The sequence below is a fragment of the Aquirufa nivalisilvae genome, assembly GCF_004307455.1.
GTDB lineage: Bacteria > Bacteroidota > Bacteroidia > Cytophagales > Spirosomataceae > Aquirufa > Aquirufa nivalisilvae.
The window spans coordinates 1-230,686 of sequence record NZ_SEWX01000005.1 but is presented as its reverse complement, the minus strand read 5'-3'; the positions used below and the strand labels follow the sequence as shown (position 1 = coordinate 230,686).

The window sequence follows — 230,686 nt, the reverse complement described above, 5'->3', positions numbered from 1 at the left end:
TGGTTCAAGGTAAAAACTGGCATCAAGGCACCTTAAATATATCAGCCAATAATCCTGTTTTCAAAGGATTGAAAAAAATCTACATCAAAGAGATTTCAACAATCAAGCTTTCTGGTCCTGCCAAATCCTTAGAAGATCTACAAGGTTATTGTGTAATGGCTATGGCTCATGTAGGTAAAGGAAAAGTATTTGCTTTAGGTGATCCTTGGATTTACAATGAATACACGAACAATCGTCGTATACCATTGGAATACGAAAACTTCCCAGCAGCTAAGAAATTGATGGAATGGGCCTTAAAACCCTAAGGAAATCGCAACCCCGTCATTTTCTCTAAATTAGTTTTAGAGGTGGCAAATGTTTGCCAGTTTGGATGCAATTCATGAGAATTGGGAAATAATAGATACCAGGTTTTTTCCTGACTTACGACTACTTTCCAACAATATTTGGGGATAACTACTTCGTTCCCAATTTTATCTAATACGCCTAGACCACCGGCATAAATAGTCAATTTTTGGCCTCTTTTGGCCAATTTTCGACAATAGGCTTCTAAACGCTCCCATGGACCACGATTTAATTCGGGAGTTTGAGGAATCATGTTGGACATTTGAAATGTCTCTGCATTTAGAAAAGAGCTTGAAGACCGATCTTCAGAATTACACAAATGCCCCCTGTCGTAACCACTGTGTTTATAATCATCCGCTTCTATTCTTTTAAATTGCCTTGGTAAGTCCTCATCTTGCCTAAAACGATTGGATCTAGGCACTTCACCTATATCCGAGGCAGTCAAAGTCCAAGCCACCCAATTGGCTTTCCCTTGCACCCCATCATAAGACATCACATAGCCTTTCTTAACCTGTAAATAGTTGGTTGTTGAGGCCGTAGATGCCCCTGAAATATTAAAAATACCTCCAGGTAATAAAGCTACCTGGAGGTATAGTAAGATGCTTAACAGCATAATTAGTTATTATTTTTTGTGAGAAAACATCCAAGAAAATAATTCAGGTTCTTTGAATGCATTATCCCATGAATTATGATTTACCCCTGGATATTCGGTATAAGTAGGATTGGCACCCGCTTCTTTTAAGGCAGCAACTGCCTCTCTAGAATGTCTTACTGGTACCACTGCATCAGCATCGCCATGGAAAATCCATAAAGGTAGTTTTTTGGCATATTTTTTAACAAAATGCAAATCAGCTCCTCCACAAATGGGAGCCGCAGCGGCAAACATTTTAGGGTTTCTTGAAATGGCTTCAAAAGTACCCATTCCTCCCATGGACAATCCCATGATGTATAAGCGCTTCTTATCTGCCACTTTCTCCTTGACTAAGCTTTTGACAATATTGACAGCAGCTGCCAAAGGCCAATTGGGTTCTTTAGGATATTCAAATATGAAAGTTGTCGGCTTGGTGTTACGATCAATTTTCACGGTAGACCAATAGGAATTAGCTGGACATTGCGGGAATATCACAATGGCAGGGTATTTCGATTGATTGCTAGGATCTAAAAACAATTTGGATCCATGTGTCAATTGTTTTTCATTGTCGCTCCCCCTTTCTCCAGCCCCATGCAAAAACAAAATAACGGGGTACTTCTTCCCTTTTTCCATATTGGAAGGGTAAAGAATTTGATATGGCAAAGTTTGATCAGGACCAAAAGCTAATTCTCTTTTTTCAAATATAGCTTGTGAAAATGCGCCCAGGCTTAGGAATAAGCCACATAATAAGAAAAGGAATTTCTTCATCATTTTATTTCTTTAAACGTTTTTTCAAATCTTCAATAGATATAGTCATCATCCGACCTACTTTTTCTTTGCCACGGTAAGAAATCATCCGCATCTCTAAAGCATCCTTTGGAATAATCACTTTACCTGTGGCAGCTGGATAAAAGTTATCTGGATATGAGTAATCAAAACTATAGTGAACAGATAATGGATTCACTTCAGTGCTTAATTCTACCCACAATTGACCTTGCTCATTTTTCCCAACTTGAATGATGGCATCATACATACTTGGAGCATATTTCTTTTCTGCTTGGTCAAAACGACCAAAATGATGTTCAACACGGCTAACAAAATTATCCCAATTTCTATTTTCTTGTGGAGACCACAACGCTTCAGATACTGCCCATGCACGAGGGAATAACATGTACTGTAAATGACGGTAAGTAAATAATTGCTCTGACCATAAATTAGCTTGGCCGCCTTTCACTAGCTTGGCATCAACTCCCTCAGGTACCGGATTGAAGGCATAAGAATCACGCAAACGAACTGTTTCATAGACAGGTGGTTCGATAGCTGCATCGCCTTGCATTAAATCGACATAAACATGATTATTAGGAGTCATCACCACTTCGTGTCCATCCTTAGCAGCTTGAACACCACCAGCAATACCCCTCCACGACATCACAGCCGTGTTTTTTGGTAAACCTCCACCTTCTAAAATCTCATCCCATCCCATCATTTTCTTTCCTTTAGAAGTAATGATTTTTTCCAAGCGACGAGTAAAAAAGGCTTGAACCTCTTGCGGAGTTTTAAGGTTCTCCTTTTGCATCATGGCTAAAATTTGAGGATTCTTTTCCCAATAGTTTTTAGGGCATTCATCTCCTCCCATGTGAATGTATTCAAAAGGGAACATTTCGGCTACTTCGGTAAATACTTTATCTAAGAAGGTATAGACCTTCTCATTAGCAGGACATAAGGTATTGTCTTGCAGAGCAACGGCATGTCCATGTGACCAATCGATAAAAGGTTCGCCCGAAATAACTTGATAATTCACCGCTTCAGGAGTACAGGAAAGTTCTGGATATGATGCAATAGCGGCCATGGAGTGACCAGGAACATCGATTTCAGGCATTACATTTACAAAACGTCCTTTAGCATAAGATACAATTTCTTGAATATCTTCTTTGGTAAAAAATCCACCTTGGGTGCGGGGTTCATTCGGTTCAGGCTTAGAAAATTCGGTAAAACGACCCACCTTAGGGACATTCCAAGCACCTTTTTTTGTCAAATTGGGGAAAGATTTAATTTCGACTCTCCAACCTTCATCATCAGTTAAATGAAAGTGTAAAATATTGTATTTATAAGCTACCATCTCATCGATGAACTGTTTCACCTGGTCTTTATTGAAAAAGTGCCTTGCAACATCGAGCATCAAACCTCTCCATGCAAAACGAGGATAATCCGTTATTTGCGCAAATGGAATCTTCCATGAAGGTTTAATAATAGACTGATTTGATTCTATTTCTTTAGGCATCAATTGGATCAAGCTTTGAATACCATAAAATATACCTGCTGGTTTGTTGGCAGTAATGACAATTCCCTTTGCATTTACAGTTAAAGTATATCCTTCATTACCCAAATTAGCAATAGGCTGATTCGATAAAACTAAGCGAATTTGTGCTAAATCAGCTTGTGAACTTGCATCCCAAAGCATCTGTACCTTTCGCATAGCTGTCTTTTCTAAACGATCAGTCAAATTTTTAACGGCTACTTGCAAGTTTTCATTTTTGGGTGCAGCAATGATAACCCGGCTCGGCAAACTATAAAAACCTTGAGGATAAACAGCTTTTACAGGAATAGGAATTAAGGGGGCTTGTTGAGCTAAAAGTGATACATGTATGCCTAGTAGTAAAAAAGCTACTTTTGCAATGAATTTAGAATTTAACATAAGTTTTAAATAGATTTTTGATAAAAAACGTAAAAATTTTGTTTTAAAGGGTTAAAAAATAAGGCCATTTTCGAAATTTTAATATAATTTCGCAGAAATAAGGTTAAAAACAGAAACAAAATCATGAATAACACCATTTCCCTTGCGGCTCAGCAAGTCGAACTTACACATGCTATTGATACTGTCTGGGTGGCACTTTGTGGAGCGCTCATTTTTCAAATGGAAGGAGGCTTTGCTCTATTAGAAGCAGGCTTTGTCCGTTCAAAAAACGCAGTTAGTATCATTGCCAAAGTCATGATTGACATCATGTTTGGCGGAATAGCCTTTTATGCAGTAGGATTTGGTATTGCCTACGGAACAGGTTTATTCGATTTCGGAATCAATTTAGGAGATTTAGGTTTAGGTCTCACCATTTCCAATAAATTATTTTGGTTTATTCAAATGGGATTTGCCATTGCTGCTATTTCCATTGTTTCTGGAGGAGTAGCAGAACGAATGAAAATGTGGGCATACGCCATTTATGTAACTATTTTCTGTGCCTTTATGTATCCATTGGTAGCGCATTGGGTATGGAATCCACAAGGTTGGTTTGCCTTGAAAGGATTTAATGATTTTGCTGGATCGGCAGCTGTACATGCCATGGGTGGATTTGCCGCTTTGGCTGGTGCTATTGTTTTAGGACCTAGAATTGGAAAATATAATGAAGATGGTAGTATTAATGCTATTCCAGGACATAATTTAACCCTATCTGCAGTTGGTGCTTTTTTACTTTGGTTTGGTTGGTTTGGATTTAATCCTGGCTCTACGTTAGCAGCCGTTGGTAAATGGGATTTAATTGGATCAGTAGCTACCAATACCTTTTTAGCATCAGCAATGGGCGGTATCTCTACGATGTTGTACACTTTTCTTCGCTATAAAAAAGTGGACATCACCATGGTTATCAATGGAGTTTTGGCTGGCTTAGTAGCTGTAACTGCTGGCTGTAATGTGGTTAGCCCTGAAAGTGCCTTAGTCATTGGATTTGTTGCTGGTATCTTGGTAGATGTGGCGGTTGTATTAATTGACAAAATGCAAATTGATGATCCAGTTGGGGCAATTGCCGTACATGGTGTGAATGGTTTTTTTGGTACAGTAGCGGTCGGCTTATTTTCAGAAAAGAATGGATTATTGACTACAGGTCAAAGTGAGCAATTGTTGATTCAATTGATGGGAGTAGGTGTTATCAGCATCTTTTCTTTTAGCGCTACATTCGCGATATTTAAGCTACTAAAGAGTACCATCGGTATCCGATTAAGTTACAAAGCAGAGTCGGCTGGTATTGACGCCGTGGAATTTGGAGTTGAATCATATACCACATTTGAATAAGCAGAAAGGGAAACACACATGAAAAAAGTAGAAGCCATAGTTAAGCCATCTAAATTAAAAGCCATCCAAAAAGGGCTAATTGATGCCAACATCCCTTGTATGACCGTTGTTCCTGTGCGTGGAGCGGGATTACAACAAGGCTATTCGGAGATTTACCGTGGTACAGAGAAGTCCTTGATTTTACTTCCCAAGGTGATGATTATATGCGTAGTAAGTGACGAAAATCTTGAAAAATGCATTGATGTCATTTTAGATAATGCCTCAGAAGGCAATACTGGAGACGGCAAAATATTCATTTATGATGTGCAAGATGCGATTCGTATCAGAACTAGAACTAGAGGAGTGGAAGCAATAAGGTAATTGGAAATGGTAAATTGTGAATGGTAAATGGTAAATTGTGAATGGTTAATTACTGAATAGAATATAAACTTCGATATCAATCAATATAATTTACCATTCACAATTTACCATTCACCATTAATTCTCTTGGTTTTCATCCTTATAAACATCTCCTCTGAATACCATTGATATTGCCTCGTTTTTTTAATCATGGGGGCATGGGATCGAGAACGGTAAGCAAAGGCATCCAAGGCCTGCACATTTTCCCACAGACTGAATGTTGCTTGTTCAAACAAGGGAATCTCCCCTACTCCTTTAGCGTAAATAAGGCCGGCTTGATTTTCAATACCTCGACTAGAAGAGGGCACATTCATCCAAAATCGTAAAGCTTGTGAGCGACGGATGCTAGCACGCGTAATAACGGCCACTGGTCCATCCCAAGGCTCATGATCTTCTTCAAATTCAAAAGGTTGTAAATTATTCCAAGTACCATGTCCTTTCCATGGCGTGGCATCCCATCCTGAAATCGATTGACATAAACCTGAAAATTCGAGCCAGCGTTTATCATGTTCAAAAAAATGCTGCGCAGCATCTTCTTTCTCCCAAAGACCTAAAAAAGCATAGGTGCCCCAATCTGGCCAAATAGAAAAGCCTTTCCCAGCTCCTGTTCCTAATTGTTTAGCAAATAGTAAACCATCAGCTTGCCAAGGATTAGTTCTCAATTTCCCCATCAAAGAAAAAGCTTTAAGCTTTTGTCCAAAACCTGCAATATGAAAAAACCGAATGGTGATGAATTGCATGAGTCTATTTTCTAGGAATCGACGAGGTTTGGTTCACTTGCTATTTGGCTGTAAAGGTAATCATCCAATTGATACCAAACTGATCGGTTAAAGTCCCATAATAGGCACCCCAAAACATATCTTGAATAGGCATGGTGATGACAGCACCATCTGACAATCCATCAAAAATTCGTTGCGCTTCTTCTTTACTATCTGGTTCCACACAAATGTGCATGTTATTACCTGTGCTTACACTAAAACCCAGCTCAGCAGGAGCATCGCTAGCCATCAAGATATGATCATTCAATAGAGGTAGTTCTATGTGTAAAACCATGTGCTGAATAGAATCGGGCACAGGAGGTTGATTCTCATCAACTGGCAATTCGCCAAAACGTTGAATGCCATTGACAAACTCGGTCTTGAAAATCGATTGATAAAAGAGAAATGCCTCTTCTGCATTTCCAGGAAAATTGACGTAGGTGCTGATTTTGGGCATATATTTATACTGTATAGCTTACCAATTCATTAATTTGAAAGTTTTATATTTTCACAAATTTTTACCACTAGTAGATTTGGTAGAGTTAACTACCTTTTTAACATGATTTTCAAAATCACTTACAAAATTTTGGTCTTGAATTACCCTAAATTTTGCAAACTCTTTTTCTACCAGTTTCATTGCTACCTCGTGGCTTACTTTTCCTGCATCTTTAAGTATTTGATATTCGTTGAATTGCAAGAAAGCATCTAATCTTGTTACCCAGTCTACCATCTTCATTGGTACTTGCCTTTCGGCTTGCAGTTCTGCAAAATCTAAATACATGCTAACGATACGCTCCAACTCTTTGATTTCTTTTTCTTGCATATAGTTTTTTGCTGTGCCAATATCACCTTTTAATACTTTGCCAGTGGGTGCATTTTTCCAAGTAGTTAAACCCATATTGGGTTTACTGGCATCAGCTCTTTGTGCTATTAGTTCGGCTGCTGTTTTGCCTGTAATAGCCCAATGCAGTTTGTTTTGAACTGTTTTAAAAAACAATTGTGTTATTTCTGCATCCTTATTATAGTCTATACTGCACTGCTCATATATGTCCGTGATTTTGAGGTAAAAACGTCTTTCACTGGCTCTAATTTCTCTGATGCGTTCTAAGAGTTCATCAAAGTAATCTTTGCCAAAGCGCTTGCCTTGTTTCAAACGTTCATCATCTAACACAAAGCCCTTGACAATAAACTCCTTAAGCGTTTTGGTTGCCCAAATGCGGAATTGTGTCGCCTGATAGCTATTTATTCTGTAGCCTACGGCAATAATAGCGTCTAAGTTGTAAAAATCTAATTTTTCAGAAACTTCGCCCCTAAAACCTCTATTTACCACTGTTTCCATTTTGGAAATAGTCGTAGATGAAGTTAATTCACCTTCCGCATAAATATTAGTTAAGTGCTTACTAATGGCTGGTACTTTTACCCCAAATAATTCTGCCATGACTTTTTGGGTAAGCCAAAATGTTTCATTATTAAAAACTACTTCAATATTCACATGACCTGCTGGGGTGGTGTAAAATATGATGTCGTTACTTTGCATAATCTCTGGCATAATAATTTGAATCCTAGAATTAATTTGCAAGTATTAAAATTTGCATAGATATACCAAACATCAAGAATCTTACTTATAAAATCACTTCCCAATACAAAACTTCCCAAAGATGTTTTTCAATAGGTCGTCGTTGGAGATGGCCCCTGTGATTTCGCCTAAGTGGTGTAAGGCATACCGTAAGTCCTGAGCAATTAAATCTCCTGTTAAATTAATTTTTAAAGCAGCTAAAACCTCTTCCAAGGTTTCCTGCGTCTGCTTTAATTTCTCGTAATGGCGCAAATTGGTAACCATCGTTCCTGAGTTGGACACTTGATTTAAACCAACTACATCCAATAATGTTTGCTCAAAATCCGCCAATCCTTGACCAAATTTGGCCGAAATGGCAACGGTAGGAAAACCCATCGCTTCCCAATCTGCAATGGCAGGTTGGTTCTCATCGACTTTGTTTAATACCAAAATCAAGGGGATGTCTAATTCAGCCATCTCCAACAAAGTAGCTCGAATGTCCTCTGGTTTATCCACACTCACATCCACCACATATAAAATCACTTGAGCCTTCTTTACCCAAGCTTGCGTTCGTTGAACTCCTTGGGCTTCTATCAAATCTGTTGTATCTCGCAGTCCTGCCGTATCTACCAAGCGGAATCGAATACCACCTAATACCCACTCATCTTCCAAACTATCTCGGGTAGTTCCTGCAATATCAGACACGATGGCTCTCTCCTCTTTTAATAAGGCATTTAACAAGGTGGATTTACCAGCATTGGGTTTTCCAACAATCACAGTAGCTACGCCGTTTTTAATGGCATTTCCCGCCTTAAAACTAGCTACCAAAGGCCTTACTTTATCTAACAGCTTGATTACCAAATCCTCCAAATCTTGGCGATCCGCAAATTCTACATCTTCCTCACCAAAATCCAACTCCAGTTCAATCAATGATGCAAAATGGATTAGTTCCTCGCGCAAAGCAGCCAATTCTTGCGAAAAGCCTCCCCGCAATTGATGCAAGGCTGCAGAAGTAGCTGCGGCTGAGTCAGCGGCAATAACATCCGCTACCGCTTCTGCTTGAGCTAAATCAAATGCTCCATTCAAAAAGGCTCTTTGTGTGAATTCCCCCGCTCTAGCTAATCTAGCTCCTTTTTCCACAAATAATTGAATGATACTTTCTTGAATATAGGGCGAACCATGGCAAGAAATCTCAATAACATCCTCTTTGGTATATGACTTAGGGCCTTTGTATAAACTAATCACTACCTCATCATAGACTCTTCCGTTGGACTCAATACGTCCATAGTGTAAAGTATGTGGAGCTTGTTTGGATAAATCTTTGTTTGGGAATACCTCATTAACCCATGTAATGGCCTGATCACCCGACAAGCGAATGACACCAATAGCACCTACACCCAAAGGTGTAGCTAGGGCAATAATTGTATCCTTAAAATCCATTATAGCAAGTTTTGTAATTTCATTGCCACCGACATATCTCCAGAAATCTTGATTTTCCCGGTCATGACAGCCATCATCGGGTTTAAGTCGCCCGACATCACTTTACTGAAATTTTCTACAGTGGCAGAAATAGTACAATCAGCTTCTTCATTTTCATTCGTTACTGTTCCGTCATTTTTTACCACAATGATTCCTTCTGGAAAAGCAAACTTAAATGATACGCCTAAGCCGCCTTTTTGTGCAGCCATGGTAGCAATTCGATCGTTGATGTCTTGAAATGTCATATTATTTTTCTAAATGTGTCAATAAAAATCAAATTTAAGGCATTTATTTCCTTAATAAAAAAACCTATACCTCGCGGTGACAAATCCCTTTAAAGTCGCAATACTGGCAATCTTCTAAATTAGCTGTTTTCTCAAAAGGGGCTAATGGATCTATTAATCTCTGAACCCAATGCGAAACCAATTGTTCTGATTCTTTCAAAAATGCAACTAAAGGTTGATTCTCACTAAATTCAATATTCTCTGTTAAAACTTTTGGGCCCAAATTTCTAAATGAAATGATACCTGGCTGAATTTGAATATTCTCTGTTTGGATTTGCTTCAAATAGTCGACTCGCTCTTCGCTTGGTTTAAGCAATTCTGTACCCAATAAAAACTTATATAACCACAATTGAAAAAGCTTTTCCTTAATATCTTCGGAAGTTAATTCCGACATAAGATCTTCTCCAATCTTTAAATCCTTTTGCTCTACTTTACCCGTTTTGTAATCAATAATCCGAATAGTATTGGTACCCAAGCGATCCATTCGGTCTATTCTTCCTTTAATTTTTACAGGCCAAGTTTCTCCATCGACCGAAATATTAACCATGGTCTCTAAACTTCCCTCCACAACTAAAAGTTCAATAGCTTGGCTTTCCCACTGCGGTGAAGCTTGCAAATAATTTTCTAAAATCGTTTTGGCAACTTCCTTCAACACATAATTAAAGCCTTTCTCTAATTCAAATACCCCTTTTTCTTTCTCTATTTCTCGAATGGCCTGATTCAAATAATCATCCAAATGGTTGATTTTATCGTTCCAATCCACTTGGTCCAAGTTCCCTTGATATTTTTCAATTATTTCAGAATCGATGATTTCTAAAACTTTATGAATCCAAGTCCCAAAAACATCAGCACCCATATCATCGTCACTCTGTTTTTCATCTCGCAAGCCCACTATTTGAGAGAAATAATATTTCATAGAACAGGTCATCAACATAGACACAGAGGATGCAGATAAGCCTCTTTTTTGAAGTCCATCTTTGATCTTTTGCCGCATATCCCCCGTTTTTTCAATTCGGTTCACATGCTCTTCTCGCTGCACTTTTGGTTGACCTAATTGCAATATGGGCTCTTCCAAAATCAGATTAGGATTCTTCTTTTTCCAATCAAATCGAATTTGCTTGATGAAACGACTCATTTCCTTGATGTTCGATTTTTCGGAAGGTTGTACATAACAGAGTATTACTTCTTGTGCTCGCTGCAATAATCGATAAAAGTGGTAAGACGTAACGGCATCTGCCTGAGTAAAAGTTGGAAGTAAAAAATAGGACATGTTGGCTATGTCCGTTGGGATCAAGCTTTCTCGCTTTCTTGTTCCTGGTAATGAACCTTCATTCAATGACAGAATGATTACACGGTCAAAATCCAAGGTTCTTGTTTCCAGTAAACCCATGACATGCAAGGTTCGGGAACTATGATCTGGTCCCTCAAAAGTCAACTTTTGCTGTTGCAGTAATTGCATTAACAAAATTTTCCCACTTTTAAATGAAATGGGAGATCGATCTTGCATGGAAGTCTCCAACGTTTCGCAAACATCAAATGCTTGTTGAATGGCTTGAGCTTCTTCATCCCATTCATTAGCAGGATATGCACGTAAAATTTGATTTATAAATCCTTTGATATGCCCTAATATTTCAGAAAAATCAGATTCGACATTAACTAAAACATGATGTAGTAAAGGAATATTGATCGCTTTAATCGTTTCAAAGGACACATATAAACTATCAGTACCCAATTTTGACTGGAGCAATTGACTATCTACTATTGGATTCTGTTTGGACCAGTATTTCACATAAACTTGAACTAATGGGTGGTTCCAAAGTTTCATAAAATGCGACATAGGATATCGTCCATCTAGTCCCCTTTGAGTCAATTCCCACCATAAGGTAATCAAAGAAAACACCTGTGTTTTTTTGATGGAAAAGCCCATGGTGATGTTTAGTCTATCTTTGAACTCACCGATATATTGGGTCACTTGATCCAAAAGAGACTCGTCTCCCAGTACCAAAGCAACCTGTTCTTGATCTCCATTTGTATAAGCCCATTGACGAATCGCCTCCATGGCCACATAAATCTGAGCAGATGGATTGGCGACGCCTAAAATTTGTACTTTTTTAGGGTCTTCCAACAAATGTTTTCCCATCCAAAGGAAAGGCCCACGTGCTAAATAATCTTGAGAAGCTGGATGAGCATAGTTTCTCAACCAATTGCCAGCCCTATGAAATTTGTTTTTCACATAATATTCATCGGCATCCCAAAGTGTTTCAGCTAAACCTTGTTTCAATAATAACCGGATAATCTCCTCTTCTGCTTTGGACAATGCATTAAATCCGACAAAATATATTTTTTTGAACTTTTTAGTGAGGGCAATACCCTTTTCTAAATTCTCAACCAATCTACGATATGCCATGCCTCGGTACACTAAACCAAGCGATTCCAGACGGCTTTTAAGTCGCAAATAAACTTCCAGCAAATAATCATAAAGCTGAAAATATGCTTTAGTATTTTCTGTGATGAATTTTTCAGGATGATCTTCGCCATATTCTTGTCCCCAACGCTCCAGTGATTTGGCTTCCGATAAAAAAGAAAATAACTGTACAGGGTCAACTAAATAAAGATCTAATACATCAAAATCCTTCAACATTAATTGACCCCATGAAACAAATCGATCAAAATCCACTTGCTGATCTACTTCCTTAAAACAAGCAAAAGCTTCCATCAATAAGGAAATGGGATCCATAAGCTCAGAATCAGTCATTTGCAGAGCAAACTCCTCAATGGTCATAATTTTAGGGGAAAGAAAAGGTCTTTCTCCTAACTGAGCCAATTGTGTTTTAAGGTAAAGCGCTCCACGTTGAGATGGCATCACAATGGCCACTTCACGTAATTCATCAAAACCATGTTGGGTTATGAGGTGTTCCGCTGTCTGCCTTAAAAATGATTTCATACTGTCTTACAAATTTCCCTTTTTCATTTCTTTGACAGCATAATCCACGGCTCTTGCAGTAAAAGCCATGTAGGTTAAGGATGGGTTTTGAGTTGATGTTGAAGTCATGCTAGCACCATCTGTTACAAACACATTTTTCACATGATGCATTTGGTTCCATTTATTCAGCAATGATGTTTTAGCATCAGCCCCCATTCTAACTCCACCCATTTCATGAATATCTAAACCTGGTGCTTGTTTGGTATCCCGATGGCGAATGTTTTTAAAACCAGCTTTGGTGTACATTTCCGTAAACTGGTCGATAAAATCTTGCACCATTTTATCATCATTGTCATCATAAGCTACATTAACATGCAAAATTGGCATGCCATTCTCATCTTTTTTCAACTTATCCAGTGTGACTTTATTGGATTCTTTCGGTATGGTCTCTCCCATCATGTGTGAGCCCGCATACCACATTTGATTCATTTTGGGGTTTAATAAGGAATTTTTCAAGCTTTCCCCTAAACCTTCCCGATCAGTACTTGAACCTCTTCCTGCATTCATACCGGCCGCATAGCCACGTAGGAAATTGGTTTCTTGCTTATACAAATTACGGAAACGAGGAATATACCCAGAATTAGGGCGTCCACCTTCCGTTTTATAATCCAAATAACCTTCATATTCAGCTGAAATAGAGGCACGGTAATTATGAAAAGCAATATGTGTACCTAATAAACCAGAATCATTTCCAAGGCCATTCGGGAAACGATGTGAAGTTGAATTCAATAAAATCAAATTGGTATTTAAAGCCGCTGCAGTAACAAAAATCACTTTGGCATAATATTCAACCATTTCTTTAGTATGAGCATCAACCACACGAACACCAACAGCTTTTTGTTTCTTCTCGTCATAAATGATAGAATGCACCACCGAATCAGGACGTAAAGTCATATTACCCGTTTTAGCAGCCCAAGGTAAAGTCGATGCATTGGCTGAAAAATAGCCCCCATAAGGACATCCCCTTTGACACAAATTTCTCCCTAGACATTGTGCTCGGCCTTGTTGATAGTGAATATCCTGAGGTTGAGTTAAATGCGCACATCGACCAATAATCACATGACGGTCATTATATAGACGTTTAATTTCCTTTTGAAAGTGCTTTTCAACACAAGTCAATTCATGAGGTGGCAAAAACTCCCCATCAGGAAGTGCATCTAAGCCATCTTTATTTCCTGAAATCCCTGCAAATTTCTCTACATGGGAATACCAAGGATCTAATTCTTTATAGGTTATTGGCCAAGGGGTCGCAAAACCATCTCGCGCAGGTCCATCAAAATCCAATTGAGACCAACGCTGTGTTTGTCTAGCCCATAAAAGAGATTTCCCTCCTACTTGATAACCCCGAATCCAGTCAAAAGGCTTATCTTGTTCATAAGGATGTTCTTTATCTTTCACAAAAAAATGCTTGGCATCTTCCCTGAATGCATAACATTTGGAAATGATGGGATTTTCCTTGATTTCTTCATCCGTCAATCGACCACGGTGGGGAAATTCCCAAGGAGACATTAAGGTGGTAGGATAATCTTCGTTGTGAGTTACTTTTCTTCCTCTTTCCAAAACCAATGTTTTGATACCTTTCTCACAAAATTCTTTGGCAGCCCATCCTCCTGCCATTCCTGATCCAATGACAATAGCACCATAGGTGCGTTTTTCAGTATTTGTTAAATAGTTCATTGCTATAAGCTTATGATTTTTTGACAGGAGCACAGCCGTTAAAAAAGCCTGGTGCCATGACATAATGATAGTATTTGACCATAATTTCTTCCGAGGAAGTATAACCCTGAATAGTTAATCCTTTTAGGGTTGACATGGCTTTTTGTGCATCAGCTCCAAGATTACCCTGAGCCATAGCAAAAAGGAATTGCTCTTTTTCTGCTTGGCTAGCTTGAGTCCAAGGTTTTTTTGCATAGGATTCAAATGAATCGGTAAATCCATCCACTACTTTTCGGAAAGTAGCTTGTGCAGAAATTTCGTAGCAATCATCCAACATAGTTTTTATAAACACGGGAACTCCTAAACTTACCGCTCCAGGAATTGTAGATTCAGGGATGATAACTCCCACCCATTCATTCAGTTGTTGGTCTTGTTTCGAAGTCCAAGGTTTAGATTTCTCCGATGTCTGTTTTACCGGAATTTTTTGAGCCGAAAGGTCGTAAAATACTACCGTACCTAAGGTGGCTAAGGCCATTCCCTTGACCCATTCTCTACGAGAAATTGTTGTCATGTATTTTCAATGTTTAACTAGGTAAATCTAATGAAAAAATGGGAGCTTGTTGTGCTGAAAATGTAGGTAAAATCAGTAAAAAAGAAATTCATTTGGAGCGAGGAAGGAATATGGCGTCCTCACTTTTTCCCCACATTTGTAGGATTGTTATTTTGGATTTCTGAAGGTGATTTTTAATCAAACAAAAGCCATTTTACCCCATAACCAAAAACTCGCGACATCGCTGGATGAAGGTAAGCCGTGTAATAATTATTGTTCAGAAGGCCATAATTGGCATGCGACATTTTGAAAAATAAGCGTACCCGATTAATACGCAAGGAAACATAAGGATCAAGCTGAACAAAAGCCGGTACTTGATAATTATTTTGAAGGTGGTATTGTTGAAGTGCAGGTTGATACGCATCCGCAAAATAGGCCGATTGATGATGAATATCTATCCCAAATTGAACGTACAATAACTTTTTGTATTGAACATCCAATGCCAAGTTAGCGTCAATCAACAAGTTGGGCATGCGCATAACATCGGGTCCTGTTTGCGTGTTGGCATACACCTTCGTAAACCAAGAAAATTTTCTCCATTGTCCTCCTAAATCCACTGAAGTTCTGAATACTCCAATATCCGATTTAGTTTGAGTCGGAGTGGCTAAAGAATCAAAATATATCCAATCAGAAATACGCTGAATAGTTAAACCTGGTTTAAAATAAATATATTTTGACTTCAGATTAATCCCTCCATAGATTTCGTCCATGGATATATTCGCAAAATCATTTTTCCAACGATAAGAGGTATTATACACCCAATTGTTTGCAATACTTGGACTATAAGATATTCGATGAGCCGTAACCTGAAAAAAGGGCGATTGAAAACTTGCTTTTAATCGATAATCAGAACCTAATAGATATTCTCCTTCCGCTGTAAAATCAATATTCTGATTAAATGATTGATTAATCCACAAACCTACATAATTCTCAAATCGATCTAATTTACTCTCGTTCAATGGATTGTAAACTGACCAATAACGTTGCTTTAAGTAAGTCCGATAAACAAATTGCTTGTAAATTCCTTTTAAGCCTGTTTGATGACTGTAAGATGACCAACGGTTTTCATTATAAAGAGAATCTTCTGCTGGAGCCTGAATGTATTGAATGTAAGTTCGTGGATAAAAGCCATCTGTTAATGATTGTTGAAATGCTTTATCTCTAAACTTCACAGTTCGGTTTTCTACATCTAAAGCTTGAAATAATTGTAAACCTTTCCAGCCTATAAATTCATGGTAAACATGAAACTTGATGAATTTATCATTGGATTGAGAAAGAGAATTGGACAATATAGCTGTATTATCCGTGTACTTCAGTGCTTCATCGGCTGTCAATGTCTTTGACAATTTAACCCCACCTTGATCATTCGTCCCTTGATCAAAATAATTAATATGTCCCAATAAGCGGTACTTCTTATTTTTAGATTGAAAATTAGTATGCAATAACAGGCCCCATTGTCCCAATAAACTTTGCTCACCAGATTTAAATGCCGCATCTGTCAAGACTTTATCGGCTACCATTCTTTGTAGAGCAATACCTATATTCCAAAGAGAATCTACGTTTCTAGCAAAATTAAAATTCAAACGAGTTTGACCACCTCCGCCTAAGTTATATTCCACTTCAGAATAAGGCGATTTGGAATTAAAATACCGCACTTGGTCAGCTTGAAATGTATAAGGAGAATATACCGAATACCCTAATTGAGTTCCTAAACTACCAGGTGACTGAAAAAATACTTGTCGAACGGCTGTCCCATCATTACCCAAATTGGCAGTCAAAAAGCCACTTTTCTCTTGGAATAAATAACGCTGAAACAAGGTCAGCGTCGTGTCTATTCTACGCTTAATTTCTCTTGAATTGACAATGTCTGATTCATGCACAAAATACATGGTATTCGGGCCATAGACTTGTTTCGTGGAATCGTCTAAGGCAGCTCGACCACTTTTTTGAGGTCCTTTATTTTTTCCCTGATTATTTTGGGAAGCTGCATTGGGGAAGCCATTCCGATCATTAGGATTTTGAGTACCCGGAAATCCAGAATTTGACCCAGGTGTTAACACTTGAGCCCAAATCGAAATTGGAAGTAAAAAAGAAATAAGAAAAAGAAAAGTTAACCGATATTTCATCCCCACAAAGGTAGCTTAATTTAAGGAAATTATCTTGTCAGGCTTTGATTCAACATGCTCCAAAACTTATCTTCCTTGTTCAAAAAGTACATCTCCATCGGCAAATAGGCCAATTTTTTAGCTAAAGCAGGAAATTCCTGATAGGCAGCTTGAAGGCGAACAAAATCCTTATGTGTCGTTATAAATGCCTCATTATCGGCCATATTAGCTGCCTTTGTATTCAATTCAAGTAGTTCTGCCTGACTAAAACGATGATGATCTGGAAAAGATTGTGTGCTTTTCAATTCCCCTAAAGTACCAACTTGTTCAAAAAACAAAACAGGATCCGCTATTCCTGCCAAGGCATGCCAAGCATTAATCGTTGCTACATCATTTCCAATGGGATTGCCATATCGAATAGAAGCAAAAAAAGTAGGTTTAGGTATTTCGGATTCAAAATAATCCATTTGCTGCTGGTCTAATTTGGAAAGACAACGCGTCACCACAACAGCATCAGCCCTTTCAATACCTTCTCTCCATTCCCTTAAACGCCCCATAGGCATTAAATGGTCTTTAAAATAAGGTTGATCAAATGTGGTACAAATGATATTAAAATCCGCTTTCAGAGCTCGGTGCTGAAATGCATCATCCAATATAACTGTCTCTAAGTTTGGCACCTGCTCATTCATTTGTTGAATACCAAATACTCGGCTTTCGCAAACTGCGACATGAACATCAACAAATGTAGCCTTATAGGTTAGTGGTTCATCCCCAACTTCAGATGCTTTAGAATTTACTTCTACCCATTTAAATCCTTTGCTCACACGACCATAGCCTCTACTTAAAATACCTAAAGAATTATTCCAAGGTGAATTCTTAATCAAATAAGCCACTAATGGACTTTTCCCTGTTCCACCTACGGCCAAATTTCCAACGACTATGGTTTTAGGCTTTTCAAAATGATGTGATTTGAACCAACCCCAATCATAAAAAGTATTCCGTAGGGAAATAATTATTCCATAAAGCAATGCCGGAAACCAGGTGATTATATTTTTCATATCAAGTTTAAAGCTAAAAAGAATCGTCGAGGCGGCAAAACAGCCCAGAAAATAATAACTTGCAGCTATGTTCGATATATCCGTTTCTTACCAAAAACATTCCCTAAAATTTCACTTTGAAGCTGGTACTTCACGAGGAGTATTAACTGAAAAGAATTCGTATTTCATTCAGATTAAAAACAAGAAAAACCCCATCCAAGTAGGATTAGGTGAAGCCGGTCCTTTGAGAGGACTAAGTCCCGAATTTGAAGAAGAAGGGCTAGCTGGATTCGAGAAATACATCAAGAGTGCTAATTGGGAGTTTTTCCCTGAAACTTTAGAAGAAATTCCTTTATTTATTTCCCATCTCCCCTTAGGTTATCCGTCTTACAAATTTGCCATTGAAATGGCTACTTTTGATTATATCCAAGCTAAAAATGGGGTCTATTTTGACAATGAATTTAGCCTTGGAAAAATGGCAATTCCCATCAATGGCTTGATCTGGATGGGGAAACCCGATTTCATGGAAGATCAAATTGAACAAAAAATAGCGCAGGGTTTTACCTGTTTAAAATTAAAAATTGGGGCCATTGATTTTGATCAAGAATTAGCTATTTTAAAAAATATAAGAAGTCAGTTTCCTGCCAATAAACTAAGCATTCGAGTTGATGCTAATGGGGCATTTACAAGCCATGAGGCGGTACATAAATTAGAGAAATTGGCCCAATTGGATATTCACAGTATTGAACAACCCATTCGGGCTGGACTTTGGAATGCGATGGCTGAATTATGCAAAGAAAACATTTTACCGATCGCTTTAGATGAGGAGTTGATAGGCTTAGAAAGTGAAGATCAACAAAATCAATTACTAGATAAAATACCAGCTAATTACATCATCATTAAACCTAGCTTAGTAGGTGGCTTTTCTGCTAGTCATGATTGGATTCTAGCGGCAGAAAAACGTAAAATGGGCTGGTGGATAACTTCAGCCCTAGAATCCAATATAGGATTACAAGCGATTGCACAATTTACAGCAGAATATTCACCTTCTATCCCACAGGGTTTAGGAACTGGCACCTTGTACACGAATAATTTTGCTTCTGGCCTATCTATTCAAAAAGGAAATTTACATTTCAACCCAAATTTCAATCGTATCAATCCTTTTCATGAAAATCATGTTTAGGAAATTCATTTTAAGGCCTATCTTTACAAAAAAATAGAAAAATACTTCATGAATACGATTGACGCGGCAATGATTGCCATCCTAGAAAAGCGCTTAGAACTCTCTAAATTAAATTATTCAGATGAAAGCTACGATGATGTAGAAGAAATCTTACACGATTTAGAAGATGATTTTAATGAAAAATATGGTGATCAATTAGAAGACATTCTAGAGAAGGTTCATATCAAGCATTGTCCTGAATCCGATGTCCTTTTGCCTACCGCTTACTTAGCTAAGAAATTCGTAGAAACAGAAGATGGAGAAATTGAAATTGGTAAAAAAGAAGGAGTCGAGGTAGAGTGGATAGAAAATCCTGCTGTAGGTGCTAGATTGGTATTGTTACCTTCTCCAACGCGTATTTTATTGATGACACCCAAAGGCATCAGTGTCGTTTGGGAAAAGGAAAGCTAGAAATTCAACTTTCGAATAGTATCATATTTAAATACAAAAGCAGCTAGAATTTATTTCTAGCTGCTTTTGTATAAAATGAATTCAAAATAATTTATATCCAGTCCACTCCCTTAACTAACAATTTCTGTGTTTCTAGTCCCAATGGATAATCAGAATAATCGTGCATATAATCCCAGCTTGCCATGGGTGGTAAGCTCATCAAAATAGATTCCGTTCTTCCATTTGTCTCTAATCCAAACTTCGTACCTCGGTCGTGCACTAAATTAAATTCTACATACCTGCCACGACGAAGTAATTGAAATGCTTTTTCTTTCTCTCCAAACGGCCTAATAGCATTTTCTTGCATCAAGTGACTGTAAATTGGAACAAATGCCTCACCAACAGCTTTCACAAATTCAAAATTGGCTAATTTTTCTTCCAAGGTTTTAGACTTGACATAATCAAAAAATATTCCGCCAATTCCACGCGTTTCTTCACGGTGAGTATTGAAGAAATAATCATCTGCCCAGGTTTTATATTTAGGGTAATACGACTTATCAAATCGATCACAAACTGCTTTGATCTGCTCATGAAACCATTTAGCCTGCTCAGGAATAATGATGTGAGGGGTTAAATCAATACCTCCACCAAACCAATGTTCTCCGTTGCTTAACTCAAAATACCGAACATTCATATGAATGATAGGAACCCAAGGATTAATGGGATGCATCACAATAGACACTCCTGATGCAAAGAAATCTACTTCTTCTTTGATAGCAAGACTCTTCACCATTTTGGGATGCAAAGGTCCAAACACGGCTGAAAAATTAACTCCCGCCTTTTCCAAAATATTGCCGTTCACAATAACTCGAGATCTCCCACCTCCGCCTTCTTTACGCTTCCAAAGGTCTTCTTTAAATCTGCTTCCCCCATCAACAGCTTCTATACCTCTACAGATGGAATCTTGTAAACCTTTGAAATAATCAGCTATGACTTCCTTACGCATACTTATTGTGGAGAATGTTGATTGGTATCGGGTGTTTCTGAAGGACTTCCTAATAATGAATTAAGCGAATCCAATTCCGAATCACTTACTTGAAGTGAATCCGGCAATGTACTGTATGAACTTTGACAATTAAAATCTTTTTTGACCACACGTTTATCCAATTTATCAAATGGCACAGGTTTATAATTGGCCAACAGAGGGTCATTTACCACCTTAATCATAAATCGCTTGTAGATTGGAAGTGCCGTCTTTGAACCTTCACCAAGGGCACCCGTTCGAAAGTGAATTGACCTATCGTCACCACCTACCCAAACTCCCGAAATCAAATTATGGGTCATACCAATAAACCAACCATCCGAATGATTGGAGGTTGTTCCTGTTTTAGCTGCAAATGCAGGAGCATATCGGTTATTAGTAGGTAACAAGACTTCTCCTTCATTCCACAATAACGAACTCCCCGTTCCACCTTCATACACGACTCCTTCTAACATTGAACGGACCAATTGCGCAGATTCTTTTCGAATAACTCGATAGGAAACAGGTTCAAATCGCTGCAAAACTTTGCCATTTTGATCTTTGATCTCTTGAACAATCATGGGTTCAACATGAATTCCTTCATTAACAAAAGCTGAATATGCTCCAATCATTTCATATAATGACACATCAAAAGAACCTAATCCAATGGAAGGAACTGCTTTTAATGGGCTCTTGATACCCATTTTTTGGGCATAGTACATGACCGTATCGGCCCCAACTTCATTCGTTAACCGAGCGGTAATGGAGTTAATGGATTTAGCCAATGCTCGTCGAATGGGCATTGCGGCATAAGAAAATGTACCATCCGCATTGGAAGGACGCCAAATTTTCTTCTCCCCTTTTTCCTCCACTTCTAATTCAAATGGTTCATCGGTCATCATGTAGCATGGCGACAAATCTTTAGGACCATCAATAGCTGCAGTATAAACAAAAGGTTTAAAGGTTGAACCTGGCTGACGCTTGGATTGCTTGACGTGATCGTATTTGAAGTATTTAAAGTCTAATCCTCCTACCCAGGCTTTGATATGACCTGTATATGGATCTAGTGTCATCATACCCGACTGCAAGAAACGCTTATAATATTGAATGGAATCATAAGCACTCATAGTCATTTGTTCTTCTCCCAAAGTAGATCTCGAATAAACCCACATTTTACGCTTAACATTCTTCATGTAATGCATGACAGAATCGGGATTTTTGGGATATTTATGTACTAAAGCTTTATAATATTCTGTGCGTTTAGCGACGGTATCAATGAAACCTGGAATTTCTTTACCATGTTCATCTACCCATGGGTTTTGGCCAGTCCAGTGATTATCAAATGTTTTTTGAATGGAGCGCATACCTGATTCTACCGCTTGCTCGGCATGAATTTGCATCCTTGAATCAATGGTGGTATAAATTTTCAATCCATCTCGATACAAATCAATCTCCATATCATTGGCTTTTGCCCACTCATTCAAATACTTGGCAATGGCTACTTTAAAATAGTTACCTGTACCATCGTAAGGAGATTCTTCATTAGAATGCAATTCAATTGGCATTTTTGCCAAAGAATCATAGGCATTCTTTTTGATGTAACCTGCTTTAACCATTTGAGCTAATACCACATTTCGACGCTTCCATGCCCTATTTTGCTCTAAAGGTTTACCTTCATATCGCTTAGGATTATATGTTGTGGTGGCCTTTTGAAGCCCTACTAATATAGCAGCTTCTTGGATGTTCAATGAATCAGGGGAAGTATTGAAATAGGTTTTGGAAGCGACTTTAATACCGTACGCATTATTTCCATAATCGACCGTATTTAAGTACCAAAGGATGATTTCGTCTTTCGTATAAAATCTTTCCAATTTGATAGCGGTAACCCATTCTTTTGATTTATAAATCAATTTGCTAAGTCCTGGTATATATCCAAACAATCCCGTTTTTGTAAAACTCTTTTTAGTACGTGTTTTGAATAAATTCTTAGCTAATTGTTGAGAAATAGTACTTCCACCTCCCCGATCACCGCCTTTTACTAATCCCACTGCCACTCCAGCCCAAGCTTGAAAATCAATCCCAGTATGCTCATAAAAACGCGCATCTTCTGTAGCCACTAAAGCTTGTACCAAATAAGGAGAAAGTAATTTATAATCACGAATAGGAGTTCTGTTCTCAGCAAAGTACTTACCCAATAAAACGCCATCGGCAGAATAAATTTCGGAAGCTTGAGATAACTTAGGATTTTGCAATTCATCAACGCCTGGCATTTCACCTGTCAACCAAAATATATTGGTCTCAATCACAAAAAGGTAAATTAGCACATACATGACCACTTTCCCTGCCACTTTCCACATGGTCACAATAGGTCTGTAATAAGGGGAATTGCGATCTACATGAGCTTCATAATAAGCTTCAACCATTCTCCATTTTGTCCGAAGAAAAAATTGGGTCATAGCCACTTGCCCAACTAACCAAGAATACTTTTTTTCGCCCAGAACACGAGCTAATAAAGGCAATAAAAAAGCAGTTAAACGCTCCAATCCTGTCCAGAAAAGGCTTTTAAGCTGTTGAACGATTGCGCGAATTCGTTGTAGCATAAATGGATTGAATTATTCCGTTTCTAATTTTTCTAAGATACTCATTAAATCCGTAAAATCCCTAAAGCCAGGTCTATCCTCTTGGCCAGCAGTTAGTCCGATACCCTGGATTGAGCTTTGTTCCACCCATTCTTCCAAATCTTCCTCAGGAAGTTCTAATCCTAAAATAACGGGATACTGTGCTGCCCAAGTTTCTATTTGTGCTTCCATTCCCAACAAGGAATCAGGAGAATCAGCAACCAATAAAAAGTAGTTTACATAAGGAGCAGCAGTCGCAAATAATGCCGGTAAATTATCTGTATCTATGTTTACCCGCATCATTTTAGGAATGTCCAATTCCAATAAACGAGGTAATTGTGCTCTAGAATCCACTTCGATCCAATCAGGAGCATAGTTTTGAACTATTTCTTTCATTTGATCGGCTGAAACTCCTGAAAGTTCAGCTACAACCTCTACCCCACTCAACCAATTCCTTATTTCCTTGTATTTATCTAGTGGCATATTATGTAAGGCAAACCCTAACCAATCTACCCCCATGCCTGCACAATAGCGAGCGTCTGAAAGGTTATCAATTGCAGAAACCTTAACACGTGTTTTTAACATCATAATCTCTTCTAAAACAATTGGCAAAACTACGGTTTAGGACGTGAATTACAAATAAAATTGACTTAATGGAGAAATAATTCCCTAAATTGCAGAAAATTTCTGCAGGCTTTGAACCTGAATTGAATATGGAAACAAAAGGACGCGTTCTCGTCGCTATGAGCGGCGGCATTGACAGCTCAGTCGCAGCTGTTTTATTACACGAACAAGGTTACGAAGTCATTGGCATGACCATGAAAACATGGGACTATGCAAGTTCGGGTGGAACTAAAAAAGAAACAGGTTGCTGTTCTTTAGATTCCATTAATGATGCCCGACATATTGCGGTATCCTTGGGATTCCCACATTATATATTGGACATTCGCGAAGAATTTGGCGATTCGGTCATTGACTATTTTACCAATGAATATGTGGAAGGCCGTACTCCTAACCCATGTGTCATGTGCAATACACACATCAAATGGGATGCACTTTTGCGTAGAGCAGATCAATTAGGCTGTGATTTCATTGCTACAGGACATTATGCACAAATACGCCAAGAGAATAATCGATATGTGATTTCTAAAGGTGTAGACGCCTTAAAGGATCAAAGTTATGTTTTATGGGGTGTTTCACAGGAGAGCTTAGCTAGAACGATTTTGCCACTAGGCCATTTGACCAAGCAACGTATCCGTGAAATGGCAACTGAAAGGGGTTTTGTGGACTTAGTCAATAAATCTGAGAGCTATGAAATCTGTTTTGTGCCTGATAATGATTACCGAGGCTTTCTCAAAAGACGCTTACCTGAATTAGAAGAGGCTGTACAGGGTGGAAACTTCATAGATCAAGCTGGTAAAGTCATTGGAAAGCATGAAGGGTATCCATTCTATACCATTGGGCAAAGAAAAGGACTTGGAAAAGCCTTTGGTTTCCCAGCCTTCGTAACGGAAATACGTAAAGAGAGCAATGAAGTAGTCATTGGAAAATTGGAAGATTTGAATCGAACTGGCATGTATGTAGGCCAATTAAATCTTCAGAAATATGCTGAAATTCCTGCAGGTGGCTTAGAAACCATCACTAAAGTTCGATATAAAGATCCTGGCACAGAAGCGCTGATTGAGCAAATAGGTGGAAAAATTAAAGTCACTTTTCACGACGAAGTTTCAGGTATTGCTCCAGGGCAAGCTGCTGTATTTTATGAGGGAGATGATGTGATTGGCGGAGGATGGATTTTAAAATCATTCCAAAAAGGAAGTGTGTTTGAAAATATTCAATCTTTTGAAGTATGAAACAAATAAGTCTAACGGGATTTTTGGTGTTACTATGTATACAAGTCAACATAGCCCAAACGACACAAAAGTATCCTAAAGCTGATATTAGTTTTTTAGTAATTGGCGATTTTGGTAGACAAGGGGAGTATCATCAAAAAGAAGTTGCCAAACAAATGTCTCTTACAGGAACAGAAGCTGATATTGACTTCATCATAACTACCGGAGATAATATTTATCCCAAAGGTGTGGCTAGTGCCATGGATCCTATCTGGAAAAGCAGTTTTGAAGATATTTATTTAGGACATAGTCTGCATGTCAATTGGTATCCAGTTTTAGGGAATCATGATTATGCTGGCAATCCTCAAGCAGAAATTGACTATTCTCAAATCAGTAGAAGATGGAATATGCCAGCTCGCTACTATTCCAAAACTTATAAATTATCGGATGGTAGTCAATTGTTGATCGCATTTTTAGATACCTCCCCTTTTGAACTAGGTTATTATCAAGATGAGGATGAACCATTCAGAACTAATGTGGCATCTCAAGATACCAGTGCTCAAAAAAAATGGTTTACCGATTTGATGTCAAAATCAAATGCCCAATGGAAAATAGCAGTAGGACATCACCCTTTGGTAACTTCTGGCCCACGAAAGGATAGGAAAAATCATGTGGCAAACTCGTGGCAAGCCTTAATGGAAAAAGTAGGTGTCGATTTTTATTTGGCAGGGCACGAGCATCATTTGGAATACAATCAACTTAGCCTGAAGCTACATCATATGATTTCAGGCGCAGGAAGTAAAATAACAGCATTGAAATCCACTGAAAAAGCCAAGTTTGCACAATCTGCCAATGGTTTTGCCGCATTTTTCATTCAACCGAAAGTGCTGGAATTTCAATTTGTTGATGAATCAGGAAAAACGCTATTCAGTCAACAAATCAAAAAATAAATACCAATATTCATTTAGGTGGCTGATTGTCAAATTACTATTATGACAATAGTCAATTTTTATCGAGAATTTTTTCGTAATTAAAGAATTCTTTATCTTTATTCATTGAGCCTATCAAGGTTCAATTATTACCATACTACTATGGTGATTTTAGGATTACATGTTTCACCTTTTATTGTATTAAGTATTTGAAATTTATTCCTAAAATATCCTTCAAGGAAGACCTTAAATCAGAGGGTTTTGAATGTGTTGATTTGCAAGAATTTTATCATAGAGATTGGTCAAAATTTGAACCCAATACCCCATTCTTTCCACATAGAATAGATTTTTATGTACTTCTCATCATTACAAAAGGATCCGTTAAACATAAGGTTGACTTCCAAGAGTTTTTGGTTAAAGAAAATGAGTGTTTAATTATCTCGCCGAATCAAATACATGAATTAAATTCGGAGTCAGACTACCATGGTTATTTCATATTCTTTACCAAGGAATATTTATTAAACTACTTTACTCCTAGTACATATTTTCATATTTCTCAACTATTCAATTACCACATATTTAAGCCTGTTTATCAATTAGATGAATGTATGATGGATTATGCGGGAAGAGTAGCTTCTGAAAATGTGTTCAGCCCCTATGTGCTCAAGAATCAAATTATTTCATCGTTATTTTCCATCATTCTGTACAAGCTAAACAATAGAAACTTATTATTTACAGAAGGTATCACTAAGCAAGGCTTTGAAGTTTTTGAAAAATTTAAAAATTTAATTGAAAGCGAATATTCGGAAAGTAGGAATGTCAATGACTATGCTGAGAAAATGAATATCTCGTACAAACATTTAAATGAAATATCGAAAAGATTCACGCATCGTACTGCGAAGGAATTCTTAGATGATTACGTCATTCTTGAAATCAAAAGAAAACTCAGTTCAACAACGCTTTCTATCAAGGAAATTTGTTTTGAAACTGGTTTTGATGAACCTACCAATTTCAATAAATACTTCAAGAAATTAACAGGAATTACTCCACTTGAATTTAGATCCGAACTCAGTTAAGGTAACAGATTTACCATCATCAGGCATAAATTAACCTTTTGCCACTTACGAATTTTATTGAATTTTGTCATGTTATAAGTAGAACAAGTTTTCTAATTATGATTTTGGTCAAGACATTATTAATTAATCATATTATTTAATTCGCCTTTTAATTACCAAATCCTGTGTTCATATAATGAGGTGTAAACATTCCGTGTTTACACCTTTCTTTCTTTAGCGCAATCTAAAGTTTAGCCTTCCAGCATTTCTTTGGGCACTTTTCTATTTCGTTCCATTTGAATGATTTCAACATCATAAATCCTGGATCCATCTATTTTCAATTGAATAGCCGTCTGAATCGGATGAAATCCATGCTGTCCAGCTGCACCTGGATTTATAAAAAGCATGTTATTTCGCTTGATATCTCGTTTAACTTGTAAAATATGGGAATGACCACAAACAAAAATCTGAGGAATACCCTTTGAAAAAGCCTCGTAAGCATCAGGTTTATAAGAGGAAGGTGCTCCCGCTATATGCGTCATGGCTATATTTACCTCTTCACAACGAAACCGCATGATTTTGGGATACATATTGCGGATAGTTCTATCATCAATATTTCCATAAACTCCAGCAATAGGCTTTTTGTAAGCGATTAATTGATCTGCCAACTGAACAGATCCCCAATCTCCTGCATGCCAAATTTGATCACAGTCTTGTAAATGAGGCTCCAATCTTGGATCTAAATAGGAATGTGTATCTGAAATAATCAATATTTTCTTCACACTACTCTGCCCTTTTGTTTTTTAAAGAGATTAATAATTTATCTGTAATCAAGGTATTGGCAAGCCATGCTTTTTTCTCTCCTTGAAATGCTGCCATTAATTCTTGGTTTACTTTGGAGTCAGCTTTAACCCAAGCAGGAGAACCTGCATCTCTGTAGGCTGAATACCAAAATGAAGCCACTCGATGAGCCGAAACCAACATTCTATCTTGCACCTTTGCTCCTAATTTATTGCCATAGGCTTGAATGAATTCTTTGGTGTAGTAATTTAATGTTCTTCCGTTTCTAACTACTTGCATATGCTTTTTATCAACACCAATAGCCAATGTGACATCCTTTTCCAATTGAAATAGTTCTGGTAACATGGCATGTGATTCCAATAAAATTTCAAAGATAAAATCTTGAGGTTTAGCGATATACATCAATGGTTTAGCTTGATAGGTAGCTAAATTATATTGCGTTAATTGTTCTTCAGGCACTAAGGTCTCCCACAAAACATGCAATCCTTTCTGCCCTGTTAATTGGCCATCGTGATTTTTAGTCGTGTGCAAGGGTACATGAGCATCTGCAACATAATGACCTAAATCAGCTGCATAAAACAACACAGAATCTTTCATTTCCTTTTTGAAAGCATTCACTAATCGACCATAAACTCGAACTACTTCCCAGGGTACCAAACCTTCTTTACGAAGGGAATCTAGGCCATATTTGGCAACTGCAGCAGCATAGTCATGAGGAATATCGGTTTTAAAATTAGCTCCAAATAAATCTGCATCCATATCTAAATAATGTTTAGCCTCTTCCGATTTATCTTCGTTTCGACGAACATCTGGTCGAATGGATTGATTGACTAAATAATCTTGATTTGCATAAAAATAGGCCCCTAAGGGCTCTGGTAGAGAATAAATGGATACTTGCTGTAAAGTTTTGTGCGCCAAAAATCCCCAAGAAGTAATCAATAGAGTGATTGGAATAATGAATAAAAAGTAATACTTAGGATTTTTCATCTTGGACTTGTTGAATGAATGATTTGGGAGATTTTCCATATTGTTTTTTAAAGGCACGCGTAAAGTAAGCTGGATCATTAAATCCCACTTGATAAGCAATTTCGGATATATTGTATTCTGAATTTTCTAATAATAATTTGGCTTGTTGCAATCGAATGGAACGTATAAACTCATTACCTGCTAGCGATGTTAAGTTCTTTAGTTTACGATACAATTGCATTTTGCTCATATCCAATCCTTTTTCCAAATCATCCACATCAAATTCGGCTTCCGAAAGGTGATCAATGACCAATTGAGTAGCTTTTTGTAAAAACGGGTCTTCATAGACAGGAAGTTTCCCTTCTGTTAGACCTTGCTGTATCATTTGCATTTGCCAGTTTTTCCTCATTCGTTCCTTGGTCTCTAGCAACTTATTCACTCTAATTTCTAAAATATCGGCGTTAAAAGGTTTGGAAACAAAATCATCTGCCCCAGCTTGCATACCTTCAATCTGACTTTCATGAGAACTTTTAGAAGTTAAAATCAACAAAGGAATGTGATTCGTTTTTGGATTTTGTCGTAAAGCTCTACACAGATTCACGCCACTCATTCCAGGCATCATCCAGTCGGTAATTAATACATCAGGAATAAACTTCAATGCCATTTCCAAAGCTTCCTCTCCCCTTTCAGCTTGAATAATTTGGAATCGATTCTTGAAAATATCGGAGATAAACAGACGCATTTCTGCATGATCATCCACCACCATCAAAATTTGTTTCTCTTGTTCTATTTCTAGCTCATTTGTCTTCTTAATCGCTGATAGAGGCTCCTCATTAGAGAAAACAGGATAAGCGTGTATCCAAGATGAATCATAGTCATTTTTCGTCACCTTAAATTCAATAGTGAAATCACTTCCCTTGCCCAGTTCGCTCGAAACATCGATTTTACCCAAATGCAGTTCCATGAGTTCCTTGCAAAGAGATAAACCAACCCCAGTGCCAACACGACCAATCGAATCAGGAACTTGGTAAAAGCGATTAAATATATGGGGCAAATGAGTCGAGTCTATTCCTTTACCTGTATCCATCACATGGATTTTCACCATCTGAACTTCCTCTGAATCCGCTTTGAATTGTTTAACCAAATCCATTTTAACCGCTATCGTTCCATCCTCAGGCGTATGTTTGAATGCATTTGACAGTAAATTACTGATACATTTTTCTATAATGTCTGCGTCATAATAGACGAATAAGGATTCCAAAGGAGCAGTCCATTTCAACTTAATCTGCTTTTGCACAGCATAAGTCTCGAAGCCTTGTAGAATTCCATTCACTTGCAAAATCAAATCATGTTGAGCAATCACAGGTTGTTGTTTTCCCGCTTCAATTTTCGACAAATCCAATAATTGATTAATCAGATGTAATAGCTTTTGCGCATTTTGATAAATGGATAAAATTCTGGACTTCTGCTCTTTATTAGCTTGGGTATTATTTAAAAAATACTTTTCTAAAGGACTGATAATCAAAGTCAAAGGTGTCCTTAATTCATGTGATATATTAGTAAAGAAATGAGTTTTTACTTGTTCCAATTCACGAATGCGTTCTTTCTCTATTTCCTTCATTCGAAGGTCCGTTTTAAAGGCCTCGCGGATTCTTACTTCCCTCATAAAACCTAATATCATCCCCAAAAGCAAGAAAGTATAAAGGCCATATGCCCACCAAGTTCGATACCATGGGGGTAATACGGTAATGCTTAATTCAAAAGGTTTTTCTCCCCAAACTCCATCAGAATTCGTAGCCTTTACTTTGAATGTATAATCTCCTGGATTTAAATTGGTATAAGTAGCTGTCCGCTGAGTTCCTACCTCATTCCATTCCTTATCAAATCCTTCTAAATAATAGGCATAGCGGTTATTTTTAGGTCTTTGATATTCTAAAGCCACAAAGTCTAAACTGAATACTGTTTGATCTGGTTGAAGAATTAAGTGTTTGGTTTGCAGGATATCCTTATCTAAGGGTGAGTTTTCATCCCCCACTTTCACGGGTTTATTAAATATTTTCAATCCCGTCAAATAAATAGGAGGAATATCCATTTTCATCCTCAAACTATCCGCCTTGATGAAATTAAGGCCATTGGCTCCACCAAAGAACAACCAATCTTTGCTATTTTGACTATATGCTTGAGCTAAAAATTCTTTTCCTTGAAGACCATCTAATTCATCAAAATTGACAAATTTGAGTGTTTTAGAATTCATTTTGGAAATACCCCCATTGGTACTTATCCACAAATTCCCTTGCTTATCTTCCATCATACTTCTTAGTGTATTAGAAGCTAAACCATCTGCTACGGTAAAGTTTCTAAATCCCTTGCCCGGACCAAGAAATAAATGCAGCCCTCCACCATTGGTCAACACCCATATTCGCTTATTTCGATCTTGAAATATTTTAGTGATATTATTATATCGAATACCATTAGCCGATTCATTTTTATCAATGTGGGTTAATTGTTGGGTGGCGATGTTGTAGATATAAATACCAAAACCCGTTGTCCCAATCCAAATTTGCTTATTATCCAACACTAATAGACTCGATATATTCTTTGTACCGAAATTCTTAATTCCTAAAGCTGGATATGGAATTCGATACTTCTTGCTAGGTATATCAAATTCTATCACTCCTAAGCCTGCCGTGCCTAGAAGTAATTTATCTCCCATCAAATTCATGGCAGTTAAATTGGCTGCACGGTTACCCAATTGATATGGATAGGCCACTTGCTTTCTCTGTGGTGTTAAATTTATTAATCCATGTCCCCAAACTCCAATCCATAGATTTCCTTCTGAATCCGACTGTAATAAACTCACATCAAAATCTGCCACAGGGTTTAATTTGTTAACTCCTGCATTATTAACAATATGCTCTATTTTACCTGTTTTATAATTAAAATACGAAAGCCCAACGTTCAGTCCAATCCAAACTCCATTAGGATCCGTTTTGCTAGCACTTATTGCGGTTACTTTGTTACTTAATAAACCTTGTAAGGTATTAGGTTTATACCTTAGAATTGAAAAGCGTGGTTTCTGATAAAAAGCAATATTTAAACCTGCTTCCCAAGTACCTACCCAAGTATTTAAATTGGCATCTGTAAATAAACTAGTAACGGAAAAAGAGCTAATCCCTAAATCAGGATCTGGATTAGAAGAAATTTGATAATAAGATGAAAAATCTTCTTTTTTCAATACATAAACACCATTGTCTGTACCTATCCATAAATTCTGATAAGCATCTTTGGTTAAGCTGGTAACGATGTTTTGCCGACTTAAAGGATTCTGCGAATTAAAAAAGACACGTGTAAAATGTTGATTTTGAGGATTAAAGCGAAACAAGCCTCGACCTTCAGTCCCAACTAAAATGTCTCCATTGGAGGCTTCATTAATTACCCTTACCCGATAATCCGGTGTGTTATTGTTCTCGGCCAACTTAAATGGCAAATAGGATCTGGGTCCTAGTCGAGAGATAAGTAATCCTGTCCGTGTACCAAACCATATTGACCCCTTAGAATGTCGATAAATCCTCACAACATCAGCCATCATGGGATTTTTCACATCTGATTCTTTGGCAATCAACTTGTTCTCGCGCGTATCATAGACTAAAATCCCTAGGCCCGTGGCAGAAACCATGACCCGATGATTTCCTAAATTCAAAATAGAGGAAACAGTCATCGAAGAGAAATCTTCCCCATTAGGACCTTTGGAAAAACGATACACCTTACCTGAAGCTAGATCGATTTTATTTAATCCAGCATTACGTGTACCTGTCCACATATTCCCTTCGTCATCTTCACACATGGTGAAAATATCGCTACTACTCAAGGTTGTTGAATCTGATGGATCACTTCTAAATACAACGAAATTATTTCCATCATACCGGTTCAAACCATCTGAAGTGGCAAACCACAGAAACCCTTTCTTATCTTGAATGATTTTTGAAATGGTACTTTGAGACAAACCCGAAGCGGTAGTCAACCTCTCATATCGTTGACTTTTCTGAGCCAAGAGTAGTAGACTGGCTCCGAAAAACAAAATCAAGAAAAGGCTAATTTGTCGTTTCAAAGGATGAAGAAATCAGAAAAATAAAAACTAAAATTAGAAAATTATTCCTGAATCCTGAGCTGATTTATCCCTTAATGAAATAAAAGCTTAACAGATAATTTGACCCAAAAAGCTTATTAAAAGGCAATTTTTCCCTTTAAAATCTTTCAAAACGCTATTTCTGCAAGATATATCCTGATATATGAAAGATTTGTCCTAAAGTATCCAAGCATTCGAACTTAATTTTGAGCACGTTTAAAGACAAAATAATTTAGTTTTTATCCTAAACAGCTCTCCATTATAAAATTTATCTGAATCAAATTATGAATAAATCATTTGTTTCGTTTTCTGGCAAAAATTTTGACAATAAGTTGCCGAAATACCAGCAATTAATTAATTCACTTCTACAAGATATTGAGATGGGAGAATTGAAGCCAGGTGAGCGCCTTCCTTCCATTAATGAAGCTTCAGAAGAATGTTATTTATCTCGTGATACCGTAGAAAGAGCATATACGGAATTACATAAAATGGGAGCAATAACTTCCATCTTTAGAAAAGGTTATTTCATTTCAAATTCTTCCTCGAAACTAAAAACCAAAGTGATGTTTTTAGTTGGAAAAATTACTGATACCAATAAAGCAATTTTCAATTCTTTCAACGAAGCGGTTGGCAAAAACGTTTTAGTAGATATTTTCACCTATCAATATAAGACGCGTCAGTTTCAAGAGATCTTAGGTCAACAATTAGGCAATTACCATTATTATGTCATTATGCCACATTTGATCGAAGAGGAAGAAGAAAACATCAAATGCCTAAAAAAGATTGCCGGAGATAGGTTGATCTTATTAGACCAGCAGTTTGAAAGTATGCAAAATACTCATGCGAGTATTGTTTGTCATCCTAAATCACAAATCATTCAAGAGTTTACCAACCATACAAACCTGTTTCAAAAATACCGTTGCTTGAATCTCGTATTAACTGAAGAAGAATACTTCGATGCGGAATTTATCAATGGCTGTGGAGATTTCTGTGAATCCATTAACATGGATTTTAAAGTATTGGATGGTCTGGACGGAGAAGAATTAAACCAAGGCGAAGTATACTTCACTTTAGATGATTCCGACTTAATTCAGGCCATCAAATACGCAGATAAGCAAAACTGGAAGCTAGGACAAGACATAGGAATCATATCCTACAATGATCAAGGATATAAAGAAATATTATCAGGTGGAATCACGGTACTTTCCAATCAACCTGAAAAAATCGGTCGAAGAGCGGCTGCACTCATAGGAGAAAGCTATAAGACTACGGAAGAAATTGATCTAGAATTGATCGTAAGACTATCACTTTAGGGTTTAATTTTGTGGAAACGGGTCATGAAATTCATGACTCGTTTTTTTTGTTTATATACTGAATGTTTCTCTGTAAGCCTGTTATTTTAGTACGTTTGATGGCTGAATAATGAAATAATTCTTTAAATACCTCTTCCGACAAATCCTCCCAATCTCCCCTCTCCATCTCTAAAAAAGCCGATTTCGCTTCTAATCTAGGTTCTTGATGTGGTGTGGAAAAGCGATTCCATGGACAGACATCTTGGCAAATATCACATCCAAAGATCCAATCCTGAAAATCGGATTTCATCGATGCAGGAATGCCTTCTTTTAATTCAATGGTGAAATATGAAATGCATTTAGATCCATCCACCCAATAAGGTGTTAGCGCTTCTGTTGGACATGCATCAATACAACGGGTACATGTACCACAAAAATCCTTGATAGGTCCATCAGGTTCTGCAGGTATGTCAATGAGCAATTCTGCAATGAAATAGAAACTCCCCTGTTTGGGAATAATTAAGTTGCCATTTTTACCAATCCATCCTAATCCTGATTTTTTTGCCCAAGCTTTTTCTAATACTGGAGCCGAATCAACAAACATCCTGCCTGAAATTTCTCCTAAATCCTCCTGCATTGCATCCCATAAGACTTGCATCTTATCTTTAACTACCCGGTGATAATCCTCTCCAAAAGCATACTTAGATACCTTAAAATGATGGTTTAAGGGAGTTAAAGATGGACTTGGATAATAGTTAAAAACTAATGAAACAACCGTTTGACAACCTTCCACTAATTTTCTTGGGTCTAAACGCTTATCAAAATGATTAGCCATATAAGCCATTTCTCCTTGCAGACCTTGATTTAACCAAGCTTCCAATCTAGGAGCTTCTTCTTCCAAAAAGTCGGCTTTGGATATCCCACAAAAGGAGAAACCTGCTTCAAAGGCTCGTTTTTTAATCAAAGAAGAAACTTGTTTGGAATCTAGTGTCATATTCCTAAAATTACGAAGATGCCTTATCTCTGCCAAACTGTCATAAAATACTTTTTGGCTTATGATTTGTGTGGCTATGAAAGCGTATTAATTTTGCCTTATGAAAAAGAAAGAAAACGAGAATAATTTAGAGGAAGAGAAAATCCAATCCGAAAATCAGGAAAATTTGACAGATAACGAAGGGACAGAAACACTAGAGACTCCTACGGATGAGTTGGCCGAAATGAAGGAAAAATACCTTCGCTTGTATTCAGACTTTGAAAATTTCAGAAAGCGAACAGCTAAAGAGAAAGTAGAATTAATCCAAACAGCCTCAGCTGGTTTGATTGTTGATTTACTACCAGTCATCGATGATTACGAACGCGCACTAGCCAATGCACCTGAGGGTGAAATCTCTGAAGGAATTCAATTAATTTTTGCCAAAATCAACTCAGTCCTACAATCAAAAGGCTTAAAAGAACTTCCTGCTAAAGGAGAAACTTTTGATGCAGAGATACATGATTGCATTACCCAATTTGCAGCACCTACAGAAGCTGATAAAGGGAAAGTGATTGAGGTTATAGAAAAAGGATATACACTACATGAAAAGGTCATCCGCTTTGCGAAAGTGGTGGTTGGTAATTAATAACAAAAATGGCTCAAAAAAGAGATTATTACGAGGTATTGGGAGTAGCTAAAACAGCTTCTGAGGAGGAGATTAAGAAGGCGTATCGTAAGATGGCCATCAAATACCACCCAGACAAAAACCCAGATAACAAGGAAGCAGAAGAGAAATTCAAAGAAGCGGCAGAGGCTTATGAAGTCTTAAGCAATGCGCAGAAAAAAGCTCAATATGACCGATTTGGACATGCTGGTATGGGTGGAGCTGCAAGTGGAGGATTCAATGGAGGTAATATGAACATGGAAGATATCTTCTCTAATTTTGGAGATATCTTTGGCGATGAAAGCCCATTTGGCAGCTTTTTCTCTGGAGGCAGAGGTGGCGGAGGAAGACGCCAACGTAAAGGTTCTGACTTACGTATTAAGCTAAAGCTAAATTTAGAAGAGATTGCCAATGGTGTTGAGAAGAAAATCAAAGTTAAACGCCATGTAGCTTGTAAGACCTGCTCTGGAAATGGTTCCAAGGACGGTACCGACTTAAAGACCTGTCAAACTTGTCAAGGTTCAGGTCAGGTTCGTCGTGTTCAACAAACTATGTTAGGGCAAATGGTGACTTCATCAACTTGTCCTACCTGTAGTGGAGAAGGCAAGAGCGTTGGTGCTAAATGTGACGTATGCTTTGGTGAAGGTCGTGTCTTAGAAGAAGAAATCATCCCAATCAAAATTCCTGCAGGCGTTTCCAATGATATGCAACTGTCAATGAATGGTAAGGGAAATGTTCCCCCTCGTGGTGGTGTAGCGGGTGATTTATTAATAGTGATTGAAGAAGAAGCGCATGATGTATTACATCGCGATGGCAACAATATCATTTATGATTTATATGTCAGCTTTGCAGATGCAGCTTTAGGTACCTCGGTTGAGGTTCCTACGATCGGAGGTAAAGCTAAAATCAATTTAGAAGCAGGAACTCAAAGCGGCAAAATTCTTCGCTTAAAAGGCAAAGGAATCAAAGAATTAAATGGTTACCATGTTGGCGACCAATTGGTTCATGTGAATATCTGGACTCCTAAGCAATTAACTAAAGAAGAAACCGAAATCTTGGAGAAATTAAGAAGCTCGGAAAATTTTGCTCCTCAACCAGGAAAATCTGACAAAGGATTCTTCCATAAAGTTCGAGATATGTTTAGTTAGAAATAACTAATACAGGTAAATAAAACGAAGAAAGGCTTGAATCATCAAGCCTTTCTTCGTTTACAAGGAATAATCAATCTCGTGTTTATCCATTAATTCGGGTAACCTGCTTATTGAAAATCTCTTCCAACTCCTTGTATTTAGCTGGATTTACTTTTGATTCCTTGAAAGCCGAAACAATCAAATTCATTTCATAAAATGCAATCTGAATATCCCGATCATGTGAACGAATATTATCTTCAGAGAAATAATAATCAATCGCCTTAGAATTACGCTTAATAATGGTATTTGCCATACTTAAAGCCTTAGCTTCATCACCAATCTCCAAATACAATCCAACGGAACTAGCTGAGAACTGATCGTATGGAATTACTTTATTAGGCATTACCTTATCCAAATAATCCAATACTTGCTTAGCCTTTGGCAAATTACCTTCACGAATCAACTGATCTGCTAAACGATAAACTCCTAAACGAGCAGTTACACTAGGAATCCCTAGATAAAAATCGCCATGATAGTAAATCTTCTCATCATTTAAACCTCTCCAATACATTTTATTCAAGAAGTTATCCGCCATGATTTTTGTATTCACGAAACCATCTTTAGCTCCTGGAATCTTGAAAGGCATCAAACGATACGCATAACCTTCTAATTGCATACTTTCTTTCAATCCTAAATATTGGTCATTAGGTAAGGTAGAAGCAAAATATATGGGGCGCTTCCATCCTGCTTTCGCATTGTTGGAAATAACTTCCAATTGAATCAACTCTCCTTTGAAAATATTTTTACCTGGTAGCTTCCATCCAATGCTGGTGCTCAAGAATGGTGTAAACTCTTTAGGAAACCAATTACTAGCCGCAATTTCCGTTGGATTAACAGGTATAACCAATGAATCTGATGGGAATGTATTAATCATATCTCCCGACTGAGTCTGCGCCTGAATTCTTGGGTCGTTTTTATGTAATAAATCCAAATAATCGGGTAATGACATTCCTTTGATATTCGGATTACCATTATACATAATTTGATCATTAACACCCTCCAAAAATTGATCTTTCGTTAACTCGATTGGCAAGGGCATTGACTGGTAAGTTTGACGCTTCATTTGATCAATGTACCAATCAGTTCCTAATAAAGATAAGTTACATACACGAACGTCTGTTCTGAAGCCTTCTACCTCTTGTACATACCAAAGAGGGAAAGTGTCATTATCACCTCCAGTAAATAGAATGGCATTAGGAGCACAACTATTCAATAGATTTTTAGCAAAGTCAATTTGGTGATATCTACCACTTCTATCATGATCATCCCAGTTTTGCTGAGCCATAATCAATGGGGCAGAAAGCCCAAATACAGCTAATAATGACCACTTTAACTGCGGGCTACGGACAATCTTTGTCAGCCAATCGCCAATTTGCATAACACCCAAACCAGCCCAAATAGCCATAAAATAAAAGGATCCTACATAAATATAATCCCTTTCACGAGGTTCTACAGGCGGAGAATTCAAATAGACTACTAATGCCACCCCACTGAGAACAAACATTAAAATGGTTATCAAGAAATCCTTTTCATTTTTACTATACAATAAGTAAAAACCTAAGAAAACCAGAATCAGTGGCAAAAAGAAATAGTTATTTCTAGCTTTATTATTGGCTAAATTATCTGGTAATTTGGACGAATCTTGAAATGGGTTAATAGCCCAGGCATCTTGGTAATCACTTTCTCTTCCCAAGAAATTCCAAAGCAAATAACGCATGTACATATGCCCCACCTGATGCGTAAACATAAAGCGTAAATTATCCCCAAAACTAGGTTTTTGTCCTGCAGGAATACCCAACATTTCTTGGTACAAGGCCACATGCTGAGGTGAATTGCTATAAACACGAGGCAACAACATTTGCTGGTCCTTCTGGTAAACGTATTCAGGCTTGTAGGTATAGACTTCGTATTTACCGTCTTTCAACTTGTAAACTGGCTCACCTTGTTTAAATTCTTCAATTTCAGCCGTATACACAGGACCATAAAGTAAAGAACGCTCACCATATTGCTCTCTTTTCAAATACTTCAAGAAGTTCAAAATATTACTAGGATCATTTTCATTGATCGGAGGATTATAACCTGAACGTACTAATGCCACGGTGTACGTGGAATAACCAATCATCAAGAAAACAAAAGAGAATAATGCAATATTTAATACCTCTTTACCTTTGGCATACGAATAACGAATACCAAAGACTACGGCTAAAATGACTAAAAACAAGAAAAATAAAGCTCCACTACCATTACTTAGTCCCAACGAATTCACAAAGAATAATTCAAACTTGAACGCGATGGAAGGTAAACCAGGAATGATTCCTGAGTTAATAATCGCCAATATTATCAATCCAACAAACATGGCGATAAAACCGCCTTTGTAAGTAGGTTTAGCTTCACGCTTGAAATAATATAAAATAGCTAAGGCTGGTAAAGTCACCAAGTTCAATAAATGGACACCAATGGATAGACCAACCAAATAGGCAATAAATAACAACCAGCGATTTGCCTCAGCACGATCTTCTACCAATTCCCAGCGGAACGCAGCCCAAACTACGATGGCTGTAAAGAATGACGACATGGCATATACTTCTGCTTCAACAGCAGAAAACCAGAAAGAATCAGAGAATGTATAAATTAAGGAACCTATTACACCTGAAAACAATAAGGTATAGGTTTCGGGCTTCGATAATTCTTCAAATGACTTATTAATAACCTTACGACCAATCATCACGATGGTCCAATGCATAAATAAAATAGTCAATGCACTACTTAGCACCGAAAGCATGTTTACCCAAAAGGCAACTCGACTCACATCACCTAGGGCTAATAGGGAAAACATACGACCTAACAATAGGAATAAAGGTGCTCCAGGAGGGTGAGGAACCTGCAATTTATAGGAACAGGCGATGAATTCTCCACAATCCCAAAAAGAAGCAGTTGGCTCAACGGTTAGCGTATACGTAACTAAAGCAATAGCAAATACTGCCCAACCAGTTAGGTTATTTAAGCGTTTAAAATTCATCATATTTTAGAAATTAAAATCAAATGTACAGGGATTCATCCTGTCAAAAAAAAGCTTTCTGTTAAGAGTTGTTAATTGAATTGCCTTAAAAAGCGAACGTCATTTTCAGTAAATAAGCGCAAATCCTTGATTTGATATTTCAACATGGTGATGCGTTCAATTCCCATTCCGAATGCAAATCCATTGTATTTCGTTGAATCAATACCTACGTTTTCTAAAACGTTAGGATCCACCATACCCGCTCCTGCAATTTCTACCCAACCCGCCTGCTTACATACATTACAACCTTCTCCTTTACACAATAGACAAGTAATATCCATTTCTGCACTTGGTTCAGTAAATGGAAAGTAAGATGGACGGAAACGTACTTTCGTATCCTTGCCAAACATTTCTTTGGCAAAATGATACAATGTATCTTTTAAGTCCTTGAAACTTACTTTTTCATCCACATACAATCCTTCCACTTGATGGAAAAGACAATGCGCACGTGCAGAAATAGCCTCATTACGGTATACTCGGCCTGGCATAACGGATCGAATAGGCGGTTTTTGATGTTGCATCAATCGGATTTGTACGTTGGAAGTATGTGTCCTTAATAAAACATCATCTTGTATTTCGCCAGCTCCTTTTTCAATAAAAAAAGTATCCTGCATTTCTCTTGCAGGGTGATTTGCTGGAAAATTTAAAGCCGTGAAATTGTAGAAATCCGTTTCGATTTCTGGACCATCTGAAACAGAGAATCCCATCCGATTGAAGATTTCTAAAATTCGGCTACGAACTAAAGTCAAAGGATGTAAAGTACCTTGCTGAACTGGGCTAGATACCGTCAAATCCGAAGGAATTTCAAAGCTAGACTTAGCATCAGCAAATGATTCCTGCGCTTGATTAAACTTATTTTCAGCTAGATTTTTTAATTGATTTAAGGCTTGTCCAACCTCTCTCCTATTTTCAGCAGGTACATCTTTTAAGCCATCAAATAAACTGGCTAATCGACTTTTACGACCCACAAATTGAATTCGGAATTGCTCTACTTCAGATTCATTGGAAATGACAAAAGCCTCAATTTCTTCCTGAATCACCTTTATTTGTTCATTCATTCAAAAAAAATTTAATTATAATATTTTAATTCCCAAGGTAAGATGCCAAACGCTAGCCTTTTGAGAAATATTTACATCACTTGGAATAGGTACAGTTCTTGATAAATCTGTCAAATTACCTTCATAACGTAGGTCTAAGGTTAATCCCAACAAATCGACACCTCCACCAACCGTGTAGGAAAAATAGGCCTTAGATATCGCATCTCGAACAGAAGCAGATGATGCTACTGAAGTAATGGCCTGAGCAATGGTATTGTCCGAATTCAAATTATATGAAGCCACAGGACCTGCCAATACGTGCAATGGACCAAGTTTATATCCCAATAATAAAGGGACATCTAAACTCGTGTAAGCAACATCGACCATTTTATTCAAACTTGTTACATTGATTGTAGCATTTTTCGCAGTCACCAACACTTCAGGCTCAATGAATAATTTACGACCCACACGGGCATATACACCACCTACATAACCTGTTTTTAAAGCTAAGTTTTGGTTAATTATATCATTTATTGGAACAGATGCTCCTTTATACGTCATACTTTCTACATTAATAGAAGATAATGTGATACCTCCTTTTATTCCAAAACGGAATAAACTACCTGTCACTTTTCGAGCACCAAATTGGGCATTAGCTTGAAAAATTATTCCTGTAAGGAACAAAAACAGTAAGCTGAATTTCATTGACTTTTTCATGATTGGGCGGTTTAATTCAATTAGCTTGTAAAATTATCCTTTTTACTCCGAAAAAAAAGGAAAAACCAAATCAAAGCGTAATTTTGGGTTCTTAATTTATTTATGTGGCCAAAGCCAAAACCTCTTTTATTTGTCAATCTTGTGGACAATCATCACCTAAATGGTTAGGGAAATGTCCAGCATGCGGAGAATGGAACACTTTTGTGGAAGAACTCCTTGAAACTACCATTCATCCTGCTGAAGTTTGGAAAAATAAAAGCACTCATAGAACGGCTCCTGTACCGAAATTATTGCAAGAAATCACTTTTGAGAGCAGTCCAAAACTTCAATGTTCGGATGAAGAATTCAATCGGGTATTGGGTGGAGGTATTGTACCTGGAAGTTTAGTCCTGATTGGAGGAGAACCCGGAATTGGGAAATCTACTTTATTGCTTCAAGTAGCTCTATCACTTCAAGGCCCCAAAATATTGTATGTTACCGGAGAAGAATCCGAACAACAGATCAAATTAAGAGCTGATCGTCTTGGACCTATCTCTCATGATTTATACATCTTAACAGAAACAAATACTCAACAGATTTTCAAGCATTTGGTTGACTTAGAGCCTGATTTAATCATTATTGATTCCATTCAAACCCTATATTCTGATCAAATTGAATCCGGCCCTGGTTCGGTGTCACAAATTCGAGAATGTGCCTTGGAGCTCATGAGATTTGCCAAAGAAAGTGGCACGCCTATCTTTTTAGTGGGGCATATTACAAAGGAAGGATCTATAGCTGGCCCTAAAGTGCTAGAACATTTAGTGGATACGGTTCTTCAATTTGAAGGTGATCGAAATATGATCTATCGTATACTTCGTACTACCAAAAATCGATTTGGTAGTACTTCTGAATTGGGTATTTATGAAATGTTGGGCAATGGCCTTAGACCTGTGAGTAATCCATCCGAAATCCTTCTTTCCTCTAGGGATGAGCCTGCCTCAGGTATCGCTATTGGAACTATTTTGGAAGGAAACAGGCCACTTTTGATTGAAATTCAATCGTTAGTAACCCAAACATCTTATGCCACAGCTCAAAGAACAGCTACAGGATATGATGCCAAACGGTTGAATATGTTACTCGCCGTATTAGAGAAAAGAGGAGGATTTAGGCTAGGAACGCAAGACGTATTTTTGAATATAACAGGAGGAATCAGAGTGGATGATCCTGCCTTGGATTTGGCTGCTTGTATGTCTTTACTTTCTTCTCACGAAGATAAAGTCATAGATTCCAGCATTTGTTTCGCATCTGAAGTAGGATTGGGTGGAGAACTTCGTGCAGTAACGCGTATCGATCAACGTATTGCTGAGGCAGAAAAACTGGGATTCAAAGAGATTTGGATCAGTAAATACAACCAAAAAAGCATCAATTATAAAGCCAAAACAATTAAAGTTCAGCTGGCTAGTACCTGGATGGAAGTTATGATGAACATTTGGAAACGAAAGTAATTTCTGGATAAGCAACATGGATTAAATGCAATCCATGCGCGGGTACAGCTCTTCCTGCTTGCTTTCGATCTTTAGCATCTAAAATTCTGATTAAATCCGCTTCATCCCATTTGCCTAATCCAATTTCAATCAGTGTACCAACAATAGCACGAACCATCCCTCTCAAAAATCGATTTGCCTCAATGGTAAAAATCAACTGATTTCCTTCTTTTTGCCATTCTGCCCGACTGATTTGACAATCGAATGTCGTCACATCTGTCTTTACTTTTGAAAAACTCTGAAAATCTCGGTGATTCAATAATAGCTGGGCTGCTTGATTCATGGCCTCCATATTCATTGGAGCTTCAAACCAATAAGCATGATCTCTTGAAAATGGATCTTTTGATAGACTAATATGGTATTCATAAGTCCTGCCCGTAGCATCAAAACGGGCATGAAACTCATCAGGTACTTGATAAATAGCTTGAATGGCTAAACTGGCAGGCAATATTCGATTCAATCGATATACCCAATCCACCTTTGGCTGATTCGCCTCCTCAATAATATCAAAATGAGCAAATTGTTCTCGGGCATGGACGCCCGTATCTGTCCTACTACTTCCTACTAAATCAATTGGAATACCAGCAATGGTACTTAATGCCTTCTCTAGTTCTGACTGAACTGAAACGGCATTCTGCTGGATTTGAAATCCATGAAAAAAGCCGCCATCGTACGAAAACTGTAGTAGATAACGGCTCATTTCTAGTTGGATTTATTTAATTCAATGCTTTTTCTAACGCTGTATGAAATGATTCAGAAGCCTTAGCTTGAGAAGAAACAATTTGTCCATCTACTATAAAATCATGGCCTGTTACCACTCCCAAAGCACTAAATGGAATCGTTTGCGACTTCAATTGAGCTTCAAATGCGGCTTGTTTCTCAAGAGCAACAGACACCAATACACGGCTTTGAGCTTCTCCAAATAAGAAAGCATCTTGACGAATATTATTGTCAGAATTGATGGCAAAACCTTTTTGACGAGGGAATGAAGACTCAGCTAAGGCTACTAACAAACCTCCATCGGATAAATCATGCGCTGATTGAATCAATGAATGCTGAATCAAACTAGCGATTCCACCTTGAATTTTTTGCTCAGTTTCCAAAACAAAATGTGGAGATGGACTAGCTTTTACTCCTTTGTAAGAATATAAATATTCAGAAGAAGCGATATCATTCACACTTTCTCCTACCAAATAAATCAAATCTCCTTCTTCTTTGAAATCTAACGTCATTTTCTGACTTGCCTCCTCTAAGATACCCAACATACCGATGGTTGGCGTTGGGAATACTGGACCTTCGTCAGACGATTGGTTATAAAAACTTACGTTTCCGCCAGTTACAGGAGTTTCAAATGCCAAGCAGGCTTTTCTCATACCTTTGATAGCCCCCACAAATTGCCAATATACTTCTGGTACATATGGATTACCGAAATTCAAGCAATTGGTAATCGCTACGGGTACACCTCCAGAACAAACAATATTGCGTGCTGCCTCCGCTACTGCAATGGCACAACCCTCTTCTGGATCTGCATTCACGTAACGAGAGTTACAGTCGACCGTTATAACTATCGATTTCTTAGAACCATGCACTTTCACTACCGCAGCATCCGAAGGAGCATTGGTATTACGATTAGCACGACCAATAGATGAGTCATATTGTTCTGCTACCCATTTTTTAGAGGCGATGTTTGGGTGATTCATTAAGAAATCAAATGCTTTACTGATTTCACCCGCTTCTAAATCTTGAACAGAATCTATCATGAATTTCTTAAACTCTTGGTAATAAGCTGGTTCACGGTATTCACGGTGATAGATTGGTGCGCCTCCACCTAAAACTAAATCATCGGCAGGTACGTCAGCTACTAATTGACCATCTTGGAAGAATTGAAGACGTTTGGTGTCAGTCACTTCGCCAATTTGTTCACAATTTAAATCCCACTTATCAAATATCTTTTTAGCCTCATGCTCTCTACCTTTTTCTACTACAATTAACATACGCTCTTGAGATTCTGATAAAAGAATTTCAAAAGGTTTCATGTTTGGTTGACGGGTAGGAACTTTAGATAAGTCAATAATCATACCGTGCTCTCCTTTGGCAGACATTTCAGAAGTAGAGCAAATAATACCTGCCGCACCCATGTCTTGAATACCAATCACACAACCTGCTTCAATGATTTCTAAGGAAGCTTCTAATAATAATTTTTCTTGGAAAGGATCACCTACTTGTACAGCAGGTAATTTCTCAGAAGATTTGGCAGTAATATCTTCTGAAGCAAAACTTGCTCCACCAATACCATCTTTACCAGTAGCAGAACCCACAATGAAAACGGGATTTCCAACGCCATAAGAGATGGCAGATGCTTGTTTTCCTACCTTCAAAATTCCTGCTGAAAAGGCATTCACTAATGGATTGGTTGAATAACAATCATCAAAGAATACTTCTCCACCTACTGTAGGGATACCAAAGGCATTACCATAATCACCAATACCTTTCACAACACCCTTAACCAACCATTTGGTCTTAGCTAAATCAATATTGCCAAAACGTAAAGAGTTCAGTTGAGCGATCGGACGAGCACCCATGGTAAATATATCACGATTGATTCCACCTACACCTGTAGCTGCGCCTTGATAAGGCTCTAATGCAGATGGGTGATTATGCGATTCAATTTTAAAGGCACATCCTAAACCATCCCCTAAATCAACCAAGCCCGCATTTTCTTCTCCGGCTTTAGCTAGCATACGTGGAGAATCTTTTGGTAAGGTTTTTAACCAAACAATGGAGTTTTTATAACTACAGTGCTCAGACCACATCACTGAGAAAATGGACAATTCTGTGAAGTTAGGCTTGCGACCTAAAATCTCTTGAATACGATCATATTCTTCTGGAAGTAAACCTAATTTTTTGGCAGTTTCGAGGGTGGGTAAGCTTTCGTTGGATTCCACAATATCAATTTTAATGTAAGAAATGGCTTGGAAGCACACAATTGAGCACAAAGGTAATAATTTTTGCTTGGAGGGAAACGATTACCTCAGGATTATTCCGATTATTTGGACTATTTATCCCAATTTTCCTGCCAATACTTTTTATCCTCGGCAGTATCTAAATCTCGATATTCTTCATCAAAGGAAATCCATTGACAAATGTCTGGATGGGATTTCCAAAATGGCCCAAAACCCTTATCCCCTTTCCATTCGTACAATTTATGTTGGTGTTCAAAAGGAATCAATACAGGAGGGGATGATTGACCCTGAAAGGAAGAGATGATGACTTGACTTGGATTTTTTTGATGAGCAACTAAGATTGCCTCAATATGCTTTTCTTGAACAAAGGGAGTATCTACTAACATGACGAGAATAGGCTCTTTTCGAGGAGCTAAAACTCGCATACATTCTGACAAGGTATTACCCTGACCTAAATGCCATTCTTGGCTTTCCAGCACTTCAACCCTTTCATGAGAAATAAGGGCCTTTATAGCCTCTTTTTCAGCCCCAAGTACTACTACAATGGTATCAATAAAAGGAGCTTGCAAAACCTGCAAGCTCCTTTCAACTAATGTTTTCTGACCTAAATTTATTAGAGCCTTTGGCTCACCAAGTCGGGAAGAAGAACCAGCTGCTAACAGAACTCCAATCATTAGACGTTTGAGATATCAAATGGCAATGTTCTTACTCGCTTACCCGTTGCTAAAAATACAGCATTGCACAAGGCAGGAGCCACTGGAGGAAGTCCTGGCTCACCTACTCCACCGGGAGCTTCGGCACTTGGCATAACAAATACTTCGATTTCTGGAATTTCCCCTTGTCGGAGTACAGCATAATCATGAAAATTACTTTGTTGGGTTTGACCGTTCACAACCGTAATTTCATTCTTAATGGAAGCAGTTAAACCCATCGTAATATTACTTTGCACTTGGGCTTTGATATTTCGTGGATTAATAGCCACGCCACAGTCAATCACAGAATATACTTTTTTGATCACCACGCCATTCCCTTGTTTTTCTACCACGATAGCATGCGTACAGATGGAAGAAAAAGATCGTGCAATAGCTATTCCCACGGCTTTACCCTGGGCTTTCAATTGTTGATAATTCGACAATTCTGCTAGTTTCTTTAAAACTCCTACAAATCGAGGAGAACCAGCAAGTAATTCTAATCGGAATGCCAAAGGATCTTTCTTTGCTTGATGTGCCAATTCATCAATGAATGATTCTTGACCAAATAAATTGGTAGAAGCATATACCGATCTCCACCAAAGAATAGGGATTTTAGTAGTTACTAGGCTAAAGGAGTTTCTTCTATTGGGAAAAGTATAAGGACTATCAGGTAAATTGATTCCTTCTTCCGCCCAAGGATCTGGAGCATTACCCAAAGGAACTTGGAATACCTGATTTAATATAGAAGCACCATTTAAGCGATGTTCAAAAGCTTGAACTTTACCCTGTGCATCTAATGCACCTCTCATAACAGATAACATACCCGGACGGAATGGTCCTTGTTGGGTATCATCTTCTCTTGTCCAAACTACTTTGACTGGTGCGTTGATTTGCTTGGATAAATGAGCGGCTTCCAGCACATAATCATAGTAAGCTTTCCGACCAAAAGCACCACCTAAGAAAGTAACATTAATTTTAACATTCTCCTTTTTAAAGCCTAAATAGGTTGCTAATTCAGTCACTAAGGAATCGGGACCTTGTACGGGAGCCCAAACTTCCACTTTACCATCTTGCACATATACCGTAGCATTTTCAGGCTCCATCGGCGCATGTGCTAAAAAAGGTGTTTGGTACGAAGCCTCTATGACCTTATTGGCACTGGCAAATGCCTTATTCACATCACCAGTTAATGATTCTTTGTATTCAAATCCTGGAGACTTGCCAGCTTCTTTCAATTGGTTGAAATACTTCTCTGTACTCATTTCGTCGGCCACAGTACTTTCCCACTCAATATCCAAAAGACGTTTTCCTTTTAGGGCAGCCCAATAGGAATCAGCCAATACGGCAACAGCCTCTGTACTGGCATGTGGCATTTTACGCTCTGTTTTCAGAACGAATTTGACGCCTGGACTAGCAATTGCTTTTTCCCCATGGTAAGATTTTACTTTGGCATGTATACTGGGTGCATGAGCAATACTTGCATACAACATACCGGGTATTACTACATCCATACCAAACTTTGACGTTCCATTTACTTTGGAAGGAATCTCTGGCCTTGGAATAGACTTTCCTATTTGGGTAAAATCAGCTGGATTTTTGAGAACTGGATTAGCTGGCACAGGTAATTTAGCCGCAGCGGCTACTAATTCCCCATATCCTAAACTGATATTTTTATTTTTTTGATAAACTCGGCCTTCTTTGGCATAACATGCACTTATTGGTACATGCCATTGATTGGCAGCAGCTTGAATAAGCATTTCTTTAACAGCGGCACCTACGGTTCTCATAGGCAAGTAGCGAGTACTTACAGAAGAGGATCCACCAGAAAGCTGAGAGCCAAATTTAGCTGAACCATCGGATGTAACAATTTCTACTTGGTCTAAACGCACTTCCAATTCCTCAGCAATCAACATAGGAATAGACTGAGAAGTCCCTTGCCCCATATCGGGTCTAGCATTAAACAAGGTTACTTTACCTGACTCATTGATCAGGACATATGGATTTATTTCCACTCCAATATGCGGTTCATGAGCCATATTCTTGACCTTCACCCCTTTCCCATTAGCTAAATTTTCAAAACCAATGGCAAGAAAAGCTGCTGTTTGAGCACTAATCTTGATAAAATCTCTTCTCGAGGTTTGTTTTGTTGTATTCGTGCTCATTTGGATTTCGTTTTAGGAGTGGCTTTTATCGTTTTAGCTGCAGCATGTATCGCTTTGCGCATGTCTTGGTAGGTACCACATCGACAAATATTTCCTGCCAAAGCAGTATCAATATCTTGGTCACTTGGATTAGGATTGGAATCCAACAAAGCCGCTACCGCTAAAATCTGACCTGATTGACAATATCCACACTGAGGAACTTGTTCTTTAATCCAAGCCAATTGCACAGGATGATTTGTATTGGCTGATAAACCTTCAATACTAAGCAGTTTATCTTCAGGCTTGATACTTGAAATAGGTGTGGAACATGAACGAATTGGGTTACCGTTTAATAATACAGTACAAGCACCACACAAACCCATCCCACATCCAAACTTAGTGCCCGTCATACCTATTTCATCACGAATTACCCACAATAAAGGTGTATCGGAAGCTACATCAACCTGATGCTTCTTCCCATTAAGTTTGATGCTATACTTACTCATGGCTTTATTTATAGATTAGAACATAAATTTACAATAAAATCAAATTCCATTCGTCTTTCAGAAAAAATATTAAACGAGCATTCTTAATTTGCATCATGCTTTCAGAAGAAGAAATTAAGTTCATTCAAAAACATGCCCAAGATGACCCATATCAATTGAGTCTATCCAAAGGCCTGAGTGAAGGACTTTCTTTATCTAAATTGGTTCCTCAGATTCAAGCAAGGCAAAAATTAGTTCATAAATTACCTTCCTGGATTGCGAATCATCAACTATTTTTTCCTCCTCAACTAAACCTTGAGCAAGCCTCTTCTGAAGATACGGCTCTGTTTAAAGCAGATCTAATCCAGGGAAAGGTAATTGATTTAACAGGAGGAATGGGTGTTGATACCTGGGCATTTGCCAAAAAAGGAAATTCCGTCACCTATGTCGAGAGAGATGAAAAATTAAATCAAATTACTCGCTACAATCATCAGGTATTAGTCGGAGATTCCATTGAGCATATTGTGGGAGACGGGGTAGCCTATATGAAAGAACATCCTTCCCAATGGAATTACATTTACTTAGATCCTGCCAGAAGAGGCTCCAAAGGAGAAAAAGTTATTCTTTTGGAAGATTGTGAACCCAATGTTCAGGAAATTTTACCCTACATCAAACAGGCTACAAGTTTATTGCTGAAAACTAGCCCATTATTAGATATTAGTCGGGCTATACAAAGCCTTCATGGGGTAAATCAAGTATGGGTAATTTGTGTCAAAAATGAAGTAAAGGAATTGCTCTTTCTAAAATCCCTAGAGGCTAGCATGGATCCCATCATAGAAGTTCATGAATTAAGTTTAGAGAACAGTTTGATTTTTCGGGCCAAATTAAGTGAGGAGCGTGAGGCTAATGCCCAACTAGGGAAATTAGAAAACTACCTCTATGAACCACATGCTGGAATATTAAAAGCTGGGTTCTTTAAATTAGCAGCAAGTCAGCAAATACATAAAATGGGCAACAATACCCATTTGTATACTTCAAAAGAAAGAGTAGAATCATTTCCTGGCAGACAATTTAAGGTGATAGCGCTGGGCAATCTGGATAAAAAATGGATTGAGACACATTTACCTTCAGGAAAAGCCAATATTAGCACCAGAAATTTCCCAATGAGTCCAGAAGATATTCGAAAGAAATGGAAGATAAAAGAAGGTGGTCCATGGACACTTTTTGCCTATCAAGATGAGCAGCAAAAAAATGTCGTGGCACTTACTGAAAAATGTCCAGTAAATTGATTTCGTATTTTGACTAAAAAATTTACCTTTGTTCTTTATATTCAACAAATTAAGCCTATGTCTAAGTATTTTTTCCTAGCGGTATTTGTTTTCAGTGTTTTCTTGGGTCAAGCTCAAATATTTTCGGGTATGACTGAGATTGAACGTGCCAAAAAAGAAGGCTTTTATACTTATCTAGGATCGGAAGAAAAGTATGCTATCGATAGCTGGAAAAACTATTTAAAGAAATATGGTCGAGTTGAAAATGGTAAAGGAGGAGCTATCATAAGCTATGATACTCGAATTTCATCCATTTCTAAAAATCCATTTACTTTATTGTCTAAGATTTCAGAGGAAAATAATAAAACCAAACTGTTTGTGTCTATCGGTTTAGGCCCTGATGATTACATCCAGACTGGCCATGCCCAATTTAGAGATGCTACCGCTTGGTTGGAAGATTTTATTGAAATACTAAACTCAGAAGAAGGCGTTCGAAAAGAAGAACAAAAATTAGCCAACCTGACTAGCCAAAAAGTAAAAAACGTTAAATCGGCAGAGAGATTAGTAAGAGAGCTTGAGGCCAATAAGAAACAAACGGAATTGTTGACTAAGAAATTAGAAGAAGCAAAACTTGAAAAGGAAAAATTACTAGCTAACCAAGAACAGAATAAATTAGATCAAAAAGCAACAGAAGATGCCCTAATTCTTCAAAATCAAGCATTAGAATCAGCAAAAAAGAAAATTAAAGACTAAACCCATGAAAAAAGCTATTCACTTTTTGGGAGTATTCATGATCTACATCATGACTAGTAGTTTTGGATTGGTAGAATATTCTGCCATGAGACCACATACGTATTTTGTGGGTATTGATAGTACGAAGCAATTGAAGCAGCCTTTAGCAAAAAAAGAATTTAATCAAGTCCAGAAAAAGGAAGAGGATAATCAACAAGAGGCTCAATTGAATGAAGAACGCAGCAATTGGACAAAATATATTGTCATTGGTGTGAAAACGATCTTTTCAACATTACTTAGTCTAGTTAGTTATATGATTAAGTAAATCCAACTTTATGCCATCATTTAGAGTCGAAACACTCATTAACTCACCAATTGATTATGTTTGGGCACTATTTGATCAAGATTTATTAGCCAAATTATCCCCACCATTCCCTCCTATTTCCATTAATCGATTTGATGGCTGTAAAAAAGGTGATTTAGTCCAATTAGAAATCAAATTGGGCTTTTTTAGTTTATACTGGAATTCCGAAATTACCGAAGATTTTCAAGGAGAAGATTCCATTTATTTTATTGACGAGGGAACAAGAATTCCTCTAGGAATAACATATTGGAAGCATCAGCATATTTTGGAAAAAAGAAATGCTCAGCAAACCATGGTTATTGATCAGATTTCCTATTCCACTTCTTCTAAATTTTTAGATATTCTACTTTATCCCTTACTTTGGGGAATGATAATCTATCGTAAACCTTTTTATCAATCATTACTTACACTTCGCTAAACAATATGAAATTAAGCCTTACTCAAAAAATCATCTTAGGTTTCATCCTAGGACTCGCTTTAGGGGAATATTTTTTCCTCACTTTTTCTCCAGAAGAAAGTCATGAGTGGGCACAACGTTTTCAAGTGATCTCCAAAATTTTCCTGCGCTTGATCAAAATGATTGTAGGTCCCTTGGTATTCTGCACCTTGGTGGTAGGAATTGCCAAATTGGGTGATTTTAAAGCAGTTGGTCGAATTGGCTTAAAGACCATTGGGTATTTCTATTTCGCGACACTCTTATCATTAGTGACAGGTTTAGTGGTTGTTAATATCACCCAACCAGGAAGCTTACAGTCTTGGCCAAAGCCGGCAGCAGGAACTTCCACGGGTATTGATGCCTCCAAGGTGAAGACCTTAGAAGATTTTATTTTACATATTTTTCCAGATAGCTTTTTCAAGGCTTTGGCAGAAAATGAGATTCTTCAAATTGTCATCTTTTCTTTGTTCTTCGGGGTAGCTTTAGGCTCTATAGGTGAAACTGGTAAAAAACTGATTCATGTATTTGAAAACTTGGCTGAAGTAGTTTTCAAGATGGTAAATTATGTGATGGAAGTAGCACCTTATGCAGTTTTTGCTGCCATGACTACCGTTGTAGCCAATAAGGGATTAAGTATCTTAATTAGCTATGGTTACTTAATGATTTGTTTTTTGGGAGGCCTCCTATTCTTTACCGTGGTCATTTTATGGCTAATCTGTATTTTCAATAAAATCCCATATTGGGCTTTATTGAAAGAACTTAAAGAAGCACTATTAATCTCCTTTTCAACGGCCAGTTCGGAAGCATCATTCCCTCAAACCATAGCTGCATTAGAACGATTTGGATGTAGTAGACGAATTGTAGGTTTTGTATTACCCTTAGGATACAGCTTCAATTTAGATGGTTCTATGTTGTACATGACATTTGCTACAGGCTTTATTGCACAAGCTTATGGGGTGCATTTAAGTCTAGAACAACAAATCACCATGTTATTAACCTTAATGATTACTTCCAAAGGAATAGCTGGTGTACCCAGAGCATCATTGGTCATTATCGCTGGAACCTTAACCATGTTCAATTTACCTGCGGAAGGAATCGCCTTGTTATTAGGAGTAGATCCTTTCTTAGATATGGGAAGAACTGTTACTTCTGTGGCAGGAAACGGAGTTGCTACTTGTGTGGTATCTAAATGGGAAGGAGAATTCAATCCCCCTACGAACGCTTAAAGGTCATTTCTACGGCTTTTCTAGCCGGAAATATAGAGGCTAAAAAAGTAATGATGATAACCACCAATGCGGTTTGGATGAAATCCCCTATCCGCATTTGGATGGGATATGCATCAATCAGAGAATTAGGAATTCCTAAAGAGATAATCCCAAATTCCTGTTGGATATAACCTAAACCGTATCCAAGCAACATGCCTATGATAGCCCCTGAGAAGCTAATGAGTACGCCAACCAACAGGAAGGTCTGAAACATCTGCTTTTTGGTAAAGCCCATGGCTAGCAAGGTCGATAAATCTTTCTTTTTTTCGATAACTAATAAAGAAAGAGCATAAAACAAGGTAAATGAAGCAATCCCCATCACAAAGGCCATAATTAAGAAAACAAAGAATTTTTCGATCTTAATAGCCTTCAAAAGAGCAACGTGTTGTTCGTCTCTTGTTTGTACTTGATACGTCTTTCCTAATAAAGTAGCGAGTTTTGATTTAAGGGCTTGCTCATCTGCATGTTCGTCGATCATAATTTCCAATGCAGAAATTTGATTCTCCACACCCATTAATTCTTCCATCCATGGTAGAGGAACTAAAATCATCTGATTGTCAAAGGATTGCTCTACTTCCATCACTCCAGAAGGAAAAAATCGATTACTTCGGATGGATTGTTCATTGATGGTGAAGCGTTTCAAGGCTTGGTGATTGGGATACCATGCTTCTATAGGAGTGAAAACATCCTCAAAACTCATTCCCATATTCAAAAACACCCCAATTCCGACAACGGCAAAGGCATGTTCCCCATTTTGAACAAAATAATCACCCTCCACAACTTGTTTCTTGAGGCGTTCAGCCTTCAAAAACTCATCATCCACCCCTTTAAAACGAACAACTAATTGCTTATTCTTATATCGAATCAGAGCCTGATCTTCCAAAATTGGATTGAAAAAGCGAATTCCTTCCAATGATTTGACATCCTTTAACTGCTGAGCAGTTAAGGTAAATCTTGTATTTTGGGTAGAAATAACCTTCAAATCTGGATCATAGGTTTTGAATAAACCTTTTTGGAATTCTTCTAATCCATTAAATACGGACAAAATCAGGATAAGAGCCATGACCTCCACTCCCACTCCCAACATAGAAATACGGGAAATGAAGGTGATAAAACTCGCCTTAGACTTGGTGAAAAAATACCTTTTTGCAACAAATAAGGGTAGATTCAAGGGAATACAATTTATTTATCTTCCTCTTCCGTAGCTGGAGGAATAACTAAACCTTCAAATAAAGCTTCAATTTTAGCTGCATATGCCGCAGTATCATCTAGATAAAACGACAAATGGGGAATGATTCGTACTTGATGACGAATTCGATTGGCTAAGGCATTACGAATCGCTTTGGTTTTTTCTTCCAAAATATCCACAACTGCCTGAGGGTCATCCACTAAAAGAAAGCTCAAATAACAACGAGCCGCTGACAAATCGGGGCTCATTTTCACGTCGGTAATAGTGACCATCCCTTTCCCAAAAACCTCTTTAAATTCCTTTTGAAAGATATCACTTAAATCTTTTTGTATCTGACGACCAAACTTTTGTTGACGCTTGCTTTCCATATTTCTCCTTTCTTTACCTAAAAATCTCACAAATTTCAGAATAATAATTGGATTAAACGTAATTTAGGGTCGGTGTTCCAAAAATATGTTCCAAATTTTCAAGTCTGATTCCATCTTACCTACCCTTTTGTTGGTAGCTATTTGGCTTATTAGTTTATTTTATGTCCAGCAATGGGGTTTAGCTCCTTTTCCTTGGGAGATTAAAAACTATTTATTGGGTCAAAAACTGAATCAAGGATTCTTGATCTATGAGGACATCAGTGACAATACGGCTCCCTTAGCTGCTCTTTTTTATCAGATTGTACAGTGGTTTTCCATACCAGTACATTGGAACATTTATATTTCATCCATCATTGTCATTTATCAAAGCTATATTTTCCAACAAACAATTCAGCGCTTTGAATTGATGCCACAAATCGGGTATTTACCCTTTTTGATGTATGCCATTATCTTCCACTTATCCTTAGAATTTTTGGCTCCAGGGCCCGCTTTAGTAGGTCTGACTTTTTTATTATTGGCTTGGAGAGAAATCATTTATCAACAAAGAACCCTACAAGTCAATGATCGAGTGATACTTATAGGAATATACATGGCTATAGCCAGTTTATTCTATTTGAGTTACTCCTTATTTTTTGTTTGGGCTTTATTGAGTTTGCTGTTTTATTCAGGTATAACCTTACGACAAATAGTACTGATGTTTGTAGGGTTCTTGATGGTCTTCTCGTTGAATATCTTGTTCTTTTCCATCAATGGAAATCTTCCATTCATGATTCAAGTTTTCAAACGCTCGGCCTTTCAGTTTCAAGTGCCTGAGCAGTTAGAAGTCACTCAAATTGCCGGTGTTTTTGCTCCTGCCTTGTTCATTGGGATATGGGGATTTTGGCTAGTATTGCGTAGTAGGAGGATTCGCTCTAATGCGCAAAAAGGACAGCAAACAAACCTTATTTGGCTCATTACAGCCATATTTGCTACCTTGACGGTCCCTTCTTTGATTCGTATTAATTTACTTTTTTTCCTACCAGCCTTAGCCTATTTTGGACTCAATATCTTTCATTTGAGCTCGAATTCCATCTTAAAAGAAGTAGCACTTTGGTTACTCATTGGAGGAACTTGGTATAACGTTCAGGTAGAACTCAAAAATAAGGATCGAGAGCGTATACCTGCCCCGACCTTGACCTTGAAAAATCAACGATTAATGGTTCTTGGACCACAAATTGAAGAATATTTAGGAAATCAAATGGTTGGTCCTTTTGTCAATTGGGATTTGGCTAAACCCCTATTTTCTAATTTAGACCAATACAAAAATGTAGTTTTACTGCATGAATACTTTGAAAAAGATGCACCAGATTACATCTATGATGCCGAAAACAACATCAAAAAACTAAGCGTGTATTTACCCAATTTGAAAAGAGAATACCGGCAAATTTCCCCGAATTTGTACCAAAAAAATCCTTAGCTACAAGCGATTTTACCCACACGACCTTGGTGACGACCTCCTTCAAAAGGAGTTTCAATGAAAGCCGCTAAGCAGGCTTTGGCTTCCTCTAAAGAGATGAATCGAACAGGTAAACAAATGACATTGGCATCATTGTGTTGACGAATTAATTTGGCCACTTCGACATTCCATGCCAATCCTGCACGAATACCTTGGTGCTTATTGGCAGTAATAGCCACTCCATTGGCACTTCCACACAATAATAAACCAAAACGTTGCTCTCCTTTTTCAACAGCCGATGCCACAGGATGAGCAAAATCTGGATAATCCACCGAATCCGCTGAAAAAGTACCATAATCCTTCACTGTGATTCCTCTTTCTGCTAAGAAATCAATCAAATCGTTTTTATAATCAAATCCGGCGTGATCACCACCAACAGCAAAAGTTAAGCTCATTATCTTGTATTTTAGTTCTAAATTCTTGACAAAGGTAAGCGGATATATCCTACATTTGCGTAGTATCAAAAGAATAAATTTATGTTGGAGAACGATCGGCAGCACGAAGAAGAAAAAATCAAAAAAGCATTTGGAGACAAAACCTGGGCACAAATAAAATCAGAAGAATCTTGGAGGATTTTCAAGATTATGAGTGAGTTTGTAGAAGGCATTGATAAGCTATCTAAAATTGGCCCCTGTGTATCCATATTTGGATCAGCCAGAACAAAACCAGACAATCCTTATTACCAAGTAGCAGAAGAAATTGCAGCCAAACTAGTGCGACATGGCTATGGAGTCATTACTGGAGGTGGTCCGGGTATCATGGAAGCAGGTAATAAAGGAGCAAAAACTGAAGGTGGTAGATCGGTGGGATTAAATATTGAATTGCCATTTGAACAATTTGCCAATCCTTACATTGACCACGACAAGAACATCAATTTTGATTTCTTCTTTGTTAGGAAAGTGATGTTTGTGAAATACTCACAAGGATTTATCATCATGCCGGGTGGCTTTGGCACTTTGGATGAAATGTTTGAATCTTTAACACTGATTCAAACTCATAAAATTGGACGTTTTCCAGTGGTATTGGTTGGAACAGAATATTGGAAAGGCTTAATTGATTGGGTAAAAAACACCATGATTACTCAAGGAAATATCAATGAAGAAGATTTAGACTTATTCTCCTTGGTTGATACACCTACCGAAGCGGTGCGAGTGATCGATGAATTCTATGCGAAATACCTATTGAAACCAAACTTCTAACTCTTTTTAAAAAAGGTCTTCAAGTCTTGTACATTCAATGCATTCAAAGTTAAGGCGCGCAATAAACCTCCTTTTCTCCCTACTTTGACGCCATATTCCATATCTCTGATGCCTTCTATTTGGTGGGCATCAGGGTTAATGGATACATAAATACCTTTGTCCATCGCATCATAAATGTATCGCCAATCAAGGTCCAGTCGATATGGACTAGCATTCAATTCGATACTGACTCCATTGGCCTTGCAAGCATCTAAAATCTTATCCATATGCAAAGGAAAACCAGCACGAGTTAATAAAAGTCGGCCAGTTGGATGCCCCAAAATCGACGTGTATGGGTTTTCAATGGCTTTTATCACCCGTGGCATGGAACGATCTATATCCATGGCCAACTGCGCATGCACGGAAGCTACCACATAATCAAATCGAGCTAAAACGGATGCATCATAATCCAAAGAACCATCCGGTAAAATATCCGCCTCAATACCTTTCAGTATACTAAAATCACTCCATTTTGCATTCAATTGATCTATTTCTTCCTGCTGAGCAATGACCCTATCTTCTTTCAAGCCATTGGCATAAGCGGCATATTGAGAATGATCTGCGATACCAAAATATTGCAATCCTTGCACTCGACAAGCCTCAGCCATTTCCAATAAGGTATTTTTACCATCGGAATAGGTGGAATGATTGTGTAGACATCCTTTCAAGTCGGAATATTGAACCAATTCATCGGATTGATACTTTTGCGACCATTCAAACTCTTTGAATCCTTCCCGCATTTCAGGAATGATGTAGGGCAAATTCAAGGTCTCATACACTTCTTCGTCAGATGCAATCGGCTTCCCTTGAAAATGCTTATAAAATTGGATAGCCGTCAAATGTTCGGAATGGGCCACCTGCTGAAATAGTGCATTTCCCCATTGATCTGGCGAAATAATATGAATTTGAATAGATAAAAGATGCCCATGAAATAAACCCCTCCACGTAAATGGGGAGGATTCTTTGATATCTTCCTCCATCCCTTCTATGGAATTGATCATGGATCCTGATCCAAAAATATCAGTTGATTCAACCAAGAAAACTAGTTCAGAAATAACTTCACAATTCCGAGACAATTCCCCTGCTTCGGCTACTTGACTGAATTTTGATTTCAACTGCTCCAAAATGATTTGAGACAGATGGGTCGCTTTATCCAATCGAAGCTTTTTGGAATTTTGCTTGAGAAATTGAATGTATAACTGCACATTTTCTTGAACGGCCTTTCCAAAGCCTTTCAATTGCTCCAAGCGATTTTCCTCACAAGCAGTCAACAAGTCATCTAAATCAGTTATCCCTAATTCCTTCCAAATAAGGCCTACTTTCTTGGGACCCAGTCCTTTGATCTTCAGTAAGTTCAGAATCCCTGGAGGAGTTTGTTCCAATATTCCATCCAAGTCAGAACTGCTCCCAATTTGAATTAAATCTAAAATGATTTTGACAATGGATTTCCCTACGCCGGGTATTTGTAACAATTCAGATTCAGTGAGAGATGAGATTTTGCCGGGATACTTATCCAATCCACGGGCAGCAAAAGCCAGATTCTTGCTTTTAAACTCGTTTACACCATGGACATCCCATAGTTTCACCAACAATTCTAGTGCGTCAACAATTTCATCATTTCCCATGCCCAAAGATAAGCCTAAAATAGATTCAATTGTTGACTTAGACCTCGATATCCTTCATGCTTTAGCAACCATTCTTTTCTCCATAATTCTCCCCGATAGCCAACTAAGGAACCATCAGAGCCAATTACCCGATGACATGGCACTAACAAAAGAACTGGATTTTGGGCATTGGCATTCCCAACAGCCTGAGCCGCTTTAGGTTGTTCGATTAACTCCGCTATTTGTTGGTAAGACATAACTTCACCTACAGGAATTTCTAGCAAAGCTGACCATACCTTCTTTTGAAAGGATGTGGCAGCAGAGAAATCGACAGGACAAGTCCATTTCCAAAGAGGTTTTTCAAAATAAGCATCCAAATTCCTGACCACTTCCTCTTGCATCCCCTTCAATTCATCTGCTAATACATCATTCCCACCTTGCTCCACAAATTGCAAAGAAGTCAAGCCTTTATCTGAAAGTCCTACTTGTAAAAAACCGATGGGAGAATGGTAGAAAAACATAAATAAATTATAAAGTATAAATGATGAATTGTAAATGTATTTATCTAAACGAAATATCAATTTAAAATTAAATCAATTATCTGATACCTGAATCAGATTCTTTTAAAATAAGACCATATGAAATTCCTATTTCATCAATACCATTTATAAATTATAATCTATACTTTATAATGGATTACCTCTTTTTTTTCCAGAAATAAAATCCTAAATTATTACCTAATCAAGCATTCCATCAATAATAAGGCCTATGAATTTCTCATTTAAAGATTACCTAACAGAAGGATTTTACGACGAAATGTTCAGTCCAGAAGGACAAGTTCGTGAAGGATATGGACCATTTAAAGAGCGCGTAGAACAATTAAGTAAAGAAGAATTTTTACGTCGACATCAATCTGCCGAAAGAGCCTTAATGGCCATGGGGATTACGTTCAATGTCTATTCCGAAAACGAAGGTACGGAGCGTATCATGCCCGTAGATATCATTCCCCGAATTGTGAATGGTTCCGATTGGGATAATGTGGAGAAAGGCTTAGTTCAACGAATCACCGCCTTAAATTTATTTTTATCCGATATTTATTCCGATCAAAAAATCATCAAAGACGGAATCATTCCCAAGGAAGTAATCTATTCCTCCAAAAACTTTTTGGCTCCTTGCATGGGGATTAAACCACCTAAAAACATTTGGATTCACATTACTGGTACGGATTTGATCCGTGGTGATAATGGTGAATTTATGGTATTGGAGGATAATTTACGCTGTCCATCAGGCGTATCCTATATGTTAGAAAACAGGGAATTATTCAAACAAACATTTCCTGAGGTAGTCGCCAAAACGCAGATTAGAACCATTTCTGATTACCCACATAAGCTGTTGGAAATGTTACGATTTATCAGCGATCGCCCTGAGCCTACTGTGGTGGTATTAACCCCAGGTATTTACAATTCAGCCTATTTTGAACATTCGTATTTAGCTCAACAAATGGGCGTAGAATTAGTAGATGCCAGAGATTTGGTTGTTCATGAAGGCTATGTCAAAATGCGTACAACCAAAGGTTTCAAAATTGTGGATGTCATTTACCGTCGTATTGATGACACCTTCTTAGACCCGCAAACCTTCAATCCTGATTCCATGATTGGTATTCCGGGTATATTTGAAGTGTATAAAAAAGGTAGAGTCGCCTTAGCGAATGCGCCTGGCACAGGCGTGGCCGATGATAAGGTAATCTATGCTTATGTCCCTAAAATTATCAAATACTATTTAGGCGAAGATGCCATCTTACCTAATGTGGAAACCTACATCTGTGGCGAAGAAGCGGACAGAAAATATGTCTTAGAAAACATTGAAAAACTGGTGGTGAAAGAAGCCAATGAAGCAGGAGGATACGGTATGTTGATTGGACCGAAATCGACAAAAGAAGAACAAGAAAAATTCAAACAATACATTTTAGCTAATCCGAGAAACTACATAGCTCAACCGACCATCTCTTTATCACGGGTACCATGTTTGATAGAAGACCATCCAGAAGGACGCCATGTGGACTTAAGACCTTATATTTTATACGGAAACGAAGTCAAAGTAATCCCAGGAGGTTTAACCCGTGTAGCACTTAGAAAAGGCTCCTTAGTTGTCAATTCCTCACAAGGCGGTGGCTCGAAGGATACTTGGGTGCTTTATTAGATTTTAGGGATTAGGGTTTAGTTATTAGAAAATGTAGAATGTATTGTTCCGCTGTTCGAAGAAAAGAAAATTATTAATCGTTAAGATTTGTCAAATTTTGAAAATTTGACAAATCTCAAACAAAAATCTCAAACACCAATCAAAAACACTAATAACTAGTATATCTGGTTTCTCACCAAATCCTCCAAGGTATCTCTTTTGCGAACTAGTTTAGCCTCTGAATGGTCCACTAACACTTCGGCAGGAAGAAAGCGGGAATTGTAATGAGAGGCCATGGTGAATCCATAGGCGCCTGCGTTGGCGAAGGCGATAACATCTCCTTCTTTCACTTCATTTAAAATGCGCTCATTTTGATTTCCTTCAAAATCAAAGGAGAAAGTATCAGTTTCGCATATATTTCCTACCACTCGGTAAGCATCTTGCTGAGCATCTTCCTCATTTGAGGCATTGAAAATATAATGGTAAGAACCGTACATCATCGGACGAATCAAGTGATTCAATCCTGAATTAATGCCCACAAATGTTTTAATAGGATCACGCTTAACCACCGTTGCTGTAGTCAATAAAGTTCCAGCTTCTGACACTAAAAACTTCCCTGGTTCCACCCAAAGCTTCAATTCTTTGCCATAATGTGCACAAAATTTCAAGAAGGCATTGCCCATGATTTGACCAATCTCCTGCATGTTTACGCCTGGATCTTCAGGTGAATAAGGTACTTTAAAACCTCCACCCAAATCCATCAATTCTAAATCTGGAAAATCCTTAGCAAATTCAAACAAAGCCGAGGCAGCTTGCTCAAAAGTCTTTCCATCTTTAATATCAGAACCCGTATGTTGATGTAAACCAATGACCTTGATTTGATATTGATTCACTAAATCCAAAATCTCCGCTTTTTGATGAATCGATATACCAAATTTAGATTCTGGATGAGCTGTCATGATTTTGGCATTTCCACCTCCAAAAACGTGGGGCTTAATGCGCAATAAACACGGAACAGATGAACCATATTGTTGGCCAAATTTTTCTAAGACCAACAAATTATCCAAATTTACGATTGCTCCTTTGGACACGGCAAATTCGATTTCCTCAAATTCCACTCCACTAGGTGTGAAGGTAATTTGGTCTCCTCGATATCCTGCCAATAAACCTAATTCCAATTCCTGTGGGGAAACCACATCCAAGTCCACTCCTTCCGCCAACATCAACTTCAATACGGAGATATTCGTATTTGCCTTACAAGCGTACTTGATCGACAAGGATATATCATCAAATGCCGATCGAAGAACCGAGATTTTTTCTCTAATTTTGTCGGCATTATATACGTAAAGAGGTGTACCAAATTGTTTGGCAAGCGTTGTCAAAGGAATACCTTGAATGGAATAATAGGCCATTGTAAATAAATTAAGGCACAAAGATAGTGCTAAACTTCTTATCTATGCAGTCAACAAACAAAATAAGACTTATCCTACTCAGTTTATTCTTCGGAATTTCAGCTATTTTATCTTCTACAGCACAAGTAAAAAGTGGCCCCATGTTGGGCTATTCTGAAATGAAAGAAGTATTAATTTGGGTACAAACTCAAAAGCCTGCTCAAGTACAAATCAAATATTGGGAAAAAGGTAGTGACGCAAATAAATTGGTTCATCTTTCCTCTGCTATTAGCACTCAAAAATCACAAGCAAATATTGCTCGAATCATTGCTGATGAAGTCAGCATGGGTAAAAAGTATACCTATGAAGTATGGGTAGACAATAAAAAGGTCAATTTTGACTACCCTTTGGAATTTCAAACGCAGGCTCTTTGGCAATACCGAACTGATCCTCCTAACTTCCAATTTGTAGTAGGTTCTTGTAATTACATCAATGAAGAGGCTACCGACAGACCCGGAAGACCCTATGGAGGAGCGGATGAAATCTACAAGGCGATTTACGACAAAAAGCCTGATTTCATGATTTGGGGTGGCGATAATTTTTATTACCGTGAAGCAGATTGGAATACAAGAACAGGTATGATTCATCGCAATGACCATACCCGTGGACAAAAATCTGTTCAGCCTTTATTGGCAAGCACGCACCATTATGCCATTTGGGATGATCACGACTATGGTCCTAATGACGCTGATCGTTCGTTTGCATTAAAACACACCTCGCTGGAATTGTTTAAATTGTATTGGGGTAATCCCAATTTTGTTTATCCCAATGAAGCCGTTACAGGAATGTTCCAATGGGCAGATGTCGAGTTTTTCATGATGGACGACCGTTGGTTTAAAGCCCCCAATGATGAGAAGAATCCAGCCAAGGATTATTTTGGACAGAAACAATTGCAATGGTTGCTAGATGCATTAACCACCAGTAGAGCTAGTTTCAAAATCATTGTGAATGGTGGCCAAGTGATTAACCCTGCCAAGGTATTTGAAAACATGGCCAACTATGAACAAGAGCACAACCAATTATTGAAAGAGATTAAAAATAGAAATATTCCTGGCGTATTGTTCATTTCTGGAGATCGTCATTGGTCAAGTTTTTGGAAAATGGAACGCCCGGGTACCTATCCTTTGTTTGATTTAACAGTTTCTCCATTAACGGCAGGAACTGCCAAACCTACTCCTGAGGATTTAAATAAAACCTTAGTGCCAGGAACAGTGAGCGATCAACGTGCTTTTGCTCATATTTCTGTCAGCGGTCCACTAAAAGATCGTATCTTAGAGATTAATTTAGTGAATTCGGAGGGGAAAGAATTGTGGAAACAACGTATCACATCAAGTCAATTGAAATAACATGGAAGTTGTATTAAATCGAGTAGATCAAGATTTTCATTTTGAAGCCAGAGGCAGTTCTGCTGTACCTGTTCATATCGATGCCGCCGAAGGAATTGGTGGGCATAATGCTGGCGCTAGACCTATGGAATTACTCCTAATGGGTTTAGGAGGTTGTACGGCCATTGACGTCATCTTAATTTTGAAAAAACAAAGACAAGTAGTGGATGATTTTCAAATTAGGGTTTCAGGTACTCGCGAGAAGATTGAAGGAACGGAGAAAACGCCGTTTAGAACGATTAATATTCAATTTGAATTAAAGGGAGAAATTGATGGAGGAAAAGCATTAAAAGCCATCCAAATGTCCATGGATAAATATTGCTCAGCTACTGCTCAATTAGAACCTAGTTCTGTGATTACTCATACCCTATTGTTGAACGGCGAAGCCTTCGAAATTTAGTCCATGAAAGTATATTTAGACTTATTACGTCATATCAAAGAAAACGGAACCTTTAAATCGGACCGTACTGGTACAGGAACTTTAAGTGTTTTTGGTTATCAAATGAGGTTTAACTTGGAGGAAGGATTCCCCATGTTGACCACTAAAAAAGTACATACCAAATCCATTATCTATGAATTGTTGTGGTTCTTGAAAGGTGAAACTAATATTCAGTACTTAAAAGAACATGAAGTTTCTATTTGGGACGAGTGGGCGAATGAAAATGGAGATTTGGGGCCAGTATATGGTAAACAATGGCGTTCGTGGGAAGGTCCCAATGGTCAGGTCATTGACCAAATCAAAGAGGTTATTCATACCCTAAAAACCAACCCAGATTCTCGAAGAATCATTGTTTCTGCTTGGAATGTTGCTGATTTACCTAAAATGGCCTTGATGCCATGTCATGCCCTATTCCAGTTTTATGTGGCCGACGGAAAGCTGTCTTGTCAGCTATACCAGCGCTCAGCTGATGTTTTCTTGGGTGTTCCATTTAACATTGCTAGCTACGCACTTTTAACGATGATGATAGCGCAAGTCTGTAATTTAGGCTTAGGTGATTTTGTTTGGACAGGTGGAGATACTCACCTTTACTCCAACCACATGGAACAAGTAGAAAAGCAATTATCTCGTGAACCGAGAGCTTTGCCTCAAATGAAAATTAACCCAGAAGTGAAAGATATCTTTGAATTTACTTACGAGGATTTCACACTTGAAAACTATGACCCGCATCCGGGGATTAAGGCTCCGGTGGCCGTGTAAAAAGTAATTAGTTATTAGGGTTTAGGTATTAGAAAAATAACAAACATCTAATAACTAATAACTAATCCCTATTAACTAGTAATAATTCTCCTCACCACCTCTGCGGCATTTAATCCCTGTGACTCAGCTTTGTAGTTCAAAATAATCCGATGTTGAAGAACAGGCACTGCAACAGCACGTACGTCTTCAACATTGGGTGAAAATCTACCTTGCAATAAGGCGCGGCACTTGGCTGCCAAGATTAAGTTTTGAGATGCTCTAGGACCAGCTCCCCAAGAAATATAAGAATTAGTCACTTCAGTAGCCAAAGCTGAATTGGGTCTTGTTTGATGTACCCATTTCACGGCTGTTTCAACTACATGATCTGGTACAGGTACTCGCTTAACCAATTGTTGGTATTCCAATAAAGTATGTGCATTCAAAATAGATGCTGGCAAGGTCTCGGCATTGGATTTCTCTGACATGCGGACTACAGCCACTTCTTCTTCATAAGATGGATAATCCAAGACCAACATAAATAAGAAACGGTCTAGCTGCGCCTCTGGAAGTGGATACGTTCCTTCTTGCTCAATGGGATTTTGCGTAGCTAAGACAAAAAATGGCTTAGGTAAAGGATAACTCTCTCCTGCCACCGACACGGTTTCTTCTTGCATAGCCTCTAATAAGGCTGATTGCGTTTTAGGAGGGGTACGGTTAATTTCATCGGCCAACACAATATTGGAGAAAATTGGTCCGCGGTTAAACACAAAATTGCGTTGGGCATCCATTACCTCTGCTCCAATGATATCAGAAGGCATCAAATCGGGTGTAAACTGAATCCGACGGAACTCTAAATCTGTCAATGCAGCTACGGTATGTACTAGACGTGTTTTAGCTAATCCAGGAACACCTACTAATAAACAGTGACCTTCGCAAAACAATGAAATAAGGAGTAAATCGATAATTTCATCTTGACCAACGATTCGATCTGCAACAGCCGTTTTAATACGCTGGAAATCCTTAACAAATGATTCGGCTAATTGTACGTCGTTCATTATTCTCCTGTTACACTACCCGTCAATAAATTACAATCTTTAAATTCATCATCAATAAAAATAAAGACATCATCTTTGGCTTTCATAAACCATTTTTCAACTGCCTGATTCTTTTTACGGGTTAAAGCAATGGCTGCAATTTTTTGATAATCATCTTTCAAATTGGCAAAGTGAGGTGGGTGTTTTGCTTTAAAATACAATACACGAACAGCACTTCTACCATCTTCTGTACGGTAAGGAATGGGGGTTGAAATAGTCCCAACTTTCATTGAATCCAATGAGAAATACAAACCTGGCTCCATGCCACTATCAAATGGCATACGTGTCGTACGAGTACCTGGATCGATCAACATACCACCTGCATCTTGTGTAGGTTTATCTTCTGAAAACTCTCTTGCAGCCCGATCAAACTTGATGGAATCCCGTTGAATCAACACGCGAATACTGTCTAAAAACTTAGTTGGTTCTGTTAAATCAAGTTTCTGATAATCTGGGCGTAATAAAATATGTCTCGCATGATATTCTTGTCCACGAATCTCCAATAACTGAATCAAGTGAAAACCAAATTCCGACTCTACTACATCCGACATGACACCTGGCTTTAATTTTAATGCTGCTGCCTCAAAAGGTGCCACCATTTGTCCACGCTTAGAAAAACCTAAATCTCCTCCACGTTTACCACTACCTAAATCTTCCGAATATAATTTGGCTAATTCTTCAAAACTCTCCCCTTTTTCTATCCGTTTGCGATAATCCAATAATTTAGAAATTAACTCTTCTTTTTGGTTTTTATTTGGCTGCGCTAATCTAACAATATGTCCAACTTCCACTTCCGAAGGAAGGTATGGCAATGAATCCGTAGGAATGGCAGCAAAGAAAGCAGCCACTTCCTTAGGCGTAATTTTCACATCACCTGTAATTTTATCTTGCATTTTACGACCAGTCAATTGCTCTTTTAAAGAAGTTCTTAAATCATCTTTTAAATTAACAATGGACTTACCAAATGCCTCAACAATGTTTTTAGTAGATCCGTATTGTGTTTCCATTTGATCCATGCGGGAATTCAATTCCATTTCCACACGCTTATCTTCTACTATTACGGAGTCAATTTCAGCTTTGGCCAACATCAACTTATTAATGACCAATCCTTCTAACAACTGACAGCGCGTAGGAGTATTTGCCTGTCCACTCGACAAATACTGCTGATATTGCTGCTCAACTTCTGATTTAAGAATATAATGATTGTCAACCTTGACAATAATCTTATCTAATAAAGTCCCTTTACTAGCCTCTTGCGCGAATGTTGCCCAAGACAGCATCAACATCACTCCTCCAAAAATCCAACGATTCAATTTCATAAATTTTTTATTGCATTAATTTTTGTAATTCCTCCTGCTGAATAACAATCGGATACTTATTCTTCAATTTCTGTAACCACTCCTTATCTAATTGAGCTTGCAAGTCACGAATAATACTGCTTCTACATTCATCAAATGTTTTTACTCGCTGCTCTTCTACTTTTTTAATCTCAAGATAAACATAACGGCCATCATATTCCAAATTCTTTTTACCCACTTGCCAGCTTTGTGCATCTAAAACAGGGATTTCACCCTTTTTAAAATAACCTTCGGTAGCTTCTAAACTTTTAGGTTTGATGGCATTAAAGCGCTTAACGACATCATCCATCGACTGTGAAAATAACCGAAAACTCACCCGAGCATTCTTTGCTTTATCTGTTTTGGAAGCTGAGACTAATTTCCCTTCATCCTTTTCAATGAAACGTACACTACTAATTCCTTTGCTCGATAAAAATTTTACCACCTGATTAACGCGGCCTTCCGACAAGGTGTCCTTTTCTGTCCCATCAATATGACCCGTAACTTCGACGACATAATCGCGGTTTTTACTCATTAACAATCCCAGTTCCTGCAACACCTTTTTGGCATTAGCAGTCAATTCGGATTGTCCTAATTTGAATAAAATATCAGGATAACGTTTGTTCATCGGGTATGGAGCTGATTTAAGCAATTCCATGGCATCGGCCAATGTCTTAGCATTATCTGATGTAATCAATTTTGCTTCCGCTCTTACGGGCATGGTAAACATGGACATATTTTGCTGATAATATGCATGTTGACGCAATGAATCCAATGACTTTTCAAAGATTTCACGGTCCGTTAATTTACTCAGCAAGCTACCTTCCAAAAACTCTGCCATTTGCTCTTTAAAAGCTGGGTATTTAGTTTCTAAATGCTGTTCTTCAGCTTGTAAGGTCTGCGAATCAATGAACTCATCCAACCAAGTGGCCTCTGATACAGCCGGTAAATAACCTAATTCCTTGACTTTTCTACGCTGTTGAGCCACAATAAACTGATAAAATTCATTGATTGTAAACGATTTATCCAAGACTTTAAACAGTGGAAACTGAAGCCATGGTTCATCACCTACTCTATCACGCGCAAATCGTTCCAGAGCCATTTTCTTCGATTCCTCTAATATGGCCACACGATTTTCAACGCGTACACGCTTCATGAATGACTGTCGAATCAGAGCACTACGTTCAGGATCAGTATTTACTTTTTGACGTAGATATTCAGCCATCTCTTCATATGAAAGAAGTGGTTTTTTATCCAATAATTTAAAAATTTGCCACCCTAAATTGGTCCGAATAGGCTCCGAAATATCGCCTAATCGTTGCAAACCAAATAATTTATCTTGTAACTCTTCACTTAGATCAGAAGAATAATACCAGCGACGTAACTCCCCACCTCTGCCTTTAGAATAAGGATCCTCAGAATAATTCCGACAAACGTCTTCATAGCTTTCTCCCTTTTTCAAATAGGCTTCCACTTGCTCAATTTTCTTTTTTGCTTCCACTTGAAACGGTGTTCCAGCTTCTACTGGTACTGAAATAAGAATATGAGCTAAGCGTATCTTTCCTTGGTTAGGACGTTGTTTCAATATTTTGATAAGATGATAACCACTGGATGTTCTAACTGGAGCCGAATATTCTCCAATACCCAATTGATATACCTTATTTTCAAAAGCATATTGAGTTTGCAAACTGGTAATAAAGCCCAAATTTCCTCCCTTCTTGGCCGTTAATTCATCATCAGAAAAGCGTTGAGCTAAGGAAGCAAAATCTTCACCAGCTTTCAGTTTCTTATATAAATTCTCGATTTTTTGATAGGCAATTAATGTATCTCCAGGACTAGGATTAGCGGGTAATTTCACCAAAATGTGGGCCACTTGCTTCTCATCTTTCAAACGTTGATAAGCTTCTTTGACCAAGGCATTTACTTTATCACTATCCACTAAATAGGGACTTGCCAACTCTTTACGAAAACTAGCATATTCTTCTTGAAATCCAGGAGTATCTGCTAATTTCTCATCTTCTGCCGCAACTAATTTCAAGGATAAGTCTATATAATCAGATAAAAATTTATTCTTGTTATCTGGTTTAATACTATCACTTTCAATCAAACGACGGTAAATCGATGAAAATTGAGCGGAACTGATTTTTTTAGATCCAATTTGAATAGGAAATCCCTCTTGAGCCAAGGAGCTTGGAAGGTTAAAAAGAAGATATATAGATACTACTAAGTAAAAACGAAAGCGCATAGTTTGCCAATTTTGCTTGTCCAATGGGTTATAAACGACAACAAGCTTATAAAATTACGAATAATCCCTAAATAAACCCTTTAATTCATCAATCCCTTACGCTTATTTCATAAGAGAAATCATAGTGATAGTCATTGAGCATCTTAGGTCCACTTTTCCAAGTCCCTTTTTTATTCATGCTAACCACCTTATCCCAAGTAATTTGCATCTCTGAAATACCTAAGCGATCATTTCCATCCCATTTACTCCATAATTCCATTCCCAATCCACTTGCCCTTAAACCCCACATAAACCAGCCGAATGGATTCGTAACAGAGGACAATTCCAATAAGGAAACGGGAACTTGCAATACTCCTCCCCATTGATTGACTTGCCGTAATAGCTGCTGAACTTGCTGATAGTCATCCACTTCCCACAAAGTCACTTGAACTCCCAAGCTTTGACCTGGTTTCAATTTGATTGACAAAGGAGGAATACCTTTCAAATTAATGATAGCCCCTTGTTTTACTTTGCCGAGATAATGTGATGCCTGCTGAATCTGTACAACTTGTTGATTTTCAATAGATACAATAGAATAAACCAGTAAAAGCTCATCCGCTTGAGTCATATTTTCTTGAATATTTTTTGCCCCAATTTGATTCCAACGAAAATTCACCAGTTTATCTTGAATAACAATCTTCTTCTCTGGCACAACTGTTTTAACGGGTATTGCCTCTTTTCGACAAGAAATCAAGAATATACCTAGAAAAAAAATGATGTATTTCCTCATAAAGCGGCCTTAGGCTCTTGCTGAGTCAAACAATGAAAGCTTCCTTGTCCCCAAATAATTTCTCGGGCTGAAAGTCCTATCACTGGCCTATCCGTAAATAATTGGGATAATATATCTAATGCAAGGGCATCTTGAGGACAATCAAAAATGGGTACAATGACTGCTGCATTACAAATATAAAAATTGGCATAAGATCCGGGTGCTCTAAATTCATCGATCACTACTGCCTCTGGCATGGGTATTTCTATGATATTGAGCGGGCCACCGTCCAATAGCCTCATTTCTTTCAATTCGCTTAAATTTTGAGCTAAAACAGCATGATTTTCATCTTCCACATTGGGCTCAACCATGGTAATAACCGTATTTTCATTGACAAACCGAACCGTATCATCAATATGTCCATCCGTATCATCACCAACAATCCCATCGCTGACCCATAGTACTTGATCAACTCCATAATAGTCTTTCAAGTAATTTTCAATCTGTTCTTGGCTCAAATGTGGGTTCCGATTGGGATTTAATAAGCAAGATCGACTGGTCAAAACCGTGCCCTTTCCATTAAATTCAACAGAACCTCCTTCCATGATGATACCCGGACTTTGGAATGCCAGTGCTACATCTTTTGCAATAGCTTGTGGAATTTGATTGTCAGCATCAAATGGAGGATATTTCCCTCCCCATGCATTATATCCCCAGTCGACTATTAATCGTTCTGAACTATCATTTTTTATTAAGAATGCTGGACCATGGTCGCGGCACCAAGCATCATTGGTAGGACGTATAAATAATTCAATTTGCTGCGGATCAATGTCATATTTTGGCAACTCCCCTAAAATAAAATTCTTCAGCGCTTCATGATTAACATTAATTTTCACCTTTTCGCCTTGTGAAATAGCCTTAATGAGCGCAAAGTATTCAGGATACATTTGGGACAACTTGTCTCCTTGCCAAGAATAATCATTGTGAGGAAAAGTAATCCAAGTAGCTTCATGTGGATGCCATTCAGCAGGAAAAAAAAAGCCTCTTTCTTTAGGAGTAGATACCATATTAAACCAAGTAATTTTCAGAAATCAAACGTAATCCATCTAGGGTGATTAATTTATTCACCTCATCAAAATAGGATTCTAAAGGGGTTAAAATGGATGATAATCCACCAGTAGCCAATACTTTGACATGTTGACCTTTTTCATCTTTCACTCGATGAATCATTTCTTTCACCATACCTACATATCCCCATAATATACCTGATTGAATGGCACTAACTGTATCAAATCCCAAGGCTGAATGAGGCATTTCGAGTGGTACTTCTGGCAATTGAGCTGTTTGTGAAAATAACGACTTTACGGCAGTTTTTAATCCAGGAGCGATGGAAACTCCTTCCATTTTCCCATGAGCATTCACCAAAGTAAAAGTTAATGCTGTTCCAAAATCAACAATCAACACATCAGCTTGATAAGCATGATGCGCATAAACAGCATTTGCCACTAAATCAGAGCCAATTTCATCAGGGGAAATAATGTCAATGGGAAATTTCTTATACAATTTAGGTGACATGATATCAGCCGATACTGCCAACCAATTTTCTAGCCCTTTTTGAACATGATACGAAACTGAAGGAACTACGGAAGAAATGATCAATTTTTGAGGTTTCAATGAACCAATATTTTTCTCTGACCATTCCTGACGAATCCAATTCTCCATGCGCAAAGTTGTCCATGGCTGATGCGTCGGCGTTCTTAATATCAATTTCCATTCACCTTCGGAATAAAATCCAAAGACAATGTCTGTATTACCAATATCGACTACTAAGAGCATTTGTTAAGGTTTTATATCTTTTTCTAATCCAGCGGATAAAATAGGGAATCGAAGCCATGACTTAGGATCCAAACTATAGTCATCCACGTGAAAACCAGGTGCATAACGCTCTCTTTTCCATTGGTTTCTAGCCCATAATCGGAAGAATCTAGAACAAAAGATCGTTAGTTGTTCTTCTGAAAAATGAGTCCCATATTCCTGAATCAAGTTTTTCAAACAGATCTCAGGCGATAATTTATCATAAAAAGCCCAGCGCTCGATGGAATTCAAAATTGGGTAAGGCATTAAATCCTCCTCATCTATTTGCTTCGATGTCAAAGGTCTTAATTCTGCACTTGGTTCTAGAGAATTAACATGCGATAAACCTGACAATGTTAATGCCCCATCCAATCCAACTTTTTCCATCCAAATAAGCCATTGACGAATAAAAGTCTTGTCAATTCCTGCAATGGGAGAAATTGAACCCGATGTATCTCCATCCATCGTGGCATATCCAACAGAAGCTTCTGATCGGTTAGATGTAGCTAATAACAAGGCATTATTGATATTAGCTAGCATCCAAACACTTGGGCTTCGTAAGCGTGCCTGAACATTCTGTAAGGTAATATCATCTTGTTCCCAGCTTAAGCTTCGCCCAATGGCTTGCTCAATGATACCTCGATATTCTTTCACTAGAACATCAATATTCCAATCGTAATGTGTTGTTCCAATACATTCGGCTAATGCTTTCGCGGAAGCTCTCGTATTATCTGATGAATTTTCTGTTCCTTGGTAAGCTGTAGTTAAAATTCGAGATACTAATTCCTTTTCAGATTGAACTTCTTTCATCCAAGGTACGTAGGCCAGTTTTTCTTGGATTCCTGTCCATGAAAGTTCTTGACTAGCCAAGCGAACCGCCAAGAAACACAATGCTGAAATAGCTGAAGAATCTGCTCCGCCTGATAGGGAAATTACCCAGCCAAACGATTTAGATTTTCGGAGATAATCCCATAAGGCCAAACTAACAGCACGAGCAAATTCCTCTTCTTTAAGATAGCTAGATTTTTCCCATTCAGCCGCTTCAAATGTAGGATATTCTCGAACTGAATCAAAACTTGGAATATTGGCTATTATGACATCCTTACCAGCATCGTTCCTCTCTTTTAAATCCAAAGAGGCTAAAATTAATTGACCGTCCTGAAAACTGAATCGGGAGGATTCGGCAATAATTTGTCCTTCATGTACAATGTAAGCATCCCCATCAAAAATGGTTCTGCCAGATTCATTACCTAATAAATTCGCAAAAACATAAGCCCCTTGAATGATTTTAGATCCTTCAATACTTAAACCTTGACGTGTTTTAGATTTAGAAAAGGCGAAATGTGAGGCTGTTGGGCTACAAATTACCGATACTCCTCGCTTGGCCAAGGCATGAGCAGGTCTATTTTCTCCTTCCCAGGCATCTTGACAAATTTCTATCCCCATGGTTATTCCATGAGCATGAATGCGATAATCCCCTATTGGGATATCACCTAGATTTGTAGAAATATGAGTTATTTTCCCGGCTGGCCATGGGCTAAACCACCGTGTTTCATAATGTACACCGTCATTGGCTAAATGTTGCTTAGGGATTAAAGCAATTAATTTCCCATGAGCCAAGCAAGCAGCCACATTATATAATTTACCTTCAAAAAATACAGGCAAACCTACCCACACTAAGATGCGTTGGGTATGAGGGAGCAGTTGAACCAAAGATTCCCAAGCTTTCTCTGAGGTATAAGCAGATAAAAACTGATCCTCGCAACCATAACCTGTCAAACAAAGCTCAGGCAAACAAAGTATGTTAGCTTGTTGCTGTTGGGCATGTTGAAGAAGGTCTATGATTCGGGCTTGATTTCCTTTCCAATCCAAAGGTATTTGGTTGAGAACCCCGGCTGCTAGTGCAATTTTAGGCATAGTGATTAACGGGGTTTCTTGGAACTAACACGATCAGCTGGTTTATAAAATTGATACCAAGCTCTTTTCTTTGTAGGCTTATTAGGACCTATGGTCGCGTAGTTGGAGGTTCTCACATGCTTATAGCGTGGAGTCCACATCCAAGAAAATGCTTCTCTAGGCCGATAATAACTTTCTCCATGGCGGTGTTCTACCCGCACACGACATGTCTCTCTGGGACAGCGCGCTGACCAACAAGAACTCATCCCTACTGTCAGGAAGGTACCTATAAAAAACATCCAAAAAATACGGAATGTTTGATTCTTGATCATTTTAAGAGAAAAATAAAAAATCGATCCTATTTATTTAGAACGATTTCTTATTAGTTAAATTACAAATCAAAGCTTAATTTTACTTAGAATTTTAGCCTTGCATGCAATCAAACTCCAAAGATATAAAATCAGTTCTAAAAAGAGATGCTTTTGAGTATCCAGTCATGGAATCTTTTTACACGATTCAAGGTGAAGGAAAATTTCAAGGACATGCTGCCTACTTTATTCGATTGGGAGGCTGTGATGTAGGCTGTCATTGGTGTGATGTGAAAGAATCATGGCCAATTGATACTCATCCAATTAAAACAGTAGCCGAATTAGTTCAAGAGGCATCCCAATTTTTAGGTAGAATTGTTGTGATAACCGGTGGAGAACCTTTGATGCATAATCTCAATCCTTTAACGGAAGCCTTACAAGAAGCTGGATTTAGAACACATATTGAGACTTCAGGAGTAGGTAAACAAATAACAGGAGTTTGGGATTGGGTATGTTTTTCACCCAAAAAATTCAAAGAACCGAATCCGGACATTTTCCCTTTGGTCGATGAACTGAAAGTTGTCATTTTCCATCCTTCAGATATTGCTTGGTCACAAACTTGGACAGACAAATTACCGGCAGAAAGCCTTTGGTTGATGCAACCAGAATGGTCGAAACAAGCTGATATGAATCCTTTGATTGTGGATTTTGTCAAAGAAAATCCTCGTTGGCAAATTTCTGTTCAGACCCATAAGTTTTTACAAATCCCATAACACATGCTGGCTGCTTGGATATTTTCATTCAGTATATGGGGATTATCCGCAGATAGCCTAAGCTCGACTCCTATCAGCGAGCTCAATCTTCAAAAAGCCCAATATTTCCCGCATTACTCACACGCTAGAAAAGAAATCTATTTTACTTCCCGAGCTGATAGAGCAGATGAAGAATTACAAGTAGCTAGTTGGGATGGGGAAAAATTCATCAATCCCCAAGCTTTAACCAGTATCAACCAAGAAAGTAATGATGGTACAGCTAGCCTGTCAAAGGATGGCAATACGATGATATTTTCAGGATGTGGATACCGTAATAGTTTTGGAGGTTGTGATTTATATGAAAGTAATTGGGTCAATGGTAATTGGACTAAACCTCGCAATCTAGGTATACTCATTAATTCTCACGATTGGGAAGGGCAACCATGCCTAAGTCAAGATGGCCAAAAACTCTACTTTTCTTCTGACCGACCAGGTGGATTGGGCAAAAGAGATATTTGGATGAGTGAAAAAGATGTCCAAGGTCGATGGAAAATGGCCATCAATTTAGGTTCTCAAATCAATAGTTCAGATGATGAGCAGGGCCCCTATTGGTTGGAAGACCCCGAAGTATTGGTCTATTCTAGCGATAAGAAAGGTGGCAAAGGAGGGTTGGATTTTTACCAAAGTCAATCGGAAAATAAGCAATGGAAAATACCCATGAATATTTCTGAATTAAACAGTTCAGGAAACGAAGCAGGTATATGCCTCGGTATACTTGAAAATGAATATTTCATTTCAAGAAATAAAGTTGGCCAGGTCACAGAAGATGAGCTTCATCGTATCACTATTCCTACTTCTATTTGGCTGATTAAAAAGACGGCCCCAATTCAAGTTGAACCCGTAGTTCCTGAGGTTCCTAAAATCAAATTTCAAGACGTAAGTTTTGATGATATCCAATTTGCCTCGAATCAGTGGACTATCCCTACTCCTATCCCTGCTAGTTTAAACAAGCTTGTAAAATTCATGCATGAAAATCCTCAACAAAGAATAGAAATCAGGGGCCACACGGATGAAGTTGGCCAAGCCAAATCCAATCAGATTCTTTCTGAAAAGAGAGCCAATTCCATCAAACTATACTTGATTACTCAAGGTATTGAAGCTACAAGAATTCAAACTAAGGGCCTTAGCTTTCTAAAACCTAAGGTAGCACCTAATCAAGCAGAAGCTAGAAAATGGAATAGAAGGATTGAGATTGTGCTTTTGAGTGATTAGTGTCAATGAAGAATGAAGAAAGTAGAATGTAGAATGTATTGTCCTGAAATAGGTTGACTTTGGGTTCATTAATTATTCATGATAAATAAAAATTTAGCAATTTCACCCCCCAAAGTCTTTCATTTTATAAAAATAAAGGCCATAGTAAATGGTTTGATTATTGTACTTTTGATTTAGCTCATAAATAACATCACTTAATACTCCAGTTTTACAGTATTTCTTTTTTTGAAAAAAAAGAAACAAAAAAACTTATTTTCTTGTCGGTCATCAAAGGCGAATTTCGCTTCGCGAAACCGTGATTCACTACGCTATCGCCTATATTTTTGACGCCAACGCGCATCGCCTTTGCTAAGGTCAAAACCTCGTCTACCGCTTCGTTCATCATCTTTCGCTCGTGCTGACCGACGGTATTTTCTATCAAAAAATCACAAATTTCATTCTGAAACTAAACTCTAAATAACTTCCAACTAATGAGGTTAATCCCAACGAAAGATGGGAACGTAGCATGAGCGAAGCGAAAGGCGGATGTTTGACCCTGCGCATAGGCAATGTGCGATAGAGTCAAAGATTAAAGCCGTATGCGGAGTGAACATCGGTTCCGCGAAGTGGAATTCGTCTTTGGATTAACCGTACAACATCTGTTTTTTTTGTTTCTTTTTTTTCAAAAAAAAGAAATGCCTAAGTAATGGCATTAAAGTAGTGTGCCATACAAAAGAACATGTGTAGCTTCAATAATTACATATCAGAAAATCCAAAATATTAATGTTCGATAACTACCAGCTGAGTTGTAAAAAAACTGTCAACCAATATCAGAACAAGACACTAAACCCTAAACCCTATCTCTTCTTCTTTTTCTTTTTCTTGGATTTCTTCTTCTTCGCTTTTTTGACATAGACCGTATAAGGATGCTCTTTTAAAATGAGGCTATCTCTTTTTTGCAAGAAGCTTAAAAGCGTATCCCGTAAATCAGCGTCTTCTAATAGACGAATTTGAACAGGAGCTATCCCAGCCCCTACAATTCCTAATTCCTTTGCGGCACTAAAAGAGACATCAATCAATAAACGTCTTTGATGTGGACCACGATCATTTACCCGAACATAAGACTTGGTTCCCGACTTGGTATTAGTGATTTCCAACCAGGTTCCCATGGGATATTTTCGGTGGGCAGCCGTGAATAAATAGGAATTATAACGTTCACCGCTATATGTCTTTTTACCACTTAAATTTTTATGGTAATAAGAGGCTTTTCCTTGTTGATTTTGAGCTAAGATTCCTTCTACCGACACTCCCATAAAAAGGAGGACAAAAAGGAAATATGGCTTGAATTGTAATGTCATGCATTCCATTTAAGCTTGCAAATTAGCCCTAATCCCTCATTAAACCAAAAGAGCCCTTCATGTGAAGGGCTCTTGGCTTATTAAAAATCGTTAGACAAATAGGCCTATCGTTGAGCAATCTCAACAAATGCACGGCTTGTTGCCCCAGTATAAATTTGTCTTGGACGACCGATTGGCTCCTTATTTACACGCATTTCTTTCCACTGTGCAATCCAACCTGGAAGACGACCAATGGCAAACATCACTGTAAACATATTGGTTGGAATACCTAAAGCACGGTAAATAATTCCAGAATAGAAATCAACATTTGGATAAAGCTTTCTAGCAACAAAATACTCATCACTTAAAGCAGCAGCCTCTAAGCGAGCAGCAATGGCCAATACAGGATCATTTACGCCTAAAGCTTTTAAAACATCATCAGCTGCCTTTTTAATAATTTTGGCACGTGGGTCAAAGTTTTTGTACACACGGTGACCAAAACCCATCAGGCGGAAACCTGAATTTTTATCTTTAGCCATGGCAATGTACTTATCTGTATCACCACCATCTGCTTTAATAGCTTCCAACATTTCAATTACCTCTTGGTTAGCCCCACCATGAAGTGGTCCCCAAAGAGCATTAATTCCTGCAGAAATAGAAGCAAATAGATTCGCATGAGATGATCCTACCAAACGAACGGTAGAAGTAGAACAGTTTTGTTCGTGATCAGCATGCAAGATCAATAATTTATTCAATGCCTTAGACACTACGGCATCTGCTGTATATTTTTCTCCTGGTTTAGCAAACATCATTTGCAAGAAGGTAGAACAATAATCAACAGTTGTATCCGGCTGAATGATACCTTCGCCAATGGATTTTTTATAGGACCAAGTCGCCATAACAGGCAACTGAGCTAATAATTTCAACACACTTTTCTCATCATCACCCGCTTCATCAGTTGAATAAAATGCGGACATTGCTCCTACTAATGCAGCAATGGTACACATCGGATGAGAGCTCACTGGAAAACCTTCCGAAATTTTAAGCAAATCTTGATTTACCTGCGTATAAGATTGAATATCAGCAGAAAAAGCATCCAACTGAGCTTGAGTAGGCAACTCCTCGTGAATAAGCAAATAGGCTACCTCTAAAAATGAGGCTTTATCTGCTAATTCTTCAATGCTGTAACCTCGGTAACGCAAAATTCCCTCTTCACCATCCAAATAAGTAATTGAACTTTTCGTAACTCCAGTATTTTTGAAGCCTGGATCAAACGTAATGTAACCTGTCAAATCACGCAATTTTGCGATATCGATGGCCTTTTCGTTCTCTGTACCCTCCAGAGTAGGCAATTCAAAGGATTTCCCTTCGAGGTTAATAGTAGCCGGTTGAGACATAATTTTTTATAAGCTTAACTTTGGTATGATGTTAAAAATTGACGGAGCTAATTGCTTCAATCAAAATTCAAGCCTCTAAGATAATACGTAATTTTGAAAGGTTAATTACCTTTATGAATCCAAAAAAAATAAATTTATTTAACACAATTTTTTCTTTCTATATTTCAAAAATAATCGGTTTATATGACCAATATCTCCCAAATATTCCAAAAGTACACCTACAGTTCCGCACAGCGATTTCTTACTTATGTACAAATTGACACTCAATCTGACCCCAACTCTTCCAGCAGCCCTACCACAGAGAAACAAAAAGATTTGGGAAAAGTTTTAGTTCAGGAATTAAAACAGTTGGGAATTGACTCTGCCCACATGGATGAATATGGCTATGTTTATGCTATCGTCCCATCCAACATCAAACAATCCATCCCAGGTCTATGTTTTTGTGCCCACATGGATACTTCTCCCGACTGCTCAGGTAAAGATGTTAAGCCAATAATCCATCAAAATTATCAAGGACAAGATTTGGTATTACCCGATGACACTTCTGTGATCATTCGATTAAGTGAGCATCCCGATTTAGCTGAACAAATAGGTCACGATATCATCACGGCTAGTGGAAAAACACTACTTGGGGCAGATAATAAAGCCGGTGTGGCCGAAATCATGGATGCCGTTCAATTTTGGGTACAGCATCCCGATGTACCTCATGGCCCAATATCTATTTTATTTACGCCAGATGAAGAGGTTGGAAGAGGAACTGACCATGTCGATTTAGAAAAAGTAAATGCACAATATGGATATACCATTGACGGTGAAAAAAGAGGGCATCTTGAAAATGAAACCTTCTCAGCTGATGGTTTTACTATTTCAATTGAAGGAATTTCTCAGCATCCAGGATTTGCCAAAGGACGCATGGAAAGTGCTATCAAAATAGCATCTGAAATAGTTAGTTTACTTCCCAAAGATCACTTAAGTCCAGAAAGCACGGAGAAAATGGAAGGGTTTATCCATCCAGTAGAAATTTCAGGTAGTGTAGAATCAGCGACAATAGATTTTATCCTAAGGGATTTCAAGACCGAAAAGCTCCAAGAATATGGGGACCTACTGAAAGATATCACCCATCAAGTCCTTAAAAATTACCCTCATTCTAAGGTTCAGTTTAAGCAAACGGAACAATACCGTAATATGAATGAAATTTTAATAAACCACCCTGCTTGCCTAGAAAATGCCATGGAAGCCATGAAAAGAGCTGGATTACAGCCAGAAATGCAAAGTATAAGGGGCGGTACTGATGGTTCTCGCTTGACCTTCATGGGATTACCTTGTCCTAATCTATTTGCTGGAGAACATGCTTTTCATAGTAAACAGGAATGGGTCAGCATTCAAGACATGCAAAAAGCCACCGAGACTATTGTTCATTTGGCTGCCATTTACGCAGAAAAGGGGACTTAAGTCCCCTTTTCTTACTTTTTACAAGCTCAATTCGCTCCGTTTTTTCCAACGCTGGCAGCGTTTAGAACGCTGACAGCGTTACGGAGCGGAAACGTTTTGAAAATTTATTTGTTGTCCAATTTCTTGATTATTCCCATTCAATCGTTGCTGGTGGTTTGGAAGAAATATCATACACCACACGATTGACCCCCTTTACCTTATTAATAATTTCATTGGAAATCTTACCTAAGAATTCATAGGGCAAATGACACCAATCTGCTGTCATTCCATCCAAACTACTAACGGCTCTCAAGGCTACAACCTGCTCATAGGTTCTTTCATCTCCCATCACTCCTACCGAATGAATCGGCAATAGAATCGCTCCAGCCTGCCAAACTTGATCGTAAAGACCTTCTGATTTCAATCCGTTTATGAAAATGGCATCCACCTTCTGAAGGATATCTACTTTCTCTGGGGTAATATCCCCTAAAATACGAATCGCAAGTCCAGGACCAGGGAAAGGATGGCGACCTAAGATTTCCTGAGGAATACCTAAGGTTTTACCCACTTTTCTTACCTCATCCTTGAACAAAGTATTCAACGGTTCCACCACTTTCAACTTCATAAAATCAGGTAATCCACCTACATTATGATGTGATTTGATGGTGGCAGATGGGCCTTTTACCGAAACCGATTCAATGACATCTGGGTAAATAGTACCTTGGCCTAACCAAGCTACTCCCTCAATGGCATGAGCTTCATGATCAAAAACATCAATGAAGGTTTTACCAATAGCTTTTCTCTTCAATTCTGGATCACTTAAACCTGCTAAAGCATCATAAAAACGCTGTTTAGAATCTACTCCCTTCACATTTAAGCCTAAAGAATGATAGGATTCTAACACTTGTTCGAATTCATCTTTGCGCAGCAATCCATTATCAACAAATATGCAATATAAATTCTTTCCAATAGCTCGGTGTAATAATACCGCTGCTACGGAGCTATCAACCCCTCCTGATAATCCCAATACTACTTTATCTTGGCCTAATTTTTCTTTTAAATTAGCCACAGTAGTTTCTACAAAGGAATCAGATGTCCAATCCTGCGTACAATCACAAACCTTCACCACAAAATTTCTTAATATGATACTTCCTTCCGTACTGTGAGTTACCTCTGGATGGAATTGTATCCCAAAAATTGGCTTGGAAGTATGAGCAAAGGCAGCAACTTTTACTGATTCAGTAGAACCAATAATTTCATACTGAGATGGTAATTCCATTATGGTATCGCCGTGAGACATCCAAACTTGACTACTATTGGAAATTTCATCCCACAAAATGGAATCTTTTGTTCCTGTCAAATGTGCTCGACCATACTCTCTATGTTGCGATGCCTGTACTGAACCACCTCCTTGATGCGCTAACAGTTGAGCTCCGTAACAAATCCCCAAGATGGGCAATTCACCAAATAGGCTTAAATCAACTCTTGGAGAATCTTCATCTCGAACAGAGCAAGGGCTACCTGACAGTATAATTCCCTTAACAGATGAATCAATGGTTGGTATATGATTGTAAGGATGTATTTCACAATAAACTTGAAGTTCACGTACTCTTCGAGCAATCAATTGGGTCACCTGAGAACCGAAGTCAAGAATAATAATTTTTTCCGCCATAGCTGCTTTGAATAAAAATAAACGGCAAAGGTCGCAATTTTAAACGAAAAGTCGAGTTTTTATTTGGTATTTCTATCGATAAATCAGGTACTTCTCACGAATCTTTTTATACTCCTTCAAGCCCTCCTGCCAACTTGCCCTAATCTCCTTCTCTGATTTACCTTCCAACATCATTTTTCTCAATTCGTTGGTTCCTGCTAACTTATCAAAAAAAGCCGGACTGGTAAAAAATGATTCTTTCTTCCCCGTTTTTTCAAAGAAGTAAAACAAATATTTCAAACTAAATCCCAAATCGCGGGTATCTGTTTTCGTTAAATCAAAACCATAACAAAGCTTTCCTTTCAAAGGAGGGTCCATTGCTCCAGGCAGCGGCTTGGGAGTAAATGTATAATCGCCTAAACCCTCCACATTGGTTCCTGCTACTTGAAATTGAGTGGTTGTCCCTCGGCCAATACTCACATTCGTTCCCTCAAAAAGACATAATGAAGGATATAATCCTATGGCTTGATCATTGGGTAAATTCGGTGAAGGAGCTACACTGATATGTACTTTATCAGCATGCTTGTATTTTTTAACTGGAATTACTGTCAAATCACATTGAATTCCTCGATCTAACCAAGCTTCTCCATTAATCATTTTAGCCAACTCCCCCAAGCTACATCCATGTACCACAGGAATGGGATTCAAACCCACAAATGAAGCAAATTCCTTTTCCAAAACGGGTCCATCAACATAATGTCCATTCGGATTAGGACGATCCAAAATAATTAATTTTACACTATTTTCTGCGCAAGCTTCCATCACATAATGTAAGGTAGAACTGTAGGTATAAAAACGTGTCCCTACATCTTGAATATCAAAAATCAGCACATCAATGCCTTCCAAATCAGCCTTGGTTGGTTTCTTATGAGAACCGTATAATGATATAATCGGCAAACCCGTCTTTTCATCTTTGCCATTATCTATGTGCGCTCCAGCATCAGCAGTACCTCTAAAACCATGCTCAGGAGCGAAAATTTTCTTAATTGGTACTTTTAATGACAATAAGGTATCTGCCAAATGAGTTTTACCTAACACCGATGTATGATTGACCACCAAGCCTACTCGCTTGTCAAAAATCATAGGTAAATAATCAGCAATTTGTTGATCTCCTGGAATCGCTTTCGTTGATTGAGCCACTAACTCATGCGACATGAGCCCCTGGGTAAAGAACAACAATAAAATCAATAGCTTGTAGATTCGATGCATTCCTATTTTCTTTGCGGTTTAAAATTTACTTTTCAAATATCTGATAAATTTTAAGATTATTAACGTAAATCGACTGAATGAATTTTCCTCTTTTTGTTGCACGTCGGATTCGTAATACCCATGAGACCTCCTTTTCCAAAACGGTAACTTATGTTGGCATAGGAACAGTGGCTATGGGGGTCAGTATCATTCTCATTGCTTTTGCTATACTTTTTGGCTTCAAAAATGCCATTCAAGATAAATTAACCAGTTTTGCAGGAGATATTCGCATCAACCAAATTAGCGGAAATCATTCTCTATCAGATAGTCCCATGTTGCGAAATTTTGCTTGGGAAAAATCGATACTTAAAAATTCGGCAGTAGACCACATTCAAGCACATTTACAGAAACCTGGTATTTTAGTTGGCGATGCTGGTCTAGCAGGAGTCGTTATCAAAGGAATTGGCCATGATGTCCCCAAAAACCAATTGTCGAAAAACATGCTGCAAGGGCAAGCTCAAATTCAACACCCTCAAGACATTGTTCTAAGTAATACCTTAGCTAAACAACTAAAAGTTAAACTAAACAGCAGCTTAATTCTTTATTTTCTAAGTAATCCAGAACGACCAAGAAAAGTAAAAATCACTGGAATATATGAAACAGGATTAGAGGAATTGGATAAAATGTTCATTTTGGCCGACCTAGGTTGGGTACAAAAAATGAATGGCTGGGGAGCTGATTCCATTGGTACATATGAGGTATTTCTAAAAAATACTTCTGATTTATATCAAAGTGCTGATGTCATTGAAGCAAGCATGCCTCCTGAGTGGAGATTAGAAACTATCACGGAACTATACCCTGCTCTGTTCGACTGGATGATGATGCTGGATAGAAATATTGTCATTTTCATCTCATTGCTTTTAGTAGTTGCCTGTTTCAATCTCATTGCTACACTTTGGGTTTTAATCATGGAGCGCATTCCAATGGTGGGTTTATTGAAAGCTATGGGTGCTAATCACCGACAAATTAGGACTATATTTTGGTGGAATGGATTTTTTATTCTGCTTCGTGGCTTGGCTATTGGCAATATATTAGCCATGGTATTTTGTTATGTACAATCAGTATATCACCTGATCCCTTTAGATCCGGAAAGTTATTATATGAATTCCGTTCCCATTGTTTGGTCCATGTCCACTTGGATTTGGGTCAACATCGGCACCAGTCTTTTGGTCGCTATCATCATTACTTTACCTACTATTTTTATTAAAAAAATCCAGGCTCAAGAAGCGCTGCAATACAAGCATTAATTATGAAAAGATTCCAACTATTCTTATTGCTGATTGTCTCGACTCTTGCATTAGGACAAGATAAGGTTCAGTATAAGCTTGATTTAACTAAACTAGAGAATGATCGCTTGGAAGTCATTGTCAAAACACCCAAATTTAAACAAAAGGAGGTGGTTTATGCCCTACCCAAAATCGTTCCGGGTACCTATGCCAATTACGACTTTGGTCGATTTGTTCAAGATTTTAAAGCACTAGATGCACAAGGAAAAAACCTCCGATTTAAAAAAACAGGCCCAAATACCTATCAAATATCAAATGCTTCACAACTGGCTGAATTGCGGTATTTTGTCCATGATACTTGGGATAGTCCTGAAATATCAGGTGATTATGTCTTTGAGCCTGCTGGTACATCTTTCCAACAGGATAGCTTATTTGCCTTAAATACGCATGCCATGTTGGGTTATTTCATTGGCCATGAAAAGACCCAAGTGCAACTGTCCATTGATAAGCCCAAAACGATGTATGGAGCAAGTTCCATACAAAACAAAAGCCTTTCAAGTACGGACCAATTTGAAGCTGCTTACTACCAAGAGTTGATAGACGCTCCCTTGATGTACGCTACCCCCGATACCGTGAGCTTTCCTTTGGCGAATGCCAACATTCTAATTTCAGTTTATTCTCCAAACAAAATGTGCTCTGCTGCTCAAGTAGCAGAACAAATTAAACCATTGCTGGAAGCACAAAAAAAATATTTAGGTGGCCAATTACCTGTCTCCAACTATGCATTTATCATTGTTCTTTCTGACAACATCAAAAACGGCAGTTATGGCGCATTAGAACACGCTCAATCTTCATTTTACTATTTGCCTGAAGGAAATATTCAGACTTTAGCCGAGACTATCCGAGAAGTTTGCGCCCATGAGTTTTTCCATATTGTAACTCCTTTGAATATCCATTCCGAGGAAATAGGCAACTTCAATTTTTTAGAGCCTAAAATGTCCAAACACCTTTGGCTCTATGAAGGCTTAACTGAATATGCCGCTCATCATGTTCAACTAAAATACCAAATCACCGATCTCAAGAAATTCATGTCCACTTTTGAAAACAAGTGGGAAGTAATGAATGTCCAATTTGATCGAAAATTACCTTTTACGGTCATGAGCGAGAAAGTACTGGATAAGTATAAAGACGAATATGGCAATGTCTACCAAAAAGGGGCCTGGTTGGGCTTTGGATTAGATTTAACCCTTCGAAAATTGAGTCAAGGAAAATATGGAACGCAAGAAATGATGCGTGATTTGGCTCAATATTATGGACCTCACCAATCTTTCAAAGACAATGAATTGTTTGATCAATTGGTCAAAATCACTCAAAAACCTGAATTGAAAAGCTTTTTTCAAAAATACGTAGAAGGAAAAGAAGAGATTCCTGTGGCCGATTGGCTTCATAGTATAGGCTATGAAATACAGGAATTTAGTGCCAGTCCCATCAAGTCCCTAGGCTTTGATTTTCAATCACTAAACGTAAATGCAGAAACTCACCGAGCGGTGATCAACTCAGAAGATGGAATTAATGAGTTTGGAAGAATGCTAGGTCTTCAAGCCAAAGATGAATTAGTATTTGTTAATCAACTATCTTTTAGCTTGGAAAATTTCAGCATGAATGCCGCCAAAGTATTGAAAGACATCCAATTAGGAGAAATATTAGAAGTTGAAATAGCCAGACCCAAAGGTAATGGTATATATGAAACTGTTCGATTAAAGGCTCCATTTCAAACCAGTATGGGCAGCGCTCCAACTTCCTTTGTACCTCAAAAGAATCCGAGCGATGCCCAACTGGAATTAAGAAAACAATGGATGAATTCTATTCCGTAGTTTGTGCTTCTACCACAGCGATAGCCACCATATTAACAATTTCACGCACGCTTGCTCCTAATTGCAAGACGTGAACAGGTTTACGTAAACCGAGAAGAATGGGCCCTATGTATTCAATTTCGGCAGCCTCTTTCAATAAATTATAAGCAATATTAGCTGCAGATAAATTGGGAAAAATAAGCGTATTGGCCGTTTCATTACCCAAGCTAGCAAAAGGATAGTTTTGTTGACGCAACTCCTTATCAAAAGCTAAGTGAGCTTGCATTTCACCTTCGATCAACCATTGAGGATATTTTTCCTGCAAAATATGAGTTGCCTCACGCATTTTAATGGCATCATCTCCATCTGCTGAACCAAAATTAGAATAACTCAACAAGGCAATTCTAGGTTGTAAATTAAAACGTTCCACAGCCTCTCCTGTCAAACGAGTAATTTCTACAATATCTTCTACAGAAGGTTGGAAATTGATCGTCGTATCGGAGAAAAATAGCGGCCCCTTTTTGCTTAGAAGTAAATACATACCCGCCACTTTTTTCACCCCCGGTTTTTTACCTATAATTTGTAAGGCTGGTCGAATAGCTTCTGGATAATTCTTTGTTAATCCCGAAATCACCCCATCTGCTCGATGTGTTTCCAACATCATAGCTGCAAAATAATTGCTCTTTCTTACTTGTTTTTCGGCTTCCCAACGAGTGTAACCACGTCTTTTACGCTTTTCATAAAACAAATCGGCAAATTCCTTCAGTAAAGGCTCACTATCTGGATGTTTAAAATCAAGAATTTCAGTGCCTTGTAAATCAATGTGGTGTTCCTCACAAATCGCTTGAATGGTCGCTTGATTCCCCAACAAAATAGGCTTAGCAATTCCTTCATCTAATACTTCTCGAACTGCTTTTAATACTTTTAAATTCTGAGCATCGGCAAATACAATTCGTTTAGGATTACTCTTAGCGCGCTTCAATATGAATTTCATCACCTGATTATCCAAACCTAAGCGTTTGGCCAATTGATGTTCATATTCATCCCAATTTTTAATTTGAACCGTAGCCACGCCTGAATCCATGGCTGCCTTGGCTACCGCCATAGAAACAGTTGTAATCAATCGCGGATCAACCGGCTTTGGAATGATATATTCGGGTCCAAAACTAATACTCTTTTCATTGTAGGCCAGATTCACAATATCAGGCACAGGTTTTTTTGCTAAACATGCCAAGGCTTTGGCCGCAGCTAACTTCATTTCATCGTTAATCTCAGAGGCTCTAACATCCAAGGCTCCTCTAAAAATAAAGGGAAAACCCAAGACATTATTGACTTGGTTAGGATAATCCGACCGGCCCGTAGCCATGATTAAATCATCTCGAACGGCTTTGGCTTCTAAATAACCTATTTCAGGAGTTGGATTAGCCATCGCAAAGACAATGGGGTCTTTGGCCATAGTAGCCACCATATCTGGAGAAAGAATATTTCCAACCGATAATCCTAAAAATACATCAGCCCCTTTCATGGCTTCTGCTAATGTCCTTTTTTCTTGGGCATCACAAGCTAATGGACTAACGTATGGATTCAAATCCGTTCTAGCTTTTGAAACTAGACCATCTTTATCAAAAATTAGAAAGTTTTCAATCTTAGCTCCTAATTGCAAGTATAATTTGACACAAGAAATTGCCGCAGCACCTGCTCCAGAAACCACAAAACGAGCTTGGTCTATCTTTTTGCCTACAATTTCCAAAGCATTAATTAAAGCCGCGGAAGAAATAATCGCTGTTCCATGCTGGTCATCGTGCATGATAGGGATCTTCAAGCGCTTTTTCAATTTCTCTTCTATTTCAAAGCATTCGGGCGACTTAATATCCTCTAGATTGATTCCTCCAAAAGTAGGTTCTAATCGAACAACCGTCTCTACAAAATCATTAGGCTCCAAGCAGTTCAACTCAAGGTCAAACACATCGATATCAGCAAAAATCTTAAATAACACACCCTTCCCTTCCATCACCGGCTTACTGGCTTCTGGACCAATATTTCCTAAGCCCAATACCGCCGTTCCATTGGAGATTACCCCTACTAAATTGCCTTTGGCAGTATATTGGTATACTTTTTCAGGAAATGCAGCAATCTCTAAACAGGGTTCTGCCACACCTGGGGAATATGCCAGCGATAAGTCTCGCTGTGTGGCGGTTGATTTGGTGGGTTTTACTTCAATCTTTCCTGGCTTACCTTCGGAATGGTAAGCTAAGGCATCTTGTTTTAAAATAGATGAAATGGACATAATTTGATATGTTGATGAAATTTATTCGGATTCAGGAGCGTGAAATTCACCCTCATGTTTGGCTAACCAAATGGTCGCTACTCCATTACCAATAAAATTAGTGATTGCTCGGGCTTCAGACATGAATCGGTCTACTCCTAGTAAAAGTGCTAAACCTTCTAAAGGTATAACCTGCAAGGCAGTTAAGGTGGATGCTAATACGACAAATCCACTTCCTGTAACGCCAGCTGCACCTTTGGAAGTAACCATCAAAACGCCAATGATGGTTAGTAATTGTTCCCAGTTAAGCTGAATGCCATAAACTTGAGCCAAAAATAAAGTGGCCATGGATAGGTAAATACTGGTGCCGTCTAAATTAAAGGAATATCCTGCGGGAACAACTAAGCCAACAACAGACTTAGAGCATCCCATTTTTTCTAATTTTTGCATTAAGGATGGCAAGGCGGCCTCCGAGGAAGATGTGCCTAAAACAATCAAAAGTTCTGCTTTGATATAACTCAAAAATGAAGTGATTCTCTCTCCGCAAGAGCGCATGACCAAGGCCAAAATAACAAATATAAAGAGCCCCATTGTGATATAAACAGAAGCCATCAATTTGGCTAATGGCAATAAGGAGTGTATGCCAAATTTACCAATGGTGTAAGCCATTCCTCCCATAGCACCTAAAGGAGCCAAATACATCACCCAATGTAGCGCTTTGAAAACCCAATGCGAAGCTTGTTCCATACCTGAAATCATCCGTGCCTTACCACGAACTGAGTTCAAAAAGACCCCAAAAAAGATGGAGAAAAATAAGACTTGAACGGTGAAGTTTTCTTTTAAAAACAATAGCCAAGAAAATGAAGCAGCTTTGGCTGTGTATTTACTGATATCTCCCCCAGCCACATCCGAACGAATAACACCTTCACCTGGCACCAAAATAGTGGATACTAAAAGACCTATGATCAGAGCAATGGTGGTAATCACTTCAAAATACAACAAGGCTTTCCCCCCTACTCTACCTACCTTTTTAAGGTTACCCATATTCACAATTCCTAAACTAATGGTTAGGAAAATAATGGGATGAATAAACAATTTCACTAAACTGATAAAAAAACCACTCAATAATTCACTGACACTAGGCCCCATGCTGATATCAGCACCTAAAAATGAATAAGTGAATTTCTTATCCATCAAGGAATACAAGGCCCAATCTGGAGCAAAATGTCCTAATAGAACACCAAGAAAAATGGAGATTAATACCCAAAAAGTAAGGTTCTGTGTAATTTTCTTTTTACTCATTCGTTTGTATGCAGATGATGAACAAATGTAAGGATTAATAGCAAATTATCCTCGTTTGGGATTCTGCGCTTATTTACCGAATTTTGCACCTTCATGAACCTTTTGAGGTCTTCAAGGTGTTATTAATTTTATGGCAGAAAAAATAAAGTGTTTGATTATCGGCTCAGGGCCGGCAGGTTATACCGCAGCAATTTACGCATCTAGAGCAGGTTTACAACCGATCATGTATCAAGGTGGACAACCAGGTGGTCAATTAACGACTACCACGGAAGTTGACAATTTTCCAGGCTACCCGAAAGGTGTAGATGGTCCTACAATGATGCAGGATTTAGAAAATCAAGCCAAGCGATTTGGTACCGATGTGCGTTTTGGATTAGCTACAAAGGTTGATTTTACAAGTCAGCCTAAAAAAGTATGGATTGATGATCAAACTGAATTAGAAGCCGATGCTGTTATTATCGCTACTGGAGCTTCTGCCAAATGGTTAGGACTAGAAGGAGAAACTACATTCAATGGCTTAGGTGTTTCTGCCTGTGCAGTTTGTGATGGATTCTTTTACCGAAATCAAGTCGTGGCAGTGGTTGGCGCAGGTGATACAGCAGCAGAAGAAGCTAGTTATTTAGCCAATTTGTGTACAGAAGTTCACATGATTGTTCGTAGAAACGAAATGCGTGCTTCTTTAATCATGCAAGAACGTGTTAAAAACAATCCCAAAATACACATTCACTGGAACTCTGAAACGGAAGAAATTCTTGGAGATGCGAATGGAGTAACGGGTATCCGAATCAAAAATAGGGAGACAAATGCCACCGAAGAAATTGCTTTAACTGGCTTTTTCGTAGCCATTGGCCATCAACCGAATACATCCATTTTTAAGGGTCAATTGGACATGGATGCTCAAGAATATTTGATTACAGAAAAAGGCAGTGCTCGTACTAATATCCCAGGCGTATTTGCGTGTGGTGATGTGCAAGATTCTATTTATCGTCAAGCTGTAACAGCGGCAGGTAGTGGCTGTATGGCTGCTTTAGACGCGGAAAGATGGTTGGCTTCCAATCATTTACATTAATATTCATTTATGTCAGTAAAAAACCTGATTTTCTTCCTATCTGTAACTTTTTTTGCCTTTACTGCAAAGGCGCAAGAACGTAATTTGTTCAAAAAAAGCACCAAGATAGAGACCAAATCAAGCCCCAATACCAAAGAAAAGAAAGAGGAAATCGATGATCTCCCTCCTCTACAATTTCGAAATGAAACTGAAACTTCCGGAATGGTGGCAGGTTCTGAGATGCAGGAACGTAAATACGAACCTATCAAAATCTTAAACCCAACCATCAGTAATTTCGATACCACTTCCATTGATGAAGGAGAAGCATTAGTCGTTGAAATTGAAGAAGAAAATGCACCAGTAGGTAGCGAAGATTTTGTAACCGTAGCCTCTTATTTTGCCATTTGGGATACCAAGAGTATCGATCCATATGACATTGACATCAAGGATTTTGATGAACCTGTTGACATCGAGTTATACAATGTGGGTAGTGGCAGAAATTGGTCTCCTCCCTTGAATGTGGTTAAGCAAACCAGTCCATTTGGTCCTCGTTGGGGACGCTTACATGCTGGAGTTGATCTCGATTTAGAGACAGGCTATCCCGTTATGTCGGCCTTTGACGGTATCGTTCGAATTTCAGGCTTTGATTATTCTGGCTATGGAAACTATGTCGTTGTCAGGCATTATAATGGACTAGAAACACTGTATGGTCACCTTTCCAAACGAAATTTTGAACCTGGCACTTTCGTGAAAGCAGGAGATGAAATTGGTTTAGGAGGAAATACAGGAAGAAGCACTGGTTCTCATTTGCATTTTGAAACTAGGTATGAAGGTAATCCCTTCAATCCCAATAATGTGTATAATTTGAGCACAGGAGAGCCGCTTTCTGATCATTTATTAATCACCGCAAGAACCTTTGATCGACGCTCCCTTTCTCTTCGTAACGAATACGGAAGTGCGGGTGAAAAAATCCGTTCGAGACGTACTGCTTGGACACGTGTTCGTCCTGGAGATTCCTTATATTCCATTGCTCAAAGAGCAGGAATGTCGGTGACTAAATTGGCTAGATTAAATGGATTAAAACTAAGCTCAACCATTCGAGCTGGAAGACGTTTACGCATTCACTAATGATGAAACTTGATATTTTAGTCATGGCCGCGCATCCCGATGATGCAGAGCTAGCTTGTTCGGGTACAATAGTATCTCAAATTCAACAAGGTAAAAAAGTTGGCATTGTTGACTTTACTCGTGGTGAACTAGGAACAAGAGGTACGCCTGAAATTAGAATAGCGGAGTCTGCCGCATCTACTGCCATATTAGGAATTCATGCTCGAGAAAACCTTGGTATCAGAGATGGTTTCTTCAGAAATGACGAAGAAAGCCAACTGAAATTGATTCAAGTTATTCGTAAATACCAACCCGACATTGTATTGGCCAATGCTTTGGAAGACCGCCATCCAGATCATGGAAAAGGAGCTCAATTGGCCATAGATGCTTGTTTTTTATCAGGTTTACGAAAAATAGAAACTCAAGATGAGCAAGGTAATGCTCAAGCTGCTTGGCGACCAAAACATGTATTTCATTACATTCAAGATCGTTATTTAACCCCCGATTTTGTGATTGATATTAGTGCCCATTGGGATGTAAAAGAACAATCCATTCGGGCCTTTAAAAGTCAGTTCTTTGATCCAAACTCAACAGAACCAGATTCCTATATTTCTTCTCCTGACTTCCTTGAATTCATTCGTGCCCGTTCCATGGAAATGGGTCACAAAATTGGTGTTAAATATGGTGAAGGATACCAAAGCCAAAGAACGATGGGATTAAGAGGATTTGATTCATTATTATAAATTATGAATGGTAAATGATAAATTGTAAATTATGAATGATGAATTATAAATGAGTTTTGAATTCAATTTACCATTTATAATTCACCATTTCCGCTTCGCTCAAGCTTCGTTCCAATCTTTCGTTGGGATTAAACGTTCAAAATAGAATTGTAACCAAACCCATTTACAATTCACCATTTACAATTTCCGCTTCGCTCAAGCTTTGTTACAATCTTTCGTTGGGATTAAACATTCAAAATAGAATTGTAACCAAACCCATTTACAATTCACCATTTACCATTTACAATTAATTTAAGGTGCAATTCGATATCTCTCCCAATTCCCATTGATCAATTCATACACGACACGGTCGTGAAGTCTTGATGGTCTACCCTGCCAAAATTCGATATAATCAGGAATTAATTCATAGCCTCCCCAATGTGCAGGTTTGGGAATATCCTGACCTTCATATTGTTTTTCCAATTCCTTGAAACGCTCTTCTAAAAATTCCCGATGAGGAATTTTAGCACTTTGTTCGGAAACCCAAGCCCCAATTTGTGATGCTCTTGGTCGAGATTGAAAGTACTCCATGGACAAATTGTCATCTACTTTTTCCACATGTCCTTCAATGCGTACTTGTCGCTCCAATTCACCCCAGAAAAAAGTAATGGACGCCTTATCGTGATGTGCTATATCATGCCCTTTTCTCGAAAAATAATTCGTAAAAAAGGAAAATCCACGGTCTACGTATTTCAATAAAACAATTCGACCAGAAGGACGCATATCTTTACCCAATGTACTTAAAAACATGGCATTAGGCTCAGCAATCTCAGCACTTTGTGCTTCTTTAAACCAAATTTTAAATTGCTCCAATGGATCAGGATGTACCTTGCTTTCTAATAATTCTCCTTTCTGATAATTTTCTCTTAGGGCCGCTAAATTCATAATTCGAGTATTTATTCCTTATCTTTGTTTAGGCTCCCAAAGCCCATCCATTAAAGTTTAAATATATGAAAAAATTATTCCTTTTTGATGCAATGGCCTTGATTTATCGTGCCCATTTTGCATTTGCAAAAACACCCAGAATCTCATCAAAAGGAATTAATACCAGTGCCGTCTTCGGTTTTACCAATACCATTTTGGAAGTCATTCAAAAGGAAAAACCTGACTATTTAGGTGTAGCCTTTGACACCTCTGCTCCTACTTTTCGGCACATCGAATACACACCTTATAAGGCGCAGCGACAAGTTCAGCCAGAAGATATTACCATAGCCATTCCCTACGTGAAACGTCTAGTGGAAGCCATGGATATTCCATTACTTATCCTAGATGGTTATGAAGCCGATGATATCATTGGAACCATCGCTAAAAAAGCCGTAAAAGCGAATCCCGAGATCGTTGTTTATATGATGACACCAGATAAGGATTATGGGCAATTGGTGGAAGAAAGAATTAAAATGTACAAGCCTGCCTTTATGGGTAAGGGTGTTGAAATATTAGGTCCAGAAGAAGTATGTGCGCGGTGGAATATCCAACATGTTGACCAAGTGATTGATATGTTAGGCTTGATGGGTGATGCTGTCGACAATATTCCTGGTATTCCGGGAGTTGGCGAAAAGACTGCTCAAAAGCTGATTGAACAGTTTGGATCATTAGAAAATCTTTTAGAAAACACCGATCAACTCAAAGGGAAGCTTCAGGAAAACCTGGTAAATTTTAAAGAACAGGGCATATTATCCAAGCATTTAGCTCGAATTCTATGTGAAGTTCCATTAGAATACGAGGAAGAAAAGTTGCTGTATACTCCCCCCAACAAGGCTCTTATAGAACCTCTATTGGACGAGTTGGAATTCCGTACCTTGAGGAAAAGAATTTTAGGGGAAGAAGCTGCTGCTGAACCCATAGCACCTAAAGCTAAGGCTAGCCCTAAAGTATCGGCCAATCAAATGGACATGTTTGGTAGTCCTACCCCAGCTGCACCTATCCCTTCCGTTTCTAAAGAAGAAAATATAGAAGAGGAAGAAGCTTCTAGCTATCAATCTTTTAACACACTTGAAAATACGCCTCACCAATATCACTTAGTTCAAGGTGAAGCCGCCATCAAGGGATTGATATCATATTTGGCCAGACAGGCATCTTTTTGTTTTGATACAGAAACTACTAACATCAATGCCATTGATGCAGAATTGGTAGGAATGTCATTTGCTTATCGAAAAGGAGAAGCTTTCTACATTCCTTTTCCTGAAAATTCAGCTGAATGCCAACAGCAATTAGATTTGTTCAAGGAGCTTTTTGCCAATGAACAAATTCAGAAAATTGCTCAAAATATCAAATATGATATGAGTGTCTTGGCCAATTATGGGATAGAAATCAAAGGAGAAACCTACGATACCATGTTGGCTCACTACCTGATTGAACCTGAAAAACGCCATAATATGGACGCAATGTCCATGAGTTATTTGCATTATGAGCCTATGTCCATTGAGAAATTAATTGGCAAAAAAGGTACCAAACAAGGCAATATGCGGGATGTGGATTTAGATTTGGTAAAAGAATATGCGGCGGAAGATGCTGACATCACATGGCAAATAAAACCTCATTTGGACCAGTTAATGGCGAGTAATGATAAAACGATTCAACTTTTCAAAGAAGTTGAAATGCCTTTGGCCAGGGTTTTATCTACCGTAGAAAGAGAAGGAGTTTTATTGGATATTCCTTTCTTAAAGGATATGTCAAATACCTTGGAAAAAGACTCACATGAGGTTCAAAAACAGATTTTTGAATTAGCAGGCGAATCATTTAATATAGCTTCTCCCAAACAATTAGGTGAAGTATTGTTTGAAAAACTACGATTAGATCCTAAAGCTAAAAAGACCAAGACAGGTCAATATATGACTGGGGAAGAAATCCTTTCCAAATTAGAGGGTGAACACAAAATCGCATCGTTGATCTTGGATTTTAGGGAATTACAAAAGCTCAAATCTACTTATGTGGATGCCCTGCCTCAATTGATTTCCCCGAAGACAGGTCGTATTCATACCTCTTTCATGCAGGCCGTAACAGCTACAGGCCGATTATCGTCCAAGGATCCCAACTTACAAAATATTCCAATCCGAACAGTTCGAGGAAGAGAAATTAGAAAGGCCTTTATTCCAAGAAACGAAGACTACCAAATACTTTCAGCGGATTACTCTCAAATAGAATTGCGCATCATGGCAGCCTTTTCACAAGATGAATCCATGTGCGAGGCCTTTAACAAAGGCTTAGATGTTCACAAAGCCACGGCAGCAAAAGTTTTTCAAGTTCCTTTAGAAGAGGTCAGCTCAGATATGAGACGAAAAGCCAAAACGGTCAACTTTGGAATTATTTATGGGGTATCAGCCTTTGGTTTAGCTGCTCAAATTGGAATTTCCAGAACAGAAGCTAAAGAAATCATCGATCAATACTTCATTGAATTCCCGAAAGTGAAGTCATACATGGATCAAAGTATAGCCAAAGCAAGAGATTATGGCTACGTAGAAACCGTATTAGGAAGAAGACGTTATTTAAAAGACATACTATCTCCCAATATGAATGAGAGGGGTTTTGCGGAGCGAAATGCCATCAATGCACCCATTCAAGGATCTGCTGCTGACATGATCAAAGTGGCCATGATTCAGATTCAAGATTTCTTATGGAAAGAAAATCTCAAGTCGAAAATGATCTTGACGGTACATGACGAACTTGTATTTGATGCTCATGTGGATGAAATTGGCTACCTTCGTGAAAAGATTGATAAAATCATGTGTTCTGCCCTCGATTTAGGGGTTGTCATTGAAACGGGTATTGGTGTTGGTGCAAATTGGTTGGAGGCCCATTAAAGATTAAATTGTGAATATTTCCATCGCATTATGTACCCGTAACGGGGAAAAATTTTTAAGAACACAACTTAGTAGCTTTGTTGATCAAACCTTGCAAGCCGATGAAATCATTGTTTGCGATGAGGGGTCCACAGATCAAACTTTAGCCATATTAGAGCAATTTTCAGATAGATTACCCCTTAAAATTTATAAAAACCCTGAACGATTAGGCACCTATCGTAATTTCGAAAAAGCCATGTCTCTTTGTCAGGGAGATATTATTTTCCCTGCCGACCAAGATGACTTTTGGGTACCACAAAAGCTGGAAAGAGTATTTACTTATTTCAATTTACATCCAGAAATTGATGCCATTTTTACAGATGCGCTGTTGGTGGATGAATTTGGCCAGACTTCAGGCAAGCAGCTTTGGCAATCTTTCCGCTTTAGACAAAAACAGCAGCAAGAATGGAAAAACGGTAAATCCCTTGAAATCTTATTGGATGGCAATCGTGTTACTGGCTGTACTATGGGAATTAGAAAGTCGTATTTTGAGCGTGTGAGTCCCTTCCCAAGCTCTCTTCCTTCTTCCTTTTTGCACGATGCTTGGTTAGGAATTATGGCTGCCGCCGAAAACAAAATTGATTTTATTCCTGCTACCTATGTACACTACCGTTTGCATTCAGAACAGCAAGTGGGAGTTAAAGGTACAGAAGGCAAACCTCCTACCATGGTTGATCGCATGAGCCGATCACATGCTGAGAAACTAGCTCCTTACCAAAAAGCCTGGTCATTTCTTTGTCAAGTGAGAGAAGCCATGCTAGCCACCAATGCAAATCTTTCATTGGAAGCTTTAGACACTAAAATCGATTATTTAGAAAGAAGAGCTCATCTTCCTGAAGCCCGCTGGAAACGTCTAAAACCTACACTTCACAACCTCCTGGGTGGGCATTACCACCGCTTCAAAGACATGGATTCTGAGGCCCTAGCACCATATTTGATGTTTCTGGGAGACCTGTTGGAATAAAAATAAAAAATGAAGAATGTAGAATGAAGAATGTAGAATTTGTGGTTTAAATATTAAGCTTTCAAAATACTCCCTAAAATCCAATTATCTCATCTGATTTTGTAACAAAATTTAACTTTTCAAGTTTGACTCTCTTTATAGATTATTCTCAAAATCCATTTTGTACTGCTTCTTTATTGGTAATCTGCATTTTGATTATAAATCCAAATTAAAAGACCTTCCCATTGATTCTTTAAGATGAGCACCGAAAAATATTATGAACTTTAAAAGTCGTTTCTACATTCTTCACTCTACATTCTTCATTAATCAATAAACCGCTTCACCACATTCCCATAAGAGTCTATCCTTCGATCGCGGAAGAATGGCCAAGTTTTACGGTAGTATTCACTTGATTCTACATCCACAGATAGGACAGCGATCTCTTCTTGATCATGAGGGGCTTGGTACATGACACGTCCAAATGCATTGGAAACAAAGCTTCCTCCCCAAAATTGTTGACCATTTTCAATACCAACTCTGTTAACTGAAACCACTGGAATTCCATTGGCAATAGCATGACTCCGTTGAATCGTTTGCCAAGCTTGATATTGCTCCCGATTAATATCTCCATTTTTTTCTTGCAAATCCCAACCAATCGCCGTTGGATAAACCAACACCTCTGCTCCTTTCAAGGCCGTTAAACGTGCCGCTTCGGGGTACCATTGGTCCCAACAAATTAACACGCCAATTTTGGCAAATTTGGTCTGATAAACCTGATAACCTAAATCTCCCGGGGTGAAATAATACTTTTCATAATAGCCCGGATCATCCGGAATGTGCATTTTACGATACTTACCTAAATAAGAACCATCAGCATCAATCACCGCCGTGGTATTATGGTACAATCCAGCAGCTCTTTTCTCAAATAAGGAGGCTACAATCACTACATTAAGCTCCTTAGCCAATTCTCCCAATTCGTCGGTACTTGGCCCTGGAATTGATTCTGCTAATTCAAAAAAACGCGGATTTTCCTCGTAACAGAAATAGATTGATTTAAATAATTCTTGTAAGCAAATCACTTGTGCCCCCTTAGCAGCTGCATCACGGATGGATTGTATGGTTTTAGTCCAGTTTTTAGTTAAATTTTCTGAGACAGACAATTGGATTAATGCAAAGGATACGTTTTTCATATTGTTTGAGAAGCGCTTATAATGGGATCTAATGAAACCTTGTTTAAACAATCAAAATGACCAAGTGGACAATAATTACCGCCTTGAGTAGAACAAGGTCGACAATTAATTTGTGTATTAACAACGGATGTAAATTCAGTTTGATAGGGATAAAAACCAAAATCTGAATGGGTTGCACCCCATAAAACAACTATTTTTTTCTTCAAAGCGGCAGCAATGTGCATCATGCTAGAATCATGCGCTATGACAAATTCCGCTTGTTGCATTAAAGATGCTGAAGCAGCCACGGAAGTCTGATTGCATAAATTAATGACCTTATCTGGAAATAACGTTTTCAAACGATAACCATAATGTTCATCCCAATTATCTCCAATCAGTACCAATTGTCCTTCGATTCGCTCGCACAACTCAATCATTTTAGGGTATGATAAGACTTTGGTCACATACTGTGCTCCAATGGCATATATGATGTATTTACCTTGAATACCAAAATCAATTGGATTAACAGATTGGCCTGCTGGAATAAAATAATCTAATCCTTGTTCATCGGAATGGATATCCAATTTTTTTAATGAGTCGAAATATCGATCCACCAAATGCTTTTTAGGCAACAAGTTAATTTTCTTTTTCACTAGGAGTTTACGTTCCTTAGTGAACTTATCTATCTGATACGGGATTTTGCCTAATAATAAGCATAACAGATGTGAACGTACATTTTTGTGCAAGTCGACCACAGCATCAAAACCTTCTTTTCTAAGTTTTGAGGCTAATTTCCAAAGGTTCCCTTGGTAAGAATGTACCTGATGAACATAAGGATTCCCTTCCCACAAATTGGCATATTGCTGCTTAGTTACCACATGAATTTCAGCTTGTGGATAGCGCTGTTTCAACGCCCTGATGATGGGTGTTGTCAGGATAATATCCCCTAAAGAAGAAAAACGAATGCAGAGAATTTTGTTCATTGGTCGCAAATAGCGCCGTAAAATTAAGAAAATTCAATAGCCAAGCCTCATACTTTCATTCTTTTCGGTAAATTGCGCACTAATTTGATTACTTTAATGGAAAATAAAAAACAAGACACCGCCTCAGCTTTAAAGGACATTATATCCCATGCCAAAGAATATGGCTTCGTATTTCCTTCCTCAGAAATTTATGATGGTTTGCAGGCTGTATATGATTATGGCCAGAATGGTGTTGAACTAAAAAATAATTTAAAAATGGTCTGGTGGAAAGCCATGACCATGTTACATGATAATGTAGTAGGTATTGATGCCTCTATTTTCATGCATCCCCTAACTTGGAAAGCTTCTGGTCACGTTGATTCATTCAATGACCCGATGATTGACAATAAAGATTCAAAGAAACGATATCGGGCTGATACATTATTAGAGGATCGTGCCGCTCAATATGAAGCAGAAGGTAAAGCCGATGTTGGTAAATCCTTGTTGCAAAAGATGGCCAAAGCCTTGGATGCAGGGGATTTGGAGGCAGTCCGACAAATCATCATCGATGAGAATATCACATGCCCCGTTTCCAATACAGCCAATTGGACAGAAGTTCGTCAGTTTAATTTGATGTTTTCTACCCAAGTAGGAGCTGTATCGGAAGACGCCAGCTTAATTTATTTACGTCCAGAAACAGCACAAGGGATTTTTGTTAATTTCTTGAATGTTCAAAAAACGGGACGGATGAAAGTGCCATTTGGAATTGCGCAAATAGGAAAAGCTTTCCGCAATGAGATTGTGGCTAGAAACTTTATTTTCCGTATGCGTGAATTTGAACAAATGGAAATGCAATTCTTTGTTCGCCCTGGTACAGAAATGGACTGGTATGCCACTTGGAAAGAGGTTCGTATGAAATTTCACCAAGCCATTGGTTTACCAGCTTCGAAATTAAAATTCCACGATCATGAGAAATTGGCACATTATGCCAATGCTGCGGTGGATATTGAGTATGAATTCCCATTTGGCTTTAAAGAAATGGAAGGTATTCACTCTAGAACAGATTTTGATCTAAAAGCTCACCAAGATTTATCAAGGAAAAAACAACAATATTTTGATCCAGAAATCAACGAAAACTACATTCCTTATGTAGTTGAAACCTCTGTTGGAGCGGATCGTTTGTTCTTGGCTATCCTGTGTAATGCCTACACAGAAGAAATAGTTGGTGAAGGAGACCAACAAAAACAAAGAATTTACCTTAATTTACACCCAGCAATTGCCCCAATCAAGGTTGCGGTATTGCCATTAGTGAAAAAAGATGGTCTCGCTGAAAAAGCTCAGGAAATCAACCGTTCACTGAAATTTGCCTTTAATACAACCTACGATGAGGGTGGCGCTATTGGAAAGCGTTATACTCGTCAGGATTTAATAGGAACCCCTTATTGTGTAGTTATTGATTACCAAACGATGGAAGACAATACTGTCACCGTACGTGATCGAAACACAATGAGTCAGGAGCGCATTTCTATAGCAGACCTAAAAGAAAAATTAGGATATGCTGTATCGATGGAGCGTATTTTTGAAAAATTACTTGTTTAAACACGCAAACAACGATGAGTATGATGACCGAAGAGACCCCAAAAGCTGAAGAGATTTCCGCAGAAGCAATCACCCCCACGCCTGTTGCCCCTCTAGAGGAAACAGAAAAAGTGACAGAAAGCAGTGCAGAGATTGAATTAAGCAGTCCAATAGAAGCCATGTTAAGCACTGATGATAAAACAGTGGAATATCCACTTTTAGAAGATGGGCATTCAAAAGAACATTTACATCGCTTTTTTGGAAAATTAAAAGATTTGGTACAACAACATGCGGGTCCTGCGGTGTACAAAAAAGTTGATGAATTAATCAAGGAAGCCAAAGAATCTTGGGATAGTATCAAGCAAGCAGATCGACAAGCCGCATTAGATAGTTTCAAAGCTGCCAATGAAGGTTCAGAAGAAGGTTTTACCTATAAAGGTGACATCATCGCTCAGGAGATTGATACAGCCATTCATACGATTAAAAAGACGAAGCAAGACTTTTTCCAACAATTAGAAAAAGTACGTGAAAAAGCTTTGGAAGGAAAAACTCGCTTGATCAATGAATTACGCACCTTAGTAGATGCGGATGACAATTCGGATCCGGCTCATGTCAATGCTAGTTTTAAGGCATTCAAAAAAATACAAGACGAATGGAAGACCTTAGGTTCAGTTCAAGGACCCATGAATCAAACATTATGGCAGAGTTATCATGCTTTGGTCGATCGTTTTTATAGTAACCGCAGTATATTCTTTGAGTTGTTGGAATTAGATCGCAAAAAGAATTTACAAGCGAAAGAAACCATTGCAGTGAAGCTAGAAAGCTTAGCTGACATGGTGAGGCAAAATGTTCCTTTGCAAAAGTTGATGAAGGATGCAGAAGAATTGTTTGAAGAATACAAACATATTGGACCTGCCCATCGTGATGAAAATGAAGCATTATGGCAACGAGTAAAAAAATCATTGGATGTTTTATTTGAACAAAAAAGACTGGTCAATGATGCTCAAAAAGCCGTTTATGAAGATAATTTAAAGATTAAGAAAGAGTTAGCAGATTTGATGCACCACCATGCCACTTTCCAATCAGGCAGTATTGCCGAATGGAATCAAGCTTCCAAGGCCGTTTTAGCCTTACAGGAGCAATGGGGTAAATTGAAGGGCGGCTTGCCAAGAGAAGGAGGAAAAGAAGTGAGTCATCAGTTCTGGTCCGACTTGAAACTATTCTTCAAGCATAAAAGTGAGTTCTTTGCTAAAATAGATGCAGAAAGAAAAGCCAATTTAGCAGCTAAATTATTGTTGATTGAGCAAGTTGAAGGTATTGTAGCCGTTGGAACAGAAACACAAGAGATCACTCAACAAGTGATTGAATTGCAGAAGAAGTGGAAAGAGATAGGCCATGTTCCTGAAAAACAAAAAGATCAGGTTTATACCAAATTCAAAGCTGCATGTGATGCTTATTTCAATCTGAAACGTAGTAAAGGTAAAGGAGCGCAAGACGAAGAATTTGAAGCAAATTTGGTAGCGAAACAAGCTATTTTATCCGATTTAGAAGCTACTTTGAAGGATCCAAGCTTATTGGCTAATTTAAAAGCAAAGAAAGAAGCTTGGGATGCCATTGGTTTTGTTCCACGCAAGAATGTCAAAGAGATTCAAGAGAAATTCCGTAATACTTGGAATGCCGTTATTGATTTGGCTAGAACTCAACCTAAGGAACAATTAGCTGCTTGGGGCTTTGAGCTAAAATCTTTGCCAACAGAGACAGGTGGAGGTTCTGAAGAGCGTAGAAATCATTCAGGAGATAGCCGTAAGAAAATACAAGCATTGGAAAATGATATTGCGGTGTTAACCAATAACTTAGAGTTTTTTGCCAAATCTAAAGGCGCAGATAAATTACGTGCTGAGGTAGAAAAGAAGATTGCACAGGCTCAAAAGGAATTGGAAAAACTGAAAAAAGATTAAAAAAAATTAAGTTTTTTTGGGGCAACACTTGTCAATTTAAGCCTAGATGCTTACTTTTGCATACCCAATTCAAGCCTCCTTAGCTCAGCTGGTAGAGCAACTGACTTGTAATCAGTAGGTCATTGGTTCGATCCCGATAGGAGGCTCATTAAAGCTCAACAGTTATGTTGGGCTTTTTTGTTGTAATCAAAGGTCATTGGAATTGCATTCCGCAACTGGGCGTCCCCGTTGATCCCGATAGGAGGCTCTTGGTAATCAACCCGTTACGATGTAATAATTGTAACGGGTTTTTTATTTGCATCCAAATTTGCACCTGAAAATTCATTCGTTTATATCACTCGATGAATTTGAATCAATCATTACTTAAAATATGTAAGAAAAATAAGATGTAGAAAGAATAATATTAATTTATAAACAATTTTGTTTACGTTTGCGTTATGAACTCTTACATTGAAAAATTTAAAGGTATCCATCCAGGAATTATTTTGGAGAGAGAATTAAAAAAAAGAGCCCTATCACAGCGCCCTTTTGCCCTTTCTATTGGGGAGCATCCACAAACTCTCAATGCCATAACTAAAGGTAAAAGAAATTTAAATACCTCTATTGCTTTAAAAATTGAGTCAAAACTAGGATTAGAAGAAGGCACTTTAGCGCTATTACAAACTTTTTATGAAATCAATAAGGAGAAGAAAAAACTAAAGCAAAATACACCTAATCTATCTATACTACGCAAATCATTATTTTGGGATACTGATATCGATCAAATAGATTGGGGCAAACAATACAAAGCTATTATTCATCGAATCTTTGAAAGAGGAAATGAGCTTGAAATCAATGAGATAAAACAGTTTTACGGCACAGCAATCATCAATGAAGTAATAAATAATAATTCTAGAAAACCTTACACTGTTTATTCATTAAATAAAAATGCTGCATTACAACACGATTAATGAGTTGTTAAAAAATAGTATTTTTATTTTAATGAATGAGCCTATTTTAAAACCATTTAGAATAGTAGGTGGTACAGCACTTAGTTTACAAATAGGTCATAGAGAATCCATTGATATTGATTTATTTAGTGACTTAGAATATGGAAGAATCAATTTTGACGAAATTGATAATTTTCTGAAACAAAATTTCAATTATGTCACTTCCAATTCAATACTACCCGCCATTGGTAAAGCTTATATCATCGGGGAACATCAACAAAAAACTATCAAATTAGATATCTACCATACTGACCCATTTATCTTTCCTCAAATAGAAATTGACAACATTCGTATGGCTTCTATTGAAGAAATCATTGCAATGAAAATGGAAGTCATACAAAGAGGTGGAAGAAAAAAAGACTTTTGGGATTTGCATGAATTATTACCAAAATATACCATTCCTCAAATGCTAGAATATCATAAACAAAGATATCCTTACACTCATGATAGAATACTAATCATTCAAAATTTGACAAATTTCGAAAATGCAGAGGACGATTTAAGCCCCAAATGTTTGAAAGGTAAATACTGGGAATTTATAAAAGATGATTTTCAAGAAATCATATCTAATCTAACTAACATGCCAGAATGACCTTCGAACAATACCTCTGAATCATTCTTCCCCATTTATTTTCCGCCTCTAATCCTCCCCTTCTTCCACAGACATGAAGGGAAATTGTGTTTTTCGATTTTAAAACTTAACATTACACAGCATTCAGCTGATCTTCCTTGAGTCTAACATGCAGAAAAGCTGAAATTTTTCTGTTCAATTATCAACCAAAAAAACTATGAATCACTCAAAACCATTAGTTTGGGCTATGTTAGGATTTGGCCTAGCATGTTCCATTGCCTCTTGCTCCACACAAGAAAACAAGTCCGAAAAGCCTACCGTTTCTGTCAACTCTGAAAAAGAAATCATCCAACGAGGTGAATACTTAGTTACTACCATGGGGTGCAACGATTGCCATTCACCAAAAAAAATGGGTCCGAAAGGTCCTGAAATCATTCCTGAACTATTGCTTTCTGGCTATCCTTCTGATAGACCCATCGTGAAATTTGATAGTCCATTAATCAAACAAGGTTTTGCTCAACTATACCCTGATTTAACTGCAGCTGCTGGCCCTTGGGGAGTATCCTTTGCAGCCAACCTGACTCCAGATGAATCTGGAATTGGCAATTGGACAGAAGATCAATTTAAACTGGCATTGACTAAAGGTAAATTTAAAGGACTTGAACATGAACGTATGCTATTACCACCCATGCCCTGGTTTAATTTTATCAACCTCAAGGATGAAGATGCACATGCCATGTTCCAATATCTAAAAAGCTTGAAACCTGTAAAAAATGTAGTTCCTGCTCCAATCGCACCCAATAACATGTAAAGTCTCTAACATGCAGTAGAACCCTTGCATGCAGTAGAACCCATGCATGCATGGGTTCTACTGCATGTTTTTATCTACGAGAGAAGTGGTAAACTACTCTATTTTCGTAGATAGTAATTCAAGCTGCTACTATTGATACATGGATAGAGCGTGTTCCAATTTTTCCTTAATCTGCTTCCTTAAATTTTCAGGATACAATACTTCCAAATCATTTGCATACCTCATTAAAAAACTCTCTAATTCCACATTAATTTCAATATCCCAAGTGATAATCATTGATAGTGGATTATCGATCACTTCCATTTTTTGGCTGACATGCAGTGGGTACTGAGTTAAATATTCTAAAATCCAGCTGGTGGCTGAAATACGAACTTGAACCTTTTCTGGCTTAATATCTGGATTAACTAAGTTATTTCGAAGAATACCCAACATATTTTTAAAATAATCTGGAGGATAGAAATCAGGAGAAAATCGTAACATATATTTCATGTCTATCCTTCTTAACTGATCCATTCGATCCAAAGCAAACAAGCGAAGCGTATTAATATTCGTTTTCACGATTCTTTCTTGTAGATTAACCTCTTGCATCAACACGTACCAACCTGTATACCACCCATTATTGTATTCTTTGATCATCAAAGGAATACCTTGGTAGTACTTTAATCGAGATGAGTGAGCCAATCCCTGATAAGAAAACTCGATGCAAGCTTTTGAAGCAATAGCTTCTAACATAGGTTTAATTTTATCCGAACCTGACCTTTCTCCCTCCTTAATTAATTGTATGCTCGGCCATGCGTTAATTTCATGGTAATTAGTTAGGTTATTTTCTAAGGTAATTGCCCTCAACTTATTGACAATCCCTTGCCCTGCTCCATCAGTAAATAAATGTTGATTCAAATCAATCACAGAAGCAAGCTGATTCAACTCCTTTTCAGAAAATGTGGGAAAAGCTGAAATGTCGTGTCGAACATAATAAAAACAATACTGAGAACGAGCATATCGAATCAACTCCCCCATCTCATCTTCCAAACTAGGATAGCGTTGCTTTAATAATTCTTTCAAAGCATTTAAATCTCGACTAAAACTACGCTCTGAGTAGCTCGCTACATCAAAATGTTTAGACAAATACTCATTTACAGAAGCAAAATTCACTTGAAATGCCTTTTGTAAAAATAGGTTGTTAATTTCTTTGAGGCGGTCAGAAGGGGAAAGCATGAAGAATGAAGAATGGAGAATGTAGAATGAAGAATGGAGAATGAAGAATGTAGAATGAAGAATGTAGAATGAATCGAATCACAATGTAATAAAAATTCATAAGTCGCCAAGTTTTGGCGGAGTATAATTGGAATTTTGGGTATCAAACAAAAATTTAAATACCATGAATACCAGACTACTTAAATCACTGATGTTTAGTTTAGTACTAATTTGGATTGTATTTTATGCTACAGAAGGCATAGCTAAGGCTATTTGGTCAAAAAAAACATTGAAAAAACTCAATATGTGGCTATTGGCAGCTATCGTATTCTTAGTAGGGCTGTCGCTATATTTAATCTTTGCCCCTTATCATCTTTTTGGACCAAGCCCAAGTGATGGCTACTATTCCCTCATCGTTACAGCCCATATAAGTTACTTAATGGTAGGTTGCGGATTGAATCTCTTCTCTGAATTGGATGAAAAAAAATTAATTAGTCAATAAAATCCTGATAAGAGTGGGACTTAATAGCTTCGAGAAGATTTCATATTCTGGAAATAAAGGGCAGATAGGAGGAATTCGCTAAATATTTGTTGGTAGTAAAGGATACTATTTCAACAAATATTGGCTAATTTAGATTACTGTTCCTAGTGTTCCATATAATCATGTACTATCCAACAACCTCTTATTCCATCTGGAATTCTTTAGGTCATTCACAACCATCGAAACTGGAGGTTAATCGGATTTACTCTTCTACTTATGCAATCTATTATTCTGCCTGTTCCTCAAAATGAGGAAGAAAGATTAACGGCTCTTCTAGATTATAAAATCCTTGATACCATTTCAGAAGAGGAATTTGATGATTTAACACTTTTAGCCTCAAGTATTTGTCAGGTACCGATTGCACTAATTTCTTTAATTGACAAAGATCGACAATGGTTTAAATCCAAAATTGGCATGACCGATGCGGAGACCAGTCGTGATATTTCCTTTTGTCAATATACCATCATGGGTGATTCGATATTTGAAGTTCAAAATGCGCTTCAAGACAATCGATTTAAAGATAATCCATTTGTTACTGGTCAAGATCAAATCCGCTTTTATGCAGGAGCGCCTCTGATTGACCCAAATGGCTATGCCATTGGTTCTTTATGTGTTTTAGATCGAGTACCTAGGCAATTGACCAAGGAGCAGAAAAAGTCGCTACAAACGCTTTCTAAACAAGTTATCAATCAACTAGAACTTCGTCAAAAAAACATTCAATTAAAAAATGAGATTTCCTCTTTAGCTAAAAAGGCTTTGGAAGATCTTAGCCAAGAATTAGACTCCTATAAATTAGCGTTAGATCAAACATCTTGTGTCATTATTACTGACGAACATGGAATCATCAAATTTGTCAATGACACGACTTGTCGAGTTACGAAATTCAGCAAAGATGAATTAATTGGCCAGCACAATCGTATTTTAAATTCAGGCTACCATCAACCTGAATATTTTGCCAATATGTGGCAAACCATACAAAATGGTTCTATTTGGAAAGGCGAAATCAAGAATAAAGCCAAGGATGGTAGTTTATTTTGGGCTGATTTAACCATTGTCCCCATTTTCGATGAACAGGGAAAAGCTAGTAAATTTTTAGCCATAAAAAGTGATATTACCCGTCAAAAACAAGATGAAGATCAGCTCAAACAATACTTTGACTTATCAAAAGACTTGTTGTGTATCGCTAACACCAATGGATATTTCGAACGACTAAGTCCCAGTTTTTCTGAAATATTGGGCTATTCAAATGAAGAATTAATGGCTCGGCCATTTTATGATTTTATCCTAGCAGAAGATGTACTTCCGACGCAAAAAGTCATTTCTAGCTTAGCCGCAGGACATGAAGTTGTGAATTTTGAAGCTCGGTTTACTTGCAAAAATGGAGGTCATAAAATTTTAAGTTGGAACGCCTCTCCTGATAAAGGAACAGGTCTATTATTTGCCACAGCTAGGGATATTACCGAAATCAAAGCAAGAGCTGAAGAAAATAAGCGATTGTCATTTGTAGCCCGTGCTACCGATAATATGGTGGTCATAACGGACAAAACAGAAAGAATTCAATGGGTTAACGAACCCTTTGAAAAAATCACTGGCTATACTTTTGAAGAAGCAATGGGTAAAAAACCAGCTGAGCTCGTTCAATATGGAGGTACAAGCCCTGAAACAAAAAAAACCATCCGAGAAGCGCTTGATCACCATAAAGCATTTCGAGGGGAAATTCAAAATATCAATAAAGCAGGAAAAGAATATTGGGTAGACCTGTATATTAGCCCCATTTATAATGATAAAGGCGACTTAATCAATTACATCGCTATTGAATCGGACATTACCGAGAAAAAAGAAAAAGACAGTAATATTGCCAATTTGCTGGCGACACAGAAAGCCATTTTCTATGGAGTTGGCTTGTGTGTTATATTTACTGATACCCAGGGAGTCATTCAAAACATCAATCAAGCTGCTTTGAATTTGTTGGAATATAAGAGCGGTGATCTCATCGGAAAAGCCACTCCTGCCCTATTTCATGATCCAGAAGAAATCAAAAAAAGAGCCAAAGACTTAAGCTCGGAACTGGGGATTGATCTTAAACCTAGTTTTGAAACCTTTGTCATTAAAGCTAGGAGTAAAGGTGTTGCAGATGCAAATGAGTGGACATATATTTCAAAATCGGGAAAACGTATTCCCGTTTGGCTAAGCGTAACATGCATTCGACATGTCAATGGAGAAATCTTAGGGTACTTGGGAGTGGCAGAAGATAATACACTTAAAAAACAAGTAGAGAATGAATTGATTCAAGCTAAAAACTTAGCAGAGCAAGCGGTATTTGCAAAAGATAGTTTCTTAGCAAACATGAGCCATGAAATCAGAACACCTTTGAATGCGGTTATTGGCTTTACCGAACTTTTGACGCAAAGTGATTTATCCCAGGAGCAGAAAGAATATGTGGAACATATTCAGACTGCGGGTGATAATTTATTAGTTATTATCAATGAGATACTAGACTTATCCAAAATTGATTCGGGCCAATTGCACATAGAAGAACATCCTTTCAATGTGAAAAATACACTGAAGCATGTACATGAATTACTCAAAGTAAAAGCCCAAAAGAATCAACTGGATTTTAGCTTATTATTGGATGCAGAAATTCCAGAGACAATTATTGGTGATAAGATTAGAATCAATCAAATTTTGATGAATTTGGCTGGAAATGCCATCAAATTTACAGAAGAGGGTGAAGTGGTTATTTCTGTTAAAAAAACAGCCGAAACTGACCAAACCATCACACTTCGTTTTTCAGTAAAAGATACGGGTATTGGAATTGCAGAATCCAAGCTAGAAAGCATCTTTGAAAGGTTCAGACAAGCAGAAGAAAGCACTACGAGAAAATTTGGAGGAACGGGCCTTGGTTTGAATATTGCCAAACAAATGGTTGAGCTTCAGCATGGGAAGCTAGAAGTAAAAAGTAAATTAGGTCAAGGGTCTGAATTCTATTTTAGTCTAGAGTTCAAAAAATTCTTTGATAATAATAAAGAATTGAAAGATCAACACAATACCTTAGACAATGAACTCGGAAAATTGTCTATTCTGTTGTGTGAAGACAATGAATTAAACCAGCGTCTAGCTAGAACAGTGGTTCAAAACTTTGGATTTGATATCGATATTGCAGACAATGGGCAATTAGGCATTGAATTGATTAAGAAGAAAAAGTACGACCTCGTCTTGATGGATTTACAGATGCCCGTACAAGATGGTTATCAAACAACCATTATGATTCGGAATGAGCTCAAAATGAGCATTCCCATTATAGCGATGACGGCTCACTCCTTGGTGGGTGAACAACAGAAATGTTTTGATATTGGAATGAATGCCTATGTAGCCAAACCATTTAAACAGTATGAACTGTTTGAAGCGATACAAGATGTCATTAAAAAACAACGAGCTTCTACGGATCAAAGTCAAGAGGACACTAGTTCAAAAGAGTCTTTAGAAGAAAAACTGGCACCTATTGATTTTACTTATTTAGATGAATTATCTGGTGGAGATGCTGATTTTAAAAAAGAAATGATGGAGCTTTTTATCAAAAATGTACCGGTTGATTTACAAGAACTAGCCCAAGCTATTCAAGAAAAAAATCAGGCTCAAATCAAAAAATCAGCTCATCACATGAAATCTTCATTAGCTATGTTTCAATTAGCCAAGGGAATACAATTCTTAGAAGCTACAGAACAACAGGCAGCAGGTGAAATCATGGATTCTCAATTGCCTAAAAACTTTCAAGATTTCCAAACATATATACAGTCCGTTATTTTGTCATTAAAAAATTTACTCTAATCTACCTCATACTAAGGTCTAGCTATTGAATTTATTCCAATGCTAGGCTAGTTCTTTAAAATTTTACCAAATGAAAGTATTACTCGCTGAAGACAATGAAATATTAAGAACTTCCCTTTCCTTCTTCTTAAAGAAGCAAGGTTTTGAAGTAAGCCCTTTTAGTAATGGGAAAGAAGCTCTGGAATCCATCAAAGAGCATTCTTATGATATCATTTTAACAGACATCAACATGCCTGGATTTAGTGGATTGGAGATAACGGAGTATGTCCGAAATACACTCCATTTAGAAACTCCTGTTATTATTTTCACCTCCTCTACCGTAGAACAAACAGAATTAGATTCATTTCGAATTGGAGCTAATGAATTTATCGCAAAACCGGTAAGTCCTGCGATTTTATTGATTAGAATGAATAAATTACTGAATAAATAGAAATAGCACAGCGCAGATGTTAGCATACAGTTTGCAATTCTTTTCTGAATTAGACCCTGCAGATTTTATTATTGTGGGGGCTATTTCAGTATTTACGATTGTTTCCATTATTCTATTTATTGCCATTGTCTTGAGTCGATTGTACCATATTCGGCAAGCTGTACATTTTGAAAAAAATTCAGAAACCATCAATAACCTCTTGTTGGAAATTCTATTTAATGACAAAAACCATGTTGATTTAATGGAAGACAAAAAGCTGTTGCGCTTATTTTCTATCCCTCAATTTAGAGCTCAGTTGATGGAGTCTGTCATTAATTTACATCAAAATTATGAAGGAGAATATGCAGAAAGCCTTCGCGAATTTTATGTAGAATCTCAGTTAATGGCTGATTCCTTTGTCAAATTGCGAAACAAGAATTGGGAAATAAAATGTAAGGGAATCAAAGAATTGACAGAAATGAATATCAAAAGAGCCTATGAGCATTTGGTGGAGTTATCCAAATCCAATCATCCCATTTTAAAAATCAATGCCTTGAATGGCTGCATTAAAATCAATGGTCCCCAAGGTATCATTCACCTCGCTAAACATAAATATACCATTGATTTATGGACCCAGTTAAACATTATTGATGCCCTAAAAAAAACATCATTATTGGATACCCAAAATATTGAACTTTTGCTTGAATCAAAAAACAATTCAGTGATTAGTCTAGGTTTAAAAATCATTCATACCTTTAAACTATTTGAAAAACAGTCTCATGTAGAAGCTTTATTACAACACAAACATGCCAGACATATTCAGCAGGAAGCTGAAAATCTATTAGTTAATTTCAATTCTTATGGCAAAGAAATAAATTGATATGGGATCATCCAATTTACCTTTCCCGGTTGAGTTATATTTAGGCATAGCCTTAGCCTATGCTGTGACAATCATGTCATCCTATTTGTACCTCGCGTTTTTGTCTGTCAAAGAATTGAAAGCTTATTTAAAGCGAAATAGTTTCGAAAACTACGAAGTTCTACTTTCCAGTGAATATGCCCCCTTTTTATCCATCATTGCCCCAGCATATAATGAGGGATTGACTATTGAAGAAAATGTAAAATCTCTCTTATCTCTGAATTACAATCATTATGAAGTGATTGTTGTCAATGATGGCAGTAAGGATAATTCTATAGAAATCTTGAAGGCAACTTATGATCTGGTACCATTACAACTGGATAAAGTTGGCTCTATTCCTACAAAAACCATCAAAGCCGTTTATCAATCTCAAAATCCTGCCTTCAATAAGCTAATTGTGGTAGATAAAGAAAATGGAGGAAAGGCGGATGCGCTCAATGTAGGCATAAATATTTCCAAACACCCCTATGTAGTTTGTATTGATGTGGACTGCATATTGGATAAAGATGCTTTGCTAAAATTAGTGAAGCCCTTTATGGAAACGAGCCACAAAAGGGTCATCGCTACGGGAGGAGTCGTTCGAATTGCGAATCAATGTATCATCAAAGATGGGCGATTAATTGAAGTCAATATTCCCGATAAATTAATGCCTCGTATTCAGGTTTTGGAATATTTGCGAGCCTTTTTATTAGGAAGAATGGCATGGGAAAGGCTGGATGGACTTTTACTTATCAGTGGGGCCTTTGGAGCATTTGATAAGGAAATTGTGGTTGCTTGTGGAGGGTATAATACTAAAACTGTAGGAGAAGACATGGAGCTGGTGGTTAGAATGCGTCGGTATATGCATGAAAAAAAACTCGCCTATACTGTGAGTTATATCCCTGACCCTCTTTGCTGGACAGAAGCTCCTGAATCGCTAGATATTTTCAATAAACAAAGGAGTAGGTGGATGCGGGGAACAATTGAAACTTTATGGGAACATCGCATTATGTTCATGAATCCTAAATACAAATTATTGGGATTGGTTAGCGTTCCGTATTGGACATTTTTTGAATTTTTCGCGCCCTTAGCAGAAGTTATTGGAATTTTAGCCACCCTATATTTTATTTTGGTTGGCATGATGAATTGGCATTATTTCTTCCTTCTCATGATTTTCGTGTATTCATTTGCCATACTTTTTTCCATTCTAACTCTTTTTACCGAGGAAAGAACCTTTCATAAATATACCAAGGTTGATGACTTCTTAAAACTTCTAGGTGCTGCCTTCATTGAACCTTTTTATTTTCATCCATTAAGTGTCTTTTCTGCATTTAAAGGCTATGTCGATAAGATTAAAGGAACTCATTCCTGGGGTGAAATGACGAGAAAAGGATTTAATAAGAAATTGTAAATTATAAGTTATAAATGGTATGTTATTAGCTATTAGCTATTAGCTATTAGTTATTAGAGAATAAAAAGGTTGCGTATAATTTTGAGTATGCTTAATTACTAAACACTAATATTTAAACCCTAAATCTAATACCTACTAAACTCTAATAACTAATAGCTGAACCCTAATAACTAATTCTACATTCTTCATTCTACATTCTTCATCCATGAAAGCATTTAAACTACTATTGCTCGCTGTTTTACTAAGTTATCAGGCACCTGGTCAGGTGGTAGAAAAATTAAAATCCATGAAAGCATATACTGGATTTTTCAATTTCTATTATGATGAAAGTTCTGACAAAATCTATTTGTCAGTTGATAAACTCAATCAGGAGTTTCTATATGTTTATTCCTTAAGTCAGGGAGTGGGAAACAATGATTTAGGCTTAGACAGAGGTCAATTAGGAAATGAACAAGTGGTGTACTTTGAGAAACAAGGAAACAAAATTTTCCTCGTGCAGCCTAATTATCAATATCGTGCTAATACGAATAACCCTTTGGAAAAAATGTCGGTCCAACAGGCCTTTGCCAAATCTGTACTTTTTGGCTTTAAAATAGAAGGACAAGAAAACGGCCACTATATCATTGATGCCACTGATTTTTTATTTCAAGATGCCCATGGGGTCTTAAAAACCTTGACTAGAGCCAAGCAAGGTACTTTCCAATTGGATAAATCTCGAAGTTCTTTATTGTTAGAAAGAACCAAGTCGTTTCCTAAAAACTCAGAATTTGAAACACGACTTACCTTTTCGGGGAATGGCACAGGTGCTGAAATTCGTTCGGTTACTCCTAATCCAGATTATGTTACCGTGGTAGAACACCATTCGTTGATAGAATTGCCTGACAATCAATATAAACCTAGAGTTTATGACCCAAGGTCTGGTTCAAATGCTTTAACGTTTATGGACTATGCCACTCCAGTAACAGAATCTATTGAAAAAAAATGGATCACTCGGCATCGTCTAGAAAAGAAAAATCCAGAATTGGCCGTTAGTGAAGCTGTCAATCCAATCATTTACTACTTAGATAATGGTACACCTGAACCCATTCGCTCTGCCCTATTAGAGGGAGGCAGATGGTGGAATCAGGCATTTGAAGCTATTGGTTATCGAAATGCCTTTCAAGTAAAAATCTTACCTGATGATGCAGATCCCATGGATGTAAGATACCATGTGATCCAATGGGTTCATCGTTCAACACGGGGCTGGAGCTATGGTGCCAGTATCTCTGATCCAAGAACTGGGGAAATTATTAAAGGTCATGTGAGTTTGGGAAGTTTACGAATTCGACAAGATTTTATGATTGCTCAATCGCTTATGAATGCCCCTTATGCTAAAGACAATAAAAATAATCAACCGATGCTAGATATGGCATTAGCAAGGATACGTCAATTAGCAGCCCATGAAATCGGCCATACGTTGGGTTTTGCTCATAATTATGCCGCTAGCGCTAAAGGGAACTCCAGCGTCATGGATTACCCTCATCCGAAAGTTGCATTTTCAGGAACTGAAATCGATTTGACTAAAGCCTATGATCGTAACATTGGAGAATGGGATAAAGTAGCTGTAGATTATGCTTACGGTCAACATAGCGACTCAGAATTACCCAAAATTTTGGATAATGCCTATGAAAAAGGATTAAGGTTTATCACCGACTTTGACGCAAGAAATCCTGGAGGAGCTCATATATATGCACATTTATGGGATAATGGAAATACAGTGGTAGATGAATTAGCACGTATCTTGGCTGTTAGAAAACAAGCAATTAAACAGTTTTCCGCCGACAATATGCGCGAGGGAGAAAGCTATTCTAAATTAGAGGATATGTTTGTTCCACTATATTTTATGCACCGTTATCAAACAGAAGCTGTTACGAAAATGGTAGGCGGATATGAATATAATTATGCGATTAAGGGAGGAAAAGAATTAGTGCTAAAACCTGCCTCCAAAGGACTGCAAGTAGAAGCTCTACATCAATTATTGAGAACATTGCAAGCTGATGAATTGGCCATACCCAAAGAAAAACTAAGCTTGTTCCCTCCTAGAGCCTTTGGTTTTCCTAGAACAAGAGAGTCATTTAAAAGCAAAACAGGCTTGACTTTTGATGCCTTAGGAGCTGTTGAAACAGCAGCAGAGTTTACATTAGACTTCCTATTTCATCCCGATAGGATTTCCAGAATCCAGCAAAATCATGTCCTTGATGTAACAAATTTGGGAATAGTTGAAATGCTCCAACTTATCAGTCAACAGACCATAGAAAAAACTTGGACAGACAGCTATTTAATGGCAGCACAAGAAACCATTAATTACAAAATTTGTGAAGCTCTGCTAAATACGCTACAAGCTCCCAATCTTGCTCCTTTGGCCAAAGTGGAGATTCTGGTAGGTCTAAAAAAATGGCAACAATACTATGCTAAGAAATCAGCTCTGAATCCATTTGCCCAATATATGCAACAATATATTCAAGCAGCCTTATCTAATCCTACCGAATGGAAAGCTTTGGCTAGTCCCACTATTCCAGATGGCGCACCGATTGGAATGGATTGCTATTAATTTCAACCTTGTTATGATGAAATCCAAGGCTATTTAGATTACCTAAAAATCCTCAAAATAGTATATTTATATAAAATAAGCACTTGATTTATAACTATTTATATGACTTTAATCACTTTTTGATGAAAAATAAAAAAATAATTTTTTATTCAAAATCTATTGTATAATTTTGATTCATTAATCAGAAAGGGTAATTCCTGTCAGATAAAAAAAGAAATACTTAGCCGCGATTAACAATATTAATTATAGAACACAGGGATGCAAAAAGCTCTTATTCAATGAATAAGAGCTTTTTTTTCATCAAAAATCAATCCTCTTTTTGAATACTTATACTCTGTTCTTTGATTACCTATTTTTCAAAAACTCCTCTAAATTCAGGGATTCAAATTCGGCTAATCCTTTTTCACTTAAATAGGGTTTATAAATTTCGATGGTTCCAGCTAAATATGTAGGTTTAACCTCCTGTAAACTTTTACGATAATCAAATAATAAGTAAGTATTTAACCAATGTACTCCTAATATGGCATGTTGGTGATAAAATATCTTAAAATTCTTTTCTTGAAAGACAGAGTCCAACAAATAATTTTCCTGAACCAATTTTTTAAATAGGCCAATCATACTATGCTTTCGAAGATTAAAGGATTCATTGATTACCTGCATAAATGCTTCATCTTTAAAAGAGGCTGTCCAAATAAACATGATGGCACTTCGATACTTAAATTGAATATCCATGATATCCGATAAAATACCAATGTATTCTTTCCAATTAAAATGATCTGAAAAAATGATGGAATCAAAATATTGCTGAATATCCCGAATATACAATTCTGTAATAGCTATATGCAGATTTTCTTTCGTAGAAAAGTGATTGGTAATCTTACTTTTAGTGATTTCTGTATAGCGTGCTATTTCATCTATGGTGATAGATGAACCATAAGTATTCAATACTTCAGACGCTTGTAAAATAATATTTTCACGACTCCTCTCTCCTTTCCTTTGGTATTTATCCATGATTATATTATAAAAATTAGGTAATAATAAAAAAAATATTTTTTATTTACAATTCAATATATAATTTTGATACATTAGATTTCAAAAAAATCGAAGCCATTAAAACAAAATACCAACGACCACAGTTATAAAGACAATTATAGAACACAGGAATGCATCAAGCTCTTATTTTTTGAATAGGAGCTTTTTTGTTTTTTAGGGTTTCTTTGAAAAAACTATTGTAGTTGACCAAATATCCCATGTTCTTCCCACTCGATCTTCTTTATCTGCTTCCATTTTAATTCCAATGAGCAAATTTTTAACGTAATTATGCTCTGAAAAATGATAGTTATACCAAGTCATTCCGCTGGAATCTTTGACAATAGATGTGCTACTTCCTGAAATCGATTCCTCCAATTGTTTAACTAAACTTAGCTTTGTAGGGGAAAATAAAAACTGAATTTGATGATTTTCCTTCCGGATTAATCGCATTTGATTGACTCGACTTGAGGGAGATAAATACTCTAATTCATTTCCTCTTTGTAGTATTTGATAACGATACTGTTTCATCAAACCTTTAAAATCATCTTGATTAGCCTCTAGTAATAAGATTCCATTCTCAAGACTTGGAATGATGTAGCTTGAATATTCATCCGTTTCTATTGTAAGCGGAGAAGTCGTTTGAGCATATACAAACTGATATAGAACCAAATTTAAGATGATACATCCCCAATATTTCATGCTAGAAATAGATTAATCTCGGTAATTCAAAGCTGGTTGACGGTTTCCCAATAGAGATTTATACACAAAATTGGGACCTCTCCTTTGTTCAAACTCGGCTTTGGCTTCTTTTACCCATTCTGGATGTTTAAATAAATCAATGGCTGTAGAGGCCAAGGTTTTTGCGGCAATCATCATCCCTTTCCTACCAATGGAAGTACCTCCTGCCGCCACAGCTTGCCAACTATGTGCGCTTGTACCTGGTACCCATGCCGCAGTTCCAAGTCCTATCGTTGGAACAGTCCAACTTACATCAGCCACATCGGTAGAGCCTGTTGCTAAATTATCGCCATCGTTCAATCCCTTGATTTGACTGGTGCTAGTCAAATCCACTATTTCCATTCCTTCTGTTTGTTGAATTTGTTTGGCAAAAGCCAATTCTGATGGTGTCAAGGTATATCCACCCACCCATTGCAAATTGGCATGCATTAGTCGAGCCAAACGATCATTGGGCAACATTTCATATACTCCACCAATCACTTCAGCTTCATACTTGGTTCCTGTACCTAATGCTGCACCTTTAGCTGCATTTTCCAATCGATCCCAAACATCCATAACAATATCCCTTTTCGGCGATCGAACATAATAATAAACTTCCGCAAAATCAGGCACAATATTAGGCGCTTTTCCTCCATTGGTAATGACATAATGCATACGAGTGGTCGATGGAATATGTTCTCGCATCATATTGGCCATGTAGTTCATTGCTTCAACCGCATCTAAAGCAGACCTGCCTCTTTCTGGGGAAGCTGCTGCGTGAGAAGCTAATCCATAAAAACGGAACTTCCCTGCCTTATTCGCTAAGGAATTGCTCATGGAAATCACATGCTGATTGTTTGGGTGCCAATGTAACATAACATCCGCCTGAGAAAATAATCCAGCACGGACCATATATACTTTACCTGATCCTCCTTCTTCAGCAGGACAACCATAAAATTTGATCGTACCTATTTGACCAGTTTCTTGCATCCACTCCTTTACTGCAATGACTGCAGCGGCAGAACCCGTTCCAAATAAATGATGTCCACAGGCATGCCCTGCTGTGTTCCCTAAGCTGCGTTTGATTGGAATAGAATCTTGCGACATCCCAGGCAAGGCATCATATTCTCCCATAATACCAATAACCGGTTTCCCTTGTCCGAATGTCGCCACAAAAGCCGTAGGAATATCTGCAACACCTGGTTCAATAGTAAAACCAGCCTTTCGCAAAGTTTCTTGTAGCAAAGCAGAACTTTGTTTTTCCTTATAGCCAACTTCGGCGTATTTCCAGATTTGGTTGGCAATTTGTCCGTATTGACTTTCTCTTTGTTGAATTCGCTGAATAACTTTTTTCTTATCTGCCTCTTGGGCCAATATCGAAAAGCTTACACAAATCAGGATAATTGATAGTAAATGTTTCATAGGTTTAATTCGTTGATGTTGTTATTCTCTCCACTTTTCTAATTCGAATTTGGCCATTTCCTCTTCTCTATTGTACATGTTTTTATCAAACAAAGAAGCATGTCCACAATCGGTATCATTCGTCCAGGCATGTTTGGCAAATGGCATATAAGATTCATTCACCATTTTGTAGCCTTTCTTTGTCATCCCTTGAAACCAAGGAATGCCATTATCCAAACTGTTCTTTAATCCAATGGGAGGAACAGAACCTAGAGGAGTGGTTAAAGGGCGAGCTAATTTTAAATTAATTAAGGCTGCATGTTCATTCAAACGACACTCGGGTAGTGGCCAACTTAATTTGCCATCTTGAACCAAACCATGCATCACAGCTCTACCTTCTGGTCTTGTTTGATATAATTCCTTTAGTTCGGCCATTGACGGTCGATAATCCCAATAGCGATTCCCATCACAAAGATCTCCATGTGCCGGGCAATTCCAGCATTGACCTACTTGACCGATCCCAACAGAGTCTCCAATTTTACTAAGGTAATGTCCTATTAGATCTCCATTAAAAAGCATGTCATTATGCATCATAAATAGCCAATTCGATTGACTGTTTTCCCAAGGATACTGGCTTCGAATGGAATAACGATAGTCCTTAAAATACAATAGAATTTTGTTGAGTAGACCTTTTCTTCTACCTTCCCACCAGCCAAAGAAAAATTTAGGCTTAAAATAAATGATAGGTAATCCTTCCAAAAGCGAGCGCAATAATGCTTCGTCAAAACCTTCAGGCTGGCTTTTTTCTAAGGTCAAATAAATATGTTGTATATGCTGTCCAGAATTTTTCATCAAAGACCAGATACTAACGGCCGTTTGATAAGGTTTTCCATACACATTTATAGCAACGTCTACTTTTTGAACAGTCATAAGTTTTTAATTACCGCAAATTTACTTGTAAATGAGGAATTGTTAATGGTAAATTATTAATGGTGAATGGTAAATTGTGTCTTGTCCTGAAATAGGTTGACTTTGGGTTTATTATTAACTCATTTTATAATTTACAATTCACCATTTACAATTTAAAATGGTTCATATTTTGCCTGAATGACATAATAATTACCATTTTTGCCTTGTATGATGGAATTTCCCAAGTCATCTATGTCATTGATTTGTAAGGTATCCTGAAGGAATTTAGAGCCTTTGGGAAACTTAATAGAAATCACAAAACAACCTTCAATCTCTACGGCAATTCGTGCAAATACGGTGGAATCTTTCGTCATCGAATTTCTTTGAATAACCGTAGCAGGATATGCCCCATCTTCAAAAATACAGGCATATGGCAAATGAGCATTCTTTTTTTCAGGAATGGGCTTTTTAATCTTAACCTGTTGTGAAAAGGCTAGACTCGGAATCAATAAACAAAAAAGTACAATGAGTCGAAGCAAGGCAGTTTGTAGGGAATGTAGAATAAAGAGTTTAGAATGTAGAATAAATGATGGTAAATCAATATCATTCACTTTTCAACATTTACAATTTATAATTCATAATTTATAATTTACTTCACTTCTTCTTTCCCAAACTTGATATATTGCTCCCAGTCATATTCATTGATATCATGTTTGCCATCTCGAATATGGTATCTTATGAGCTTTCCTACAGGTTGATTTAAACCTGGCATATCTATATTCCCTAATCCTTTTTTACCGTATAAAGCATACACTTTTTCCATTTCTTTGGCACTCAAAAACTCACCTTTAGGGTCAGACCATTGATCGCCAAAGGCTGAGGCTACATAAACTGGTCGCGGCGCCATCAAGCTCAATAAAATATGTTGGTCAAAAGGTAATTCGTTTTCTCGGTCAGCATAGCTTGCATATTTAGGCAAAAACCAATGAGGGAAACTATTGGTTATACGCCAAATCGTTTCTCCATATATTCTTCTACTCAAAGCAGCTCCACCCTCACCCGATTCATTGGATATAATAGCTGCAAAACGACGGTCATTGGCTCCAGCCCATAAAGCAGCCTTTCCCAATCGAGAATGTCCATGTAATATGACCTTTTTCCCGTCGATCTGCTGGATACTTTGAGCTAAATCCAACATCCTACTTAAGCCCCAAGCCCATGCTCCATTGGCAGTCCAATCTTCAGGCTTTAAACCTAATTCTATTGCCAATTTAGTTCTAACTCCATTTTTATAACCCGTGGCAAAATCTTCTTCAAAATCTCCACAGGCAGCGGTAATCGTTCCAAAGCCCGCATCAATCACTTTTTCTATTTGCCAGCGACTAGCCCACTCTCCCCTTGATGCAGCTTGAGAAATGTTGTTAATGAATTTTGGATCATTGTTACAAACAACATATTTATCAAATATCGGAATCCCATCATCTGTACTGATTGTTTGATTCCCACAAAAATTCAATCCCATAAATACAGGCGCCTTCTTGCTTGATTTGGGTAAAATCACCACTACCGTTGCTTGAACTTTACCTGCAAAATCCATTTTCCAAATCGATTGTACGGCTTTTCCTCCTAAAATTTCTTTCTGAGAAATTAAGGTATTAGTCTGCTTAACTGATTTTTTAGGCATTTGACCATACATTTGGTCTGCAAACAGAGTTAACCAAGTAGCCCTATTTTTTTCCCAATCTGCTTGACTACTTATTTTCTTTGAACCAATAATTAATGGATCTGGCAAAGTAATAGTACCTACTTTACTTTCATCATAATTAGCTACAAAAGGTTTTTGCTGGGCCATCATCGTTGAACTTATCAAACAAAAAAAGAGAAACTTTTTCATAATATCGATTTATTTGAAAGCTGTTACTATTTGGTTTTAACTTGAAAAGGAATCAAAACCTGTGTTTCTTTGATAGGCTTTTTATGAATTAAATCTAAAGCCATTGCAATTGCTTGCGCACCCTGTTGCTCTGCATTTTGTAAAATTGTCGCATCTAAAGTTCCTGCATCCACAGCCTTAATGGCATCTCCAATTCCGTCCACACTAACTACCACCACTTTATCCTTTTTCTTGGCATCCAAGAGTGCCTGCATAGCGCCAAGTCCCATTTCATCATTATGGGCAAATACCCCTTGGATTTGATCTCCATAAGACTGTATCCAATTCTCCATCAAAGACATCGATTTGGCTCGATCCCACTCTCCCGTTTGGGTAGCTAATAATTTCATATTAGGGTATGCTTTTAAAGCTTCCACGGCTCCTCGTTCGCGATCAATTTGAGCAGCTTGCCCCATATAGCCTTGAATAATCAAGATATTTCCTTTGCCATTTAGTTTCTTCGCCAAAAAATCGATGGCCATTTTTGCTGATTCTGCATCATCTGATCCTACCCAAGCATCTGGTTTTTCTTTGGTGGAGGAGTTGACATTGACAATCGGAATGCCTGCCTTTTTAGCGCGTAATATGGCGGGAGAACTAGCCTCAAATTCAGCTGGATTTAAAATGATAGCATCCACTTGTTGACTAATGAAATTCTCTACTTGCTCTACTTGCTTCAAAGCCGAGCGTTCTGCATCCACTACGATTAATTCAACATCGGCATCTTGGGCATGTTTTTCGAGCGATGCACTTACTTTTTGAATAAACTCATTTTGAAGACTCAACATGGAAACCCCAATGACGATTTTCTTCTTTCCTCCTGATTCTTTATTTCCACAGGCCCAAACGAATAAGACAACTAAACAAGTAAGTAATATGCGTAAACTGATTTTCATGTTAACGTTTCATTTTTTGATAAACACTATCTAATACTACTGCTAATATAATGATTCCCCCCATGACAACCTGTTGCCAATAAGCTGAAACATTTAATAAATCCAATCCATTATTGATAACCCCAATGAATAAAACACCTAATAGGGTTCCAGTCATACTTCCCTTTCCTCCTCGTGTACTTGTACCTCCGATAATAACTGCCGCTATAGCATCCAATTCAAAGCCTAATCCAGCATTGGGTTGTCCGGTATTAATCCTAGCCGACAGTAAAATTCCTCCAAGTGCAGCAAATATCCCACTTAGTGTATATACCCACCATTTAACTTTTGCCACTGGAATACCTGCTACCCAAGCGGCTGTTTCGTTACCTCCAATGGCTGTTACATAACGACCAAATACTGTTTGGGTCAATACGAAATGACATACGACATAGGTAGCTATCAAGAACAAAATAGGAATCGGTAAACCAAATAAATCACCATTTCCTAGAAAGTTAAACGATTCCGATAAATCAGATACAGGTCTACCTGAAGAGATAATCAAAGCCGCACCTCGAGCGATTGTCATCGTACCTAAAGTCACAATGAAAGGTGGAACTTTGGACAAAATCACGGTAAAACCGTTCATAGCACCCATCAAGGCTCCTACTCCAAGTGCCATAAGCAATGATATATAAACATTTCCGCCGTCTGATTTGGCAAATAATGCAGCAACCACTCCTGCTACAGCTAACATGGATCCTAATGACAAGTCGATCCCTCCTGAAATAATCACAAAGGTGACACCAAAAGCCAAAATCGCATTGACGGATACTTGGTTTAGGATGACCAATAGATTGGTGTCCGTTAAAAATCGAGGTGTCAAACTAGAGATTAACACACACATCAAAATCAAGGCAAGGAATATCCCTCCAGACTGACTACCAATAAGTATTTTTTTCAAATTCATGTGCTTACTATTTCATAGCATAAGACATAATCTCTGCTGGATTGGTCTCTTCTTTATTCAAAATGGCGGTCTGTTTCCCTTTAGATATAACCAAAATCCGATCACTCATGTGCAATAATTCCGGCAAATCAGATGATATCAAAATGATGGATTTTCCTTGTTTACTTAATTCTGCCATTAACGTATATATCTCAAACTTCGCCTGTACATCAATTCCTCGAGTAGGTTCATCCAAAATTAGTACATCAGGTAGATGTTGTAGCACTCGCCCAAAGACAACTTTTTGTTGGTTTCCTCCACTCAAGGTCATCACTTGTTGGTCTGGCCCTTTGGACTTAATCTTAAGCCGAGATATATGACCGGCCGCTATTTCTTTCTCTTTAGATTTATCTAATATACCCCAACGCTGAAATTCTAACAAGGAGGACAAGGTTAAATTATGTTGAACAGAAAACTCTGGAATAAATCCCATTTCTTTTCTGTCTTCACTCACGTAGCCAATGCCTTGCTTAATAGCTTCTTGAGGGCTTTTGAACTTGACCAACTGATTCTTCCAAAGAATTTCTCCTGCTTGGGGAATTAATAATCCTGCCAAAGCTTTCCCAATATCTGTCCTTCCTGCACCTACAAGCCCACCAAAACCTAAAATCTCTCCTTGGTGTAAGTCAAACTCAATGTCTTGAAATAAGCCAGGAATCCCCAACCCTTTAACATGCAAGCATGTATCTCCTTTTATCACCTCTCGATGGGGAAAAAATTGATTCATTTCTCGACCAACCATTTGATGCACGACCTCCTGCTCGGTACATTCCTCCCGACATTTGGAAGATATCAAATAACCATCTCGTAAAACAGATATTCGATCTGAGAAACCAAATATCTCTTCCATTTTATGTGAAGTAAATAAAATACTTACTCCTTCATTTTTTAATTTATTAATCAGACGCCTGAATAAGGTGATTTCCTTTTCTGATAAAGAGGAAGTGGGTTCATCCATTAAGATCAATTTGGCTTGCTGTGAAATAGCACGTAAAATCTCCACCAATTGTTGCTCGGCAATCGACAAATTCTTGACTAAGGTGCTTGGATCCATGGGGATTTCGCAATCCGCCAGTAAGTCCAAGGCTTTCAATCGGGCATTTTTCTTCCTTTCCAAAGGCCAAAATCCCAATTCATTTTCTCTTCCTAAAAATATATTCTCTTCAACGCTTAATTCTGGAATCAACATCAACTCTTGGTGGATCATGGATATACCACTATCCATGATTTGTTTTAAACTTTGATGTTGTCGTTTTTGACCAAAAAAAATCACCTCCCCTTTATCAGGAGAGATGATTCCTAGCATTGTCTTCATTAAAGTCGATTTACCAGCTCCATTTTCACCCACCAATGCATGGATTTCACCTGGATACAATGATAAATCAATGGAATGTAAAATGGGAGTTCCCGAATAAGCAATAGATACTTGTTTGAGCTCTAAAACTGGTTTCTCTCCTTCCACCCTACATTCCATTTAAAATATTAACAAGGCCACTCTACATTGGTGTCCTTCCATTGTTTTTGCTTCGCTGAATCAATCACAGCCTCACATACTTTTTGTGTTTGCAAAGCTTCGCGGAAAGTAGGTGAACAAGGTTCTCCTGTTTCCAAGGATTTCAAGAAATCAGCAGCTTGATGTACAAAACTATGCTCGTAACCAATGGATAATCCTGGAACCCACCATTTGTCCATGTAAGGTTGATCCCCATCCGTCACTAAAATAGATTTCCAACCACGTACAATTGACTCATCCGCATGATCATACATTTCCAAGCGGTTCAAATCATGTAAATCCCAACGAAGAGAAGCATGCTCTCCATTGATTTCGAAAGTATAAAGCGCTTTGTGTCCACGAGCATAACGCGTAGACTCAAATAAGCCTAAAGAACCGTTATCAAAGTGGCAGTGAAACAAACAAGCATCATCGATACCTACTTTTTGTACTTGACCAGATTCTGTGTGCACACGTTCTTTGATGAATGTTTCGGTCATAGCTGAAACATCGGTGATTCCACCGTTAATCCAAAGTGCTGTATCAATACAGTGTGCAAGCAAGTCGCCCGTAACACCTGAACCAGCTGCTTCCACATCTAAGCGCCAAGTACCAGCACCTCCTTGAGGTAAATCCGGACTAATAGTCCAGTCTTGCAAGAAGTTTGCACGGTAATGGAAAATACGGCCTAATTTACCTGAGTCCACGATTTGTTTAGCTAAAGTAACAGCAGGTAAGCGACGGTAGTTATACCAAGTTGTGTTTTTCACACCAGCTGCTTCTATTTCCCTAACCATTTCTTCTCCTTCGGCTAATGTTCTAGACAAAGGTTTCTCACAAAGAATCATTTTTCCTGCTTTAGCAGCAGCAATAGCGATTTCAGCGTGAGTATCATTGGGTGTACAAATATCTACGGCATCAATATCATCGCGAGCGATCAATTTACGCCAATCTGTTTCGTAAGATGCATAGCCCCATTGTGCTGCAAATGCTTTTACTTTTTCCTCATTACGAGAGCAAACTGCCTGCATTACAGGCTCATAAGCTAAGTTGGGGAAAAAGTTAGTAATACGGTTAAACCCGTTGGAATGGGTTCTTCCCATGAAGCCCGTTCCGATCAATCCTATTCTTAATTTCTTCTTTTCCATTGTCAAATATATTTCAAAATCTTAAGACCAACCATGGGCATTACGCACCTTAATCATGGTCGCTAAAATATCATTCCAAGTTTTTTGTTGTAACATAACTTCATTGCTGAACATACAACCATCCCAACAAATATGTTTGAATGCTTTGGTCAATTCACCGTTCTCATCACGAAGCCAGAAACCAGCATCTTCTGCTACTACCAATTTTCCGTTAGGATCAGTGGCTTGACAGTGTCTACCCGTTTTATCATGACTACCAGTTCCGTGAACTGTGCCATCATTTTGTGCCACGTGGAAGTCGATGGTCCAAGGACGAAGTGCCGCAGTAATTTGACGTAAAGCATCTTTCAATACTTCACGATCTGACCAATCATAGCCTTCTGGTAAAATACGATCTTCAGGAGCATTATACCCCATCGTGTACAACAAGGTATGAGACATGTCTGCTTGAAAACCAATGTTCTTACGATCAACGGCTTCTAAAGTAGCCACCATTTGACGCCATGAATGCATACCACCCCAGCAAATCTCTCCTTCAGCTGCTAAGCGCTCGCCGTAATCAGCTGCTACATCACAAGCACGTTGGAAGGTTTCCACAATTTTCTTGGAATTACCTACTGGATCTTTTGCCCAATCAGATACTCCACTGGCCGAATCAATACGAACGATACCGTTCGGGCGAATACCCATTTCACGTAAAGTTTGACCAATTTCACAGGATTTTTTCACCATGTCTACAAATGTATCTTGATCTGCTTTAGAACCTATAGCAGGGCCGCCCCAGATGGGAGCAACCAAACTTCCAATTTCTAAACCATGAGCTGCTACTTTGTCAGCCAAGCGTTTTGCTCCTTCTTTACCTGAATTAATGTCAAAATGCGGATCAAATAAACCTACGTCCACCCCATCGAATTTCACACCATCAACTTCTGCCGCAGCAGTCATTTCAAGCATTTGATCTAAAGAGATAACTGGTTCGGAATCAGGACCCTTACCCACGATGCCAGGCCAAGTGGCATTGTGCAATTTTGGATAATTATTTATTTGTGTCATTTGTTCAAATGGTTTATATCAATTATAATTTTAAATCCGGATTGTTTGGACCAAAATGCTTCAACATCACGATTGGATCAGTAGAAGAATGGTTCGTTATAACAACACCCTCTTGTGCAGCTTTTTCAGTTACAAAGAACTCATCATTGGTCAATTGTCCGTAACGAATCATGGCTGGAGTTTCAATGTTCCAAACACCCATTTTACCATGTCCTTGCATCATGATTAAACCATAAGCGGCAGCATCTTTGATGGTTACTGTTTGACCTGGGAATACCGTTAATTCTTTAGCAGAGAATGCCTCTGAACGGTAGCAAACCCACTTCTCAGAATACCCTTCTTTAGCCATTTCGGCCTCATCTTTCACTGGAATTGGCGCCATGAAGCGAGTTTCCAATAAATTAGGATTGGTATTCAAATCCCAATCGATCACTTCCATCAATTGGTCATAATTTCCAATTTCTTCTTTAGGAGTACCATTCCATAATAATTCTTCTGGAATGATTGCCTCATTAACTAAAGATTGATACATGGCAAAAACATCAGATGCTTTCTGAGGCTCATAAGTACAAAGGCTACCTGGGGCATGTAACATTCCCGGAGGCACATCCCATCCTGTTCCAGGAATTAATGGGAAAGCTTGAGAGAACATCGTGATTTTGTTATCCCCTTTGGTAAAATTCTGTAAACATTCTTTGATTTGCTCTTTGGTTGTTCCTGGAGCAATTCCGAAGAAAGTATATGGAAAGTCTCCACCATGGTTATTCAACTGTGGTGGGAAATAATACGCCTCTGGTTTACCTAATTGACCAATTTTGGCAGCGTGCTCATCATTGTGGTGAATGTGATGAGGCAAAGGTCCCATGTTATCAAAAAACTTGGAATACATTGGCCAAGACTTATATTCATTCCAAAGACGATCACCAATTATTTGGCCACCTAATTCTTCAATGGCATCCTTTAAAAGGATTTGTTCTTCCTTTCCTTCCTCAGAATAAACAATGGCACTAAGACCTTCGTTTTCTCCTGTTAATGGACCATTTTTAGCAGGGGTAGTAGATGATAACCAACGCTCATCGATTCCTCCTCGTACTCCACCGAGTACATAATAATCATCTGGATGCAATTTAATACGACGACCTGGAACACAAAATGATCTTGGTACCCAAGTTGGCGCTAAACGCAATATGCCCTTTCCTTGCTCTAGGGCTTTTTCTGCTTTATTTTTCATAAGAATAGGCAATCTTTTATTGTATAAAATTAGTTAATTTCTCTGGTTGTTTTTGTTGATCTATGACTTCTAAAGTCACAGAAAAACGCTTCTTTGCTCTTGGGGCTAAAAACACTAATGAGCCTTCTTCCCGAGCTGCTTTTTGGCCAATGGGAGGGTTCGTTCCTGGTTCTATGCCTGTCACATATTCATCCTTACCCCAATGCTGCCAATTCGTCAAACTAGGTAATTCTCTTTTGTCGTATGACATCTTCACTCCTAATCCTAACTGTTCATTGTAAAGTCCGCAAGCTACCTGATGCTGGGCATCGGTGGCAGCATCTATAAATGCTACTTCTTCGCCACCACCCAAATGGATATCTAATGGAGCTGGACAAGTCTTGTAATCATTTCCTTCCTTGAAAATCAAAGCGTCTTGAGTTCCTTCAAAACGATACTTCCAAGTTCCATTCGCCACAATCTTTGTTCCTTCGTTGACCAAAGGCCAACCAAAATTAAAGTGATATAATAACATCAAAGGGGCGTCTGTATTGCCTTCATTGATGATTTCATCTTCAATTTTCAAAAAAGCCTCTCCCAATCTTCCAGAAATCGTTCTTTTTAAAGTCAAGCATGGTCCGAAAATCACATGCTGACGAATAATACCTGAGATACTCATGTCTAATTGACCTGAATGAATATCAGGTTGAACGATGGAAGTGATTTCGGCAATTTGATTGCTGATTTTTCCATGAATACCTCTACTACCATACTCATCTTGTTCAGGTCCACCAACGTGGTCTAAACCACAAGTGGTTAGCAATCCTCCTCCAAAGGTGCGTAACCAGTGCAGCCCCTGATCTGACAGGGGCTGTGGACTGGTAATGCCTGCATGGGAAATCCATGCTAAACTTTTCTCTTGGTAGAAGGCCTCGGCAATATCCATGCCGCGATCTAGTACAATTTTGTAGCGAAATCCCGCTCCCGTATCCATCCAAGCAATTCGAACGCCTCTACCTGCTCCGTTATCTAATGTGGAGGTTTCAATGCCTCCGAGTTGCTTGTGATTGGATATTTTATCTTTCCAAGGATACGTCATCTTTTTCTATTCAATTATTTCGCAGCTGGTTTTGCAAACATGGCATTAGCCTCACTACCACCTGACATTAAATAAGCCATTAAATCTTTCAATTCTTCTGGATTCAAGCTATTGATCAAACCAGCAAGCATTGGAGATACTCCAGAATACTTCACTGAAGTTACATTTTTCTTCAATACTTTTTCAACTTGATCCGGAGCATATGGGTTTTGCGACACATAGAATGCTACTTTATCCTGGTTTGTGATACGACCTACTACGGATGTTCCATTTCTCAACATCAACTGAGAAGCAGCATATTGATCTGAAACCGTTTTGTTCGGGTCAATGATTGATTCCAAAATATCCTTCTTAGAGAAACGAGTTCCTAAATTAGTCAAGTCTGGACCAACATTTCCACCACCATCAGAACCAACTGCGTGACAGTTTCTACAAGTTGTAGCAGCAAACATCGATTTACCATTTTGGAAATCACGATTTGTTAAAGGAGCATCCAAAAGCGCTACAGCATCTTCCACTTTCCAGTTTCTACCTGGACCTTTCGGTGCGTTTACTTTCACTAAATCATTACCATTGGCTGTTAACAAATCAGCACCTGACATTTTATCATATTTTGCACGTTGCGATTCAGCTACATTTTTCAAAGCTAATTTACGAGCACGGTCAATGAAACCTACATAACTACGTCCACCTTGATACTCAAATCCTTTACGGAACCAAGAGAAATAACGGTCATGTAACTCTGGTGTCCAGTTGTTTTTAGCTGCACTTAACATTGTAGCCAAATAAGTCTGCTGTGCAGGTGGAATTTTCTCCAACATACGAGCGATATCTGTACCATACTGAGGGTTACGCATGATTAAGTCAGCAGAAGAAGTTGCCGTTTCAACACGGTAAGCAGCTACTGAAGCTGTATCTTTTGTTTCCAATAATTTCAATGTACGAGGAATGATGTTTGGTGCTTCCAAAGTCACCAAGATACGGCTCAAAGAACGAGTTAAGTTCATTTGTTTCGCTGGATATAGGGCATCAAACTTAGCCACAATAGCAGCCGATTGAGAAGCATCAGGCATACCATTTCTCAAGATGTTCAATTCAAATGCACGGATGTAATCAATTTGCAATGCCTCATTGAATCCTTTATTATCAATCTTCAATAAAGCGGCATTGATAGCATTTTTGTTTTCTGGCTTATCCATACGAATTAAACCAATCAAAGCATTGATAGCTGTTACTGGATCTTTTTCATTCAACGCTTTATCTTTCCAAGAATCAGCTGGATTATGCTCTAGAGCAATACGTGCAGCATAACGAACAAAACGATCTGGGCTATTCAAATGTGGCCAAACTGTAGCTACTGCTGCAGGATTTGGTCCATTATGGAATACCTCTAACTTACGACGCAATTCATTCAATGGAGTAATTTGAGAAACAACTGGTTTGGTATTAGCTTCTTCAGGTCCTGTGTAATATACACGATACAAATCAGACTCTAAACGACGACCACCAATTAAGAAATATAAAGCTCCATCAGGACCAATTTGACCATCTGTTAATGGTAAAGGAATACCTGATAAGAATTCTTCACGATCAGCTGTATAAGTAGAACCTTGTGGTTTCAACTTAATTAAGTGAGCAATACCAAATGTCCAGTCAAATGCCAATAATGATTTTTTGTATTTCGCAGGAAACTTAGCATCACGCAATGACAATAAACTTGTCGGAGAACCTTGTCCGATATTCAATACTGGAGGTAAGTTATCCGGTAAAGAAGGTGACCATTTGCTGTTACCTGTTCTCCATCCATGCTCAGAACCAGAAGTTACGTGGTTAATACGAGTTGGACGATACCAAGGTAAACCAAAATCCCACTCCATATCAGCATCATAAGCGAATAAATCACCTACTTCGTTGAATGCAATATCAAATGCGTTTCTATAACCTGCACTGATTAATTCCCATTTCTTTCCATCTGGATCAATGTTTACTACATATCCACCTGGAGCATAACGATCATTAGCATGTCCACGAGGGTCTTTGATTAAAGGGAACAAGTTGTCCTCATGCCAGTTTTTAGGCAAACGATAAGCATCCATTGGAGGAACATCCGTGTGGTTACCATTGATTAAAAAGATGGATTTTTTATCAGGAGATAAAATGATCGAGTGTGGACCGTGTTCTCCTTCACCTTTGAATTCCTTCATCAAAGTGATCTTATCGAACTGATCATCACCATCTAAATCCTGAACACGGTACAATCCACTACCACGTGGAGCATAGCTAGGAGCAAAATTAGGATTACGACCAGGTTGAGCTGCAGGAGGATTAACAGGAGCTACACGGGCATTCACCATAACATATAAGCTATTGAATGCATAAAGTAATCCGTGAGCGTTTCCGATACCCAATGTATCCACACCTTTTCCAAACTTCAATTTCTCAATTTTAGGAGTATTGTCCTTTGATCCAATAGCAGGAATAGTTAATCTAAACAATCCACCATATTGGTCAGAAGCAATCATTCTGCCTTTATCATCAAAACACATAGCTACCCATGAACCAATTTTGGCATCAGATGGGCTAAATAGGTGTTCTACTTTAAATCCAGGTTGTAGACGAATCTTATCGATCTTTGGATTAGCCCCTTCTGCTAGGGCGGGTTGTACTTTGTGGAGTGAATTGTAGCCAAAACTGCCCAAAGCAATTACGGCTGCAAACACCATTCCAAGTTTAACTAGAGGTCTCATTTTCATATAATTAACAGTGTTTATTTAAGAGTTTTCAATCGGATATTTTTATATTCTACTTTCATAGGTGGGCCTACGTGTACTTGCATACCTAACCAACCAGAGGCTTTACCATTTACTTGATCTAAATCAGTCACATCACTCATTAAAATACCATTGATATAATGCAATAGGTGATTTCCTTTAGCTACGATATGTAGCTCATTCCAATCTTCTGATTTAATGGCTGTTTTTAAAGAATCAGTATGACCTAATGATCCTTTTACTTGACGAGCTGTCCAGTTATTTCTTTGCGCCAATGTGCGTAAGTTATTTTTTAATTCTGGATCTGTTTGCTCATTTATCACAGATATTTCTCCACGATAAGCCAAGGTTGTACGAGCACGTTCTTCGTAATTTTGACCTGTATAGCGGTTACTTCCATCAATATCCGCTTGATAACCTTTCAAAGCAAAAGGCAAATCAGGTAATAATTCTTCAGAGCGATAATTTACTCCAGTATTTCCTGCTTTCGTAATTTTAACATCCGCCTTAAATTCAAAATCTGCTGGCTGTCCGCCTCTCCAAATCAAGAAATGATTTCTTTTTAATACAGTGGCCGGTGTAATTTCACCAATGATGGATCCATTTTCAACACGCCAATATGCAGGATCACCCTCCCATCCTTTTAAACTCTTGCCATCAAAGATTTTCTTGAATCCTTTTTCCTTAGGCTTGTCCTGTTGACCAACCGAGGGATTGCGGAACGCAAAGAATGGAAGCATCAGCCCCACGAGGCCTAGGTACAATAATTGTTTTCTCATAGGTAATATAGATTATATGTAAAAATTAGTGAAAAATTCCGCATTATATATAATGTTTTATATGGTTTTAAGCCTTTTTCCTTGAATAATGAAAAAAGACAAAAACTCCTTTTTTATTCGAAATGACTATATCTTTAAGGCCGTCTTGATTCATATCTTCTATCACGATATGAATACCCGCCCCAGAATCTTCATCTATGTCGTGGCTAATCCAAGTAGGAGTTTTGCCCGGTTTAAATTCATACCAACGTAATAGAGCTTTCTCAAATTCACCTGGATCTTTGCCGTTATGCGCCATAAAGCGCTTACCCACTACAAAATCGGGATGCTTATCTCCATTCAAATCTGCCATAGCCATGGCATGTGTTTGAGATAGATCCTTTTGAATTACTTGAGTTTCAACACCAGTGGCTGTCCGACGGTGCCACCAAATTCCATAATCATGCGCAGAGGAATTGAGTAAATCCACTAATCCATCTCCATCTAAATCCAATACCATAATGTGCGCGCTATCAAAACTTAAGGACAAAGGATGATATGTCCATTCGTTAGCTAACACATCTTGTGGACATTCCCACCAGCCTTCTTTAAAGACTATATCCTTTCTTCCATCACCATTCATGTCTCCATGACCTAATCCGTGTGTATATTTATGAGTCCCTAAGTTAGGGTTAGAGGAAATCACGTGTGCTTTCCAAATTGTATCTTTTTTAGTGTTAGGTGCTTGCAACCAAACCATTTGTTTCGACTTGGAATCGTTGCCAATAATATCTTTCAACCCATCTCCATTGACATCTTCAAAAAGCGGAGATTCATTTCCGATGGATGCATATAAAAAATGTTTTTTCCATAATTCAGCTTTGTTTTTAGGGTTTTCAAACCAATAAACAGCTTCACCAGGCAATCCCACTCTAATCAAATCAACCCAGCCGTCGTGGTTTACATCCTGAGCAAAATTTAAAAATGAATTACTATATCCCTCATCAACTTTGAACACGTGATCTTTAGGGAAAACTTTTAATGATTTATCGTAACGAATATCATCATCACTGATCATGTGCCTGGTCCATTTCGGTGCTTCAAACCAATATGCTCCAGCCATCACATCCTTTTTCCCATCATGATTTACATCTCCAACACAAACACCTTCAGAAAGAAAAGTTGTACTTAATATAACTTTCTTAAAATCTGGCGTATGATTAGCTCCCATGGCATACCCAACAAAAACCAAACTAAACAAAAGAGCCCTTAAAGTGTATGTAAACGTTTTCATGGAAAAAAGAGAAAAAAATAGCTGTCCTGATAATCTAGGACAGCTATTCTAACTACTAAATGATTACTTAATATTTGGATTCAATGCAGCTTCATCAGCAGGCATTGGGTAATATTTCTCAATAACAGAGAATGAGTTACTACGAAGGGTATATCCTTTTTGGTAATAATAAGAGAAAGGATTTGCTTTAATTTCAGCACCATACGCAGTAATCACAGCTTTGTACGTATCAGTACGTACTAAGTCATGCCAACGCTTGTTTTCGAAAGCTAATTCCACACGACGCTCTTGCATCAAAGCTGTACGGAAATCAGCTTGAGAAGTAGCTGTTGTATTTGCTAAACCAGCACGCTTACGTACCATGTTCATATAAGTAGCCGCTTCAGCTGTTTTTCCTTGCTCATTCAAAGCTTCAGCTAAGAATAATAAAACCTCCGAATAACGATACACTGGCCAGTTCATACCATGGTTACCATTCAATGAGTGGGTTTTCATGTACTTCTTGATGATTGGATAAGTTTTACCTTCCCACAAAGTACTAGAGCAAGTAATGTATCCAATAGATGCATCCTTACGTAAGTCCCCAGCTTCATAAGCAGCAATTACATTAGGAGTTGGAATGTTATTACCTTCTCCTGTTTGTGGTTGCGGGTTAGAAGTACCAGAAAGAGTCTTCAATTCAGTCTCTAACATCGGACGAGGCAAGAAGTTGTACATAAACGTACCATTATAACCATTCGATCCTTCTTGGAATTGAACTTCAAACACGCTTTCTGCGTTGTTTTTGTTCGTAGTTGAAGTTGAGAATACGTTGTTATAATCAGGAATCAATGAATAGTTTCCTTCAGCAACAACTTCCTTCATTAACTTCTCTGCTTCAGCCCATTTCTTCTGAATGATGTACAAGTTAGCTAAAACCGTTTTAGCAGCACCTGATGTAGCACGACCAGCCTCTTGAGTTGACTTTGGCTTTAAGTTCGCCGCAGCACCAATTAAATCATCAGTGATTATTTTCTCTAAATCAGCAGCTGTTCCCATTTTGGCAGCAGCACCTTCACGAGTCGTAACCGGAGTTAATTGTAGAGGCGCCTTATTGAAGTAACGATACAATTCAAAGTAAGCGAATCCACGCATAAATTGAGCCTGACCTTTCAAGTTTGCTTTAGCTGTAGCATCAAAATCAGCTTTATCAATTAAAGCTAAGATTTGATTAGCACGAGCAATGATCAAATAATCTTGACGATACTGGTTCAATACGTGTGTATTAGTCGTTAAACCATTCGATACTGGAATGGAGAAATCGGCTAAGTCTTCTTGCTGCTCAGTCGCACCAAATGCTGTATTACGAGCATAATAGGTGTTGTCTGAGTGCTGCTCTGACAATAACCATGAACGGTCATTGTAGATAGTTCTCAAGGGAACATAACATGCGTTTACCGCTTGTTCAAAATCGGATTGCGTCTTGAAAAACGTTACCGAACTTAAACTTGTTTCCGGAGCAATATCCAAGAAACTCTCTGTGCAACCTGTCAATCCGACAGCCAGCAAACAGCTTAATATTATTTTATTTTTCATTGTTTCTAAAAATAAACGTGATTATCTGGCTAATTAAAAGTTAAAGTTGGCTCCCAAAGTGAAAGTACGTGGAACTGGATAACTTGAGAAGTCAACACCTTGACTTAAGTTTCCACCATCACCTGTGTTTCCTCCACCAGAACTAGCTTCTGGATTTGGTCCACCCCAATAATTAGTAAATACAAATGCTTGCTGACATGAAGCATATACACGAAGTGATTTATACACTTTAGAAGGTTTAGTAAATGTATAACCCAAAGTGATGTTACGAATCGTGAAGTAAGAAGCATCAGCGATGAAACGAGAGTTAATCCAGTCACGCTCAATACCTGTTACGTTACCACCACCTACAGTTGTACCATATTTTCCCAAACCAGGATTAGACTCTGATCTCCAACGGTTAGCAACTTCTTCTAACAAGTTGAAAGGACCATCTAAGTTAGCAGTAGAATAAATGTGACGAACCAACATTTGGTTTCCATAAGAACCAGAACCAATCACGTTGAAATCCCAAGTCTTATAAGTTACGTTGTTAGTAATACCGTAAACGAAATCAGGGAATGGATTACCCATAATCACACGGTCGTCATTGTTACCACCATATGTAATTACACCGTCACCATTAGCATCCCAAATTTTGATTGTACCAGGGAAAGAACGACCTGGGATTTTTGGGCTATTGTCTACGTCAGCTTGGTTCTTGTACATACCTTGAGAAATCAAACCATAGAATTGTCCAAATGGTTGACCTACTTTAGTGATGTGGAAAGTACCATACACACGGTCAATACCTGGAGCTAAAGCAACTACTACGTTACGGTTGAACGAGATGTTAGCATTAGTAGTCCATTTAACTGCACCTGTTGTGTTTTTTGTATTTACACCAAATTCATGTCCCCAGAACTTAATTTCTCCGATGTTATCATTGAAGTTTCCAAATCCTGATTCTTGAGCAATTTGAACAGAATACAATAAGTTAGATGTATTTTTTTGGTAGTAATCATATGTGAAATTCACACGATCATTCCATAAGTTCAAATCCAATCCTAAGTCTAATTGACGTGTTTTCTCCCAACCTAAATTAGGGTTAGCCAATGAACTTACAGAAGCACCTGCAGCTACGTTATTTCCAAATACACCATTAACAGTATTGTTAATCAAGGCATATTGCGTGTAGTTACCAATGTTGTTGTTACCAATTTCACCGAAACTACCTCTGATCTTCATGAAAGATACAGCTGGCATGTCTTGCATAAATGCTTCATCAGAAACAACCCAACCTAAACCTACTGAAGGGAAAGTACCCCAACGGTTATTCAAACCGAAACGAGATGAACCATCACGACGAATAGCTGCATTTAATAAGTACTTACCTTTGTAGTTGTAAGTAGCACGTGCTAAGAATGAAGTCAACGCCCACTCTTGAACACCACTGTTTGTTGATCCACGGTTGATGTTAATAGCACCTTGGATAGTTGGAAGACGGTCATCAGAATATGTATCTGCCTGAATCTGTGTAGATTCTTGACGGAAATATTGATTCGTATAACCTCCTAATAACTCTAACTTGTGATCTTCGTTGATTGTCTTATTGAAAGTAACTGTATTTTCATTCAACCAAGACAAGTTCTCAATATTCTGACGAATAGAAACAGCTGTTGTTGGAATTGGCGTGTTGATCGCACTAGTAGCAGTAGATGGGTTAAAGAAGAAGAATTTCGTTCTTAAGATTTCACCATTGATACTAGACTTGAATTTCAAACCTTTGATTGGCTCATACTCCATGAAAGCATTCGTCAACAAGTTCGTTGTAGTTGTCTCATTCACTAACTCTTGTGCAGAACGTACCCAGTTAGCATAAGCAAAAATGTTACCTGTACTTGCTGGGAAACGGTTGAATTTAGTTAATGTAGTACCATCTGCCTCATAAATAGGCATGATAGGCCAAGTGTGTAAGGCATTGAACAAGATACCTGTTCCACGGTCACCGTCAGTTCTTGGAGTATTATCGTAAGTCAATTGAGGAGCTACGTTAAAACCGATAGTCACTTTATCAGAAATATCATATGCTGAATTTAAACGTAATGAATAACGCTTATAGTCAGTATTGATAACTACACCTTTTTGATCCAAAACTCCTGCAACTAAAGAGGTTCTTGATTTTTCTTTATTTGATGTAATGGATAAGTTATAACTAGTAATAGGTGCATTTTTATTAATCAATGCATCAAACCAATCGTTGTTTTTACCTGCATACTGAGAAGGATTTTGGAATTCAACTGGAACTGGTTGTTTTGCATCTTCGTAGAATTCTTTCTTGAATTGTGCAAATTGAACCGCATCCATCATTTTCACACGTCCTTTCATAGGAACTTGTTGAAAACCTGTATATACGTTAAAGCTAACGTTTGTTCCACTTCCTTTACCCTTCTTTGTTGTAATCAAAACCACACCATTTGCTGCACGAGAACCGTATAATGAAGTAGAAGCTGCATCTTTCAATACAGAAATATCTTCAATCTCATCTGGGTTCATGGCACCAATTGTACCTGTGATAGGAAAACCATCAACCACGTATAGTGGATCAGAACCAGCAGAAACTGATAATTGACCACGAATACGGATGTTCATACCCTTACCTGGCTGACCAGTAGTTTGGTTAATTTGAACACCGGCTAATTGACCTTGTAATTTTTGGCCAATTTGAGTCACGGGCAAATCTTTCAATTCTTTGTATCCAATCGTCTGTACTGCACCAGTGATTTCTTTCTTCACTTGGCTACCGTAACCTACTACTACGATCTCGTTCAAAGTCTTATTATCTGCAGCTAAAGAAATATTCAAAGTCTTTTGACCTGAATAAACTACATCTTTAGATGTAAAACCCACTGAACTAAAACGTAAAGTTTCATTGTTTTTAACATCGATGGCAAAGTTACCTGAACCATCTGTGGTTGCTCCACGAGTGGTACCTACTATTGTGATAGCAGCTCCAATCAATGGCTCCCCGTCGGAACCACTTACTTTACCTCGAAGATTCTGGGCCTGTGCCATTGCTACCGAGGACAAAAAGAAAATCAGCGCTAGAAGCAAGCCTCCAGTCCGATTTCCCATTCGTAGATCGTAAAATTTGTTTTTCATAGAGAAAAAATTAAAGGTTAAAAATGTGTGATTTTGATTAATTCAGAAGCTGAGTTTTAAAGCAACATGATTAATAACTGTCGAAATTTAGAATATACCACTACCCTAACCGTCCTTATCTATCCTTATGAAAAAAATAAAAAATTTCTAGATTTCATTAAAAAAGTACTATTTCATGTATTTAGTGGTAAATAAAAAATGACCAAATAGTACTTTAACTGCATTATTTTGAAAATTTCCACCTTGGCCACTTTTAATCTGACCTGCCCTGAATTTTGATGAAAATCATACTTAATATAATGACTTTTGAGAAAAAAGAAGGAAATTAGATTATACATCCATTTAATTCTATGATTCATCGACGACAATTCCTCCAATCTTCTTCTCTAGCTTTTTTAGCACCAAGCATCTTGATGCATTCTAGCCAACAGGGCATCCCTTCTACCTTTAATCCGATAAGTATTCAAGAAAGAAAACAAAGGATTGAAAAGGCTCAAAGTTTATTGATCAAGAACAACATGCGGGCATTGGTGTTGGATGCTGGAACGAGTATGGAATACTTTACCGGTGTGAAATGGTATCCAAGTGAACGATCTCTTTTAGCAGTCATTCCTGATAAAGGAGAGCTTAGCTTTATTTGCCCTGCTTTTGAAGAGGATCGGTTCAGCGAAATAAATGTTATCAGTCAACAAGTTCGTACCTGGGAAGAGCATGAAAATCCGTTTGCCATGACGATCCAACTTTTAAAAGATTTGGGTATACGTAGTGGAAAGATTGCCGTAGAAGAAAGAACTCGATTTTTCATTTTTGATGGCTTAAGAAAAGCGGGGCCTACATTTCAATTGGTTAGTGGTGATCCTATTAGTATTCCATGCCGCATGATTAAGTCTCCAGCTGAAATAGCTTTAATGCAACGAGCTAATGATATTACAGTAGAAGCAATCAAAGCTGGAATTGCCAGTTTAAAAGAAGGAATGACACCTTCAGATGTATCTGCTAAGATTGCACAAGTTCACCGAAGCTTGGGTGCTGTACATGATTTTGCTCTGGTAAACATAGGTGTTGCTACCTCTTTTCCTCATGGGAGCAGTAAAGCACAAATATTAAAACAAGGTGATGTGGTACTATTAGATGTAGGATGCGTCGTAGGTGGTTACAGTTCTGACATCACTAGAACCATTGTTTTTGGACAAGCCAATGATAAACAAAGAAAAATCTGGGATTTAGAAAAAAAATCTCAGGCTGCGGGTTTTGCAGCTGCTCAATTAGGCCGCCCATGTGAAGAAGTTGACCGAGCTTCCCGAAAAGTGTTGGAAGATGCTGGTTTTGGACCAGGGTATCGTTTACCTGGATTACCTCACCGAACTGGTCATGGAATTGGTATGAATGGACATGAATGGGGAAATATGGTGAAGGGAAATAAAGATCCTTTACAAATAGGTATGTGCTTTAGCATAGAACCCACCATTGCTATTCCAGGAGAATTTGGAATCCGACTAGAAGATTGTGTGTACATGACAGCAGATGGACCACGTTGGTTTTCTCAACCTAGTCCGTCCATAGATGTCCCATTTCAATAATTAGAAAAATTTCTAATTATTTGTTTTAAGGGACTAAATAGATTTGACATTTAGATCTGACACTTAGATTTGACGTTTAGATCTGACACTTAGATTTGACAACTTTTAAAAAGTTGTCAAATCTGTTGTCAAATCTGTCTGAATATCTGAAAAGTTGAAATCTGAAAAATCAGATAAAAGCGCCGACAAAGCTAAACATCACTGGCCACCTTCTTATGAAATATACTGATATTCTTAATCAACTGCTTGATAATTAACTACTTCATACTCTTTCTTTGAGTAACACAACATGGGACATCACTTTCATAGTGAGATACATAGAGTAAAGTAAAATCGTCATGCTCAGACATAAAATCCAACAAATCTCTAACATGTTGGATTTGATATTCATCCAAGCCTTGACAAGGCTCATCCAAAATCAATAAGGGTGGATTCTTTACCAAAGCCCTGGTCAATAACACAAGCCTCTGCTCACCTGTTGAGATTTGCTGAAAATTTCTTTCCGATAAATGCGACAAGCCCATAACATCCATCCACGCCTCCACCCTACCACTCTGATCAATACTCATTCGCTTCCCCAAACCCATAATGTCAAATAAGCCTGATGAAACTACTTCCCTTACCGTTCCAGGAGCACGGAAATACAAATGCATTTCTGGACTTACATAACCTATCCGTTTTTTGATATCCCAAATACTTTCTCCACTCCCTCGCTTTCGATCAAATAAAAATAAATTTTGTGCATAAGCTTGAGGATTGTCTGCTGAAATCAAGCTTAGCATAGTAGATTTTCCCGCTCCATTAGGACCATAAATCAACCATTTTTCACCCTGCTTAACTTCCCAATTAAATCCAGACAAAACCACTTTTTCTCCGTATTTTACCTGTACATCCTTCATCTGAATGGCCCATTGAAAAGCAGGAAATGACTCTTTAGTATCTATCAACTCCTTCAATTTCGCTTTCCAACTATCTTCTCTTTCATTGAAAAATAGAGATTTTCTTTGCTCATAAGCCATTTTTTCTCCCTGCCAAACAGCTTTACCAGCCTCTAGCACCATCACATGAGAAATACTGTCTGGCAATTCAACAGCAGAACTAATGAGAATATAGTGAATCCCTAACTTAGGTAATTTGGCTAAACATTGACTTAAAATTACACGACCACCTACATCCAAACCCAAAAATGGATTATCTAAAATTAGCCAATCTGGATGTTTCAATAGGGCTTTCACTAATTGCAATCGCTTATTTTCACCATTGGATAATTGAATCAATGGCTTGTTGGCCAAATCGGTTAAATGAAAGACATCTAACCATGTTTTGATAGCATCAGAATCCTCATCTACCAACTCTTCTAATATCGTGTAAGCGTCTGCCGAATCCTGTGAATTAAAGCGTTGTTGAAGATAAAAATCGGATACATTGCTTCGGTTCTTAAAGCGATGCTGCTGCTCAATCCAATACACTTTTGAGGTGGAAACCCCTTCTTGGAAAAAGCTAACTGTACCTTTTCGAAACAAGCGTCCTGTTAAGGCTTTAGCTAAAGTCGTTTTTCCTGAGCCCATTGAACCAACAATAGCCCAATTTTGCCCTTCAAGGGCCTGAAAGCTAATGTCTTCCAATACTTGAGTGCTTCCATAAGAAGCACTCAAGTGCTGGATATCGGCCAAAATTTTTGCCATACTACAATCTTTCTTCCTTGATTTTATCCACAACTGAAGGATCCAATAAAGTAGATGTATCACCCAAATTATTGATGTCGCCCTCAGCTATTTTTCGTAAAATTCTACGCATGATTTTACCCGATCGAGTCTTAGGTAAACCTGTTACAAATTGAATTTTATCTGGTCTGGCTATAGCACCAATGATCTGACTAACTGTGGCAGCAATATCTTTACGTGCCAACACAGGATCTTTGGGTGTCGATGCCATGATGACATATGCATAAATCCCTTGTCCTTTGATATCGTGAGGATATCCTACTACAGCTGATTCTATGACATCCGTAAACATATTGATGGCATTTTCCACTTCTGCAGTTCCGATACGATGCCCCGAAATATTCATAACATCGTCTACTCGACCAGTAATTCGGTAATACCCATCCTCATCTCGCATACATCCATCTCCCGTGAAATACAGGTTTTCGTAGGTAGCAAAATAGTTAGTCCGACAACGCTCATGATCTCCATACGTAGTTCGTAAAATTCCTGGCCAAGGGAACTTAATACAAAGGTTCCCAGAAACCCCATTGCCTGTTATTTCATCTCCCTTTTCATCCACCAAAATAGGCTGAACTCCCGGCAAAGGAAGCGTTGCATAACATGGTTTGGTTGGAGTGATATTAGCTAATGGAGAAATTAAAATCCCTCCCGTTTCAGTTTGCCACCAAGTATCTACAATAGGACATTTACCTTTACCAATGTGCTCATTATACCAATTCCATGCCTCCTCATTAATAGGTTCTCCAACGGATCCCAACACCCGTAAACTGCTCAAATCCTTGTCTTTAACGTAATCCAAGCCAAACTGCATCAAGGATCTTATCGCTGTAGGTGCAGTATATAAAATATTGACATCGTGTTTATCAACAATATCCCAAAAACGACCAGCATCTGGAAAGGTTGGTATACCTTCAAAAATCAAACTTGTGGCTCCTTGAATCAATGGACCATACACAATGTAGGAATGACCTGTAATCCAACCTATATCGGCGGTACAGAAATACATTTCCCCAGATTGATATTGAAATATATTTTGGAAAGTATAAGCCGTAAATACCATGTATCCTCCACAAGTATGGACAACGCCCTTAGGCTTTCCAGTTGAACCTGAAGTATATAAAATAAACAATGGATCTTCCGCATCCATTTCTTCTGCTGGACAATCCGTCAAACCTAAACTACGCATCCGCTCCATTTCTGAATGCCAAAACAGGTCGCGGCCTTTGATCATACTCACTGCCGATTTAGATCGCTCCAATACGATGACGGTTTTCACACAGGGACAAGAGATAATCGCCTCATCCATAATATGCTTCAAGAATATCTCTTTATTTCCTCGGTGTGAGCCATCTGCTGTCACCACCATGGAACACTGTGCATCTTGAATACGATCGGCAATTGACTGTGCTGAAAATCCACCAAACACCACTGAATGTATAGCACCAATACGCGCACATGCCAAAACGGCAATAGCTAATTCAGGCACCATAGGCATATATAAACAAATCCTATCTCCTTTCTTTGCGCCATTTTGTTTTAGAACATTGGCAAATGTGCAAACTTCTTGATGCAATTCTCGATAAGTATAGGTTCTATTCGCTTCATTGGGGTCATTAGATTCCCAAACGATGGCTGGCTGATCAGCTTTATCCTCCAAATGACGATCTAGACAGTTTTCTGTAATGTTCAAGGTTGCACCCTGATACCACTCTATTTTAGGCTCTTTGAAATTCCAATCCAGTACTTTATTCCATTTTTTCTTCCAAACAAAATTTTCGGCTATTTCACCCCAAAAACCCTCAGGATTTTCGACACTATATTGGTACGCTTTTTGGTATTCTTCAAAATTTTCTACTTGTAGTTTCATGCGGATTTTGTTTTTAATCTATAATTCATACTCGTTTTGTAAGGCATAAAGTCCAAATACACACATACCGCCTGTAATAATGGGCGATAAAATAAAGGTGTAAATAATCGCAGGAACTAAACTCTCCATGTCTCCTTTTGCAAACAATGGAATAGCTTGTTCGACAATCAAAAAATAAGCAGCTGCGATGCCCAAAAGTATCCAAATGGCGCCAGCTATGCGTCTAATGTTATTCATCTTAATCGTTGATCTCGCGATCTTTACCGTTAATGTATAATAATCCAATCACAAAACAGACCCCACCTATGATGATAGGATACCATAAACCCTCTAAATAAGGCTTCGCATATGGCAGGCTTTGCCCCGCAGCCGCAGCAACTTCATTGGCTGTATTCGCTTTGGCAGCTAAATAGGTCGCTACCGCAGGAAGTAATCCACCAAAAATACCATTTCCTATATGATAAGGTAGCGACATGGATGTATACCGAATCGCAGTTGGAAACATTTCAACCAAGAAAGCGGCTATAGGTCCATACACCATGGTAACATACAATACCTGAACAAAAACAAGTAAAATCAACATCCAAAATGCATGCTGACCTACGTGAACTGTTTTTTTGAATACAATTTTCTCTCTTTGAACAGATGGTAAATGAGAAACTTTCTCCGTTCTCTCTTCCAATAACTGAGTCCCATCGGTATAACTGTAAATAGTTCTTGTCACCTTAGATAAATTCACCGTACCATCAATCAAGTGATAGTCAGTTCTTTCCTGACGAGAATTAGGTTTCTCTGTCTTCAAACTTACATCGGCTAATTCATACATAGCCTGATAAATGGGGCGGTAAGTACAAATTGCGATCAACATACCAGCTAACATGATACCTTTTCGACCAATCTTATCGGATAACCAACCAAAAAATATAAAAAATCCAGTACCCGCTGCTAAGGAGATTGCAATGATGTAATTACTTTGTTCAAATTCAATATTGGCTACTTTTTGCAAAAAAGACAGCGCATAAAATTGACCTGTATACCAAACTACCCCCTGCCCCATGGTGGCACCAAAAAGCGCTAAAAGCACAAACTTAAAATTCAATTTCTTTCCAAAAGATTCTTTCAAAGGATTTGCTACAATCTTGCCCTCATGTTTCGCTTGAGCAAACAATGGGGATTCATCCATGTTTTTACGGATGAAATAAGAAATCCCCACCATCACAATAGAAATTAGAAAAGGAATTCGCCAGCCCCAATCATTAAAAGCCTCTAGACTCATTGATTTCTTGGTAGCCAATATCACTAACAAGGAAATAAATAAGCCCAAAGAAGCAGTGGTTTGAATCCACGCCGTTCTCAATCCTCTTTTATTGGGTTCTGCATGTTCTGCTACATAAGTGGCAGCTCCTCCGTATTCCCCTCCCAGAGCCAAGCCTTGCAATAAACGCAGAGTTAAAACCAAAATCGGTGCTAAAAAACCAATACTGGAATAAGAGGGAATTAAACCAATGGCAAAAGTGGAAAAGCCCATAATTAAAAGAGTCACTAAGAAGGTATATTTTCTTCCTAATAAATCTCCTAAACGGCCGAAGAAAAGGGCTCCAAATGGACGAACAACAAAACCTGCGGCAAAAGTGGCTAAGGTAGATAAAAAGGCTGCTGTAGGATTATCCGATGGGAAAAATTTAGTAGCAATAATGACAGACAAACTTCCGAAAATATAGAAATCATACCATTCAATCAAGGTACCCACGGAAGAGGCGGCAATTACTTTACGCAATTTCTTTCCATCAAAGCCTTCGCTTATTTCATTCTGTGACATAGTTCTATTCATAGGTTGATTTGCCTGCTTCCCCTTCTCTCCACTTCACCTCCAGACATAAAAATCTAAATTACTGATAATTTCATTATTTTTAGAAATCTTTAGACAATTGAATTGTAAAAAACGTGCATTCCCACCGTAGAATATGAAAAAAATATCATTCCTCTTTTGCCTAACTTGGATATTGTGTCTAAGCACGAGTAAAAACCTAGCCCAAGGTTTAGTTAGAAGTACACCCGAAGCAGAAGGCGTTTCTTCAACGGCCATCGAACAGTTCATCGATTCATTTGATGCCAAAAAACATGAGCTTCATTCTGTCATGATTTTACGTCATGGAAAAGTCATTGCAGAAGGATGGTGGAAACCCTACGCAGCCAATTTAAAACACAGTATGTATTCGGTGTCTAAAAGCTGGACTTCTACAGCTATTGGTTTTGCTGTTGCTGAGAAAAAAATTCAAGTGAATGATAAGGTGATGAAGTATTTTCCAGAGTACAATGACTTAGCCGATAAACCTTACATCGCAGATTTGACCATTCAGAACTTGTTAACCATGTCAGTAGGACATGAAGTAGAACCATTGCGTGGAGTGGTAGCTACACAGGCCGACTGGGTAAAAGGTTTTCTTTCTGCTAGTATAGCTTATAAACCTGGGACAAAATTCTTATACAATACCCTAGCTACTTACATGCTATCGGCCATCATTCAAAAAGTAACCGGACAGAAAGTTGTGGATTACCTCGCTCCTCGTCTATTTAAACCACTTGATATTCAAGGGGTGGACTGGGAGGTTGATCCAAAAGGAATAAACACTGGAGGTTGGGGAATTCGAGTAAAAACAGAAGATATGGCTAAATTGGGACAGCTATACCTTCAACATGGAAAATGGAAGGGTAAACAAATTTTACCTGCTTCTTGGGTAGAGGAAGCTACTTCCAAACATATTGATCAAGACCCTAGTGCTAGTGAAGAAAAGAAAGCGAATTCCGATTGGCTACAGGGTTATGGATATCAATTTTGGCGCTGTAGAAATGGTGCCTTTAGAGCCGATGGAGCTTATGGACAATACATCGTTATGATGCCTGAGCAAGATGCCGTAGTAATTATAACTTCAGAATCACATGAGCTACAAGATGACTTAAACATGGTTTGGAAACATTTACTTCCTGCTTTTGAGAAGAATTCATTAGCGCCAAATCCGACAGCTCAAAAACATTTATCTAACAAATTAAGTCAATTACAATTAGTAGCTCCTTCTCAAGAAAATTCAGTGGCAGTTACCAATTGGTCAAATCCCTTGGTTCAATTAGATAAAAATGCCCTGAATGTCGAACAAATTGGATTTCAGTTTGTGGGTGAAAAATTAAACTTACAATTAACTGACAACAAGCAACAAAAGCACTTGATTCCAGTAGGACATGGAGCTTGGGAAATGACAAGTACGGAGATGCCTGGACCTTATTTATTAAGAGCTGCTAAAGCCAATTTAGAAGGACAAGCACCTTTTAAAGTGGCGTCAAGTTACCGCTGGATAAATCAAAATACGATGGAAATCACCTTGCGCTTCTTTGAAAGTCCTCATCATTGGGTTTGGACTTGTCAAGTAGAAAATGGCCAATTTAAGATGGAAGTCAAGAACTCCTTTGATCGATTAAATACAATTAAAGTCAGCGGTAATGTGAAACTTTAACCTACGTAATCCGCTACTCGTCGCAAAATAGGGAATGCCGTATAAGAATATTGAAAACTTTTTCTAACATTGTACAATAGCAAACATATTGCATCTAAAGATTTCATTTAAATCGTATATCTATGTCAACTCATTTACCAAAAAACTCATCTCGTCGTCAATTTTTACTTTCGGGATCCTTGGCCACGATGGGCCTATTTTTGGCAGGAAAAGCCAATGCTTCTTCCTTACTCTTAGCCGCTAAACCAGATTCAAAATTTGCTGGTGTACAAATCGGAGCTATTACTTATTCATACCGTAGTTTACCCGGTAGCATAGAGCAAGTATTACAATATTGCATCGATAGTAACATTTCTGCCATTGAATTAATGGGAGATGCTGCTGAAGATTTTGCAGGTAAGCCTAAAAACCCAAATCCAAGACCGATGATGGGACCTCCAGCTCCTGGCCAACCACGTCCACAAATGACAGATGAGCAAAGAGCCAAAATGGCAGCTTATCAAAAAGAAGTGGCTGAATGGAGAGCCTCAGTTTCTATGGACAAGTTCAAAGAAGTGAAACAAATGTTTGATAAAGCAGGTATTAGCATTTATGCGTTCAAACCAAATGCTTTAGGAGCAAACAACACAGATGCCGAAGTTGAATACGCTTTAAAAGCAGGTAAAGCCTTAGGCGCTAAGTCTGTAACCATTGAATTACCAACAGATCCAGCTCAATCACAACGTTTGGGTGATTTAGGAGCTAAGCACAAAATGTACATTGGTTATCACTTACACTTGACAGCTACTGATTCAGCTTGGGATGTTGCTTTAGCACAGTCGCCTTACAACTCCATGAACTTGGATTGCGGTCACTACATTGCTGCTGGTGGAAATAATACTACTGCTAGTCTTTTGAAATTAATCGAATCTAAAGCAGACCGTATTACTTCTATGCACATTAAGGACAGAAAGAACAAGGAGAATGGAGGTCAAAACCAAGTTTGGGGCCAAGGAAATACTCCTTTGAAAGAAATTCTTACCTTGATGAAGGAGAAAAAATACAAATTCCCTGCCACCATCGAATTAGAATATGATATTCCTGCAGGCTCTGATCCAGTTTCAGAAGTTAAAAAATGTGTTGCTTACGCAAAAACCATTTTGGTAGGATAGAGATAAAATCTGGCATGAAAAATGCCAGATTTTAAAATTATAAATGGTGAATGGTAAATGGTAAATTATACTTTTTCTTTTCACTATAAAAAAAACAATCATTGAATTGAATAGGTGGATAAAACGAAAATTTTGTCCACCTATTTTTTTAATTTAAAATTGGCAAAAATCAACCCATGGTAACACTTTTGAATCCACCATTTACCATTCGCCATTTACCATTATATTTTAATTTGCTTCAGCATCTCAATCAAATCCCCTGCCACTAAACTGGATTTAGAATAAGTACTAGCATACATATCCCCAGCTAGGCCATGATAATAGACGCCTAAGCACGTCGCCAAATCGGGGGAATATGATTGCGCAGCTAGAGAAGCAATGATGCCTGACAATACATCTCCACTCCCAGCAGTAGCCATACCATCGTTTCCTGTACTATTCATCCATTGTTTTCTGTCCGAAGTGAAAATCTGGGAATTTCTACCCTTAACCACCAACTGAACAGGATAATGTTGAACAAACTTTTGCGCTTCCACCAAAGCAGATTCCGCATCTACTGTTTTTCCAACGAGTCTACTTAATTCTCCCAAATGAGGTGTTAAGATATGATTATGACTCAATAAAGCATACCATTCAGGATGTTGGGCCAATAATGTTAGACCGTCTGCATCAATCACGATAGGTACTTTAACATGTTCTAATAAATAATGAAGCTCTTCCGATGCTTGCTCACTCAAGCCCACACCAGGTCCAAAAACAATCGCTGTATTCTCTTCATGCAAAGGTAAATTCTCCAATACAGATTTCCCCTCATTGATTGCATACATAATTTCAGGGCTATTCACCAACAAAGCGGTCACTCCATCCTTGGGAATTATAGCCGTTACTAAACCACAACCCGCTCGTAAGGCTGCTCGTGAACTTAGAATAGAAGCTCCTAAGGTACCTTCACTCCCAGCAATTACCCAGACATGACCAAAACTTCGCTTATGGCCATCCAACGCTCTTTCTTTCCGGTGACTTTGCACCCAATCTTCTTGCAGGATCTTTACCATTTTTATTCTATTTTATCGTCAAATAATAAAATTTATAATCAAATTTGCAATTCTAGTAATCGAGAACTACTATTGTAACAAACTGATACAATAAAGCTTTTAACACACATGAAAAGAATCTTACAACTAGCCACAGGCTGCCTATTTAGCCTATCCCTGTTGACCATGCATGCACAAGGACCCAAAAACTCCTATGGAATCGATGTACAAGTTAAAACCAAAAACGGAACTGTAGAAGGAGAACTTGATACTCGATCTAAAATCGTTAGTTTCAAAGGCATTCCATTTGCACAAGCTCCCGTTGGAGAATTACGCTGGAAAGCTCCCCAAGAACCTAAATCATGGAATGGCGTATTGCAAGCTAAGCAATTTGGTCCAAAAGCTGTACAAACTCCCATTTTTGGAGATATGGGCTTCCGCAGCAATGGCATGAGCGAAGATTGCTTATACCTAAACGTTTGGACTCCTAAAGTAGAATCAGGAGCTAAATTACCTGTATTGGTTTATTTCTATGGTGGTGGATTTATGGCTGGAGATGGCTCTGAGCCTCGTTACGATGGAGAATCCATGGCCAAAAAAGGAGTAGTATCAGTAACGATTAACTACCGTTTGAACCTGTTTGGTTTCTTTTCTCATCCCGAACTAACCCAAGAGTCGCCCAATAAAGCTTCAGGAAACTATGGATATATGGACATGGTTGCCGCTCTAAAATGGGTGAAAGCGAACATTGCTCAATTTGGCGGTGATCCTAATCACGTGACCATAGCTGGGGAATCAGCTGGATCTATTGCTGTTTCTGCACAAATGGCTTCCCCCCTAGCAAAAGGTCTATTCCAGGGTGCTATTGGTGAAAGTGGTGGTTGGTTAAGCAATACCTTAGCACCGATGAGCTTAAAAGATTCGGAGAAATTTGGAGCTGATTGGACAAAGAAAATTGGAGCTACTTCATTGAAAGAATTGAGAGCTATGTCGACTTATGAAATCTATCAAAAAATGGTTGATTCTAAGACATTGAGCTTTCCTGGTAATATTGATGGATATTTCATGCCAAAAACTGTGCGTGAAATCTTTGAAGCTGGAGAACAATCACAAGTTCCTTTATTGCTTGGTTGGAATTCAGAAGAAATGAATTTCCGTGCCATTACTAAAGGAAAAGCAGCTACTCCAGAAGTTTTCAAAGAAGTAGTTAAAGAATTGTACAAAGACAAGGCTGATCAAATTTTACAATTATACCCTGCTAATTCAGCGGAAGAAGCAGAGCAATCAGCTACTGATTTAGCTGGAGATCGTTTCTTAGGTTTCTCTACTTGGAAATGGTTTGATTTACATCGCAGACACAGCCAACAACCTGTTTATCGCTATTATTTCGCACGTCCTAGACCTGATATGGCTCAAAAAGACGTAGAAGCCGCTCTTGCTGGTGGTGTAGTAAAAAGAGACCCGAACGCACCCAAAGCACCTAAACCCAAAGGTGCAGTTCACTCCGCTGAAATTGAATATGCTTTAGGCAATTTATCCACTAATGTTACTTACGCTTGGACTCCAGAAGATTATAAAGTATCTCAAGTCATGCAAGAATACTTCGCTAATTTCATTAAAAACTGGAACCCCAATGGAGGTAATTTAGCGAACTGGCCAGCAGCCAAAATCGAAGCAAAACCAGAACTGATGTTGCTAGACGTAGAATCTAAAGTTATTCGCGGAGAAAAAGATGCCCGATATGAATTTTTAGATCAAGATTCAGGTAAAAAATAAATTGCTTATTTTTACCTAATCTAACGTAAACCTATCACATGCAATCGAACATATTTCACACGGCCATACTTTCTTACGGAATGTCGGGCCGTGTTTTTCATGCCCCTTTCCTAGCAACTCATCCTGGATTTAATTTAGTGGGCTGTTGGGAAAGATCTCAAAAAAACATCCAATCTAGGTACCCAGAAGTGGCTAGCTTTGATTCGCTAGAAGAAGTTTTAGCCAACGATCAGATTCAATTGGTGGTAGTTAATACCCCGATTGCTACCCATTTTGATTTTACCTTAAAGTGCTTAGAAGCTGGGAAACATGTATTAGTTGAGAAGTGTTTCACCCGAACTGCAGTGGAAGCTATTCAGCTAAAAGCAGCCATGGAAAAAGCAGGCAAACATCTGTTTGTTTTTCAAAACCGTCGCTGGGATTCCGATTTTTTAACGGTTAAAAAAGTGAAAGAATCAGGTATTTTGGGAGATTTGGTGGAAGCTGAATTCCATTATGATCGATTTGATGGAAATCTTTCCTACAAAGCCCATAAAGAAATAGCTGGTGTGGGTGTCGGAGTCGTTACCGACTTAGGTCCACACATCATTGACCAAGCCATTTCCTTATTTGGGATGCCTGAGCGTGTATTTGCGGATTTGCGCAAAACCAGAAAAAATACACAAGTAGACGACTACTTTGAAATACTACTCTATTACCCTGATTTGCGCGTCCGTTTGAAGGCAGGATATTTTGTCAAATTACCAGTCCCTTCTTTTCAATTACATGGAAAACAAGGCAGTTTCCTAAAAACACGCTCAGACCGACAAGAAGCTGATTTACAATTAGCTATACTCCCCAATACCCCTAATTGGGGACAAGATTCTGAAAAGGATTTCGGTCAAATTTGGGTTGATGGAGAAGAAAGTCCACGGGCTATTCCTTCGGAGGGAGGGAATTACATGGCCTTTTTTGAAAATGTATATCAAACTCTATTAGGGAACGAAAAACCAGCCGTATCTGTTGAAGATGGAATTCGTAGTATGAGCATTATAGATGCGGCCTATGAAAGTAACCGTCAACAAGCTATCATCTCGCTTTCTTAACAATATGGCAACAGCTAGCAATACCCAGAGATTATTCCAACAATTTGAGCCTGAATTACTCAAAAAAGTACAGCAGGTAGGATTGGTTCGCAAGTTTAAAGCAGAGGAATATTTAATGCAAACGGGTCAACAAATCCGTTCGGCAGTGTTGGTATTGGATGGTGTTATCAAAGTATTTCGAGAGGATGATGAAGGTAACGAAGTCTTTATGTACAACCTCCACCCTGGAGAAGCTTGTGCCATATCCATGACTTGCGCAGCCCGTCAACTTTCAAGTCAAATTATGGCCAAAGCCTTAGTGGACACAGAGGTTTTGGCCATTCCTGTGGAATTAATGGATGAATGGGCTCTCAAATATCGCTCCTGGTACCAATTTGTCTTAGAAACCTATCGTTCCCGTTTTGAGGAACTGTTAGACACACTAGATCACATTGCCTTCCGAAACCTGGATGAGCGCCTGCTATGGTATCTAAAACAGCATCAGAAGAGTCTTAAAAGTAATTTCATCAAAACATCTTTCACGGACATTGCTTTAGAGCTAAACTCCTCCCGTGAAGTCATTTCCCGCCTCATGAAAAAACTAGCGGAAAAAGGCCATGTTAAATTGCATAAAAACGAAGTGGAGATTCTACATTTGAAAATGTAGAATTATGAGTGTAGAATGTAGAATTGGAAATAAAATGCTTAATCGTTTTGAACCAATTCTTCATTCCTAATTCTACATTCTTAATTCTTACCCCCCCATGTGATGCATATCACGCCCAACGCAACAGATATGCAGGAAATTTGTGTTTTAAATAACTCAAAATGCCTGCAAAAACCATTCGATACCTAATTCAATTCTGTTCCGTATTCCTTTTATCTACTGTTCAAGCAAATGCATGGTCGTCTCTTGCAACGGATTCCCTATCTGTTTGGAATGCTGTAACTAATGGGAAAATACGTCCCAACCTTCGCTATTTTTACATGAATACCGATAATGCGGGTGAATCCTACGATGCATACGCACATGGTATAAACTTAGGTATTACTTATGAAACCATTCCATGGAAGCATATTCGTCTTGGGATAAGTGGCCAATGGATATATAATATTCATTCCACTTCTTTTGCTCCCGACCCAAAATTTCCTATTCTCAATCGGTATGAATTAGGCCTATTTGATTTGATCCATCCTCAATCTAAGGAAATATTAAGTCGATTAGAAAAATTATACATCGCCTATTCAATTCAAAAATCAAGTATTAAAATGGGGCGGCAAGTCATCAATACCCCCTTTATTAATCCACAGGATGGTAGATTAAGACCTACTGCGGTTTCTGGAATTTGGATCGATTGGAATGAAATTTCATCCACCAAAATTGAGGCTGGGTTCATAAATTCCATTTCTCCAAGAAGTACCACTCAGTGGTATGGAATTGGAGAATCCATTGGTATTTACCCACAAGGTTATAATCCAGATGGTTCTAAATCCAACTATTTTGGGAATGTTCAGTCAAATGGTATTGGCTTGTTAGGAATTACCTTAAAACAAATAAAACCTATCAGTCTTCAAATCTGGAACATGTATGTCGATCAAATCATGCACACAAGCATGGTTCAAGCTGATGCACTTTGGGCCGCAAGTAAACACAGCCAATGGGTTGCAGGTCTACAATACTTAGAGCAACATGCACTAACGCAAAATGAAAATCTCGAATCCCATAAATCATACATTCATTCTGGAGACATGTCGAGATCATTCGGGGCTAAATTTGGTTGGGAAAACAAACAGTGGAAAACTTCCCTCAACTTTAATCGTATCACGGGTGAGGGACGTTATTTAATGCCTCGCGAATGGGGAAAAGATCCTTTCTTTACCTTTATGCCCAGAGAAAGAAATGAAGGATTGGGAGATGTACAAGCTTATGTAGCCAAAATCTCTTATCAATGGAATAAAGTCCCATTAAAAACCCAAATTGCACATGGTTATTTTCTTTTACCCGATGTAACTAATTTTACTTTGAATAAATATGCTATGCCATCTTATTCACAAAGTAATTTTGATGTAAGCTTTGAGCCAAAAGGGAAATGGCAAAACTTGAAATTTTCTATGCTCTATGTATATAAAAAACTGTTGGATAATGAAATTCAAGCCGACAAATTCATCATCAACAAAGTGAATATGAGCCAAGTTAACTTCATTGTAAATTATGAATTATAGATTGTAAATGAAATGTTCAAAAGAGCTATCATTGGGAAAGTTAATATGGAAGAATAAACCCTAATAACTAACAACTAATACCTATATAAAAGAACGAAAGATTGGAACGCAGTGGCAGGAAGGGAATGGTAAATGATGAATTATAGATTATAGATGAAATGTTCAAAAGAGCTACTATCATTTGGAAAGTTAATATGGAAGAATAAACCCTAATAACTAACAACTAATACCTAATAACTATTTTTCCCCCTTGTGATAAAAATCACGAATTAGGCCGAATAATTGCTGGACATTTGCATCAACAAAAAAGAAAAGCACAACATGGAAATTATTGGATACTTTGCCTCTTTACTGATTGGAATCTCCTTAGGACTCATAGGTGGTGGTGGATCCATTTTGACAGTACCTGTATTGGTGTATTTATTTGGTATCAATCCTATTTTAGCTACAGCCTATTCTCTATTCATTGTAGGAGCCAGTAGCTTGGTTGGAGCTTTCCCAAAATACAAACAAGGGCTAGTGAATTTGAAAACAGCCATTATATTTGGTATTCCTTCCATCATTTCAGTATATGCCACTCGCAAGTTGATCGTTCCCTTAATTCCTACCGATATATTTCAAATTGGAGATTTAATGATTACCAAATCAATCTTAATGATGGTTCTTTTTGCCATACTAATGGTAGCCGCATCCATTTCCATGATTCGCGGCAACTGTGAAAACTGTGGAAAAGAAGGTTCTGAAGATCAAGAAATTAAAGCTCAAACATTCAATTACCCCGTCATTCTATTAGAAGGTTCAGTAGTTGGTTTATTAACTGGATTAGTGGGTGCCGGCGGAGGATTCTTAATCATCCCAGCCCTAGTAGTTCTTTCTAAATTACCTATGAAACAGGCTGTTGGGACTTCCCTTCTCATCATTGCCATGAAGTCATTGATAGGTTTCACTGGAGATTTAGGACATCAAATCATTGATTGGCCATTATTATTAACCATTACTGGCTTAGCCATTGCAGGAATTTTTATTGGGGATAAATTCAGTAAAAATGTAGATAATGATAAATTAAAAAGAGGTTTTGGTTGGTTTGTACTCATTATGGGTATTTACATACTAATTCAACAATTAGCATTTCCATTAAAATAAGCAATAACTACTTTAAAACAATACATTAACAACATACCAATTAAGAAAATGAAAGTAGAACAGATTTATACAGGATGTTTAGCACAAGGTGCCTATTACATTGAAAACAATGGCGAAGCTGCCATCATTGATCCTTTGCGTGAAGTAGAACCCTATATCCAAAAGGCTGAACGCAATGGAGCTAAAATCAAATACGTATTTGAGACACACTTTCATGCCGACTTCGTTTCGGGACACATTGATTTATCTGCTAAAACAGGTGCTCCAATTGTCTATGGTCCTAATGCTGCCTGTGCTTTTGATTGTATTTCAGCTACTGACGGACAAGAATTTCCTTTAGGGAATGCTACTATCCGTGTCATTCACACACCTGGGCATACCATGGAAAGTACTTGCTTCTTGTTGATCGATGAGCATGGAAAAGAAACCAGTTTATTTTCGGGAGACACCTTATTCATTGGTGATGTAGGTCGTCCGGATTTGGCACAAAAAGTTAAAGCTGAATTAACTGAAGATATTTTAGCTGGACATTTATATGATTCCTTACGTAACAAAATCATGCCCTTAGCTGATGATATCATCGTCTATCCAGCACATGGTGCTGGTTCTGCTTGTGGGAAAAACATGAGCAAGGAAACCACAGATACCTTGGGGAATCAAAAGAAAACCAACTATGCTTTGAATCCGAATTTGACTCGAGAAGAATTCAAAAAAGAAGTATTAACGGGTTTAGTAGCTCCTCCATCCTACTTCCCTTTGAATGTATTGATGAATATTCAAGGCTATGATAGCATCGACAAGGTATTAGAGAGAGGTCAGCATGCACTGTCACCAGAAGCTTTTGAAGTTGCTGCCAATGAAACAGGAGCTTTGATTTTAGATACGCGCGATCCTCAGACATTTACGAAAGGATTTGTACCAAACTCCATCAATATTGGAATCGATGGTTCATTTGCTCCTTGGGTAGGTGCTATGATTCCTGATATCAAACAAGAAATCTTGTTAATCACCGATGAAGGACGTGAAGAAGAAGTGATTACTCGATTAGCTCGCGTAGGTTATGATTTTACTATTGGATACTTGAAAGGCGGATTTGAAGCATGGAAAGCGGCAGGTAAAGAAGTGGACAGCATAGAATCCATCTCAGCTGAGGAAGCTGCCGAGCGTTTTGCCGCAGGTGAAGGTGAAATCTTGGATGTGCGTAAGAACTCAGAATATTTGAGCGAACACGTGAAAGAAGCAGAAAATGCACCCTTGGATTTCATCAACGATAGTATGTTGAAGATTGATAAGAACAAAACCTATTTTGTACACTGTGCTGGAGGTTACCGTTCCATGATTTTCAACTCTACGCTGAGAGCTCGTGGATATCATAACCTGATTGACGTCAATGGAGGTTTTAAATCCATCAAAGAATCAGAGAAATTTCACATCACGGACTATGTTTGTCCATCAACTTTATTGTAATCATGAACATACAAGATTTAATTAGCAACCCGAAAACCAGTATTGTGGATGTGCGTGAAGTCGGGGAATTCATGCAAGGCCATTATGAAGGAGCCATCAACATCCCATTAGGAACAATTCCGAATCAATTGGAAAAATTCAAAACCATGGACGGCCCTATCATTGTGTATTGTCGCAGTGGAAACCGCTCTGGATTAGCACAAACCATGTTAAAGCAAATGGGGTATCAAGAGGTTTATAATGGTGGTGCTTTGCAAGATATGTTGGTCTATTCTAACAACTAATCCTATGTGGAACACACTCAAGCTACCTTGGGATCTTATGCGCATGGCTCGCCTATTAATGGGCGGCTATGCGATGTTTGAAGCCATTAAAACGCAAGAATTATTTTTGGGACTCTTGGCGGGAATCTTATTGATCCAGGCTTTGTTTAATATTGGCTGTGGTGCACAAGGATGTGGCATTCCAACGAACACAAAGAAATCCTCTTCCCAAAATATAGAAGAAACCGAATATGAAGAAGTTCATTCAAAACCATAAATTAGCACTGATTGGCACCTTCTTGGGTGGAATTGTAGGCTATTTATATTGGCAACAAATTGGATGTAGTACGGGCACTTGCCCCCTCACTTCTAAGCCCCTGAATAGTACTTTGTATTTTGCCTTTCTAGGTTATATTTTTAGTGGATTTTTCAGTGCTAAAAAATCAGTAAACAGTAAATAGTGGTTAGTTATTAGGGATTAGTTATTTATGTAAAGCTCTTAATTTTAATTATTATGAGAACTTCTAATAACTAATCACCAATAACTAAAAAAAGCTTACCATAATAAAACAATGATAGAAACAATTACACAACCCTGGCCTTGGTACGTGGCAGGGACCTTAATTGGTTTAATAGTACCAGCCCTATTGCTCTTAGGCAATAAACACTTTGGCATATCGTCCAATTTGAGGCATATTTGCGCGGCTTGTTTTCCAAGTAATATCCCATTTTTCAAATACGATTGGAAGAAAGAATCTTGGAATTTATTCTTTATTGGTGGAATTTTAGTTGGTGGATTTTTATCCGCTCAATTCCTAGGATCAAGTGAACCTATTATAGTTCATCCAGATCTAGCTAAAGAATTAGCAGGATACGGAATTGATGATTTTTCAGGATTAGTTCCGGTGCAGTTGTTCTCATTTGACAACTTATTTACCGCCAAAGGACTCATCATGATGATTGGTGGAGGGTTTTTAGTGGGCTTCGGAACGCGTTATGCGGGAGGATGCACATCTGGACATGCCATCATGGGCTTGAGCAATTTACAATGGCCTTCTTTGGTTGCCACAATCAGTTTCATGGTCGGAGGATTCATCATGGCCAATTTTATTTTACCTTACATTTTAAGTTTATAATTGACATGGAAAATAAGACTTTAGTACATAGCAACCCAATGGATTATGAAGTAAGATCATTGGATACCATGTGTATCAATGAATCTGAGTTAAAGCACCCTTGGTGGTATAATTTCAAGTATTTAGCTGTAGGCGTCATGTTTGGAGTTGTATTCGTGAAAGCAGAGATTATTTCATGGTTTAGAATACAAGAGATGTTCCGTTTACAAAGCTTTCATATGTATGGGGTAATTGGTACGGCAGTAGTGGTAGGAGCCATTTCAGTGTTTTTGATTAAGAAATTGAAGGTCAAAACCATACATGGAGAGGATATTACATTTAGCGATAAGAAATTCAACAAAGGCCAGATTTATGGAGGCTTGATGTTCGGCTTTGGCTGGGCAATCACAGGAGCTTGCCCTGGTCCTCTTTTTGCTCAACTGGGCACGGGAGTATTATCCATATCCGTGGTAATCTTAAGCGCCATTGCTGGCACCTGGACTTATGGATACTTACGCGATAAACTTCCGCATTAATACCCATATAGTTCAAATGGATAAAAAAGACCATTACCGAGAGGTGATGGTCTTTTTTATCGTTTAGCAAAATCGGAAAGGAAATTGTAAATGGTGAATTGTGAATTATAAATGTTGGAACCTTTCATTCTAATAACAAATCCCTAATAACTAATAACTAATACCTAATAAAGTTAATCCCAACGAAAGATGGAAACGTAGCATGATGAATTGTAAATGATAAATTATGAATTATAAATGTTGGAACCTTTCATTCTAATAACTAATCCCTAATAACTAACAACTAATAAGGTTAATCCCAACGAAAGATGTGAATGAAGCATGAGCGAAGCGGCAGGCGGATATTTGACCTTGCGCATAGGCCATGTGCGCTGGCGTCAAAGATTAAAGCCGTATGCGGAGTGAACATCGGTTCTGCGCAGCAGAATTCGTCTTTGGATTAACCGTATTCCTACCGTTTTTTTTGTTTCTTTTTTTATGAAAAAAAAGAAAGACCGTATGAATTAAATCTTCGACAAAGCTATTTTTAGGACTATTTCTTGTTGTTTTAACAATAACACTGTGTTTCAGCAAATACTAGAGATTTTCTTTTTTTGGACAAAAAAAGAAACAAAAAAACTTCTTTTTTGTCGTTCAGCCAAGGCGAATTCTGCTTCGCGGAACCGTGATTCACTCCGCTATCGCCTATACTTTTGACGCCAACGCACATGGCCTATGCTGAGGTCAAAACCTCGTCTACCGCTGCGTTCATCACATTTCGCAGGGCTGAACGACGGTGTTTCCTATCAAAAATTTTACATTGAACTGTTAGTTGGAACGCAGCTTGATGAATTGTAAATGATAAATTATGAATTATAATTGTTGTAGCCTTTCATTCTAATAACTAATCCCTAACAACTAATACCTAATACCCAATCCCTAATAACTAACAACTAATACCTAATCCCTAATAACTAACAACTAATATTAAATCTTCAATTATCTAAAAGAATAATCCACCCCTGTTACTTGACTCAATAAAGACTGCGGACCATCAAGGATTTTAGCATCATGACGTAAGGTTGGCGTCACTGGTGAGAATTTAGCTAAATACTCTTTCATCATACCATGTAATGTATAGGCTGTATTCTTTGCTTCCTTTACCCCTTTCATGCGACAAAGCATATCCTCAGGGTCTCCGTCGCGTTCGCATGCACACAATACGTATGATTTCTCTAGCTCTAAGGGTGCCCCTCCAATAATAACTTTTTGAACCCGATGACCTACTCGCTCAAATGCTTTAAACTCAACTTGCATTCCCTTAAAACGAATGAGCCATCCGCCAAAACGTAATGACGCATCCTGAGCAAACACATTCTGCAATTCCTTTTCTAACCAATTCATGATTTGTTGACCTGTCGCCTTCGCCGTCCGAATCGTGGAATCCACAGGTAACATATCAAATAAATAGCCCTCAGTAATTGCTACTTTTCCATCCTTTCCAGGGATGCGTGGTGGACAAAATCGAAAACCATTGGATAAAACCACGTCGGCATTAACTTTCCATTTTAAAGCATCAACAATTAACGTATCAATGGTATTTTCAACGACAAAATTTCGGTACAAAGGCAAGGTACTATAACCTAACACTTGGTTAATCTGAGATTTCCATGGACCTTCTAAATCATTTACTAAGTTTAATATTTCCTTTTTAGCAGGATATTTTATGGGATCAACTTCCACTAATTCATAAGTTGAGCCAATCACTTTGCCTTCTTTGACTTGAATATCCAACTTCCCAATAAAGGAGCCAAAAGCTCCTGGCTCTACAATTTTCGTATAAGCTGCTTGAATGGGTTTACGTACTCGCTCGTGTGTATCCGCCCCAAAAATATAATCTACGCCTTCACAATGCGGATTATTCCCTAAGGCAATTTGTTGAGAAAGACCTAAATGAGATAGAATAATGACAAAATCACATTGCTCTTGCTCCTTTAAAATTGAGACATATTCTCTTAGATTTTCCTCCGGTTTGGAATATAAAATACCCTTACTATACATGGGTGATTGCCGAAGAGGTACCAAAGGATCGGTGTATCCTAAGAAACCTATTTTTACCCCTAATCGATGCATAATTTGATAGGGCTGAAAAATCAATTCCCCTTTCTTGCCATCACCTAAATCGTGATACATATTAGCACAAATTTTAGGTGCTAAAAGTCCACCTAAAAGTTTTTGCATGTTTTTCTTATAATACACTACTTCCCAGTTTCCAGGTAGGTATAAATCATAGTTCATTGCATTCAACAATGGAACAAATGCCTGACCAGTTGTCTTAACTGATAGCATAGAACCTTGGAACATGTCCCCAGTATCTAACGTAATTGTATTCTCCGGATTCGACTGCTTCATGCGATCTAAGGCCGTGGCCATGTGCGCATAGCCTCCTGTTTTTCGAAAGACAAGCTCATCTTTCTCCCAAAACAACTCATCATGCGCATGCAACTGACAATGCACATCGGTTGTTTGTAAAATAGTAATTTTGCCCGAACTTGGTTTTACAGGAATAGAATGTGGATAAGCCTCATTTGCTTCCAAGGAAGCAAGTGGTGTTAAAGCAGCTACACTACTCAGCAATCCACCTTGTATAAATTTCCTTCTTGAGTTCATCGGTTTAGCTTTTTGATTTTTTGTGTTTTTTGATCCAATCACTGATAGGTTTATATGGACCATATTTATGTTGAGATTCCGGGAAAGAATCAACATAAGGACCAAAGGGATGATCAAAGGGCTTACCTGAAATATCCGGCCAATCTTTAGATAAATCTTTGCTAGGTCTTGGCATGGAATTGATATATGCAGCTACATCCCAGGCTTCTTCGTCAGTCAATTGAGCTTTTTCATAGGTCGAACCAAAGGGCATATTGTACTTCACATAACCTGCCAAATTGGATATTCGAAACAAACCCGCACCTTCGTTATAGCTATGCATTCCCCAAAGTGGAGGATAGATATAAGACTTGCCTCCTTCAGCAAATACCCCTTCCCCATTGGACTGATGACAGGATTGGCATTTGGCATCATAGACTAATTTACCCTTTTCAGGATCAGTAGCACGTTTCAGGAATTTCAATTTAAAAATCCCTGAGCCCTTAGGCTTAACGTCTTTAGCCACATCTTTTCCAAGCCATGCAATGTAGGCTAAAATGGCCTGCATTTCCTTACTCGTAGAGTCAAGTTTCATTCCATTTAAACTGCGTTCAAAACAATCATTCACCCTTTTAACTTGATTTTCTATCGTCCCAGATCTAGCTCTAAACTTAGGATAAGTGGATTCCACAGCAAAATAATTATTTCCCCAAGGTTGAGAACCGGCCTTTAAATGACAATTTTGGCAATTCATGCCATTTGACATCGCCCTAACCGAGCCTTTAGGTCCCAAATAATCCGATGTATGCGCAATCAATTCCCTCCCATAGAGCACCAATTCCTTTTGACCAGCTGGTAAATACATCATACGCCAGTCGGACGGCGCAGTCCACACATGTGTGAAATTGGAATCTGGCTGAATAAAAACAGCACTCGAATCTGTTTTGGCTGCTACACTTTTATGTGAATGAATCTGTCCAAAAAACAAATACGCCATTAGTCCAAGCAATAAGATGACAAGGGCATACAACAATTGAATTAAGCTATCCAGCGAGCTCTTAGGGGAATTGGTTTTCATATCTAATAATGGTGGTAAATCATTCAAAATTAGTCGGTCCATTTACCTCTTGTAGTGACAAATATCACGAATTACTAAGCTTGAATACTATAATATTACATATAATTAAAACAAAAACCACATGAGAATTCACCATCAAATCATCATCATTGGTGGAGGGAATGCTGGAATTTCTGTAGCCAACCAACTACTCCGACAAGATTCCTCCTTGGACATTGCACTGATTGATGCAGCTGAAAAACATTATTATCAGCCTGCTTGGACTTTAGTGGGAGGCGGTGTATATGATATTCAAAAGACGGTTCGCGACGAGGCTTCGGTGATGCCAGAAAAAGTTCGCTGGATTAAAGCCATGGTAACAGATGTGCAAGCTGAAAAAAATAAAGTGGAACTGAGCAATGGAGAATCCATTTACTACGATTACCTCATCGTGTGCCCTGGCATTCAGCTCAACTGGTCTGAAATTAAGGGACTTAAAGAAAGTCTAGGTAAAAATGGGGTTTGTTCCAATTATAGCTTTGAAACGGCTCCATATACTTGGGAATGTGTACAAGCCCTGCCACAAGGCGGAAAGGCCATCTTTACCAATCCTCCCACTCCAGTTAAATGCGGAGGCGCACCTCAAAAAGTGATGTACCTCTCATCTGATTATTTCAAAAAGCATCATAAACTAGCCGATATCCAATTTTGGAGCGGTGGGACTCGTGTATTTGGCGTAGAAAAATATGAGAAAACGTTGAAACAAGTCATACATCGCTATGGCATTAAAACCCATTTTTTTGTCCAATTAGTAGAAATTGATGGTCCCGCCAAAAAAGCGAAATTCGTTGGACTAGGAGAGGCAAATAAAGGCCAAGAATATTGGGTGGATTATGACATGATTCATGTAACCCCGCCCCAATCAGCCCCTGATTTTATTCGTCGAAGTACTTTGGCAAATCAAGCAGGCTGGGTAGAAGTAGATAAGCATAGCTTACAACATGTTCGTTTCCCCAATGTGTTTTCATGTGGAGACGTAGCTGGTATACCTGTCTCTAGAACGGGGGCCGCTATACGTAAGCAAGCCCCAGTATTGGTGGCTAACCTTTTATCGCTGATCAAAGGTGATGCATTAAAAGCATCTTACAATGGTTATTCTTCCTGCCCCATCGTGACTGGATACGGAAAATTGGTCTTAGCAGAATTTGATTATAATAATGTACCGACAGAAACTTTTCCTTTTGACCAATCTAAAGAGAGATGGTCCATGTACCAATTGAAAACCAAAATATTGCCATGGCTCTATTGGAATGAAATATTACCCGGTAAAATGTAAAAAAGCTGGAAGCATTTTGTGCTCCCAGCTCTTTCTCTCATGTTACTTGATTATGGCTTCAAATAAGACCAACCAGCTTCTTGCTTTAAAATAACTTCAGCAACACCCGATGGTACAAAACCAGATTGGGGAAGTAGAGTTGCTTTATCTATTTTATTCATACGGATGGTGTTCTCGCAAGCTACAAATGACACCCCTTTGGCTGATAACTCAGCTATTTTGGCCTTTTGAGTTGTTTTTGAATCTATTAATAAACCAATACCTGAACCATGAGCCACCACTTCAATAGAAGTATTTGGACCCAAAGCAGTTTGCAAATTACCAATATTACGTACCACACCATGCCAAGCAGTGGTATCCGAAGTATTCACCTGAATCACAATTTTATGAGCAGGAGATTGAGCTAATGCATGTAAACTTACACATAGCACCATAACAGTAAACAGGGCGATTTTTTTCATTTTCATAATTTTTTTCGAAAGTAAACAATCTACACATGAAAGCAATATGGAATTCACGATATGATTCAAAAGAATATCAATATGGTGTAGAACCGAATCAATTCTTTAAAAAACAATTGCAAAAACTATCCATTGGCCGGCTTCTTGTACCTGCCGCAGGAGAAGGTAGAGACGCTGTTTTTGCAGCACAAATAGGCTGGGAAGTTCATGCCTTTGATAGCAGTGACACCGCCCAAGGAAAAGCCAATAAATTAGCGGGTGACAAATCCGTCAATTTGCATTATGAATGCATTGATGCGGCCAGCGTACGTTATCCTTTTGAATCCTTTGATGCTATTGCTTTGGTATACTTCCATCAAAATCCTGAAGAAAGACGTAAATTTCATCAGCAATGTATCAAATGGTTAAAACCTGGAGGTAAAATCATTTTGGAGGGATTTCATAAAAATCAAATGGGCTTAAATTCAGGTGGTCCAAAGGATTTAAATATGTTATTCGATTTAGATGAGTTAAACGAAGATTTTGCAGGGTTGACCAAAGAATATTCCAAAGTAAAAGAAACCTTGTTAAACGAAGGCCCACTGCATCAAGGCAAGGCTTATGTCATTGATTTTCTTGCTAGTAAAAGCCTAGTATAAGCGATCAAGAAGAGACAATTGTCACGCCGTAAGGCTAAAATCAAGCTTACTTTTGTGGTATAAATAATCAAAAACATGATTGAATTTCTTAAAAATTTATTGGGTTTGGGACCTAAAATAGATGTAGCAGCTTTAATCAAATCTGGTGCTAAAATTGTGGATGTTCGTACAGTAGCAGAGTACAAACAAGGGCATGTGAAAGGTTCATTAAATTTACCTTTACAGACTTTGACTAGTAATTTAAGCAAATTGAAAAAAGATGATGTAATCATCACTTGTTGCGCCTCAGGTATGCGTAGTGGTGCTGCCAAACGCTTGTTGAAATCACATGGATTCCAACAAGTACACAATGGTGGAACTTGGATGTCATTAAGATAGTTTAGTCTATATAAAAAGCCAATATTATGAGCAATTTTTCAGAATTATTGAAATCAGAGCAGCCAGTACTTGTCGATTTTTCGGCAGAATGGTGCGGACCTTGCAAACAATTGAAACCTATTTTGGAACAAGTAAAAGCCAAAATTGGAGATTCGGCAAAAATCATCAAGGTGGATGTGGATAAAAACCGCAAAACAGCAGAAAAATTCCAGATTCGCTCAGTACCTACTATGATTTTATTCAAAAATGGTAAATCCGTCTGGCGACAATCAGGCGTTATTCCAGCAAATACCTTGGTAGGAATCATTCAGCAGTATAGCTAAATCAACGAAGAATTAAAAATGTAGGATGTAGAATTATCTCTAACCAAACAGAGAAAAGATCTATAACTTAACAAATTATTCTACATTCTACATTCTACATTCTACATTCTACATTCTACATTCTACATTCTACATTCTACATTCTACATTCTACATTCTACATTCTACATTCTACATTTATATGAAATCCCTTCTATTTTCCCTATTAACTTCTTTAATTCTCTTCTCTTGCTCCACGCCTGCGGGGAATGGGCTACAAGACCTAAGTGCTACAGAATTTCAATCAGCCCTACAAACTAGTCCTGCAAAGCAAGTATTGGATGTCAGAACTCCTGAAGAATTTGCCGGCGGACATATTGCTGGAGCCATTTCGGCAGATATCAGTTCTGAGGCATTTCAACAAACGGCAGAGGCTTTGGATAAAAACAAAGCGATATATGTTTATTGTTTATCGGGGGGTCGTTCTTCTCAAGCAGCCCAACAATTAGTTTCTATGGGTTTCAAAGAAGTATATAATTTAGGTGGTGGTATCTTAGCTTGGAATGCAGCCAGCTTGCCACTATCAACGGAAATTGGAGCTCCAAGTCAACAAGCAGGCATGACATTGACTGCATTTGAAACTCAAATTAAAGGCAAGAAACGAGTTATCATTGATTATAACGCCACTTGGTGTGGCCCTTGCAAACAACTAAGTCCCATCTTAGAAGCTTATGTAAAAGATCAAAAGGGGGCCGTCGAATTGATTAAAATCGACGTAGATGCAAATCCAGAATTAGCTAAAGCCAAAAACATTGAAGCTATTCCCTATTTGGAACTATACCAAAACGGAAAACTAACTTGGAAAAACGTTGGGTTAATTGGGAGAGAAGAACTAGATAAATTGTAAATGGTAAATGGTGAATGATAAATTATATATTTTGAATAATTAAGATATCCGAAACGCTTACCATTCACCATTTACAATTCCCCATTCTTTATTTGCTTGCTTCAAAGCTCAAAGAAACCGAATTCACGCAATAACGTAAACCCGTTTCGGTTGGGCCATCATCGAAAACGTGACCTAAATGGCCACCACATTTTCCACAGGTTATTTCAATACGACGCATACCTAGTGAATTATCAACTGTTTCTTTAATCACTCCAGCCTTAATTTCTTTATCAAAACTTGGCCATCCACAATGCGCATCAAATTTTGAATTGGAGGAGAATAAATGAGCACCACAACCTCTGCAAGTATACACTCCTTTTTCGCTGTGCATCAAAAACTTGCCCGTAAAAGGTCTTTCTGTCCCTTTTTGACGTAAAATATAATACTCGTCTGGCGTTAATTTGGCCTTCCATTCGGCCTCTGAATGTGGTAAATCTTTCATAGGTATATTTGCTTGAGCAGCATCCTTGGGTCTTTGACCGCAAGCTTGAAAACATAAAAAAACGATACAAGAAATAAATAGAGATTTCATAAATGTTTTTTTTTACAAATAACGAGAAAAAATGGAGATTGTTTCAATTACACTCACAAAGTAGTCTTTGGAGAATGGCAAATTATAAATGGTGAATTGTGAAATAAAAAATATGAATAGATAGAAACTTAAAAAATGAAAGAATAATGAGGATTATATTTCAATTAGAATTAATAATTAAAAGATACTAAATTGGAAAGATAATTTACCATTCGTCATTCTCCATTTATAATTTACAATTTTCTCCTATGTGCTACTACACTGACCAAACTAGCTCCAATAAAGTTTTAGAAAACAGGTTCAAAGCACAGGCAAAATATGATGAATCAATGGCTCAAAAAGGTAAGATTTCGGGATTTACTCGAGCTGCATTACCAATCATCACACAAGCTAAACCAGATCATATACAATTAATTCCTTAGGGCTTAATTCCTGCCTGGGCCAATACCGAACAAGCCCGAGAATTGCCCAAAAACACCTTAAATGCTAAATCAGAAAGCATTTTTGAAAAACCTTCTTTTGAGCCTTCTATCTTAAAACAACGCTGCCTCGTACTGGTGGATGGCTTTTACGAATGGCAACATGTGGGTAAAGATAAAATCGAATACCGTGTTCATTTAAAATCAAACGGTCCTTTTGCTTTGGCTGGAATCTATGCGATTTGGCATAATCCTCAAACAAGCATGCTAGAGCCGTCTTTTTCCATCATCACCACTCCTGCCAATGAGCTCATGGAGGAAATTCACAATACTAAAAAGCGCATGCCCCTAATCCTATCTGCAGACCAAGAAAGGGATTGGTTAGACCCCATGTCGACCGAAAAGATTAAATCCTTTTTCAAGCCATTTGACAGCAATGGTATGCAGGCCCAAAAGGTCAAAAATATGGGAGATCAAATCCAACTTTTTGCATAAAAGCCCCATCCTCTATCTATTTTGCTGCCATTTTGATGAATGGATCATGATATTCTCACAAAAAAACCTACCTTTTGAATACATTTTCATCTAGCTAAATACATGAAAAATAGAGAATTACGCACCTATGCACATCTTCCAGTATCCATTGATATTCTTTGGAAAGTGTGGACTGTGCCAGACCACCTCATTCATTGGTGGGGCCCTAAAGGATTTACCAACACCATTCACCAATGGGATTTTCAAAATGAAGGAGAATGGAAAATGACCATGCACGGCCCCGATGGAACCAATTACCCGAACCGAAGTATTTTCAAAGAGATTATTCCTCATAAAAAAATCGTATTTGAGCACTTCAATCCTCATTTCATTACCACAGTAAGCTTTGAAAACCAAGGTGATTCTGTTCTACTAGATTGGTCTCTACTATTTGACAGTGAAGAGATGTATGAGATTATTGTGAAAGCTCATCAGGCCGATAAAGGTCAACAAGAAAACATCGAAAAACTTACTCTTTACTTAGCAGAATTACAGATAAATCAATAAACTTCATATCTCAAAAACTGACAGCTATGCTCACCGATATCCATCCTAAATTACCCATGCGAAATAAATTCGTCACTAGGGATTATTACATGAGCCAATTAGGCTTTCATGAAGTGGGACAAGTGGATTACGATGGCTATTTGATGTTACAAAAAGATCAAATTCAACTCCATTTTTTCGAATTCAAAGACTTGAACCCACTTGAAAACTATGGACAGGTATACATCAGAACGAAAGATATAGGAGGTTTTTATCAATCATTACTAGACAAACAGGTGAAAATCCATCCGAATGGACCTTTAGAATCAAAACCTTGGGGACAAAAAGAGTTTTCCTTACTTGACCCTGATCATAATTTGTTGACATTCGGAGAAGCAATATTTTCCAAATAAAGGAGTTAATAGTTCTCCCATCCGTGTTCAATTCTATAGAATCTTAGATGTGCTTTATCGAATCAACACAATCATCTTTACTTCATCTATTAACCGCCTAAAATACTTATTTGTCATATGAAAAAATTAGCCCTATTTCTGCTTCCGTTCATCAGTTTTTGCGGTATGTCGCAAACAAAAAACTTCATCGATCAAGCCCATTTAGAGACGACTGCCAAAGTAGATACGCTCGTAAGTCCTGACAGAATTTACCTGAATATCACCATTTCAGAAAAAGATACCAAAGGTAAAATATCCCTAGAGGAATTAGAAAACAACATGAATAACAAATTAAAATCAATGGGAATAGCCACCGATAAGCAACTCGTTTTAAAAGACTTATCGAGCAATTTCCAAAAGTATTTTTTAAAACAACAAGATATTCAAAAAAGTAAAAATTATAGCCTAGTGGTCAATAGTGCCCTCACGGCTGGTAAAGTAATGATGGGTTTGGAGCAAATAAATATTTCCAATATCAGCTTAGAAAAAACAGAATATGCTAATATGGAATCACTGCTTTTAACTTTAAAAAGTAAAGCTATTAAAAAAGCCAAAATGCAAGCTTTAGCGATGACAAAACCGCTGAATCAAGCACTAGGAAATGCGCTGTATATTTCAGACAATTCCAATTTCATGAATCCATACAACAACCGAATGCTGGGCATACAAATGAAAACCGCCAAAGCATCCCAAGAAAATGATAGCCTCCCTCCCATTGACATTGAATTTGAGAAGATTCTAGTAGAAACAGAAGTGCGAGTTGTATTTAAATTAGATTAAGTGATTGGGGTAATCAATAAGTAGATTTTAATGGATTTGCCAATTAGCTGATTACATTGTGTAACAAAAATTTGTATATTGAAAGCCTTACTTGCCAAATTTCCTATTCTACTTATCCATTTTTATCATGAAAAAACTACTTATTGCTCTCTTAGCGCTGCTTTCTTGGACTACACAAGCCCAACATACCTTAGAAAAAGTTTGGGAAAGTGATACCACACTCGCCGTACCTGAGTCAGTTTTATACCACCAAGGTGGCCTTTATGCTGCCCTGATTGATGGTCAACCTTGGGACGTAGATGGCAAGGGTGAAATTGCCAAACTTGATAAAAATGGTAAAATTCTGAACGCATCATGGGTCACTGGCTTAAATGCACCCAAAGGAATGGGGATTTGGAAGCAACAATTATATGTGGCCGACGTCTCGGAAGTGGTCGCTATCCAATTAGCTACTGGAAAAATCACTTCTAAAATACAGGTGGAAGGTGCTACTGGCTTAAACGACATCACGGTTGACAAGCAGGGCATTGTCTATGTATCTGATTCCAAATTAGGAAAAGTTCACCGCATTGAAAATGGCAAAGCAAGTCTCTATTTAAGTGATCTCAAAGGAGTTAATGGGCTTAAAGCCGTAGGTGATGATTTGTATATGCTAACAGCCAACGTTGTTTTCAAAGCGGGTGCCGATAAAAAACTGGTACCTGTTGCTACTACAGAAATTGGTGGTGATGGTATTGAGCCTGTAGGCAATGGAGATTTTGTGGTTTCATGCTGGCCAGGTTTGATTTACTACATGGACCAAGCGGGTAAATTAACCACGATGCTAGACACGCGTGAAAAAAAATACAATACGGCCGACATTGGCTATAACCCAGAGCAACGCATGGTCTATGTCCCTACTTTTTTCAAAAAATCGATTGTGGCGTATAAGCTGAAATAGTTATTAGGGATTAGTGTTTAGGTGCATCGACTATCTATACAATAACTAAAGCATGTTAAACATTTCTTTGATAGCATAACAAAGACTTTATTAGCTATTGGCAAACTCCTGATTCAACTCAAAAATGAAGCAAATATTCATCAATTTGCCGGTAAGGGATGTGCAAAAATCGATGAATTTTTATGCACAATTAGGCTTTTCCAACAAAACGCTGTTTTCTGATGATGAGCAAAAATGTATGGTTTGGAGCGAACAAATTTATGTGATGCTCATGTCAAATGACCTTTTCCAAAAATATAGCAAAAAAAGTATTCCTGATATCAAACAGCAAGTAGCGGCCAGCTTCTCCCTTCCTGTAAAAAGCCTAAATCAAGTTCATGAAATGATCGATGCTGGACTAAAAGCAGGTGGTACAGAACCTTTCCCGATGATTGATGAAGGTTTTATGCAAGTACGAAAAATAGTAGACCTGGACGGGCATACTTGGGATTTTATGTATTTGGATATGACAAAATTTGAAAATCAAAAAATCAACCTTGAAGATTAAAAAATACCATGACTTCCTATTTCTAAATTCAACATATCCCTTCATCTTCATTAGCATCCAATAATCGTATCATTATTTAATGCTTATCATAGAGAAATGATTGCTCATGTTGTTGCAATAAAAATGCAAAACATAGCATTGTTGCATAAAAGCGGCAATACTAATCCCTAATAACTAACTAATACCGTGGATCCGCTTTCCAGCCTAATTTACGCATCTGTAAAACCCGCAAGGAGCGCTGACCAAATTCCTCCATGACTGGCCCCTGCATCCAATAAATGCCTCCACCCTTAAAAGCATATTTCTTTAAATCGGAAGGAAAATGTACCGTGTCAAAAAAGGCACCTTGTGCATCCAAAAAATAACCAAAGTACATGCGTTCCCCTTTTTTCGTCCAGGTAGGTTTTAGGGTTACCAAGTAACCTAAAATATCACCTCGGTCGGCCAACAAGCGTGCATCCAAACTCGTAACAGGCCATTCATCTAATAAATCAAAAGGCGAGCAAAGGGGAAAACCCAAGATTTCCCACTCATCAAAAGCATCTTCTAGCGGCTCATGTACCAGCGTGGGTAATACTCCTATCTCCGACCTATCTTCAAATATTTCCAAAGCTACCACTTCCGACACTTTCCCTTGAAAACGAGCATAAGCTTCCCACATCAAATTCTTTTTCCCAATTCCTAAACGCCGAAAAGCCCCTACTCGAATTAAAATGATAGCCTGGGTCAAACTTAAACTTACTCGCTGAACAAAATCCTCCCACGACAAAAATACCCCCTGTTTTCTAGCAGCTACTAGTTCGTAAATCAAGCCTTTCTCTAAACCCTTCACATGTATCCAACCCAAATAAATCACCTGACCATCTAAACGAGTCAAATAATCACTCTCATTGATCTCTGGTGCCTCCACCCATCCTCCTGCCCTGCGTGCCTCATGCACATAAAACTCTGTTCGATAAAAACCTCCAAAATTATTAATCACTGCCACCATGAACTCCAAAGGGAAATAGGTCTTCAAATACAAGCTCTGATAGCTCTCCACCGCAAAACTGGCCGAATGTGCCTTACTGAACGAATAACCACTGAAACTCTCCATTTGTCGCCATACCTCCTTCGCCACCGCTTCCTCATAGCCTTTTTCAGCACAATTCAGAAAAAACTGCTCCCGAATACGTTCAAATTCTCCTCTAGAACGGTATTTGCCCGACATCCCTCGACGTAAGACATCCGCCTCCGCCAAGCTCAAACCCGCAAAATAATGCGCCACCTTAATCACATCTTCTTGATACACCATCACGCCATAAGTCTCCTGCATCAACTCCCCCATCAAAGGATGCACAGGCTGATACGAATGCGGCGCATGATGCCTTTCGATATAGGCCTTCATCATACCCGAACTGGCCACTCCTGGACGAATGATGGAACTAGCCGCTACCAAAGTCAAATAATCCGAACACTGCAACTTCTTAATTAGCTGACGCATAGCGGGGGATTCCACATAGAAACATCCCATGGTTTCATGACTTTCTAGCTGCATTTTAACCCGTTCGTCCTGCATAAAATCCTGAACCCGATGTATGTCTACACTAACTCCGCGATTCTGACGTATAATCTCTACCGCTTCTTTAATATGCCCTAAACCTCGTTGAGATAAAATATCAAACTTCGCAAAACCTATTTCCTCAGCTACATACATATCAAATTGACAAATCGGAAAGCCCTTGGGCATTGGCTCTAAAGCGGTATAGTCCGAGAGAGGTCTATCCGAAATCAAAATTCCTCCTGCATGAATGCTCAGGTAATTGGGAAAATCGATCAAAAGATTTCCGTATTTAATAATCCATTGATGAATCTGTGAATTCGACTGCCGCAATTCGGCCGTGGGGGCTATCCAAGCATCTATCTCCGCTTTGGGTAAGCCAAAGACCTTCGCCAATTCCCTGTAAATAGAACGATCCCGAAAAGTCACATAGGTTGCCAAAAGACAAACATATTGCGCCCCATATCGCTTGAAGATGTAATCAATAATCTCATTGCGCTCATCCCAAGAAAAATCAATATCAAAATCAGGGGGACTCGTTCGGTGAGGATTAATGAATCGCTCAAAATACAAATCCAGCTCTATGGGATCCACATCCGTAATACCCAAACAATAGGCCACAATGGAATTGGCTCCACTTCCCCTGCCCACATGAAAGTAACCCCTCGATTGAGCATAACGAATAATGTCCCAAGTAATCAAAAAATAAGATTCAAAAGCCAATTCTCGTATTACCTGAAGCTCTTTTTTGACACGCTCCTTAGCTTCTTTTGAGCTATGAGGATAACGATAAAGCACTCCCTCATAAGCCAGCTTAGTCAATAAAGCATGATCATCCTCCTGACTAGCACTAAATAATTTTCGATTTTTGCTAACCTTAAACTCAAAAGAAAACTCACAACTCTCCAAGATACGCTCAGCTTCTTCCAGCAAGCTTGGAAAGTCGGCACAAAAATCCGCTAATTCCGCTGAACTATACAAACGTTCATCGTCTTGGGCTTGTGCCTCCAGCGGCAACTTACTCAATAAGACATTGTGGTCGATAGCCCGCAACAAACGGTGCATGGAAAATGCCTTTTTATCCAAAAAAGTAAAAGGGTGACACCATACCAAAGAAGCCCAGTCTTGTTCTTTCCACAATTTGTTTCGATCACTCGCTCTGACTCCCCAGCGCTCCTGAGGGCCTAAGCTTTTGACTTGTTCTCGACGTGCCAAAGGAAAGATGGTCCACACATCAGGCGAACTAGGCGGTCTCACTGGCCAAGGCTTAGAATGCAATAGATGTTGACTCGCAAAAGCATTGATTTGAGCCAATCCAGCAGCATTTTTAGCCAAACAAATATAATAACAAGCATCCCCTTGCCTGAATTCCATCCCCACCACGGGCTTGATATTGGCCACTCGACAAGCCTGAAAAAAGTCATAAATCCCCGACACTCGATGTATGTCAGTCAATGCCAAGGCCTTAATCCCCTGCGCGGCAGCTGCCTCCACCAAAGCCTCAGGAGAGAGCGTCCCATAACGCAAACTATAATAAGAATGGCAGTTAAGATACATTAGTCCTCCGATTTAGGTAAGATATTACGGCGTTCATGGCGACCCATTAAACCACTGGCTCGTACAATAGAGAATTCTCCAAATCGATTTTTCAAGCCGTCCATGGCATGGTAGAGAGGAGCCAAACGAGCACCATCATCAAATAGATTCAACTGCTCTTGTCCTTGCAATAATTTAGAGAAACGCACACCAATCAAACGTATCAGCAAACGGCGATCATAGAGTTTTTCAAACAGTTCCACCACCGCTGGAATCAAGCGATGGTCACTCGCCGTAGCAGGCAAGGTGATTTGTCGGGTGTGCGTATCAAAATTAGAATAGCGCAACTTCACCGTCACGCAGGAAGTACATTGTCCCAAAGTCCGTAAATCATAAGCCAACTGCTCGGTCAATGAACCCAATATACGTCTCAATAAAACCACGTCGGTACTATCTTGGTCGAAAGTCATTTCCTTCGACAAAGACTTTTGTTCTGAATACGGCACTACAGGGCGTAAATCGATCCCATTCGCACGCTCCCAAAGCATCACGCCCGACTTACCAAAACTACGCTCCAACACTTTCAGGGGCATTTGACTCAAAGTACCTACATGGACAATTCCCATATTCCGAAGCGTCTGAGCTGTCACCGACCCTATCATAGGAATTTTACTCACTGGCATAGGTGCCAAAAAAGCCTTTTCTTCTCCCGCGAACACTTGATATTGACCCGCAGGTTTGACATGGTTGGTGGCTACTTTGGATACCGTTTTATTGACCGACAAACCAAAGGAAATCTGCAAGCCCGTTTGTTTCTGAATACGTTCACGTAAATCTGTAGCAAAACGATAGGCCCCAAAAAAGCGCTCCATACCCGTCATATCCAAATAAAACTCATCAATGGAAGCTTTTTCTACCAAAGGCGCTCGCTCCATAATCAAGGATGTCACCGATTCTGAATATTGAGAATAGGCTTCTAGGTCGCCCCGTAACACAATAGCATCCGGACAAAGTCGCATGGCCATCCGCATAGGCATAGCAGAACGCACTCCAAAAGCACGTGTTTCATAACTACAGGCCGCCACAACACCACGATCAGATAAGCCCCCGACAATCACGGGCTTACCCACCAGGGCACTGTCTCGTAGTCTTTCGACAGAGACGAAGAAGCTGTCCAAATCCATATGAACAATGGCGCGCTCTTGCATAAAATTGATAGATATTTGGGTATTCTGAATACCTTTTGTAATTTCGATACAAATGACATCCAGAATTGGATACGAATTTTATTCATTTTACCTTAATAAGCAACATACATGAGCACTTTTTTTAGCCAGAATTTACGATTCTTACGCAGCAAAATGGCGGAGAAAACTTCCCAAGAAAAACTGGCTGAAATCTTACAAATAAAAAAACCAACTTTGGGCTCTTATGAGTCGGGAAGAGCTGAACCTAAATATGCGGATTTGATCTTATTGGCTAACTTTTTTGAGGTGGAAGTAGACGAATTACTCAAGGAAGATTTGTCGAAAAGAATCCCTGGCCTATCCAATAAACCTAAGCTACGTATTTTAGCCACCACCGTGAATGAAGACAATGAAGAAAACATTGAAATGGTCCCGGTAAAAGCTTTGGCTGGTTATACGACTTCCTATGACGACCTTGAGTTCATCAAAGAATTACCGACTTTCCATGTTCCCTTTTTAACCAAAGACCGTAAATACCGCGTATTCCCCATTAAAGGAGATTCCATGTTACCCTTACAATCCGGCTCATTGGTGTTTGCCGAATACGTGGAAGACTGGAAAGACATCAAAGATGGTACCATCTGCATTGTCGTGACCCGCGAAGACGGGGTAGTTTTGAAAAAAGTCATTAACCACCTGCAAGAGAAAAATGTATTGATTTTAAAGTCAACCAACAAACTCTACGACCCCTATCCTATCCTAGGCACTGAAATCCAGGAAATCTGGAAATTCGCTGGGTATTTCTACAATGAATTCCCTGAAACCAACGAATAAATCAAGGCCTGTTTCTTATTTCTTTTATGCCCATTCCCTTTCAAAAAATAGCCGCTAGCTTACAGCTGAGCGAGAATGCCGTTCGTAAAACCATTGCCCTGTTAGAAGAAGGCGCTACAATTCCTTTCATTGCCCGTTATCGAAAAGAGATGACTGGGAGTTTGGATGAGGTTCAAATCCGTGATATTCGGGATGCGATGGAGCTTTCCATCGAACTAGAAAAACGTCGGGAAGCCATTTTAAAGTCTTTGAAAGAGCTCGATAAACTTAGTCCAGAACTAGAAAGAGCTGTTCGTACGGCTGAAACTTTGGCCAAGCTGGAAGACTTGTACCTACCTTATAAACCTAAGCGCAAGACCCGAGCCATGGCTGCTCGAGAAAAAGGTTTACAGGAATTAGCCAATGCCCTATTTCAACAAAGAAACCTCTCTCCAGAAGACCTAGCCGAGAAGTTTTTAGACGAAGAAAAAGGCGTCCTCTCTTTGGATATGGCTCTTGCAGGTGCGCGAGATATTTTGGCCGAAGAGATGATGGAAAAAGCGGAAGCTAGAGAAGATGCTCGTCAGCTTTTTGCTCGAAAAACTCAGGTGAAATCCAAGGTTAGCAAAGGTAAACAAGAAGCTGGCATAAAGTACAAAGACTATTTCGATTGGTCAGAGTCCTTAGCCCAAGCTCCATCTCACCGAGTATTAGCCTTATTTCGCGGAGAAAATGAGGGTATCTTGACGCTATCATTAGAAGGCCCAGACAACGATGTCCTTGACCGTTTGGAACGCCGATTCCTAACAGGCCGTAATGCTTGTGCTGATCAGGTAGAGTTAGCCATACAAGATGGTTATAAAAGGCTCCTACAGCCCGCCATGGAAACGGAAATGCGGGCCGAGGCTAAAAAACGGGCCGACGATGAGGCCATCCGAGTATTTGCCGAGAATGTGCGTCAATTACTGTTGGCAGCTCCCCTTGGACAAAAACGTATCCTTTCCTTAGATCCTGGCTTTAGAACAGGTTGCAAATTGGTCTATTTGGATGAACAAGGTAACTTGATCGAGAATACCACCATTTACCCGCATACAGGCCCAGGTCAGGCTCAAGAAGCCGAACAAACACTACGTTCTTGGGTGAAGAAATACCAGATAGAAGCCATCGCCATTGGTAATGGTACAGCAGGAAGAGAAAGCGAAAGCTTTGTGAAAAATCTCCGACTTGATGGCATTAGCATCATCATGGTCAATGAAAGCGGAGCTTCTATCTATTCCGCTTCAGAAGTAGCTCGAGAGGAGTTTCCAGATAAAGATATCACGGTGCGTGGAGCGGTGTCCATCGGCCGCCGACTCATGGATCCTTTAGCTGAATTGGTGAAGATTGATCCTAAGTCGATTGGCGTAGGGCAATACCAGCATGATGTTGACCAAAAGAAATTACAAGCATCATTGGACGATACGGTTATTTCATGCGTTAACTCAGTGGGCGTTGAATTGAATACTGCTTCCAAACAAATTTTATCCTATATCTCGGGTTTAGGACCGCAATTGGCCCAAAATATCATTGATTACCGACAAAAAAATGGTCCATTCTTACGTCGATCCGATCTAAAGAAAGTGCCGCGTTTAGGGGAAAAAGCCTTTGAGCAAGCCGCTGCATTTTTACGTATTCGAAAAGCGAGTAATCCTTTGGATGCCAGTGCTGTTCATCCTGAACGTTATCCCATAGTGGAGCAAATGGCGAAGGATTTGCAATGTAAAGTGGCTGATCTCCTTCAAAACGAAGCCTTACGGAAGCAAATACAAATTAGTCGATATGTCAGCACGGAGGTGGGTATCCCTACCCTGACTGACATTGTACAGGAATTAGCTAAACCGGGACGTGACCCTAGGGAGCAGTTTGAGGCTTTTGAATTTACGGAAGGCGTCAATTCCATTAAAGATTTAAGGGTAGGAATGAAGCTAGCAGGTATTGTAACCAACATTACCAATTTTGGTGCTTTTGTGGACATTGGAGTACACCAAGATGGTTTGGTACATGTGAGTCAACTGGCTGACAAATTCGTCAAAGACCCGAATGAGGTGGTGAAAGTCCAACAAAAAGTACTGGTTACTGTCACCGAAGTAGATGAGGCTCGCAAGCGAATAGCCCTGAGCATGAAAGCTCGTTAATCCAACGTTATCAAGTTATTGGACAACAAAATTGTGTTGAAAAACGTTACAACGCTCAACGCTGTCAAGGTTTGGAACCTTGCCAGCGTTAGAAAAAGAGCGTTGATGTTGAGTTTTTTATCCTAATTATGAGCCGCAGCAGCAGCAGCAGCACCTTTCTTGCAACAAGAAGGTAGTTTCTCGTAGCTCTTGCTATCCGCCACGACTTCATCTGCATCGTATCCCACTTCAGCAATGGCTCGCTTGATGGCTGCCACATCTGTCTTTTTAGGATTGTATTCTACCGAAATAGTCTTGTCTTTCAAGTCCAAATCCGATTTAGAAATTCCCTTGCTCAAAGCTAAGTTCTTCTCAATACGCTCTTTGCACATTTCACAAATGGCCGAGGTCTTGATTTTAACCGTTTGTTTAGGCCCTGCCAATGTTGCAAAAGGTAAGGCCAATAAGGCCGCTAAAATTAGTTTTTTCATTAGGCTGCTTTTTTAACTGCTTTCATTTCCATGGTGCAAGCAGGACATTTCCCTTTTTTTGCATAAGTTTTGTTCCCCTCACATTTCATCGGACATTGATATACTTCTTTCTTATCCGCACCCGCTTTGCTGGTGTCGTGCTTATGCTCTTGTTTTTCCTGTGCCATCAAGCCATATGTTCCCAACATAAGACCTGCCATCATGATTACATTTTTCATTGTTTTTCTATTTATTGAATTTTATAACGCATTCCTGTATAAATCATCCTACCTACAATAGGCCCCCAGACCATGGTAGCATCAAATCCCCGACTAAATGGATCTTTGGCAGACATGATAGGATTAGATTGGGTAAAATTAAAAAGATTTTCAGCACCTACATACATTTCCCACTTTTTGAATTGGCGAGTTACCTGTGCATATACGGTGGAGAATGCCGGAGCTGTCAATGATGGACTCACTCCATCATGTACATGAGCTAAACTTCCATTCGGAATTCTTCGGCTGCCATTCCACTGCCAGGTCAAATCGTACTTCCACTTTTCATATGGTGTGGAATAAGCTATATTCACCAATACACGATCCTTATTCAAATAGGCCTTAGGTAAGCGATTTAAGGCTCCTTGAACCGTCAAATAATCCGCCTGAACATCTTGGTAGCGATAAGCTGCCTTCAACTCTAAACGTTTTATAGGACTATAATTTAATTCTGCCTGCCAACTGTTTGCAAAAGATACTCCCGGATTACTATACATTCGAAGTTCGCCCCCATTTTCCATATCCACCATCCATTGCTTTTCAAAATCTGTACGGAAAGCATCCAATACTAAACTTCCTTTTCGCGTACCAATTTGGAAATTCTTCGTCAAAGTAGCTCCGAAATTCCATGCTTTTTCCAATGGATTCAGATCACCTAAAAGCAGCAATCGTCTCCCATTAGCCAAGAATCCCATATTTTCTGCCAAAGGATTCACCCGTCGCCAGCCTTTTCCTGCTGATAATCGCACAATCCAATTTTCTGCCGCATCCCACTTCAAATGCCATCTAGGCACCCACTGTGCTCCAAATTGATTGTGCCAATCGATGCGATTTCCCACCACCATGGTTAGGTGATTGGGCACTGTCCAAGTATATTCAAAAAATGCCCCCGGTACTAATTCTGTCCGAGCAAAAGATGAATCAATATAACGTTCTTGATACGAATCATATAAAAAACTAGCTCCTGCTTTCCAGCTATGATTGGTATTATCGAAGATGGATTGGTAAATCAAATTAGCATACATACTTTGTTCCCTACCTACATAATTTTTGAAAGCAAAATAGGAGTCATTTTGATGCTGAGCCGTATTTAAAATCAAGCCTAAACCTTGATATGGTTTATCAGGGAATAATCGTGCAATCTTGGCAAAGGTTTCAAATCGAGAAGTCTTACTTCCAAATCCATATACCAAAAATCGATTAGACGTATTTTCATCAAAGTTATTTTGACCCGCCAAACGGTTTTCATATAAATACGAAGCGCCCCATTGAACCATCCAACGATCCGTGGCATACTTCCAGCGGTTTAGCACATTCCATAAATCGAAAAGCGGTAAATCTATGAATCCATCCCCATTTCCATCCAAACGAGCCGCTTGCTTCGAATAATGCGTAAAAAGCCCTGTAGACAATCGCGAGTTGAATTTATGTGCTCCTTGCTGATTAATCTCAAAACGACCTTGAGAGTTGGTATACACATTCAAAAAATACTTTTCAGACGTATCTGGCTTAGCTAATTCTACATTAATTCCTCCGGTAATCGACTCATAGCCATTGACTACAGAGCTTTGACCTTTCGCTAAATCAATGGATTTAATCCAAGTACCTGGTAAATAATTCAATCCATATGTGGTTTTTAATCCTCGAATGGAGGGGATATTCTCCACATTGGTTTGCACGTAAGTACCCGATAAACCTAACAATTGAATCTGCTTGGCACCCGTCACGGCATCGGCAAAACTCACAGATACAGAGGCATTGGTTTCAAAGCTTTCCGACAAATTACAGCAAGCTGCTTTGGCCAATGTCTTCATTGTCAAAATTTCCGTATGCAGCGTGGCCACATCATCATGATTACCTGGTGCTGCAATAACACGCACTTCGCTTAGCTCTTTATTCGCAGGCTTTAAGTGTACGTGCAAAAATTGATTTTTATCGACAAAAATGGAATCATTGATAAAACCTGTTGAGCTAAAAATCATCCAACCTGTTTTACCTTGTACATCCAGAGAAAAGGCTCCTTTCACATCAGTTAAAGTTCCTTTCTTAATGGGTTTGAAATAAACGGAAGCACCGACGAGGTCTTCCATGTTTCCTTGAGCATCCAAGCTCATAACTCGGCCTTGAACCACTTGTCCAAAGCTATAGGGCACTGCTACCGAGAAGGTAAAAAGCAATCCCAACAATATAATTCGGTGAATTGACATAAGATTACAATAAGAATGAGAAAAAATTCAATCTGAATTTTAGCCCATTCAAATATTGTAACGCTGAATAAAAGCCAGTCGCTCATGCAATGGCTTTAAATAAGGAAATTCCTGAATAGTTCCTTCCCGATCAATGGCTATTAAATTAGCTGGATTGGAAAAAGTTGGAACGAACACCTCCGAACAAATTTGTGTTTGATCTAGGGTATTTTGAACCTTTTTGATTTGTTGATCAAAACTAAATTTGACCTGAATATGGGCATATTCATAACAAGCAGCCCGAGAAATGCTTGTTTCTGTGGATGAGGATGAAGATGATGGTGGAGTAGCCCAAGTAACTTTCTTTTTCCCTGTTACCAAACAATCTGATATACGGTAGGCAAAGCCCACATGACCTATCAAAAGCCATGCCGACATGAACACCAAGAAAAAACGTTGTATCGCGCTTTTCATCAAATTACGTTTGAAACAACCAAATTTACACATTAATTAAATATATTAGCTTAATGTCATTCATTAAACCACTTAATCTCCTTTTTTTTATCAGTTTTCTGTTAATCTGTACCCATACCTTGGCTCAGAATGACAGCTACCGATACCTCATTTTATTTAAAGATAAAGCTAACTCCCCTTATTCTATTGCTCAACCTGACAAGTTCCTTAGTACTCGCTCCATAGAACGTAGGAAGAAATTTAAGATTGCCTTACAAGAACAAGACTTACCTGTAAACCCAGATTATCTCATAAACGTTCAAAAAAGTGGTGCCAAAGTATTATTCTCTTTGAAATGGATCAATGGAGCTCTTATACAACAAAAGCCCAAAGATTTGGCCAAGACCCTAAGTCAGGCTGGAGTTAAAGGCTTATACTATGCCTACCCCATCGATTCCAGCTCAAGCTTTCAAATTTTAAAGAAAAAACCCAAACTCCCAGATTTGCTTCAAGCCTCCATTACCTTGGCTGATAGTTTAGATTATGGAAATTCAAGCACACAGATTAGTCAATTGGGTGTTAATAACATGCATCTCAAAGGATTTCATGGAGAAGGTGTTTTAATTAGCGTATTAGATGAAGGTTTTCAAAATGCGAACAATACCCCCTTTCTTTTGAGAGCCTTTTCTGAGAAAAGAATTATTGCCACGTTAACAACCATGCCCGGATTGAGCGACGTATATAGTCAGGGTTCACATGGAACGCATGTCTTGAGTACGATAGCTGCATTTACTCCAGGTAAACTGATTGGCACAGCATATCAGGCTCAATTTGCCCTTGCACAAACAGAAGAAGGCAGTACCGAGAAAATAGTAGAAGAGGTCAATTGGCTGCGAGGAGCCGAATGGGCCGACAGTTTAGGAACCGATATTATTAGTTCTTCTCTAGGCTACACCGTTTTTGATCTTAAATTAAGCAATCATACTTATGCCGAAATGAATGGTAAAACTGCCTTAAGCAGTAAAGCGGCAGCTTGGGCGGCACAGCGAGGCATCATTTGTACCATTTCGGCGGGAAATGAAGGAGCTGCTAGCTGGAAATACATTTCTTCTCCTGCCGATGCTGACTCCATTTTGGCCGTGGCGGCTGTAGATAAATCCATGCTTCGGGCCAACTTTAGTTCTTGGGGCCCTAGTTCGGACGGACGGATTAAGCCGGATGTAGCAGCCATGGGTCAGGCAACCGCCATTGGCAGTTATTTAGGAACTTATACAACTTCCAATGGCACTTCTTTTGCCGCACCATTGATGGCAGGTCTAGTGGCAGGAACGCTTCAAGCTAATCCTAACAAATCTCCATGGCAAGTGATGAATGCCATTCGACAATCAGGTCATCAAAGTAATAATCCTGATAATTCTTTGGGATATGGAGTCCCCAACTTTAACCGAATTGACAAACTATTGAATCCCATTTTAAGTATAGAAGAAATAGAAAAGCCAAAGATCCTGATTTACCCCAATGTACTACGATTGGGGGAAGTAATTCACTTAGAAAGGGAACAGAATACTGAGATCAAGGTGGAATTAATTAGTAACTGGGGAGCAATCATTCATGAATTTTTATGGACGAATGCCCAACAAGATTTTTACCCACCTCCCCTCGTTTCTGGCAAATATTATTTTAGATTTACGGATAAAATCACCCAACAAGTGATTCCTTTTTATTTTTCAAACTAAACCTACATGAAAACACGCTTTCTTTCCCTAGACATTTTTCGGGGTATTACACTAGCCATGATGATATTGGTCAATACCTCTGGAAATGGTGAGTTTACCTATGCTCCATTAAAACACGCTAGTTGGCATGGTTTTACTCCAACCGACTTAGTCTTTCCATCCTTCTTATTCATGGTAGGCGTGGCGATGCGCTTTGCCTTCAAGTCATTTCAATTTCAGTTAACTCCTACCTTAAGGAATAAGATTTTAAAAAGAACGGTCCTTTTATTTCTAATCAATTACCTCATTTTTTACTTTCCATTCCTAGATTTTTCCTTAGAAAACATGCGTTTTCTCAACGTATTACCTAGGATTGCACTTTCCTATTGCGCCATTTCTTTCATTGTTTTACTTGTTGAGGAAAAATGGCTCACAGGGGTCAACGTGGCCATTCTATTACTCTATTGGATTTTGATGCTTGTATTTGGAGATCATGGTGCAGCCTTTGATTTAGGAACTAATGCTGTCCGCAAGCTTGATTTATTCTTATTTGGTCCTTCGCATTTATATCACGGAGATGGTATCGCCTTTGACCCAGAGGGTTTATTAAGTACTTTACCGGCCTTTTCTACCTGTTTATTTGGTTATCAAGTGAGCCTCTTTTTAGAGAAAAGAAGAGTAGATGGCAAGGAAGTTACATTTCCATTAGTGAGCGCTGGAGCTGGTCTAATTGTCTTGGCACTTATTTGGAATTTTGCCTTTCCTATCAACAAAAAGCTATGGTCTAGCTCTTTTGTCCTTCTATGTGCAGGCATTGACTTTATCTTAATTGCCTTGATCTATTGGTGGATTGAAATCAAAGAAAGGAAATTTGCTAATACATTTTTCTTAGTTTTTGGTACCAATTCGATTTTAGCCTATGGTATTTCAGAGCTCCTAGCCATCCAATTAAACAAATGGCAAATCGCGGAAGGAGATGGCACTACTTCGGCAAACAATTGGATGTATTGGCACCTATTTGAACCTGTACTAGGTAAGTACAATGGCTCTTTGGCTTATGCCATCAGTTTTGTACTGGTATGTTGGATTATTTGCTACGTATTTTACCGTAAAAAATGGTTCTTAAAAGTCTAGAACTAGATTTGAAGTCCATAAAAAAAGCTCATTAGTGACCCTAATGAGCTTTTTTATGGAGTGACATTCACTTAACGGTGCAGGGCTTGGCGAAGGTGGCGGATTTTTACTTCAAACATGATACGAAGCACAAAACTTCATTTAACCACTGAATCGCCAATTTCTTACATGGATTTCAATTCAAACAAAATAGTTTGCAAATTGCAAACTATTGATTACGTTTGTGACATGAAAATCCTGGTAAAGAAGACAATTTTATTTTACACCGAAAAATACTCCATTGCAAAAACGCCATTATTGATTTGGTACAATGAATTTTCAAAATTAGATTTTCAAAACTTTAATGAGCTCAAACAAATTTATGGAAATGCAAGTGTTGTAAATAATGAAAGAGTTGTCTTCAATATTAAAGGAAATGATTTCCGTTTAGTGGTTTCAATAAATTTTACTCAGAAAGCTTGCTATGTAATTTGGTTTGGACCGCATAAAGATTACGATAAAATTAATGTAGAAACGGTTGATTTTGATATCTCAATCTTGAACTATAAAAAACGATGATGATGAACTGGAAAGTATTAAAAACCGAAGAGGATTACAATAAGGCTTCAATGAGATTGATGGAAATATTTCATGCTGAACCAAACACGCCTGAAGGTGATGAGTTGGACTTATTGATTGTTCTTGTAAAGGATTTCGATGAAAAACAGTATGAATTACCTGAGCTCGATGCTTTGGAGGTTATTAAGTATAAGATGCAGGAAATGGGAATAAAAGCAAAAGATCTTGAGCCAATAATTGGAAGCAAAGGACACGTTTCAGCAATTCTTTCCGGAAAGCGTGAAATCACTTTAAAGATGGCTCAAAAACTTAAAAATTATTTCAGTATTCCTGCAGAAGTTTTTCTCCACAGCGCATAGAAAAGGTCCAATTATCGCGCGATTTTCATGGCATTTCCACTAACGGTTTGGGGCTTGGCGAAGGTGGCGATTTCGGAGACGAAAACTGTCTGCCATTACTGAACTTGATACGAAGCATAAAGCTTCATTTAACCACTGAACCGCCAATTTCTTGTAGGTGCTGTTGGGTGCTGGCCTTCTGTTCGCTATTGGATTTCGTTATATTTTATACCTAAAAATCTATTATCCTTCGTAAAAGTAGCTTGTTTTAAATCCTCAACATTAAATAGTAATTTTCTGTTTCTGAAAGCAGATTCAATCAAATCACTATTGAGTGTAACAATATACTGAAATTCATTTGGCGTTTTGTTGTTGTATTCAAATAAAAAATTTAAACTTTTTTCTATTGAATCATCATCTTCAAAAATATTGTCGTGGATTAAGAATCTTGGGTGATTTTTCTGTGTATGTTCATTCAACATTAATGAAATGTCATAAATAAACACTTTCATTCTTTCTGTAGAATGACTACCGTCATCATCGGTTCTCATTATAAAATCAACAACACTTTGACTTTTTGTTGTTTTTATTTCAAAGTGCGCCTCACGATTACCCATTATTCTCTCGTGAATGCTTAAGATAGACTCTTTAAAACTCTTTAATGTTTCTCGATTTTTGTAGAGCTCTTCTTCTAGGTCTGAAATCAAAACCGCTTTTTCCGCTTCAAGTTTCTTCTTATCCCTTTCTGATTCATCATATTTTTGAATCAATGAACGTAAATTATTTAGTTCTCTATTCTTCTCATTAAATACTCTAATTGAAGCCTTAAGGTCTTTTAGAACTTCACCATTATCCAATAAGGCAATCTTTTCAACATATTCTTCATCAAGTTTCCTGACAATTGAATTAATTTCAGAAAGTTCAAATTTCAAATTTGTCAAGCGCTCATTTACAATTGTGTTTCTAAAACCATCAATTTTATTTTTAAACTCTTTTAAATCATCCAAAGACTTCTCAACTAAATCGCCAAGTCCTTTCTTGAATTGATTAAAAATTATTTGAATTTCATTTTCATTTATACTTTCAGGTTTAGGAAATGAATCTATTTGCTTAATCTCAAATTTAATCGCTTGTTGTTTCGTTCTCAAATCTGCTAACTTTGCTTCTAGCTTCACCAAATCTTCTTGTATTAATTCAAATGATTCATTGGTTTTCAACTGTTCAATTGCCTTATTAACTTTTCCAACTTCGCTTTCTAATTCATTTAGGTGTGCTTTTGCGTCTTGAATTTTAATTTCATTATTATTTGTTACAAGCTTTTTAGTTTCTGAGTAAAAAGTACTTTTCTTTTTTAAATCATCATTTAAGGATTTAATCTCTGTGTATTTTTGAAGACCTACATTTAAAAAGAAAAGATGTGGACTATAATCCGACGGAATAGACTTGTTAGTATCAAAACATTTTATTAAGTCCTTAAACTCAGAGCGTTCATCTCGAATTATTGGTTGTAATAAATTTCTAAAACTCAGTCTTCTGGTGTTTGCTGGATATTTTTCAAAGTAAAGGTTACCAAGATATTCTGAAGCGTCATCAAGCTTTTCAAAATAAATATGATCTCCATCAATTTGAATTGATACCTGCTCAGGTTTACTAATAGAACGAGAGATTATTACCTTCTTATTATTAAAATCAAAGTCTAATTTTATTTGGCTATCAAGAATCTCAGTGTTTTTTTTGGGTATTAGGTTTAGTCGGCTGTCAGATATCCTTTTTAAAAGGCAAAAGTTTATAAATTCTATGCACACAGATTTTCCAACGCCAATTTTCTTATTAGTTTTTTCTGATTTTTCACCCATAATGATATTAACTCCAAAATCGAATGAGATTGGAGTGAATATTTCGGGCTCACTGTATAGTCTATTAATTTTAATCATTCTTGCTTTTGATGTATATAAATGGATCTTTAAAATCAATTATACCTGATGAATACAAAAATGCAAGACCAAAAAATAAATGCCTATAACGAGATATATTATGTTTCCTTAGTTCTTTAGATACCTCGAAAATAGAAATCTTATTGACTTTCTGTTTCTGAATTTGTTTCAAAATTAGAGAAGCAACATATACGGAAGAAGTCTTTAAATTTTCGTCTTTAGATACTAACATATATTATTTGTTTGGGAAAACATTGCATTTAATTAATTCATCAAGTAGGTAAAACTTTATTGCCTGTTTGTCAAACGTAACTCCATTAGAAGAAAGTTTTCCATAAAATAACTCGACAAGTGAATGGAGAGCAAGTTTTGGGTTATTATTTTCTTTTGTTAATATAATGTCACTTTCATCTTTCAAAAAATCTGAAATTATTTCGGCTTCTACACCATCAATTTTTGATGTTGCTTCAACCAAGGCGCCATTGTATTTAGCATATAATTCTGAATATTGTTGCTTAAGGTAGTCAGAATGCTCACTAAATCTATTTTCAATTTTGTTCTTTGGATCAACGTTAACTGCTTTGTCAATAATTACTCTGTTCTTATTTAAACTAAGATAATTAATAAGCTCCATAATTGTCTCAACTTCTGAACATTCTGTTTTACGTCTCTCGGTCAATACATTCTTGTTCAAATAATCTGCTATGTCCTTAATCGTTTCAATTTCATTAATGTCATTTATTATTGCTAAAAGTCTTTTGATATCTAAAACATCTTCTTTATGATTAAAGTTGTTTCCAAATTTTGTCTTGTAATCTTTGGCTTCTTTTGAGATGAGCAATATTTGCAATTTATATTCTTTGTTTTCTGGTTTTGAGAAAAATCCATCAATCGCTTCCTTTATTTTGGTATTATCATTTTGAGAGGTAACTTGAATAGCTTGTTTATTAACTGTGTCAATTAGGTCTATATGAGCGAAATTATTACTTTCAAAATTTGTATTATTAAATTTAAAACCAAGTAGGTTGAATAAGTCTCGATAGAAGTTTTCAGCAAAAACGTTGATATCAGTTAAATTTAGAGAATTAAAGTTCTCTACTTCTTTTTGAAGATAGGTTATTCTCTTAGTAATTATTGATATGTATGTTTGTCTGCTGTCCATTTTGGTTATGAAGATACTTATTCTAAAAAGGTCTTTAACAATTTTATTTCTTGTAGTTGTCTTTAATAGGCTTGCACCTAACTAATTATAAGTCTGACAAAATCAGACCTATCACTCCAAATTTGGGTGGAAAAGCCTGACGGAAATCAGACCTTATCATTATTCCCATGTACTAGCGTCCGAGACATATTTAGTTGGTATCCCAAAGGTTGCCTCTAACTATATAACATCGCCGCGCCAAATACTCCTGCGCTATCTCCTAACTTAGGTTTAACTACGGGCGTATGTACCTCTCTAGAATTAAAAATATACTTTTTAATGCGCTCATAGCCTTCTGAGTACAATAAATCGACATTACCAACGCCGCCACCAATCACAATCACATCTGGGTCAATTACATTGATTAATGTGGAAATAGCTCTTCCAAAATAGTCTACCATACGCTCAACAGTGGCTTCTGCAGCTGCATCCGAATGATCCTTAGCAGCCTGTAAAATCTCCTTCAATTTCATTTTTTTACCCGAATGCTTTTCGTAATATTTCTCTAAAGCAGGTCCTGAAATAACGGTTTCCACACAACCCGATTTACCACAATAACAAGCATCGCCATCATCTTCCAAAATATTATGCCCCCATTCACCACCTATGCCATGTAAGCCATTGATGATTTTGCCATGAACCACCAAGCCTCCTCCTACTCCTGTTCCCATAATAACACCAAAAGCGACTTCCGCATTTGGATTAACATCTTGTACAGCACCTAACAAGGTTTCTGCTAATGCAAAGCAGTTCGCATCATTCGCAAGTTTTACTTCACACCCTAGCGTATTGGCTAAATCCGTAGCTAAAGCTTGTCCATTTAAACAAACAGTATTGCAATTTTTCATGGTATTGGTCAATGGATTTAACACACCAGGTGTAGCAAATCCAATGGCCTTAGGCTTTTCGCCGATGATACCCGTTACTCGGTCAACCAAAATCTTAATTTGTGCAATGATATGATCATATCCTTTAGCTGATTCAGTATCAATGCGTTCTCTTACAACTACTTGACTTGGATTCTGTTTATCCAAAACCGCACATTCAATCTTTGTCCCCCCCAAATCAATCCCCCATAATAATTCTTTGTTCATCGTTTTTTTAGGTTTAGCGTCTATTATCATTATTTTCAAGCATACTCAAATAACTAAAATACCTCGACTCTGCTATTTCACCCTCTTCTAATGCCTCTCGCACTACACAGCCAGGTTCCGACAAATGCATGCAATTATTAAACTTACATTTGCCTAGAAGTTCACGCATTTCGGGAAAATAATGCGCCAATTCTTCTTTCTCAATCTCTAAAATCCCCAATTCCTTGATTCCTGGGCTGTCTATCAAGTACGTATCCTTCCCCAATTCCCACATGGTAGCATAGGTGGTGGTATGAACTCCTTTTTTAGCAAAATCGGATACCTCCTTAGTTTTGATATGTAAATCGGGAGCTACGATATTCATTAAACTAGATTTCCCGACTCCAGAATGTCCTGACATCAAAGATACTTTTCCTTGAAACATCTCTTTAAACTCCTCTATCCCTTGTTTATTGGGAATGGAAGTAAATAAAATCCCGTATCCCAAAGATTGGTACAATCCTGCCCATTCAAAAACCTGATCTTGTTCTTCCTCATTGAGCAAATCCATCTTGTTAAATACAATTTGCACCGGTATTCGGAAAGCCTCGGCCGTTACTAAAAATCGGTCCATAAAACCCAAAGAAGTCTTTGGCATTTTATACGTCATGATGAAAATCGCCTGATCAATATTGGCGGCTAACAATTGCCCTTGACCCGTTTTGTGGACCGACTTACGGATCAAATAATTTTGTCGGGGTAAAATCTCGACAATCAAAACCGTTTGATGTACCTCATCCTCCATTTCATACATTACCCAATCGCCCACAGCAATAGGATTCGAGGTTTGAGGACCTTTCAATTTAAATTTACCTTTCAAACGCCCATTATATACCTTTCCTTCTTCCGAACGAATCTCGTACCAAGAGCCCGTGGAGCGAATAATCAACCCTTTATTCTTTAGCTCAGTCATGTTGATTGGATATTAATACGTGCATAATGGCATCCGTTGCTCCCCTATTTTTGTTAATAAAGGCTACTGATTTTGCTTTAATCTGAGCTCTTTGACTAGGATTATCCCACAAGTCTAACCAATATTTTTCTAAATCTTCTGTACTAGAAACCGTCGATGCAATTCCTTCTTCAAGTAAAGCACATGCTTCCCTAAATTTGAGATAGTTCAAATCTCCAAAAGCGATGACAGGCCCAAAAACGGCCGCTTCCAGTGTATTATGTAATCCAGCACCATAGGCACCACCAATAAAAGCAAAATCAGCTCCTTGATATATGGAAGATAAACGTCCCACTTCATTGACGATTAATACTTGATGATTAGACCAAGGCTCAGCGGAATCACCTTGGGAATAAACTGAGGATAACTGAATGCTTTTCTTCCATTTTTCTAGTTCCACATCATGTATTTCATGGGGAACAATAACCCATTTGATGGGTAAAGATTGTTTATTGATTAATGGAATAATGCGGTCCATGTCGGCTTGCCAAACAGAACCTAACACAGCAAAGGCTTGTCCATCTAAAAACTGGTCCAATAAATCCCAAGAGCTCACCTGTTTAGACTGAGCATAAACTCGATCAAAGCGAGTATCCCCGGCTACTTGCACCTGTTTTATCCCAATACTTTCTAATAACTCTTTCGAGGCTTCATCTTGGACAAACAAATGAGTAAACTGCCTTAATAAGTTCCGATAAAAACCTCCATACCAAGCAAAAAAGATTTGTTTGGGTCGAAATATCGCAGACACTAACAATAAAGGAACCTGTCGCTTTGCCAATCCAGTTAGGTAAAAATGCCAAAATTCATATTTAACAAAAATGGCTAATTGAGGTTTGACCAAATCTAAAAAACGGGCACTTGATAGAGCTCCATCTAAGGGTAAATAAGAGACAAAGTCCACCCCAGCAAAATTCTTTCGAACTTCATAACCAGAAGGCGAAAAAAAGGTTACTAAGATAAAATGCGATGGAAATTGCTTCTTATATGCTTCAATAATGGGTCTTCCTTGTTCAAACTCCCCCATAGAAGCCGTATGAAACCAAGCAACAGGTTTATTTTGATGGGCAAACGTATTTTCAAGACCTTGCCAAACTTCATTTTGCCCTTGATTCCAAAGATTAGCCTTGGTATGGAACTTTGACAAGCCTCTTAGGGTTTGACGATACAAAAACAAGGCAAAAGAATACAGCCAAACTCTCAAGTTTTTCTTAAATTTGAAGGTGAATCTTTAAAATTACGAAATATGCAGAAAACCTGCATCATTCTTATGAACTGGAATACATTAAACGAAACTCAACAAATTGATCAAATCTTAGAAGATTCTCAAAAACAACCTGTCGTTATTTTTAAACATAGCACCCGTTGTTCCATCTCAGCCACCTCTTTGAATAGACTAGAGAGGGCCTGGGATCAAGATGTTACCCCGGCATATTTATTAGATTTAATTGCTTTTCGCCCTATTTCTAATCAAATTGCTGAAACATTTCAAGTGGAACATCAATCTCCCCAAGTTTTAGTGATTGATGGAGGTAAATGTACATACCATGCCTCTCATTGGGACATATCCAATGAGGATTTGAAACCATATACTAGCCGTTAACATGAAGCAGGCTTTACCTAAGTATGTATTGGCACTTTTACTAATGCCCTCTCTGATATGGGCTCAACGAAGTGGTAGTCCTAGCACGACCACCAGCCCCAATCAAATACCAAGTAAAGCTAGTAATTCTGCTAAGACGCCTAATTCCAACACAGGTACCAGTTCTTTCGTTGAACGAGGAACTTGGGCAATAGGATTAACCACAACTACCAATTCGGGAATTTTTGGAGGATTTAATTTGCGAAAATCTTGGAATAAAAACCCAAGTCGGCAACCAATCATTGGCCTAGACATTGTCAATTTAAAGGATTACCGTGAATTCACTTCTCCTTTTTCCTACAATGGAAGAAGCTATATTGAAGGGAAAATAAATAATCTATTGATCGTTAGACCGGAGTTTGGCATGCAGTGGATGTTGTTTAAAAAATCGAGCGAAGGCGGTGCGGCTTTAAAAGGAATCTTGGCAACAGGTCCTAGTTTAGGAATCAAAATCCCCTATTATGTGGATGTTTCTTATTTAGACCCCAATACAGGTAGAACCATCATTAAATCCATTCCATATACAGAAACAATGGCTAATTCCCCGACAGGTAGATCGGTGATAGTCGGAGAAGGGGGTTATTTTGCCGGAAGTAGTAATTCTAAAATGGTGCCCGGTTGGCATTTAAAATCTGGTTTTGATATTGAACTCAATACCATTAAGCGTAATTATTTGAGTTTGGAAGTTGGCTTTATTGTGGATGTATTCCAAAATCCCGTTGAAATCCTTAACCAAACCAGTCCAAGATCAGTTTATACAACTGGTTATTTAACTTTCTTCTTTGGAAGAACATATTGATATAAGATGATTGAATTACCTCAAATAAATCCCACAGCTAATACACGTAAACCGGATTGGCTTCGTGTTAAACTACCCATTGGTGAGAAATACACGAATGTTAGAAAGATTGTGGATGAATATAAATTACATACTATTTGTCAATCAGGTAACTGCCCCAATATGGGAGAGTGCTGGGGAGAAGGTACAGCAACATTCATGATTTTAGGAAATGTATGTACCCGTTCTTGTACTTTCTGTGCAGTTGCTACAGGTAGACCGCCAGAATATGATGAGGATGAACCAAGACGAGTAGCAGAGGCCATTCGCTTAATGAAAGTAAAGCATGCAGTCATTACTTCCGTTAATCGAGATGAGCTGAAGGATAAAGGAGCTGAAATTTGGTACCAAACAGTACGCGCTGTTAAAGAAAGTACACCACAAACGACCATTGAAACATTAATTCCAGATACCAAAGGTAATTGGGATGCCTTAATTCGCATGATAGAAGCTGGTCAAGAAGTTGTTTCTCACAACATGGAAACCGTCGCGAGCTTGTACCGCTATGTACGTCCACAAGCTAAATATGAGCGCAGTTTAGAGCAAATCCAGCGTACTAAAGACTTTGGCAAAAGAACGAAATCTGGCATCATGTTAGGTTTAGGAGAAAAACAAGATGAGGTATTCAAGGCAATGGATGATTTAGTCGCTCATGGATTGGATGTGTTAACCCTAGGTCAATATTTACAGCCCACCAAAATGCACCATGAAGTGATTGAATGGATTCATCCTGATACATTCGCCATGTATAAAGAGGAAGGTTTAAAAAGAGGTCTAGCTTATGTAGAATCTGGGGCTTTGGTTCGTTCTAGTTATCACGCAGAACGCCATATTTAATGCCACATGAGTATTGCTCAACTTTCCAGTAAATCATATCGATATATTTTCGCTGGAGGTGGAATGTCTGCCCTGTCTTTGGTCTATTACTTAAGTAAAAGTTCCCTTGCAAAGGAACCCATGCTAATCATAGACCCATCTAGTAAATCAGAAAATGATAAAACTTGGTGCTATTGGTCAGATAAACCAGAGGAGTTTGATGCTTTGGCTCAAAAAAGTTGGAAAAATTTATGGTTTCATGGTCCGAATGGGAAAAGTATAGCTTTAGACATTGCTCCTTTTCAATACCATAAAATTCGAAGCATCGATTGGTATTCCTTTATCAAAAAGCAGCTAAGTCTATTTCCCAACATCGAATTTTTACAAGCAGAAGTTTTAGATATCATTCCTGAAAATAAGGGAGCACGAGTGCTCAGTACATCAGGAGAATTTATCGCTAGTGATAAAGTATTTGACTCATATTCCCCTTATCCTTGTGAAATTAACAATCCTCAGCATCTCAAACAGCATTTTCTAGGCTGGGAAATCGAGTGTCATTTCCCCATATTTAAATCGGATGCTGTCCACTTATTTGATTTCAGAGTGGCGCAGGGTAAAGAATGTGAGTTTATGTACATCCTACCCACTTCTTCTACCAAAGCATTATTTGAATATACATTCTTTTCCGCGCAAGTTAGAGAGCCTAATTTTTATCAAGATAAAATTAAATCCTATTTACATGCCTATTATAATTTAGGTGAGGAAGACTACCAAATTAAGGAAGAAGAAAAAGGGATTATTCCAATGTGTTTGGATTCAAGGCAAAAGCAAAAAATAGCTGAAAATATTCTGCGCATTGGCACCTCAGGTGGCTTTGTTAAGGCATCTACAGGATATAGTTTTTTACGTACCCAACGCATCAATCAAGCACTTGTTAAAGAGCTGGAAAAAGACCAAACTAATCATCTAGTCTTACCAACTAATCGATTCAAGATCTGGTTAGATAAAGTCTTTTTACAAGTACTTTTAGAACAATCTGTGGCTGGAAGTGACGTTTTTGAGGCCTTATTTCAAAAAAATAAAGGCCATAAAATGCTGCGCTTTTTAGATGAGAAAACCAATTTTTGGGAGGACCTCAGCTTGATGGCGAGCGTCCCACCCCTTCCTTTTATTAAGGCTGTGTACCATTTAATAAGTAGCTCTAAATAAGTATCCAAAAGCTCATCTAGCACTTGTAGCTTCGCAAGATAAATGGTATTTTTGTCAGAATTATAACATCAAACATATAAACTGTTTCGCCAATGGCATACTTATTCACGTCTGAATCGGTATCTGAAGGACATCCAGACAAGGTGGCCGATCAAATCTCAGATGCACTTATTGATCACTTCATGGCTTTCGATCCAACATCTAAAGTGGCATGTGAAACACTAGTAACTACAGGTCAGGTGATTTTAGCTGGTGAGGTGAAAACAAATACCTATTTGGATGTTCAAGCGATTACACGTGAAGTTATTCGTAAAATTGGATATACTAAATCAGAATACATGTTTGAAGCCAATTCATGTGGTATCTTATCTGCTATCCATGAACAATCGGCTGACATCAATCAAGGGGTAGAGCGTGCTAAGCCAGAAGAGCAAGGTGCCGGTGACCAAGGAATGATGTTTGGTTTTGCTACCAAAGAAACAGATAATTACATGCCTTTGGCATTGGATTTAGCCCATAAAATTCTTCAAGAATTGTCTTATATTCGCAACAATGAGCCAAATTTAATTGGCTATTTGCGTCCAGATGCTAAATCTCAAGTAACAATTGAATATTCAGATGATCACGTACCTCAACGTATCGATACTATTGTAGTTTCAACTCAACACGATGATTTTGCTGCTGAACCAGAAATGTTAGCTAAAATCAAGAAAGATATCGTTGAAATCGTTATTCCACGTGTAAAAGCCAACTTGAAACCGGAATTGCAGGCTTTATTCAATGATGCCATTACCTATCACATTAATCCTACTGGTAAATTTGTGATTGGTGGTCCTCACGGAGATACAGGTCTTACTGGCCGTAAAATTATTGTAGATACATATGGTGGAAAAGGTGCTCACGGTGGTGGTGCTTTTTCAGGAAAAGATCCTTCCAAAGTTGACCGTTCTGCTGCTTATGCTACGCGTCATATTGCTAAAAACTTAGTTGCTGCTGGTTTATGTGATCAGGTTTTAGTTCAAGTTTCTTATGCCATTGGTGTGGCTAAACCATGCGGTTTATTCATCGACACCTATGGAACAGCTAAAGTGAACATGACAGATGGCGAAATTGCAAGAAAAGTAGAAGAGATTTTTGACATGCGTCCTTATTTCATCGAACAACGTTTGAAATTAAGAAACCCAATGTACTCAGAAACAGCTGCTTATGGCCACATGGGACGTAAAAACGAAGTAGTTAACAAGACTTTCGTTGGACCTAATGGACAAAAAATCAGTCAAGAAGTAGAATTATTTACTTGGGAAAAATTAGATTATGTAGATGCGGTAAAAGCTGCTTTTCAAATCTAATAAACCATTTTAGAGCATAAAAAAAGGGGACAAATTGTCCCCTTTTTCATTTTCATATTCAGACTATTCTGATATATCCAAAGCCGTTTTGGCTACTTTCACTTGGGTTATTTTAGCCTTAAAGCGCTTAATCTGTTCTGCGATGGCATTTAATGCCAAATCTAAGGCTTCTTCGAAAGACCTGGCTTTCTCTTTGACAAACAAAATGGCTCCAGGTACAGATATTTTAATTTCAAGTAACTTTTCTTTTACTTTCCCCTCCCCTTGTTCTATTTTAAGAAATACCTCTCCGCTGGTTATTCGATCATAAAAGGTTTCTAATTTGTTCAACTTAGCTTGGATACTCTCGACTAATTTACGATCCGCTGTAAAGTGGATGGCATGAACTTGCACTTTCATAAGCTTGAAATTTAAAGGTGAAATAATGCTTTGGGAATCCGACAAAGCCTACAACATAAAGAACGTTCTAGATTCATCGGAAATGTAGAATATTTTCAAAACGATGTCAAGCATTTAACAAATATTTTTGAAATAAACACTTAAGTATTTTTTTGAAACAAATGGAACTAAAACTGAAAATTTTGATAATCAAATCATTAAATCCATTCTACTCGAATTAACCTGATGGAGATATTTTGCTTTCTAAAAAAATCATGCCAAAAAAACTGAATAGCAGATAAATGATCGTTAGGCGATTTCACCTCTACAAAGGCATATTCGTCCCCTTTTTGAATAAATAAGTCGGGAAAACCCTTGGAATGTGTAGCCAAATTTTGCCACATATATGTCACCACTTCCGTTAAAGCAGCAGGAGGTATCACTTGAACTAGGCGCTGAATTAAATCAAAGTCCAGATTTTGCCAATCGACCAAAGGATTCATTTTCCCTTGATTTCGCGCTGCATTCTGTTGCAACAAGGCTAACCAACTAGTCACATCTTCCAATAGAACTAATAAGTTTTTGAATTCATCCTGTAAATCCAATGCAAAATTCTCACGGGCATAATGACTTGGTGCATATTGAAAAGGATGATGAAAACCCGTTTTAGTTTGATGAAATATTAAATCCCAAAACCAAAGTCCCATCATATTTTTCCAAACACGATTCTCCGTAAAAGCAGCATAATAGCCCTGATTTCTAAAATAATCCACGACCCCCTCTTCCACCTGCTCTTTCCAGTCCTTGGAAATAGCCAATTTCTCCGCTTCCTTTAAACTGGCCGTCACTTGTTTAACTTGCTTTTTCGATGCTTGCTTCCAAAGATAATCTTCAAAAAAATGCCTTTCCTTGGGATTGGTAATCAATTCCAGACCTGTTCTAGCCCACATATTGGCCTCATCGATTCGCTTCAACTTAACCAATAGTCGGACTCTTCGTTCCAATGAAGCACCCGCCAAACTCTCTTCATACAAGGATAGCGCCATTTCCAATTCACCTTGTCGTTCCAACCAGCGCGCCACATGAAATAAAGTTCTCTCAAAACTTCCAATGCATAACTCCAACAATTCCGGAGCTAGGGGCCACATATTCATTTGCCAACTAGCCATAACTTCATCTACTGCATTTTCCTCTTTCGACTTCTCAAAAAACCATTCTCGCCAAATGCTGATGCGCCATTTCTGAATAGCTTCTTCCCGAGTAGAAAAATAGGGTACTAAATCCGCTTCATCGATATCAATGAATTGTCGATGTCCTAAATCACGAACCACAAAATCCGTTAAATCATGATTTCGACTACCAAAAAATAAAAACTGGATAAAATGAAAATAGGTGGTCTGCAAAGGCCGAATTAAGCCAATTTGAAGCATCTCCAAGCGCATTAACAATTCTTGTTCACTCAGGTTTTCAACGATATACTGAAGCAATGCAGGCTTAGAAACCGATTTAGCTATGGGACTTTTTTCTCCCGACACTTGAATTAAGTCGAAACAGATGGCCTTATTCAAATTATTCAAACAGGCATATATGGACTGGCCCTCTGTCTGACTAATTCTTTCCAATAAATTCATATGAAACAACTCGGTCTTTGCCTCTTCCAAAGAAGAAATCTCTGGGTATTGAAGTGAGTTTTCTTGAAACCAAATTGTTTTTCTTGAAGCAAGACGTAAATACAAACATTGAGCCGAAAAGGAGGATGTTTCAAAATCACGTATAAAAGTTTGCTCTTGCTCATCCAATAATTGGCTGTAATGATTTGTAACATAGCGTAATACATATTGAAAATAATCCCAATAATAGGTAGGCGATAAATTGAGATTCGGACTATTATCCATATAGGTAGAAGCGTTCAAAGGATAAAAATTGCACTATTCGGTGAATAATTTCGAGATTTTCAACAGAAAATTAGATTTTTTCAACAATTAATAAAACTTGGGTATATTTGCCTGCCTTATCTGAGGCATACGTATCCACTTACAATTTGAAACAAAAATAGTATGCAAACAGTCGCCAATTTCAATTTTGCTGGTAAAAAAGCCTTAGTTCGTGTTGATTTTAATGTCCCTTTAAACGAAAGGTACGAAATCACTGACGATACGCGTATAAAAGCCACGATCCCTACTATTCAGAAAATTCTGAAAGATGGAGGTTCGGTTATTCTGATGTCTCATTTAGGCAGACCCAAAGATGGTCCTACAGAAAAGTACTCATTGAAACACTTAGTGACTCCCCTTTCTATCGTTTTTGGTATCAAAGTAAAATTTGCTCCAGATTGTATCGGTGAGGAAGCGGCTCAATTAGCTAGTGAATTACAAGCTGGTGAAATTCTATTATTGGAAAATCTTCGTTTTTACAAAGAGGAAGAAAAAGGTGATGAGGAATTTGCGAAAAAATTAGCCAGTCTTGGTAATGTGTGGGTAAATGATGCCTTTGGAACTGCTCACCGTGCACATGCTTCTACCGCTGTGATGGGTAAATTCTTGCAAGATCGAGTAAGTGGTTATGTCATGCAAGCAGAAATTGATAACGCTAAAAAAATATTAGAATTTGCTGATAGACCGTTTACGGCTATCATGGGAGGTTCTAAAATCTCTGATAAAATCTTGATTATCGAGCAATTATTAGATAAGGTGGACAACTTGATCATCGGTGGTGGCATGACCTATACCTTTTCTTTAGCGGAAGGTGGAAAAATTGGCAAATCGATCTCAGAGCCAGATAAAGTAGATTTAGCAAAAAGTTTGTTAGAAAAAGCAAAGGCAAAAGGAGTTAATTTATACATGCCGGTTGATAATGTAGTGGCGGATGATTTTAGTAATTCAGCCAACAGACAGACGGTGAATAGAGGCGAAATTCCAGATGGTTGGGAAGGATTAGATATCGGTCCTAAGACCATTGAATTATTCCAAAAAGTTGTTTCTGAATCAAAAACAATCCTTTGGAATGGACCTATGGGAGTATTTGAATTCCCTAACTTTGCTAAAGGAACCAATGCCATTGCAGATGCCGTAGTTAAAGCGACAGAAGAAAATGGTGCATTTTCATTAATTGGAGGAGGAGATTCTGCTGCTGCCATTAATAATGCAGGATATGGCGACCGTGTAAGTTATGTATCTACCGGTGGTGGTGCTTTACTAGAATACATGGAAGGTAAAGTTTTACCTGGTGTAGCAGCATTAGAAGCATAATACCAATATAATTATATAAAATAGCGTTAAAGGCGAGGGAAGTATTCCTCGCCTTTTTGTATTTTAGCTAATTGCCAATTTGTCCTCCATACATGATTCATTTTTCATCGCCCACACAATTAAAATCAAGCATACTTAGTCTTGATAGCCGTCAAATCTATTTACCTCAACAAACGGCCTTTTTTGCCGTAAGAGGGGTACATCATGATGGACATCAATACATTGAGCCTTTATACCATTTAGGCATCCGAGAATTTATTGTTGAAAGCGATGCTTGGTCTGGTTTATTGGCAGAAAAAGCAAAAAAATGGACTCAAGCTGATTTTTGGGTCGTTGATAATAGCATCAATTGTCTACAAGAAATAGCTCGTATTCATCGTAAAAGTTTTTCTATTCCTGTTATTGGCATTACCGGTTCTAATGGAAAAACCACCTGTAAAGAATGGTTAGCAACCTTATTGCAAACTAAATTTTCCATCGTTAAAAGTCCCAAAAGTTTCAACTCTCAAATCGGGGTTCCATTATCTGTATGGGGCTTAAAAGCCCAACATCAGATTGCCATTTTTGAAGCTGGCATTTCTCGAGTTGGGGAAATGCAACGCATTGAAAAAATCATTCAACCTACCTGGGGAATATTCACGCATTTTGGAGAAGCCCATGGCCAAAATTTTGAATCAGATCATCAAAAACTACAAGAGAAGCTGCAACTATTTGCTCATGTAGAAAAATTGGTCTATCGACGTAAAAACATCGAACAGGATGTTATAAAATCAGAAATGCAATCCATTAATCCACAAGCTGAACTCATAGCATGGAGTACGGAAGATTTGGCTAACTGCATGTATGTTTATTGGAAAATAAGTCCTAAAGAAACCCATATACGGATTAAAAAACCGGCACAAAGTGAAGCGTTCTTAGATGTCAAAACAGAACTGACCGATGAAGCCTATTTGGAAAACCTGTGTCATTGCCTCATTATGGCGCATGTGGCAGGATTGAGTGTTGAAGAAATTCAAGCTCGAACCAAATGGATTCGTCCGATTTCTATGCGCTTGGAAATCAAAGAAGGACTCAGGAATAACCAGATCATCGATGATTCGTATAATAACGATTTGGATGGTTTACAATTGGCTTTACCCCTTTTGAAGAAATATGAACATAAAAAGCGTGTTTTAATCATTAGTGACTTCATTGAAGCCGGTATCCCTGCACCCGAATTATATCCCAAAATCGCTACATTGATTCAATCACAAAAAATTGATCAACTAATTGGTGTCGGGGATCACTTGATTAAATACCAAGACGCATTCAAGGAAATTGAAGTATTTTATAATACCGAAGATCTCATTGGTAGTGGCATCTTAAATCAAATTAGTGATGCTGTAGTCCTATTAAAAGGAGCGCGTAAATTTAATTTTGAACAAATAACTCAGCTTTTAGAGACCAAGACCCATTGTACTAAATTAGAAGTCAATTTAGACGCTTTACAGAATAACCTTACCTACTTTAAAGAAACCATAGGACCTGATACCAAACTCATGGTAATGGTCAAAGCATTTGCCTATGGAGCTGGTGCTGTAGAGATTGCTCAAGTATTGCAACAACAAGGAATAGATTACCTAACCGTTGCTTACACCGATGAAGGAGTACAATTGCGTAAAAATGGCATTTATTGCCCCATTATGGTCATGAATCCACAAATTGGAGAGTTAGATACGCTAAGCAATTATGCGCTAGAACCAGAAGTTTATTCCATGACCATGCTGGAAGCCATAGACGAATATAGTCATGCACATAATAAAAGCATCAAAATTCATCTAAAACTAGATACAGGTATGAAACGACTTGGTTTTAGTCCTGATCAATGCAAAGAATTAACTAAAAAGATAGCCAGTATGCCACAAGTTTGGGTAGCGAGTATGTTAAGTCATTTAGTAGCTTCCGAATCGCCCAAACATCAAAAATTCACAGAAAAACAAGTGGATTTATTTGAGAAAATGACCCAAAAGATCATTCAAACCTTGGGATATACCCCTTTGCGACATATTGCTAATTCTGCAGCCATTAAAAATTACCCTTCTGCAAGGTATGAAATGGTCCGATTAGGTATCAGTTTATATGGAATTTCAGAAAATAAAATAGAAAAGAAGTCCTTAGAAAATGTCTTAACCTTAAAAACATACATTTCACAGATCAAAGACATCAAGAAAAATGAAACCATAGGCTATGGTAGAAAGGGTAAATTAAAGTCGAACGGACGCATCGCCACCCTGGCTTTAGGCTATGCTGATGGTTATGCTAGAAGCCTTGGAATGGGTAAAGGTATGTTTGAAATCAATGGGTATTTGTGCCCCACAGTGGGTGCTATTTGCATGGATATGTGCATGGTAGATATCAGCCATTTACCCCTTGTGAAGGAAGGAGATGAGGCTATTGCCTTTGGTGGAAAAATACAATTAACTGATTTGGCTCATCAAGCGAAAACGATTCCATATGAACTCATGACTAACATCAGCGAACGCGTTAAAAGAGTCTATGTTAAAAACTAATTTCTGCTAAATATCCATTCGTTCTTAATATTCAACTTGCTATATATACTTGATACCTCAGAAGAAATTCTGGGGTATTTTTTTAGCCAATCCATTATCACTTCAGAACATAACGACGGAATTATAGAAATTGAATTCAACAAAGACTCATGACTTTATTTGAAATTTCTATCAAATTAGCTTTAGCATCAAATAAATCATTATTAGCAATTTGTATAATTATAATTATCAATATAAACAACTAATTAGCATTATAGCGAAATATACTTAGCCTGATAGATAATTAATTGTTTAAAGAACTAAATAAGCCTTCCCTATTCTCATTAAATACCGCTTTTGGATAATACGTTGAATTGTGCTAAATTAGCTAAATAGATAATTTTAATATGCAAGTAGAGTCTATAGCCAAAGCATTAGGTGATGAATCGAGGAGAAAGATTGTGGAGCTTTTGAAGGAAGGTGAGCTGCCTGCTAGTACCATTTTTGAACAATTCAACTATGCTGCACCTACCATTTCCAGGCACTTATCTGTGCTCAAAGAAGCTGGTTTAGTTAGCACCCGCCGGAACGGTGTATTCATCTATTATTCCTTAGAAAAGGAAGCCTTACATGTCATACAAAACTGGTTAGCTCCTCTCCTAGGCACTGCCATAGAAAAGCCCAAATCTGCCCCAAGAGAGCGAAGCCAAAGACCAAAAATCAAAACTGAAAGTAATCCCTTTGAGAAATTTCAAAGCGAATTTTAATCTTAGAATAATACTAATTTAATGAAACGATTTGTCATCATCATTCGGGGACCAGTAGCAGGAATTTCAGGTGAAAATTCACTCGCCACAGAAGAGGAATTAGAGCAAATTAGAACCTGGCTGAAAGGATTAAAATCTAGTTATGAGGACATGTTGTATCAGAAATTTTCAGGTCAACAACTACACCTCACGGCAGCTGGAAAATTGGATTCAAAATTGATCAATCAAATTGACGGTGGAGAAATTTCCCAGATTGTTACTCTCATATTATCCGACTGGGAAGAAGCCCAGAGAATTGCTAACAGTTTTCCCTTTGTTAGCCCTTTTTACAGTATAGAATTACGTGAAATGGCTTAATAGCACAAAAAATACCCTATACGCAACGTATAGGGCATTTTTAATATAAATCGCTGAGAATCGCGTATTTAAGAGCTAATTACAGATTAATTTCTCCTACCATATTCTCAGGGCGAACCCACTCATCAAACTCTTCGGCACTTAAATAACCCAAGGAAATCGCTGTTTCCTTCAACGTAGAGCCATTTTTATGCGCAGTTTGAGCAATTTCAGCCGCTTTATAATAACCAATCTTCGTATTCAATGCAGTAACTAGCATCAATGAATTATTCACGTGCTTTTGAATGTTCTCCTTCAATGGTTCGATACCCACAGCACACTTGTCGTTGAATGCAACGCAAACATCTCCTATCAATCGAGCTGAATGTAGGAAATTATAAATCATCACAGGCTTGAACACGTTCAACTCAAAATGACCTGAAGCTCCACCAATATTGATGGCCACATCATTCCCTAATACCTGAGCTGCCACCATCGTCATAGCTTCACACTGAGTTGGGTTTACTTTACCTGGCATGATAGAAGAACCTGGTTCATTATCTGGAATATAAATCTCTCCAATTCCTGAACGAGGGCCAGAAGATAACATACGTACATCGTTACCTATCTTCATTAGACTCACAGCAACTGTTTTTAAAGCTCCGTGCGCTTCTACTATGGCATCATGTGCCGCCAAGGCTTCAAACTTGTTTTCAGCCGTTCTGAATGGCAATCCAGTCAGCGTAGCAATGTGCTTCGCCACGTTCTCAGAATAGCCTGCTGGAGTATTGATTCCCGTTCCTACTGCTGTTCCACCCAAAGCTAATTCGCTCAAGTGATCTAAGGTATTATTGATGGCCTTTAAACCATGGTTCAACTGAGATACATATCCCGAAAACTCTTGTCCTAAAGTCAATGGGGTGGCGTCCATAAAGTGAGTACGTCCAATCTTCACCACATCCTTAAATGCTTTCGCTTTAGCGGCTAAGGTATCACGTAATTTAGTGATGCCCGGAATAGTCGTTTCCATCAAAATTTGATAGGCGGCAATGTGCATAGCCGTTGGGAAAGTGTCATTCGATGACTGGGATTTATTTACATCGTCGTTGGGATGTACCACTTTCTTCTCATCCATCAAATTTCCACCTTGCAAAACATGCGCTCGGTAGGCTATTACCTCATTGCAATTCATATTGGATTGCGTACCTGAACCTGTTTGCCAAACGACCAATGGGAATTGATCTGCCCATTGACCTTCCAAAATTTCATCACAAACTTTGGCAATAAGATCTTTTTTAGATTCATCCAAAACCCCAGCTTCGAAATTCGTGATTGCAGCTGCTTTTTTCAAGTAAGCAAATGCACGAATAATCTCTTTAGGCATTTTATTGATGTCTTGAGCAATGGGAAAATTCTCAATGGAACGTTGGGTTTGTGCACCCCAATACACGTGTGCAGGTACTTTCACCTGACCCATCGTATCTTTTTCTATTCTGTACTCCATAAGGTAGCTTTGTGTTAAATTTGTAAGGAAAAAACAAAAATACCACCAAATCAAACAAGTCGCACACCTTTTTAAAATAAATAGCTAACATGATCACCATTTACGGAATACCAGCTTGCAATACCATGAAAAAGGCCTTTGATTTTTTAATAAATCAAGGCGTTTCTTACGAATTTCATGATTACAAAAAGAAAGGCATCTCCCCTGAAACGCTGTCTCTCTTTTTAGAAAAACTTGGCCCAGCCACGGTATTAAATAAAAATGGAAGTACGTATAAGCAATTAGATGATGTCACTAAAAAAAGCTTAGAAAATCCAGATAGCCTTTTTGAATTTCTTCAACAAAAAACATCTGCTATCAAAAGACCCATTTTAGTCGATGGAGAAAGAATTTTAGCAGGATTTGACGAAGAAAAAATGCATGCTTGGTTAAGTAAATAATGTGCTATAAATAGCTTAACCACCACATTTCTTTGTGATCTAACTTATATTGATCAAACTTCTTACATAGTGGGTATAATCCCAGTATCAGGGCGATCCATATGACATAAACAACCCACAAGCTAAACCCATATCCCTGCAAATTAGGTTCAAATCCAATCCAAGTAGATAAAATCATCTTTTGCCAACCAAATCCTGAAAGCTCAGCAAAAAGCAAGGCAATTAAGTGAATAACATAGATATGAAGGATATAATAGAAAAAAGGTACACGACCAAAGGTGCAAAAAAAGTCAACTACCTTTCCTTTCCATTTTTCCGAGTATGCCAAAAACAAGAAACTTGCTCCCAAAGTCATCAACAAGTACTGTAAAGATGGTGGGTATTTAGAAGGATTAAAAAATGAAATCAAGTCTTGTGATAAGGTTGAATACTGCTGAAATGGATTCGGATCCCCATACCAATTAGTCCAACGAAGTATCACAAATAGTACGATGGAAATGATGCCCAAAAAAGTAAAATAAACCTTCCGTTTTTGAGCATCTACAGTTGATTGATAGGCACTTCCTATACAATATCCCAATGCCATAACGCCTATCCAAGGAATAAGGGGATACACGACCATCAATTGAATTTGAGAAGATATCGTATAAAATTGTTGTTCATGTAAAATGGACCAAATCACACTTCCTGGAAAATGCAGGTTATCTAAAAGATTGTGAAATAGAATAAGCGATAAACTAATTAGCCCAATATAGAAAGTTGGCAAATGGATAAGAGCCGCTAAGACCAACATACTTATCCCAAGTGACCAAATAACGGAGAGAGCATATACTGGGAAATGGACGTTAAAATACCAACCAAATCCGATAATAATCAATTCTGCAAATACGAGCCAGAATCCTCTTTTGATTAGAAATACTGACAATTTTCCTTTTGTTTTTCGCTTACTCAACATATAAGCTGAAAGACCAGCCAAAAAGCTGAATGCAGGAGCACAAAAATGCGTAATCCATCGAGTGAAAAACAACATTAAGTTACTCTGAGTAGGATCTGCTGGATCAAACACAAACGCATCATAATGAAAGTAGTCTCTAACATGGTCAAGAGCCATAATTACCATGACTAAACCTTTTAATAAATCAATGGACGCAATTCTGGTAGTTGTTGGCTTTGTCATAATTTGAGAAGGTTTGAGAGGTAGAAGACATTTCAAACTTAACCATACTAAGAAGGTATAAATACACCGAGAAATGAAATGACAATGTAAGAATTAATTTTAAATACTAATTATTTATCAAAAGTATTTCAATATCAAACCATTACAAACACCCAAACATTGCTCTCCTTAACAATCTACAACAACCGATACTCCTCAGATAAATTTGTTCGTATTAAGGCTTATTCACCTGATTGGAATCCATCGAATTCAAAACGGGTAAATGTAAATGAAATCGGAAGGCAAGTATTCTCACGGTAATGACAACAGATGCAGCAATTAACTCCGTTATTGGAACGGAGAAGTCGAAATATTGACAAGCGAAATAGACCAATCCACCAGCAACACATGCCAGCGCATAAATATCCTTTCTTAATAAGAGTGGGACTTCATTCAATAAAACATCTCTCAACAAGCCCCCTACTGAACCTGTGATGGTTCCCATGACAATACATACCCAAAAAGGTAAATGAGCGTCCATGGATTTGCTTATACCTACAATGGTAACTAGGCCTAAACCAATCGCATCAAAAAGAAACAAGGTATTCCACCATTTGACCAATTGACTTTTCAGAAGTAGCACAGCCAACAAAGCAATAGCAGTTGTCAAAAAATAACGCCCATCCAGCATCCAAAAAGGTCGAATACCCAATAATAAATCGCGGACTGTTCCTCCACCTATTGCGGTAACGAGCCCAATGATATAGGCTCCGAACCAGTCTATTTGCTTCCCTGAAGCCAATCGAATACCACTGACAGCAAAGGCAAATGTTCCAATGAAATCGATCAAGATGGTGAAATAATTATCCAATAAACAACGATTATGGTGAGCAAATTGAATGCCCAAATTACATAGGATTCCTGTAAAAAAAATATTCTAATGGCATATAAATTAACAGGGGAGAAAAGATAATCTTCCCTTCCGAACTAGAAATTCTCACTTTGATAATTTACTCCGCCGTAGTAGGGTCAATGATGGTGAAGACCTCGCTTACCAAATTAGCTGGAAAGCCTCCCATGCGGGCGTGCTCAAGAATCATTTCAGGATTGGGAGCTTTGTAGACACAATATATCTTATCATTGGTTACATAACTCTGTAACCATTTAATTTCTGGGCCCATATTATTCAATACACTACAGGATGTTTGTGAAATGGATTTCAATTGATCGTTGGTAAGATTTCCTGCTCCAGGAATTTCTCTTTCAATGAGGTAAGTTGCCATGATGAATGATGATAGAACATGTGGCCTACTCTATTCGGTTTTCGGCATTCCCGTAATATTTTAACATATATACTTAATATTCAATGATTTACAATGGAATTTAAAATTCTTTTTGAGAATAAGTAAATAGGGAACCATACTTCGCTCCACTCAACAATTACATGCTAACAAATTGACCTTAACTACATTATTTACTGACTAAATGGTATACCGCTTATAAGTTTCGCTACATATAAACAAAAAAGCGCGAAGGAACTCCTCTGCGCTTTTCAAAATTGAGTCAAATATTAAATGAATTAAAAAATGCTATTAATTAAATGCTAGTATAAATAATTAATTACCCTTTATAAAACACCCATTTACTAATTTCTTTCCAAGTCATTTTTTTGCCATACATCAAAATACCTACTCGATATATACGAGAAGATAACCAACTGCAAGCCAAGAATCCTCCCACTAATAAGATCATAGAAAGTACAATCTCCCAAGCTGGAACTCCATAAGGTAAACGAACCATCATATTGATGGGTGATGTAAATGGTATAATTGAGGCCCAAAATGCAATATTACTATCGGGATCTTGCATGGTAAACTGAGCCAAAATGAAAGCTAAAATAATAGGAATCATCACAGGAAATGTGAATTGTTGGGCCTCTGCTGCACTTTCTACAGCTGAGCCAATGGCCGCAAATAAAGAGCTATAAAGTAAATACCCAAACAAAAAGTAGAAGAAGAAAGAGCCTAAAATCAAAGGGATATTAGTACTTTCAATCACTTTGTTTAATTCTTCCATAGGCTGTGTGCTCGACTCAGCCTTGGCAACACTTTTCTTCAACTCTTCAGAATGGCTAGAATTAGCAACTGTAGCCATTCTAGAAGGGGCATTGTACAACTTACTTGTAGCTGTGGATAAGCCCACTGTTAATACAATCCAGAGCAAAAACTGGGTCAATCCCACCATACCTACTCCCAATATCTTACCCAACATTAATTGGTATGGCTTAATAGATGAAATAATAACTTCAATAATCCGGCTACTCTTCTCTTCTATAACCCCATTCATCACCTGAGAGCCGTAAAGTAATAAGGTTAAGTACAATAAAAAGCCTAAGATGGCTGCCAGAATCATGGCTCCACCCGAACTAGAAGTCGTCTCGGCACCTTGCTTAGAAACAGTAATGGTATCACTGGAGATGTCTACTTGAGTTTCCTTGTATTTTACCGTTGAAATACCCGCATTACGTAGCAAAATCTCTCGTACTTTATCTTGAACCATTCGCTCAATATCATTCTTCAATGACAAGCTCAAATTCTTCTCTGAATAAATTTTCAGGCCTTGAGGGTTCTTTAAAATATCCACTGGAATGGCCGCAAAAGCATCAAAACCTTGTTTATCAAAGGTTTTCTTAATTTGGGAAACATCCCCCTTCAATAATTGAAAAGCGATTTCTTTATCTGCCAAATCTTTTTGCTCAAATAATCCACTTCCGTCCCAAATAGCTACTTGTTTTACTTCTTTGTCGCGCGTAGCCAACCAAATAGGGACTGCATAAATAGCTGTTAATAACAATGGGGCTACTAAGGAGGCTATCCAAAAAGATTTCTTGCTTACTCGAGTCAAGTACTCCCTTTTTATAACTAATAATATCTTGTTCATGTTGATTCGATTAATTGGTTTCGTTGACTACTTGAATGAATATATCATTGAAAGAAGGTATCAATTCTTGAAATTTTTGAACCTGCACTTGATTGATCAATTGACCTAACAATTGATTAGGACTAGCTCCTTCTTGTAATTTAAAAATACCTTTCTTGGAAACTTGATCTCCTGACATTTCTAAACTAACCAAATCCACTCCTTGCAATTCCTGAGTCAAATTACCTTCAAATAACACCTCAAATTGATGAGCTTTGAATCGATTGCGAACTTCATTTTTTTCACCGGTTAAAACCACTTTAGAATGATTTATCAAAGCAATGGAGTCGCATAATTCTTCCACCGACTCCATACGATGAGTAGAGAACAAAATACTGGTTCCTCGATCTTTCAAGGCCAAAATTTCATCTTTCAACATATTGGCATTGATTGGATCAAAACCAGAAAATGGCTCATCTAAAATCAATAATTTAGGCTCATGAACGACCGTCGATATAAACTGAGTCTTCTGCTGCATTCCTTTGGATAAATCATCCACCTGCTTATCCCACCAATCTTTAATATCCAATCGAATAAACCAATCCTTCAAGCGTGTGATTGATTCTTGCCTAGAGAGGCCTTTTAACTGTGCTAGATAAATCAACTGCTCCCCTACCTTCATCTTCTTGTACAGACCTCGCTCTTCGGGTAAATAGCCAATTTGCTCCACGTGCTTGGATGACAACTTTTCTCCATCAAAAAGGATTTGACCTTCATCAGGAGCTGTAATCTGAGTAATGATACGAATTAATGACGTTTTGCCTGCACCATTGGGACCTAATAAACCAAAGATCTTGCCTTTAGGTATTTCGAGACTTACCCGATCTAAGGCCACATGGCTGGAATAACGTTTAACAACGTCTTGAATAGATAATATCATGTTAGGGTATGTTAAATTTCATCTAAAATAAAAAATGCGTTCATCCCATTTGTGTAAAAATGGATGAACGCAAAATATAAGGGATAAACGAAATAGCTTTATTTAGCTGCGACAGTTCTCTTTTTTCGTACTGGACTTGGAGAGGCCGTTTTTGATTTCGCAATTGATTTTTTGGGGCTAGCCGTTGCACTTGGGGACACCTCTGCACTTGCTATTTTAGTGCCTTTGGTGAGTAGGGCAATTTGCTTATCTTTAGCAGCTTTTTTGGCTAATTTATCTTTCTTTTTAGCCTCTTTTTCCAATTGTTTTTTTGCTTTCTTAGCTTCCTTCTCTTTCAATTCCGCCAAGGCTTTCACTTGTTGGTCTTTCAATTTCTGGAATTTTTTAACTATGATTGCAATGGCCTTATCTGCAGTATTGACCATTTTTTTAGCATTTTTATCATTTAGGCCACTTAATTTTGGCAAAATAGATAGTGCTAGTTGTTCGATTAATGTTTTGTCAGCTTTGCTCATACATGTTTATTACTATAGGCCTAAATCTAGAAAAGATTTACAGGAATAAAAATTTATTTGTGTTAAGTTTTTGTGCAAAAAGATAAATAAGAATGAATCTTATTTAAACTGGGTTTTTGAGACAAAATCCCAAACCACAATTCCTAAGCTGACAGATACATTAAGCGAATGCTTGGTGCCAAATTGGGGAATCTCTAGGCAGGTATCGCTGACGGCGATCCATTCATCTTGAACACCGAAGACTTCATTCCCAAAAACAAAGGCGTATTTCTCACCAGCAACAGGGGTGAAATCTTGCAGCGATTGAGATGCTTCCACTTGCTCTACCGAAACAATATTAAATCCTTGGGCCTGTAATAGTGAGATGCAATCAGCTGCCGAAGCGCAATATTCCCAATCAACTGATTCATCCGCCCCTAAAGCTGTTTTAGTGATTTCTCGATGTGGAGGCTGGGCACTGATGCCACAAAGGTAAATTTTCTCACAACGAAAGGCATCTGCCGTTCGAAAGGCAGAGCCAATATTATTCATGCTACGAATGTCATCCATGACAAGCACATAAGGGAATTTCTCCAAAGCTTTAAAAGCAGGAACATCGAGCCGATTGAGCTCGTCCATGGATAACTTCTTAGACATACTTTCTTCGAATTAATTAGGCAATCCAAGTAAATGGATAAGCTAATTCCGGAATTTTGATACGATCAGCCAAACGCTCAAGTCGAGCTGGCAAAGCAGCTACATAATCCCTCGCCTTTTCAGCAGCATCATTCAAGCCTGTGATTTTCTCTACTTCCCAGTCTTGGATTAACCCTTGCATGATGGTCACGTAATCTTGCGTTGTATATACTCCTATACGTTGTGCTGCATCAGAAAAATGTTCAAATAAAGAACTTTTTTGACCATTGATCTCTCTCAAGAAATGAGCAGGCATGACGATTTTTTTCTTCATCATATCAGCAAAAGCCAACATCATTTCAGAAGGATCTAATTTGAAAATTTCACTCACAAATCGACGATATGCTTTGGCATGACGTAATTCATCAGCGGCAATTTGAGCGCACATACGAGATAACTGAGGGTTACCGTGCTGCTTAGCCAATGAGGCTGTTCTACGATGTGAAATATTGGTGGCCATCTCTTGGAAAGAGGTGTACACAAAGTTTCTATATGGATCTGAAGATGTACCAATATCAAATCCATCTGAAATTAAATATTGAGTAGAAACGGCCATAGCACGCATATCTACTTTACCTGATAGATACAAATATGTACTTAACAAATTACCATGACGGTTTTCTTCAGCTGTCCAGCTACGAATCCATTGAACCCAACCTTGACCTTGATCCTCCACTTGATTCACCGAATCCATCGCCATTAACCACGATTCATAAGTAGGCAAAGCTTCCTCTGTAATCGTATCTCCAATCAATACTGCCCAATAATCATAAGGTAGCTCCTGAGCAGCTTCTTGCAATAATTTTACCTCATTCAAAAAGTTTTCTTTCGTTGAATCAGGTAACATATCAGAAGGCTGCCAATTGGAATCAATTGGATTCAAATACTCCTGGACATAAGCGTCCATGTTTTTGGCAAGTTCAGACATGACCTCCACACGATTAGCAAATTGAGACATGAGATGTGTTTAGTTTGAATTATTAAATTAAACGAAGATACGAAAATAATATGTGCGAATGAACCTTATTTCACCTCCCAAATCGTAATTTGTTTTAAATCTAATTTACCTTTCTCCGAAAAAACAGAAAGATTTTCCTTAATAGAATGAGGGAATCGAAGCGATGAAATAGCCACAGTGCCCTCCTGAGCCAATAGCTCAAGTATTGAATGGTCGACCAATACACGAACATGTTTTGCCTTTCCTTCAACCCATGGAGCAGCATCCAATTTGAAAAAACCAGGACTTAGAATCTTCCCAGAATGAGAACGGTCGATGAACCATTGTTTTTTATTCTCATCAAAAGCGACCACCGTATACTCTTTCGGATTATCCACCGATTGCCACTTTAATCCCCAACGATCGGCATTCGTAGACTCTACTTCTAGATCAATCAGATACGATTTTCCTTGTAACATCTTCATCCCATTCAAGATTTTAGGCTTAGAAATAGAAATGTCCTTTGCCTGAAAAGTAGGTTCAAGTGAACTATAATCTGGTTGAAAATCTTGTTTCAATCTCAAGCCTTCATGGGTATCGACTAAACTCAGCTTTCTAACCGACGACATCTGGCCTTTCCAAGGAAAAGTTGGTTGCTCTTTGGCATATTGCCAGCTCAGTGCCCATCCTAGCCACATAACTTCATTAGGGGCCGTGTTATAAAATGGAATAGCTGCATAAAAATCTTTACCATAATCAACAAATAATTTGGTATCACTCGTGTTTTCATTGATAAAGGTCTTTCCATTGAATTCGCCCACAAAATATTGCATTCCCACAAAACCCTTTTGCACACCTTGAGAGGAGTTAAACAATACCCATTTACTCTCCTTTTCTCGGCCTTCAATGGGTAATTCAACCAAAGAAGGACATTCCCAAATCATTTCTAATTCCCCTTGATTACTGAATTCACTCAATAAATCCCATTTCAATAAATTCTTAGATCCATAAAATTGAACAGAACGATCCAAGGGTTTTGCCACTGACATAATAAACTGCTTACTAGAATGATGCCAGATGATATTGGGGTCTCGGAAATTCAATAATTGAATATCTAAAATCGGATTTTGATCGTATTTATTCCATGTCAAACCATCATCATTGGAATAAGCGAGATGTTGTTCTTGTTTTTTATTGGGATAATCGGCCGTATAGATGGCAACTAATAGATCTTTGCTAGCATCTCCCAGACCCGACACATGGTCTTTATCCCAAACCACACAACCAGAAAAAATAAATTCTTCTCCATGTGGAATAGCCAGAGGAAGCTCTTCCCAGTGCCATAAATCTTTGCTTCGGGCATGTCCCCAGCTCATGTTCCCCCAGTCATTCCCCTTGGGGTTATGCTGAAAAAACAAGTGATAATATCCTTTAAAATAGATCAATCCGTTGGGATCATTCGTCCAGTTCTTTTTCGGAGAAAAGTGAATGGATGGCCGCCAATATTCAGTAGGGCTTTGAGCTGAAATAGTCAAAGAAATGAGCATCAATAAGCTAACTAATATGCTAGGAAGCGGAATACTTTTGGAAAGAATTTTCATGAGCGTCAATACGTAAAAAGTAAGCATTACATAATGCTGGACTAAACCAATCCCCTAAGTTATAATAAGTAGCATCAGTTCCTAATTCCCAAGCAACAGGATGATGCCGATGGCCAAAGATATAACTCGATGATACTTGTTGTTTACTGAGGTCTTTTTGAAATTGCTCTTGAACGAATTGAAGAATATAATCTGTTTCTGGATGAAAGGGTACAGCTCCTTGTGTAATGGCATTCGTCTTTCGGGTGTTAGACCAAGCATGTGCTAATCGAATTCCAAGATCTGGATGCAGCCAACGAAACATAAACTGGGCAAGCTTATTGGTGAATACTTGCTTCAAAGCCTTGTATCCATAATCCCCTGGCCCCAAACCATCCCCATGACCAATGAATATGGATTTGTTTGAACCATCGCTAAAGGCTAGCTGGAAACGCTCAGGATGGCGATAAATCTTGGCTGCTAATTCTTCTTGGAAATAATCATACATCCACAAATCATGATTACCTACAAAAATATGTAATTCAATACCAGCATCGCTTAACTCTGCCAATTTGCCTAAAAAACGAACAAATCCTTTTGGAACAGCTTTTCGATATTCAAACCAAAAATCAAACAAATCCCCTAACAAAAATAAAGCTTGAGCATCCTGTTTGACTTGATCCAACCAATCCAATAAATAAGCCTCCCTCTCCCTACTTTCCTTTTCATTGGGAAAACCCAAATGGAAATCAGAGGCGAAATAAACTTTTTTACTGGCTTCTACCTGAATATGTTTCATAAAAAAAGGGGTGGCCAAGCCACCCCAAACATGAGTTAAACGGCCGATTCGCTGGAAGCATCATCGGAAGCTATGCTTTCTTCCTTTTTTACAGCTTTAGCTCGAGGCTTTTTACTAGCCTTCTTGACTTCTTGTACATCCGGTGCAGATTCTGCTTTCTCAGCTAAATCTCGTTCATCCTTCGCTTCCTTACGCTTCTTTTCTGTTTCACCCTTGATATACTCCTGATAAGAAGTTAATTGCTCAAATGGACGAGGGCCAACTAAAGCTTCTAAATCGCTTTGGAACAATACCTCTTTTTTCAACAATTGTTCCGCTAGAATAATCAATTTAGCTTTCTTAGAACGTAATAAAGCTAATGTTCTCTTGTAGGCTTCGGCAATAATCTTACGTACCTCTTCATCAATTTCACGAGCTGTAGTCTCCGAATATGGCTTATTAAACTGGTATTCAGTTCCTTTAGAATCATAGTAAGAAATATTCCCCAACTTATCATTCATACCATAAACTGTCACCATGGAATAAGCCAATTTGGTGATTCGCTCCAAGTCGTTTTGGGCACCTGTAGATACTTTACCAAAAATGATTTCTTCCGCTGCACGTCCACCTAAGGTGACACACATTTCATCCATCAATTGCTCAGTACGATACAAGAATTGCTCTTTCGGCAAGTATTGAGCATAACCCAATGCCGCTACGCCACGAGGAACAATGGACACTTTTACTAAAGGATTGGCATGTTCTAAAAACCAACCAGCAATAGCATGTCCTGCTTCATGGTGAGCCACAATATTCTTCTCTTCTGGAGAAATCAATTTGTTTTTCTTTTCCAAACCGCCGATAACACGATCCATAGCTTCTTGGAAATCAGTCATTTCCACCGCTACTTTATTTCTACGAGCAGCAATTAAAGCTGCTTCATTACATACATTGGCAATCTCCGCTCCAGCAAAACCCGGAGTTTGCGCCGCTAATTCTTTCACATCAACTCCATTAGCCAATTTTAATGGCTTAATGTGTACTTTGAAAATAGCCTCACGACCAATGATATCGGGTTTATCAATACTGATGGTACGATCAAAACGACCTGGGCGTAATAGTGCTGAATCCAATACATCGGGACGGTTCGTTGCCGCCATGATGATAATTCCTGAATCCGTAGCAAAACCATCCATCTCCACCAATAAGGAGTTCAAGGTATTTTCTCTTTCGTCATTAGCACCTGGCATAGAACCACGTCCACGAGAACGGCCTACCGCATCAATCTCATCAATGAAAATGATACAAGGAGCCTTTTCTTTGGCTTGCTTAAACAAATCACGTACACGGGCAGCTCCTACCCCAACGAACATTTCAACAAAATCAGAACCAGAAAGGGAGAAAAAAGGTACACCAGCTTCACCTGCTACGGCTTTCGCCAACAAGGTTTTACCCGTTCCCGGAGGGCCTACCAATAAGGCACCTTTCGGAATTTTACCTCCCAAATCCGTGAATTTTTTAGGGAATTTTAAGAATTCCACAATCTCTTGAATTTCTTCTTTCGCTTCATCCAAACCAGCCACATCATTGAAGGTCACGCGAACTTTCGACTCCCCTTCAATCAACGTAGCCTTACTACGACCGATATTAAAGATTTGTCCACCGGCACCGCCACCACCGCCCATGCGGAAGAAAAGGAAATAGAAGCTTAAACCCATTAAGATAAAGAAGCCCCAAGTACCTAACCAATCCAATGGACCCGTACGCGTTTCAGGCTTAGCCATTATCTGCTCATTACGAGGAAAGGCCTTTTGTCTATCTTCTAAAAAACGTTCAAAACCTTCTTTTGAAATTATTTGAAACTCAAAATGTGGACCTTGTTTCACTGAAATAAGGCCTTGAGGAGAGTTTTTGAAATACTTAGCTACATAATTTGGTTTCAGATTAACCTCAACCAATTTATCATTGACAATGGTCACGCCTTCCACTTCTTTTTGAATCAACATAGACTCAAATTGTTTCTGAGAAATCTCTTGAAGTGTGCGTTGTTTAGTAAAAAAGAACATACTCACTACGGCGATCATCAAACCTATGACCATCCAGCTTTGCATGCCTCCAACCGGTTTTTTAGGTAATCGAGGGGGAATTCCTGACCTCTTGGTATTCTTTGAATTGTTTACTTGTTTTGCCATTGGTTATCTATTTGGGCTTGTAACAATGTAGCGGAGTGATTAAGTTTCTTTTCGAGGAAAAATTCTAAAAATTCTAGATTATAATTCTGGAACAATCGTGAATTTAGCATCTCCCCATAATTCTTCTAATTTAAAAAAGGATCTTTTCTCCTTCAAAAACACGTGTACGATGACATCATAATAATCCATCAATATCCACTCACGATTCGCTTTTCCTTCAATAGAATGAGCATGCAATTTACCTGCTTCCCATATTTCTTTATCTACAGAATCGGCAATCGCATCAATCTGGGTATCTGAAGTACCGGAACAAATCACAAAGAAATCCGTGAATGCATTTTGTACACCGCGCAAGTCCAATACCATAATTTCCTGTGCCTTCTTTTCTTGCATCCCCTTGACTACCCAATTCACAATGTCTTCCGAGATATCTTGCTTGGGGGACTTAATGGAACTTTTACGCATATATTGTTTTGATCTAAATGTTTATAGAGAACTATCTTAACGATTAAAAATTTAAATTTGTTCTACACAAGCTTAAAATTACAAATAAATTTGAACAATTACCACGCACCAACTCGGTTCATAGGCAAATTGGCGAAATACATTCCCACTTGTCCGTCCACCAATTCCATGGCTTTTCAAGAGTCATTAGAAAGTACTATTCCTGAAGGGTTTGCTTGGGTAGCCAGACATCAAAGTGCCGGTAGAGGACAAAGAGGGAATACATGGCAGGCAGAACCAGATCAAAATTTATTACTTTCCTTTCTCCTAAAACCCTCCCATTCTCTACTGGAAAATCAATTTTATCTCAGTAAAGCGGTAGCATTAGGTATTTTAAATGGATTACAACAGTGGGCAACGGAAAACTATGGAGAAAGACTTCCATTAGCCATCAAATGGCCCAATGACCTGTATTTAGATGGGAAAAAATTAGGCGGTATATTGATTGAAAACAATTTTCAATCGGGCCAATGGACATTTTCCATCGTAGGAATTGGGCTGAACATCAATCAAACCAACTTTGCCGATTTACGAGCTTGTTCCTTAAAATCCTGGATGAAGTCTCCGCAATCTTTCGATTTACATGACATTTACAAGCATATTTGCCAAGGCATAGAAAAGGAATATGAATATTTTTTAGAGCAAAAGTTCCATTTTTTGGATGAGGCTTACCACCAAAAATTATTTAGATTCCGAGAATGGCATTCTTATCAGGACAATCAACAGGAATTTATTGGTAAGATTCTAAGAGTCAATGCTCAAGGCCTTCTAATCATGGAAAAACCAGGAGGAGAACAAGCCTATGAAATAAAGGAATTAAGTTTTATTTTTAAGGACTAAGCTTTGAAATAAAACCTGTTCATGATAGACCAATACCGCAGCAACTTAGAGAATTTTCTTTATTGGGCAGAACATCGACCAGAGGCTGTTTATCTAAAGCAGCCCGTTGGTAAGCAATATCAAGATTTTACTTATCAAGAAGTTGCTAATCAAATCAGCAAAATAGCCAATTACCTGCGTCAAACATTGGATGACCAGCTCCCGAACCATGTAGGTATTTTGTCGAAAAACTGTGCCCACTGGATCATGGCTGACTTGGCTATTGCTGCGGCAGGTGCTGTTTCTGTGCCATTTTATCCCACATTAACAGCCGATCAATTGAATCAGGTATTGGTGCATTCCGACTGCCAAATACTCTTCGTAGGAAAACTAGATCATTGGGAAAGCATACGATCAGGAATTCCTTCCAATATCACCTTGATTTTCACTCCTGAGCATCAAAGTCCAATTTCAGAATCACACTGGACAAGTATTGAAGCTCAGTATGAACCCATCGATTCCTTTCATCAGGCAGATGCCGGTGAGCTAAGTACCATCATTTACACATCAGGAACCACGGGGTCCCCCAAAGGCGTCATGCTACACCATGAAGGAATCATTCATGTCATCAACATAGCTAAAGAGGCCGCACTTTTGCAACAGCCCAACAACCGATTCATTTCATATCTTCCATTGAGTCATATCGCCGAGCGGAACTTTGTCGAGTTCGCAGGCACAGCATCGGGAGGAACCATTTATTTTGTAGAGACATTAGACAGCTTTAAAGATAATTTAGTGGCCTGTCGACCTACCCATTTCTTAGCTGTACCTAGAATTTGGGCTAAATTCAGGGAAGGGATTTTACAAAAAATAGGGGGTCAAAAACGCCTACAACTTTTGCTATCCATCCCCTTGCTGAGTCATTTCATCAAAAAGAAAATCAAAAAAGGATTAGGTCTAGATCAAACCAAAATGAATGTAACGGGTGCCGCACCTATGCCCACCGAATTGTTGCAATGGTTTCAAAAAATCGGCCTTACTATTCAGGAGGCCTATGGTATGACGGAGAATATGGGCTTTAATACCCTAATGCCACGAGACCAAATTCGATTGGGTACTGTTGGGAAACCATGGCCTACCTGTGAAGTAAAATTAGATCCAGAATCGCATGAATTACTCATGAAGGCTCCCTACATTACATCTGGTTATTATAAAGAACCCACCTTGACCCAAGAGCTTTTTGATGGTACTTGGCTAAAAACGGGTGATATGGCCGAATTGGATTCCGATGGATTTATTTCCATCATCGGACGCGTGAAAGATAATTTCAAAACCAGCAAAGGTCAATATGTAGCCCCAGCACCGATTGAAAACATGATTTTATCACATGAATGGATTGAACAAGCCTGTGTAGTTGGGACCAATTTACCACAACCTATTGCCTTAATCATTCTTAATGAGGAAGGTAAAAAAGCGGATAAAAACAGCCTAGAATTAGCTTTAGATGGCATTAAGAGTAGCTTAAAGCCACATTTTAAAAAATATGAACATTTGTCAAAAATGGTCATATTGAAAGAAGATTGGACCATTGAGAACAATTGTATCACTCCTACGCTTAAAATCAGAAGGCAGGCCATCGAGAAAAAATTCCAAGACAAAATAGAAGCCTGGAATCAACATCCTGCATCCATTCTTTTTGAATAATTCATCCAAGGGTAAATTAATAGCTATGCTTTTTGACTAAATTAGAGGCATGAGACGTATTTTACCGCCTAATGTTTTCATTTTCAGCATTTTCATTTGCTTAGGACTTGGTTTATCAACCAGTCTTTGTGGGCAAATGGTGGAGGTAGATAGTATCCAATTCAAAGGAAACGAGCGTAGTAAAAGAAGTATCTTAAAGCGAGAATTAGATTTTAAAGAAGGTGATTTGCTGGATTTAAATGAAATTGACAAAAAATTGGAATTCAGCAGACGGAAACTCATGAATACCAATTTATTCATTTGGGTTCGCTCCGAATATCACTTAACCAAATCTGGGAAATTGGCCATCAATTTTGATGTCTTAGAACAATGGTATTTTCTTGGCTATCCCGTATTCCAATTGGCCGACCGCAATTTAAATGAATGGTGGGCCCGTGGCCATCCATTGGACAGAGCCATTTATGGGATTCACTTATTGCATAATAATTTCAGAGGAAGAGCCGAGAGATTGATGTTAAAAGCCGAAACTGGCTTCACTCAACGGTTGGAGTTCTCGTATAATAATCCTTACGTAGACCGAAAAAAAACATTAGGTATTGGTTTTAATTTGGATTATTTGACCAGTAAAAACATTGCCTATAAAACACAAGCCGACACCTTAGTTTACTTAGGCTCTGAGAATATTTTACGAGAAAAATGGAGCGGTGGGATTAGCTTTAGGAAGCGCTTTCGTTTCTATGATTTCCAGACTTTCGAAGTCAAATACAGCCATAACTTAGTGTCTGATACCATAACCAAACTCAATCCAGCCTATTTTCAGGGCAAATCCAATGAGCAAAACTTCATGCAGTTGGGTTATACTTTCTCTTATGATTTTAGAGATTATGTGGTGTATCCTTTGGTAGGTAAAAAAATCGACATCAGTTTTCAAAAATATGGCGTATTAGCTCAGGATGAAATCAATTTTTGGGAGATCAATGCCGGACTATCCTATTATTTCGATTTGGGTAAAAAGTTTTATTTCAGCAGTCAATTCAAAGGAAAGATCACTCAAGATGGGGCGACGGTGCCTTACGCAAACCAGCGAGGATTGGGATATCGCAACGAAGTAGTGAGAGGTTTTGAACTCAAAGTAGTGGACGGGACGGATTATTTCTTATCTCGAAACACCTTGAAATATCAATTGTTCAAACAAATTATCCCTCTGTCCTTTATCCCGTATAAGCAATTTAATCAGATGCCCTTATCCATTTATCCAACTGCATTTTTGGATTTGGCCTATGTGAATCAAGCGAATCGAGTAGAGACAAAAAGTAATTTTGCCAATAAATGGTTATTTGGGTATGGAGTTGGTTTGGATATTGTGACCTATTATAACTTCGTGTTGAAAATGGCGCTGCCCTTTAACAATGGAGGAAAATATGGCTTTGTAGTAGGGTTAGGACGTGAATTCTAAAAAAAAAGCCAGTCAAAGACCGGCTCCTTTTTAAAATACCTAACCACTAATAATCTTAAATATTGTTAGTTTGACGAATCAAACGTAAAAATCGTTGAACAAAAATAACACTATTTTTCTAAAAACAGAATATATCAAATTTGAAATTTTTTAATTTTAGAAATTCAATTACATCACATTGTTGATTCTCCCTCAAATGAACCCTAAAACAAGCTTATTACAAAAAAAATTAGCATTTGCGCTCATTATCAGTTTCTTGATAATTTCAAATGCTTGTCAAACTACCTCCGATAAACAAGAAGCAAATCAGAGTAATCTCGAATCAAAAAAGCAAGCCAAGCAAAAAGCTTGGGATGAAAGCACGCCTTTATTGCAACGAATCACCTTGGGATCTGAAGGTATTATTCGGAATGTTACTTGGGGACAAGATATGTCGACAATTGGAGAAAAGGTGGAACTATCCGAAACTCAACCAAGCGTAGGAAAATCCTATACTCAATTCTTCGATGATACGGATTTGAACTTTGTGGACATCACCTATTTACCAGATGAAAATAATAAGGTAAAAGGAATCATATTAAATATCTTTCTAGAGGAGCAAGATGATGTCTTGGACTTAACTGCCAATTTCAAAGAGTATTTAGGAAATATTTATGGGAATGGCCGAGGTAGCGCCAAAAAGATTGTTTGGAAAAACGAAAATACCCAGGTCATATTGGAAGATGTTGGTACTCCCAAAGACCCAGGTATTCAAGTTGTTTTTTCTAAAATAAACTAAACTTTCCAAATCCACTGACGGGTATCGGCTACCTCGCCCAAGCGGATGTGATTGATTTCATGGAAAACTTTAGAGGAGAAATCGCTTTCTTTTCTAGCAGGTAATTCATAATCCTTACCTTCAAAAGCAATGACTTGAATGGGAGCAATCACTGCTGCGGTTCCCGCGCCAAAAGCCTCGGTAACAGCACCTGATTGAATTCCTTCTACTAGTTCCTTTACTGAAAGTGGTCTTTCCTCTACTTTCATGCCCCAGTCTTTTGCTATTTGTAACACCGACTTTCTAGTAACACCATCTAAAATGGTATCGCCAGTCGGTGCAGTAACCAAAGCTCCATTCACCACAAACATCAAGTTCATGGTTCCTGCTTCTTCTACATATTGATGGGTAGCAGCATCAGTCCAAATAATCTGATCATAACCCGCTTTATTGGCTTCCTGGGTTGGGAATAACGAACCTCCATAGTTTCCTGCATTTTTAGAGAATCCTACACCTCCTTTAGCCGCACGAATGTATTCTGTTTCCACACGAACGCGCAAGGGCTTAGCATAGTAAGAACCTACAGGACAAAGGAAAATAATAAACTTATAAGTATTGGATGGTGAAACGCCTACGTACTCATCTGTAGAAAACATGAATGGACGGATATACAAGGAACAACCTTCTTTGGCTGGAACCCATGCCTTATCCATTTGCAACAATTGTCTCAAGCCACCCATAAAAATCTCTTCTGGGACTTCCGGCATGCACATCCGAACGGCAGATTTATTGAAGCGTTTGAAGTTTTCTTCTGGACGAAAAACTAAAATCTCATCTTGCTTAGAACGATACGCTTTCATTCCTTCAAAAATGGCTTGTCCATAATGTAGCGACATCATAGCGGGTTGATAAGTCAATGGACCATAAGGCTGAATGCTTACTTTTTGCCAAGCTCCATCGGCATAATCCGCTACTAACATGTGATCAGCAAAACTGCGACCGAAAACTAAGTGATCAAAATCAACCTCATTGATACGAGATTGGGCTATGGGTTTTATTTCTATTTGCATCATATTAAATCTTATTGGCTATCTGCCAGAGTTCCACGGAATCTCAGGGATTCCCAATGAATGGTGGAGATAGCGGCACATCATGAATAAATAATCCGATAATCTATTTAAATAAGCGATGGATATTTGATAAGCTTCTTCTTTTTCTTCAGCTTGAACCCATCTGATTAGGCTGCGTTCTGCACGGCGGCAAACAGTGCGGCAAACTTGTGCCAAGGCAATTGTCTCGTGACCACCGGGCAGAATAAAGACTCGCATGGGTGTTAGTACCTCATCCATCTCATCAATTAATCCTTCTAAGGCCACAATATCATGCAGCTCAATGAGCTTCATATTTCCTAAAAACTCAGTAGAGTCGCTAGCCACATGGGCTCCGAGGACAAATAAACTCGTTTGAATCCCCAACACTTTGGTATTCAATGAATCCGATAGTTGTGTATTCAATAATCCTAAATAGGAATTTAACTCATCGATATCCCCAATGGCATCAATTCGCAAATCCGATTTAGATACACCATTCCCATCAGCAAGCCGAGTAAAACCCTTATCTCCGTTTTTAGTATAGATCGCCATGGCTATATAGTATAAGGTACAAATCTACTTTTTTCAAGCCTGAATTACAAGAATGAGGCATAATTATCATTTTCCTGATGGAAAGAATACAAAGATTAGGTCAGTTAGATTTTCAGACCTAATTTTGTGGACATTTTAATCAACGTATGTCAATCGATCATTTCTTTTCTAGAGTATGGCGCATCATATCCATTATTGGATTTGGCGTCTCTCTCCTATTTATATACCGTGGCTTACCAGATCCTACGGCGGTACATTTTGGTGAAACAGGTCGTGGCGATGGATTTTTACCCAAAGAAGAAATATTCTATTTGACAGCAGGTATCATGACCTTGATTAATATGTTGGCCTTGCTATTGATTAAAAACATTCAAAAAATACCTGATAATCAATTCACTATTCTTTTTTCCATTTTCAAGAAAAAAGGAGGAACTAAGATTAAAGAAACCATCGGACATTGGTTACACATGTTACCCGCTTTGATTAATACCTATATGATATTGGTATTAAGGGCGCTACTTTTATTGAACGATGAAAGAACTTATAACCAAGATTTCTCCTTCTATCCTTATATAGGCATCATTGCATTGCTTATTTGGATTGCCTACCTACCTGTTCGCTTACTAACCTATTCGGATTATTTGGAAGAATAATGAAGCTTGAATTAGCCCCTTTATCGATTCAGGCATTTGATTATCATCTACCTGAATCCAGCATTGCTTTACATCCTAGTCCTAGCAGAGATGCTTCTCGACTATTGGTTTCCCAAAATGGACAAATCTCGCACCTTCATTTTTATGATATTTTAGATTTATTACCGAAAAACAGTTTACTCGTTTTTAATAATACACGCGTCATTCCAGCAAGAATACATCTCCAAAAATCAACGGGAGCTACCATAGAGCTGTTCTTACTAAAACCATTGGCATCACAAATTGCGACCCAGCTAACTATGGAGTCACAGCATGAAGTGGAATGGGAATGCTTGGTAGGAAATAAAAAACGTTGGAAAGATGGAGAAATCTTGCGACATGAACTTCTAATTGGTGACGAAGAAATTCAATTGGCATTGCATTGGATAGACCGAGAGAAAAATTGGGTCAAAATAACATGGAACAGCACACATCTATTTGCCGAGATATTAAATGCATTTGGTCAAATCCCACTTCCACCCTATTTAGGTAGAGATTTAGATGAAGAAGATCAAGAAAGGTACCAAACCATATTTTCCAAAGAATTAGGTGCGGTGGCGGCCCCCACGGCCAGTCTTCATTTCACACAGGCTTTATTGGACCAAATACCAACAAAAGGACATCAAAGTACTTTTATCACCTTGCATGTGGGCGCAGGAACCTTTCTTCCTGTAAAAGAAGAAAATGTGGCCAATCATCCCATGCATCGGGAACAATTGATTTTCTCCATTCCTATGATGGAGGCCATTCTGAAACATGAGGGTCCGATTGTGCCCGTTGGCACAACGGCTTTAAGAGCCTTAGAAAGCTTATATTGGTCAGGTGTATATTTATTAGAAGAAAGAGAAATCCCTTCTGAGGGCTTTGTCTTGGCCAAAGAATTTGCCTACTTGCCAAGAGCTGAATCCTATTCGGTCAAAGAATCCTTAGAAAAAGTCATCGCATATTTACAAGGCCATGGACAAGATCAATGGATAGCGGAAACGGAATTATTGATTATGCCAGGTTATACATTACACCTATGTGATGCCTTAATTACCAATTTCCATCAGCCTAAATCAACACTATTGGTCTTGGTTGCGGCCTTGATTGGCGACCATTGGAAAGAGGTATATGCGGAGGCCCAAGAACAGGGTTATCGCTTTTTAAGTTATGGAGATACGTCATTGTTATTCAAACAGTAGACGAATTCAAGCAAATATGCTTATTTTTGCGACCATTTTATTTATGACAACCCAAGAAAATGCAAGGTAATTTTATCGAGGAATTGAGATGGAGAGGCATGTTACATGACATGATTCCCGGCTTAGAAGAGCAATTAGCTAAAGAAATGACGACGGCTTATATTGGCTTTGACCCTACTGCGCCTAGTTTGCACATCGGAAACTTAGCTGCTATTATGTTGTTGAAGCATTTCCAATTGGCAGGTCATAAGCCCATTGCCTTGGTGGGAGGCGCTACAGGTATGATTGGTGATCCATCAGGTAAGAATGCTGAGCGGGAGTTTTTATCCGAAGATACCTTACGCGAAAATCAGATTGGGATTCAAAAGCAATTAGAGAAGTTTTTAGATTTCCATGCTGGAGCTAATTCTGCGGAAGTAGTGAATAATTACGATTGGTTCAAAGAATTTAGTTTTTTGGGATTTTTACGCGAAGCAGGTAAGTTTTTAACGGTGAATTACATGATGTCGAAAGATTCAGTAAAAAACCGCTTGGAAACGGGACTCTCTTTTACGGAATTCTCCTACCAGCTATTACAGGGTTACGATTTTTATCATTTGTACAAAACCAAGAATGTCCGTTTACAAATGGGTGGTTCGGACCAGTGGGGTAATATTACTACAGGTACGGAAATCATTCGTCGAAAGGAAGGTACTGGAGAAGATGAAACGGATCGTGCATTTGCTTTGACTACTCCATTGGTTACCAAAGCTGATGGTACTAAGTTTGGTAAATCGGAATCGGGCAATGTATGGTTAGATCCAAGCAAGACTAGCCCTTATGAATTCTATCAATTTTGGTTGAATACTGCAGATGCTGATGTTCCTCGATTATTGCGTGTGTTTACCTTGTTTACGCAAGCAGAAATAGAATCCATGGAAAAACAGCATGCAGAGGCTCCTCATTTGCGCTTGTTGCAAAAGGCCTTGGGTCAGGAGGTAACCACGCGGGTACATGGTGCTCAGGTATGTGAGGAAGTAATAGAGGCATCCACGATTCTATTTGCTAAAGATGCGATTGAGCAATTGGAATCGGCGGCGGAGAGTGTATTCCAACAGCTCCCGATTTACCAAGTGAGTCCGGAGGCAATGGCGGAGTGCCAAAATTTAACGGATTTAATCAGCGTAGGATGTAATCATTTAATCTGTAGTTCTAAAGGAGAAGCGCGTAAAGCCATCCAAGGAAATGCGATAAGTGTGAATAAAGTAAAAGTGAATAATCCACAAGCAAATATTGATTTTCCGTTATTGCGTAATAAATACTTATTAATTGGCAACGGAAAACAAAAAAATTACATTCTGGCTATCAGCTAGTTGCTGGCATATTGGCGAATTAATTCAAAAAAAAGTAAAAAATTTCTTCGCCAATATTTGCACAAAATAAATAAACCGTGCATCTTTGCACTCCCAATCGCTAGCTAAACGAGCAAGCGCAATAAACGAAGCGAGTACAAGGACAGAGTTTCGACGAAGTTCAAAATGCAAAGCCAGTTTAAAAGAGTTCTTTGACGTGTTGATAAAAGGAAAAAGTTTGTAACCAGTTAAAATGGTTATGAAGAGAAAAAATAGCATTCAAGACAAGGATAATGACAATTCTTATTTTAATAGTAAGAGCAAAGTCA

202 protein-coding genes and 1 tRNA gene (1 of these 203 cut by a window edge) are annotated in these 230,686 nt (G+C 38.2%); 94 read left to right on the top strand and 109 right to left on the bottom strand.

Features of this window, described 5'->3' with window-relative positions:
* A protein-coding gene (locus EWU22_RS07805) for a glycoside hydrolase family 88/105 protein (protein ID WP_130925104.1) crosses the window boundary here: on the top strand, positions 1–305 show its end. It extends 1,591 nt beyond the left edge of the window; the window shows 305 of its 1,896 coding nt (coding positions 1,592–1,896); its start codon lies beyond the left edge, outside the window; its stop codon occupies positions 303–305.
* Here EWU22_RS07805 and EWU22_RS07800 read toward each other — a convergent pair.
* Genes EWU22_RS07800 through EWU22_RS07790 form a run of 3 tightly spaced genes read right to left on the bottom strand, consistent with a single transcriptional unit; the run spans position 302 to position 3,668 of the window.
* Positions 302–955, bottom strand: a complete 654-nt coding sequence (locus EWU22_RS07800) for a DNA/RNA non-specific endonuclease (protein ID WP_130925103.1) — start codon at positions 953–955, stop codon at positions 302–304. The genes EWU22_RS07805 and EWU22_RS07800 overlap by 4 nt on opposite strands.
* A 9-nt stretch (positions 956–964) precedes the next feature.
* The gene (locus tag EWU22_RS07795) at positions 965–1,744 is read right to left on the bottom strand and encodes a carboxylesterase family protein (RefSeq protein WP_231962821.1); all 780 of its coding nucleotides are present in this window, start codon (positions 1,742–1,744) and stop codon (positions 965–967) included.
* 1 nt (position 1,745) lies between these two features.
* A complete protein-coding gene (locus EWU22_RS07790; protein ID WP_130925102.1) occupies positions 1,746–3,668 on the bottom strand; it encodes a beta-N-acetylhexosaminidase in 1,923 nt (640 codons plus the stop codon).
* A 123-nt stretch (positions 3,669–3,791) separates the two neighbouring features.
* Between EWU22_RS07790 and EWU22_RS07785 the strand changes: the two genes are divergently transcribed.
* Complete coding sequence (locus EWU22_RS07785; RefSeq protein ID WP_130925101.1) at positions 3,792–5,033, top strand: ammonium transporter; 1,242 nt, start codon at positions 3,792–3,794, stop codon at positions 5,031–5,033.
* Between the two features lie 18 nt (positions 5,034–5,051).
* Positions 5,052–5,393, top strand: a complete 342-nt coding sequence (locus tag EWU22_RS07780) for a P-II family nitrogen regulator (protein ID WP_130925100.1) — start codon at positions 5,052–5,054, stop codon at positions 5,391–5,393.
* A gap of 104 nt (positions 5,394–5,497) precedes the next feature.
* On the opposite strand, the gene EWU22_RS07775 is transcribed toward EWU22_RS07780, so the two are convergent.
* The 10 genes from EWU22_RS07775 to lpxK form a co-directional block, all read right to left on the bottom strand.
* Entirely contained in the window at positions 5,498–6,172 is a 675-nt protein-coding gene (locus tag EWU22_RS07775) for a hypothetical protein (RefSeq protein WP_130925099.1), read from the bottom strand.
* 40 nt (positions 6,173–6,212) lie between these two features.
* Positions 6,213–6,647, bottom strand: coding sequence for a VOC family protein (locus EWU22_RS07770; RefSeq protein WP_130925098.1), 435 nt, complete (start codon positions 6,645–6,647; stop codon positions 6,213–6,215).
* Between the two features lie 51 nt (positions 6,648–6,698).
* The gene (locus tag EWU22_RS07765) at positions 6,699–7,739 is read right to left on the bottom strand and encodes a virulence RhuM family protein (protein WP_130925097.1); all 1,041 of its coding nucleotides are present in this window, start codon (positions 7,737–7,739) and stop codon (positions 6,699–6,701) included.
* 81 nt (positions 7,740–7,820) lie between these two features.
* The gene (mnmE, locus tag EWU22_RS07760; RefSeq protein ID WP_130925096.1) at positions 7,821–9,185 is read right to left on the bottom strand and encodes a tRNA uridine-5-carboxymethylaminomethyl(34) synthesis GTPase MnmE; all 1,365 of its coding nucleotides are present in this window, start codon (positions 9,183–9,185) and stop codon (positions 7,821–7,823) included.
* Positions 9,185–9,469, bottom strand: a complete 285-nt coding sequence (locus tag EWU22_RS07755) for an SCP2 sterol-binding domain-containing protein (protein WP_109322748.1) — start codon at positions 9,467–9,469, stop codon at positions 9,185–9,187. Before EWU22_RS07755 ends, mnmE begins: the two co-directional genes overlap by 1 nt.
* 64 nt (positions 9,470–9,533) lie before the next feature.
* On the bottom strand, positions 9,534–12,452 hold the full coding sequence (locus EWU22_RS07750; protein ID WP_130925095.1) for a PD-(D/E)XK nuclease family protein: 2,919 nt from the start codon (positions 12,450–12,452) through the stop codon (positions 9,534–9,536).
* 6 nt (positions 12,453–12,458) lie between these two features.
* Complete coding sequence (locus EWU22_RS07745; protein ID WP_130925094.1) at positions 12,459–14,168, bottom strand: GMC oxidoreductase; 1,710 nt, start codon at positions 14,166–14,168, stop codon at positions 12,459–12,461.
* 10 nt (positions 14,169–14,178) lie between these two features.
* Positions 14,179–14,718 (bottom strand): gluconate 2-dehydrogenase subunit 3 family protein, encoded by a 540-nt coding sequence (locus EWU22_RS07740; protein WP_130925093.1) that lies wholly within the window; start codon positions 14,716–14,718, stop codon positions 14,179–14,181.
* Positions 14,719–14,891: 173 nt separating this feature from the next.
* Positions 14,892–16,883 (bottom strand): putative porin, encoded by a 1,992-nt coding sequence (locus tag EWU22_RS07735; protein WP_130925092.1) that lies wholly within the window; start codon positions 16,881–16,883, stop codon positions 14,892–14,894.
* Positions 16,884–16,912: 29 nt separating this feature from the next.
* Positions 16,913–17,920 carry a tetraacyldisaccharide 4'-kinase gene (lpxK, locus tag EWU22_RS07730; protein WP_130925091.1) on the bottom strand — a complete coding sequence of 336 codons (1,008 nt, stop codon included), beginning with the start codon at positions 17,918–17,920 and terminating at the stop codon, positions 16,913–16,915.
* Between the two features lie 67 nt (positions 17,921–17,987).
* On the opposite strand from lpxK, the gene EWU22_RS07725 reads away from it, so the two are divergent.
* Both EWU22_RS07725 and EWU22_RS07720 read left to right on the top strand, forming a co-directional pair.
* Positions 17,988–19,082: an o-succinylbenzoate synthase gene (locus EWU22_RS07725; RefSeq protein WP_130925090.1), complete on the top strand. Its 1,095-nt coding sequence runs from the start codon at positions 17,988–17,990 to the stop codon at positions 19,080–19,082.
* A gap of 48 nt (positions 19,083–19,130) precedes the next feature.
* Positions 19,131–19,532, top strand: coding sequence for a hypothetical protein (locus tag EWU22_RS07720; protein ID WP_109322740.1), 402 nt, complete (start codon positions 19,131–19,133; stop codon positions 19,530–19,532).
* A 91-nt stretch (positions 19,533–19,623) separates the two neighbouring features.
* Here the strand turns inward: EWU22_RS07720 and hemF are convergent, their stop codons facing one another.
* Genes hemF through EWU22_RS07705 form a run of 3 tightly spaced genes read right to left on the bottom strand, consistent with a single transcriptional unit; the run spans position 19,624 to position 23,738 of the window.
* The gene (gene hemF, locus EWU22_RS07715) at positions 19,624–20,517 is read right to left on the bottom strand and encodes an oxygen-dependent coproporphyrinogen oxidase (protein ID WP_109322739.1); all 894 of its coding nucleotides are present in this window, start codon (positions 20,515–20,517) and stop codon (positions 19,624–19,626) included.
* A gap of 2 nt (positions 20,518–20,519) precedes the next feature.
* On the bottom strand, positions 20,520–23,132 hold the full coding sequence (locus EWU22_RS07710; RefSeq protein WP_130925089.1) for a transglycosylase domain-containing protein: 2,613 nt from the start codon (positions 23,130–23,132) through the stop codon (positions 20,520–20,522).
* Positions 23,133–23,144: 12 nt separating this feature from the next.
* A complete protein-coding gene (locus EWU22_RS07705; RefSeq protein ID WP_145962623.1) occupies positions 23,145–23,738 on the bottom strand; it encodes a beta/alpha barrel domain-containing protein in 594 nt (197 codons plus the stop codon).
* Positions 23,739–23,863: 125 nt separating this feature from the next.
* Here EWU22_RS07705 and mnmA point away from each other — a divergent pair, with 125 nt between their 5' ends.
* The 3 genes from mnmA to EWU22_RS07690 all read left to right on the top strand — a co-directional run bounded on the left by mnmA (position 23,864) and on the right by EWU22_RS07690 (position 26,987).
* Positions 23,864–25,003: a tRNA 2-thiouridine(34) synthase MnmA gene (gene mnmA / locus EWU22_RS07700; RefSeq protein ID WP_130925087.1), complete on the top strand. Its 1,140-nt coding sequence runs from the start codon at positions 23,864–23,866 to the stop codon at positions 25,001–25,003.
* Entirely contained in the window at positions 25,000–25,932 is a 933-nt protein-coding gene (locus EWU22_RS07695; RefSeq protein WP_130925086.1) for a metallophosphoesterase, read from the top strand. Before mnmA ends, EWU22_RS07695 begins: the two co-directional genes overlap by 4 nt.
* Positions 25,933–26,120: 188 nt before the next feature.
* A complete protein-coding gene (locus EWU22_RS07690) occupies positions 26,121–26,987 on the top strand; it encodes an AraC family transcriptional regulator (RefSeq protein ID WP_130925085.1) in 867 nt (288 codons plus the stop codon).
* A gap of 230 nt (positions 26,988–27,217) precedes the next feature.
* Here EWU22_RS07690 and EWU22_RS07685 read toward each other — a convergent pair whose 3' ends face one another.
* The 3 genes from EWU22_RS07685 to EWU22_RS07675 are packed head-to-tail and all read right to left on the bottom strand — an operon-like array spanning position 27,218 to position 32,841.
* The gene (locus tag EWU22_RS07685) at positions 27,218–27,748 is read right to left on the bottom strand and encodes a metallophosphoesterase family protein (protein WP_109322735.1); all 531 of its coding nucleotides are present in this window, start codon (positions 27,746–27,748) and stop codon (positions 27,218–27,220) included.
* Position 27,749: 1 nt separating this feature from the next.
* Entirely contained in the window at positions 27,750–28,754 is a 1,005-nt protein-coding gene (locus EWU22_RS07680; protein WP_130925084.1) for a zinc dependent phospholipase C family protein, read from the bottom strand.
* On the bottom strand, positions 28,741–32,841 hold the full coding sequence (locus EWU22_RS07675; RefSeq protein WP_130925083.1) for a hybrid sensor histidine kinase/response regulator transcription factor: 4,101 nt from the start codon (positions 32,839–32,841) through the stop codon (positions 28,741–28,743). The genes EWU22_RS07680 and EWU22_RS07675 overlap by 14 nt, the downstream gene beginning before the upstream one ends.
* A gap of 302 nt (positions 32,842–33,143) precedes the next feature.
* Between EWU22_RS07675 and EWU22_RS07670 the strand changes: the two genes are divergently transcribed.
* The gene (locus tag EWU22_RS07670) at positions 33,144–34,172 is read left to right on the top strand and encodes a GntR family transcriptional regulator (RefSeq protein ID WP_130925082.1); all 1,029 of its coding nucleotides are present in this window, start codon (positions 33,144–33,146) and stop codon (positions 34,170–34,172) included.
* 31 nt (positions 34,173–34,203) lie between these two features.
* On the opposite strand, the gene queG is transcribed toward EWU22_RS07670, so the two are convergent.
* Positions 34,204–35,145 carry a tRNA epoxyqueuosine(34) reductase QueG gene (gene queG, locus EWU22_RS07665; protein ID WP_130925081.1) on the bottom strand — a complete coding sequence of 314 codons (942 nt, stop codon included), beginning with the start codon at positions 35,143–35,145 and terminating at the stop codon, positions 34,204–34,206.
* A gap of 100 nt (positions 35,146–35,245) precedes the next feature.
* Between queG and EWU22_RS07660 the strand changes: the two genes are divergently transcribed.
* Together EWU22_RS07660 and dnaJ are read left to right on the top strand one after the other, a co-directional pair.
* Complete coding sequence (locus tag EWU22_RS07660; RefSeq protein ID WP_130925080.1) at positions 35,246–35,770, top strand: nucleotide exchange factor GrpE; 525 nt, start codon at positions 35,246–35,248, stop codon at positions 35,768–35,770.
* 8 nt (positions 35,771–35,778) lie between these two features.
* The gene (dnaJ, locus tag EWU22_RS07655) at positions 35,779–36,936 is read left to right on the top strand and encodes a molecular chaperone DnaJ (protein WP_109322729.1); all 1,158 of its coding nucleotides are present in this window, start codon (positions 35,779–35,781) and stop codon (positions 36,934–36,936) included.
* 85 nt (positions 36,937–37,021) lie between these two features.
* Here the strand turns inward: dnaJ and EWU22_RS07650 are convergent, their stop codons facing one another.
* The 3 genes from EWU22_RS07650 to EWU22_RS07640 all read right to left on the bottom strand — a co-directional run bounded on the left by EWU22_RS07650 (position 37,022) and on the right by EWU22_RS07640 (position 41,790).
* Complete coding sequence (locus tag EWU22_RS07650; RefSeq protein ID WP_130925079.1) at positions 37,022–40,000, bottom strand: glycosyltransferase family 117 protein; 2,979 nt, start codon at positions 39,998–40,000, stop codon at positions 37,022–37,024.
* 68 nt (positions 40,001–40,068) lie between these two features.
* A complete protein-coding gene (gene pheS, locus EWU22_RS07645; protein WP_109322727.1) occupies positions 40,069–41,094 on the bottom strand; it encodes a phenylalanine--tRNA ligase subunit alpha in 1,026 nt (341 codons plus the stop codon).
* Positions 41,095–41,109: 15 nt separating this feature from the next.
* Positions 41,110–41,790 carry a porin family protein gene (locus EWU22_RS07640; RefSeq protein WP_109322726.1) on the bottom strand — a complete coding sequence of 227 codons (681 nt, stop codon included), beginning with the start codon at positions 41,788–41,790 and terminating at the stop codon, positions 41,110–41,112.
* 104 nt (positions 41,791–41,894) lie between these two features.
* On the opposite strand from EWU22_RS07640, the gene radA reads away from it, so the two are divergent.
* Positions 41,895–43,274 carry a DNA repair protein RadA gene (gene radA / locus EWU22_RS07635; RefSeq protein ID WP_130925078.1) on the top strand — a complete coding sequence of 460 codons (1,380 nt, stop codon included), beginning with the start codon at positions 41,895–41,897 and terminating at the stop codon, positions 43,272–43,274.
* Here the strand turns inward: radA and truA are convergent.
* The 5 genes from truA to EWU22_RS07610 form a co-directional block, all read right to left on the bottom strand.
* Complete coding sequence (gene truA / locus EWU22_RS07630) at positions 43,246–44,013, bottom strand: tRNA pseudouridine(38-40) synthase TruA (protein WP_130925077.1); 768 nt, start codon at positions 44,011–44,013, stop codon at positions 43,246–43,248. The two genes, radA and truA, sit on opposite strands and share 29 nt — an antisense overlap.
* 16 nt (positions 44,014–44,029) lie before the next feature.
* Complete coding sequence (gene purL, locus EWU22_RS07625; RefSeq protein WP_130925076.1) at positions 44,030–46,258, bottom strand: phosphoribosylformylglycinamidine synthase subunit PurL; 2,229 nt, start codon at positions 46,256–46,258, stop codon at positions 44,030–44,032.
* Positions 46,259–46,368: 110 nt separating this feature from the next.
* Positions 46,369–46,950 (bottom strand): nucleotidyltransferase family protein, encoded by a 582-nt coding sequence (locus EWU22_RS07620; protein ID WP_130925075.1) that lies wholly within the window; start codon positions 46,948–46,950, stop codon positions 46,369–46,371.
* A complete protein-coding gene (locus tag EWU22_RS07615) occupies positions 46,950–49,130 on the bottom strand; it encodes a xanthine dehydrogenase family protein molybdopterin-binding subunit (RefSeq protein WP_130925074.1) in 2,181 nt (726 codons plus the stop codon). Before EWU22_RS07615 ends, EWU22_RS07620 begins: the two co-directional genes overlap by 1 nt.
* Positions 49,127–49,615 carry a (2Fe-2S)-binding protein gene (locus EWU22_RS07610; RefSeq protein WP_130925073.1) on the bottom strand — a complete coding sequence of 163 codons (489 nt, stop codon included), beginning with the start codon at positions 49,613–49,615 and terminating at the stop codon, positions 49,127–49,129. Before EWU22_RS07610 ends, EWU22_RS07615 begins: the two co-directional genes overlap by 4 nt.
* A gap of 95 nt (positions 49,616–49,710) precedes the next feature.
* Here EWU22_RS07610 and EWU22_RS07605 point away from each other — a divergent pair, with 95 nt between their 5' ends.
* Genes EWU22_RS07605 through EWU22_RS07585 form a run of 5 tightly spaced genes read left to right on the top strand, consistent with a single transcriptional unit; the run spans position 49,711 to position 53,620 of the window.
* Positions 49,711–50,883, top strand: coding sequence for a class I SAM-dependent methyltransferase (locus tag EWU22_RS07605; protein ID WP_130925072.1), 1,173 nt, complete (start codon positions 49,711–49,713; stop codon positions 50,881–50,883).
* Positions 50,884–50,940: 57 nt separating this feature from the next.
* On the top strand, positions 50,941–51,615 hold the full coding sequence (locus EWU22_RS07600) for a hypothetical protein (RefSeq protein ID WP_130925071.1): 675 nt from the start codon (positions 50,941–50,943) through the stop codon (positions 51,613–51,615).
* A gap of 4 nt (positions 51,616–51,619) precedes the next feature.
* Positions 51,620–51,919: a hypothetical protein gene (locus EWU22_RS07595; protein ID WP_109322718.1), complete on the top strand. Its 300-nt coding sequence runs from the start codon at positions 51,620–51,622 to the stop codon at positions 51,917–51,919.
* 10 nt (positions 51,920–51,929) lie between these two features.
* A complete protein-coding gene (locus tag EWU22_RS07590; RefSeq protein WP_130925070.1) occupies positions 51,930–52,376 on the top strand; it encodes an SRPBCC family protein in 447 nt (148 codons plus the stop codon).
* Positions 52,377–52,381: 5 nt separating this feature from the next.
* Positions 52,382–53,620 carry a dicarboxylate/amino acid:cation symporter gene (locus EWU22_RS07585; protein ID WP_109322716.1) on the top strand — a complete coding sequence of 413 codons (1,239 nt, stop codon included), beginning with the start codon at positions 52,382–52,384 and terminating at the stop codon, positions 53,618–53,620.
* On the opposite strand, the gene EWU22_RS07580 is transcribed toward EWU22_RS07585, so the two are convergent.
* Positions 53,607–54,830: an ABC transporter permease gene (locus EWU22_RS07580; protein ID WP_130925069.1), complete on the bottom strand. Its 1,224-nt coding sequence runs from the start codon at positions 54,828–54,830 to the stop codon at positions 53,607–53,609. The two genes, EWU22_RS07585 and EWU22_RS07580, sit on opposite strands and share 14 nt — an antisense overlap.
* 11 nt (positions 54,831–54,841) lie before the next feature.
* Positions 54,842–55,216, bottom strand: coding sequence for a 30S ribosome-binding factor RbfA (gene rbfA / locus EWU22_RS07575; RefSeq protein ID WP_109322714.1), 375 nt, complete (start codon positions 55,214–55,216; stop codon positions 54,842–54,844).
* Between the two features lie 85 nt (positions 55,217–55,301).
* Between rbfA and EWU22_RS07570 the strand changes: the two genes are divergently transcribed.
* Positions 55,302–56,672 carry a hypothetical protein gene (locus EWU22_RS07570; protein ID WP_130925068.1) on the top strand — a complete coding sequence of 457 codons (1,371 nt, stop codon included), beginning with the start codon at positions 55,302–55,304 and terminating at the stop codon, positions 56,670–56,672.
* On the opposite strand, the gene rpiB is transcribed toward EWU22_RS07570, so the two are convergent.
* Positions 56,669–57,106 carry a ribose 5-phosphate isomerase B gene (gene rpiB, locus EWU22_RS07565; RefSeq protein ID WP_109322712.1) on the bottom strand — a complete coding sequence of 146 codons (438 nt, stop codon included), beginning with the start codon at positions 57,104–57,106 and terminating at the stop codon, positions 56,669–56,671. The genes EWU22_RS07570 and rpiB overlap by 4 nt on opposite strands.
* 81 nt (positions 57,107–57,187) lie before the next feature.
* Here rpiB and EWU22_RS07560 point away from each other — a divergent pair, with 81 nt between their 5' ends.
* Positions 57,188–57,910, top strand: coding sequence for an LOG family protein (locus EWU22_RS07560; protein WP_109322711.1), 723 nt, complete (start codon positions 57,188–57,190; stop codon positions 57,908–57,910).
* Here EWU22_RS07560 and EWU22_RS07555 read toward each other — a convergent pair.
* The gene (locus tag EWU22_RS07555; RefSeq protein WP_130925067.1) at positions 57,907–59,574 is read right to left on the bottom strand and encodes a helix-hairpin-helix domain-containing protein; all 1,668 of its coding nucleotides are present in this window, start codon (positions 59,572–59,574) and stop codon (positions 57,907–57,909) included. The genes EWU22_RS07560 and EWU22_RS07555 overlap by 4 nt on opposite strands.
* Positions 59,575–59,588: 14 nt before the next feature.
* A complete protein-coding gene (locus EWU22_RS07550; RefSeq protein WP_130925066.1) occupies positions 59,589–60,074 on the bottom strand; it encodes a methylated-DNA--[protein]-cysteine S-methyltransferase in 486 nt (161 codons plus the stop codon).
* Between the two features lie 247 nt (positions 60,075–60,321).
* Between EWU22_RS07550 and EWU22_RS07545 the strand changes: the two genes are divergently transcribed.
* On the top strand, positions 60,322–61,752 hold the full coding sequence (locus EWU22_RS07545; RefSeq protein ID WP_109322708.1) for a circularly permuted type 2 ATP-grasp protein: 1,431 nt from the start codon (positions 60,322–60,324) through the stop codon (positions 61,750–61,752).
* Positions 61,753–61,907: 155 nt separating this feature from the next.
* Here the strand turns inward: EWU22_RS07545 and lysA are convergent, their stop codons facing one another.
* Positions 61,908–63,143 (bottom strand): diaminopimelate decarboxylase, encoded by a 1,236-nt coding sequence (lysA, locus tag EWU22_RS07540; protein WP_130925065.1) that lies wholly within the window; start codon positions 63,141–63,143, stop codon positions 61,908–61,910.
* A gap of 44 nt (positions 63,144–63,187) precedes the next feature.
* Here lysA and EWU22_RS07535 point away from each other — a divergent pair, with 44 nt between their 5' ends.
* Genes EWU22_RS07535 through EWU22_RS07525 form a run of 3 tightly spaced genes read left to right on the top strand, consistent with a single transcriptional unit; the run spans position 63,188 to position 65,765 of the window.
* Positions 63,188–64,528 (top strand): alkaline phosphatase D family protein, encoded by a 1,341-nt coding sequence (locus tag EWU22_RS07535; protein WP_130925064.1) that lies wholly within the window; start codon positions 63,188–63,190, stop codon positions 64,526–64,528.
* 1 nt (position 64,529) lies between these two features.
* Entirely contained in the window at positions 64,530–64,967 is a 438-nt protein-coding gene (locus EWU22_RS07530; protein WP_109322700.1) for an OsmC family protein, read from the top strand.
* A 3-nt stretch (positions 64,968–64,970) separates the two neighbouring features.
* Positions 64,971–65,765 carry a thymidylate synthase gene (locus EWU22_RS07525; protein ID WP_130925063.1) on the top strand — a complete coding sequence of 265 codons (795 nt, stop codon included), beginning with the start codon at positions 64,971–64,973 and terminating at the stop codon, positions 65,763–65,765.
* Between the two features lie 71 nt (positions 65,766–65,836).
* Here the strand turns inward: EWU22_RS07525 and EWU22_RS07520 are convergent, their stop codons facing one another.
* The 8 genes from EWU22_RS07520 to EWU22_RS07485 form a co-directional block, all read right to left on the bottom strand.
* Positions 65,837–66,799 (bottom strand): AAA family ATPase, encoded by a 963-nt coding sequence (locus tag EWU22_RS07520; protein WP_130925062.1) that lies wholly within the window; start codon positions 66,797–66,799, stop codon positions 65,837–65,839.
* Positions 66,799–68,157 (bottom strand): peptidylprolyl isomerase, encoded by a 1,359-nt coding sequence (locus tag EWU22_RS07515; RefSeq protein ID WP_109322697.1) that lies wholly within the window; start codon positions 68,155–68,157, stop codon positions 66,799–66,801. The genes EWU22_RS07520 and EWU22_RS07515 overlap by 1 nt, the downstream gene beginning before the upstream one ends.
* Before the next feature lie 7 nt (positions 68,158–68,164).
* On the bottom strand, positions 68,165–70,420 hold the full coding sequence (locus EWU22_RS07510; RefSeq protein ID WP_130925061.1) for a peptidylprolyl isomerase: 2,256 nt from the start codon (positions 70,418–70,420) through the stop codon (positions 68,165–68,167).
* Positions 70,421–70,508: 88 nt separating this feature from the next.
* Positions 70,509–71,189: a hypothetical protein gene (locus tag EWU22_RS07505; protein WP_130925060.1), complete on the bottom strand. Its 681-nt coding sequence runs from the start codon at positions 71,187–71,189 to the stop codon at positions 70,509–70,511.
* The gene (locus EWU22_RS07500; protein ID WP_130925059.1) at positions 71,186–72,235 is read right to left on the bottom strand and encodes an agmatine deiminase family protein; all 1,050 of its coding nucleotides are present in this window, start codon (positions 72,233–72,235) and stop codon (positions 71,186–71,188) included. Before EWU22_RS07500 ends, EWU22_RS07505 begins: the two co-directional genes overlap by 4 nt.
* 1 nt (position 72,236) lies before the next feature.
* Positions 72,237–73,004 carry a type III pantothenate kinase gene (locus EWU22_RS07495; protein ID WP_109322693.1) on the bottom strand — a complete coding sequence of 256 codons (768 nt, stop codon included), beginning with the start codon at positions 73,002–73,004 and terminating at the stop codon, positions 72,237–72,239.
* A 3-nt stretch (positions 73,005–73,007) separates the two neighbouring features.
* Positions 73,008–74,939: a nitrilase-related carbon-nitrogen hydrolase gene (locus EWU22_RS07490; RefSeq protein WP_130925058.1), complete on the bottom strand. Its 1,932-nt coding sequence runs from the start codon at positions 74,937–74,939 to the stop codon at positions 73,008–73,010.
* A 5-nt stretch (positions 74,940–74,944) separates the two neighbouring features.
* On the bottom strand, positions 74,945–75,250 hold the full coding sequence (locus tag EWU22_RS07485) for a hypothetical protein (protein WP_109322691.1): 306 nt from the start codon (positions 75,248–75,250) through the stop codon (positions 74,945–74,947).
* Between the two features lie 101 nt (positions 75,251–75,351).
* Here EWU22_RS07485 and EWU22_RS07480 point away from each other — a divergent pair, with 101 nt between their 5' ends.
* Positions 75,352–75,999: a 7-carboxy-7-deazaguanine synthase QueE gene (locus EWU22_RS07480; protein WP_231962819.1), complete on the top strand. Its 648-nt coding sequence runs from the start codon at positions 75,352–75,354 to the stop codon at positions 75,997–75,999.
* 3 nt (positions 76,000–76,002) lie between these two features.
* A complete protein-coding gene (locus EWU22_RS07475) occupies positions 76,003–77,250 on the top strand; it encodes an OmpA family protein (protein ID WP_130925057.1) in 1,248 nt (415 codons plus the stop codon).
* 208 nt (positions 77,251–77,458) lie between these two features.
* Here the strand turns inward: EWU22_RS07475 and EWU22_RS13250 are convergent, their stop codons facing one another.
* The 3 genes from EWU22_RS13250 to EWU22_RS07460 form a co-directional block, all read right to left on the bottom strand.
* On the bottom strand, positions 77,459–77,671 hold the full coding sequence (locus EWU22_RS13250) for a hypothetical protein (RefSeq protein ID WP_130925056.1): 213 nt from the start codon (positions 77,669–77,671) through the stop codon (positions 77,459–77,461).
* 415 nt (positions 77,672–78,086) lie between these two features.
* The gene (locus tag EWU22_RS07465) at positions 78,087–78,587 is read right to left on the bottom strand and encodes a septal ring lytic transglycosylase RlpA family protein (RefSeq protein ID WP_161566813.1); all 501 of its coding nucleotides are present in this window, start codon (positions 78,585–78,587) and stop codon (positions 78,087–78,089) included.
* A gap of 104 nt (positions 78,588–78,691) precedes the next feature.
* Positions 78,692–79,963 carry a citrate synthase gene (locus EWU22_RS07460; protein ID WP_130925054.1) on the bottom strand — a complete coding sequence of 424 codons (1,272 nt, stop codon included), beginning with the start codon at positions 79,961–79,963 and terminating at the stop codon, positions 78,692–78,694.
* Between the two features lie 183 nt (positions 79,964–80,146).
* On the opposite strand from EWU22_RS07460, the gene pepT reads away from it, so the two are divergent.
* Positions 80,147–81,415 (top strand): peptidase T, encoded by a 1,269-nt coding sequence (pepT, locus tag EWU22_RS07455; RefSeq protein ID WP_130925053.1) that lies wholly within the window; start codon positions 80,147–80,149, stop codon positions 81,413–81,415.
* A 127-nt stretch (positions 81,416–81,542) separates the two neighbouring features.
* On the opposite strand, the gene guaA is transcribed toward pepT, so the two are convergent.
* Together guaA and EWU22_RS07445 are read right to left on the bottom strand one after the other, a co-directional pair.
* On the bottom strand, positions 81,543–83,066 hold the full coding sequence (gene guaA / locus EWU22_RS07450; protein ID WP_109322686.1) for a glutamine-hydrolyzing GMP synthase: 1,524 nt from the start codon (positions 83,064–83,066) through the stop codon (positions 81,543–81,545).
* A 72-nt stretch (positions 83,067–83,138) separates the two neighbouring features.
* A complete protein-coding gene (locus EWU22_RS07445; RefSeq protein WP_130925052.1) occupies positions 83,139–84,314 on the bottom strand; it encodes an exo-beta-N-acetylmuramidase NamZ family protein in 1,176 nt (391 codons plus the stop codon).
* A gap of 77 nt (positions 84,315–84,391) precedes the next feature.
* Between EWU22_RS07445 and EWU22_RS07440 the strand changes: the two genes are divergently transcribed.
* Both EWU22_RS07440 and EWU22_RS07435 read left to right on the top strand, forming a co-directional pair.
* A complete protein-coding gene (locus tag EWU22_RS07440) occupies positions 84,392–85,600 on the top strand; it encodes an ABC transporter permease (RefSeq protein WP_130925051.1) in 1,209 nt (402 codons plus the stop codon).
* 2 nt (positions 85,601–85,602) lie between these two features.
* Positions 85,603–87,453: a M61 family metallopeptidase gene (locus tag EWU22_RS07435; protein ID WP_130925050.1), complete on the top strand. Its 1,851-nt coding sequence runs from the start codon at positions 85,603–85,605 to the stop codon at positions 87,451–87,453.
* Here EWU22_RS07435 and EWU22_RS07430 read toward each other — a convergent pair.
* Both EWU22_RS07430 and EWU22_RS07425 read right to left on the bottom strand, forming a co-directional pair.
* Positions 87,443–89,719 (bottom strand): NADP-dependent malic enzyme, encoded by a 2,277-nt coding sequence (locus EWU22_RS07430; protein WP_130925049.1) that lies wholly within the window; start codon positions 89,717–89,719, stop codon positions 87,443–87,445. The two genes, EWU22_RS07435 and EWU22_RS07430, sit on opposite strands and share 11 nt — an antisense overlap.
* 21 nt (positions 89,720–89,740) lie before the next feature.
* Entirely contained in the window at positions 89,741–91,000 is a 1,260-nt protein-coding gene (locus tag EWU22_RS07425; RefSeq protein WP_130925048.1) for a cation:dicarboxylate symporter family transporter, read from the bottom strand.
* A gap of 130 nt (positions 91,001–91,130) precedes the next feature.
* Between EWU22_RS07425 and trxB the strand changes: the two genes are divergently transcribed.
* The 3 genes from trxB to bshB1 are packed head-to-tail and all read left to right on the top strand — an operon-like array spanning position 91,131 to position 93,898.
* Complete coding sequence (trxB, locus tag EWU22_RS07420) at positions 91,131–92,069, top strand: thioredoxin-disulfide reductase (RefSeq protein ID WP_109322680.1); 939 nt, start codon at positions 91,131–91,133, stop codon at positions 92,067–92,069.
* 9 nt (positions 92,070–92,078) lie between these two features.
* Positions 92,079–93,176 (top strand): peptidoglycan DD-metalloendopeptidase family protein, encoded by a 1,098-nt coding sequence (locus tag EWU22_RS07415; protein WP_130925047.1) that lies wholly within the window; start codon positions 92,079–92,081, stop codon positions 93,174–93,176.
* A gap of 2 nt (positions 93,177–93,178) precedes the next feature.
* Positions 93,179–93,898, top strand: a complete 720-nt coding sequence (bshB1, locus tag EWU22_RS07410) for a bacillithiol biosynthesis deacetylase BshB1 (protein ID WP_130925515.1) — start codon at positions 93,179–93,181, stop codon at positions 93,896–93,898.
* 291 nt (positions 93,899–94,189) lie between these two features.
* On the opposite strand, the gene pdxH is transcribed toward bshB1, so the two are convergent.
* Entirely contained in the window at positions 94,190–94,822 is a 633-nt protein-coding gene (gene pdxH, locus EWU22_RS07405) for a pyridoxamine 5'-phosphate oxidase (protein WP_130925046.1), read from the bottom strand.
* A gap of 65 nt (positions 94,823–94,887) precedes the next feature.
* Here pdxH and polA point away from each other — a divergent pair, with 65 nt between their 5' ends.
* A complete protein-coding gene (gene polA, locus EWU22_RS07400) occupies positions 94,888–97,737 on the top strand; it encodes a DNA polymerase I (protein WP_130925045.1) in 2,850 nt (949 codons plus the stop codon).
* Between the two features lie 10 nt (positions 97,738–97,747).
* Positions 97,748–98,740, top strand: a complete 993-nt coding sequence (locus EWU22_RS07395) for a glycosyltransferase (RefSeq protein ID WP_161566812.1) — start codon at positions 97,748–97,750, stop codon at positions 98,738–98,740.
* Positions 98,741–99,042: 302 nt separating this feature from the next.
* Here EWU22_RS07395 and EWU22_RS07390 read toward each other — a convergent pair whose 3' ends face one another.
* Both EWU22_RS07390 and EWU22_RS07385 read right to left on the bottom strand, forming a co-directional pair.
* Positions 99,043–99,909, bottom strand: a complete 867-nt coding sequence (locus EWU22_RS07390; RefSeq protein WP_130925043.1) for a carbon-nitrogen hydrolase — start codon at positions 99,907–99,909, stop codon at positions 99,043–99,045.
* Complete coding sequence (locus EWU22_RS07385) at positions 99,906–100,871, bottom strand: glycosyltransferase family 9 protein (protein ID WP_130925042.1); 966 nt, start codon at positions 100,869–100,871, stop codon at positions 99,906–99,908. The genes EWU22_RS07390 and EWU22_RS07385 overlap by 4 nt, the downstream gene beginning before the upstream one ends.
* 96 nt (positions 100,872–100,967) lie before the next feature.
* On the opposite strand from EWU22_RS07385, the gene EWU22_RS07380 reads away from it, so the two are divergent.
* From EWU22_RS07380 to EWU22_RS07355, 6 genes are all read left to right on the top strand, one after another.
* On the top strand, positions 100,968–102,449 hold the full coding sequence (locus EWU22_RS07380; protein ID WP_130925041.1) for a glycine--tRNA ligase: 1,482 nt from the start codon (positions 100,968–100,970) through the stop codon (positions 102,447–102,449).
* 20 nt (positions 102,450–102,469) lie between these two features.
* Positions 102,470–104,386, top strand: a complete 1,917-nt coding sequence (locus EWU22_RS07375; protein ID WP_231962817.1) for a DUF349 domain-containing protein — start codon at positions 102,470–102,472, stop codon at positions 104,384–104,386.
* Positions 104,387–104,459: 73 nt separating this feature from the next.
* A tRNA-Thr gene (locus EWU22_RS07370) sits at positions 104,460–104,532 on the top strand.
* A gap of 291 nt (positions 104,533–104,823) precedes the next feature.
* A complete protein-coding gene (locus EWU22_RS07365; RefSeq protein WP_130925039.1) occupies positions 104,824–105,336 on the top strand; it encodes a helix-turn-helix transcriptional regulator in 513 nt (170 codons plus the stop codon).
* Between the two features lie 4 nt (positions 105,337–105,340).
* Positions 105,341–105,967, top strand: coding sequence for a nucleotidyl transferase AbiEii/AbiGii toxin family protein (locus tag EWU22_RS07360; RefSeq protein WP_231962815.1), 627 nt, complete (start codon positions 105,341–105,343; stop codon positions 105,965–105,967).
* A 196-nt stretch (positions 105,968–106,163) separates the two neighbouring features.
* Positions 106,164–106,757 carry a c-type cytochrome gene (locus EWU22_RS07355; RefSeq protein WP_109322671.1) on the top strand — a complete coding sequence of 198 codons (594 nt, stop codon included), beginning with the start codon at positions 106,164–106,166 and terminating at the stop codon, positions 106,755–106,757.
* A gap of 129 nt (positions 106,758–106,886) precedes the next feature.
* Here EWU22_RS07355 and EWU22_RS07350 read toward each other — a convergent pair whose 3' ends face one another.
* Positions 106,887–107,972, bottom strand: coding sequence for a helix-turn-helix transcriptional regulator (locus EWU22_RS07350; protein ID WP_130925037.1), 1,086 nt, complete (start codon positions 107,970–107,972; stop codon positions 106,887–106,889).
* Between the two features lie 163 nt (positions 107,973–108,135).
* Between EWU22_RS07350 and EWU22_RS07345 the strand changes: the two genes are divergently transcribed.
* The 6 genes from EWU22_RS07345 to EWU22_RS07320 all read left to right on the top strand — a co-directional run bounded on the left by EWU22_RS07345 (position 108,136) and on the right by EWU22_RS07320 (position 117,628).
* Positions 108,136–108,453 (top strand): hypothetical protein, encoded by a 318-nt coding sequence (locus tag EWU22_RS07345; protein ID WP_130925036.1) that lies wholly within the window; start codon positions 108,136–108,138, stop codon positions 108,451–108,453.
* Between the two features lie 255 nt (positions 108,454–108,708).
* Positions 108,709–112,320, top strand: coding sequence for a PAS domain S-box protein (locus EWU22_RS07340; protein WP_130925035.1), 3,612 nt, complete (start codon positions 108,709–108,711; stop codon positions 112,318–112,320).
* Positions 112,321–112,390: 70 nt separating this feature from the next.
* Positions 112,391–112,750, top strand: a complete 360-nt coding sequence (locus tag EWU22_RS07335) for a response regulator transcription factor (RefSeq protein WP_130925034.1) — start codon at positions 112,391–112,393, stop codon at positions 112,748–112,750.
* 16 nt (positions 112,751–112,766) lie between these two features.
* Entirely contained in the window at positions 112,767–113,609 is an 843-nt protein-coding gene (locus EWU22_RS07330; RefSeq protein WP_130925033.1) for a hypothetical protein, read from the top strand.
* Between the two features lies 1 nt (position 113,610).
* Positions 113,611–115,038, top strand: coding sequence for a glycosyltransferase family 2 protein (locus tag EWU22_RS07325; protein ID WP_231962813.1), 1,428 nt, complete (start codon positions 113,611–113,613; stop codon positions 115,036–115,038).
* Positions 115,039–115,243: 205 nt separating this feature from the next.
* Positions 115,244–117,628, top strand: coding sequence for a zinc-dependent metalloprotease (locus EWU22_RS07320; protein WP_130925032.1), 2,385 nt, complete (start codon positions 115,244–115,246; stop codon positions 117,626–117,628).
* A gap of 345 nt (positions 117,629–117,973) precedes the next feature.
* On the opposite strand, the gene EWU22_RS07315 is transcribed toward EWU22_RS07320, so the two are convergent.
* The 18 genes from EWU22_RS07315 to EWU22_RS07230 form a co-directional block, all read right to left on the bottom strand.
* On the bottom strand, positions 117,974–118,639 hold the full coding sequence (locus EWU22_RS07315) for a TetR/AcrR family transcriptional regulator (RefSeq protein WP_130925031.1): 666 nt from the start codon (positions 118,637–118,639) through the stop codon (positions 117,974–117,976).
* Positions 118,640–118,834: 195 nt separating this feature from the next.
* Positions 118,835–119,359 (bottom strand): hypothetical protein, encoded by a 525-nt coding sequence (locus tag EWU22_RS07310; protein WP_130925030.1) that lies wholly within the window; start codon positions 119,357–119,359, stop codon positions 118,835–118,837.
* 12 nt (positions 119,360–119,371) lie between these two features.
* Positions 119,372–120,799: an amidohydrolase gene (locus EWU22_RS07305; protein WP_130925029.1), complete on the bottom strand. Its 1,428-nt coding sequence runs from the start codon at positions 120,797–120,799 to the stop codon at positions 119,372–119,374.
* 21 nt (positions 120,800–120,820) lie between these two features.
* Entirely contained in the window at positions 120,821–121,708 is an 888-nt protein-coding gene (locus tag EWU22_RS07300; protein WP_130925028.1) for a hypothetical protein, read from the bottom strand.
* A gap of 152 nt (positions 121,709–121,860) precedes the next feature.
* Complete coding sequence (locus tag EWU22_RS07295; RefSeq protein WP_130925027.1) at positions 121,861–122,226, bottom strand: hypothetical protein; 366 nt, start codon at positions 122,224–122,226, stop codon at positions 121,861–121,863.
* Between the two features lie 110 nt (positions 122,227–122,336).
* Positions 122,337–123,581, bottom strand: a complete 1,245-nt coding sequence (locus EWU22_RS07290; protein ID WP_130925026.1) for a glucuronyl esterase domain-containing protein — start codon at positions 123,579–123,581, stop codon at positions 122,337–122,339.
* A 26-nt stretch (positions 123,582–123,607) separates the two neighbouring features.
* The gene (locus EWU22_RS07285) at positions 123,608–124,516 is read right to left on the bottom strand and encodes a substrate-binding domain-containing protein (RefSeq protein ID WP_130925025.1); all 909 of its coding nucleotides are present in this window, start codon (positions 124,514–124,516) and stop codon (positions 123,608–123,610) included.
* Position 124,517: 1 nt separating this feature from the next.
* On the bottom strand, positions 124,518–125,465 hold the full coding sequence (locus EWU22_RS07280; RefSeq protein WP_130925024.1) for an ABC transporter permease: 948 nt from the start codon (positions 125,463–125,465) through the stop codon (positions 124,518–124,520).
* Between the two features lie 7 nt (positions 125,466–125,472).
* A complete protein-coding gene (locus tag EWU22_RS07275; RefSeq protein ID WP_231962811.1) occupies positions 125,473–126,966 on the bottom strand; it encodes a sugar ABC transporter ATP-binding protein in 1,494 nt (497 codons plus the stop codon).
* A gap of 20 nt (positions 126,967–126,986) precedes the next feature.
* The gene (locus EWU22_RS07270; protein WP_109322655.1) at positions 126,987–128,144 is read right to left on the bottom strand and encodes a Gfo/Idh/MocA family protein; all 1,158 of its coding nucleotides are present in this window, start codon (positions 128,142–128,144) and stop codon (positions 126,987–126,989) included.
* A gap of 21 nt (positions 128,145–128,165) precedes the next feature.
* Positions 128,166–129,197 carry a sugar phosphate isomerase/epimerase family protein gene (locus EWU22_RS07265; RefSeq protein ID WP_109322654.1) on the bottom strand — a complete coding sequence of 344 codons (1,032 nt, stop codon included), beginning with the start codon at positions 129,195–129,197 and terminating at the stop codon, positions 128,166–128,168.
* A 22-nt stretch (positions 129,198–129,219) separates the two neighbouring features.
* Positions 129,220–130,428 (bottom strand): cupin domain-containing protein, encoded by a 1,209-nt coding sequence (locus tag EWU22_RS07260; RefSeq protein WP_130925022.1) that lies wholly within the window; start codon positions 130,426–130,428, stop codon positions 129,220–129,222.
* A 16-nt stretch (positions 130,429–130,444) separates the two neighbouring features.
* Positions 130,445–131,506, bottom strand: a complete 1,062-nt coding sequence (locus EWU22_RS07255) for an aldose 1-epimerase family protein (protein WP_130925021.1) — start codon at positions 131,504–131,506, stop codon at positions 130,445–130,447.
* A gap of 14 nt (positions 131,507–131,520) precedes the next feature.
* Positions 131,521–134,253: a c-type cytochrome gene (locus EWU22_RS07250; protein WP_130925513.1), complete on the bottom strand. Its 2,733-nt coding sequence runs from the start codon at positions 134,251–134,253 to the stop codon at positions 131,521–131,523.
* A 20-nt stretch (positions 134,254–134,273) separates the two neighbouring features.
* Positions 134,274–135,017, bottom strand: coding sequence for a 3-keto-disaccharide hydrolase (locus EWU22_RS07245; RefSeq protein ID WP_226998300.1), 744 nt, complete (start codon positions 135,015–135,017; stop codon positions 134,274–134,276).
* A 106-nt stretch (positions 135,018–135,123) separates the two neighbouring features.
* A complete protein-coding gene (locus EWU22_RS07240; protein WP_130925020.1) occupies positions 135,124–136,329 on the bottom strand; it encodes an FG-GAP repeat domain-containing protein in 1,206 nt (401 codons plus the stop codon).
* A gap of 63 nt (positions 136,330–136,392) precedes the next feature.
* The gene (locus EWU22_RS07235) at positions 136,393–137,904 is read right to left on the bottom strand and encodes a RagB/SusD family nutrient uptake outer membrane protein (protein ID WP_130925019.1); all 1,512 of its coding nucleotides are present in this window, start codon (positions 137,902–137,904) and stop codon (positions 136,393–136,395) included.
* A gap of 33 nt (positions 137,905–137,937) precedes the next feature.
* On the bottom strand, positions 137,938–141,045 hold the full coding sequence (locus EWU22_RS07230; protein ID WP_394364563.1) for a SusC/RagA family TonB-linked outer membrane protein: 3,108 nt from the start codon (positions 141,043–141,045) through the stop codon (positions 137,938–137,940).
* Between the two features lie 350 nt (positions 141,046–141,395).
* Between EWU22_RS07230 and EWU22_RS07225 the strand changes: the two genes are divergently transcribed.
* The gene (locus EWU22_RS07225; protein WP_130925018.1) at positions 141,396–142,625 is read left to right on the top strand and encodes a M24 family metallopeptidase; all 1,230 of its coding nucleotides are present in this window, start codon (positions 141,396–141,398) and stop codon (positions 142,623–142,625) included.
* A gap of 257 nt (positions 142,626–142,882) precedes the next feature.
* Here the strand turns inward: EWU22_RS07225 and EWU22_RS07220 are convergent, their stop codons facing one another.
* The 4 genes from EWU22_RS07220 to EWU22_RS07205 are packed head-to-tail and all read right to left on the bottom strand — an operon-like array spanning position 142,883 to position 148,038.
* A complete protein-coding gene (locus EWU22_RS07220) occupies positions 142,883–144,310 on the bottom strand; it encodes an ATP-binding cassette domain-containing protein (protein WP_130925017.1) in 1,428 nt (475 codons plus the stop codon).
* A 1-nt stretch (position 144,311) separates the two neighbouring features.
* The gene (acs, locus tag EWU22_RS07215; RefSeq protein WP_130925016.1) at positions 144,312–146,219 is read right to left on the bottom strand and encodes an acetate--CoA ligase; all 1,908 of its coding nucleotides are present in this window, start codon (positions 146,217–146,219) and stop codon (positions 144,312–144,314) included.
* A gap of 18 nt (positions 146,220–146,237) precedes the next feature.
* Complete coding sequence (locus tag EWU22_RS07210; protein WP_109322643.1) at positions 146,238–146,456, bottom strand: DUF6814 family protein; 219 nt, start codon at positions 146,454–146,456, stop codon at positions 146,238–146,240.
* Position 146,457: 1 nt separating this feature from the next.
* On the bottom strand, positions 146,458–148,038 hold the full coding sequence (locus tag EWU22_RS07205; RefSeq protein WP_109322642.1) for an MFS transporter: 1,581 nt from the start codon (positions 148,036–148,038) through the stop codon (positions 146,458–146,460).
* Between the two features lie 145 nt (positions 148,039–148,183).
* Between EWU22_RS07205 and EWU22_RS07200 the strand changes: the two genes are divergently transcribed.
* Both EWU22_RS07200 and EWU22_RS07195 read left to right on the top strand, forming a co-directional pair.
* Positions 148,184–149,728, top strand: a complete 1,545-nt coding sequence (locus tag EWU22_RS07200) for a serine hydrolase domain-containing protein (RefSeq protein WP_130925015.1) — start codon at positions 148,184–148,186, stop codon at positions 149,726–149,728.
* Between the two features lie 122 nt (positions 149,729–149,850).
* Positions 149,851–150,879 (top strand): sugar phosphate isomerase/epimerase family protein, encoded by a 1,029-nt coding sequence (locus EWU22_RS07195; protein ID WP_109322640.1) that lies wholly within the window; start codon positions 149,851–149,853, stop codon positions 150,877–150,879.
* A gap of 221 nt (positions 150,880–151,100) precedes the next feature.
* Here the strand turns inward: EWU22_RS07195 and EWU22_RS07190 are convergent, their stop codons facing one another.
* Positions 151,101–151,934, bottom strand: coding sequence for an NAD(P)H-hydrate dehydratase (locus EWU22_RS07190; protein WP_130925014.1), 834 nt, complete (start codon positions 151,932–151,934; stop codon positions 151,101–151,103).
* A gap of 108 nt (positions 151,935–152,042) precedes the next feature.
* Between EWU22_RS07190 and EWU22_RS07185 the strand changes: the two genes are divergently transcribed.
* The 11 genes from EWU22_RS07185 (at position 152,043) to EWU22_RS07135 (ending at position 161,500) form a co-directional block, all read left to right on the top strand.
* Complete coding sequence (locus EWU22_RS07185) at positions 152,043–153,689, top strand: carboxylesterase/lipase family protein (protein ID WP_130925013.1); 1,647 nt, start codon at positions 152,043–152,045, stop codon at positions 153,687–153,689.
* Positions 153,690–153,727: 38 nt separating this feature from the next.
* Positions 153,728–154,774, top strand: coding sequence for a Gfo/Idh/MocA family oxidoreductase (locus tag EWU22_RS07180; protein ID WP_130925012.1), 1,047 nt, complete (start codon positions 153,728–153,730; stop codon positions 154,772–154,774).
* A gap of 4 nt (positions 154,775–154,778) precedes the next feature.
* Positions 154,779–155,420, top strand: coding sequence for a Crp/Fnr family transcriptional regulator (locus tag EWU22_RS07175; RefSeq protein ID WP_109322636.1), 642 nt, complete (start codon positions 154,779–154,781; stop codon positions 155,418–155,420).
* 161 nt (positions 155,421–155,581) lie between these two features.
* Positions 155,582–156,976 (top strand): OprD family outer membrane porin, encoded by a 1,395-nt coding sequence (locus EWU22_RS07170; RefSeq protein WP_130925011.1) that lies wholly within the window; start codon positions 155,582–155,584, stop codon positions 156,974–156,976.
* Positions 156,977–157,297: 321 nt separating this feature from the next.
* Positions 157,298–158,119 (top strand): sulfite exporter TauE/SafE family protein, encoded by an 822-nt coding sequence (locus EWU22_RS07165; RefSeq protein ID WP_109322634.1) that lies wholly within the window; start codon positions 157,298–157,300, stop codon positions 158,117–158,119.
* A gap of 48 nt (positions 158,120–158,167) precedes the next feature.
* Positions 158,168–159,586 (top strand): MBL fold metallo-hydrolase, encoded by a 1,419-nt coding sequence (locus EWU22_RS07160; protein WP_130925010.1) that lies wholly within the window; start codon positions 158,168–158,170, stop codon positions 159,584–159,586.
* A gap of 2 nt (positions 159,587–159,588) precedes the next feature.
* Positions 159,589–159,870: a rhodanese-like domain-containing protein gene (locus EWU22_RS07155; protein WP_226998284.1), complete on the top strand. Its 282-nt coding sequence runs from the start codon at positions 159,589–159,591 to the stop codon at positions 159,868–159,870.
* 4 nt (positions 159,871–159,874) lie between these two features.
* Entirely contained in the window at positions 159,875–160,126 is a 252-nt protein-coding gene (locus tag EWU22_RS07150) for a hypothetical protein (RefSeq protein ID WP_130925009.1), read from the top strand.
* The gene (locus EWU22_RS07145) at positions 160,101–160,310 is read left to right on the top strand and encodes a DUF6132 family protein (protein WP_109322631.1); all 210 of its coding nucleotides are present in this window, start codon (positions 160,101–160,103) and stop codon (positions 160,308–160,310) included. The genes EWU22_RS07150 and EWU22_RS07145 overlap by 26 nt, the downstream gene beginning before the upstream one ends.
* A gap of 111 nt (positions 160,311–160,421) precedes the next feature.
* Positions 160,422–160,985, top strand: a complete 564-nt coding sequence (locus EWU22_RS07140; protein ID WP_130925008.1) for a YeeE/YedE family protein — start codon at positions 160,422–160,424, stop codon at positions 160,983–160,985.
* 5 nt (positions 160,986–160,990) lie between these two features.
* Positions 160,991–161,500: a DUF6691 family protein gene (locus EWU22_RS07135; RefSeq protein WP_130925007.1), complete on the top strand. Its 510-nt coding sequence runs from the start codon at positions 160,991–160,993 to the stop codon at positions 161,498–161,500.
* Positions 161,501–162,478: 978 nt separating this feature from the next.
* Here EWU22_RS07135 and EWU22_RS07130 read toward each other — a convergent pair.
* Together EWU22_RS07130 and EWU22_RS07125 are read right to left on the bottom strand one after the other, a co-directional pair.
* Positions 162,479–164,149: a bifunctional metallophosphatase/5'-nucleotidase gene (locus EWU22_RS07130; protein ID WP_130925006.1), complete on the bottom strand. Its 1,671-nt coding sequence runs from the start codon at positions 164,147–164,149 to the stop codon at positions 162,479–162,481.
* A gap of 4 nt (positions 164,150–164,153) precedes the next feature.
* The gene (locus EWU22_RS07125) at positions 164,154–165,206 is read right to left on the bottom strand and encodes a c-type cytochrome (RefSeq protein ID WP_130925005.1); all 1,053 of its coding nucleotides are present in this window, start codon (positions 165,204–165,206) and stop codon (positions 164,154–164,156) included.
* Positions 165,207–165,327: 121 nt separating this feature from the next.
* On the opposite strand from EWU22_RS07125, the gene EWU22_RS07120 reads away from it, so the two are divergent.
* Complete coding sequence (locus tag EWU22_RS07120; RefSeq protein WP_130925004.1) at positions 165,328–166,521, top strand: NAD(P)/FAD-dependent oxidoreductase; 1,194 nt, start codon at positions 165,328–165,330, stop codon at positions 166,519–166,521.
* A 50-nt stretch (positions 166,522–166,571) separates the two neighbouring features.
* Here EWU22_RS07120 and EWU22_RS07115 read toward each other — a convergent pair whose 3' ends face one another.
* Complete coding sequence (locus EWU22_RS07115; protein ID WP_161566811.1) at positions 166,572–166,982, bottom strand: DsrE family protein; 411 nt, start codon at positions 166,980–166,982, stop codon at positions 166,572–166,574.
* Between the two features lie 35 nt (positions 166,983–167,017).
* Here EWU22_RS07115 and EWU22_RS07110 point away from each other — a divergent pair, with 35 nt between their 5' ends.
* From EWU22_RS07110 to EWU22_RS07095, 4 genes are all read left to right on the top strand, one after another.
* Entirely contained in the window at positions 167,018–167,620 is a 603-nt protein-coding gene (locus EWU22_RS07110; RefSeq protein WP_130925002.1) for a class I SAM-dependent methyltransferase, read from the top strand.
* A gap of 75 nt (positions 167,621–167,695) precedes the next feature.
* A complete protein-coding gene (locus EWU22_RS07105) occupies positions 167,696–167,998 on the top strand; it encodes a rhodanese-like domain-containing protein (RefSeq protein ID WP_130925001.1) in 303 nt (100 codons plus the stop codon).
* Positions 167,999–168,024: 26 nt separating this feature from the next.
* The gene (trxA, locus tag EWU22_RS07100) at positions 168,025–168,321 is read left to right on the top strand and encodes a thioredoxin (protein ID WP_109322621.1); all 297 of its coding nucleotides are present in this window, start codon (positions 168,025–168,027) and stop codon (positions 168,319–168,321) included.
* Between the two features lie 181 nt (positions 168,322–168,502).
* On the top strand, positions 168,503–169,207 hold the full coding sequence (locus EWU22_RS07095) for a thioredoxin domain-containing protein (protein WP_130925000.1): 705 nt from the start codon (positions 168,503–168,505) through the stop codon (positions 169,205–169,207).
* A gap of 88 nt (positions 169,208–169,295) precedes the next feature.
* On the opposite strand, the gene msrB is transcribed toward EWU22_RS07095, so the two are convergent.
* Positions 169,296–169,781 carry a peptide-methionine (R)-S-oxide reductase MsrB gene (msrB, locus tag EWU22_RS07090; RefSeq protein WP_109322619.1) on the bottom strand — a complete coding sequence of 162 codons (486 nt, stop codon included), beginning with the start codon at positions 169,779–169,781 and terminating at the stop codon, positions 169,296–169,298.
* Positions 169,782–170,029: 248 nt separating this feature from the next.
* Between msrB and EWU22_RS13245 the strand changes: the two genes are divergently transcribed.
* The 7 genes from EWU22_RS13245 to EWU22_RS07060 all read left to right on the top strand — a co-directional run bounded on the left by EWU22_RS13245 (position 170,030) and on the right by EWU22_RS07060 (position 173,939).
* Positions 170,030–170,203 (top strand): hypothetical protein, encoded by a 174-nt coding sequence (locus EWU22_RS13245; protein ID WP_161566810.1) that lies wholly within the window; start codon positions 170,030–170,032, stop codon positions 170,201–170,203.
* Between the two features lie 6 nt (positions 170,204–170,209).
* Entirely contained in the window at positions 170,210–170,695 is a 486-nt protein-coding gene (locus EWU22_RS07085; RefSeq protein ID WP_130924999.1) for an SOS response-associated peptidase, read from the top strand.
* Between the two features lie 102 nt (positions 170,696–170,797).
* Entirely contained in the window at positions 170,798–171,241 is a 444-nt protein-coding gene (locus EWU22_RS07080) for an SRPBCC domain-containing protein (protein WP_130924998.1), read from the top strand.
* A gap of 26 nt (positions 171,242–171,267) precedes the next feature.
* Complete coding sequence (locus EWU22_RS07075) at positions 171,268–171,633, top strand: bleomycin resistance protein (protein ID WP_130924997.1); 366 nt, start codon at positions 171,268–171,270, stop codon at positions 171,631–171,633.
* A gap of 117 nt (positions 171,634–171,750) precedes the next feature.
* Positions 171,751–172,452, top strand: coding sequence for an SIMPL domain-containing protein (locus tag EWU22_RS07070; RefSeq protein WP_130924996.1), 702 nt, complete (start codon positions 171,751–171,753; stop codon positions 172,450–172,452).
* A gap of 127 nt (positions 172,453–172,579) precedes the next feature.
* Complete coding sequence (locus EWU22_RS07065; RefSeq protein WP_130924995.1) at positions 172,580–173,392, top strand: SMP-30/gluconolactonase/LRE family protein; 813 nt, start codon at positions 172,580–172,582, stop codon at positions 173,390–173,392.
* 124 nt (positions 173,393–173,516) lie between these two features.
* Positions 173,517–173,939: a VOC family protein gene (locus EWU22_RS07060; protein WP_130924994.1), complete on the top strand. Its 423-nt coding sequence runs from the start codon at positions 173,517–173,519 to the stop codon at positions 173,937–173,939.
* A 178-nt stretch (positions 173,940–174,117) separates the two neighbouring features.
* On the opposite strand, the gene EWU22_RS07055 is transcribed toward EWU22_RS07060, so the two are convergent.
* Positions 174,118–177,036, bottom strand: a complete 2,919-nt coding sequence (locus EWU22_RS07055; RefSeq protein ID WP_130924993.1) for a DNA polymerase III subunit alpha — start codon at positions 177,034–177,036, stop codon at positions 174,118–174,120.
* The gene (gene dinB, locus EWU22_RS07050; RefSeq protein ID WP_130924992.1) at positions 177,036–178,223 is read right to left on the bottom strand and encodes a DNA polymerase IV; all 1,188 of its coding nucleotides are present in this window, start codon (positions 178,221–178,223) and stop codon (positions 177,036–177,038) included. Before dinB ends, EWU22_RS07055 begins: the two co-directional genes overlap by 1 nt.
* A gap of 108 nt (positions 178,224–178,331) precedes the next feature.
* On the opposite strand from dinB, the gene EWU22_RS07045 reads away from it, so the two are divergent.
* Complete coding sequence (locus tag EWU22_RS07045) at positions 178,332–179,036, top strand: XRE family transcriptional regulator (protein ID WP_130924991.1); 705 nt, start codon at positions 178,332–178,334, stop codon at positions 179,034–179,036.
* A gap of 26 nt (positions 179,037–179,062) precedes the next feature.
* Positions 179,063–181,189: a Tex family protein gene (locus tag EWU22_RS07040; RefSeq protein WP_130924990.1), complete on the top strand. Its 2,127-nt coding sequence runs from the start codon at positions 179,063–179,065 to the stop codon at positions 181,187–181,189.
* Between the two features lie 122 nt (positions 181,190–181,311).
* On the opposite strand, the gene EWU22_RS07035 is transcribed toward EWU22_RS07040, so the two are convergent.
* Genes EWU22_RS07035 through EWU22_RS07020 form a run of 4 tightly spaced genes read right to left on the bottom strand, consistent with a single transcriptional unit; the run spans position 181,312 to position 184,576 of the window.
* Positions 181,312–181,659 (bottom strand): heavy-metal-associated domain-containing protein, encoded by a 348-nt coding sequence (locus tag EWU22_RS07035; RefSeq protein ID WP_130924989.1) that lies wholly within the window; start codon positions 181,657–181,659, stop codon positions 181,312–181,314.
* The gene (locus EWU22_RS07030; protein WP_109322608.1) at positions 181,659–181,877 is read right to left on the bottom strand and encodes a heavy metal-binding domain-containing protein; all 219 of its coding nucleotides are present in this window, start codon (positions 181,875–181,877) and stop codon (positions 181,659–181,661) included. Before EWU22_RS07030 ends, EWU22_RS07035 begins: the two co-directional genes overlap by 1 nt.
* Before the next feature lie 11 nt (positions 181,878–181,888).
* Positions 181,889–184,123 (bottom strand): TonB-dependent receptor, encoded by a 2,235-nt coding sequence (locus EWU22_RS07025; protein WP_130924988.1) that lies wholly within the window; start codon positions 184,121–184,123, stop codon positions 181,889–181,891.
* Positions 184,124–184,171: 48 nt separating this feature from the next.
* Positions 184,172–184,576: a hypothetical protein gene (locus EWU22_RS07020; protein ID WP_130924987.1), complete on the bottom strand. Its 405-nt coding sequence runs from the start codon at positions 184,574–184,576 to the stop codon at positions 184,172–184,174.
* Between the two features lie 53 nt (positions 184,577–184,629).
* Between EWU22_RS07020 and EWU22_RS07015 the strand changes: the two genes are divergently transcribed.
* The 4 genes from EWU22_RS07015 (at position 184,630) to EWU22_RS07000 (ending at position 188,321) form a co-directional block, all read left to right on the top strand.
* The gene (locus EWU22_RS07015; RefSeq protein WP_130924986.1) at positions 184,630–186,291 is read left to right on the top strand and encodes a S8 family serine peptidase; all 1,662 of its coding nucleotides are present in this window, start codon (positions 184,630–184,632) and stop codon (positions 186,289–186,291) included.
* Between the two features lie 6 nt (positions 186,292–186,297).
* The gene (locus tag EWU22_RS07010; protein ID WP_130924985.1) at positions 186,298–187,404 is read left to right on the top strand and encodes an acyltransferase family protein; all 1,107 of its coding nucleotides are present in this window, start codon (positions 186,298–186,300) and stop codon (positions 187,402–187,404) included.
* Positions 187,405–187,632: 228 nt separating this feature from the next.
* Positions 187,633–187,962, top strand: a complete 330-nt coding sequence (locus EWU22_RS07005) for a type II toxin-antitoxin system HigB family toxin (RefSeq protein ID WP_130925511.1) — start codon at positions 187,633–187,635, stop codon at positions 187,960–187,962.
* A 2-nt stretch (positions 187,963–187,964) separates the two neighbouring features.
* Positions 187,965–188,321 carry a helix-turn-helix domain-containing protein gene (locus EWU22_RS07000; protein ID WP_161566808.1) on the top strand — a complete coding sequence of 119 codons (357 nt, stop codon included), beginning with the start codon at positions 187,965–187,967 and terminating at the stop codon, positions 188,319–188,321.
* Positions 188,322–188,506: 185 nt separating this feature from the next.
* Here the strand turns inward: EWU22_RS07000 and EWU22_RS06995 are convergent, their stop codons facing one another.
* From EWU22_RS06995 to EWU22_RS06975, 6 genes are all read right to left on the bottom strand, one after another.
* Positions 188,507–190,156 (bottom strand): DUF2326 domain-containing protein, encoded by a 1,650-nt coding sequence (locus EWU22_RS06995; RefSeq protein WP_231962809.1) that lies wholly within the window; start codon positions 190,154–190,156, stop codon positions 188,507–188,509.
* 70 nt (positions 190,157–190,226) lie between these two features.
* The gene (locus tag EWU22_RS13620; RefSeq protein ID WP_394364562.1) at positions 190,227–190,466 is read right to left on the bottom strand and encodes an ABC-three component system middle component 6; all 240 of its coding nucleotides are present in this window, start codon (positions 190,464–190,466) and stop codon (positions 190,227–190,229) included.
* A gap of 3 nt (positions 190,467–190,469) precedes the next feature.
* Positions 190,470–191,396 (bottom strand): SMEK domain-containing protein, encoded by a 927-nt coding sequence (locus EWU22_RS06990; RefSeq protein WP_130924982.1) that lies wholly within the window; start codon positions 191,394–191,396, stop codon positions 190,470–190,472.
* A gap of 215 nt (positions 191,397–191,611) precedes the next feature.
* The gene (locus EWU22_RS06985; RefSeq protein ID WP_130924981.1) at positions 191,612–192,529 is read right to left on the bottom strand and encodes an ROK family protein; all 918 of its coding nucleotides are present in this window, start codon (positions 192,527–192,529) and stop codon (positions 191,612–191,614) included.
* A 13-nt stretch (positions 192,530–192,542) separates the two neighbouring features.
* A complete protein-coding gene (rsgA, locus tag EWU22_RS06980) occupies positions 192,543–193,481 on the bottom strand; it encodes a ribosome small subunit-dependent GTPase A (protein ID WP_130924980.1) in 939 nt (312 codons plus the stop codon).
* Positions 193,474–194,667: a 3-deoxy-D-manno-octulosonic acid transferase gene (locus EWU22_RS06975; protein WP_161566807.1), complete on the bottom strand. Its 1,194-nt coding sequence runs from the start codon at positions 194,665–194,667 to the stop codon at positions 193,474–193,476. The genes rsgA and EWU22_RS06975 overlap by 8 nt, the downstream gene beginning before the upstream one ends.
* Positions 194,668–194,790: 123 nt before the next feature.
* Between EWU22_RS06975 and ytxJ the strand changes: the two genes are divergently transcribed.
* The 5 genes from ytxJ (at position 194,791) to metK (ending at position 199,374) form a co-directional block, all read left to right on the top strand.
* Positions 194,791–195,123, top strand: coding sequence for a bacillithiol system redox-active protein YtxJ (ytxJ, locus tag EWU22_RS06970; RefSeq protein WP_109325012.1), 333 nt, complete (start codon positions 194,791–194,793; stop codon positions 195,121–195,123).
* Between the two features lies 1 nt (position 195,124).
* A complete protein-coding gene (locus EWU22_RS06965) occupies positions 195,125–195,961 on the top strand; it encodes a hypothetical protein (RefSeq protein ID WP_130924978.1) in 837 nt (278 codons plus the stop codon).
* A gap of 6 nt (positions 195,962–195,967) precedes the next feature.
* Complete coding sequence (lipA, locus tag EWU22_RS06960; protein WP_109322600.1) at positions 195,968–196,837, top strand: lipoyl synthase; 870 nt, start codon at positions 195,968–195,970, stop codon at positions 196,835–196,837.
* Positions 196,838–196,843: 6 nt separating this feature from the next.
* Positions 196,844–198,025 carry a lycopene cyclase family protein gene (locus tag EWU22_RS06955; protein WP_130924977.1) on the top strand — a complete coding sequence of 394 codons (1,182 nt, stop codon included), beginning with the start codon at positions 196,844–196,846 and terminating at the stop codon, positions 198,023–198,025.
* Positions 198,026–198,117: 92 nt separating this feature from the next.
* The gene (gene metK, locus EWU22_RS06950; protein ID WP_109322598.1) at positions 198,118–199,374 is read left to right on the top strand and encodes a methionine adenosyltransferase; all 1,257 of its coding nucleotides are present in this window, start codon (positions 198,118–198,120) and stop codon (positions 199,372–199,374) included.
* 63 nt (positions 199,375–199,437) lie between these two features.
* Here the strand turns inward: metK and EWU22_RS06945 are convergent, their stop codons facing one another.
* Both EWU22_RS06945 and EWU22_RS06940 read right to left on the bottom strand, forming a co-directional pair.
* On the bottom strand, positions 199,438–199,773 hold the full coding sequence (locus EWU22_RS06945) for an HPF/RaiA family ribosome-associated protein (RefSeq protein ID WP_109322597.1): 336 nt from the start codon (positions 199,771–199,773) through the stop codon (positions 199,438–199,440).
* A 197-nt stretch (positions 199,774–199,970) separates the two neighbouring features.
* Positions 199,971–201,665 carry a VRR-NUC domain-containing protein gene (locus EWU22_RS06940; RefSeq protein WP_231962807.1) on the bottom strand — a complete coding sequence of 565 codons (1,695 nt, stop codon included), beginning with the start codon at positions 201,663–201,665 and terminating at the stop codon, positions 199,971–199,973.
* Between the two features lie 144 nt (positions 201,666–201,809).
* On the opposite strand from EWU22_RS06940, the gene EWU22_RS06935 reads away from it, so the two are divergent.
* From EWU22_RS06935 to EWU22_RS06920, 4 genes are all read left to right on the top strand, one after another.
* Positions 201,810–203,000, top strand: a complete 1,191-nt coding sequence (locus EWU22_RS06935; RefSeq protein WP_130924975.1) for a phosphoglycerate kinase — start codon at positions 201,810–201,812, stop codon at positions 202,998–203,000.
* Between the two features lie 92 nt (positions 203,001–203,092).
* Positions 203,093–205,549, top strand: a complete 2,457-nt coding sequence (locus EWU22_RS06930; RefSeq protein WP_130924974.1) for a bifunctional UDP-N-acetylmuramoyl-tripeptide:D-alanyl-D-alanine ligase/alanine racemase — start codon at positions 203,093–203,095, stop codon at positions 205,547–205,549.
* 386 nt (positions 205,550–205,935) lie between these two features.
* Entirely contained in the window at positions 205,936–206,295 is a 360-nt protein-coding gene (locus tag EWU22_RS06925; protein ID WP_130924973.1) for an ArsR/SmtB family transcription factor, read from the top strand.
* Between the two features lie 21 nt (positions 206,296–206,316).
* Positions 206,317–206,652 carry a hypothetical protein gene (locus EWU22_RS06920; protein WP_109322592.1) on the top strand — a complete coding sequence of 112 codons (336 nt, stop codon included), beginning with the start codon at positions 206,317–206,319 and terminating at the stop codon, positions 206,650–206,652.
* A gap of 79 nt (positions 206,653–206,731) precedes the next feature.
* Here EWU22_RS06920 and fumC read toward each other — a convergent pair whose 3' ends face one another.
* Positions 206,732–208,135 carry a class II fumarate hydratase gene (gene fumC / locus EWU22_RS06915; protein ID WP_109322591.1) on the bottom strand — a complete coding sequence of 468 codons (1,404 nt, stop codon included), beginning with the start codon at positions 208,133–208,135 and terminating at the stop codon, positions 206,732–206,734.
* A gap of 89 nt (positions 208,136–208,224) precedes the next feature.
* On the opposite strand from fumC, the gene EWU22_RS06910 reads away from it, so the two are divergent.
* Entirely contained in the window at positions 208,225–208,575 is a 351-nt protein-coding gene (locus EWU22_RS06910; protein WP_130924972.1) for a Spx/MgsR family RNA polymerase-binding regulatory protein, read from the top strand.
* 4 nt (positions 208,576–208,579) lie between these two features.
* On the opposite strand, the gene EWU22_RS06905 is transcribed toward EWU22_RS06910, so the two are convergent.
* The 12 genes from EWU22_RS06905 to rsfS form a co-directional block, all read right to left on the bottom strand.
* On the bottom strand, positions 208,580–209,752 hold the full coding sequence (locus EWU22_RS06905; protein ID WP_130924971.1) for a DUF1624 domain-containing protein: 1,173 nt from the start codon (positions 209,750–209,752) through the stop codon (positions 208,580–208,582).
* Between the two features lie 214 nt (positions 209,753–209,966).
* Complete coding sequence (locus tag EWU22_RS06900; protein ID WP_231962806.1) at positions 209,967–210,638, bottom strand: trimeric intracellular cation channel family protein; 672 nt, start codon at positions 210,636–210,638, stop codon at positions 209,967–209,969.
* 103 nt (positions 210,639–210,741) lie between these two features.
* Entirely contained in the window at positions 210,742–211,014 is a 273-nt protein-coding gene (locus tag EWU22_RS06895; RefSeq protein ID WP_130924970.1) for a DUF4242 domain-containing protein, read from the bottom strand.
* Between the two features lie 337 nt (positions 211,015–211,351).
* Entirely contained in the window at positions 211,352–212,671 is a 1,320-nt protein-coding gene (locus EWU22_RS06890; RefSeq protein WP_130924969.1) for an ABC transporter permease, read from the bottom strand.
* Positions 212,672–212,681: 10 nt separating this feature from the next.
* Entirely contained in the window at positions 212,682–213,590 is a 909-nt protein-coding gene (locus tag EWU22_RS06885) for an ABC transporter ATP-binding protein (protein ID WP_130924968.1), read from the bottom strand.
* 98 nt (positions 213,591–213,688) lie between these two features.
* Complete coding sequence (locus EWU22_RS06880; protein WP_130924967.1) at positions 213,689–214,105, bottom strand: hypothetical protein; 417 nt, start codon at positions 214,103–214,105, stop codon at positions 213,689–213,691.
* Positions 214,106–214,204: 99 nt separating this feature from the next.
* Positions 214,205–214,741 (bottom strand): TrmH family RNA methyltransferase, encoded by a 537-nt coding sequence (locus EWU22_RS06875; protein WP_231962803.1) that lies wholly within the window; start codon positions 214,739–214,741, stop codon positions 214,205–214,207.
* A gap of 16 nt (positions 214,742–214,757) precedes the next feature.
* Positions 214,758–215,738, bottom strand: coding sequence for an acyl-ACP desaturase (locus tag EWU22_RS06870; protein WP_226998282.1), 981 nt, complete (start codon positions 215,736–215,738; stop codon positions 214,758–214,760).
* Positions 215,739–215,803: 65 nt separating this feature from the next.
* Complete coding sequence (locus EWU22_RS06865) at positions 215,804–217,318, bottom strand: glycoside hydrolase family 32 protein (RefSeq protein WP_161566806.1); 1,515 nt, start codon at positions 217,316–217,318, stop codon at positions 215,804–215,806.
* Positions 217,284–218,096, bottom strand: coding sequence for a UDP-2,3-diacylglucosamine diphosphatase (locus EWU22_RS06860; protein ID WP_231962800.1), 813 nt, complete (start codon positions 218,094–218,096; stop codon positions 217,284–217,286). Before EWU22_RS06860 ends, EWU22_RS06865 begins: the two co-directional genes overlap by 35 nt.
* A gap of 35 nt (positions 218,097–218,131) precedes the next feature.
* Positions 218,132–220,267, bottom strand: a complete 2,136-nt coding sequence (gene ftsH, locus EWU22_RS06855) for an ATP-dependent zinc metalloprotease FtsH (RefSeq protein ID WP_130924965.1) — start codon at positions 220,265–220,267, stop codon at positions 218,132–218,134.
* A 78-nt stretch (positions 220,268–220,345) separates the two neighbouring features.
* Positions 220,346–220,732: a ribosome silencing factor gene (rsfS, locus tag EWU22_RS06850; RefSeq protein ID WP_109322582.1), complete on the bottom strand. Its 387-nt coding sequence runs from the start codon at positions 220,730–220,732 to the stop codon at positions 220,346–220,348.
* Between the two features lie 90 nt (positions 220,733–220,822).
* Here rsfS and EWU22_RS06845 point away from each other — a divergent pair, with 90 nt between their 5' ends.
* From EWU22_RS06845 to EWU22_RS06830, 4 genes are all read left to right on the top strand, one after another.
* Complete coding sequence (locus EWU22_RS06845) at positions 220,823–221,611, top strand: biotin--[acetyl-CoA-carboxylase] ligase (protein ID WP_130924964.1); 789 nt, start codon at positions 220,823–220,825, stop codon at positions 221,609–221,611.
* A gap of 21 nt (positions 221,612–221,632) precedes the next feature.
* Entirely contained in the window at positions 221,633–223,294 is a 1,662-nt protein-coding gene (locus EWU22_RS06840) for an AMP-binding protein (protein WP_130924963.1), read from the top strand.
* Positions 223,295–223,343: 49 nt separating this feature from the next.
* Positions 223,344–224,750, top strand: a complete 1,407-nt coding sequence (locus EWU22_RS06835) for a BamA/TamA family outer membrane protein (RefSeq protein WP_130924962.1) — start codon at positions 223,344–223,346, stop codon at positions 224,748–224,750.
* A 196-nt stretch (positions 224,751–224,946) separates the two neighbouring features.
* Positions 224,947–225,528, top strand: coding sequence for a hypothetical protein (locus EWU22_RS06830; protein ID WP_130924961.1), 582 nt, complete (start codon positions 224,947–224,949; stop codon positions 225,526–225,528).
* Here EWU22_RS06830 and EWU22_RS06825 read toward each other — a convergent pair.
* Positions 225,525–226,580 (bottom strand): branched-chain amino acid aminotransferase, encoded by a 1,056-nt coding sequence (locus tag EWU22_RS06825; protein WP_130924960.1) that lies wholly within the window; start codon positions 226,578–226,580, stop codon positions 225,525–225,527. The genes EWU22_RS06830 and EWU22_RS06825 overlap by 4 nt on opposite strands.
* Positions 226,581–226,595: 15 nt before the next feature.
* A complete protein-coding gene (locus tag EWU22_RS06820) occupies positions 226,596–227,150 on the bottom strand; it encodes a cob(I)yrinic acid a,c-diamide adenosyltransferase (RefSeq protein ID WP_109322576.1) in 555 nt (184 codons plus the stop codon).
* Positions 227,151–227,296: 146 nt separating this feature from the next.
* Between EWU22_RS06820 and EWU22_RS06815 the strand changes: the two genes are divergently transcribed.
* The 3 genes from EWU22_RS06815 to tyrS are packed head-to-tail and all read left to right on the top strand — an operon-like array spanning position 227,297 to position 230,378.
* Entirely contained in the window at positions 227,297–227,803 is a 507-nt protein-coding gene (locus EWU22_RS06815) for an SdpI family protein (RefSeq protein WP_109322575.1), read from the top strand.
* Entirely contained in the window at positions 227,803–229,026 is a 1,224-nt protein-coding gene (locus EWU22_RS06810) for an S-adenosylmethionine:tRNA ribosyltransferase-isomerase (protein ID WP_130924959.1), read from the top strand. Before EWU22_RS06815 ends, EWU22_RS06810 begins: the two co-directional genes overlap by 1 nt.
* Positions 229,027–229,085: 59 nt before the next feature.
* Positions 229,086–230,378, top strand: coding sequence for a tyrosine--tRNA ligase (gene tyrS / locus EWU22_RS06805; protein WP_130924958.1), 1,293 nt, complete (start codon positions 229,086–229,088; stop codon positions 230,376–230,378).
* Positions 230,379–230,686 lie beyond the last annotated feature (308 nt).

What these genes read in the sequence shown, in the direction of transcription:
- EWU22_RS07800 (WP_130925103.1), bottom strand. Translation starts at nt 955, where the DNA reads ATGCTGTTAAGCATCTTACTATACCTCCAGGTAGCTTTATTACCTGGA.
- EWU22_RS07795 (WP_231962821.1), bottom strand. Translation starts at nt 1,744, where the DNA reads ATGATGAAGAAATTCCTTTTCTTATTATGTGGCTTATTCCTAAGCCTG.
- EWU22_RS07790 (WP_130925102.1), bottom strand. Translation starts at nt 3,668, where the DNA reads ATGTTAAATTCTAAATTCATTGCAAAAGTAGCTTTTTTACTACTAGGC.
- EWU22_RS07785 (WP_130925101.1), top strand. Translation starts at nt 3,792, where the DNA reads ATGAATAACACCATTTCCCTTGCGGCTCAGCAAGTCGAACTTACACAT.
- EWU22_RS07780 (WP_130925100.1), top strand. Translation starts at nt 5,052, where the DNA reads ATGAAAAAAGTAGAAGCCATAGTTAAGCCATCTAAATTAAAAGCCATC.
- EWU22_RS07775 (WP_130925099.1), bottom strand. Translation starts at nt 6,172, where the DNA reads ATGCAATTCATCACCATTCGGTTTTTTCATATTGCAGGTTTTGGACAA.
- EWU22_RS07770 (WP_130925098.1), bottom strand. Translation starts at nt 6,647, where the DNA reads ATGCCCAAAATCAGCACCTACGTCAATTTTCCTGGAAATGCAGAAGAG.
- EWU22_RS07765 (WP_130925097.1), bottom strand. Translation starts at nt 7,739, where the DNA reads ATGCCAGAGATTATGCAAAGTAACGACATCATATTTTACACCACCCCA.
- mnmE (WP_130925096.1), bottom strand. Translation starts at nt 9,185, where the DNA reads ATGGATTTTAAGGATACAATTATTGCCCTAGCTACACCTTTGGGTGTA.
- EWU22_RS07755 (WP_109322748.1), bottom strand. Translation starts at nt 9,469, where the DNA reads ATGACATTTCAAGACATCAACGATCGAATTGCTACCATGGCTGCACAA.
- EWU22_RS07750 (WP_130925095.1), bottom strand. Translation starts at nt 12,452, where the DNA reads ATGAAATCATTTTTAAGGCAGACAGCGGAACACCTCATAACCCAACAT.
- EWU22_RS07745 (WP_130925094.1), bottom strand. Translation starts at nt 14,168, where the DNA reads ATGAACTATTTAACAAATACTGAAAAACGCACCTATGGTGCTATTGTC.
- EWU22_RS07740 (WP_130925093.1), bottom strand. Translation starts at nt 14,718, where the DNA reads ATGACAACAATTTCTCGTAGAGAATGGGTCAAGGGAATGGCCTTAGCC.
- EWU22_RS07735 (WP_130925092.1), bottom strand. Translation starts at nt 16,883, where the DNA reads ATGAAATATCGGTTAACTTTTCTTTTTCTTATTTCTTTTTTACTTCCA.
- lpxK (WP_130925091.1), bottom strand. Translation starts at nt 17,920, where the DNA reads ATGAAAAATATAATCACCTGGTTTCCGGCATTGCTTTATGGAATAATT.
- EWU22_RS07725 (WP_130925090.1), top strand. Translation starts at nt 17,988, where the DNA reads ATGTTCGATATATCCGTTTCTTACCAAAAACATTCCCTAAAATTTCAC.
- EWU22_RS07720 (WP_109322740.1), top strand. Translation starts at nt 19,131, where the DNA reads ATGAATACGATTGACGCGGCAATGATTGCCATCCTAGAAAAGCGCTTA.
- hemF (WP_109322739.1), bottom strand. Translation starts at nt 20,517, where the DNA reads ATGCGTAAGGAAGTCATAGCTGATTATTTCAAAGGTTTACAAGATTCC.
- EWU22_RS07710 (WP_130925089.1), bottom strand. Translation starts at nt 23,132, where the DNA reads ATGCTACAACGAATTCGCGCAATCGTTCAACAGCTTAAAAGCCTTTTC.
- EWU22_RS07705 (WP_145962623.1), bottom strand. Translation starts at nt 23,738, where the DNA reads ATGATGTTAAAAACACGTGTTAAGGTTTCTGCAATTGATAACCTTTCA.
- mnmA (WP_130925087.1), top strand. Translation starts at nt 23,864, where the DNA reads ATGGAAACAAAAGGACGCGTTCTCGTCGCTATGAGCGGCGGCATTGAC.
- EWU22_RS07695 (WP_130925086.1), top strand. Translation starts at nt 25,000, where the DNA reads ATGAAACAAATAAGTCTAACGGGATTTTTGGTGTTACTATGTATACAA.
- EWU22_RS07680 (WP_130925084.1), bottom strand. Translation starts at nt 28,754, where the DNA reads ATGAAAAATCCTAAGTATTACTTTTTATTCATTATTCCAATCACTCTA.
- EWU22_RS07670 (WP_130925082.1), top strand. Translation starts at nt 33,144, where the DNA reads ATGAATAAATCATTTGTTTCGTTTTCTGGCAAAAATTTTGACAATAAG.
- queG (WP_130925081.1), bottom strand. Translation starts at nt 35,145, where the DNA reads ATGACACTAGATTCCAAACAAGTTTCTTCTTTGATTAAAAAACGAGCC.
- EWU22_RS07660 (WP_130925080.1), top strand. Translation starts at nt 35,246, where the DNA reads ATGAAAAAGAAAGAAAACGAGAATAATTTAGAGGAAGAGAAAATCCAA.
- dnaJ (WP_109322729.1), top strand. Translation starts at nt 35,779, where the DNA reads ATGGCTCAAAAAAGAGATTATTACGAGGTATTGGGAGTAGCTAAAACA.
- EWU22_RS07650 (WP_130925079.1), bottom strand. Translation starts at nt 40,000, where the DNA reads ATGATGAATTTTAAACGCTTAAATAACCTAACTGGTTGGGCAGTATTT.
- pheS (WP_109322727.1), bottom strand. Translation starts at nt 41,094, where the DNA reads ATGAATGAACAAATAAAGGTGATTCAGGAAGAAATTGAGGCTTTTGTC.
- EWU22_RS07640 (WP_109322726.1), bottom strand. Translation starts at nt 41,790, where the DNA reads ATGAAAAAGTCAATGAAATTCAGCTTACTGTTTTTGTTCCTTACAGGA.
- truA (WP_130925077.1), bottom strand. Translation starts at nt 44,013, where the DNA reads ATGAGCCGTTATCTACTACAGTTTTCGTACGATGGCGGCTTTTTTCAT.
- EWU22_RS07620 (WP_130925075.1), bottom strand. Translation starts at nt 46,950, where the DNA reads ATGATTGGAGTTCTGTTAGCAGCTGGTTCTTCTTCCCGACTTGGTGAG.
- EWU22_RS07615 (WP_130925074.1), bottom strand. Translation starts at nt 49,130, where the DNA reads ATGAGCACGAATACAACAAAACAAACCTCGAGAAGAGATTTTATCAAG.
- EWU22_RS07610 (WP_130925073.1), bottom strand. Translation starts at nt 49,615, where the DNA reads ATGAGTAAGTATAGCATCAAACTTAATGGGAAGAAGCATCAGGTTGAT.
- EWU22_RS07605 (WP_130925072.1), top strand. Translation starts at nt 49,711, where the DNA reads ATGCTTTCAGAAGAAGAAATTAAGTTCATTCAAAAACATGCCCAAGAT.
- EWU22_RS07600 (WP_130925071.1), top strand. Translation starts at nt 50,941, where the DNA reads ATGTCTAAGTATTTTTTCCTAGCGGTATTTGTTTTCAGTGTTTTCTTG.
- EWU22_RS07595 (WP_109322718.1), top strand. Translation starts at nt 51,620, where the DNA reads ATGAAAAAAGCTATTCACTTTTTGGGAGTATTCATGATCTACATCATG.
- EWU22_RS07590 (WP_130925070.1), top strand. Translation starts at nt 51,930, where the DNA reads ATGCCATCATTTAGAGTCGAAACACTCATTAACTCACCAATTGATTAT.
- EWU22_RS07585 (WP_109322716.1), top strand. Translation starts at nt 52,382, where the DNA reads ATGAAATTAAGCCTTACTCAAAAAATCATCTTAGGTTTCATCCTAGGA.
- rbfA (WP_109322714.1), bottom strand. Translation starts at nt 55,216, where the DNA reads ATGGAAAGCAAGCGTCAACAAAAGTTTGGTCGTCAGATACAAAAAGAT.
- EWU22_RS07570 (WP_130925068.1), top strand. Translation starts at nt 55,302, where the DNA reads ATGTTCCAAATTTTCAAGTCTGATTCCATCTTACCTACCCTTTTGTTG.
- rpiB (WP_109322712.1), bottom strand. Translation starts at nt 57,106, where the DNA reads ATGAGCTTAACTTTTGCTGTTGGTGGTGATCACGCCGGATTTGATTAT.
- EWU22_RS07560 (WP_109322711.1), top strand. Translation starts at nt 57,188, where the DNA reads ATGTTGGAGAACGATCGGCAGCACGAAGAAGAAAAAATCAAAAAAGCA.
- EWU22_RS07555 (WP_130925067.1), bottom strand. Translation starts at nt 59,574, where the DNA reads ATGGGAAATGATGAAATTGTTGACGCACTAGAATTGTTGGTGAAACTA.
- EWU22_RS07550 (WP_130925066.1), bottom strand. Translation starts at nt 60,074, where the DNA reads ATGTTTTTCTACCATTCTCCCATCGGTTTTTTACAAGTAGGACTTTCA.
- EWU22_RS07545 (WP_109322708.1), top strand. Translation starts at nt 60,322, where the DNA reads ATGAATTTCTCATTTAAAGATTACCTAACAGAAGGATTTTACGACGAA.
- lysA (WP_130925065.1), bottom strand. Translation starts at nt 63,143, where the DNA reads ATGGCCTATTATTCCATTCAAGGTATTCCTTTGACAACGCTTGCCAAA.
- EWU22_RS07535 (WP_130925064.1), top strand. Translation starts at nt 63,188, where the DNA reads ATGCAGTCAACAAACAAAATAAGACTTATCCTACTCAGTTTATTCTTC.
- EWU22_RS07530 (WP_109322700.1), top strand. Translation starts at nt 64,530, where the DNA reads ATGGAAGTTGTATTAAATCGAGTAGATCAAGATTTTCATTTTGAAGCC.
- EWU22_RS07525 (WP_130925063.1), top strand. Translation starts at nt 64,971, where the DNA reads ATGAAAGTATATTTAGACTTATTACGTCATATCAAAGAAAACGGAACC.
- EWU22_RS07520 (WP_130925062.1), bottom strand. Translation starts at nt 66,799, where the DNA reads ATGAACGACGTACAATTAGCCGAATCATTTGTTAAGGATTTCCAGCGT.
- EWU22_RS07515 (WP_109322697.1), bottom strand. Translation starts at nt 68,157, where the DNA reads ATGAAATTGAATCGTTGGATTTTTGGAGGAGTGATGTTGATGCTGTCT.
- EWU22_RS07510 (WP_130925061.1), bottom strand. Translation starts at nt 70,420, where the DNA reads ATGCGCTTTCGTTTTTACTTAGTAGTATCTATATATCTTCTTTTTAAC.
- EWU22_RS07505 (WP_130925060.1), bottom strand. Translation starts at nt 71,189, where the DNA reads ATGAGGAAATACATCATTTTTTTTCTAGGTATATTCTTGATTTCTTGT.
- EWU22_RS07500 (WP_130925059.1), bottom strand. Translation starts at nt 72,235, where the DNA reads ATGGTATCTACTCCTAAAGAAAGAGGCTTTTTTTTTCCTGCTGAATGG.
- EWU22_RS07495 (WP_109322693.1), bottom strand. Translation starts at nt 73,004, where the DNA reads ATGCTCTTAGTAGTCGATATTGGTAATACAGACATTGTCTTTGGATTT.
- EWU22_RS07490 (WP_130925058.1), bottom strand. Translation starts at nt 74,939, where the DNA reads ATGCCTAAAATTGCACTAGCAGCCGGGGTTCTCAACCAAATACCTTTG.
- EWU22_RS07485 (WP_109322691.1), bottom strand. Translation starts at nt 75,250, where the DNA reads ATGATCAAGAATCAAACATTCCGTATTTTTTGGATGTTTTTTATAGGT.
- EWU22_RS07480 (WP_231962819.1), top strand. Translation starts at nt 75,352, where the DNA reads ATGCAATCAAACTCCAAAGATATAAAATCAGTTCTAAAAAGAGATGCT.
- EWU22_RS07475 (WP_130925057.1), top strand. Translation starts at nt 76,003, where the DNA reads ATGCTGGCTGCTTGGATATTTTCATTCAGTATATGGGGATTATCCGCA.
- EWU22_RS07465 (WP_161566813.1), bottom strand. Translation starts at nt 78,587, where the DNA reads ATGACATTACAATTCAAGCCATATTTCCTTTTTGTCCTCCTTTTTATG.
- EWU22_RS07460 (WP_130925054.1), bottom strand. Translation starts at nt 79,963, where the DNA reads ATGTCTCAACCGGCTACTATTAACCTCGAAGGGAAATCCTTTGAATTG.
- pepT (WP_130925053.1), top strand. Translation starts at nt 80,147, where the DNA reads ATGACCAATATCTCCCAAATATTCCAAAAGTACACCTACAGTTCCGCA.
- guaA (WP_109322686.1), bottom strand. Translation starts at nt 83,066, where the DNA reads ATGGCGGAAAAAATTATTATTCTTGACTTCGGTTCTCAGGTGACCCAA.
- EWU22_RS07445 (WP_130925052.1), bottom strand. Translation starts at nt 84,314, where the DNA reads ATGCATCGAATCTACAAGCTATTGATTTTATTGTTGTTCTTTACCCAG.
- EWU22_RS07440 (WP_130925051.1), top strand. Translation starts at nt 84,392, where the DNA reads ATGAATTTTCCTCTTTTTGTTGCACGTCGGATTCGTAATACCCATGAG.
- EWU22_RS07435 (WP_130925050.1), top strand. Translation starts at nt 85,603, where the DNA reads ATGAAAAGATTCCAACTATTCTTATTGCTGATTGTCTCGACTCTTGCA.
- EWU22_RS07430 (WP_130925049.1), bottom strand. Translation starts at nt 89,719, where the DNA reads ATGTCCATTTCATCTATTTTAAAACAAGATGCCTTAGCTTACCATTCC.
- EWU22_RS07425 (WP_130925048.1), bottom strand. Translation starts at nt 91,000, where the DNA reads ATGAGTAAAAAGAAAATTACACAGAACCTTACTTTTTGGGTATTAATC.
- trxB (WP_109322680.1), top strand. Translation starts at nt 91,131, where the DNA reads ATGGCAGAAAAAATAAAGTGTTTGATTATCGGCTCAGGGCCGGCAGGT.
- EWU22_RS07415 (WP_130925047.1), top strand. Translation starts at nt 92,079, where the DNA reads ATGTCAGTAAAAAACCTGATTTTCTTCCTATCTGTAACTTTTTTTGCC.
- bshB1 (WP_130925515.1), top strand. Translation starts at nt 93,179, where the DNA reads ATGAAACTTGATATTTTAGTCATGGCCGCGCATCCCGATGATGCAGAG.
- pdxH (WP_130925046.1), bottom strand. Translation starts at nt 94,822, where the DNA reads ATGAATTTAGCGGCCCTAAGAGAAAATTATCAGAAAGGAGAATTATTA.
- polA (WP_130925045.1), top strand. Translation starts at nt 94,888, where the DNA reads ATGAAAAAATTATTCCTTTTTGATGCAATGGCCTTGATTTATCGTGCC.
- EWU22_RS07390 (WP_130925043.1), bottom strand. Translation starts at nt 99,909, where the DNA reads ATGAAAAACGTATCCTTTGCATTAATCCAATTGTCTGTCTCAGAAAAT.
- EWU22_RS07385 (WP_130925042.1), bottom strand. Translation starts at nt 100,871, where the DNA reads ATGAACAAAATTCTCTGCATTCGTTTTTCTTCTTTAGGGGATATTATC.
- EWU22_RS07380 (WP_130925041.1), top strand. Translation starts at nt 100,968, where the DNA reads ATGGAAAATAAAAAACAAGACACCGCCTCAGCTTTAAAGGACATTATA.
- EWU22_RS07375 (WP_231962817.1), top strand. Translation starts at nt 102,470, where the DNA reads ATGATGACCGAAGAGACCCCAAAAGCTGAAGAGATTTCCGCAGAAGCA.
- EWU22_RS07365 (WP_130925039.1), top strand. Translation starts at nt 104,824, where the DNA reads ATGAACTCTTACATTGAAAAATTTAAAGGTATCCATCCAGGAATTATT.
- EWU22_RS07355 (WP_109322671.1), top strand. Translation starts at nt 106,164, where the DNA reads ATGAATCACTCAAAACCATTAGTTTGGGCTATGTTAGGATTTGGCCTA.
- EWU22_RS07350 (WP_130925037.1), bottom strand. Translation starts at nt 107,972, where the DNA reads ATGCTTTCCCCTTCTGACCGCCTCAAAGAAATTAACAACCTATTTTTA.
- EWU22_RS07345 (WP_130925036.1), top strand. Translation starts at nt 108,136, where the DNA reads ATGAATACCAGACTACTTAAATCACTGATGTTTAGTTTAGTACTAATT.
- EWU22_RS07340 (WP_130925035.1), top strand. Translation starts at nt 108,709, where the DNA reads ATGCAATCTATTATTCTGCCTGTTCCTCAAAATGAGGAAGAAAGATTA.
- EWU22_RS07335 (WP_130925034.1), top strand. Translation starts at nt 112,391, where the DNA reads ATGAAAGTATTACTCGCTGAAGACAATGAAATATTAAGAACTTCCCTT.
- EWU22_RS07330 (WP_130925033.1), top strand. Translation starts at nt 112,767, where the DNA reads ATGTTAGCATACAGTTTGCAATTCTTTTCTGAATTAGACCCTGCAGAT.
- EWU22_RS07325 (WP_231962813.1), top strand. Translation starts at nt 113,611, where the DNA reads ATGGGATCATCCAATTTACCTTTCCCGGTTGAGTTATATTTAGGCATA.
- EWU22_RS07320 (WP_130925032.1), top strand. Translation starts at nt 115,244, where the DNA reads ATGAAAGCATTTAAACTACTATTGCTCGCTGTTTTACTAAGTTATCAG.
- EWU22_RS07315 (WP_130925031.1), bottom strand. Translation starts at nt 118,639, where the DNA reads ATGGATAAATACCAAAGGAAAGGAGAGAGGAGTCGTGAAAATATTATT.
- EWU22_RS07310 (WP_130925030.1), bottom strand. Translation starts at nt 119,359, where the DNA reads ATGAAATATTGGGGATGTATCATCTTAAATTTGGTTCTATATCAGTTT.
- EWU22_RS07305 (WP_130925029.1), bottom strand. Translation starts at nt 120,799, where the DNA reads ATGAAACATTTACTATCAATTATCCTGATTTGTGTAAGCTTTTCGATA.
- EWU22_RS07300 (WP_130925028.1), bottom strand. Translation starts at nt 121,708, where the DNA reads ATGACTGTTCAAAAAGTAGACGTTGCTATAAATGTGTATGGAAAACCT.
- EWU22_RS07290 (WP_130925026.1), bottom strand. Translation starts at nt 123,581, where the DNA reads ATGAAAAAGTTTCTCTTTTTTTGTTTGATAAGTTCAACGATGATGGCC.
- EWU22_RS07285 (WP_130925025.1), bottom strand. Translation starts at nt 124,516, where the DNA reads ATGAAAATCAGTTTACGCATATTACTTACTTGTTTAGTTGTCTTATTC.
- EWU22_RS07280 (WP_130925024.1), bottom strand. Translation starts at nt 125,465, where the DNA reads ATGAATTTGAAAAAAATACTTATTGGTAGTCAGTCTGGAGGGATATTC.
- EWU22_RS07270 (WP_109322655.1), bottom strand. Translation starts at nt 128,144, where the DNA reads ATGGAAAAGAAGAAATTAAGAATAGGATTGATCGGAACGGGCTTCATG.
- EWU22_RS07265 (WP_109322654.1), bottom strand. Translation starts at nt 129,197, where the DNA reads ATGACACAAATAAATAATTATCCAAAATTGCACAATGCCACTTGGCCT.
- EWU22_RS07260 (WP_130925022.1), bottom strand. Translation starts at nt 130,428, where the DNA reads ATGAAAAATAAAGCAGAAAAAGCCCTAGAGCAAGGAAAGGGCATATTG.
- EWU22_RS07255 (WP_130925021.1), bottom strand. Translation starts at nt 131,506, where the DNA reads ATGACGTATCCTTGGAAAGATAAAATATCCAATCACAAGCAACTCGGA.
- EWU22_RS07250 (WP_130925513.1), bottom strand. Translation starts at nt 134,253, where the DNA reads ATGAGACCTCTAGTTAAACTTGGAATGGTGTTTGCAGCCGTAATTGCT.
- EWU22_RS07245 (WP_226998300.1), bottom strand. Translation starts at nt 135,017, where the DNA reads ATGCTTCCATTCTTTGCGTTCCGCAATCCCTCGGTTGGTCAACAGGAC.
- EWU22_RS07240 (WP_130925020.1), bottom strand. Translation starts at nt 136,329, where the DNA reads ATGAAAACGTTTACATACACTTTAAGGGCTCTTTTGTTTAGTTTGGTT.
- EWU22_RS07235 (WP_130925019.1), bottom strand. Translation starts at nt 137,904, where the DNA reads ATGAAAAATAAAATAATATTAAGCTGTTTGCTGGCTGTCGGATTGACA.
- EWU22_RS07230 (WP_394364563.1), bottom strand. Translation starts at nt 141,045, where the DNA reads ATGAAAAACAAATTTTACGATCTACGAATGGGAAATCGGACTGGAGGC.
- EWU22_RS07225 (WP_130925018.1), top strand. Translation starts at nt 141,396, where the DNA reads ATGATTCATCGACGACAATTCCTCCAATCTTCTTCTCTAGCTTTTTTA.
- EWU22_RS07220 (WP_130925017.1), bottom strand. Translation starts at nt 144,310, where the DNA reads ATGGCAAAAATTTTGGCCGATATCCAGCACTTGAGTGCTTCTTATGGA.
- acs (WP_130925016.1), bottom strand. Translation starts at nt 146,219, where the DNA reads ATGAAACTACAAGTAGAAAATTTTGAAGAATACCAAAAAGCGTACCAA.
- EWU22_RS07210 (WP_109322643.1), bottom strand. Translation starts at nt 146,456, where the DNA reads ATGAATAACATTAGACGCATAGCTGGCGCCATTTGGATACTTTTGGGC.
- EWU22_RS07205 (WP_109322642.1), bottom strand. Translation starts at nt 148,038, where the DNA reads ATGTCACAGAATGAAATAAGCGAAGGCTTTGATGGAAAGAAATTGCGT.
- EWU22_RS07200 (WP_130925015.1), top strand. Translation starts at nt 148,184, where the DNA reads ATGAAAAAAATATCATTCCTCTTTTGCCTAACTTGGATATTGTGTCTA.
- EWU22_RS07195 (WP_109322640.1), top strand. Translation starts at nt 149,851, where the DNA reads ATGTCAACTCATTTACCAAAAAACTCATCTCGTCGTCAATTTTTACTT.
- EWU22_RS07190 (WP_130925014.1), bottom strand. Translation starts at nt 151,934, where the DNA reads ATGGTAAAGATCCTGCAAGAAGATTGGGTGCAAAGTCACCGGAAAGAA.
- EWU22_RS07185 (WP_130925013.1), top strand. Translation starts at nt 152,043, where the DNA reads ATGAAAAGAATCTTACAACTAGCCACAGGCTGCCTATTTAGCCTATCC.
- EWU22_RS07180 (WP_130925012.1), top strand. Translation starts at nt 153,728, where the DNA reads ATGCAATCGAACATATTTCACACGGCCATACTTTCTTACGGAATGTCG.
- EWU22_RS07175 (WP_109322636.1), top strand. Translation starts at nt 154,779, where the DNA reads ATGGCAACAGCTAGCAATACCCAGAGATTATTCCAACAATTTGAGCCT.
- EWU22_RS07170 (WP_130925011.1), top strand. Translation starts at nt 155,582, where the DNA reads ATGCCTGCAAAAACCATTCGATACCTAATTCAATTCTGTTCCGTATTC.
- EWU22_RS07165 (WP_109322634.1), top strand. Translation starts at nt 157,298, where the DNA reads ATGGAAATTATTGGATACTTTGCCTCTTTACTGATTGGAATCTCCTTA.
- EWU22_RS07160 (WP_130925010.1), top strand. Translation starts at nt 158,168, where the DNA reads ATGAAAGTAGAACAGATTTATACAGGATGTTTAGCACAAGGTGCCTAT.
- EWU22_RS07155 (WP_226998284.1), top strand. Translation starts at nt 159,589, where the DNA reads ATGAACATACAAGATTTAATTAGCAACCCGAAAACCAGTATTGTGGAT.
- EWU22_RS07150 (WP_130925009.1), top strand. Translation starts at nt 159,875, where the DNA reads ATGTGGAACACACTCAAGCTACCTTGGGATCTTATGCGCATGGCTCGC.
- EWU22_RS07145 (WP_109322631.1), top strand. Translation starts at nt 160,101, where the DNA reads ATGAAGAAGTTCATTCAAAACCATAAATTAGCACTGATTGGCACCTTC.
- EWU22_RS07140 (WP_130925008.1), top strand. Translation starts at nt 160,422, where the DNA reads ATGATAGAAACAATTACACAACCCTGGCCTTGGTACGTGGCAGGGACC.
- EWU22_RS07135 (WP_130925007.1), top strand. Translation starts at nt 160,991, where the DNA reads ATGGAAAATAAGACTTTAGTACATAGCAACCCAATGGATTATGAAGTA.
- EWU22_RS07130 (WP_130925006.1), bottom strand. Translation starts at nt 164,149, where the DNA reads ATGAACTCAAGAAGGAAATTTATACAAGGTGGATTGCTGAGTAGTGTA.
- EWU22_RS07125 (WP_130925005.1), bottom strand. Translation starts at nt 165,206, where the DNA reads ATGAAAACCAATTCCCCTAAGAGCTCGCTGGATAGCTTAATTCAATTG.
- EWU22_RS07120 (WP_130925004.1), top strand. Translation starts at nt 165,328, where the DNA reads ATGAGAATTCACCATCAAATCATCATCATTGGTGGAGGGAATGCTGGA.
- EWU22_RS07115 (WP_161566811.1), bottom strand. Translation starts at nt 166,982, where the DNA reads ATGAAAAAAATCGCCCTGTTTACTGTTATGGTGCTATGTGTAAGTTTA.
- EWU22_RS07110 (WP_130925002.1), top strand. Translation starts at nt 167,018, where the DNA reads ATGAAAGCAATATGGAATTCACGATATGATTCAAAAGAATATCAATAT.
- EWU22_RS07105 (WP_130925001.1), top strand. Translation starts at nt 167,696, where the DNA reads ATGATTGAATTTCTTAAAAATTTATTGGGTTTGGGACCTAAAATAGAT.
- trxA (WP_109322621.1), top strand. Translation starts at nt 168,025, where the DNA reads ATGAGCAATTTTTCAGAATTATTGAAATCAGAGCAGCCAGTACTTGTC.
- EWU22_RS07095 (WP_130925000.1), top strand. Translation starts at nt 168,503, where the DNA reads ATGAAATCCCTTCTATTTTCCCTATTAACTTCTTTAATTCTCTTCTCT.
- msrB (WP_109322619.1), bottom strand. Translation starts at nt 169,781, where the DNA reads ATGAAATCTCTATTTATTTCTTGTATCGTTTTTTTATGTTTTCAAGCT.
- EWU22_RS13245 (WP_161566810.1), top strand. Translation starts at nt 170,030, where the DNA reads ATGTGCTACTACACTGACCAAACTAGCTCCAATAAAGTTTTAGAAAAC.
- EWU22_RS07080 (WP_130924998.1), top strand. Translation starts at nt 170,798, where the DNA reads ATGAAAAATAGAGAATTACGCACCTATGCACATCTTCCAGTATCCATT.
- EWU22_RS07075 (WP_130924997.1), top strand. Translation starts at nt 171,268, where the DNA reads ATGCTCACCGATATCCATCCTAAATTACCCATGCGAAATAAATTCGTC.
- EWU22_RS07070 (WP_130924996.1), top strand. Translation starts at nt 171,751, where the DNA reads ATGAAAAAATTAGCCCTATTTCTGCTTCCGTTCATCAGTTTTTGCGGT.
- EWU22_RS07065 (WP_130924995.1), top strand. Translation starts at nt 172,580, where the DNA reads ATGAAAAAACTACTTATTGCTCTCTTAGCGCTGCTTTCTTGGACTACA.
- EWU22_RS07060 (WP_130924994.1), top strand. Translation starts at nt 173,517, where the DNA reads ATGAAGCAAATATTCATCAATTTGCCGGTAAGGGATGTGCAAAAATCG.
- EWU22_RS07055 (WP_130924993.1), bottom strand. Translation starts at nt 177,036, where the DNA reads ATGTATCTTAACTGCCATTCTTATTATAGTTTGCGTTATGGGACGCTC.
- dinB (WP_130924992.1), bottom strand. Translation starts at nt 178,223, where the DNA reads ATGCAAGAGCGCGCCATTGTTCATATGGATTTGGACAGCTTCTTCGTC.
- EWU22_RS07045 (WP_130924991.1), top strand. Translation starts at nt 178,332, where the DNA reads ATGAGCACTTTTTTTAGCCAGAATTTACGATTCTTACGCAGCAAAATG.
- EWU22_RS07040 (WP_130924990.1), top strand. Translation starts at nt 179,063, where the DNA reads ATGCCCATTCCCTTTCAAAAAATAGCCGCTAGCTTACAGCTGAGCGAG.
- EWU22_RS07035 (WP_130924989.1), bottom strand. Translation starts at nt 181,659, where the DNA reads ATGAAAAAACTAATTTTAGCGGCCTTATTGGCCTTACCTTTTGCAACA.
- EWU22_RS07030 (WP_109322608.1), bottom strand. Translation starts at nt 181,877, where the DNA reads ATGAAAAATGTAATCATGATGGCAGGTCTTATGTTGGGAACATATGGC.
- EWU22_RS07025 (WP_130924988.1), bottom strand. Translation starts at nt 184,123, where the DNA reads ATGTCAATTCACCGAATTATATTGTTGGGATTGCTTTTTACCTTCTCG.
- EWU22_RS07020 (WP_130924987.1), bottom strand. Translation starts at nt 184,576, where the DNA reads ATGAAAAGCGCGATACAACGTTTTTTCTTGGTGTTCATGTCGGCATGG.
- EWU22_RS07015 (WP_130924986.1), top strand. Translation starts at nt 184,630, where the DNA reads ATGTCATTCATTAAACCACTTAATCTCCTTTTTTTTATCAGTTTTCTG.
- EWU22_RS07010 (WP_130924985.1), top strand. Translation starts at nt 186,298, where the DNA reads ATGAAAACACGCTTTCTTTCCCTAGACATTTTTCGGGGTATTACACTA.
- EWU22_RS07005 (WP_130925511.1), top strand. Translation starts at nt 187,633, where the DNA reads ATGAAAATCCTGGTAAAGAAGACAATTTTATTTTACACCGAAAAATAC.
- EWU22_RS07000 (WP_161566808.1), top strand. Translation starts at nt 187,965, where the DNA reads ATGAACTGGAAAGTATTAAAAACCGAAGAGGATTACAATAAGGCTTCA.
- EWU22_RS06995 (WP_231962809.1), bottom strand. Translation starts at nt 190,156, where the DNA reads ATGGGTGAAAAATCAGAAAAAACTAATAAGAAAATTGGCGTTGGAAAA.
- EWU22_RS13620 (WP_394364562.1), bottom strand. Translation starts at nt 190,466, where the DNA reads ATGTTAGTATCTAAAGACGAAAATTTAAAGACTTCTTCCGTATATGTT.
- EWU22_RS06990 (WP_130924982.1), bottom strand. Translation starts at nt 191,396, where the DNA reads ATGGACAGCAGACAAACATACATATCAATAATTACTAAGAGAATAACC.
- EWU22_RS06985 (WP_130924981.1), bottom strand. Translation starts at nt 192,529, where the DNA reads ATGAACAAAGAATTATTATGGGGGATTGATTTGGGGGGGACAAAGATT.
- rsgA (WP_130924980.1), bottom strand. Translation starts at nt 193,481, where the DNA reads ATGACTGAGCTAAAGAATAAAGGGTTGATTATTCGCTCCACGGGCTCT.
- ytxJ (WP_109325012.1), top strand. Translation starts at nt 194,791, where the DNA reads ATGAACTGGAATACATTAAACGAAACTCAACAAATTGATCAAATCTTA.
- EWU22_RS06965 (WP_130924978.1), top strand. Translation starts at nt 195,125, where the DNA reads ATGAAGCAGGCTTTACCTAAGTATGTATTGGCACTTTTACTAATGCCC.
- lipA (WP_109322600.1), top strand. Translation starts at nt 195,968, where the DNA reads ATGATTGAATTACCTCAAATAAATCCCACAGCTAATACACGTAAACCG.
- EWU22_RS06955 (WP_130924977.1), top strand. Translation starts at nt 196,844, where the DNA reads ATGAGTATTGCTCAACTTTCCAGTAAATCATATCGATATATTTTCGCT.
- metK (WP_109322598.1), top strand. Translation starts at nt 198,118, where the DNA reads ATGGCATACTTATTCACGTCTGAATCGGTATCTGAAGGACATCCAGAC.
- EWU22_RS06945 (WP_109322597.1), bottom strand. Translation starts at nt 199,773, where the DNA reads ATGAAAGTGCAAGTTCATGCCATCCACTTTACAGCGGATCGTAAATTA.
- EWU22_RS06935 (WP_130924975.1), top strand. Translation starts at nt 201,810, where the DNA reads ATGCAAACAGTCGCCAATTTCAATTTTGCTGGTAAAAAAGCCTTAGTT.
- EWU22_RS06930 (WP_130924974.1), top strand. Translation starts at nt 203,093, where the DNA reads ATGATTCATTTTTCATCGCCCACACAATTAAAATCAAGCATACTTAGT.
- EWU22_RS06925 (WP_130924973.1), top strand. Translation starts at nt 205,936, where the DNA reads ATGCAAGTAGAGTCTATAGCCAAAGCATTAGGTGATGAATCGAGGAGA.
- EWU22_RS06920 (WP_109322592.1), top strand. Translation starts at nt 206,317, where the DNA reads ATGAAACGATTTGTCATCATCATTCGGGGACCAGTAGCAGGAATTTCA.
- fumC (WP_109322591.1), bottom strand. Translation starts at nt 208,135, where the DNA reads ATGGAGTACAGAATAGAAAAAGATACGATGGGTCAGGTGAAAGTACCT.
- EWU22_RS06910 (WP_130924972.1), top strand. Translation starts at nt 208,225, where the DNA reads ATGATCACCATTTACGGAATACCAGCTTGCAATACCATGAAAAAGGCC.
- EWU22_RS06905 (WP_130924971.1), bottom strand. Translation starts at nt 209,752, where the DNA reads ATGACAAAGCCAACAACTACCAGAATTGCGTCCATTGATTTATTAAAA.
- EWU22_RS06895 (WP_130924970.1), bottom strand. Translation starts at nt 211,014, where the DNA reads ATGGCAACTTACCTCATTGAAAGAGAAATTCCTGGAGCAGGAAATCTT.
- EWU22_RS06890 (WP_130924969.1), bottom strand. Translation starts at nt 212,671, where the DNA reads ATGAACAAGATATTATTAGTTATAAAAAGGGAGTACTTGACTCGAGTA.
- EWU22_RS06885 (WP_130924968.1), bottom strand. Translation starts at nt 213,590, where the DNA reads ATGATATTATCTATTCAAGACGTTGTTAAACGTTATTCCAGCCATGTG.
- EWU22_RS06880 (WP_130924967.1), bottom strand. Translation starts at nt 214,105, where the DNA reads ATGAGCAAAGCTGACAAAACATTAATCGAACAACTAGCACTATCTATT.
- EWU22_RS06875 (WP_231962803.1), bottom strand. Translation starts at nt 214,741, where the DNA reads ATGTCTAAGAAGTTATCCATGGACGAGCTCAATCGGCTCGATGTTCCT.
- EWU22_RS06870 (WP_226998282.1), bottom strand. Translation starts at nt 215,738, where the DNA reads ATGTCTCAATTTGCTAATCGTGTGGAGGTCATGTCTGAACTTGCCAAA.
- EWU22_RS06865 (WP_161566806.1), bottom strand. Translation starts at nt 217,318, where the DNA reads ATGAAAATTCTTTCCAAAAGTATTCCGCTTCCTAGCATATTAGTTAGC.
- EWU22_RS06860 (WP_231962800.1), bottom strand. Translation starts at nt 218,096, where the DNA reads ATGAAACATATTCAGGTAGAAGCCAGTAAAAAAGTTTATTTCGCCTCT.
- ftsH (WP_130924965.1), bottom strand. Translation starts at nt 220,267, where the DNA reads ATGGCAAAACAAGTAAACAATTCAAAGAATACCAAGAGGTCAGGAATT.
- rsfS (WP_109322582.1), bottom strand. Translation starts at nt 220,732, where the DNA reads ATGCGTAAAAGTTCCATTAAGTCCCCCAAGCAAGATATCTCGGAAGAC.
- EWU22_RS06840 (WP_130924963.1), top strand. Translation starts at nt 221,633, where the DNA reads ATGATAGACCAATACCGCAGCAACTTAGAGAATTTTCTTTATTGGGCA.
- EWU22_RS06835 (WP_130924962.1), top strand. Translation starts at nt 223,344, where the DNA reads ATGAGACGTATTTTACCGCCTAATGTTTTCATTTTCAGCATTTTCATT.
- EWU22_RS06830 (WP_130924961.1), top strand. Translation starts at nt 224,947, where the DNA reads ATGAACCCTAAAACAAGCTTATTACAAAAAAAATTAGCATTTGCGCTC.
- EWU22_RS06825 (WP_130924960.1), bottom strand. Translation starts at nt 226,580, where the DNA reads ATGATGCAAATAGAAATAAAACCCATAGCCCAATCTCGTATCAATGAG.
- EWU22_RS06820 (WP_109322576.1), bottom strand. Translation starts at nt 227,150, where the DNA reads ATGGCGATCTATACTAAAAACGGAGATAAGGGTTTTACTCGGCTTGCT.
- EWU22_RS06815 (WP_109322575.1), top strand. Translation starts at nt 227,297, where the DNA reads ATGTCAATCGATCATTTCTTTTCTAGAGTATGGCGCATCATATCCATT.
- EWU22_RS06810 (WP_130924959.1), top strand. Translation starts at nt 227,803, where the DNA reads ATGAAGCTTGAATTAGCCCCTTTATCGATTCAGGCATTTGATTATCAT.
- tyrS (WP_130924958.1), top strand. Translation starts at nt 229,086, where the DNA reads ATGCAAGGTAATTTTATCGAGGAATTGAGATGGAGAGGCATGTTACAT.